The organism is Anaerococcus cruorum, from assembly GCF_046365495.1.
Lineage (GTDB): Bacteria > Bacillota > Clostridia > Tissierellales > Peptoniphilaceae > Anaerococcus > Anaerococcus cruorum.
This window is the reverse complement of the sequence record NZ_JBGMEH010000001.1, coordinates 1-230,686: the sequence shown is the minus strand read 5'-3', so window position 1 is coordinate 230,686 and position 230,686 is coordinate 1. Positions and strand designations below refer to the sequence as shown.

The 230,686-nt window shown below is 32.6% G+C and carries 224 protein-coding genes, 2 tRNA genes, 1 rRNA gene, 1 pseudogene, 3 riboswitches and 1 other annotated feature (1 of these 232 cut by a window edge); of the genes and pseudogenes, 185 read left to right on the top strand and 43 right to left on the bottom strand.

The window, feature by feature from the left end:
- From rplX to ACCQ40_RS01000, 29 genes are all read left to right on the top strand, one after another.
- Positions 1-164, top strand: the 3' portion of a protein-coding gene (gene rplX, locus ACCQ40_RS01140; RefSeq protein ID WP_410032261.1) for a 50S ribosomal protein L24. It extends 145 nt beyond the left edge of the window; the window shows 164 of its 309 coding nt (coding positions 146-309); the start codon falls outside the window, past its left edge; the stop codon is at positions 162-164.
- Positions 165-179: 15 nt separating this feature from the next.
- Positions 180-725, top strand: a complete 546-nt coding sequence (gene rplE / locus ACCQ40_RS01135; RefSeq protein WP_394010633.1) for a 50S ribosomal protein L5 — start codon at positions 180-182, stop codon at positions 723-725.
- Between the two features lie 10 nt (positions 726-735).
- Entirely contained in the window at positions 736-921 is a 186-nt protein-coding gene (locus ACCQ40_RS01130) for a type Z 30S ribosomal protein S14 (RefSeq protein WP_394010632.1), read from the top strand.
- Positions 922-939: 18 nt separating this feature from the next.
- Positions 940-1,335 (top strand): 30S ribosomal protein S8, encoded by a 396-nt coding sequence (gene rpsH / locus ACCQ40_RS01125; protein ID WP_101539538.1) that lies wholly within the window; start codon positions 940-942, stop codon positions 1,333-1,335.
- Positions 1,336-1,345: 10 nt separating this feature from the next.
- Positions 1,346-1,885: a 50S ribosomal protein L6 gene (gene rplF, locus ACCQ40_RS01120; protein ID WP_394010631.1), complete on the top strand. Its 540-nt coding sequence runs from the start codon at positions 1,346-1,348 to the stop codon at positions 1,883-1,885.
- A 9-nt stretch (positions 1,886-1,894) separates the two neighbouring features.
- The gene (rplR, locus tag ACCQ40_RS01115; RefSeq protein WP_394019737.1) at positions 1,895-2,260 is read left to right on the top strand and encodes a 50S ribosomal protein L18; all 366 of its coding nucleotides are present in this window, start codon (positions 1,895-1,897) and stop codon (positions 2,258-2,260) included.
- A gap of 13 nt (positions 2,261-2,273) precedes the next feature.
- Complete coding sequence (gene rpsE, locus ACCQ40_RS01110) at positions 2,274-2,783, top strand: 30S ribosomal protein S5 (protein ID WP_394010629.1); 510 nt, start codon at positions 2,274-2,276, stop codon at positions 2,781-2,783.
- Between the two features lie 9 nt (positions 2,784-2,792).
- Positions 2,793-2,975 (top strand): 50S ribosomal protein L30, encoded by a 183-nt coding sequence (gene rpmD / locus ACCQ40_RS01105; RefSeq protein ID WP_203126109.1) that lies wholly within the window; start codon positions 2,793-2,795, stop codon positions 2,973-2,975.
- Between the two features lie 9 nt (positions 2,976-2,984).
- Positions 2,985-3,479 carry a 50S ribosomal protein L15 gene (rplO, locus tag ACCQ40_RS01100; RefSeq protein ID WP_394010628.1) on the top strand — a complete coding sequence of 165 codons (495 nt, stop codon included), beginning with the start codon at positions 2,985-2,987 and terminating at the stop codon, positions 3,477-3,479.
- An 11-nt stretch (positions 3,480-3,490) separates the two neighbouring features.
- Positions 3,491-4,765, top strand: coding sequence for a preprotein translocase subunit SecY (gene secY, locus ACCQ40_RS01095; protein ID WP_394010627.1), 1,275 nt, complete (start codon positions 3,491-3,493; stop codon positions 4,763-4,765).
- A 3-nt stretch (positions 4,766-4,768) separates the two neighbouring features.
- Positions 4,769-5,422, top strand: coding sequence for an adenylate kinase (locus ACCQ40_RS01090; RefSeq protein WP_410032260.1), 654 nt, complete (start codon positions 4,769-4,771; stop codon positions 5,420-5,422).
- A gap of 106 nt (positions 5,423-5,528) precedes the next feature.
- On the top strand, positions 5,529-5,747 hold the full coding sequence (gene infA / locus ACCQ40_RS01085) for a translation initiation factor IF-1 (protein ID WP_394010625.1): 219 nt from the start codon (positions 5,529-5,531) through the stop codon (positions 5,745-5,747).
- A 155-nt stretch (positions 5,748-5,902) separates the two neighbouring features.
- Entirely contained in the window at positions 5,903-6,016 is a 114-nt protein-coding gene (gene rpmJ, locus ACCQ40_RS01080; RefSeq protein WP_101539529.1) for a 50S ribosomal protein L36, read from the top strand.
- A 9-nt stretch (positions 6,017-6,025) separates the two neighbouring features.
- The gene (gene rpsM, locus ACCQ40_RS01075) at positions 6,026-6,370 is read left to right on the top strand and encodes a 30S ribosomal protein S13 (protein WP_101539528.1); all 345 of its coding nucleotides are present in this window, start codon (positions 6,026-6,028) and stop codon (positions 6,368-6,370) included.
- Positions 6,371-6,379: 9 nt separating this feature from the next.
- Positions 6,380-6,775, top strand: coding sequence for a 30S ribosomal protein S11 (gene rpsK / locus ACCQ40_RS01070; protein WP_394010624.1), 396 nt, complete (start codon positions 6,380-6,382; stop codon positions 6,773-6,775).
- Between the two features lie 12 nt (positions 6,776-6,787).
- Positions 6,788-7,381 (top strand): 30S ribosomal protein S4, encoded by a 594-nt coding sequence (rpsD, locus tag ACCQ40_RS01065; protein ID WP_410032259.1) that lies wholly within the window; start codon positions 6,788-6,790, stop codon positions 7,379-7,381.
- 34 nt (positions 7,382-7,415) lie between these two features.
- The gene (locus ACCQ40_RS01060) at positions 7,416-8,372 is read left to right on the top strand and encodes a DNA-directed RNA polymerase subunit alpha (protein ID WP_410032258.1); all 957 of its coding nucleotides are present in this window, start codon (positions 7,416-7,418) and stop codon (positions 8,370-8,372) included.
- 9 nt (positions 8,373-8,381) lie between these two features.
- Entirely contained in the window at positions 8,382-8,723 is a 342-nt protein-coding gene (rplQ, locus tag ACCQ40_RS01055) for a 50S ribosomal protein L17 (RefSeq protein ID WP_410032257.1), read from the top strand.
- Between the two features lie 154 nt (positions 8,724-8,877).
- The gene (locus tag ACCQ40_RS01050; RefSeq protein ID WP_410032256.1) at positions 8,878-9,519 is read left to right on the top strand and encodes an HAD family hydrolase; all 642 of its coding nucleotides are present in this window, start codon (positions 8,878-8,880) and stop codon (positions 9,517-9,519) included.
- Between the two features lie 87 nt (positions 9,520-9,606).
- Positions 9,607-10,452 (top strand): MurR/RpiR family transcriptional regulator, encoded by an 846-nt coding sequence (locus tag ACCQ40_RS01045; protein WP_410032255.1) that lies wholly within the window; start codon positions 9,607-9,609, stop codon positions 10,450-10,452.
- Positions 10,453-11,442, top strand: a complete 990-nt coding sequence (locus ACCQ40_RS01040) for a MupG family TIM beta-alpha barrel fold protein (protein ID WP_410032254.1) — start codon at positions 10,453-10,455, stop codon at positions 11,440-11,442.
- Entirely contained in the window at positions 11,423-12,298 is an 876-nt protein-coding gene (gene murQ, locus ACCQ40_RS01035; RefSeq protein WP_410023718.1) for an N-acetylmuramic acid 6-phosphate etherase, read from the top strand. Before ACCQ40_RS01040 ends, murQ begins: the two co-directional genes overlap by 20 nt.
- A complete protein-coding gene (locus tag ACCQ40_RS01030) occupies positions 12,299-13,138 on the top strand; it encodes a PTS transporter subunit EIIC (protein ID WP_410032253.1) in 840 nt (279 codons plus the stop codon).
- 2 nt (positions 13,139-13,140) lie between these two features.
- Positions 13,141-13,767: a PTS transporter subunit EIIC gene (locus tag ACCQ40_RS01025; protein WP_410032252.1), complete on the top strand. Its 627-nt coding sequence runs from the start codon at positions 13,141-13,143 to the stop codon at positions 13,765-13,767.
- 253 nt (positions 13,768-14,020) lie between these two features.
- Complete coding sequence (locus tag ACCQ40_RS01020) at positions 14,021-15,115, top strand: SpoIIE family protein phosphatase (RefSeq protein WP_394019751.1); 1,095 nt, start codon at positions 14,021-14,023, stop codon at positions 15,113-15,115.
- Positions 15,116-15,748 (top strand): deoxyribose-phosphate aldolase, encoded by a 633-nt coding sequence (gene deoC, locus ACCQ40_RS01015; protein ID WP_410032251.1) that lies wholly within the window; start codon positions 15,116-15,118, stop codon positions 15,746-15,748.
- An 8-nt stretch (positions 15,749-15,756) separates the two neighbouring features.
- Positions 15,757-17,208, top strand: a complete 1,452-nt coding sequence (locus tag ACCQ40_RS01010) for an alpha-amylase (RefSeq protein WP_410032250.1) — start codon at positions 15,757-15,759, stop codon at positions 17,206-17,208.
- On the top strand, positions 17,205-17,792 hold the full coding sequence (locus ACCQ40_RS01005) for a ribonuclease H1 domain-containing protein (RefSeq protein ID WP_410032249.1): 588 nt from the start codon (positions 17,205-17,207) through the stop codon (positions 17,790-17,792). The genes ACCQ40_RS01010 and ACCQ40_RS01005 overlap by 4 nt, the downstream gene beginning before the upstream one ends.
- 394 nt (positions 17,793-18,186) lie before the next feature.
- A riboswitch (Fluoride riboswitch) is annotated at positions 18,187-18,258 on the top strand.
- Between the two features lie 45 nt (positions 18,259-18,303).
- Positions 18,304-19,482 carry a cation:proton antiporter gene (locus ACCQ40_RS01000; protein ID WP_410032248.1) on the top strand — a complete coding sequence of 393 codons (1,179 nt, stop codon included), beginning with the start codon at positions 18,304-18,306 and terminating at the stop codon, positions 19,480-19,482.
- 13 nt (positions 19,483-19,495) lie between these two features.
- Here the strand turns inward: ACCQ40_RS01000 and ACCQ40_RS00995 are convergent, their stop codons facing one another.
- Entirely contained in the window at positions 19,496-20,062 is a 567-nt protein-coding gene (locus ACCQ40_RS00995; RefSeq protein ID WP_410032247.1) for a DUF3783 domain-containing protein, read from the bottom strand.
- 102 nt (positions 20,063-20,164) lie between these two features.
- Here ACCQ40_RS00995 and ACCQ40_RS00990 point away from each other — a divergent pair, with 102 nt between their 5' ends.
- On the top strand, positions 20,165-20,698 hold the full coding sequence (locus ACCQ40_RS00990) for a hypothetical protein (RefSeq protein WP_410032246.1): 534 nt from the start codon (positions 20,165-20,167) through the stop codon (positions 20,696-20,698).
- A 23-nt stretch (positions 20,699-20,721) separates the two neighbouring features.
- Here the strand turns inward: ACCQ40_RS00990 and ACCQ40_RS00985 are convergent, their stop codons facing one another.
- The gene (locus ACCQ40_RS00985; RefSeq protein WP_410032245.1) at positions 20,722-21,546 is read right to left on the bottom strand and encodes a Cof-type HAD-IIB family hydrolase; all 825 of its coding nucleotides are present in this window, start codon (positions 21,544-21,546) and stop codon (positions 20,722-20,724) included.
- A gap of 294 nt (positions 21,547-21,840) precedes the next feature.
- On the opposite strand from ACCQ40_RS00985, the gene ald reads away from it, so the two are divergent.
- From ald to ACCQ40_RS00940, 9 genes are all read left to right on the top strand, one after another.
- Complete coding sequence (gene ald / locus ACCQ40_RS00980) at positions 21,841-22,953, top strand: alanine dehydrogenase (RefSeq protein ID WP_410032244.1); 1,113 nt, start codon at positions 21,841-21,843, stop codon at positions 22,951-22,953.
- 108 nt (positions 22,954-23,061) lie between these two features.
- A complete protein-coding gene (locus ACCQ40_RS00975) occupies positions 23,062-24,537 on the top strand; it encodes an alanine/glycine:cation symporter family protein (RefSeq protein WP_410032243.1) in 1,476 nt (491 codons plus the stop codon).
- Positions 24,538-24,551: 14 nt separating this feature from the next.
- Entirely contained in the window at positions 24,552-25,475 is a 924-nt protein-coding gene (gene mnmL / locus ACCQ40_RS00970; RefSeq protein ID WP_410032242.1) for a tRNA modification radical SAM protein MnmL/YtqA, read from the top strand.
- 110 nt (positions 25,476-25,585) lie between these two features.
- Positions 25,586-26,551: a metal ABC transporter solute-binding protein, Zn/Mn family gene (locus ACCQ40_RS00965; protein ID WP_410032241.1), complete on the top strand. Its 966-nt coding sequence runs from the start codon at positions 25,586-25,588 to the stop codon at positions 26,549-26,551.
- Positions 26,552-26,557: 6 nt separating this feature from the next.
- A complete protein-coding gene (locus tag ACCQ40_RS00960) occupies positions 26,558-27,265 on the top strand; it encodes a metal ABC transporter ATP-binding protein (RefSeq protein WP_410032240.1) in 708 nt (235 codons plus the stop codon).
- Between the two features lie 2 nt (positions 27,266-27,267).
- Complete coding sequence (locus ACCQ40_RS00955) at positions 27,268-28,125, top strand: metal ABC transporter permease (protein WP_410032239.1); 858 nt, start codon at positions 27,268-27,270, stop codon at positions 28,123-28,125.
- A complete protein-coding gene (locus ACCQ40_RS00950; protein WP_410032238.1) occupies positions 28,122-29,045 on the top strand; it encodes a metal ABC transporter permease in 924 nt (307 codons plus the stop codon). Before ACCQ40_RS00955 ends, ACCQ40_RS00950 begins: the two co-directional genes overlap by 4 nt.
- A complete protein-coding gene (locus tag ACCQ40_RS00945; protein ID WP_410032237.1) occupies positions 28,996-29,643 on the top strand; it encodes a metal-dependent transcriptional regulator in 648 nt (215 codons plus the stop codon). The genes ACCQ40_RS00950 and ACCQ40_RS00945 overlap by 50 nt, the downstream gene beginning before the upstream one ends.
- Before the next feature lie 20 nt (positions 29,644-29,663).
- Positions 29,664-30,275, top strand: coding sequence for an isochorismatase family protein (locus ACCQ40_RS00940; protein WP_410032236.1), 612 nt, complete (start codon positions 29,664-29,666; stop codon positions 30,273-30,275).
- Positions 30,276-30,322: 47 nt separating this feature from the next.
- Here ACCQ40_RS00940 and ACCQ40_RS00935 read toward each other — a convergent pair whose 3' ends face one another.
- The 5 genes from ACCQ40_RS00935 to ACCQ40_RS00915 are packed head-to-tail and all read right to left on the bottom strand — an operon-like array spanning position 30,323 to position 34,499.
- The gene (locus tag ACCQ40_RS00935; protein ID WP_410032235.1) at positions 30,323-31,672 is read right to left on the bottom strand and encodes a sensor histidine kinase; all 1,350 of its coding nucleotides are present in this window, start codon (positions 31,670-31,672) and stop codon (positions 30,323-30,325) included.
- The gene (locus ACCQ40_RS00930; protein ID WP_410032234.1) at positions 31,651-32,319 is read right to left on the bottom strand and encodes a response regulator transcription factor; all 669 of its coding nucleotides are present in this window, start codon (positions 32,317-32,319) and stop codon (positions 31,651-31,653) included. The genes ACCQ40_RS00935 and ACCQ40_RS00930 overlap by 22 nt, the downstream gene beginning before the upstream one ends.
- On the bottom strand, positions 32,320-33,054 hold the full coding sequence (locus ACCQ40_RS00925) for an ABC-2 family transporter permease (RefSeq protein ID WP_410032233.1): 735 nt from the start codon (positions 33,052-33,054) through the stop codon (positions 32,320-32,322).
- Positions 33,047-33,799: a lantibiotic immunity ABC transporter MutE/EpiE family permease subunit gene (locus ACCQ40_RS00920; protein WP_410032232.1), complete on the bottom strand. Its 753-nt coding sequence runs from the start codon at positions 33,797-33,799 to the stop codon at positions 33,047-33,049. Before ACCQ40_RS00920 ends, ACCQ40_RS00925 begins: the two co-directional genes overlap by 8 nt.
- Position 33,800: 1 nt before the next feature.
- Positions 33,801-34,499, bottom strand: a complete 699-nt coding sequence (locus tag ACCQ40_RS00915) for a lantibiotic protection ABC transporter ATP-binding subunit (RefSeq protein WP_410032231.1) — start codon at positions 34,497-34,499, stop codon at positions 33,801-33,803.
- A gap of 197 nt (positions 34,500-34,696) precedes the next feature.
- On the opposite strand from ACCQ40_RS00915, the gene ACCQ40_RS00910 reads away from it, so the two are divergent.
- From ACCQ40_RS00910 to ACCQ40_RS00800, 23 genes are all read left to right on the top strand, one after another.
- On the top strand, positions 34,697-38,971 hold the full coding sequence (locus ACCQ40_RS00910; protein ID WP_410032230.1) for an acyl-CoA dehydratase activase-related protein: 4,275 nt from the start codon (positions 34,697-34,699) through the stop codon (positions 38,969-38,971).
- 77 nt (positions 38,972-39,048) lie between these two features.
- Positions 39,049-40,251, top strand: a complete 1,203-nt coding sequence (locus ACCQ40_RS00905) for an LCP family protein (RefSeq protein WP_410032229.1) — start codon at positions 39,049-39,051, stop codon at positions 40,249-40,251.
- Positions 40,244-41,263: a type 2 isopentenyl-diphosphate Delta-isomerase gene (gene fni / locus ACCQ40_RS00900; protein WP_410032228.1), complete on the top strand. Its 1,020-nt coding sequence runs from the start codon at positions 40,244-40,246 to the stop codon at positions 41,261-41,263. The genes ACCQ40_RS00905 and fni overlap by 8 nt, the downstream gene beginning before the upstream one ends.
- An 86-nt stretch (positions 41,264-41,349) precedes the next feature.
- Positions 41,350-41,985, top strand: a complete 636-nt coding sequence (locus ACCQ40_RS00895) for an NfeD family protein (protein ID WP_410032227.1) — start codon at positions 41,350-41,352, stop codon at positions 41,983-41,985.
- Positions 41,973-42,917, top strand: coding sequence for a flotillin-like protein FloA (floA, locus tag ACCQ40_RS00890; RefSeq protein ID WP_410032226.1), 945 nt, complete (start codon positions 41,973-41,975; stop codon positions 42,915-42,917). The genes ACCQ40_RS00895 and floA overlap by 13 nt, the downstream gene beginning before the upstream one ends.
- Positions 42,907-43,458, top strand: coding sequence for a hypothetical protein (locus tag ACCQ40_RS00885; protein ID WP_410032225.1), 552 nt, complete (start codon positions 42,907-42,909; stop codon positions 43,456-43,458). Before floA ends, ACCQ40_RS00885 begins: the two co-directional genes overlap by 11 nt.
- A 37-nt stretch (positions 43,459-43,495) precedes the next feature.
- A complete protein-coding gene (locus ACCQ40_RS00880) occupies positions 43,496-44,497 on the top strand; it encodes a PhoH family protein (protein ID WP_410032453.1) in 1,002 nt (333 codons plus the stop codon).
- Between the two features lie 9 nt (positions 44,498-44,506).
- Positions 44,507-44,956 (top strand): rRNA maturation RNase YbeY, encoded by a 450-nt coding sequence (gene ybeY, locus ACCQ40_RS00875; RefSeq protein ID WP_394010590.1) that lies wholly within the window; start codon positions 44,507-44,509, stop codon positions 44,954-44,956.
- Positions 44,949-45,794 carry a diacylglycerol kinase gene (locus tag ACCQ40_RS00870; RefSeq protein WP_410032224.1) on the top strand — a complete coding sequence of 282 codons (846 nt, stop codon included), beginning with the start codon at positions 44,949-44,951 and terminating at the stop codon, positions 45,792-45,794. The genes ybeY and ACCQ40_RS00870 overlap by 8 nt, the downstream gene beginning before the upstream one ends.
- Positions 45,791-46,189 (top strand): cytidine deaminase, encoded by a 399-nt coding sequence (gene cdd / locus ACCQ40_RS00865; RefSeq protein ID WP_410032223.1) that lies wholly within the window; start codon positions 45,791-45,793, stop codon positions 46,187-46,189. Before ACCQ40_RS00870 ends, cdd begins: the two co-directional genes overlap by 4 nt.
- Positions 46,189-47,070 (top strand): GTPase Era, encoded by an 882-nt coding sequence (era, locus tag ACCQ40_RS00860; RefSeq protein WP_410032222.1) that lies wholly within the window; start codon positions 46,189-46,191, stop codon positions 47,068-47,070. Before cdd ends, era begins: the two co-directional genes overlap by 1 nt.
- Positions 47,057-47,824, top strand: coding sequence for a DNA repair protein RecO (gene recO / locus ACCQ40_RS00855; protein ID WP_410032221.1), 768 nt, complete (start codon positions 47,057-47,059; stop codon positions 47,822-47,824). Before era ends, recO begins: the two co-directional genes overlap by 14 nt.
- Before the next feature lies 1 nt (position 47,825).
- The gene (gene glyQ / locus ACCQ40_RS00850) at positions 47,826-48,707 is read left to right on the top strand and encodes a glycine--tRNA ligase subunit alpha (protein ID WP_410032220.1); all 882 of its coding nucleotides are present in this window, start codon (positions 47,826-47,828) and stop codon (positions 48,705-48,707) included.
- Complete coding sequence (glyS, locus tag ACCQ40_RS00845) at positions 48,697-50,763, top strand: glycine--tRNA ligase subunit beta (protein ID WP_410032219.1); 2,067 nt, start codon at positions 48,697-48,699, stop codon at positions 50,761-50,763. Before glyQ ends, glyS begins: the two co-directional genes overlap by 11 nt.
- Before the next feature lie 11 nt (positions 50,764-50,774).
- A complete protein-coding gene (locus ACCQ40_RS00840; protein WP_410032218.1) occupies positions 50,775-51,593 on the top strand; it encodes a pyruvate, water dikinase regulatory protein in 819 nt (272 codons plus the stop codon).
- Positions 51,594-51,605: 12 nt separating this feature from the next.
- Positions 51,606-53,138, top strand: coding sequence for a glutamine-hydrolyzing GMP synthase (gene guaA, locus ACCQ40_RS00835; protein ID WP_410032217.1), 1,533 nt, complete (start codon positions 51,606-51,608; stop codon positions 53,136-53,138).
- Positions 53,139-53,263: 125 nt separating this feature from the next.
- A complete protein-coding gene (locus tag ACCQ40_RS00830; protein WP_410032216.1) occupies positions 53,264-53,566 on the top strand; it encodes a hypothetical protein in 303 nt (100 codons plus the stop codon).
- Between the two features lie 1,015 nt (positions 53,567-54,581).
- Entirely contained in the window at positions 54,582-54,707 is a 126-nt protein-coding gene (locus ACCQ40_RS00825; RefSeq protein ID WP_017771940.1) for an erythromycin resistance leader peptide, read from the top strand.
- Positions 54,708-54,764: 57 nt separating this feature from the next.
- Complete coding sequence (erm(A), locus tag ACCQ40_RS00820; protein WP_394010577.1) at positions 54,765-55,496, top strand: 23S rRNA (adenine(2058)-N(6))-methyltransferase Erm(A); 732 nt, start codon at positions 54,765-54,767, stop codon at positions 55,494-55,496.
- 216 nt (positions 55,497-55,712) lie between these two features.
- The gene (locus tag ACCQ40_RS00815) at positions 55,713-56,048 is read left to right on the top strand and encodes a phosphotransferase (RefSeq protein WP_463049198.1); all 336 of its coding nucleotides are present in this window, start codon (positions 55,713-55,715) and stop codon (positions 56,046-56,048) included.
- Positions 56,045-56,236, top strand: a complete 192-nt coding sequence (locus ACCQ40_RS00810) for a hypothetical protein (protein ID WP_394010576.1) — start codon at positions 56,045-56,047, stop codon at positions 56,234-56,236. The genes ACCQ40_RS00815 and ACCQ40_RS00810 overlap by 4 nt, the downstream gene beginning before the upstream one ends.
- A gap of 45 nt (positions 56,237-56,281) precedes the next feature.
- Positions 56,282-56,617, top strand: a complete 336-nt coding sequence (locus tag ACCQ40_RS00805; RefSeq protein WP_410032215.1) for a cytidine deaminase family protein — start codon at positions 56,282-56,284, stop codon at positions 56,615-56,617.
- 44 nt (positions 56,618-56,661) lie between these two features.
- Positions 56,662-57,354 (top strand): MBL fold metallo-hydrolase, encoded by a 693-nt coding sequence (locus ACCQ40_RS00800; protein WP_394010575.1) that lies wholly within the window; start codon positions 56,662-56,664, stop codon positions 57,352-57,354.
- A 334-nt stretch (positions 57,355-57,688) separates the two neighbouring features.
- Here ACCQ40_RS00800 and ACCQ40_RS00795 read toward each other — a convergent pair.
- The 3 genes and pseudogenes from ACCQ40_RS00795 to ACCQ40_RS00785 all read right to left on the bottom strand — a co-directional run bounded on the left by ACCQ40_RS00795 (position 57,689) and on the right by ACCQ40_RS00785 (position 59,624).
- Positions 57,689-58,516: pseudogene (locus ACCQ40_RS00795) on the bottom strand (IS256 family transposase).
- Positions 58,465-58,611: a hypothetical protein gene (locus ACCQ40_RS00790; protein WP_262121634.1), complete on the bottom strand. Its 147-nt coding sequence runs from the start codon at positions 58,609-58,611 to the stop codon at positions 58,465-58,467. The pseudogene ACCQ40_RS00795 and the gene ACCQ40_RS00790 overlap by 52 nt, the downstream one beginning before the upstream one ends.
- 140 nt (positions 58,612-58,751) lie before the next feature.
- On the bottom strand, positions 58,752-59,624 hold the full coding sequence (locus tag ACCQ40_RS00785; RefSeq protein WP_410032214.1) for a hypothetical protein: 873 nt from the start codon (positions 59,622-59,624) through the stop codon (positions 58,752-58,754).
- 283 nt (positions 59,625-59,907) lie between these two features.
- On the opposite strand from ACCQ40_RS00785, the gene ACCQ40_RS00780 reads away from it, so the two are divergent.
- The 10 genes from ACCQ40_RS00780 to ACCQ40_RS00735 all read left to right on the top strand — a co-directional run bounded on the left by ACCQ40_RS00780 (position 59,908) and on the right by ACCQ40_RS00735 (position 69,561).
- Entirely contained in the window at positions 59,908-60,276 is a 369-nt protein-coding gene (locus ACCQ40_RS00780; RefSeq protein ID WP_410032213.1) for a hypothetical protein, read from the top strand.
- Entirely contained in the window at positions 60,257-61,603 is a 1,347-nt protein-coding gene (locus ACCQ40_RS00775; protein ID WP_410032212.1) for a helicase HerA domain-containing protein, read from the top strand. Before ACCQ40_RS00780 ends, ACCQ40_RS00775 begins: the two co-directional genes overlap by 20 nt.
- A gap of 68 nt (positions 61,604-61,671) precedes the next feature.
- A complete protein-coding gene (locus ACCQ40_RS00770; RefSeq protein ID WP_410032211.1) occupies positions 61,672-62,190 on the top strand; it encodes a hypothetical protein in 519 nt (172 codons plus the stop codon).
- A gap of 150 nt (positions 62,191-62,340) precedes the next feature.
- The gene (locus tag ACCQ40_RS00765) at positions 62,341-62,856 is read left to right on the top strand and encodes a hypothetical protein (RefSeq protein WP_410032210.1); all 516 of its coding nucleotides are present in this window, start codon (positions 62,341-62,343) and stop codon (positions 62,854-62,856) included.
- Entirely contained in the window at positions 62,840-63,052 is a 213-nt protein-coding gene (locus ACCQ40_RS00760; protein WP_410032209.1) for a DUF3173 domain-containing protein, read from the top strand. Before ACCQ40_RS00765 ends, ACCQ40_RS00760 begins: the two co-directional genes overlap by 17 nt.
- Positions 63,045-64,247, top strand: coding sequence for a tyrosine-type recombinase/integrase (locus ACCQ40_RS00755; protein ID WP_410032208.1), 1,203 nt, complete (start codon positions 63,045-63,047; stop codon positions 64,245-64,247). The genes ACCQ40_RS00760 and ACCQ40_RS00755 overlap by 8 nt, the downstream gene beginning before the upstream one ends.
- A 334-nt stretch (positions 64,248-64,581) precedes the next feature.
- On the top strand, positions 64,582-66,444 hold the full coding sequence (locus ACCQ40_RS00750) for an AAA family ATPase (protein WP_410032207.1): 1,863 nt from the start codon (positions 64,582-64,584) through the stop codon (positions 66,442-66,444).
- Between the two features lie 213 nt (positions 66,445-66,657).
- Positions 66,658-66,963, top strand: coding sequence for a hypothetical protein (locus ACCQ40_RS00745; RefSeq protein WP_410032206.1), 306 nt, complete (start codon positions 66,658-66,660; stop codon positions 66,961-66,963).
- 236 nt (positions 66,964-67,199) lie between these two features.
- Positions 67,200-68,714 (top strand): ATP-binding cassette domain-containing protein, encoded by a 1,515-nt coding sequence (locus ACCQ40_RS00740; protein ID WP_410032205.1) that lies wholly within the window; start codon positions 67,200-67,202, stop codon positions 68,712-68,714.
- A gap of 46 nt (positions 68,715-68,760) precedes the next feature.
- The gene (locus tag ACCQ40_RS00735) at positions 68,761-69,561 is read left to right on the top strand and encodes a CPBP family intramembrane glutamic endopeptidase (protein ID WP_410032204.1); all 801 of its coding nucleotides are present in this window, start codon (positions 68,761-68,763) and stop codon (positions 69,559-69,561) included.
- A 41-nt stretch (positions 69,562-69,602) separates the two neighbouring features.
- On the opposite strand, the gene thiH is transcribed toward ACCQ40_RS00735, so the two are convergent.
- Genes thiH through thiS form a run of 4 tightly spaced genes read right to left on the bottom strand, consistent with a single transcriptional unit; the run spans position 69,603 to position 72,339 of the window.
- Positions 69,603-70,763 (bottom strand): 2-iminoacetate synthase ThiH, encoded by a 1,161-nt coding sequence (gene thiH, locus ACCQ40_RS00730; RefSeq protein ID WP_410032203.1) that lies wholly within the window; start codon positions 70,761-70,763, stop codon positions 69,603-69,605.
- Position 70,764: 1 nt separating this feature from the next.
- The gene (locus ACCQ40_RS00725) at positions 70,765-71,535 is read right to left on the bottom strand and encodes a thiazole synthase (protein ID WP_410032202.1); all 771 of its coding nucleotides are present in this window, start codon (positions 71,533-71,535) and stop codon (positions 70,765-70,767) included.
- The gene (thiF, locus tag ACCQ40_RS00720) at positions 71,525-72,139 is read right to left on the bottom strand and encodes a sulfur carrier protein ThiS adenylyltransferase ThiF (protein WP_410023681.1); all 615 of its coding nucleotides are present in this window, start codon (positions 72,137-72,139) and stop codon (positions 71,525-71,527) included. Before thiF ends, ACCQ40_RS00725 begins: the two co-directional genes overlap by 11 nt.
- Positions 72,140-72,141: 2 nt before the next feature.
- On the bottom strand, positions 72,142-72,339 hold the full coding sequence (gene thiS / locus ACCQ40_RS00715) for a sulfur carrier protein ThiS (protein WP_410023680.1): 198 nt from the start codon (positions 72,337-72,339) through the stop codon (positions 72,142-72,144).
- Between the two features lie 165 nt (positions 72,340-72,504).
- Positions 72,505-72,601: riboswitch (TPP riboswitch) on the bottom strand.
- A 147-nt stretch (positions 72,602-72,748) separates the two neighbouring features.
- Between thiS and ACCQ40_RS00710 the strand changes: the two genes are divergently transcribed.
- Entirely contained in the window at positions 72,749-73,408 is a 660-nt protein-coding gene (locus ACCQ40_RS00710; RefSeq protein ID WP_410032201.1) for a hypothetical protein, read from the top strand.
- 575 nt (positions 73,409-73,983) lie between these two features.
- On the opposite strand, the gene ACCQ40_RS00705 is transcribed toward ACCQ40_RS00710, so the two are convergent.
- From ACCQ40_RS00705 to ACCQ40_RS00690, 4 genes are all read right to left on the bottom strand, one after another.
- Positions 73,984-75,831, bottom strand: a complete 1,848-nt coding sequence (locus ACCQ40_RS00705; protein WP_410032200.1) for a heavy metal translocating P-type ATPase — start codon at positions 75,829-75,831, stop codon at positions 73,984-73,986.
- Between the two features lie 3 nt (positions 75,832-75,834).
- Entirely contained in the window at positions 75,835-76,059 is a 225-nt protein-coding gene (locus ACCQ40_RS00700) for a cation transporter (RefSeq protein WP_410023677.1), read from the bottom strand.
- 9 nt (positions 76,060-76,068) lie between these two features.
- Positions 76,069-76,371 carry an ArsR/SmtB family transcription factor gene (locus tag ACCQ40_RS00695; protein WP_410023676.1) on the bottom strand — a complete coding sequence of 101 codons (303 nt, stop codon included), beginning with the start codon at positions 76,369-76,371 and terminating at the stop codon, positions 76,069-76,071.
- A 102-nt stretch (positions 76,372-76,473) separates the two neighbouring features.
- Positions 76,474-77,475 carry an ornithine cyclodeaminase family protein gene (locus ACCQ40_RS00690; protein ID WP_410032199.1) on the bottom strand — a complete coding sequence of 334 codons (1,002 nt, stop codon included), beginning with the start codon at positions 77,473-77,475 and terminating at the stop codon, positions 76,474-76,476.
- Between the two features lie 117 nt (positions 77,476-77,592).
- On the opposite strand from ACCQ40_RS00690, the gene ACCQ40_RS00685 reads away from it, so the two are divergent.
- From ACCQ40_RS00685 to ACCQ40_RS00665, 5 genes are all read left to right on the top strand, one after another.
- Positions 77,593-78,297: an ATP-binding cassette domain-containing protein gene (locus ACCQ40_RS00685; RefSeq protein WP_410032198.1), complete on the top strand. Its 705-nt coding sequence runs from the start codon at positions 77,593-77,595 to the stop codon at positions 78,295-78,297.
- A gap of 3 nt (positions 78,298-78,300) precedes the next feature.
- Positions 78,301-79,431: a hypothetical protein gene (locus ACCQ40_RS00680; RefSeq protein WP_410032197.1), complete on the top strand. Its 1,131-nt coding sequence runs from the start codon at positions 78,301-78,303 to the stop codon at positions 79,429-79,431.
- Between the two features lie 10 nt (positions 79,432-79,441).
- Positions 79,442-79,615, top strand: a complete 174-nt coding sequence (locus ACCQ40_RS00675; RefSeq protein WP_410032196.1) for a hypothetical protein — start codon at positions 79,442-79,444, stop codon at positions 79,613-79,615.
- Between the two features lie 79 nt (positions 79,616-79,694).
- Positions 79,695-79,865 carry a hypothetical protein gene (locus ACCQ40_RS00670; protein ID WP_410032195.1) on the top strand — a complete coding sequence of 57 codons (171 nt, stop codon included), beginning with the start codon at positions 79,695-79,697 and terminating at the stop codon, positions 79,863-79,865.
- Between the two features lie 66 nt (positions 79,866-79,931).
- Positions 79,932-80,093, top strand: coding sequence for a hypothetical protein (locus ACCQ40_RS00665; protein ID WP_203126284.1), 162 nt, complete (start codon positions 79,932-79,934; stop codon positions 80,091-80,093).
- A gap of 41 nt (positions 80,094-80,134) precedes the next feature.
- Here the strand turns inward: ACCQ40_RS00665 and ACCQ40_RS00660 are convergent, their stop codons facing one another.
- From ACCQ40_RS00660 to dhaK, 4 genes are all read right to left on the bottom strand, one after another.
- The gene (locus tag ACCQ40_RS00660; RefSeq protein ID WP_410032194.1) at positions 80,135-80,767 is read right to left on the bottom strand and encodes a PepSY domain-containing protein; all 633 of its coding nucleotides are present in this window, start codon (positions 80,765-80,767) and stop codon (positions 80,135-80,137) included.
- Between the two features lie 89 nt (positions 80,768-80,856).
- Complete coding sequence (gene dhaM / locus ACCQ40_RS00655) at positions 80,857-81,246, bottom strand: dihydroxyacetone kinase phosphoryl donor subunit DhaM (protein ID WP_410032193.1); 390 nt, start codon at positions 81,244-81,246, stop codon at positions 80,857-80,859.
- On the bottom strand, positions 81,239-81,838 hold the full coding sequence (dhaL, locus tag ACCQ40_RS00650) for a dihydroxyacetone kinase subunit DhaL (RefSeq protein ID WP_410032192.1): 600 nt from the start codon (positions 81,836-81,838) through the stop codon (positions 81,239-81,241). The genes dhaM and dhaL overlap by 8 nt, the downstream gene beginning before the upstream one ends.
- A gap of 7 nt (positions 81,839-81,845) precedes the next feature.
- Positions 81,846-82,823 carry a dihydroxyacetone kinase subunit DhaK gene (gene dhaK, locus ACCQ40_RS00645; protein ID WP_410032191.1) on the bottom strand — a complete coding sequence of 326 codons (978 nt, stop codon included), beginning with the start codon at positions 82,821-82,823 and terminating at the stop codon, positions 81,846-81,848.
- A 211-nt stretch (positions 82,824-83,034) separates the two neighbouring features.
- On the opposite strand from dhaK, the gene uvrB reads away from it, so the two are divergent.
- The 5 genes from uvrB (at position 83,035) to ACCQ40_RS00620 (ending at position 90,310) form a co-directional block, all read left to right on the top strand.
- Positions 83,035-85,002: an excinuclease ABC subunit UvrB gene (uvrB, locus tag ACCQ40_RS00640; protein WP_410032190.1), complete on the top strand. Its 1,968-nt coding sequence runs from the start codon at positions 83,035-83,037 to the stop codon at positions 85,000-85,002.
- 1 nt (position 85,003) lies between these two features.
- On the top strand, positions 85,004-87,832 hold the full coding sequence (uvrA, locus tag ACCQ40_RS00635; RefSeq protein ID WP_410032189.1) for an excinuclease ABC subunit UvrA: 2,829 nt from the start codon (positions 85,004-85,006) through the stop codon (positions 87,830-87,832).
- Between the two features lie 9 nt (positions 87,833-87,841).
- Positions 87,842-88,126: a hypothetical protein gene (locus tag ACCQ40_RS00630; protein ID WP_410032188.1), complete on the top strand. Its 285-nt coding sequence runs from the start codon at positions 87,842-87,844 to the stop codon at positions 88,124-88,126.
- A gap of 128 nt (positions 88,127-88,254) precedes the next feature.
- Entirely contained in the window at positions 88,255-89,145 is an 891-nt protein-coding gene (locus ACCQ40_RS00625; protein WP_410032187.1) for an ABC transporter ATP-binding protein, read from the top strand.
- Positions 89,138-90,310 (top strand): ABC transporter permease, encoded by a 1,173-nt coding sequence (locus ACCQ40_RS00620; protein ID WP_410032186.1) that lies wholly within the window; start codon positions 89,138-89,140, stop codon positions 90,308-90,310. The genes ACCQ40_RS00625 and ACCQ40_RS00620 overlap by 8 nt, the downstream gene beginning before the upstream one ends.
- A 48-nt stretch (positions 90,311-90,358) precedes the next feature.
- Here the strand turns inward: ACCQ40_RS00620 and ACCQ40_RS00615 are convergent, their stop codons facing one another.
- Positions 90,359-91,270, bottom strand: a complete 912-nt coding sequence (locus ACCQ40_RS00615; RefSeq protein ID WP_410032185.1) for a helix-turn-helix domain-containing protein — start codon at positions 91,268-91,270, stop codon at positions 90,359-90,361.
- Positions 91,271-91,475: 205 nt separating this feature from the next.
- Here ACCQ40_RS00615 and ACCQ40_RS00610 point away from each other — a divergent pair, with 205 nt between their 5' ends.
- From ACCQ40_RS00610 to ACCQ40_RS00585, 6 genes are all read left to right on the top strand, one after another.
- The gene (locus ACCQ40_RS00610) at positions 91,476-92,555 is read left to right on the top strand and encodes a hypothetical protein (protein ID WP_410032184.1); all 1,080 of its coding nucleotides are present in this window, start codon (positions 91,476-91,478) and stop codon (positions 92,553-92,555) included.
- Positions 92,555-93,328: a hypothetical protein gene (locus ACCQ40_RS00605; protein WP_410032183.1), complete on the top strand. Its 774-nt coding sequence runs from the start codon at positions 92,555-92,557 to the stop codon at positions 93,326-93,328. Before ACCQ40_RS00610 ends, ACCQ40_RS00605 begins: the two co-directional genes overlap by 1 nt.
- Before the next feature lie 157 nt (positions 93,329-93,485).
- Positions 93,486-94,037: an ECF-type riboflavin transporter substrate-binding protein gene (locus ACCQ40_RS00600; RefSeq protein WP_410032182.1), complete on the top strand. Its 552-nt coding sequence runs from the start codon at positions 93,486-93,488 to the stop codon at positions 94,035-94,037.
- Between the two features lies 1 nt (position 94,038).
- Positions 94,039-95,745, top strand: a complete 1,707-nt coding sequence (locus tag ACCQ40_RS00595; RefSeq protein ID WP_410032181.1) for an ABC transporter ATP-binding protein — start codon at positions 94,039-94,041, stop codon at positions 95,743-95,745.
- Positions 95,742-96,569 (top strand): energy-coupling factor transporter transmembrane component T family protein, encoded by an 828-nt coding sequence (locus ACCQ40_RS00590; protein WP_410032180.1) that lies wholly within the window; start codon positions 95,742-95,744, stop codon positions 96,567-96,569. Before ACCQ40_RS00595 ends, ACCQ40_RS00590 begins: the two co-directional genes overlap by 4 nt.
- A gap of 122 nt (positions 96,570-96,691) precedes the next feature.
- Entirely contained in the window at positions 96,692-98,569 is a 1,878-nt protein-coding gene (locus ACCQ40_RS00585) for a hypothetical protein (protein WP_410032179.1), read from the top strand.
- 826 nt (positions 98,570-99,395) lie between these two features.
- Here the strand turns inward: ACCQ40_RS00585 and ACCQ40_RS00580 are convergent.
- Positions 99,396-99,581 carry a hypothetical protein gene (locus tag ACCQ40_RS00580; protein WP_410032178.1) on the bottom strand — a complete coding sequence of 62 codons (186 nt, stop codon included), beginning with the start codon at positions 99,579-99,581 and terminating at the stop codon, positions 99,396-99,398.
- A gap of 282 nt (positions 99,582-99,863) precedes the next feature.
- On the opposite strand from ACCQ40_RS00580, the gene ACCQ40_RS00575 reads away from it, so the two are divergent.
- The 4 genes from ACCQ40_RS00575 to ACCQ40_RS00560 all read left to right on the top strand — a co-directional run bounded on the left by ACCQ40_RS00575 (position 99,864) and on the right by ACCQ40_RS00560 (position 113,852).
- The gene (locus ACCQ40_RS00575) at positions 99,864-108,734 is read left to right on the top strand and encodes a SpaA isopeptide-forming pilin-related protein (RefSeq protein WP_410032177.1); all 8,871 of its coding nucleotides are present in this window, start codon (positions 99,864-99,866) and stop codon (positions 108,732-108,734) included.
- Positions 108,735-109,533: 799 nt separating this feature from the next.
- On the top strand, positions 109,534-111,732 hold the full coding sequence (locus tag ACCQ40_RS00570) for a SpaH/EbpB family LPXTG-anchored major pilin (RefSeq protein WP_410032176.1): 2,199 nt from the start codon (positions 109,534-109,536) through the stop codon (positions 111,730-111,732).
- Between the two features lie 451 nt (positions 111,733-112,183).
- On the top strand, positions 112,184-113,224 hold the full coding sequence (hydE, locus tag ACCQ40_RS00565; protein ID WP_410032175.1) for a [FeFe] hydrogenase H-cluster radical SAM maturase HydE: 1,041 nt from the start codon (positions 112,184-112,186) through the stop codon (positions 113,222-113,224).
- Between the two features lie 319 nt (positions 113,225-113,543).
- Positions 113,544-113,852, top strand: a complete 309-nt coding sequence (locus tag ACCQ40_RS00560) for a GIY-YIG nuclease family protein (protein WP_410032174.1) — start codon at positions 113,544-113,546, stop codon at positions 113,850-113,852.
- A 168-nt stretch (positions 113,853-114,020) separates the two neighbouring features.
- Here the strand turns inward: ACCQ40_RS00560 and hydF are convergent, their stop codons facing one another.
- Positions 114,021-115,169, bottom strand: a complete 1,149-nt coding sequence (gene hydF / locus ACCQ40_RS00555) for a [FeFe] hydrogenase H-cluster maturation GTPase HydF (RefSeq protein ID WP_410032173.1) — start codon at positions 115,167-115,169, stop codon at positions 114,021-114,023.
- Positions 115,166-116,584: a [FeFe] hydrogenase H-cluster radical SAM maturase HydG gene (gene hydG / locus ACCQ40_RS00550; protein WP_410032172.1), complete on the bottom strand. Its 1,419-nt coding sequence runs from the start codon at positions 116,582-116,584 to the stop codon at positions 115,166-115,168. The genes hydF and hydG overlap by 4 nt, the downstream gene beginning before the upstream one ends.
- A 260-nt stretch (positions 116,585-116,844) precedes the next feature.
- Here hydG and ACCQ40_RS00545 point away from each other — a divergent pair, with 260 nt between their 5' ends.
- The 15 genes from ACCQ40_RS00545 (at position 116,845) to ACCQ40_RS00475 (ending at position 138,258) form a co-directional block, all read left to right on the top strand.
- A complete protein-coding gene (locus ACCQ40_RS00545; RefSeq protein ID WP_410032171.1) occupies positions 116,845-119,055 on the top strand; it encodes an MSCRAMM family protein in 2,211 nt (736 codons plus the stop codon).
- Positions 119,056-119,154: 99 nt separating this feature from the next.
- A complete protein-coding gene (locus tag ACCQ40_RS00540) occupies positions 119,155-120,261 on the top strand; it encodes a class C sortase (RefSeq protein WP_410032170.1) in 1,107 nt (368 codons plus the stop codon).
- Positions 120,254-121,135: a class C sortase gene (locus ACCQ40_RS00535; protein ID WP_410032169.1), complete on the top strand. Its 882-nt coding sequence runs from the start codon at positions 120,254-120,256 to the stop codon at positions 121,133-121,135. The genes ACCQ40_RS00540 and ACCQ40_RS00535 overlap by 8 nt, the downstream gene beginning before the upstream one ends.
- Positions 121,104-122,006, top strand: coding sequence for a class C sortase (locus tag ACCQ40_RS00530; RefSeq protein ID WP_410032168.1), 903 nt, complete (start codon positions 121,104-121,106; stop codon positions 122,004-122,006). Before ACCQ40_RS00535 ends, ACCQ40_RS00530 begins: the two co-directional genes overlap by 32 nt.
- A 310-nt stretch (positions 122,007-122,316) precedes the next feature.
- On the top strand, positions 122,317-127,023 hold the full coding sequence (locus tag ACCQ40_RS00525) for an InlB B-repeat-containing protein (RefSeq protein WP_410032167.1): 4,707 nt from the start codon (positions 122,317-122,319) through the stop codon (positions 127,021-127,023).
- Positions 127,016-127,231 (top strand): hypothetical protein, encoded by a 216-nt coding sequence (locus ACCQ40_RS00520; protein ID WP_410032166.1) that lies wholly within the window; start codon positions 127,016-127,018, stop codon positions 127,229-127,231. Before ACCQ40_RS00525 ends, ACCQ40_RS00520 begins: the two co-directional genes overlap by 8 nt.
- A complete protein-coding gene (gene lepB / locus ACCQ40_RS00515; RefSeq protein WP_410032165.1) occupies positions 127,224-127,829 on the top strand; it encodes a signal peptidase I in 606 nt (201 codons plus the stop codon). Before ACCQ40_RS00520 ends, lepB begins: the two co-directional genes overlap by 8 nt.
- Positions 127,830-127,950: 121 nt before the next feature.
- Complete coding sequence (locus ACCQ40_RS00510; protein ID WP_410032164.1) at positions 127,951-129,054, top strand: DUF7601 domain-containing protein; 1,104 nt, start codon at positions 127,951-127,953, stop codon at positions 129,052-129,054.
- Between the two features lie 345 nt (positions 129,055-129,399).
- On the top strand, positions 129,400-130,152 hold the full coding sequence (gene srtB, locus ACCQ40_RS00505) for a class B sortase (RefSeq protein ID WP_410032163.1): 753 nt from the start codon (positions 129,400-129,402) through the stop codon (positions 130,150-130,152).
- Position 130,153: 1 nt separating this feature from the next.
- Positions 130,154-131,689 (top strand): hypothetical protein, encoded by a 1,536-nt coding sequence (locus tag ACCQ40_RS00500; protein WP_410032162.1) that lies wholly within the window; start codon positions 130,154-130,156, stop codon positions 131,687-131,689.
- Between the two features lie 197 nt (positions 131,690-131,886).
- On the top strand, positions 131,887-134,697 hold the full coding sequence (locus ACCQ40_RS00495) for a coiled-coil domain-containing protein (RefSeq protein ID WP_410032161.1): 2,811 nt from the start codon (positions 131,887-131,889) through the stop codon (positions 134,695-134,697).
- Entirely contained in the window at positions 134,687-135,172 is a 486-nt protein-coding gene (locus ACCQ40_RS00490) for a hypothetical protein (protein ID WP_394012168.1), read from the top strand. The genes ACCQ40_RS00495 and ACCQ40_RS00490 overlap by 11 nt, the downstream gene beginning before the upstream one ends.
- A gap of 100 nt (positions 135,173-135,272) precedes the next feature.
- Complete coding sequence (locus ACCQ40_RS00485; RefSeq protein ID WP_410032160.1) at positions 135,273-136,322, top strand: hypothetical protein; 1,050 nt, start codon at positions 135,273-135,275, stop codon at positions 136,320-136,322.
- A 25-nt stretch (positions 136,323-136,347) separates the two neighbouring features.
- Positions 136,348-137,022 (top strand): hypothetical protein, encoded by a 675-nt coding sequence (locus ACCQ40_RS00480; protein ID WP_410032159.1) that lies wholly within the window; start codon positions 136,348-136,350, stop codon positions 137,020-137,022.
- 114 nt (positions 137,023-137,136) lie between these two features.
- The gene (locus ACCQ40_RS00475) at positions 137,137-138,258 is read left to right on the top strand and encodes a transglutaminase domain-containing protein (RefSeq protein WP_410032158.1); all 1,122 of its coding nucleotides are present in this window, start codon (positions 137,137-137,139) and stop codon (positions 138,256-138,258) included.
- A gap of 48 nt (positions 138,259-138,306) precedes the next feature.
- Here the strand turns inward: ACCQ40_RS00475 and murJ (ACCQ40_RS00470) are convergent, their stop codons facing one another.
- From murJ (ACCQ40_RS00470) to ACCQ40_RS00455, 4 genes are read right to left on the bottom strand one after another with little or no spacing between them, the layout of a single operon-like run.
- Positions 138,307-139,806: a murein biosynthesis integral membrane protein MurJ gene (murJ, locus tag ACCQ40_RS00470; protein ID WP_410032157.1), complete on the bottom strand. Its 1,500-nt coding sequence runs from the start codon at positions 139,804-139,806 to the stop codon at positions 138,307-138,309.
- Complete coding sequence (locus ACCQ40_RS00465; protein WP_410032156.1) at positions 139,803-140,315, bottom strand: hypothetical protein; 513 nt, start codon at positions 140,313-140,315, stop codon at positions 139,803-139,805. Before ACCQ40_RS00465 ends, murJ (ACCQ40_RS00470) begins: the two co-directional genes overlap by 4 nt.
- Before the next feature lie 9 nt (positions 140,316-140,324).
- The gene (locus ACCQ40_RS00460; RefSeq protein WP_410032155.1) at positions 140,325-141,059 is read right to left on the bottom strand and encodes an amino acid ABC transporter ATP-binding protein; all 735 of its coding nucleotides are present in this window, start codon (positions 141,057-141,059) and stop codon (positions 140,325-140,327) included.
- Entirely contained in the window at positions 141,046-142,644 is a 1,599-nt protein-coding gene (locus tag ACCQ40_RS00455; protein WP_410032154.1) for an ABC transporter substrate-binding protein/permease, read from the bottom strand. The genes ACCQ40_RS00460 and ACCQ40_RS00455 overlap by 14 nt, the downstream gene beginning before the upstream one ends.
- 58 nt (positions 142,645-142,702) lie before the next feature.
- Positions 142,703-142,930, bottom strand: a binding site (T-box leader).
- A 67-nt stretch (positions 142,931-142,997) separates the two neighbouring features.
- Here ACCQ40_RS00455 and ACCQ40_RS00450 point away from each other — a divergent pair.
- The 4 genes from ACCQ40_RS00450 (at position 142,998) to ACCQ40_RS00435 (ending at position 146,467) form a co-directional block, all read left to right on the top strand.
- On the top strand, positions 142,998-143,495 hold the full coding sequence (locus tag ACCQ40_RS00450) for a 3H domain-containing protein (protein ID WP_394012152.1): 498 nt from the start codon (positions 142,998-143,000) through the stop codon (positions 143,493-143,495).
- Positions 143,496-143,564: 69 nt separating this feature from the next.
- The gene (locus ACCQ40_RS00445) at positions 143,565-144,584 is read left to right on the top strand and encodes a PTS sugar transporter subunit IIC (protein ID WP_410024149.1); all 1,020 of its coding nucleotides are present in this window, start codon (positions 143,565-143,567) and stop codon (positions 144,582-144,584) included.
- A gap of 114 nt (positions 144,585-144,698) precedes the next feature.
- Positions 144,699-145,484 (top strand): P-loop NTPase, encoded by a 786-nt coding sequence (locus ACCQ40_RS00440; RefSeq protein ID WP_394012148.1) that lies wholly within the window; start codon positions 144,699-144,701, stop codon positions 145,482-145,484.
- 8 nt (positions 145,485-145,492) lie between these two features.
- The gene (locus tag ACCQ40_RS00435; protein WP_410032153.1) at positions 145,493-146,467 is read left to right on the top strand and encodes a DUF1002 domain-containing protein; all 975 of its coding nucleotides are present in this window, start codon (positions 145,493-145,495) and stop codon (positions 146,465-146,467) included.
- Positions 146,468-146,497: 30 nt separating this feature from the next.
- Here ACCQ40_RS00435 and ACCQ40_RS00430 read toward each other — a convergent pair whose 3' ends face one another.
- A complete protein-coding gene (locus ACCQ40_RS00430; RefSeq protein ID WP_410032152.1) occupies positions 146,498-147,763 on the bottom strand; it encodes a C40 family peptidase in 1,266 nt (421 codons plus the stop codon).
- Positions 147,764-147,884: 121 nt separating this feature from the next.
- On the opposite strand from ACCQ40_RS00430, the gene glsA reads away from it, so the two are divergent.
- On the top strand, positions 147,885-148,817 hold the full coding sequence (gene glsA, locus ACCQ40_RS00425; protein ID WP_410032151.1) for a glutaminase A: 933 nt from the start codon (positions 147,885-147,887) through the stop codon (positions 148,815-148,817).
- Positions 148,818-148,842: 25 nt separating this feature from the next.
- Here glsA and ACCQ40_RS00420 read toward each other — a convergent pair whose 3' ends face one another.
- From ACCQ40_RS00420 to ACCQ40_RS00410, 3 genes are all read right to left on the bottom strand, one after another.
- Complete coding sequence (locus ACCQ40_RS00420) at positions 148,843-149,112, bottom strand: hypothetical protein (protein WP_410032150.1); 270 nt, start codon at positions 149,110-149,112, stop codon at positions 148,843-148,845.
- A gap of 22 nt (positions 149,113-149,134) precedes the next feature.
- Positions 149,135-149,995: an MFS transporter gene (locus ACCQ40_RS00415; protein WP_410032149.1), complete on the bottom strand. Its 861-nt coding sequence runs from the start codon at positions 149,993-149,995 to the stop codon at positions 149,135-149,137.
- A gap of 125 nt (positions 149,996-150,120) precedes the next feature.
- Positions 150,121-150,405 (bottom strand): GNAT family N-acetyltransferase, encoded by a 285-nt coding sequence (locus ACCQ40_RS00410; RefSeq protein ID WP_394019941.1) that lies wholly within the window; start codon positions 150,403-150,405, stop codon positions 150,121-150,123.
- Positions 150,406-150,476: 71 nt separating this feature from the next.
- On the opposite strand from ACCQ40_RS00410, the gene ACCQ40_RS00405 reads away from it, so the two are divergent.
- From ACCQ40_RS00405 to ACCQ40_RS00320, 18 genes are all read left to right on the top strand, one after another.
- Positions 150,477-151,259, top strand: a complete 783-nt coding sequence (locus ACCQ40_RS00405) for a hypothetical protein (protein ID WP_410032148.1) — start codon at positions 150,477-150,479, stop codon at positions 151,257-151,259.
- Positions 151,260-151,279: 20 nt separating this feature from the next.
- Positions 151,280-152,485, top strand: a complete 1,206-nt coding sequence (locus tag ACCQ40_RS00400) for a M20 metallopeptidase family protein (RefSeq protein WP_410032147.1) — start codon at positions 151,280-151,282, stop codon at positions 152,483-152,485.
- A 90-nt stretch (positions 152,486-152,575) separates the two neighbouring features.
- On the top strand, positions 152,576-153,946 hold the full coding sequence (gene trkA, locus ACCQ40_RS00395; protein ID WP_410032146.1) for a Trk system potassium transporter TrkA: 1,371 nt from the start codon (positions 152,576-152,578) through the stop codon (positions 153,944-153,946).
- Complete coding sequence (locus tag ACCQ40_RS00390; RefSeq protein ID WP_410032145.1) at positions 153,943-155,382, top strand: TrkH family potassium uptake protein; 1,440 nt, start codon at positions 153,943-153,945, stop codon at positions 155,380-155,382. Before trkA (ACCQ40_RS00395) ends, ACCQ40_RS00390 begins: the two co-directional genes overlap by 4 nt.
- 91 nt (positions 155,383-155,473) lie before the next feature.
- A complete protein-coding gene (gene trkA / locus ACCQ40_RS00385) occupies positions 155,474-156,844 on the top strand; it encodes a Trk system potassium transporter TrkA (protein ID WP_394012125.1) in 1,371 nt (456 codons plus the stop codon).
- Between the two features lie 2 nt (positions 156,845-156,846).
- Entirely contained in the window at positions 156,847-158,307 is a 1,461-nt protein-coding gene (locus ACCQ40_RS00380; protein WP_394019953.1) for a TrkH family potassium uptake protein, read from the top strand.
- Between the two features lie 42 nt (positions 158,308-158,349).
- A riboswitch (TPP riboswitch) is annotated at positions 158,350-158,453 on the top strand.
- A 48-nt stretch (positions 158,454-158,501) separates the two neighbouring features.
- Entirely contained in the window at positions 158,502-159,305 is an 804-nt protein-coding gene (gene thiD / locus ACCQ40_RS00375; protein WP_410032144.1) for a bifunctional hydroxymethylpyrimidine kinase/phosphomethylpyrimidine kinase, read from the top strand.
- A 352-nt stretch (positions 159,306-159,657) separates the two neighbouring features.
- A complete protein-coding gene (locus ACCQ40_RS00370) occupies positions 159,658-160,692 on the top strand; it encodes an ABC transporter substrate-binding protein (protein ID WP_410032143.1) in 1,035 nt (344 codons plus the stop codon).
- Between the two features lie 9 nt (positions 160,693-160,701).
- Positions 160,702-161,766, top strand: a complete 1,065-nt coding sequence (locus ACCQ40_RS00365; protein WP_410032142.1) for an ABC transporter ATP-binding protein — start codon at positions 160,702-160,704, stop codon at positions 161,764-161,766.
- Positions 161,766-162,590 carry an ABC transporter permease gene (locus ACCQ40_RS00360; protein WP_410032141.1) on the top strand — a complete coding sequence of 275 codons (825 nt, stop codon included), beginning with the start codon at positions 161,766-161,768 and terminating at the stop codon, positions 162,588-162,590. Before ACCQ40_RS00365 ends, ACCQ40_RS00360 begins: the two co-directional genes overlap by 1 nt.
- Complete coding sequence (locus tag ACCQ40_RS00355) at positions 162,587-163,381, top strand: ABC transporter permease (protein ID WP_394012113.1); 795 nt, start codon at positions 162,587-162,589, stop codon at positions 163,379-163,381. Before ACCQ40_RS00360 ends, ACCQ40_RS00355 begins: the two co-directional genes overlap by 4 nt.
- A gap of 191 nt (positions 163,382-163,572) precedes the next feature.
- The gene (rplM, locus tag ACCQ40_RS00350; RefSeq protein WP_410032140.1) at positions 163,573-164,013 is read left to right on the top strand and encodes a 50S ribosomal protein L13; all 441 of its coding nucleotides are present in this window, start codon (positions 163,573-163,575) and stop codon (positions 164,011-164,013) included.
- 10 nt (positions 164,014-164,023) lie between these two features.
- Positions 164,024-164,416, top strand: a complete 393-nt coding sequence (rpsI, locus tag ACCQ40_RS00345) for a 30S ribosomal protein S9 (protein ID WP_394012109.1) — start codon at positions 164,024-164,026, stop codon at positions 164,414-164,416.
- Positions 164,417-164,488: 72 nt separating this feature from the next.
- Positions 164,489-165,139, top strand: a complete 651-nt coding sequence (locus ACCQ40_RS00340; RefSeq protein WP_394012107.1) for an epoxyqueuosine reductase QueH — start codon at positions 164,489-164,491, stop codon at positions 165,137-165,139.
- A 61-nt stretch (positions 165,140-165,200) separates the two neighbouring features.
- Positions 165,201-165,506: a hypothetical protein gene (locus ACCQ40_RS00335; protein ID WP_394012105.1), complete on the top strand. Its 306-nt coding sequence runs from the start codon at positions 165,201-165,203 to the stop codon at positions 165,504-165,506.
- Positions 165,503-166,012: a ferritin gene (locus ACCQ40_RS00330; protein ID WP_394019961.1), complete on the top strand. Its 510-nt coding sequence runs from the start codon at positions 165,503-165,505 to the stop codon at positions 166,010-166,012. Before ACCQ40_RS00335 ends, ACCQ40_RS00330 begins: the two co-directional genes overlap by 4 nt.
- Positions 166,009-166,716, top strand: a complete 708-nt coding sequence (locus ACCQ40_RS00325; RefSeq protein ID WP_394019963.1) for an aldose epimerase family protein — start codon at positions 166,009-166,011, stop codon at positions 166,714-166,716. The genes ACCQ40_RS00330 and ACCQ40_RS00325 overlap by 4 nt, the downstream gene beginning before the upstream one ends.
- Before the next feature lie 110 nt (positions 166,717-166,826).
- Positions 166,827-167,099, top strand: coding sequence for a hypothetical protein (locus ACCQ40_RS00320; RefSeq protein WP_394019965.1), 273 nt, complete (start codon positions 166,827-166,829; stop codon positions 167,097-167,099).
- Positions 167,100-167,132: 33 nt separating this feature from the next.
- Here the strand turns inward: ACCQ40_RS00320 and ACCQ40_RS00315 are convergent, their stop codons facing one another.
- Together ACCQ40_RS00315 and ACCQ40_RS00310 are read right to left on the bottom strand one after the other, a co-directional pair.
- The gene (locus ACCQ40_RS00315) at positions 167,133-167,957 is read right to left on the bottom strand and encodes an HAD family hydrolase (protein ID WP_410032139.1); all 825 of its coding nucleotides are present in this window, start codon (positions 167,955-167,957) and stop codon (positions 167,133-167,135) included.
- Positions 167,958-168,006: 49 nt separating this feature from the next.
- Positions 168,007-168,240, bottom strand: coding sequence for a glutaredoxin family protein (locus tag ACCQ40_RS00310; RefSeq protein WP_394012095.1), 234 nt, complete (start codon positions 168,238-168,240; stop codon positions 168,007-168,009).
- 83 nt (positions 168,241-168,323) lie between these two features.
- On the opposite strand from ACCQ40_RS00310, the gene srtB (ACCQ40_RS00305) reads away from it, so the two are divergent.
- From srtB (ACCQ40_RS00305) to recQ, 14 genes are all read left to right on the top strand, one after another.
- Positions 168,324-169,103, top strand: a complete 780-nt coding sequence (gene srtB, locus ACCQ40_RS00305; protein ID WP_410032138.1) for a class B sortase — start codon at positions 168,324-168,326, stop codon at positions 169,101-169,103.
- Positions 169,103-170,005 (top strand): DNA-3-methyladenine glycosylase family protein, encoded by a 903-nt coding sequence (locus ACCQ40_RS00300; RefSeq protein WP_410032137.1) that lies wholly within the window; start codon positions 169,103-169,105, stop codon positions 170,003-170,005. Before srtB (ACCQ40_RS00305) ends, ACCQ40_RS00300 begins: the two co-directional genes overlap by 1 nt.
- A 79-nt stretch (positions 170,006-170,084) precedes the next feature.
- Positions 170,085-170,630, top strand: coding sequence for a TIGR01440 family protein (locus ACCQ40_RS00295; protein WP_410032136.1), 546 nt, complete (start codon positions 170,085-170,087; stop codon positions 170,628-170,630).
- Positions 170,631-170,697: 67 nt separating this feature from the next.
- On the top strand, positions 170,698-172,074 hold the full coding sequence (locus ACCQ40_RS00290; RefSeq protein ID WP_410032135.1) for an NAD(P)/FAD-dependent oxidoreductase: 1,377 nt from the start codon (positions 170,698-170,700) through the stop codon (positions 172,072-172,074).
- Positions 172,075-172,076: 2 nt separating this feature from the next.
- Complete coding sequence (locus ACCQ40_RS00285; RefSeq protein ID WP_410032134.1) at positions 172,077-172,886, top strand: alpha/beta hydrolase family protein; 810 nt, start codon at positions 172,077-172,079, stop codon at positions 172,884-172,886.
- Between the two features lie 83 nt (positions 172,887-172,969).
- Positions 172,970-174,109 (top strand): THUMP domain-containing class I SAM-dependent RNA methyltransferase, encoded by a 1,140-nt coding sequence (locus ACCQ40_RS00280; protein ID WP_410032133.1) that lies wholly within the window; start codon positions 172,970-172,972, stop codon positions 174,107-174,109.
- Complete coding sequence (locus ACCQ40_RS00275; RefSeq protein WP_410032132.1) at positions 174,106-175,524, top strand: L,D-transpeptidase family protein; 1,419 nt, start codon at positions 174,106-174,108, stop codon at positions 175,522-175,524. Before ACCQ40_RS00280 ends, ACCQ40_RS00275 begins: the two co-directional genes overlap by 4 nt.
- A gap of 8 nt (positions 175,525-175,532) precedes the next feature.
- Positions 175,533-176,354: an energy-coupling factor transporter ATPase gene (locus ACCQ40_RS00270; protein WP_410032131.1), complete on the top strand. Its 822-nt coding sequence runs from the start codon at positions 175,533-175,535 to the stop codon at positions 176,352-176,354.
- The gene (locus tag ACCQ40_RS00265) at positions 176,351-177,208 is read left to right on the top strand and encodes an energy-coupling factor transporter ATPase (protein ID WP_410032130.1); all 858 of its coding nucleotides are present in this window, start codon (positions 176,351-176,353) and stop codon (positions 177,206-177,208) included. Before ACCQ40_RS00270 ends, ACCQ40_RS00265 begins: the two co-directional genes overlap by 4 nt.
- Positions 177,201-177,998, top strand: a complete 798-nt coding sequence (locus ACCQ40_RS00260; RefSeq protein WP_410032129.1) for an energy-coupling factor transporter transmembrane component T family protein — start codon at positions 177,201-177,203, stop codon at positions 177,996-177,998. Before ACCQ40_RS00265 ends, ACCQ40_RS00260 begins: the two co-directional genes overlap by 8 nt.
- Complete coding sequence (gene truA, locus ACCQ40_RS00255; RefSeq protein WP_394019987.1) at positions 177,992-178,735, top strand: tRNA pseudouridine(38-40) synthase TruA; 744 nt, start codon at positions 177,992-177,994, stop codon at positions 178,733-178,735. Before ACCQ40_RS00260 ends, truA begins: the two co-directional genes overlap by 7 nt.
- Positions 178,728-179,150, top strand: a complete 423-nt coding sequence (locus ACCQ40_RS00250; RefSeq protein WP_410032127.1) for a hypothetical protein — start codon at positions 178,728-178,730, stop codon at positions 179,148-179,150. The genes truA and ACCQ40_RS00250 overlap by 8 nt, the downstream gene beginning before the upstream one ends.
- A complete protein-coding gene (locus tag ACCQ40_RS00245) occupies positions 179,140-180,300 on the top strand; it encodes a DUF4097 family beta strand repeat-containing protein (protein ID WP_410032126.1) in 1,161 nt (386 codons plus the stop codon). Before ACCQ40_RS00250 ends, ACCQ40_RS00245 begins: the two co-directional genes overlap by 11 nt.
- 38 nt (positions 180,301-180,338) lie before the next feature.
- A complete protein-coding gene (gene recQ / locus ACCQ40_RS00240) occupies positions 180,339-182,138 on the top strand; it encodes a DNA helicase RecQ (RefSeq protein WP_410032125.1) in 1,800 nt (599 codons plus the stop codon).
- 45 nt (positions 182,139-182,183) lie between these two features.
- On the opposite strand, the gene asnA is transcribed toward recQ, so the two are convergent.
- Positions 182,184-183,197 carry an aspartate--ammonia ligase gene (gene asnA / locus ACCQ40_RS00235; protein WP_394012065.1) on the bottom strand — a complete coding sequence of 338 codons (1,014 nt, stop codon included), beginning with the start codon at positions 183,195-183,197 and terminating at the stop codon, positions 182,184-182,186.
- A 219-nt stretch (positions 183,198-183,416) separates the two neighbouring features.
- On the opposite strand from asnA, the gene ACCQ40_RS00230 reads away from it, so the two are divergent.
- The 14 genes from ACCQ40_RS00230 to murJ (ACCQ40_RS00165) all read left to right on the top strand — a co-directional run bounded on the left by ACCQ40_RS00230 (position 183,417) and on the right by murJ (ACCQ40_RS00165) (position 197,481).
- Positions 183,417-184,772: a uracil-xanthine permease family protein gene (locus ACCQ40_RS00230; protein WP_410032124.1), complete on the top strand. Its 1,356-nt coding sequence runs from the start codon at positions 183,417-183,419 to the stop codon at positions 184,770-184,772.
- 145 nt (positions 184,773-184,917) lie between these two features.
- Positions 184,918-185,922, top strand: a complete 1,005-nt coding sequence (locus tag ACCQ40_RS00225) for a substrate-binding domain-containing protein (RefSeq protein WP_394019993.1) — start codon at positions 184,918-184,920, stop codon at positions 185,920-185,922.
- Between the two features lie 4 nt (positions 185,923-185,926).
- Entirely contained in the window at positions 185,927-186,787 is an 861-nt protein-coding gene (pstC, locus tag ACCQ40_RS00220; RefSeq protein WP_394012059.1) for a phosphate ABC transporter permease subunit PstC, read from the top strand.
- Between the two features lie 19 nt (positions 186,788-186,806).
- Complete coding sequence (gene pstA, locus ACCQ40_RS00215) at positions 186,807-187,619, top strand: phosphate ABC transporter permease PstA (protein ID WP_410032123.1); 813 nt, start codon at positions 186,807-186,809, stop codon at positions 187,617-187,619.
- 231 nt (positions 187,620-187,850) lie between these two features.
- Positions 187,851-188,594, top strand: a complete 744-nt coding sequence (gene pstB, locus ACCQ40_RS00210) for a phosphate ABC transporter ATP-binding protein PstB (protein ID WP_394012240.1) — start codon at positions 187,851-187,853, stop codon at positions 188,592-188,594.
- Position 188,595: 1 nt separating this feature from the next.
- The gene (locus tag ACCQ40_RS00205; protein ID WP_410032122.1) at positions 188,596-189,213 is read left to right on the top strand and encodes a phosphate signaling complex PhoU family protein; all 618 of its coding nucleotides are present in this window, start codon (positions 188,596-188,598) and stop codon (positions 189,211-189,213) included.
- Positions 189,214-189,215: 2 nt separating this feature from the next.
- Positions 189,216-189,875 (top strand): response regulator transcription factor, encoded by a 660-nt coding sequence (locus ACCQ40_RS00200; RefSeq protein ID WP_394012053.1) that lies wholly within the window; start codon positions 189,216-189,218, stop codon positions 189,873-189,875.
- Complete coding sequence (locus ACCQ40_RS00195; protein WP_410032121.1) at positions 189,872-191,530, top strand: sensor histidine kinase; 1,659 nt, start codon at positions 189,872-189,874, stop codon at positions 191,528-191,530. Before ACCQ40_RS00200 ends, ACCQ40_RS00195 begins: the two co-directional genes overlap by 4 nt.
- Positions 191,531-191,605: 75 nt before the next feature.
- Positions 191,606-191,896 (top strand): hypothetical protein, encoded by a 291-nt coding sequence (locus tag ACCQ40_RS00190; RefSeq protein WP_410032120.1) that lies wholly within the window; start codon positions 191,606-191,608, stop codon positions 191,894-191,896.
- The gene (locus ACCQ40_RS00185) at positions 191,897-193,420 is read left to right on the top strand and encodes a 4Fe-4S dicluster domain-containing protein (RefSeq protein WP_410032119.1); all 1,524 of its coding nucleotides are present in this window, start codon (positions 191,897-191,899) and stop codon (positions 193,418-193,420) included. It begins immediately after the preceding gene.
- Between the two features lie 17 nt (positions 193,421-193,437).
- Positions 193,438-194,517: an ABC transporter substrate-binding protein gene (locus ACCQ40_RS00180; RefSeq protein WP_410032118.1), complete on the top strand. Its 1,080-nt coding sequence runs from the start codon at positions 193,438-193,440 to the stop codon at positions 194,515-194,517.
- Complete coding sequence (locus ACCQ40_RS00175) at positions 194,495-195,238, top strand: ABC transporter permease (RefSeq protein ID WP_410032117.1); 744 nt, start codon at positions 194,495-194,497, stop codon at positions 195,236-195,238. The genes ACCQ40_RS00180 and ACCQ40_RS00175 overlap by 23 nt, the downstream gene beginning before the upstream one ends.
- On the top strand, positions 195,231-195,791 hold the full coding sequence (locus ACCQ40_RS00170; RefSeq protein ID WP_410032116.1) for an ATP-binding cassette domain-containing protein: 561 nt from the start codon (positions 195,231-195,233) through the stop codon (positions 195,789-195,791). Before ACCQ40_RS00175 ends, ACCQ40_RS00170 begins: the two co-directional genes overlap by 8 nt.
- Positions 195,792-195,849: 58 nt before the next feature.
- The gene (gene murJ, locus ACCQ40_RS00165) at positions 195,850-197,481 is read left to right on the top strand and encodes a murein biosynthesis integral membrane protein MurJ (RefSeq protein WP_410024100.1); all 1,632 of its coding nucleotides are present in this window, start codon (positions 195,850-195,852) and stop codon (positions 197,479-197,481) included.
- An 18-nt stretch (positions 197,482-197,499) separates the two neighbouring features.
- Here the strand turns inward: murJ (ACCQ40_RS00165) and ACCQ40_RS00160 are convergent, their stop codons facing one another.
- A complete protein-coding gene (locus ACCQ40_RS00160) occupies positions 197,500-199,221 on the bottom strand; it encodes a hypothetical protein (protein ID WP_394020003.1) in 1,722 nt (573 codons plus the stop codon).
- Positions 199,214-200,119 (bottom strand): AAA family ATPase, encoded by a 906-nt coding sequence (locus tag ACCQ40_RS00155; RefSeq protein ID WP_410032115.1) that lies wholly within the window; start codon positions 200,117-200,119, stop codon positions 199,214-199,216. Before ACCQ40_RS00155 ends, ACCQ40_RS00160 begins: the two co-directional genes overlap by 8 nt.
- A 106-nt stretch (positions 200,120-200,225) precedes the next feature.
- On the opposite strand from ACCQ40_RS00155, the gene ACCQ40_RS00150 reads away from it, so the two are divergent.
- Genes ACCQ40_RS00150 through ACCQ40_RS00140 form a run of 3 tightly spaced genes read left to right on the top strand, consistent with a single transcriptional unit; the run spans position 200,226 to position 204,308 of the window.
- The gene (locus ACCQ40_RS00150) at positions 200,226-200,669 is read left to right on the top strand and encodes a MarR family winged helix-turn-helix transcriptional regulator (protein WP_410032114.1); all 444 of its coding nucleotides are present in this window, start codon (positions 200,226-200,228) and stop codon (positions 200,667-200,669) included.
- Positions 200,666-202,426 (top strand): ABC transporter ATP-binding protein, encoded by a 1,761-nt coding sequence (locus ACCQ40_RS00145; protein ID WP_410032113.1) that lies wholly within the window; start codon positions 200,666-200,668, stop codon positions 202,424-202,426. Before ACCQ40_RS00150 ends, ACCQ40_RS00145 begins: the two co-directional genes overlap by 4 nt.
- Positions 202,419-204,308, top strand: a complete 1,890-nt coding sequence (locus ACCQ40_RS00140; RefSeq protein WP_410032112.1) for an ABC transporter ATP-binding protein — start codon at positions 202,419-202,421, stop codon at positions 204,306-204,308. The genes ACCQ40_RS00145 and ACCQ40_RS00140 overlap by 8 nt, the downstream gene beginning before the upstream one ends.
- Before the next feature lie 168 nt (positions 204,309-204,476).
- On the opposite strand, the gene ACCQ40_RS00135 is transcribed toward ACCQ40_RS00140, so the two are convergent.
- Entirely contained in the window at positions 204,477-205,268 is a 792-nt protein-coding gene (locus ACCQ40_RS00135; protein ID WP_410032111.1) for an ABC transporter permease, read from the bottom strand.
- Positions 205,261-205,890 carry an ABC transporter ATP-binding protein gene (locus tag ACCQ40_RS00130; protein ID WP_410032110.1) on the bottom strand — a complete coding sequence of 210 codons (630 nt, stop codon included), beginning with the start codon at positions 205,888-205,890 and terminating at the stop codon, positions 205,261-205,263. The genes ACCQ40_RS00135 and ACCQ40_RS00130 overlap by 8 nt, the downstream gene beginning before the upstream one ends.
- A 198-nt stretch (positions 205,891-206,088) precedes the next feature.
- Between ACCQ40_RS00130 and ACCQ40_RS00125 the strand changes: the two genes are divergently transcribed.
- The 6 genes from ACCQ40_RS00125 (at position 206,089) to ACCQ40_RS00100 (ending at position 210,343) form a co-directional block, all read left to right on the top strand.
- Positions 206,089-206,163, top strand: a tRNA-Gly gene (locus ACCQ40_RS00125).
- 257 nt (positions 206,164-206,420) lie between these two features.
- Positions 206,421-206,494: transfer RNA gene (locus ACCQ40_RS00120), tRNA-Cys, on the top strand.
- A 50-nt stretch (positions 206,495-206,544) separates the two neighbouring features.
- Positions 206,545-207,222: a DUF6873 family GME fold protein gene (locus ACCQ40_RS00115; RefSeq protein WP_410032109.1), complete on the top strand. Its 678-nt coding sequence runs from the start codon at positions 206,545-206,547 to the stop codon at positions 207,220-207,222.
- Between the two features lie 65 nt (positions 207,223-207,287).
- Positions 207,288-208,571, top strand: a complete 1,284-nt coding sequence (gene brnQ, locus ACCQ40_RS00110) for a branched-chain amino acid transport system II carrier protein (protein WP_410032108.1) — start codon at positions 207,288-207,290, stop codon at positions 208,569-208,571.
- A 44-nt stretch (positions 208,572-208,615) separates the two neighbouring features.
- Positions 208,616-209,908 carry a histidine--tRNA ligase gene (gene hisS, locus ACCQ40_RS00105; RefSeq protein ID WP_410032107.1) on the top strand — a complete coding sequence of 431 codons (1,293 nt, stop codon included), beginning with the start codon at positions 208,616-208,618 and terminating at the stop codon, positions 209,906-209,908.
- Between the two features lie 72 nt (positions 209,909-209,980).
- Positions 209,981-210,343 (top strand): desulfoferrodoxin family protein, encoded by a 363-nt coding sequence (locus tag ACCQ40_RS00100; protein WP_410032106.1) that lies wholly within the window; start codon positions 209,981-209,983, stop codon positions 210,341-210,343.
- A 41-nt stretch (positions 210,344-210,384) separates the two neighbouring features.
- Here ACCQ40_RS00100 and ACCQ40_RS00095 read toward each other — a convergent pair whose 3' ends face one another.
- Complete coding sequence (locus ACCQ40_RS00095) at positions 210,385-210,996, bottom strand: hypothetical protein (RefSeq protein ID WP_410032105.1); 612 nt, start codon at positions 210,994-210,996, stop codon at positions 210,385-210,387.
- Entirely contained in the window at positions 210,996-211,478 is a 483-nt protein-coding gene (locus ACCQ40_RS00090) for an aminoacyl-tRNA deacylase (protein ID WP_410032104.1), read from the bottom strand. The genes ACCQ40_RS00095 and ACCQ40_RS00090 overlap by 1 nt, the downstream gene beginning before the upstream one ends.
- A gap of 78 nt (positions 211,479-211,556) precedes the next feature.
- On the opposite strand from ACCQ40_RS00090, the gene ACCQ40_RS00085 reads away from it, so the two are divergent.
- The 17 genes from ACCQ40_RS00085 to ACCQ40_RS00005 form a co-directional block, all read left to right on the top strand.
- The gene (locus ACCQ40_RS00085; protein ID WP_410032103.1) at positions 211,557-212,333 is read left to right on the top strand and encodes an MBL fold metallo-hydrolase; all 777 of its coding nucleotides are present in this window, start codon (positions 211,557-211,559) and stop codon (positions 212,331-212,333) included.
- Between the two features lie 47 nt (positions 212,334-212,380).
- The gene (locus ACCQ40_RS00080) at positions 212,381-213,235 is read left to right on the top strand and encodes a DegV family protein (protein WP_410032102.1); all 855 of its coding nucleotides are present in this window, start codon (positions 212,381-212,383) and stop codon (positions 213,233-213,235) included.
- 14 nt (positions 213,236-213,249) lie between these two features.
- Positions 213,250-214,107 carry a DegV family protein gene (locus tag ACCQ40_RS00075; protein WP_410032101.1) on the top strand — a complete coding sequence of 286 codons (858 nt, stop codon included), beginning with the start codon at positions 213,250-213,252 and terminating at the stop codon, positions 214,105-214,107.
- Positions 214,108-214,274: 167 nt separating this feature from the next.
- Positions 214,275-214,811, top strand: coding sequence for a translation initiation factor IF-3 (gene infC / locus ACCQ40_RS00070; protein ID WP_394012238.1), 537 nt, complete (start codon positions 214,275-214,277; stop codon positions 214,809-214,811).
- Positions 214,801-214,998 (top strand): 50S ribosomal protein L35, encoded by a 198-nt coding sequence (rpmI, locus tag ACCQ40_RS00065; RefSeq protein WP_410032099.1) that lies wholly within the window; start codon positions 214,801-214,803, stop codon positions 214,996-214,998. Before infC ends, rpmI begins: the two co-directional genes overlap by 11 nt.
- A gap of 18 nt (positions 214,999-215,016) precedes the next feature.
- Complete coding sequence (rplT, locus tag ACCQ40_RS00060) at positions 215,017-215,370, top strand: 50S ribosomal protein L20 (RefSeq protein WP_410032098.1); 354 nt, start codon at positions 215,017-215,019, stop codon at positions 215,368-215,370.
- Positions 215,370-216,092 carry a TrmH family RNA methyltransferase gene (locus ACCQ40_RS00055; RefSeq protein ID WP_410032097.1) on the top strand — a complete coding sequence of 241 codons (723 nt, stop codon included), beginning with the start codon at positions 215,370-215,372 and terminating at the stop codon, positions 216,090-216,092. The genes rplT and ACCQ40_RS00055 overlap by 1 nt, the downstream gene beginning before the upstream one ends.
- Before the next feature lie 234 nt (positions 216,093-216,326).
- Positions 216,327-217,349, top strand: coding sequence for a phenylalanine--tRNA ligase subunit alpha (gene pheS, locus ACCQ40_RS00050; RefSeq protein ID WP_410032096.1), 1,023 nt, complete (start codon positions 216,327-216,329; stop codon positions 217,347-217,349).
- Positions 217,350-217,357: 8 nt separating this feature from the next.
- Positions 217,358-219,745, top strand: a complete 2,388-nt coding sequence (pheT, locus tag ACCQ40_RS00045) for a phenylalanine--tRNA ligase subunit beta (RefSeq protein WP_410032095.1) — start codon at positions 217,358-217,360, stop codon at positions 219,743-219,745.
- An 8-nt stretch (positions 219,746-219,753) separates the two neighbouring features.
- A complete protein-coding gene (locus ACCQ40_RS00040) occupies positions 219,754-220,245 on the top strand; it encodes a cell division protein ZapA (RefSeq protein ID WP_410032094.1) in 492 nt (163 codons plus the stop codon).
- On the top strand, positions 220,245-222,449 hold the full coding sequence (locus ACCQ40_RS00035; protein WP_410032093.1) for a peptidase U32 family protein: 2,205 nt from the start codon (positions 220,245-220,247) through the stop codon (positions 222,447-222,449). The genes ACCQ40_RS00040 and ACCQ40_RS00035 overlap by 1 nt, the downstream gene beginning before the upstream one ends.
- Positions 222,449-224,794 (top strand): endonuclease MutS2, encoded by a 2,346-nt coding sequence (locus ACCQ40_RS00030; RefSeq protein WP_410032092.1) that lies wholly within the window; start codon positions 222,449-222,451, stop codon positions 224,792-224,794. Before ACCQ40_RS00035 ends, ACCQ40_RS00030 begins: the two co-directional genes overlap by 1 nt.
- A 9-nt stretch (positions 224,795-224,803) precedes the next feature.
- Positions 224,804-226,501, top strand: coding sequence for an arginine--tRNA ligase (argS, locus tag ACCQ40_RS00025; RefSeq protein ID WP_410032091.1), 1,698 nt, complete (start codon positions 224,804-224,806; stop codon positions 226,499-226,501).
- The gene (locus tag ACCQ40_RS00020; protein WP_410032090.1) at positions 226,501-227,187 is read left to right on the top strand and encodes a hypothetical protein; all 687 of its coding nucleotides are present in this window, start codon (positions 226,501-226,503) and stop codon (positions 227,185-227,187) included. Before argS ends, ACCQ40_RS00020 begins: the two co-directional genes overlap by 1 nt.
- Before the next feature lies 1 nt (position 227,188).
- Positions 227,189-228,286, top strand: a complete 1,098-nt coding sequence (locus ACCQ40_RS00015; RefSeq protein ID WP_410032089.1) for a tetratricopeptide repeat protein — start codon at positions 227,189-227,191, stop codon at positions 228,284-228,286.
- Between the two features lie 45 nt (positions 228,287-228,331).
- On the top strand, positions 228,332-229,882 hold the full coding sequence (locus ACCQ40_RS00010) for an NAD(P)/FAD-dependent oxidoreductase (protein ID WP_410032088.1): 1,551 nt from the start codon (positions 228,332-228,334) through the stop codon (positions 229,880-229,882).
- Positions 229,883-230,363: 481 nt separating this feature from the next.
- Positions 230,364-230,686: ribosomal RNA gene (locus ACCQ40_RS00005) — 16S ribosomal RNA — on the top strand; the annotation flags it as partial.

The following is a 230,686-nucleotide window of genomic DNA, read 5'->3' as shown; positions in this document are numbered from 1 at the left end:
AAATGGGTGAAGAAAGCGGCAGAATCGAAAAAGAATGCCCAATTGATGCTTCAAAAGTACTTTTATATTCAGAAGAACTTAAAAAAGGTGTAAGAACAAACAAAGTACTTGAAGATGGCAGAAAAATTAGAGTAAGCCATAAAACAAACGAAAAATTCGATTGAGTTTAAGGAGAAATTATGGCAAACAATAGACTAAGAGAAAAATACGAAAATGAAGTAGTAAAAGAGTTAATAGAACAATTTGGCTATGAAAATGTAATGCAAGTACCTAAACTTGAAAAAATCGTAATTAACGTTGGTCTTGGAGAAGCAAAAGATAACCAAAACCTATTAAATTCAGTAAAAAATGAACTTGCACTTATTACAGGTCAACAACCAATAGAAGCAAAAGCAAAAAAATCAGTTGCTAACTTCAAACTAAGAGAAGGCCAAGCTATTGGTGCTAAAGTAACACTAAGACGTGATAAAATGTATGATTTCCTAGACAAACTAATCTCTATTTCATTACCACGTGTAAGAGACTTTAGAGGAATTAATCCAAATTCATTTGATGGACGCGGAAATTATTCACTAGGTATCAAAGAACAATTAATATTCCCAGAAATCAAATATGATGATGTAGATTTCCTACATGGGATGGATATTACTATAGTTACTACAGCACAAACAGATGAAGAAGCTAAAGCATTCTTACAATTAATGGGAATGCCATTTACAAAATAAAGGAGTAACAATGGCTAAAAAGTCAATGATAGCTAAACAAAAGAAACATCATAAATATTCAACACAAGAATATAACAGATGTAAAATTTGTGGTAGACCACATGGTTACCTTAGAAAATATGGAATTTGCCGTATCTGCTTTAGAGAACTAGCAAATGAAGGACAAATTCCAGGAGTAAGAAAAGCAAGCTGGTAATTAGGGAGGATATTAATTATGATGACAGATCCAATTGCGGATATGCTAACAAGAATTAGAAATGCAGTTAAAGCTAATCATAAACAAGTAAGCTTACCATCTTCTAATGAAAAGAAAGCTATTGCACAAATTCTTCTTGATGAAGGCTTCATAAACGGATTTAATGTAGAAGAAGACAACAAACAAGGAATTCTTACAATAGACTTAAAATATACTGAAAACGGCGAGAAAGTAATCTCAGGACTAAGAAGAATAAGTAAACCAGGCCTTAGAGTTTACGTTAAAGCAAACGAAGTACCAAAAGTACTAAACGGTCTTGGAACAGCAATTATTTCAACATCAAAAGGACTTTTAACTGACAAAGCTGCAAGAAGTGAAAACATCGGTGGCGAAGTTATTTGTTACGTATGGTAAGGAGAAATATATGTCAAGAATAGGTAAACAACCAATTGAAATACCAAATGGAGTTTCAGTTGTAATTGATGGACAAAACATCAGAGTTGAAGGACCAAAAGGAAACTTAACTCAAGATTTTCCAAAAACAATTGAAATAGTAGAAGAAGATAACCAACTACTAATTAACATTCCAGAAAATTATACAAAACAACAAAACGTAGACCATGGTTTATTTAGATCACTTATTGCAAATATGGTAGAAGGCGTTACCGAAGGATTTAGTAAAACACTTCAAATCGAAGGTACAGGTTACAGAGCACAAAAACAAGGAAATAACCTAGTTATGAACCTTGGTTTCTCACACCAAGTAACCATGGAAGATCCAGAAGGTATCGAAACTGAAGTACCAAATGACAGAACAATAATTGTAAAAGGAATAGACAAACAATTAGTAGGCTTACATGCAGCTAATATCAGAAAATGGAGAAAACCAGAACCATACAAAGGTAAAGGTATCAGATATGAAGGCGAATATGTAAGACGTAAAGTCGGTAAAACAGGTAAGTAGGAGATATAAATGGCTAAAGATAATAAAAGACAAAGACTTCAAGCTCGTAAAAAAAGAGTTAGAGCAAAAATCAGCGGTACTCCTCAAAGACCAAGACTTTCCGTATACAAATCAAATGCTAACATTTACGCACAAATTATTGATGATGTAAATGGAGTAACTCTTGCAAGTGCAAACACCCTACAAAAAGATGTAGCAGATGGTCTTGATAGCAAATCAAATGCTGAAGCTGCAGCAAAAGTAGGTGAAGCTATTGCTAAAAAAGCAAGCGAAGCTGGTATAACAGAAGTTGCTTTTGATAGAAATGGTAATATTTACCACGGAAAAGTTAAAGCTTTAGCAGAAGCAGCAAGAGAAGCTGGTCTTAAGTTTTAATAGGAGGTTAAGGATGAATTATTTATTAAGAAGTGAAGTAGAAAAACTCAACCTCGAAGATAGAGTAGTTGCTATAAACAGAGTTGCAAAAACCGTAAAAGGTGGACGTAACATGAGATTCTCAGCACTTGTTGTAGTAGGAGATTCTAACGGAGTAGTTGGAGTTGGAACAGGAAAAGCTACAGAAGTACCAGAAGCTATTAGAAAAGCAACAGAAGATGCTAAAAAACACATGATCCGCGTTCCACTAGTAGGAACAACAATTCCTCACAGAGTTGAAGGAGAAAAAGGTGCTGGACATGTTTTACTAATGCCTGCCCTAGAAGGTACAGGAGTTATCGCTGGTGGTCCAGTGCGTGCTATCTGTGAACTTGCAGGTTACAAAGACATCAGAGCTAAAAACCTAGGATCAAGCAACCCTAGAAATATCATCAATGCATGTGTAGAAGCATTCTCAAACATGAAAACTGTTGAAGAAGTTGCTAAACTTCGTGGTAAATCGGTAGAAGAATTCGATTATTAAGGAGAGAGTATGGCACAATTAGAAATCAAACTTAAAAGATCTTTTATCGGTAGAAAAGATGATCAAATTGCAACAGCTAAAGCCCTTGGACTTAAAAAAATCGGCCAAAGCGTTGTAAAAGAAGATAATCCAGCAGTAAGAGGAATGATTAATAAAATTCCATTTATGCTAGAAGTAAAAGAATTAAACTAGGAGTGTAAGATGAAATTACATGAATTACAACCTAATGAGCCTCTAAAAAAGAGAAAAAGAAAAGGTAGAGGTCCAGGTTCTGGAAATGGTACACGCGCAGGTCGTGGTCAAGATGGTCAAAACTCTAGATCAGGCGGTGGCGTAAGACCAGGTTTCGAAGGTGGACAAATGCCACTATACAGACGTCTTCCAAAAAGAGGATTTAAAAATATCAACAAAAAACAATACGAAGTTATCAATGTTGAAACATTAAATGCTTTTGAAGATGGTACAGAAGTAACACCAGAATTACTATTTGAAAACAAATTATTAAATAAAAACAAAGCAAAAGATGGAGTTAAAATCCTTGGTGATGGAGAACTTACATCAAAACTTACAGTAAAAGCTCACAAATTCACAGCATCTGCTCGCGAAAAAATCGAAGCAGCTGGTGGATCAATAGAAGAAATAGAAGTTAAAAAATGGGTAAAACCATCTAAGAAAGAAACTACTGAAGAAAACTAAGAAGGTGAGCAATGCTAGAAACAATAAGAAAAGCATCAAGAGAGCCAGAGATTAGGAAAAAGTTTTGGTTTACTATCCTAATGCTTGTAATATACAGATTAGGAAATAATATTCCAATACCATTTATTGATCAAGAAACTCTTAGAAATGCTTACTCATCTGTGGAAGGAACCTTAGTTGACTACCTAAACATGTTAACAGGTGGTGGACTATCAACCCTTTCAATCTTTGCCCTAGGGGTACAGCCTTACATTACATCTAGTATCGTAATGCAACTTTTAACAGTTGTAATACCAAGACTAGAAGAGTTGACTCGTGAAGGTGAGCAAGGACGTAAACAAATACAAAAATATACTAGATATTTGACAATAGTTCTTGCAATATTCCAAGCTGTAGCTGTAACAAATGGTTTGTATGGAGCAGCATTATCTAATGCAACAACATTCCAAAAATTCGTTATGAATGTAATCCTCATCGGAGGAACAATGTTTGTAACTTGGATGGGTGAAACCATAACAGAAAAAGGTATTGGTAATGGTACAAGCCTTTTAATCTTTATGGGTATTATAGCATCATTTCCAAAAACCATATCAAGATGGCAAGATCAAGTTCGTTACGGACTAGTAAGCTATCTACCAATTATAATTATGGTTATATTAATAATCTTAATAGTAATGGCAGTAGTGCTAATATCTGAAGGTGAAAGAAAAATACCAGTCCAATATGCTAAAAGAGTTGTAGGACGTAAGATGTATGGTGGTCAATCTACTCACATCCCAGTAAAAGTAAACATGGGTGGAGTAATGCCAATAGTATTTGCATCAGCAGTACTAGCCATACCATCAACTATTAGTCTTTTCTTTGGAAATGGTGGAGAAAGTGGGATAACAAACTTCTTCCAAAATACAACTGGAGGCTTTATCCTATACTTACTAATCCAATCAGCATTAATCCTAATATTTGCCTACTTCTACAATCAAATTCAATTTAACACTGTAGAATATGCAAAACAATTGCAACAAAACGGTGGATTTATCCCAGGTATTAGACCAGGAAAACCAACTAGTGAGTATCTAGGAAAAGTTGCAACAAGAATAACATTTATAGGATCAATTGCATTAGCTCTATTAACAATCATTCCAGCTATTGCATCAAAACTATTAGGACTATCCCTATCATTTGGTGGTTCATCAGTAATCATCGTAGTAGGAGTAATAATAGAAACAATTAAACAACTAGAAGCAATGATGACAATGAAACAATACAAAGGGTTTTTAAATAGGTAAAAGATGAATATTATATTGTTAGGACCCCCAGGAGCAGGTAAGGGTACACTTTCAAAAAAAATTTTAGAAAACTTAAATGCAGTTCAAATTTCTACAGGAGACATTTTTAGATATAATATCAAAAATGAAACTCCTCTAGGAGTAAAAGCAAAAGGATATATGGACAAGGGAGAGCTTGTTCCAGATGAAGTAACCATCGACCTACTCTGGGATTATTTTGATAAACTAGAAGAAGATGATCTACTTGTATTATTTGATGGTTTCCCAAGAACATTAAATCAAGCCAAAGCGCTTGATAATGGAATGGAAGAGAGAAATCAAAAAATTGATGGTGTAATCTACTTTGATGTAGACTATGATACACTTATTAAAAGAACAACAGGTAGACGTGTATGTCCAGAATGTGGAGCAACTTATCATATAGAAAACCATCCTCCAAAAGTGGAAGGTATCTGTGATAAATGCGGTACACAACTAATCCACAGAAAAGACGATGAACTAGAAACAGTTAAAAATAGAATCGATGTTTACAATGAACAAACCGCCGTACTCATTGATTATTACACAAAAAAAGGTATATTAAAGAGTATTAACGGCACCCAAACTGTTGATAAAATATTTGAAGAATTTAACGATAAATTAGGAGAACTTAACTAGTTTATGGTTAAAATAAGAGAAAATAAAGAATCTCTTTAGGCCAATATGTCTTATAAAAGAGATCAACATTTAAGGACATATTAGATAAGATAAGGAGGTTCTATATATGTCAAAAAAAGATGCTATAGAAGTTACAGGAGTAGTAAAAGAAGTACTCCCAAATGCAATATTTAAAGTAGAACTAGATAATGGACACGAAATCCAAGCCCATCTATCCGGTAAACTACGTATGAACAGCATAAGAATACTAGAAGGAGATAAAGTTACAGTAGAACTATCTCCATATGACCTTAGCCAAGGAAGAATTACTTGGAGAAGGAAATAGTCCCATCATCTTGGGTGAAAAATCATAAAGATTTTTCATTTTCGAGACGAACAGAGTGAGTCCGAAAAACTAAGCGAGAAGGCCTTGAAAAGGACTTCGAGAGGATTAACCCTACGGGGATTAAAAAGAAGTCGAATAAAGACAAGGAGAAATAAATGAAAGTCAGAGCATCAGTTAAAAAAATGTGCGATAAATGCAAAATTATCAAAAGAAACGGTAAAGTAATGGTAATTTGCGATAATCCAAAACATAAACAAAGACAAGGTTAGGAGGGTTTAATGCCAAGATTAGCTGGTATAGATTTACCTAGAGAAAAAAGAGCAGAAATAGGCCTTACTTATATTTACGGTATCGGTCGTGCAACTGCTAACGAAATATTAAAAAACACAGGAATCAACCCTGATACAAAAATGAAAGATCTTACTGAAGAAGAACTAGGTCAAATACGTGAACAATTAAACAACTATACAATCGAAGGTGATTTACGTCGTGAAACATCTATGAACATTAGAGCACTACGTGAAATCAACTCATATAGAGGAAATAGACACAAAGCAGGCCTACCAGTAAGAGGACAAAACACAAAGAACAACGCAAGAACCAGAAAAGGTAGAAGGGGTTAAGGAGAATAAATGGCAACTAGAGGCAAAAACACTTCTAAAAGAAGAAGAGTCAAAAAAAATGTTGAACGTGGCCAAGCTCACATTAACTCAACATTTAACAATACAATGGTAACAATCACTGATATGCAAGGAAATGCATTATCATGGGCTTCAGCTGGTCAATTAGGATTTAGAGGAAGCAGAAAATCTACACCATTTGCAGCACAAGAAGCAGCAGAAACAGCTGCAAAAAAAGCTATTGACCAAGGTCTAAAAACAGTAGAAGTATACGTAAAAGGACCAGGTAGCGGACGTGAATCAGCTATCAGAAGCTTACAAGCTGCAGGACTTGAAGTAACAATGATTAAAGATGTTACACCAATTCCTCACAATGGATGTAGACCACCAAAAAGAAGAAGAGTTTAATAAGGAGAAATTATGGCAGTATCAAAAGATCCAGTTTACAAAAGAGCAAGAGCTTTAGGAATTTCTCCAGCATACCTAGGTTACACAGGTGAATCAAAAAGACAATTACCACAAAGACGTGGAAAAATGTCAGATTACGGTATGCAACAAAGAGAAAAACAAAAAGCTAAATTCATCTATGGTATGAGCGAAAAACAATTTAGAAGCTACTATGAAAAAGCTACTAAATTACCAGGACAAACAGGTGAACAATTAATCGTTCTTTGCGAAAGAAGACTTGATAATATTGCATTTAGATCAGGCCTTGCAAGAACAAGAAGAGAAGCAAGACAAATTGTAACTCACGGACACTTATTAGTAAATGGTAAACAAGTAGACATCCCATCATACTTAGTAGAAGTTGGCGATGTAATAGAAGTACGTGAAAAATCAAGAAACAAAGAATTATTCAAAACTATCAAAGAAACAAATGCTACATTTGGAGTAGTTGATTGGATGAGTTCTGATTTAGAAAACTTAAAAGTAACTATTGATAGACTTCCAACAAGAGAAGAAATTGATATCCCAGTAGAAGAACGTATGATCGTAGAGTTCTACTCTAAATAATTAAGAACTAAAAAGTTAGAACTAAGGAGTTACCATGATCGAAAAATTAGATACAAATATAGAAATACTCGATATAAACGAAGGCGATCATTACGGCAAGTTTGCCCTATATCCACTCGAACGAGGCTATGGTACAACCATTGGAAACAGTATGAGAAGGGTGCTACTTTCATCCTTACCTGGTTCTAGCGTCTCAAAAATTCTTATCGAAGGAGTCCTTCATGAATTTTCCACTATAGATGGAGTAGTAGAAGACGTTCCTGAAATAATATTAAATATAAAAGGTCTAGATGTCAAAAAACATGGTGATGAAGATGTTACCCTATTTTTAGAAATTGAAGGACCTAAAATAGTAACAGCTAAGGATATAAGCAAAGATAGCTCCATTGAAATTGCAAACCCAGATCATTACATTGCAACAGTAAATGATAAAGCAAATCTATCTATCTCACTTGAAGTTACAAACGGCAAGGGATACCAATTAGCAGACCAAAATAAATCTGACTCAGATCCAATAGGTACAATTGCGATTGATTCATCATTTACACCAGTAGAAAAAGTAAACTACTATGTAGAAAACACAAGAGTAGGAGAAGCTACTGACTTTGATAAATTAATCATAGAAGTATGGACAAACGGAACCATATCACCACAAGAGGCTCTATCAGAAGGAGCAAATGTACTTATAAATGACTTTAAGTACTTTAAAGACCTACCAAATGTTTCTTTTGTTGAAGAAGAAGACAGAGTAGAAGAAGTAGAAGAAGTTGTTGAAGATAATACAGACCAAATGCTTGAAAAAACTATCGAAGAAATGGACCTATCCCTACGTTCATTTAACTGCCTAAAAAGAGCAGGTTTTGATACAGTTGGTGATATAGTTGAAAAATCTGAAGCAGAACTAAAAACAATCAAGAATTTTGGTAAAAAATCATTAGAAGAAGTAAAAGACAAAGTTCATGATATGGGACTAAGTCTTAAAGACGAATAGGAGGTAAAAATGGCTAATAAAAGAAAACTTGGCAGAAGAACTGACCATAGAAATGCCATGCTAAGAAACCAAGTGACTTCTTTATTCGATAACGGTAGAATTGAAACTACAGTTACCAGAGCAAAAGAAACACAAAAAATGGCTGAAAAAATGATCACACTTGGCAAAGATGGATCACTTCAAGCAAGAAGACAAGCAGCAGCCTACATTTATAAACCATCTACAGTTCAAAGACTATTTGATGAAATAGCACCAGAATATGAAGAACGTAACGGTGGTTACACAAGAGTACTTAAAATGGGTCCAAGAAGAGGAGACGGTTCAGAAATAGCTATCTTAGAACTTGTTTAATGATAAGCCCTTATAAGTACTAGACAACTAAAATAAGTTTAAATGATTAATAAATTTTATAAAAACTTCTAGCATCTTTGCGTGTGCACAAAGGTGCTTTTTTGTTTGCAAATTTTAGGGTAAAAAATCTAGGGAATAGCAAAAGGAGGAAACATTGAAATATAAATTAGTAATATTTGATATGGATGGACTTATGCTAGATACTGAGAAGTTCTACTATGAATCTTGGTTTAAATTTAGCGAAGAATATGGTTTTGAATACAACAATGAAAAAAGAAAATTACTCGCTGGTATGAATGGGCCAACCATAAGAAATATTCTGGCCAGGGAACTAGGAAGTGACCAAAAAGCAAAAGAATTACGTGAAAACTTGGAACAATATAGGAGAGAATATTTTTTAAACTTTAAAGGTGATTTAAAGAAAGTAGGATTAATAAATTTATTAGAATTTTTAAAAGAAAATAATATAGAAGCTGTTGTAGCATCATCAAGTTCTCGTGAAAAAATTTCATATCTATTGAAAAATCAAAATATAGACCATTACTTTAAATTTATTGTATCAGGTCACGAAATTAAAAATGGTAAACCACATCCAGATATATTTTTAGAAGCTTTAACCAAAGCTGGATACAAAAAGGAAGAAGCCCTCATCTTAGAAGATTCTTACAACGGATACAAAGCTGCAAAAGCAAGTGGTATGGACTATATTATAATACATGATTCAAACTTTGATAAAGACTTTGATGCTGACAGTGAAGCATCTGATTTAAATGAGGTAATAGAAATAATAAAATAAATATTCAAAATTAAGATGAGTATGTTGAAATTTTTATTTAATAATATATAATAAGGGTAAGAAAAGCTTTTCATCAATGAGGTGAGTATGGATTATTTAATAAAAATTAATCAATCAAAAAGTGAGTTTACTCCTTCTGATAAAAAAATTGCAGATTATATTATAAATCACCCACAAGAAATTGTTAGTAGCAATACCTTAAAATTAGCTGAAAATATCAATACATCCCAGTCTGCCATAATTAGATTTGTAAAAAAAATTGGCTATAAGGGATATGTCGATTTAAAAGTAGATGTTGCAAAAAGTCTGGAAGTTGATAATGAGTTTTTAAAAGATGAAGTTATTGCATCAGGTGATAGCATCAGTCAGATAATAGAAAAGAGCAAAAGCAATGTTTTGACAGCTGTTGATAAGACTTATGCCCTATTAGATACAGAAGTTTTGTATAATGCTTGCAATATAATTAATAAAAACAATTCCATTTATCTAGCAGGTGTTGGAAGCTCAGGCCTTGTATGTGAGGATTTTTTATATAAGCTTCAAAGAGCTGGAAAGAGTGCTTTCTACCAAAAAGATGCTCATACTAATATGGCTCTTTTGACAAATATAAAAAAAGAAGATGTCTTGGTATGCATTAGCTATTCAGGTATTACCAAGGAAATCTTATTATCTGTAGACTTTGCAAAAAAAGTAGGAGCTACAGTTATTAGTATAACAAAATCTATAAATAGTCTTCTGGCTAGATCTTCTGATGAAGTTTTGCTTATACCAGCCATTGAGAAAGAAATGAGATTTGGTGCTGTATCATCTCGATTTTCATCTCAAATTATCACAGATATACTCTATTATAGCTATGTAGCAAATAATATGGACCTAGTTTTAAAAAATATGAAAGCTTCAAAAGAGCTTACAAGCACGTTAAAGGATAAATAAATGATTGGATTTTCATTATATTTTGAAGAAAAAAATGATTTTAAGAAAATTATAGACAATAATAAAGATTTTGACTTAGTTTTCACCTCTTTACACTATCCAGCAAGTGATGAAAGCTATAAAGAATTTTTAAAACTTTATGAGTTGTGTTCAGCAAATAATATTAGAATTTGTGTCGATATAAATAATGAAACTTTAAAAACTTATCCAAAACTTTTAGAAATGGATCTTATACTTAGGTTAGATTTTGGTTTTTCTTTTGAAGAAATAGCAAAACTTTCTAAAAAAACTGACTTAGCTATAAATGCCTCAACAGTTACGCTAAGTTTTTTAAAGGGACTAAAAGAATCAAATGTAAACTTAGAAAAAATAACAGCAATTCACAACTACTATCCTCTAGAATATAGTGGCTTAGCTGAAGATTTTTTTATAAGTCAAAATAAAATGATAAAAGATTTTTGTATGAAAGTTGGTGCCTTTGTTCCAGGCAATGGACAATTGCGCGGACCGGTTTATAAGGGATTGCCAACTCTAGAGAAAGATAGGTATAAAAATCCCTACCAAGTTTTTGTAAAATTACAAAGAAAATTTGACTTGGATTTAATTTTATTGGCAGAAGATACCCTAAATGCTGATAAAGAATATATTATAAAGTTTGCAAAACAAAATATTCTAACTTTACCAGCTACCTTTAAAGATGAGTATAAGAATCTAGATGGCATAAAGGTAAGGCCAGATATAAGTGATTATCTTATAAGAAATGAAAGAGATAAAAAAGAAATTACACCTTCAAATCCTCAAATGATAAAACGCGGAGATGTTGTAATTTTAAATGATCTTTCAGGACGATATGCTGGAGAGATTGAAATAATAAAAAAAGACTTAAATATAAGCCAAGAGAGAAATATAATCGGCAGGATTGATAAAAATTATGAAAATATAATTGATTATATAAGAGGAGGAGATAAAATTGAGTTCTACAGAAGATAGAAATCCAAATAGCTATGATTTAGATTTGAAAACTAGCAGAGAAATCCTAGAAATTATTAATCAAGAGGATCAACAAATAGCTATAAAAGTAAATGAAGCTATGGACCAAATAGAGCCTTTGGTTAATGAAGTTATAAAAACATTTGATAACGGTGGCAGGTTATTTTATCTAGGAGCTGGCACTAGCGGTAGACTAGGAGTTTTAGATGCATCAGAAACAGTACCAACTTTTTCTGTAGATCCAAAAATGGTAACAGGTCTTATAGCTGGCGGTGATGATGCCTTAAGAAATCCTATTGAAAATGCAGAAGACTCAACAGATGCGGCTAGGATTGATTTAGAAAAAGAAGGACTTACAGCAAACGATTTTGTAATAGGTATTGCTGCTAGTGGAAGAACCCCATATTCCATAGGAGCCATAGAATATGCTAGAAAAATTGGTGCAAAGACAGGATCTATAGCCTGCAATGAAAATGCAAAAATTTCTTCCTATGCTGATTTTCCAATAGAAATTAAAACAGGAGCAGAAGTTTTAAGTGGCTCTACTCGTATGAAAGCAGGTACAGCAACCAAACTAGTTTTAAATATGATTACTACAACTGCCATGATAAAAATAGGAAAAGTTTATGATAATCTAATGGTAGATGTTAGACCTACAAATGAAAAACTGGTAGATAGGGCTACAAAAATTATCAGCGAAATAAGTGGATGTGATTATGAAAAATCAAATAAGTTACTAAAAGAAGCTGATAATAATGTAAAATTAGCTATAATCATGGCTACAAAAGATGTAGACTATGAAAAGGCAAGTGAAATCTTGGAGAAAAATAAAGGATTTATAAGAGAGGATTTATAAATGGACAATAATAATTTAGCAAAATTATTAATCGATGACTTTGGGGGCGATAGCAACCTTATCGAAGTTATTAATTGTATGACAAGGGTCAGAGTAAAAGTAAGAGATGATAGCAAAGTAGACTATGAAAAAATAAAAACCCGTGAAGGAGTAATGGGTGTAGTTAGCGGAGATCAAATCCAAGTAGTATTAGGACCTGGTAAAAGTGAAAAGGTTGCCAAAGCTATGGCAGAAATTTCTAATACAAAATTATCTGAAGAAATAGGAAAAAGTGAAGGTCAAACTTACGAAACTGACAAAGAAAGATTAGAAAGAACTACAAAAGAGAATAAAGAAGCATATAAGTCAAAACAAAAACAAAGTGGATTTAAGAAATTTACAGCAGCCATAGCCTCCATATTTGTACCACTTATCCCAGCATTTGTTGGAGCAGGTCTTATTGGTGGAATAGCATCTGTTTTATCAAATATGCTAACTGCAGGTACAATTAGTGGAGATAATGTTACAAATTTAATCCAAGTATTAAATGTAATGAAAGGCGGCCTATATGCTTATCTAAATATTTTTATAGGAATTAATGCTGCAAAGGTATTTGGAGCTAATGAAGGACTCGGTGGTGTAGTTGGTGGTATGGTTTATCTAGCAGGAATGAATCCAGATATGCCAATAAACAACATATTTTTAGGCACACCGCTAGCAGCAGGACAAGGTGGGGTAATAGGAGTTTTAATTTCAGTTTATTTACTAAGTAAAATTGAAAATGCCCTACACAGAGTAATTCCAGATTCTTTTGATATTATTTTGGTACCAATGCTTTCATTACTTGCAGGGGACTTTTGACCATGTTTATAATAATGCCATTTGCAGGTCTTATTTCAAATGCTCTAATAGGATTTATTGATGGAGTAATCAATCTTGGTGGAGCTATTTCAGGATTTATACTAGGAGCTTTATTCCTACCAATGGTTATGCTTGGTTTACACCAAATTTTAACACCAATCCATGTTGCAATGATAGAACAACAAGGAGCAACATATCTTTTACCAATCCTTGCTATGGCTGGTGCTGGTCAAGTAGGGGCTGCCCTAGCAATCCTTGTAAAATGTAGAAAAAACAAACAAATTACAACCATTGCCAAAGGTGGACTTCCTGTAGGATTTTTAGGAATTGGTGAACCACTTATTTATGCTCTAACCCTACCTATGGGCAAAGCTTTTATTACAGCTTGCATAGGCGGTGGAATCGGTGGAGCAGTAATCGGAGCAATTGGTGGTGTAGGATCAACAGCCATTGGCCCATCAGGACTTGCACTTATACCATTAATTTATAATAATAAATGGCTAGGTTATATTTTAGGATTAATAGCTGGCTATATCGGAGGTTTTGTTTGCACATATTTCTTTGGTATAGATGAAAAATATGTAAATGGTGCAGTCTTAGATGGGTCTAGTAAATTTGATTTTGAATAATAAATTTGCTTATAAAAGAGTTTAAGATAAGGATATCTTTATCTTAAGCTCTATTTTTTGTCGAAAATAAGTAATCTTTTGATATTAAAGATTTTACAATAAAGGATAAATTCAGGTTTCCTATCATATAAAATATTGCAAATAAACGTTAAAATTTCAAGCTTTGCAACTAGTGAAAATATTTGCCAATTAAATAATAAAATGATATAGTTATTAATAAGTAATTTAGATTTTCAAAAAAGGAACGGATTATATGGGAAAAGCACTCGAGGATAAACTAAACGAATCAAATTTCACAATATTCAATTCAATGGATGATTGGGTGCGCATCGTGGGCCCTGATGGAAAAAATATTTTCATTAACCAATCTTTAAGAGAAGCCAAAGCGAAGTCTCCAGATTTAGAGATATATCTAAATGAAAATCTACCCCTAAATTTAACTTCCGAAAATGAAGCTATAAGAGATACAACCGTTGTCGAAGAAAAATTAATTTCTAATAAATATTACAGCATCAAAGCCTCTCCTATATTTATAGATGATAGCTATAGGGGCATTATAGAAGTATTTCGAGACATTACTCGCGAAACTATGATGAAAATTGAACTTTTTGATGCTAATAGGTCGATGCTTGATGATATAAGATTTGTAAGAAAAGTTCAATCATCTATCCTACCTAAGGATAGGGTTTATGGAAATATAGATTTATCAGGTATTTATAATCCTAGTGAAAATGTTTCTGGAGACCTATATGATATAGTAAAAATAGATGATGATAAATATGCTTTCTACATAGCTGATGTTATGGGACATGGGGTAAAATCTTCTATAATGACTATGTTCATAAAAGTATCTATTTTTTCAATTTTTGATAAATATCCAGACTTTTCACCTTCTGAAGCTCTTTTAAAATTGCGCAAAAGATTTTATGAGTTAGAAATGGATTCATCTCAGTATTTTACGGCTTGGCTGGGTATATTTGATTTTAAAGATCATTCTTTAACTTATTCAAATGCTGGTCATAATTGCCCACCTATGATATATAAGAAAAAATCTGGAGAATGTGAGTACTTGCATGCAAATGGCAGAATGATTTCAAATATAATAGAGCCAGATGTATATAACGAACTTAGTACTATAGTTGAACATGGTGATAAAATATTATTTTTCACAGATGGAGCTATAGAAGCTACTGATGAAAATAAAAATGAATTTGGTTTGCAAAGATTAGAAGATTCTTTTAGCAACCATAAAGATTTAAATAAGGTTTATAAAGAGATAGATGACTTTACCTGGGGTGAGCAACAAGATGACATTACCCTAGCTATGATTTCTTATAAGGAGAATTAAATGCAATTAAATAGATTAATTGATCATACAAATTTAAAGGCTGATGCAACAACAGAAGATATAAAAAAATTAGTAGATGAAGCAATTGAACACGACTTTTTTAGTGTGTGTGTAAACTCATCTTTTGTAAAATTTATCAAAGAATACAATGACCAAGTAACTATAGCAACAGTAGTAGGTTTTCCACTAGGAGCAATGGCAACTCGTGCTAAGGCCTATGAAACAAAATGTGCTATAGAAGATGGAGCAAGTGAGATTGACATGGTTATAGAAATAGGTCGCCTAAAAGAAGGAGACTATGACTATGTCCTAGAAGATATCAAGGCAGTAAAAGAAGCTTGTGGATCTAATATTTTAAAAGTAATTATCGAAACTTGTTTGTTAACAGAAGAAGAAATCGTAAAGGCTTGTGAGCTTGCAGTCGAAGCTGGCGCAGAATTTGTAAAAACATCAACAGGATTTTCAACTGGAGGAGCAACAGCAGAAGATATTGCCCTTATGAGAAAAACTGTAGGACCAGATATAGGAGTAAAAGCAAGTGGTGGTATTCATTCTAAAGAAGAAGCCCTAGAAATGGTAGAAAATGGTGCAACAAGAATAGGTGCTAGCAAGTCTATAGATATTTGTAAATAGGTAAATTTATGGCAAATGAAGTAATGATGCAGTCCTTTGAGTGGGATACCCCAGCCGATGGCAGTTTTTATAAAAATTTAACTAAAAACGCACAGAAATTAAAAGAAAATGGTATAGATGCTCTATGGTTACCACCAATGACTAAGGGTGGATCTGATATGGATGTAGGATACGGGGCCTATGACCTATGGGATTTGGGAGAATTTGACCAAAAAGGAACTATAAGAACCAAATACGGAAGCAAAGAAGAACTCCACGAGGCCATAGACGCCCTACATGAGGCAGGAATAAAATGCTATGCTGATGTGGTTTTAAACCATAAAGGCAATGGTGATGAAAAAGAAAAATTTAAAGCCATAATGGTAGATCAAAATAACCGTAATAATGAGGTGGGTGAAGAAACCGATATAGAAGCATGGACTCATTTCACATTTCCTGGCAGAGATGGCAAATATTCTAATATGCAGTGGCATTGGTACCATTTTACAGGTGTAGATTACGATGCCTTATCAGAAACCTCAGCAGTTTATAGAATAGTTGGAGAAGGTAAATACTGGGATGATGATGTTTCCAATGAAAAAGGTAATTTTGATTATCTTATGAATAATGATATAGACCACAAACACCCAGAGGTACGCGAAGAATTATTTAAATGGGCAGATTGGTTTATAGATGAAACTAAGGTAGATGGTTTTCGTTACGATGCCTTAAAACATATATCAGAAGAATTTATCCGTGATTTATCATGCCATATAACTGATGAGCGTGGCATTGATAATTTTTATTTATTTGGAGAATTTTGGCAATATTCTAAAGAGGCTATGGCAGAATATTTAAAGTCCACATCTTACCAAGTAGATTTATTTGATGTCCCTTTACATTTTCATATGGAAGAAGCCAGCAAGTCTATGGGCAATTACGATATGAGAAAAATATTTGATAATACAATCGTAAAAGATTTCCCAGAGCAAGCAGTAACTTTTGTAGATAATCACGATAGCCAACCAGGCCAAGGTTTAGAATCGTGGGTAGAAGAATGGTTTAAAGAAATAGCCTATGCCTTAATTTTATTTAGAAAAGATGGCTACCCATGTGTATTTGCTGGAGATTATTATGGACTTTGTGGGCCAGTAAAAACAGATTCCCTTGATGAGATGATAAATAATATGATAAAAGTTCGTAAAAATTATAATTATGGCGAACAAGATGATTATTTTGATGACCCAGCAGTAATTGGCTGGGTAAGACGTGGGGATGAAGACCATAAACCATTAGCAGTTTTAATTTCTATTAGAGATATGGCAGAAAAACAAATGCATGTGGGAGAATCTGAAGCAGGAGCAACCTACGTTGATCTTTCAGGTAAAAATGAAGATATAATAATCGATGATGAAGGAAACGGAGTATTTACAGTTGGTCCAGGTGAGGTTACTTATTGGGCAAACAAAGAAACACTATGAAATATTACGCAGTAAAAAAAGGCAGAAATCCTGGGATATACACATCCTGGGATTCTTGTTTAGAAGAAGTAAAAGGCTATAGCGGCGCTATTTATAAATCTTTTAAGACCCTAGAAGAAGCCAATGAATTTATGACAGGAATAAAAGATGAAATAGAAATAGGCAAAAACGCAGTAATAGCCTATGTAGATGGGTCTTATAATCAGAAACTAAAGGTATACGGGGCAGGAGTGGTTTACATAACAGAAGGAGATGAGTTAGAACTAATGAAGTCCTTCGATGATGAGTACTACACTCACAGAAATGTTGCAGGAGAAGTAAAAGCAAGCGAACTAGCCATAGCAAAGGCCATAGAAGATGAAAAAAGCCAAATAGTAATCTACCATGACTACCAAGGCATATCTTCTTGGGCAACAGGTGAATGGAAAGCAAATAACGATTTGACTAAAGCATATAAAAAGTTTATCGAAGATGCTAGAAAAAATATAGAGATAGACTTTGTAAAAGTAAAAGGCCATTCTAATGATGAATATAATGATAGAGCAGATGGCTTGGCTAAGCAAGCTTGTGGTATAGGAGAATAAAGGTAAGAAAATCCACCTTTTTTAATTGTTATTACGTAGTAAAACTATACAATCAAAATAAGTTTTAATGAAAACTTGATTTTAAGAAAGATTTCTCCATTCCAAAGCCTTATGGCTCTTGCGATAATCGCTTTTTAAAGCTATCCGCACTACTGTTCTACTTATCGGTGTAAATATTCAAAATCAATGGATATTTACCTAGTCGGAATGACAATGTGGAGAATGAAATTAATTGATGATAATATTCTTTAAAATTGTATATTAGACAATAAAACTATTACAAAGGATTTACCTTTGTTGTCATCTCGAGCATAGTCGAGAGATCTATCTATGAGTCAGACATTCTTAAACCTTGCCACCAGACTATATTGCACAATCTCAACCTAGAAGTATACTAAATAAAGGAAATGAAGTGCTTCCTTGAATCAATTCAAAACCGCTAAATGCTGATGACTTCTGCTTTTGCAGGGGTTGTCAGCTTTTTTATTACAATTTATTAAAAGGAGAGGTTATGTTAACTGACATTGCTATTATTTTTATTTTTGGTATCTTTATGGCCTATATTTTTGAAAAAATTGGTCTGGCTCCTATTATTGGTATGCTTATTGCAGGTATTATTATCAGCCCTAATCAATTAAATTTTGTAAGTGATGATATTATAAATTTGTCTACTGATTTAAGGCAAATTGCTTTGGTTACCATTTTAACTCGTGCAGGTCTTGCTTTAAATTTTGATAAACTAAAAAAAGTAGGGCGTCCTGCTATTCTGCTAAGTTTTGTACCGGCTAGTATAGAAATGCTTGGAATTATAATTTTTGCTAAGAGATTTTTTCCTATCGATACAATAGATGCTGGCATTATGGCCGCAGTTCTTGCTGCTGTAAGTCCTGCTATTGTAGTACCTCGCATGATAAAATTAATTGATGAGGGATACGGAGCGGATAAAAATATTCCTGAGATGATTTTAGCTGGAGCAAGCGTAGATGATGTTTTTGTAATTGTATTTTTCTCATCATTTTTGGCCCTTAGAACAGGTGGAACCCTTTCTGCTATGAGCTTTTTAAACATACCTATTTCTATAATTACTGGAATATTACTAGGAATAGTTGCGGGAAAGATATTAGCTATTGTTTTTGAGAAAATTAAAGTTAATGATATATATAAAGCTATGATTTTTATTGGAATTTCATTTTTAATGCTTAGATTACAAAATGTAATAGAAAAATATATAGCTTTATCTGCCCTCATATCAATTATGACAGCAGGAATTACTGTTAATAGAAAAAATACCAAACTTGCCACCAATTTACTAGATTCTTATAACAGATTATGGAAAGTTTTTGAATTATTTTTATTTGTCCTTGTAGGTATTTCGGTTGACTTGGCCTATGTAAGAGAAGCTGGATTTTTAGCTGTAATTTTAATATTAATTGGCCTTATTTTTAGAATGATTGGTGTAAATATTTCTTTGATAAAAACTAACTTAAATAAAAATGAAAGGCTATTTACTTCCTTTGCTTACTTACCAAAGGCAACTGTTCAAGCGGCTATAGGTCCTGTGGCCCTGCAAATGGGCCTTGATAGTGGTAATCTAATCTTATCTGTATCTGTAATAGCTATTTTACTTACAGCACCTCTTGGCGCGATACTTACTGATAAAACTTATAAAAAGCTATTAAAAAAGAGTTAGCATATGCTAACTCTTAATTATTTTTTTCTTCTACTCTTTTTACTTCATCAGCTAATTTTAAATAATAATTTTGAGCAACTTCTAGTTCAAATAAACTTGAATCATCAAAGTAGGCTTGCATTTCATCTATTAAATTTGCAAGCTTTTCATCTTCACCGTATTGATCTTTTAAATCTGATGCGCGTTCTACAAGTCCGTTTATTCTGTGGATAAGACCCATCATTTTACCTTCACGGTCATTTTCGGTTAAAAGTTCTCTTAAAGTCCATTTGATATTATTTTCTGTTTCCCCAGCCTTGTGTTGGATAGCTAGACCAGCTTGTCTCATTTCATCTAAGAAAGCAAATAATTGGTCGCGATCAAAATTTTCAAAGAGGATAAAAGGAAAATCTAGACTTGGATCATCTTCAAGCTTTTCATCTCTTTTTTCATAACCTTCATGGCCTACTAGATATCCTACATATTGGTCTATATCTTCTTTTTCTGCACGGACAATTTTAACGCTATTTCTCAGTGCAAGAAGTTCAAATTTTTCCATATCATAATTTTCATCTACATTATATAATAAAACTTTTGCCATAATACCTCACTTTTTATAATAACTATACTTATCATTTAAATGATAAACAAACTGGGCTTTTGGGTATAAGTAATAAAAATAAGAGAGCATTACGGAGGAGCTATGGCTATTATGACAACAAATCTATACGATAGAGAAGATTATAAATTAAAATTAAAACAAATAGAAAATTTACTAAGACAAGCAAAGGATGTTGAAAGTCAATTACAAAGAGCAGAAAAGAAAATAGATGGTAAATATGATTATCCATCCCACGGACTACTTAGAGGCAATTTCTTTGGAAACTTTTTAAGAGGTAACAAAGTAAGTGCGGTAAATAATAATGTAGATCGTGCCCAACAAGCCTTATTAGACTTTCATGCAAACTTATTATTATTTGATGAAAGACTAGCAAATAAAATTTCTCTACCAAGCAAAATGAGTGAATTTTCTTCTGTGGAGGGTAAGGCTTCTGATATTGCAGTTAGAACAAATATGCGTTTAAAAGAATTTGATCTTACAAAATCTAAACGCACTATTCAAACTATTATAAGAAGACTAGAAAGTGAAAAGAAAAAAGCAAGCTACGAAATCTCAAAAGAAAGAGAATTAGCTGAATATCAAAAAGATGAGAATAAAGGCTCATTAAAAAAATAACTGCAAGCTATCTTGCAGTTTTTTTAATATATCTCTAGGTTATTGGATAAAAGTTTTTCAATAGCATAACCTACTCCTGATTTGAGATTACTTTTAGTTATGAAATCAGCATGAACTTTAAGTTCTGGAACGGCATTGGCCATAGCAACAGCAAAACCTGCTTGTTCAAGCATAGGAATATCATTTCTTTCATTGCCTATACTCATTATTTCATCTTGGATAATTCCAAGGTCTTTGGCCATCGCTCTTATAGCATAGCCTTTGTTAGTGTTTTTGTTCATAACCTCAATTAAAAATGGAGCGGTTTTTACAGCATAATAATTGTCAGTAAGCTCTTTAGGCATATTTTTATAAAGTCTATCCATTTCAGTTTTTTTGCCCATGATTAGTATCCTACCAAAAGTCTTATCTTCTTTAAAATCATCATAATGAATGATTTGTAAGGGAAGTTTAGAGATTTTGGCATCTATTCTAGTATAAATATTTGGTTTGGCATGTCTAGTATAAAAACTTTTATGATCCATTGCTGATATCTGCACATCAAAATCTTTTAATAAATCATCTAAGATTTTTAAATCAATAGGGTTTTGATAGGTACCTGAAATGGGCTCATGAGTGTAGTTATCAAAAATATAAGATCCGTTTTGGCAAACAGTAAAATTACCCTCCTGATTTAAATTTAATTTATTAACTAGATCCTTCATTCCTGAATAGGGTCTACCAGAAGCAAGGGCAATATGAACACCAGCATCTCTAGCCTTTTTTATAGCGGTAATATTTGTTTTTGTTAGTCTTTTTAGTGGTGTAACTAAAGTTCCATCCACGTCAATGGTTATTAGTTTTATCATAAGGCTATTATATTATATTATCTACTTTAGTAAAAGGTAAAAATACTTATGATATAAAAATAAGCAAATATTTATAATAAATGAAATAAAATGAATACTTTTTCCCAAACTGGGTAAATTAATTAATAATGACTAAATAATCGCATATTAAATGTTAAATATTTATTTTAATCATAAATGTTTGACAACGATTTGCAAACGATTTATAATGTACTTAAAGATACAAAATAAACATAGTTGTAAAGTAATTGCGATTTGTATCTATATTATTTGAAAATTCAATAGGAGGAATTTATGATTATTGGAGTACCTACAGAAATTAAGAACAATGAAAGTCGTGTTTCTGCAACACCAGGAGCAGTATCAGAGTTTGTAAAAAACAAGCACGAAGTTTATGTTCAAAAAGGAGCGGGCCTAGGTTCTGGTATTACAGATGAAGAATACAAAGAAGCTGGAGCAACAATCCTAGATACAGCTGAAGAAGTTTGGGATAAGGCTGAAATGATTTATAAGGTTAAAGAACCAATTGAAAGCGAATACAAATACTTTAAAGAAGGTCAAATAATCTACACATACCTACACTTATCAGCTGACCCAGAGCTAACAAAACAATTAGTAGATAAAAAAGTAACAGGTATTGCCTTTGAAACAGTTCAAAAAGGTCGCTTACTTCCACTTCTAAAACCAATGAGTGAAGTAGCTGGTAGAATGGCTGTTCAAGAAGGTGCGAAATTCCTATTAAAAACAAACGGCGGTAAAGGTAAATTATTAAATGGCGTACCAGGTGTAGCACCAGCATACGTTGTAGTTATCGGTGCAGGTACAGTAGGATCTGCAGCTACAAAAATTGCCGTAGGTATGGGAGCTAGAGTAAAAGTTCTTGATGTAAATGTAGAAGCTCTTGCTAAACTTGAAGAAATTCACGGTTCAAAAATTGAAACTGAATACTCAAACCCACTAAATATCGAAAAAGCTGTTAAAGATGCTGACCTAGTAGTTTCTACAGTACTAATTCCAGGACGTAAAGCTCCACAATTAGTAAAAGAATACATGGTTGAAGAAATGGAACCAGGTTCAGTAATCGTAGACGTTGCAATCGACCAAGGTGGTTCAACAGATATTACAAAAGGTCACCCAACAACACACGATGATCCAGTATTTGTAGAACATGATGTAATCCACTACTCAGTAGCAAACATGCCAGGAGCTGCAGCACTTACAGCAACATACGCATTATCAAATGCTACAACAAGATACGGGGTACAAATCGCTAACTTAGGAGCTTTAGAAGCGGCTAAGAAATTCCCAGAACTAATCCCAGGAATCAACACACACGATGGATATGTAACACTTGAAGGTGTGGCTGATGATCTTGGTTACGAATACAAAGACCTTGGACTTAAATAAGAAATTTAATGAAAATTAATAATTAGCAAACAAAGGACACGCATGTCGCGTGTCTTTTGCGCTAATTAGATATAAATAATATATTAACAAAATCTTACTGGAGGATATATGAAAACGTTTATCGAACTTGTAGGTTCGCTAAGTGACTTTCTATGGGGGATACCTATGATTATAGTCATGCTTTTAGGCGGATCATTTCTAATCTATAAGACTCGAGCCTGGGTTTTTAAAAACTTTGGCTATATATTTAAAAACACATTTGGTAGATTATTTGAAAAATCAGAAGCAACTGAAGCAGATGAGAAATCGATTTCACCAGTTCAAGCTGTATCTACAGCCCTTGCGGGAACTATAGGAGCAGGAAATATAGTAGGTGTTGCCACAGCTATTAAACTAGGAGGTCCTGGTGCTATATTTTGGTTATGGGTTGCTGCTTTGGTAAATATGACTACAAAATTTGCTGAAATTACACTTGCAGTTGCTACTCGTGAAAAAGATGAAAACGGCGAATTTTCAGGTGGACCTATGTACTATCTAGAAAATGGTCTAAATATGAGATGGCTTGCAATTTTATTTTCTGTCTTTGGAGCAATAGCTATCCTTGGTACTGGATCTCTAGTCCAGTCAAATGCTATGGCAAACTCAATTCATACACTTACAGGCCTAGACCTTAGAATAATTGGTATTGCCATTATGATTCTTATGATTGTAATAATCATAGGTGGTATCAAAAGAATCGGGGCCTTTGCGGAAAAAATTGTGCCTTTGATGAGTGTTTTATATCTAGGTGCAACTGTAGTTATTTTAGTAATCTATAGGAAAGAACTTCTTCCAACTCTGGGATATATAGTAAAAGATGCTTTTCAGCCAACCGCAGCTGTGGGTGGGTTTGCAGGAGCAACAGTTCTTATAACTATCCGTCATGGTTTAGCTCGTGGAATATTTTCTAATGAAGCAGGTCTTGGATCAGCACCTATGGCCCATGCAGCAGCCCATACCGATCACCCAGTGCGTCAAGGAATGTGGGGAGCTGTAGAAGTATTTGTATCATCAGTTTTAATTTGTACAATGACAGCTCTTGTAGTAATTTGTTCAGGTTTATGGACAGATGCAAATATAGATGCTAACAAATTAACAGCGGCAGCCTTTGAAAAAGCCTTGCCAGTTGGTGGAGAAATGCTTGTAAGTATAGGTCTAATGTTCTTTGCTTTTACAACACTTGTTTCTTGGTACTATTATGGAGATAAATGTATATCTTATATTACCAAATCAAAAGCGGTACGTAGCATCTATAGATTAGTTTATATAATATTTTCTGTTGTCGGATCACTAGGTGGACTTAAATTTGTATGGTCAATCTCAGATGTGGCTAATGCTCTGATGGTAATACCAAACTTTATAGGTTTGATACTACTTTCAAAGCAATTAGTATGGCTTGTTCGTGACTTTAATAAACACTACAAAGGTAAAGGCAAACTAGGTAATTACGACTGGACCTTTGATAACCACTGGGGAGCTGTATTTAACAGAAGAAAAGTAAAAGAAACCCAAGTTTACGAATCATACGATTATGACGATAACTAGGGTACAATCTCCCTATGGAGCTTAATAAAAAAAGATATAGGGATTTGGATACCTATTATAAAATTAAATATCAGAAAAAAATTATTAAACTCCCACTCGATGGCGGCTTTACCTGTCCCAATCGAGATGGGAGTTTATCTTTTAAAGGGTGTATCTATTGTTCAGATGATGGAGCAGGCGAATGGACTTATAAGTCAGCAGGAGATATCAAAAATCAAATTGCTTACCAAAAAAAGATTTTATCTAAAATTAGTCGCAAGGAAGGGTATATAGCCTATTTTCAAAACTTTACCAATACCTACGGGGATGTTGAAAAAATGCGTGAAATGTTTTTTACAGCAATAAATGAACCTGATGTTGTAGGCTTATCCATTGCAACAAGGGCAGATTGCTTGCCTTATGATGTTTTGGACTTACTTGATGAATTAAATCAAAAAACAGACCTTACAGTAGAACTTGGCATGCAAAGTGTAAATGAAAAAACTATAGATTTTATAAATAGAGGTTATGACCACAAGATATTTGACCAGGGAGTAGATAAACTAAATAAACTTGGTATAAAAACCATAGCTCATACTATAATAGGCCTGCCTGGCGAAGATGAAAAAGATTTTCTAAATAATATTTCCTACATCAATAAAAAAGACTTATGGGGAATCAAGATCCATAACCTATATATAGAAAATGATAGCTATTTAAAATATTATTACGAAAAAAACAATATCAGATACAATATGACTAAGGATGATTATGCAAATATAGTTGTAGAAATGCTTAGAAATCTTAAAGCAGATGTGGTAATTAATAGGCTAACCGGAGATGGAATAAAAGAAAATATAGCCTACCCAGCATGGTCAAAAAACAAGGGAGCAGTGTTAACGACAATAGATAAGATTATGAAATCTGAAGATTTTAGTCAAGGGGGCTTGTTTAGCTAAAACTAGATAAGTTTCTTTTTTTGCTTAATAATTAGGTGGACCTAAAATAATACTTTACAAATTAGAAATAAAGTATTATAATACTCTTAAAATAATTTAAGGAGGGCTTAATGTACAAAAAAATATTATTATTTATGATTGCATTGCTAAGCTTTACAGCATGTAGTGCTAACAAAGAAGTAAGCGAAACTGAAAATGTCAGTAAAAATGAAGTAGAAAGTAAGGATGATAATAAGAAAAATATCACAGCTACAACTACTTTTATTGCTGATATGGTAAATGAACTAATAGCTGATAAGGCAAATGTAGATACGATAATCCCAGCGGGAGAAGACCCACATGTTTATGTGGCTAAGCCAGAAGATTATAACAAAATTACAGATGCTGATCTAGTTTTATATCATGGTTTAAATTTTGAAGGAAAAATGGTGGATGCTCTTGAAAGTTCAGGATATGCAGTAGCGTCAACTTTTGATAAAAATAAATTAGGTGAAATGGAAGAAGATGAGGGGACAGTAACAGATCCACATTTTTGGTTTGATATTAATCTATACAAAGAAGCATTTACAAATACTGCAAATAAATTAAAAGAACTTTATGCATCGGATGATAAAATGCTTAAATTAATCGATGAGAATTATGACAGATATATCAAAGAACTTGATAACTTAGATAAGTATATTGCAGAAAGACTCAATGAATTACCAGATGGGGACAAATATTTAGTCACTCCTCATGATGCTTTCAATTACTTTTCAAGAAGATATAATATATCAGTTATTGCCCCTCAAGGAATAACAACTGAATCAGAAGTTTCAAACAAAGACTTGGAAGATACTGCACAATTTATAGCTGATAAAAAAATAAAAGCAATTTTTGCTGAATCTACTACCAATCCAGAAAGAATGGAAAAACTAGCAGATATTGTCAAATCAAAAGGATTTGAAACAAAGGTTGTACAAGGAGATGGTAAAGAATTATTCTCTGACTCATTAGCTGAAAAAGGACAAAATGGAGATAATTTTATTGATATGTATAAGCACAATGTAGATTTGATTGTTGATAATCTAAAGTAGGAAATTATGAGAAATGCGATAGAAGTTAAAGATTTAAGTGTATCTTACGGAAAAAACAAAGTATTAGATAATGTGTTCTTAGATATTCCCTTACAATCTAGGACTGCAATAATCGGAGCTAATGGTGCTGGGAAATCCACTTTTATAAAATCAATATTAGGCTTAATCAAAAAAGAAAAAGGTGATGTCAAGATTTTAGGTAATGACATAAAAAGCACAAAGCAAAATGTAGCCTATGTTCCACAAAAAGATTCTGTAAATTGGGACTTTCCAATAAGTGTTTATGATGTAGTTATGATGGGGAGATATCCCCACATGAAATCATTCGCAAAAGCTGATAAAAAAGATCGTGATTGTGTAAATGATGCTTTGAATGAAATGGGAATCTTAGACTTAAAAAATAGACAAATTTCAAATCTATCAGGTGGTCAAAAACAAAGGGTGTTTTTGGCTAGAGCCTTAGCTCAAGATGCTGCTATTTATATCCTTGATGAACCCCTAACGGGAGTAGATGTAAAAACTGAAGATATTATAGCTGATGAATTTAAAAAAATGCAAGAGATGGGAAAGACTGTCCTTGCAGTCCACCATAATATATATACACTAGAAAAGTACTTTGATAATTTGGTGGTTTTAAACAAAGATATAAAATATTCTGGCAGTCTTTACATTGATAATATAAAAGATGAAATTGATAAGGGATTTAGGAGTTAGATATGATTGATCTATTTAAGCTATATTCCTTTCAAATAGTTGTAGTGGGAATCACTCTTCTAGCTTTAGCATCATCTCTTATTGGAACTATTAATATTTACAAGAATCAATCACTAATAGGGGATGCCCTAGGTCATTCTACTTTACCAGGTATCATAATAGCCTTTATGCTAACTTCCAAAAAAGATCCTACTACTCTCCTTTTTGGATCTGTAATAAGTGCAACAATAAGTTATTTTTTGATAGATTACTCAAATAAAAATTCGAAAGTAGGTGCGGATGCTAATATGGCGATTTACTTATCTGGTTTCTTTGGATTGGGTTTGCTTTTAAAATCCTATATCCAAGCTAATCCTTCCTTTGCCAATGCAAGTAAGGCTGGACTGGATAAATATATTTTTGGTCAGGCTGCATATCTAAGAGAGGCTGATATTTTTTTGATATTGATAGCCTTTCTATTATGCCTCGGAATAATGATAATTTTCTATAGGGACATAAAGTGTTATTTGTTTGATAGACAATTTGCGAATCAAATCGGGATTAATACGAAATTCCTAGATTATCTACTATTGTTTTTGACTATATTAGTAATTGGAGTTGGAATTAAAGCTGTAGGAGTAATTCTAATTAGTTCACTATTAATTATTCCTATAGTTACAGCAAAAAAAATCGGTAATAGCTTCTTAAAAGTTATCGGATTGTCAGCATTATTTTCAATAATAACATCCGTTTTGGGTAGCATGGTATCCACCACATACAAGGGTTTTTCTACAGGTCCATCAATAATAATTTTTCAAGGGCTAATTTTTGTTATAGTAACAATAGGTAAAACTTTATTAAAAGGAGCTGATACAAAATGATAATATCTCTATTACTATTAATATTAACATCCATATCTTGCTCTTTATTAGGCGCTTTCCTAGTGCTTAGAAGAGTATCAATGCTCACAGATGCGATTAGCCATACAGTATTACTAGGTATAGTTTTGGCTTTTTTTATAATACCGGACTTATCATCTCCTTTTTTGATATTAGGTGCATCGGCTATGGGATTTCTCACAGTATTTCTGGTTGAATTTCTAGGTTCAAAAGGTGTGAGTAAACATGATGAAGCAATTGGCGTAGTATTTCCAATACTATTTTCTGTTGCGATTATTTTGATAAATATATTTTTTAGAAATGTTCATTTGGATTCAGATATGGTTTTAGATGGAGAAGTATTATTTGCATCCTTAGTAAAAATAGATATATTAGGATTTAAGTTAACACAGGCGATTTTTTATCAAGTAATTTTACTTATAGTTATATTAATTTTTATAATATCCCAATTTAAAAAATTACAAATTTCAACTTTTGATTCAGAATTTGCATATTTGATTGGAGTGCCTACTACACTTATATTTTATATGTTGATGGCATTTACATCAGTATCTGCAGTGACATCCTTTACTAGTGTTGGGGCTATACTTGTCATCTCCTTTTTTATAGGACCAAGCTCAACTGCTCTTTTATTTAGTAAAACATTAAAGCAAACTCTAATATTCAGCAGCCTTATTGGAAGCATAAACGCAGCAATAGGATTTTATTTAGCATTAAGTTTAAATGTATCTATAGCAGGTACTGTAGCTGCTGTAAATATGTTAGTCTATCTAGTCCTACTAAGCATAAAGAAGTATACTATTGTTAACAAACTTAACAAGAAAGTTAATGCTAGTAAGGACATGGTAGTAAATGAGAACTTTAAATCCACAAAAAGACGAATATCTAATAACAATATTTAAATTAATGGGAGAATCTGAGAAGGTTACTAATAAATTAATTAGCACACATTTAGATCTGGCTCCTTCTTCTGTAACTGAAATGCTAAAAAAATTGAAAAAAGAAGGTCTGGTAAGCGATGACAAAGATAATATTCTTACAGACAAGGGTATAAAATACACCAAAAAATTACTCTCCAAACATAGACTATGGGAATATTTTTTAGAAAAAGAGCTTAAATTTTCATGGAAAGAAGTGCATCCCATTGCAAGTGACCTACAATCAGTTACCAATGAATCTCTTTTAGAAAAATTAAATGCTTATTTAGGGTATCCGGACTACTGTCCACATGGATCGATAATTTTTATAAACAATGAAGAAACTCCCAAAGACCTATTTAAAATGAGTGAGGCAATTCCCGGTAAATCATATATAATCAGAAGAATTAGGGATGACAAAGATTTGTTAACCTACTGCGAATCAATGGGGATAAACATAGCTGATAAAATTCAGTTTGTTGACTTTGATAACTTTGACAAGACAGCTATAATTAGGATAGATTCAATTGAAAAAAGAATATCACCAAAGGCATGTGGCGATATTTACTTAAAAGAAGTTTAAATTTAAATAGAAAGGAACTTATGGAAAGAAAATTAGATGACAAATATTTTATAAATACTTTTGATGAAGATACAAAGATTTATAGCAAAAAAGAAAATACTCTTTTACTAATAGTTGATGAGCAGCCAAGACTAATGAATGCTCTAGAAGGTGGAGAAGAAACAGTACTAAATACTATAGCTTTAATCAAAGCCTTTGAAAAGTACGATATGCCAATCCTTGCAACAGAGCAATATCCAAAAGGTTTGGGATCTACAGATGAGAGAATCCTAGATTTAATAGATCAAAAAAATATTTTTGAAAAAACTATCTTTGATGCTGCAATCCCAGAAGTGTTAGACTTTATTGAAAAAAATAATATCAAAAAAGTAGTAATAGCAGGGGCGGAGGCTCATATCTGTGTTTACCAAACAACAAGAAGCCTATTAAATCTAGGTATAGATGTATTTTTAGCAAAAGATGCCCTAGCAAGCTTTAAAGAAAACCAAAAAGAAGAGGCTCTTAAAACATTAAGAGAAATGGGTGCAGTAAGAACAGAAACAGAAACTCTCCTATTTGACCTAGCAAGAGACTCAAAAGATCCTAATTTTAAATTTATATCAGGTCTTGTTAAGGAAATGAGAGCAAGATAAAAAAGAGCCTCTGGGCTCTTTTTTTTATTATACTAAATTTTTAGCTACTATTTATTTATTTTATAAAAAATCATTCTTATCAGTGCTCCGCTATTATCGTTGTTATGGTAATTACCCAATTTGAGTTCTCCATTATTGATTTTTAGAAGCTCATCTACCATAGCCAAACCAAGTCCGTGGTTTGTTTTATCTTTTTTTGTGGTTAGATATTTTTTAGGAGCTTGGTTTAGGATTTCTTGTTTAAAACCTGCGCCTTGGTCTTTTATTGTTATTTGGTAGAAATTTTCTTTGTTTTCAAATGTTATATAAATGCTGCTATCTTTAGGACTATTCTCTGTAGCATTTACTATTATATTTTGAATAGCTACTGCTATTTGTTCTTTATCCAATTTTATTGTTGATGGCTCCAATTTTGTAACTATTAGATTTATATTTGCATTCTTACATATAGAACTTGCAATGTTTATCCAATAATTAATTGCATTTTCATCTACTAATTGAGGATTATTTATCATATTTTTAGAAAAATTGGTTAGCTTTTCAATATAAATATCTAAGCGCTCTATACCAGTTTCTATATCATTTATATATTCTAATTGGTCAGGGCTGCTTTCTTCTTTTAAAAGCTCCGTATTGCCTTTTATTAGGGTAATAGGTGTGCGAATATCGTGGGTTATTGCTTCTATTAGATATTTTTGATTTTTTTCTATATGCCATTGATCATTTAAGGATTTTTTTAAATCTATGGCCATGGCATCTAAGGAATCTAGCACTCCAGCAATTTCTATATATTTGGAATCTTCTGATTTAAAATCTAGATTCATATTTTTAATTTTCTGGTTGGTTTTTGAAATTTTTTCTATTTCATTTTTTATAATTTTTATCGATTTTCTAACTAAAATAATAAATCCTATAAGCCAGATTATAAATGATAGAAAAATATAAAGAAGTTCTATATTATTTATTTTATGATATGCCTTTTCTGATGCTAAGATAGGGGATATTTGGTAGGATAAAATCAATGTTTCACTATCTTTGGTCAGTTTTTTAAAATATTTATTATTAAAAGGCAAGTTTGAATTTGCTAATCCCGTTTTTTCTGCTTGGTCTACATAGTCTTTATATTTATTATCAATAGTATTTGCTACTATTTCTCCATTTTTTAGATATTTATAATCAAAATAAAAGGGGATGTTTTTAGGAGTAAAGTTATCTTTTTCAAAACTTTCTTCTACTTTTGAAATATTCACCTCTGCATAATTTGCAGGATAAATATATCCCTTTCTTATTAATAAAGTTATGCAAAGAATAGAAAAAATAAATATAAAAAAAGTATAAATTATCTCAAAAACTGCATATTTTGTTATAAGTCTACCTAAAGATTTTCTATTTCCCATTTATATCCCACTCCCCAAATAGTTTTTATAGGGTTTACCTTGTATTTTCCAAATTTATTTCTAATTAGTTTTATGCGTTCGGTTATTGAAGTTTGACTATCACCATCAGCATCATAGCCATAGACAGAGGTATAAATATTTTCTTTTGTAAAAACTTGTCCTTTATTTTTTATAAGTAACTGGCATATGTCATACTCACTTTTTGTTAGATGTATTTCATCTTCGTAGCAGTAAAATTTTTTTGCTAGTAAATCACAAGAAACAGGAAAATCTAGCAGGCGATTATGTTTTTCTCTTTTTTCTCGTCTTATATGCGCTCCTACCCTTGCTCGCAATTCCTTTATTGAAAATGGCTTTGTAATGTAGTCATCAGCACCAAGGGCAAATCCTTCTAATTTGTCGTTTTCAAAATCTTTAGCTGTTAAAAGTAAAATAGGGACATCGATCATATCCCTATATTTTTCTAAAAAATCAAATCCATCCATATTGGGCATCATAATATCTAAAATTATTAAATCATATCTATTAAAGATGTTTGGATCAACAATCGATGCATCATTAAAGATATCAACTTCATATTCTTTTTTGAGAGTGTTTTTTATCAACCTAGTAAGGTCAATGTCATCATCGATTAGTAAGATTTTCATCTAATCCTCCGTTTTTTGATAAACATCCCAGTTTTTAAAAAAACCTGATGTTAAATATAGGCATATAATTGTAATAACAAGACTAAGGCCAATATATATCCAAGATATCTTTAAGCTAATGTTTGCTTGTGCTAGTAAATATAATAACTTTACAGGCCATACAAAAGGCAAGTATCTCCAGATAAGACTTCCAAGCCCGGTCGTTCCTAATAAGATTGCAGCTAAAGTTATAAAAACTCCTGCAAGAATTGATCCAGTTTGTCCAAATTTTAAATTTAGGGCTTGATAGATAGCTAGTAAGGGCAATAAGGTAAAAAATAGAACAGAGATTATAGTAATGATTTCACTAAAATTTGCTGGCTTATTTTTTATTAATATCCAAAATAATAAGAAGATTAGGATAGCTATTAAAATTATTAAAGCATATAAAATGCTAATTAGCAAAAACTTTCCTACAAAGGATTTTTTACGGCTTATGGCAAATCTTATATCATTTAAATAATAGCTAGCTTTCTTGTCTGCCTCATAGACCATTGGAACAAAAAAACTTAAAGAAAAAGTTGATAAGATTGCAAGCCCTATATAAAATCCATAGACTTCAAATCCCGTTATACTATTAGGTCCATATACATATATAGAAAATAAAAGGCTATATAAGATGGGTGCTAAAAATAAGACCCATCTTACAGGCTCTCTTTTCGTTCTCAACCAGTTTGATTTTATTATATTAAGCATTTTCTTTATCCTTTCTAAGCAAAGATAAGGCTATAAAAATAGCGAAAATTACAAAACTTAAAACGATAGCTATAGGTATCACTTGGGCATTCCATAATTTTGATCCTTTTTCTAAAAAAGTTCCGTTGGGATGGACTCCGATAACAGGAGCTAGCATCCTTAAACTATAGGAGTGAGGATAAAATTTCCACATATTACTAGTAGCAAGGATTGGTGAAATTAGTGACATGATAAAGTTTAAGATAATAACTACAAAGCTTTTATTAACAAAACTCATCAGTAAAAATGAAAAACCAACAATAGCTAGAGATCCGGCAAATAAAACTAATCCAGCCTTAAATACTAGACCTAAACTTATATTTTTTCCTAAGAGTAATCCACCTATTAGATAGGTTATAAGAGATGATAGGAGTATTATTACAAAAAGTTCTAGGATAACTACTAGGGCTTTGGCAAGCTTTATTTTCTTATTATCTAAGCCCAAACTTTTTTGTAAATTTAACTGACCTTGTTTTTCTTTGTTTAATATATTTGTAGTAAGCAGGCTGATTATTATAGGTAGGATTAGTATGGGAAACCAGTTAAAGGTGGTTGCTATTAGATAGCTCTTACCTTCTGGATCTGGTGCCATCAAACTACCCATTATTAGGTTAAATATCAAAAATCCTATAGGAACTATTAGGAGTAATTTAAAATTTGCAGATCTTTTTTCTTTTATAAGTTCAGCTTTTAAAATATTTACCATATTAAAAACCTTCCCTTTTTACAATATCCATAAATAAATTTTCTAAGTGTGCGCTGCCCTTATCATTTTGGCCTTCGTAGGCTAGTTTTCCATTTACTATTATGCCAACCTTATCTGCTACTTGGTCAACTTCACTTAGGATATGACTAGAAATTAAGACTGTAATTCCATTATTTGTGAAAGATTTTATAAGTTCTCTAAGCTCCGCTATACCCATTGGGTCTAGTCCATTTGTAGGCTCATCTAGGATTAAAAGTTTTGGATTGTTAATAAGAGCCATAGCAATACCTAGCCTTTGTTTCATACCTAAAGAAAATTCGCGGGCCAGTTTATTTCCAGTATTTGTGAGATTTACTGTAGCAAGAACTTCTTCTATCCTATCTTCATTGATATTTAAAAGGGTAGTTAAAACTCTTAAATTTTCAACTGCTGTTAAGTTTGGGTAGATAGCTGGATTTTCAATGATAGAACCTATCTCTGCTAAGTCATTTTGAAAAATTTGATGTCCTTTATAAATAATTTGACCAGAACTTGGTTTTATTACTTGGGTTATAAGTTTTAATAAAGTGGACTTTCCGGCACCATTTGGTCCTAAAAGACCATATACCTTTCCTTCTTCCACATTGATTGAAACATTATCAAGAGCTTTAAATTTTCTGTATTCTTTACTTAAATTATTAGTTTGAATTATATTTTTCATTATTTTCCGCCTTTCTATAAGTGGATTATAAAATATAAAAATAACTAAATTATAACTAAAAATAAATAGACCAATCCCTAGTTTTCCACTTGTGATTAAACTTTTAAAAGTGGTAAAATATAAGTATTAGATGATAAAAGACAAATTTATTTTATAAATAAATTTTAAAATATAAATTTTAGAAAGAAAGGCGTTATATGAACTTACATATGGGACTTGATGTTGGGTCTACTACTGTAAAAATTGTCATTACAGATGAAAATTTTAATACCATCTATCAAGTATATAGAAGACATAAATCAGATGTTAAAGAAACTGTAAAGGCTGTTTTAAAGGAAGCCTATGACCAGTTTAAGGATGACTATATAACTATAAATGTAACTGGATCTGGTGGGATGTTCCTTGAAAAATATATGGGCATCAACTTTGTCCAAGAGGTTATTGCAGAAACTGCTGCCATTAGAAAATTTGTTCCAGAAACAGATGTTGTAATTGAGCTAGGTGGAGAAGATTCTAAGATTACATATTTATCAGGGTCAGTTGAACAAAGGATGAACTCTATCTGTGCAGGTGGTACGGGAGCCTTTATTGATCAAATGGCTGCGCTTTTAGATACCGATGCTTCTGGCCTAAATGACTTATCTAAAAATTACAAAAAAATCTATCCAATTGCTAGCCGTTGTGGTGTTTTTGCAAAAACTGACATCCAAGCTCTGATGAACCAAGGAGCAAGCCGTGAAGACATTGCGGTTTCTGTTTTCCAATCAGTTGTTAACCAAACTATTTCAAACCTTGCTTGTGGAAGACCTATTCGCGGTAATGTTACATTTTTAGGTGGCCCTCTTCACTTCTTACCAGCCTTAAGAAATAGGTTTGTGGAAACCTTAGGAGAGGAAGAAAATACATTTACAACTCCAGAAGATGCCCAACTTTACGTTGCCAAGGGTGCAGCTATCCTATCAGCTGAAAGTGACGATTATGTTTTATACAGTGATTTGATAAAAGAACTAGAAAAAGAAGCACCTGAAGATATGGAAATGACAAAAAAACTTGAACCTCTATTTACTAGCAAAGAAGAGTACGAAGATTTTGTCAAAAACCATAAAACAGATGAAGTAGTTTATGATGATATAGCAACTTACGAGGGACCAATATATGTAGGAATTGATGCTGGATCTACAACTAGCAAGATGGTTTGGATTACAGAAGATGCCCACATTATCCACGAAGACTACAGAATGAATCTTGGTCGTCCTCTAGAAGTTGTTATAAATATGCTAAAAGATGCTTACGCAAAGAAAAATCCTAAGGCTTATATAGCGTCATCCGGTATTTGTGGCTATGGGGAAGACTTTATAAAAAATGCCCTAAGTATTGACAATGGTGAGGTAGAAACAATCGCCCACTATAGAGCAGCTAAGTTTTTTAACCCGGATGTAGACTTTATTTTAGACATTGGTGGCCAAGACATGAAAGCCATGCACATAAGAGATGGGATAATAGATTCTATCCAGCTAAATGAAGCTTGTTCTTCAGGTTGCGGATCATTTTTATCAACCTTTGCAGCAAGTGTAGGTATGTCTGCAGCAGAATTTCAAGAAAAAGCACTGTTTTCTAAAGAACCAGCAGACCTTGGTAGCCGTTGTACAGTTTTTATGAACTCAAAGGTAAAACAAGCACAAAAAGAAGGATCAGAAGTAGCTGACATTGCAGCAGGTCTTTGCTATTCAGTAATTAAAAATGCTATCCAAAAGGTAATCAAAGTCCGTGATCCAAAATCTCTTGGTGACAATATAGTTGTCCAAGGAGGAACTTTCTACGGTGATGCAATTTTAAGAGCTTTTGAAAATATCACAGGCAGAAAAACAACCCGTCCAGAAATTGCAGGACTAATGGGAGCTATGGGTATGGCTCTTATTTCCCGTGACAATTCTACTGGCCAATCAAGCCTAGCGAACATAGAAGAATTAGAAAACTTTACCTACAAGCAAAAAAATGCTAGATGTGGTCTATGTACAAATAACTGCTCACTTATCATTAATATTTTCCCAGATGGTACTCGTTATGTAACAGGTAATAGGTGCGAACGAGGAGCTGGAGTAAAGAAAGAAGAGACTGCAGCAGACTTAAACATGTATAAGTTTAAAAACGACTTATTATTTAATAGAAAAACCCTAGGAGATGATGCTCGTATGGGTAAGGTTGGTCTGCCAAGAGTTCTTAACATGTACGAAGATTATCCATTCTGGCATAAATTCTTTACATCTTTAGGTTTTGATGTAGTATTATCAGGCAAATCTGATAGAAAAATGTATGAAAAAGGTATTTCTTCTATTTCATCAGAAACTGCCTGCTACCCTGCAAAACTTGCTCACGGTCATATAGAAGACTTGGCAGCAAGAGATGACTTGGATTTAATTTTCTATCCGGCAGTATTTTATGAATATAAGCAATTTGACAAGGCCCAAAACCATATGAACTGCCCAGTTGTTTCAGGATATCCTGATGTTATTAAAAATAACGTAGAATCATTATCTGGAAAAAGATATATGAACCCTTATGTATCTCTAGAAAGTGAAAAAATTATAGCAAAAAGACTTATAGAAGAGTTTGAAGGCTATGAATATAAGGGCAATATACTAACAAAAAAAGAAATTAAAAATGCCACAGCAGCAGCTTGGAATGAACTCCAAGACTACCACGACCAAATAAGAATCCGCGGTAAGGAAATAATTGATTATGTAAACCGTAACAACCTAAATGCGATTGTCCTAGCAGGACGTCCTTACCATATCGACCCTGAAGTAAATCACGGGATTCCAGAATTAATTGAAGGAATGAAAATTCCAGTGATTTCAGAAGATGCAGTTGCTTATAATATAGAGGATATAGGTAGCAAAGTTCGTGTGCTTGACCAATGGTCCTACCACGCTAGACTCTACCGTGCAGCAGAATATGTAGCAGATAATCCAAACTTACAGCTAATCCAACTAAACTCTTTTGGCTGTGGCTTAGATGCAGTAACAACTGACCAAGTAGAGGATTTATTAGAAGCTCACGGAAAAATCTATACATTACTAAAAATAGATGAAGTTTCAAACCTTGGTGCAGTTAAAATCAGGATTAGGTCTTTACTCCAAGCCCTTAACCAAAAGAAAATGGAAGGTGTTGTATTTGAAAAAGACCTAGACCGTCTAGATTATTCGACACCAGAATTTACTAAAAAAATGGTAGAAGAAGGCTATACTATTCTTGCCCCACAAATGGCCAGAGAACACTTTAGAATCCTTGCTCCAGTATTCCACCACTATGGTATGAACGTAGAATTTTTAGATACAGTAGATGAAAAAGTCTTAGACCAAGGTTTAAAATATGTAAATAACGACTCATGCTATCCATCAATCACAGTTGTGGGACAATTTATGGAAGCAGTTAATTCTGGTAGATACGATCCAGACAAGCTTGCCATAGTAATGACTCAAACAGGTGGAGCATGTAGGGCTAGTAACTATGTTGGCTATATCAGAAAAGGATTAAGAGATGCTGGCTATCCAGATATCCCTGTAATTGCAATTTCTGCCCAAGGTATAGAAACAAACTCAGGCCTTGATTTAAGAAAACCATCTACCATTCCATTTTTAAAAAGAGGATTTAGGGCAATAATCTTTGGTGATTTAATAAATAGGGTTGCCAATGCTACTAGACCTTACGAAGTAGAAAAAGGCGCTACAGATAGGTTAAAAGAAGAGTGGATAGCAAGGCTTGAAAAAGAAGCTCCAACTATGACTAGCAAAGAATACAAAAAAATTGTAGGAGAAATTGTAGAAGATTTTGATAACTTGCCAGTAAAAGATATCAAGCTTCCAAAAGCTGGTATTGTAGGGGAAATCCTTGTAAAATTCTTACCAGAAGCCAACAATAACCTACAAAAAGTTCTTGAAGCAGAAGGAGCAGAGGTAATCCTTCCAGACCTTACAGACTTCTTTATGTACTGCATGAAAAACTCAGAGCTTAAAGCAGACCTCTATGGTAAAAGTAAGATGGGAGCAACAGTTGGTAAAATTGGTATAAGCATTGTAGAACAATATAGAAAACCAGTTAGAAAAGCTTTAAAAGAATCAAAAAGATTTAACGAACCAGAATATATTGACCAAATTGTAGAATATGCTAAAGAAGTAACAAGCCTAGGTAATCAAGCTGGTGAAGGTTGGTTACTAGCCGGTGAGATGATAGAACTAATCCACCAAGATGCACCAAATATAGTTTGTATCCAACCATTTGGATGCCTACCTAACCACATAACAGGAAAAGGTGTTATGAAAAAAATTAGGGAAGAATATCCTGAGGCTAATATCGTAGCCATAGACTATGACCCAGGTGCTAGTGAAGTAAACCAAATCAACCGTGTTAAACTAATGATGAGCCAGGCACGTGATGCTATAAAGCAAAAAGAATTAGCAGAAAAATTATAAGAAAAAAAGAGAGAGTAACATCTCTCTTTTTTAATACACAAAACTTGGTATAATAGGATACTAGGAGAGTAGAATTAATGAAAGTAAAAAGATTTTTTATAAGCCTTTTGGTTGTGCTTTTAGGATTTTTTGGAACAAAATTTATCCTTGATAGAATAAATGCCAACCAAGAAGAACTAACCTACAAAGACATACCAAATTATGATGACAACGCAGTAAAGACAGCAGATGGACAATACCTAATACTCTTAGTTGGGGTAGATAAAAACGGCGATGATGATGACAACACCGACTTTACCCGTACAGATACCATTATGCTTTTAAAAGCAGACACCAAAACTGGGACGATGGATCTTTTAAGTATCCCAAGAGATAGCAGGATAAAAATCCGAGATAAATTTGACAAGGTAAACCACGCCCATGCCTATGGGGGGATAGAACTTACCATGCAAACTCTAAGAAGTTTTTTAGGCCTTGATATAGATTATTATGTCCAAATAAATTACCAAGCACTGATAAATATTGTCGATGCCCTAGGTGGAGTAGACTATGATGTGCCAGAAGGAGTTAGCATTGATAAGGGAAAAGTTCAAATAAAGCCAGGGCCAAACCACCTAGATGGTAATGAAGTAATGTGGTATTTAAGAACTAGAAATATCTACAACAACGGAGATATAGGTAGGGTAAATACCCAGCAAGGTTTTGTAAAAGCCATGGTAGATGAGATGGTTAAAAAATCAAAAAATATGAATTTGATGACCTTTATTACCAACTATTTACAATATGTAAAAACTAACCTGCCAATGACAGCTATCATGGATTTAGCTGGAAATATCAATAATTTCTCATCCGATAAGATGGATACCCACATAGTTCCTGGAATGGAACAAACCATAGAAGGAACAAGCTACTATATTCCAGATTATGAAAAAACTTGGCAAATTGTAGATGAATATTATTCAAGTTTTAAGCTAGAAAATTGGAAAAAAGAAGACTCTGGCTACCAAGAATACAATCATCTTGATGAAATAAAGGATGAATCATCTGATAGGGGACTTGAAGATAAGAAAAATAGCGAAGAAGAGAAAAAAGAAGAAACTCCTATGCCACAAACAAAGACAATTGAAGAAAATAAAGAAAAAGCAGCCCCTACTCAAAATGTAAATTACAAAAAAGAAGAGAAAGTAGAGCCAAACCAAGATCCAGATATGAACCATAGCCAAGATATGCTAGATGAATCATTAAAAGAAGAACCAAATGAGGAGAAAGCTGATGAATAGTCAAAGACGTGAAAGAAAAGATGCCCATATAGAAAATTATTTAAGGAGTAAATCAAGAGAATCCACTCTTTTAGATAATGTTTATATAGAGCATAACGCCATATCTGATGTTTCCCTCGATGAGATTGATACTACTATCGAGTTTATGGGCAAAAAAATTTCTATGCCTCTTATGGTAGATGCTATGACTGGTGGTGGAAGCACATCAGTGTCTATAAATGAAGACTTATCATCTATTTGTGAGTCTTTAAATATTCCTATGGCAGTTGGAAGTGAATCTATTGCTATAACTGATGAAGAGTCGCGTGAATCTTTTGAGCTTGTAAAATATAAAGAAGATTTATTTAGGATAGGAAATTTGGGTTTTGAACGCGAATTTAATGATTTTTTATTTGCAAGAGATTTAATAGAAGCCCAAGCTATGCAGGTGCATTTAAACCTTGCCCAAGAGCTAGTTATGAAAGAAGGAGACAATTCTTATCATTCGTCCCTAAGTCTTATAACTAAGCTTGTAAATGATTTTCCATATCCAATAATTGTAAAAGAAACTGGATCTGGTATATCAAAACCAGTTGCCAAAAAACTTGTAGATGCAGGTGTAAAATATATAGATGTTGCCGGTAAGGGTGGAACAAACTTTATAGAAATAGAAGATTTAAGAGACTTTGAAGTAGACTATTCTGATCTATATGGCTGGGGGATACCAACAGCCAAGTCAATAATTGACACCAGAAGTGTATCAGACGATATTTTTGTAATTGCATCTGGTGGAATAAAAACTGCCATGGATATAGTAAAGGCAATTATAATTGGCGCTGACATGACAGCTATGTCTGGAGAAGTATTAAATTACTTGCTTCATGGAGGCTATGAAGCCTGTGAAAGTTTCTTAAAAGAAATAAACCTAAAAATTAAAATTATAATGGCCTTACTTGGAGTTAGATCAATAAAAGAGCTTAAAAATATTGATTATAAACTAACAGGCCAACTTAAAGAACTTGTAGAAGACTAGGAAAACCTGGTCTTTTTTTGTCTAAATTATTGCAATTTTAACAAATTTATTAGATAATTGAGTTGAGAAAAAGAAAGGCGGGAATTATGCTTGCAAATGATCTAATAATTGCTTTAAGCTTTGTCCTTGCAGTCATATCTGTAATTTCAATACTATTTACAGATAAAAAGGTTTTCTTTGGCATAGTATCGCTCTTGTTATTTGGATTTTTTTATTATCAAAATTCCATTTATAATGTAGCAGATAATATGACCATTTTAACCTTTGTAATGGGTATTACCTTACTGGCTTTAGAAATATTTATTCCTAGTTTTGGAGTCATAGGCATAGTAGGAATTATCCTAACCATATATTCTGTAATGGATAGCTTTGCTGATAGCCAAATGGGTATTTTAATTCTAATTGTAAGTGCCTTAGCGATAGTTCTTACAGTAACTATTTACGTAAAACTAGGTTTTGAGAGAAATCTTTTTGATAAGTTTGTATTAAAAAACACAAACTCCTCCGCAAGGGGCTACAATAGTAAAAATGATCACAGCATCTTATTAGGAAAGACCGGTTTAACTAAAACCATACTAAGGCCAACTGGTAGGATTGAAGTAGATGGATTGGCGTATGATGCAAAATCAGATAGCGATTTTATAGGGAAAGATAAAGAAGTAGAAGTAGTTGCCATAAAAGATGGCCACATAATAGTAAAGGAGAAAGTATGCAATTCTTAGGACCAGCAATAATTATAATTGTACTGATAGTGTTTTTCACCATGGTACCAATAGGACTATGGATTACAGCAAGGTTTTCTGGAGTAAATATCTCTATGGCATCCCTTGTAGCTATGCGTTTTAGAAGATTAAATCCAAACGTAATTGTAAATGCACTTATAAAATCTCACCAAGCAGGCATACCAATTAGAACAGAAGACTTAGAGAGTCACTACCTTGCAGGAGGAAACATCAACCAAGTTGTAGATGCCCTAATTGCAGCAGAAAGAGCAAATATCGAACTTCCATTTGAGCAAGCAGCGGCAATAGACCTTGCTGGCCGTAACGTTTTTGAAGCAGTCCAAGTTTCTGTAACACCAAAAGTAATTAATACACCAGTTATCGCAGCAGTTGCAAAAAATGGTATAGAAGTAAAAGTAATTGCAAAAGTAACAGTAAGGGCAAATATCGATAGATTAGTTGGTGGGGCAGGAGAAGAAACAATCATAGCAAGAGTTGGTGAAGGTATTGTAACAACAGTAGGTTCAGCTGGATCCCACGCCCAAGTTTTAGAAAATCCAGACAATATTTCCCAAACAGTTTTACTAAAGGGACTAGATTCTGGAACAGCTTACGAAATTTTATCAATTGATATAGCAGATGTGGATGTTGGTAGAAATGTCGGCGCAGAACTACAACGTGACCAAGCAGAAGCAGATAAAAATATTGCCCAAGCCAAAGCAGAAGAACGCCGTGCCCAAGCTATTGCCCTAGAACAAGAAAACAAGGCAAAAGTAGTAGAAGCAGAAGCAAGAATTCCAAAAGCCATTGCCGATGCCTTTGAAAGCGGCAACCTAGGTATCATGGATTATTACAATATGAAAAATATCAACGCAGATACAAAAATGCGCGAAAGTTTATCAGACGTAGATTCTGGTGATTATGATGTTTAATAAAAGAAATAAAAACTCAAAATCAAAATATAAGTCATTTGAAGAATGGGCCAATGATACTCTTAAAAAGTTAGAGGAAATGGAAGAAGAAAACCAGGAAAAAAACAAAAAAACTACTTATGAGAGTAAAAAAAAGCCAACAGTATTTAGAAAATTTTCTGACAACAAAGATGTAGATGAGAAGTTTCCTAGACCAGAAAGTAAAAAGCAAAGCCAAATGGATAAAAGATCCCATGAAGGCAAGGTAAATACAAGAGGAAGTATCAAAGGAAATCCTGCTATGGGCAGGGAAGGTGACCCTATTAACCCTGACCTTAGGAGAAGGCTTGAAGAAAAAAAGAGAAGAGAGCTTAGAGAGTCTAGGAAGAAGAAAGAATACAAGAATGATGTTCATTATAAAAGAAAAAATGAAAAAAATGCAGAAAAACATGCCAAAGTTGCCTCTTATAAATCTACACTAAAAAACAAAGAAAGTTTTAGAAAAGCCATCCTCATGTCAGAAATCCTAGCCCCTCCTTTGGCTAAAAGAAAAAAATTCTAAAAAAGGTATAATAAATACACAAAAAACAATCGGAGGGATTGATATTAATAGAACTATACAAATTGAAAACCCAGAAAATGTAAGAATTTTATTTGGGAATTTTGACAAGAATAGAAAATATATAGAAGAACGTTTTAATACAAAGATTAAACTTAAGGAAGATCGCCTAGAAGTAAGTGGAGAAGGAATTAACACAGAATTTGCCAAAGAACTTATTATCGAGCTTTTAAATGAAGTTGATAAAAATGGCATCCTCGAGTTTCAAAAAATAAAATACTATGCAGATATGCTAGAGCGTGATAACAAGGACCTTATCAAGCAAGCTTTAGATGATTCAATAATCACAACTGCAACTGGTAAACCAATCAAGCCAAAAACCCTAGGCCAGCAAGCCTACATTGAAAAGATAAAAAATAATGATGTAGTTTTTGGTATAGGACCAGCAGGTACTGGTAAAACTTATTTAGCTGTTGCTATGGCTGTAAGAGCCTTTAAGCAAGGTGAGGTAAATAGGATAATCCTAACTCGTCCTGCAGTAGAAGCTGGGGAAAGTTTAGGTTTTTTACCAGGTGACTTACAAGATAAGGTAGACCCATATTTACGTCCACTTTATGATGGACTTTTTGAAATATTAGGTTTTGAAACCTACCAAGGATTAGTAGAAAAAGGCATGATTGAAGTAGCTCCTTTAGCTTATATGAGAGGTCGTACCTTAGATAATGCTTTTGTAATCCTAGATGAGGCACAAAATACAACTAGCGAACAAATGAAAATGTTCCTAACCCGTTTAGGTTATGGATCAAAAGCTATTATCACTGGAGATAAAACCCAGGTAGACCTACCACGCGGTAAAAATAGTGGGCTAAGAACTGCTGAACGCATTTTAAAAAGTGTAAAGGGCATAGGATTTCAAAACTTCTCATCAATAGATGTGGTAAGACACCCACTTGTTCAAAGAATTATAGATGCTTATGACAAGGAAGATGCCAAAAGAGAAGAAGAAAGAAAATTAAAAGAAGCAGAAACTAAAGAAAACTAAGGAAATTATATGAATCTCATAATAGCAAATCAAACAGACCAAAAGATTGATATGGATGAAAAGTTAGAAAGTGTTGTAAAAACAGTCCTAGAAACAGAAGGACTGCCTTTAGATTACGAAGTTTCCATTACTTTTGTAGATAAGGATGAGATTCATAAGCTTAATAAAGAATTTAGGAATGTAGATAGGCCAACTGATGTCCTATCTTTTCCTATGGATGAGGACTTTTCTATAGAAGGTGTGGATACTATGCTTGGTGATATTGTAATATGCATGGATGTAGCAAGAGATCAAGCCAAAGATTTTGGTCATTCTCTAGATCGTGAAATTATGTATCTTACCGCCCATTCTATGCTTCATTTACTAGGTTATGACCACATGGAAGAAGATGAAAAATCGGAAATGCGAGCAAGAGAAAAAGAAGTTATGAAAGTCCTTGGAGTCTTTAAAAATGACTGACAAAACAGAAAGAGAAGTCCTAAAAGAAGAGATAAAAAAAGAAGTTTTAGAAGAGTGGAAAAGAGAAGAAGAGCGTAAGGAAGCTGCCCAGCAGAAATTAAATGACAGAAACTTTGAAAAAGAAGAGTTATCTCATGGGCAAAAATTTCTAAAAGGCTTTGACTACGCCTATGAGGGCCTAGTTTGGGCGATAAACCATGAAAAAAATATGAAATTTCATTTACTTGCTCTAGCCATTCTTTTAATAGCCTCCCTATTTTTTAATCTATCAAGAGTTGAGATGATTAGCCTAGTATTTGCAGTTTGTTTTGTACTGGGCTTTGAACTTTTAAACACATCCTTAGAGCAAGCAGTAAACTTAGCAAGTGGGGGTAAGTATTCTCCTTTTGCAAAAGCAAGTAAGGATTTGGCTGCAGCTGCAGTTTTTATATCTGCCCTTAATGCACTGTTTGTAGCTTATTTGATATTTTTTGACAAATTTATAGATATATATAATTCAGTAATAGTAAGGATAAGCAAACAGCCATCCCACCTAGCTGTGATCACCATATCATTGGCAATTGTAGTTACAATTTTTCTAAAGGGTGTGTTTTATGAGGGCCATGGGACAGCCTTTAAAGGTGGTTTTGTAAGTGGGCACACATCTCTTTCTTTTTGCATAGCAACCATTGGGGTTATGCAAAGTGATGAGCCTTTAGTAAAATTATTATTCTTACTCTTAGCCTTAATAGTTGCAGAAAGTAGGTATGAGGCAGACATCCACTCCATACCAGAAATAATTAGAGGGGCCATCCTTGGTACATCCATGGCCATGGCCATATTTGGGATATTTTCATGAAAGAAATAGAAAATTTAATTGATATAGCAATAGCAAATAAGAAAAACTCCTACTCACCTTATTCAAATTTTAGGGTATCCTGTGTTGTAAAAACAAAAACAGGAGCTATCTATAAGGGAGTAAATATAGAAAATGCTGCCTATTCTCCTTGCCTTTGTGCAGAAAGATCAGCTATGAGCACTGCAATTAGCGAAGGAGAAAAGGACTTTGCCTATATTGTAATAACAGGAGATAGCCAAGACACATTCCCTTGTGGAGTGTGCAGGCAGTTTATAAAAGAATTTGCTGATAATGAAACTAAAATTGTGATAGCAAATAGCGTAGAGGATTACAAGATATTTACCATCGATGAGCTTTTGCCTCACGGTTTTTCAAGTAAGGATTTAAAAAATTAATGAAATCAGGATTTATATCAGTTGTTGGTAGGGCCAATGTTGGTAAATCAACCTTGATGGAAAAGATTTTAAGGGAAAAAATCTCTATCATTTCCAACAAGCCTCAAACAACTAGAGACAAAATACAAATAATATATAACGACGAAGATAGCCAGATTATATTTATCGATACACCAGGTATCCAAACTCCACAAAATAAGCTGCAAGAAAAACTTTTTGAATTTAGTGAGGACTCACTAAAAGAATCTGATATAGTAACCTTTATAGTGGATAATTCTCTAGAAATAGGTAGGCTTGATAATGAAATTATTGAAATGCTAAAGGGAATCCGCGTTCCAAAAATTTTATTAATCAACAAAATAGATTTATTAAGTGAAGTCGAATTTGACCAAATCAGAGAAAAATACAAGGATATGGATATGTTTGAGCATATCATTGGCATCTCAGCCTTAGAAGATAATAATATCGATAAGTATCTAGAGATCATAAAAGAAATGCTAGATGAAGGCCCAGCTTATTATGATAGGGATATGATCACTGATAAGTCAGAAAGGTTTATTGTTTCTGAAATCATACGTGAAAAGGCCTTAAATAACCTAAGCCAGGAAGTCCCACACGGGATTGCCGTTCGTATAGATAACTTTAAGCAAAGAGAAAATAAAAACCTAATTGACATCGATGCTACTATCATAGTTGAGAAAAATTCTCACAAAGAAATTGTAATCGGTAAGGGCGGATCCATGGTAAAACAAATTGGTATCGAAGCCCGCAAAGAAATAGAAACTTTTTTAGATAGCAAGGTCAACTTAAAACTTTGGGTCAAAGTCGAAAAAGACTGGCGTAAAAAAGAAAAATTGGTGGATAGGTTTGGCTACAAGTGATCTTTCTGATATAACAGGCTTTGTCCTAAGAGAATTTGCCTACAAAGAAACCAGCAAAATTATAGAAGTTTTTAGCAAAGATTTAGGCAGGATTTCTATAATAGCCAAGGGTGCTCTCGGTAAAAAAAGCAAAACCATGGGTGTTACCCAAAGATTTGTAAAAGCTTCTTATAGTCTTTATAAATCTGGCAAGGACTTTTATGGGATAAAAGAAGCTAGCCTTATAAAATCCTATAGCAAGTCAAATAAAAGTTTTGATGTTATCCTTTATAAGTCAGCCATAGCAGATTTACTTTTAAGAACCCTTGACCAAATTCAAATAGAAACAGTATATAAGCTAGTAGACAATACTTTTGAAGCCTTTGAAAGTGCAAGTAGTAACCAATTAAATATTTTTTTGGCATTTTTATTAAAATATATTTCGTTTTCAGGTTTCAAACCAAATTTGAGCACTTGCGGGATTTGCGGTAAAAAAGTAAATAGTAATGAAGTTTTTTTCTCAAATAGCCAAGCTTCTTTGCTTTGTGATGAGGATAAAAACTTAGTTCGAGATAGGATATTTTTGACAAAGGAAGAATTTGCCTACTTTAAAGCCCTTTTATATACCAAATCAGAAGATTTAGAAAATTTAAAACTACCAGAAAATTATAATAAAATTACAAGATTAATTATAGACTACACCTTGGAAAGACTAGAGATAAACAGGTTTTCATCCATAGAGTGGGTTTATAAAAACGCTAACGAAAGGAATTAGTATGTATTTTGAAGATTTAATACTAACTTTAGAAAACTACTGGAGAGAGCAGGGATGTTCCGTAATGTTTTCTTATGATATAGAAAAAGGTGCAGGAACTATGAACCCACGCACTTTCCTAAGAGCCTTGGGACCAGAACCATGGTCAGTGGTGTATGTTGAACCATCCAGACGTCCAGCAGATGGTCGTTATGGAGAAAATCCAAATAGACTTTACCAACACCACCAATTACAAGTTTTACTAAAACCAAGCCCAGATAATATCCAAGATATTTATTTAAAATGTTTAGAAAGAATTGGCATTGACCCAAAAGAACATGATATTCGTTTTGTAGAAGATAACTGGGAATCACCAACCCTTGGAGCTTGGGGACTTGGTTGGGAAGTGTGGCTAGATGGGATGGAAATCACCCAATTTACATATTTCCAACAAGTAGGTGGTATCAACTGCGAGATTGAAAGTGGAGAAATCACTATTGGTCTTGAAAGAATTTGTATGTACCTTCAAGATGTAGACAATGTCTATGATATCAAATGGTCAGAAAATTTAACTTACGGTGATGTATTTAAACTTGCAGAGTACGAAAACTCCAAATATTCTTTTGAAGATGCTGACAATGAAGTTTTAATGCAATTATTTGATATTTATGAAAAAGAAGCCAATAGACTAATAGACCTTGACTTAGTTTATCCAGCCTATGACAATGTACTTAAGACAAGCCATACTTTTAACACTCTAGATGCTAAAGGTGCGATTTCTGTTTCAGAACGTAGCCACTATATCAAAAGAGTGCGTGATGTAAGCTCAAAGGTAGCTGAAAAATATATTGCAAAAAGAGAAGAGCAAGGATTTCCTCTTCTAAGAAAGGATAATGATGAGTAGATACTTATTAGAAATCGGTGTAGAAGAGATACCTTCAGATTATATAGAATCGACTAAAAAACAATTAAAAGAAAAATTTCAAAAACTAATTGATGAAAATAAACTAACAGTAGATGAAATCAGAGTAGAATCAACACCTAGAAGATTTGCAATATTTTTAGGAAATATAAATGCTAGCCAATCTGATTCTCTAATCTCTGTAAAAGGACCAAGTGCTGCCATTGCCTATGACGACGATGGCAATCCAAATAAACCATTACTAGGATTTTTAAGAGGGCAGGGTGCAGAATTATCTGATGTAGTTATCAAAGATTTCAATGGATCTGATTATGTATTTGTAGAAAAAAAAGAAGAAAGCAAATCAGTTGCAGAAGTTTTAAAAGAAAATGTCTATGATTTAGTAAAATCAATTACCTTTAAAAGATCTATGCGCTGGGGTGGTAAATCTATCCGTTGGGCAAGACCGATTAGATACTTTGTTTCTATCCTAGATGATGAAGTTTTAGAATTTGAAGCAGAAGGCATCACAGTTTCAAATGTGACCCGTGGTCATAGAACCTTAGGGGAAGATAAAATAACAATTGAAAAAATTGAAGACTACGAAAACCTATTAAAAGAAAATTATGTAATCCTACCTTACAAAGACCGCCGCGATACCATTATCCGTGGATTAAACAAAATAAATATGGAAAAGGGTGGGGAATATATGCACGATGAAGACTTACTTGATGAAGTAATAAACATCGTTGAATATCCTACAGTGTTAGCAGGAGATATTGATACAAAATATTTGGAACTTCCAAAAGAAGTTATCATAACTCCTATGAAGGACCACCAAAGATATTTCCCAGTTTTAGATGAAAATGAAAACCTACTGCCATATTTCCTTTTAGTGCGTAATGGTGATAGCAACCATGGGGAAAATGTAGTTTCAGGTAACAAAAAAGTTTTAGTAGCACGACTAGAAGATGCTAAGTTTTTCTATGATATAGATACTGCAAAGAATTTAGAAGACTATGTAGAAGACTTAAAAACTTTAACCTTTTTTGAAGGATTAGGGTCAATGTACCAAAAAACTCAAAGGCTAGTAGACTTAAGTGAAAAATACCAACAAGAATTAAAACTTGGTGAAGATATCAAAGAAGACCTCATCCGTGCAGCTTACCTATCAAAAGCAGACTTAGTTACAAAAATGGTAATTGAATTTACAGAGCTTCAAGGAACCATGGGTAAGATCTATGCCCTAAACTCTGGAGAAAATGAAAGAGTAGCCAAGGCTATCGAAGAACAATACATGCCAAGATCTGCTGGTGGAGAACTGCCAAAAACTATGACAGGTATAGTTTTATCTATTGCTGATAAAATTGACTCCATAGTTGGCCTATACGCTATCGAAAAATATGTAACAGGTAGCCAAGATCCATTTGCCTTACGTAGACAAGCCCTAGGTTTAATTAATATTATCCTAGAAAATAATATTGATGTGGATTTAAGAAACCTAATAAATGATTCTCTAATAGTTTATACAGAAGAAAATGGTCTACCATTTGACTATGACCAAACTATGGCAAAAACTATTGAATTTATCAAAGATAGACTAAAAAATATGCTAATAGATGAAGGATTTAGATATGATATTGTAAATTCAGTAATCGACAGTGAAGATGCAAATGTATTTAGAATCCACCAAAGAGTAGCGGCAGTAAGCGAGTTCTTAGAAGAAAATGAAGATGCCCTAAGCTACTTTAATAGAATCAACAACCTTGCTAAAGACGAGACTTTAACAGATATAGATGATAGCCTATTTGAAAATGACTTAGAAGCAAATTTCTATGAACAAATTGCAAGTATAGAAGATAAGGCCTTCCAATCTAGCGAGGACTACAAAAATGAACTAAGAAATGTAGCAGCTACAGCAAGTGTGGGCAATGATTACCTAGATAACACTATGATAAATGTAGAAGATGAGGCTGTAAAAAACAATAGACTTGCAATGCTAAATGCACTTGCTCAAAGAATTAGAAAAGTATTTGATGTAAGTCAAATAGTAAAATAAAGGATAATAGTATGGATGATGCATTAACTATAGTCATAATCAGCGATTCGACAGGAGAAACGGCTCAAACCTATCTAAAATCAGTAACCACTCAGTTTCCAGATTTAGAAACTAGGATTATAAGACGACCAAATGTTACAAATGTAAAAGAAATAGATAAAATATTTGAAAATATTTCTGACTATTCTGTAATAGTCCCAACCATGGCCGACAAGGACCTAGCTGACTATATTTGCAACGAATCTCAAAAAAGAAATATAGAAGTCCTAGCCATCCTAGAACAGGGTATCAAAACTTTTGAAAAAGTAACTGGTCAAAAAGCAGTCAGGGAAGTAGGGCTAACTCGTGCCCTTTCCAAAGACTATTTTTCTATGATTGAGGCTATAGAATTTGCTATCCAATACGATGATGGTAAAGATCCAAAAGGATTTTTAAAATCAGATATAGTATTGCTAGGAGTAAGCAGAACCAGCAAAACTCCAACAACTATGATTCTTGCCAGCAAAAATTATAAGGTAAGTAACCTTCCCCTAGTACCTGAATCAAGGCTACCAAAAGAAATATTTGAGGTGGACTCTGATAGGATTATAGGACTTTTAATAGACCCAGAAAAGCTTATAAATATTAGACAAGACCGTTCTAAAGAACTAGGACTAATTGGGGAATCTATCTATGCTAGAGAAAATCGAATTCAAAAAGAGCTAGACTACGCCAAGGAAGTTTTTAAAGACCTGGACTGCAAGGTCATAGATGTGACAAACAATACTATTGAACAAACAGCTACGCAAATAGTAGAATACTATATATCCAAATTTGGAGAAGAAAAATAAAAGGGAGAGAAGATGAGTTTAAACAAAATTATTGTACTAAATTTTGGCGGGCAAACTGATCAACTTATCGTAAGAAGAGTAAGAGAGCTTGGAGTATATGCTGAGCTTCATCCATGCGATGTTGATATAGATAGCCTAGATTTAGAAAACTTAGCAGGAATAATCCTAACAGGAGGTCCACAGTCAGTAAATGACAATGATTCTTTAAAAGCAGATAGCAAAATATTTGACCTAGGCGTACCAATTCTAGGAATTTGTTATGGCCTACAATATATTAATAACTACTATGGAGGAGAAGTTGAGACTCCAAAAAATGGAGAATACGGTAAAACTCCACTACTAGTAGATAATAAAAGCGAAATATTTAAAGACGTACCTCAAGAATCCACTATCTGGATGAACCACAGAGATAGGGTAAGCAAACTTGCAGATGGATTTAAGAAAACTGCCTGGACCTTAAACTGCCCAGTAGCAGGTATGGAAAATAAAGAAAAAAACATCTACGCAGTACAATTTCACCCAGAAGTAGTTCACTCAGACTATGGTAAAGAAATGCTAGCAAGCTTTGTCCTAGATATCTGCCATGCAGAAAAAACATGGAAAATGGATGATTTTGCAGAAAAAATCATAGCAGGCATTAAAGAAAAATATGCTGGCGAAAAAATGATTTGTGGCTTGTCAGGTGGAGTAGATAGCTCTGTAGCAGCAACCATAGTTTCAAAAGCCATTGGTGATGATCTTCAATGTATCTTTGTAGACCACGGACTTCTTCGTAAAAATGAAGCAGACGAAGTAATGGAAACCTACAAAAATCTAGGACTAAACGTCAAAAAAGTAGACGCAAGCGCTGAATTTTTAGAAAAATTAAAAGGCGTAGAAGATCCAGAAACTAAAAGAAAAATCATAGGTAACCATTTTGTAGAAGTATTTGAACGTGAAGCCAAAGAATTTGGTGAAGCAAAATACCTAGTCCAAGGAACAATCTACCCAGACGTAATCGAATCAGGAAAAGATAAGTCAAGCGTAATAAAATCTCACCACAACGTAGGTGGCCTTCCAGAAGATATGCTATTTGAAGGCCTAGTAGAACCACTAAGAGATTTATTTAAAGATGAAGTAAGAGAACTAGGAGAAGCCATAGGTGTACCACACGATATGGTATGGCGTCAACCATTCCCAGGACCAGGACTAGCTATAAGAGTAATCGGAGAAATCACCGAAGAAAGACTAGAAGTAGTTAGAGAAACAGATGCAATTCTAAGAGAAGAAGTAAAAAATCATGGCCTAAACGAAGATATCTGGCAATACTTTACAGTTTGGACCCCAATCAAAACCGTAGGAGTAAAAGGAGATGCTAGAGTCTACGAAAACGTAGTAGCAATCCGTGCAGTAGAATCCACAGACGCAATGACAGTAGAAGCAAGCAACCTACCATACGAACTACTACAAACCCTATCAAGCAGAATGATAAACGAAGTAGCTGGAGTTGGTAGAGTAGTGTATGATATAACCTCTAAACCACCTGGGACTATTGAGTGGGAGTAAAAGTATAATATGACTAGGTGGGGGAACGCCATTTTTCAACGGTTTAAACAAACATAAAACCACTTAAAACCATATAAATTAATCTTATTCCCTATCAAAATCCTATCAACATAGGAGGTTTAAGAATGGAATACATCACAGAATTTAATAGGTTAAAACATCACATTATAACTAACTACGGACAGCCTAATTGGCTACTACTTGTTAGAGGTACGGGTCTAACTTTACATGATCCAGAAGTACAACCGTTAAGAGATTTATGGTATGGCAGTGATGATAGTAGTAAACTATCATTAAAAGATTTAAATAACCTGCACCCACAAACAAAACTTGAGTATATCGAAATCAATAAAGAATTAGTTGCATTACTAAATGATTTTGAAAAAGAGTTTGAAGTTTATTATAACTATTTAGAAAAAAGAAATTAAAACGAAAAAATCGAAGATTTTAACAATGGCGCCTTTTGCTATTTTACAAATATGAGTATAATCAACCACTCATTTTGTCAAATAGCAAAGGGCGCCTTAACTTTATCCAAATGTTCTGTATATCATAGGCAAGTGTTAACCGAAAAAATACCCGTAATGAAGCGTAATGGAATAATAAATAGAGCGCGTTGTAGGTTATCTTATAGTGCTATATTTAGTATGTAATGGAGCGCAATGAAGGGTAGTTTTGAATTAACTCTTGCCGTAGGATGAGTGTAGGAGCTAAGAACCTAGATAGACCTCCCGGAATGGTTTTTAAATACTGCTATACAAAGTTGGATGCCTCAAATGCCAATGGATGATTTTGAAGCATCAGTTTTTCTTACAGTTACTATAATTAGCATTGCTTTAATAGTAATAGGTTTCTTGGGGTATAGTAGAAGGGATATGAATGAAGGAGCTTAAATTGATTGAATAGTAAATAGTGTAATCTAATGATTTAAATTCTTGTGTTGTAGGTTTTAACATTAGTCGATGAAAGCAATTAAATTTTATTATTACAGTTTCATATATTTGATAAGGATAGAAGTATTCTAAACTAGAATTATATTTCGATTCTTTTGGCGACCATTAGAAAGCTAGTCGTTATGTTCCCACGAACGTACAAATTAGTCGATATGTTCCCATATACAACAGTTTCGCTAAAAATCATAAATACATCAATGCTATCAACTCGTCCCACGTTGAAGCAGCAATTCTGATGACGTATTGTGGTTTGGACAAGGAATAATAGGAGTCAACCACAACATGTAGTGGTTTGAGTACGAAAATTGGGTCAAAAACAGGCTAAAAAATACCGTTTTTTGACCCTTTTAAATAGGGCATTTGACAGATGACATTTGATGTTTCGGGATTAAAAATCCATAGGGTGAGGTAGATTAGCACAGAACTTTATTGAATAGAGAAATTAAAAGTGATATAATCAGTTGCATAAGGAGGAGTTAAATATGTGTACATGTATTGCAGTAGTAGATATTACTTTATCTCATTTATAATGAAAAAAATTAAAGGAGGTAAAGGTATGGGTATGTTTTCTATATTTGTTATTGAGAGATTTCATTATCAACCAAACCAAAAATAATTGGTTATAATGAGCTCTTAAGATTAGTTCATTATAACCGGCAAGGAGAAGGTTATAATGAAACAGAAAAACCCGAAAAATACGCAAAATTTCATTACATCTAAAAAGCATGTAAAGGAAATATTAAAATATACGAATATCAATAAACAAGATAAAATAATAGAAATTGGGTCAGGAAAAGGACATTTTACCAAGGAACTTGTGGAAATGAGTCAACGGGTGAATGCTATAGAGATTGATGAAGGTTTATGTCATGCCACGAAAAAAGCAGTTGAACCTTTTCAGAATATAAAAGTTATTCATGAGGATATTTTGAAGTTTAGCTTTCCTAAAAATACAGACTATAAAATATTTGGTAATATTCCCTACAATATTAGTACTGATATTGTAAAAAAGATTAATTTTGATAGTCAAGCGAAATATAGCTACCTTATTGTAGAGAGGGGATTTGCTAAAAGGTTGCAAAATACCCAACGAGCTTTAGGTTTGCTGTTAATGGTGGAAATGGATATAAAAATTCTTAAAAAAGTGCCACGAGCATATTTTCACCCTAAGCCTAATGTAGATTCTGTATTGATTGTACTTGAAAGGCATAAACCATTTATTTTAAAGAAGGACTACAAAAAGTATAGATTTTTCGTTTATAAATGGGTAAACAGGGAATATCATGTTCTTTTTACTAAAAATCAATTAAGACAGGTGCTGAAGCATGCGAATGTTACTGATCTTGATAAATTATCCAATGAACAATTTTTGTCTGTTTTCAATAGTTACAAATTATTTCAATAAATTAAAAATAATTAAGCGTTCTCTAACTTTAAGAGAACGCTTAATCTTATTACATTGAAAAATGCATTCTATTATTTTCAATTATTATGATATAACATAACTATCATTTTACTTATTTGCATATTTGCACGAAAATATAGTTATCGACGACTATTCTGATAATAGCAACTAATATAGTCAATGATAACTCAAAATTTATTGATATAGTAGGTATATGTGCAACTAATTAGGGAAGATTTTAGCTTGCCATTTCTGAAACAGCTAAAACAAGTATTGCGTAAAGAATGCGCCAGTCTTCCCATGGACTTAAAATGCTTGCTTGGGGCACACATAAAACCCCTTGAACAATCTATTGACAGAGTTGAAGGACTGTCGGAGATTCTAAGACGAAGTAATCCTAAAATGGCCCTATGCCATACAGATATTCATAATTGGAACTTGATGCAACGGGATGAGCAGTTAGTTCTAATTGACTGGGAAGGCTTGAAATTGGCTCCAGTAAAAGCTGATCTCATGTTTTTGTTGATAAGCCATATTATGATGTATTTATGAACATATACCTGAAATTACACAAAGATTTTTTAATCAATAAGGATGCTTTGTTATTCTATCATATTAGACGTAAACTAGAATATATATGGGAGTTTATTGAACAACTTTTATATGACAATCAAGAGGATAAGGAAAGAAATGAAACTATAAAAGTTCTTGATGGTGAACTGAATAACTTAGTGTTTTGAAAAAAGAATAACGTATTATTAAGCTAAATAATATTGGAGAAGAAAATGAATAAACAAGAATTATATCAAATTGCTTTCAGTATAATTAATCATAAAAAGTTACGGAACTTTGGAACTTCAGGGCATGTTGCGTGCGCGTTGGAGACAAATAGCGGTAACATCTTTACAGGAATATGCATTGACTTGCCCTGTTCTATTGGCTTATGCGCTGAACAGTCAGCTATTGCTGAAATGGTAAAGAACAATGAAACTGCAATCAAAAGGATTATCGCTGTATTTGAAGATGGGAGTATACTTCCACCATGTGGAAGGTGCAGAGAGTTTATTGCACAGATAGATAATCAAAATATAGAGACCCAAATTGTATTACCTGAAATGTAAGAAGTGTTGCTGAAAGATTTATTACCAGAAAGGTGGGATGGCAAATGGAACTGAAAAAGATAACTAGCAGGGTCTTTTATTATCCACATCAACCAGAAACTGATAGGCCTATGTTGGCATACTTAAATGGAGATAAAATTGCACTTGCCATTGATGCAGGAAATTCAGCAGACCATGTTGATGAATTTTATAAATCCCTAGAAATCGAGGACCTAAAGAAGCCAGATTTTACTGTCATCACTCATTGGCACTGGGACCATACCTTTGGAATGCATAAAATTCACGGATTGTCCATTGCACACCATAAAACCAACGAGTTTTTGAAACAGGAAAGAGCCAAACTATCTGACAGTGCATATATAAAATTTTTGATAAATGATGATGAGTTCCTAGCTAGAGAATATGTAGATAATAAAAGAATTATTGCCGTTCTATCGGATATCCAATTTGAAAAAGAGCTTACCCTTAATCTCGGTGGAATAACCGCAATGATTTTTCATACGGTTTCACCCCATTCGGAAGATACGGTGCTTATCTATATTCCTGAGGAAAAAATATTGTTCTTGGGAGATTCAACAAGCGAGGATTTCTACAATGATGGGTATATGGATAAAGAAAAATTAATGTCATTAACAAATTTGATAGAAAGTTTCGACTGTAAGTATTGTATTTTAAGTCATGCAGAGCCTCTAACTAAATCAGATTTATTAGATTACTTAAAATCCATTCTAAAATAATAATCCATGAGGTGTATTGATATGTTCCCGTCTACCGATAGCCCCAAAAACGCAGTGGATATGTTCCCGAGAACGGACACACTCAAATGACATTCATTCTATCCTCTCAAGCCATGTTGAGAGCGTGGTATTGATGTCAAAAATAAGATTATAGGTTATAATATTGTTGAAAGTAGTAGCTTTTAGGATTTTTAGAGTGTTTTGTATGAATTTTGAAAAAATTGTAATTAGTTTATTACCTATAGCAGGATGGCTTTTGTCTTTCTTTTATAAGTATAAAGCAAATGGAAATATAAGTAAGTATAGTGGATTTAGAACAGCATTAAGTATGAAATCAAAAGAAAATTTCTTCAAAGATACCTAGATTTGTTAGGGCCAAGTCTTCTGTTGGTGCTTTGTATATTGCTTTTAAGTCTTTCATTAATTCTTTTATGTCTTTGTATGATACATATTTTGTTGAGTTTCTTAATTGATGGATTATGCACTTTTGTATTTCTGCTTTTGGATATACTGCTTCTATAGCTTGTGTGAATCCAGGTAGGTTATCTGTTGATATTATTAGTATATCATCAAGGCCTCTTTCTTTTAGCTGGTTTAATACTAGGAGCCAATATTTGCTTGATTCATTCTCTCCTACCCACATTCCTAGAATTTCTTTAAAACCTTCAAGATTGTACCCTAATGCAATGTATACTGCTTTTTTGACTACTATGTTGTTTTCTCTTACATGGTAATCTATAGCGTCTAAAAATACCATAGGATAGACTTTTTCTAAGGGTCTATTTTGTCATTCTTCTATGGTTGGTAGTATTTTATTAGTTATTTTGCTTACCATTGTTTCAGATATTCCAAATCCATAAATATCTTTGATGTGACTTGATATATCTCTTGTGGTCATGCCTTTTGCGTACATTGATATTATCTGATTTTCTATGTTAGATATGTATTTTTCGTACTTTTTTAATGCTTGTGGTTCAAAGGATCCTTCTCTATCTCTCGGAATATTTAAATCTATATTTCCATAGGATGATTTTACAGTTTTTTTACTTGAGCCGTTTCTTGTATTAAGTGATAATGGCTTTTCACCATATTCATAGTCTAAATGCTCATCTAATTCTGCTTTAAAAGTTCTTCCATTGTATCGCCTAGAAGTTCTTTTAATACTTCTTGAATGTCTCGTGCATTTTGAGGATTATATTCTTCGATTAACATTTTAGCTATTTTGCTTCCTCTTGATTCGGGTCTTTTTCTTGGCATAAAAATTCCTCCTGATTAGTTTTTTCTTTACCCTAATCAGGAGGTTCTATACACAAAATTTTACACATTCTCGGGCCTACTCCTTTCTATTTATATTTTAATTGATTACATGCCAAAGTTTACATTACTAATTAATTTTGCTATTGACCACTATAATCAATTATAAAAGCTTTTCTAGATATTAGCATCTTTTTATATTCAAGATATTTTAAAGTGTCATTGTAAAACTCTAATTCCTCGTTATAATCATCTTCATTATCAAATTCTTTCTTATTTGGTTCATCAGGATAAGAGTCTACATAATCTTCATCTATCTCGTAGTAACTACGATATCCTTCTGTGAACGCCAGAGCTTCAGCTAATAACTTATAATTTATTTTAATCTTAAATTTATCCTCTAATATATATTCAAATATTAATCTGGCATTAAAGTCCAAGTCTGAATAGTATTTTTCAACCCCAAATTTTTCATTATATGCTAATGGCTTATACGATTCTTCTCTTGCCATTTGTATAAAATCATATACTCTAAGATTACTTTTTTTAAATTGAGCTTTGCTAGGTGGAGTATCATATGGCAAGAAATATTTGAACACTTCTACGAACTCGTCATAATATTTGTCAACTTGTCTTTGACTAGCCTTACTTATCAGATCTGAATATCTCATAAATTTTAAATCTTCCATCTGGTTAGGTTTATCTAAATCTTCTAATTGATAGAATTTGTCTTCAATTATAGGTCTGATTTTATTTTTTATATTTTTCTTTTCACTCTCAGTGAAGTAATCGCAATTTGAGTCCAAGAACTTATTTGCCAAATCTACATAAATAAATTTATCTTTCTTGTGTTGATGGAGTGTGTTCCATTCATCTGGTCCAATATTATAAACTTTTTTTAACATATCTTTTGTATTCTTTGCTATTTTTTTATATTCATCACCATACTTGCTATAATGGTTGAATACTTTATCAATATCTTTATTAAACTGATTGCTAGGTGTATGCCTTGTCATATAATTATCTCCTTTAAATTTCAAATTTTTATATATTTATTTACATTTTACCTAATTTGTCGAAAAAATCAATAATATGTCGATAATAAATAGCTAATTTATAAGATTTTAAATAAAATTCTGTACTTTTTATGTCGATAACATCATGGTATTATATTGGTGAGTACAAGATAGCTATCAATAAGTATTCGAATAGCCAAGATTAAATGGCTACAAAATAAAGAAAGACGTTGCAAAATAATTAATAGTCAAATGCTATTAGTTGTATAGAAAGGAATTCTATATGAAGAATTTGAACAAACTTATGAGATTTGACTCTCAGACTTTTTTTAGCAATAAAGATATAAGAGTTGTTGGTGATGAGCCATGGATCGAATATGGTGCTGATGGAAGTACCAAGACAGAAAAAGGCACAAAATACAAGTGCATAATTGCTAATGATATGACTAGATACTCTGATGATACTGTTGGTGGAAACGATGGAGAAGCTTTAGTAATTAAAGTAGAAGGTCGCGCTAAACAATATAGTAAGTTTGCAGCCATCAAAGTAATTGAACCAGAGTGCAAAGTCTATGGCGACTATAGAAATCAACTTTCAGTAGTAGCTAAAGACATTGCTGTGGAGGGCAGAAATGAAAACAAAAAGATATAAAAGGGGTGCTGTTGCACTCTTTTTAATTATCATTAACTTTATACTGATGATATTTTTCTCAGTAGTATATCCAAAGATAAGATTAGAATTTATTAGATTTGGATTAAAGCTTCCGTATATAAATTATCATTTCTTTTCGTTAGTGATCGTATTAATTATCGGTGCGCTATTTGTGTCCTGGTCAATTCGAAATTATTTGAGTAAGGGTTATAAATATGCATTTAATCATTACAGGTTAGATAAGAATGTAAGAAAGCAATTAATAGATAGTGGATATTACATTGAAAACAAAAATTTCAGTTACTTAGCTATTCCTAATGTAGTTATAGAATTAGATGATGATATGGTTAAAGGTCAAATAATGATTGAAAATTCAATTAAATTTGATAAAAAATTAGAAGGTTTAAGGCTTAATGCTTCAATACCTAATTATATTGTGACGCAACAATACCTAGACAAGAATGGTAAATATTATATTTACTCAATCGTATCAAATGAAATTTTTAATCAAAGGCTATTTGATAAAGAATATGAATATATTTCATGGGCTAACAGTATAAATGATGATTATTCATTAAAATTAACTGACTATGAGACAATACCGATTCATCATATGGGTATAGCTGCGCAGACAGGTGGAGGAAAGAGTTTTTTACTCCAAACCTTAATTGTACAGATAGTAAATAAGAATGCGAAACATGAGCTATATATAATAGACCCTAAGCGAGCTGACTTATTTAATTTCTCAATAGATGGTTTAAATACAGATAATGTGGCAGGTAAAGAAACTTCTATCGAATTATTGGAAAAGTTCTACAATAATATGAAAATAAGGCAAGATGATATGCAATCAAGCTTTAAAATTCATAAGAATATAGATTATACAGATTTAAACTTACCAGCTCATATATTGATAATAGATGAATTTGCTGCTTTAAAAGCATCGTGGAACACTCTGGATAAAAAATCAAGAGACCATATAAATGATATGCTCGAAAACATAGTATTTATGGGCAGACAATTAGGATTTTTTATGTTTGTGGTAATGCAAAGATTTTCAGCTGACAGCTTACCTAAAAGTATAACTGAACAATTAGTGGTGCGAATAGTATTAGGCGATTCAGATGATCTTACTTATCGAACATTGTTTAGCCAGTCTGTGAATATAGGAAAAATCAATCTAAAACCAGGTATGGGTTATTTATCTTGTCCAGGGGTGGCTAGTATTGATAACCCCGCGTTATTGGTGCTACCGTTTTGTGGGTTTTTAAAGACTGGGCCCCCTCAGGGCGAAGCCACTGAGGGGGCAGGATATGGGGTTAGGTAATAACCCCATATCCACCCGTTGGATAATAGTCAACAAATGCGCATTTAGTCAGGAAGGGAGCATAAATTATGCTATTAGTAGATGTAGATCAATTCACAATGGTTTTAAAACCATCTTACCCATTTGAATATGATGATTGGAGATATGGCGTGGCCATTGATTTGATAGATGAATTCATAGATAAGTCAAAAATATGCTATGTGTTAGGAAATATAGTTGAAGCCGACAAGAACTTACCAGCAGGCTACACTGAAGGTTACATGATTGAAGATTCATTATATTACTTCTCAATAGCCTTTAACGAAGCTATGCCTAATATAGGTGTAATAGTAAAATTTAGTGGTCACGCTTGGTCTGTATATATGGAAAAGTACGAAAATATATATGGCGAGAGAATGAACTTGTGGAGGTTCTTCTCGTTAATTAATTCAGACCTATATGAGTACAGGTTAAGCAGAATAGATCCGTTTGTGGATTTCATTAATGAAGGAATTGATGTGGCTAAGATAAAGAAATCAATTGAGGCTGGAAGGAGCGAAATAAGGTATGGGAAATCAAGACAAAAGTTTATACGAGAAGATTGTTGAAGATAATTGGTACAAGAGCTATAGGAAAAACACTTCAGCTATAAGAGATGTATCAAAAAACTTTAACTGCGAAACACTGTATGTAGGTTCAAAAAAGAAAAATGCTAATGCATTACTACGAATCTATGACAAGAAGAAAGAGCAGCTATCATGAAGTATTTAAGACATATAGCTGAGGAAGTAGACGATTGGGTTAGACTTGAAGCTCAGTATTCAAATAAATATGCCCATCAATTAACGGAAATGTTCAAAGTGTGTGAGTCTGATCAGGAGTTTAAAGAGATTATATTGTGTTCAATATTAGATAGATATATGTTTTTCTATACAAAAAGCAATAAACCAACAGAGATGACAAAACTCATGCTAGACGAGTTAGAAGAATTAAACTTCACCATGTACTTACCTTCACCTAGAGATAACGAACTTGAAAGGTCTATTAAGTACCTAACAACTAATAGTGGTCTATTCTCGGTGTTTTATAAAATTAAGTTTATATATGGTGAGGAAGGTCTAGAGGACTTTATTATGTATTTATACGAAGAATTTAAGAATAACTATATACCAAATGATGATGTAACAAATTGGCTTATAAAACACAAACTAAATTATATAAATCAAAGTAAGCCATGGAAACGAAAGGAAAATACAGATGACAGTAATGATTGATAAAGATAAATTAATGGATTTAGGGTTCAAAGAAAACCAAGCAAGAACTATTATAAGACAAGCAAAGACTTATCTTGTAAATAAGGGATACGAGTTATATAGTAATAAAAGACTAGGATGCGTTCCTAGCTATGCCGTTGAAGAAATAACTGGTGTTCCTATAAGCGATGATATTAAAGGAGCACAAAATGAGTAAAAGTAAATATCCATGTGTATATAAAGATGGGCCTAATAAATTCTATTATCATGTAGATTTAGGTACGGACCCTTTTACAGGTAAGAGAATACAAAAAATGGGTAGAAGAGACGATAAAAAAAGACCGTTTACTAGAGCTAAGGATTGTTATAACTATGTACTGAAATTAAAAAAACAATATTTAGAATCTCAAGGGATATTTTCTGATGATATACGTTTGAATGAATTTATAGACAGAAAACATCTGCCTAATTATAAAAATAAAGTTCAGAAATCAACTTATAATAACAGACTAAATCATATAAAAATTATTAAAGAATTTTTTAATAATAAAAAACTAAAAGAAATAACCAAAACTGATTGTAGTATGTTTATAGATCATTTATTACATGAAAAAAACTATAAGCCTTCATATGCTGCAATGGTATATGATACTTTCAAAAGGATAATAAAATATGCAATAAAGGAAGATGTTCTGTATAAAGATGTAACAGATAACGATGATAAAAAAATACAAGTGACCAGAAGTAAAGTTGCATTTTGGACCAAAGATGAATTTGAAAAAGTTTTAAAGACCTTCTACCTAGGCAATACTTACCAGCATATGGGCTTTATTATAGTTTGGCTCTATTTTAATACAGGTATTCGAGTAGGAGAAGGTCAGGCTTTAACATGGGATAAGGTTGATTTTAAAGCTAAAACTTTAACCATAGACTCTAATATGGTTATGAAAAGTACCAAAGAGTACTATATCAAGGAAACCAAAACAGAATCAAGTATGAGGATTATATCATTAGATGATAAAACAATCAACTACCTAACTGAATGGAAAAAAGTACAAGAAAAGAATGGTATAGATAAATTTATAATTAGCCATAATGGAAACCCTGTATCTAGGGGCAATATAGGCAGAATATTAAAAAGACATGCTAAATTATCGGGAGTACATCCAATTCAGCCTAAAGGTTTGAGACACTCTCACGCGAGTTACCTAATAAATTATTTAAATGCAGATTTATTAGTCGTATCACATAGACTTGGACATTCAGGTCCTGAAATAACGTTAAGGTATTATAGTCATATGTGGCCGGGAAATGACGCTTTATTAGCCAAAAAACTTACAAGAGATATTAATGTAAGTACGACTAAAGAATCATTATATAAATTTAATGGAAATCAATCGGTAAAAAATTAATTGGGTAAATCCCTATCAAAATCCTATCAAAACAATACATAGGGTTTTGAAATGGCTAAATTTCAATGATAGAAGTTGGTTGGGACAATTGAATGGGAATAAATAAATCGAGTTTAACTCGATTTATTTTTTTACCTATTTATATGTCATGCTCTAATATAATTAAATAGATAATTTAATAAATTAATATTTTTTGATATAATATAATCATATTATAATTTTAAACTAGACTATAGAGTATTTAAAAGGCTATTCTTAAGTGGGACATTATTTAAATTAATAAAATTAAATATAAAATATGACTATATGTGTAGATAAATAGAAAGGTAAATACATGAAATTAAAAAAACTAACTTTAAAAAATTTTCGTGCTTTTAAAAAAGAAGAATTTTTATTTGAAGATTTGAGTGCTATAATTGGAAAAAATGATACAGGTAAATCTTCTGTATTAGAAGCATTAGATATATTTTTTAATTTTGAAAATACTGCGAGACAAGTTGTTAAATTAGATGTTGATGATTTAAATATACATTGCGCACCGGAGGATTGTATAGAAATATCTTGTGTTTTTGAACTTGAAAACCATGATGATAATTACATTATTATTGATTCAACAAACCAAACAACATTAAAAAATGAATATATGTTGAACAAAGATGGCGATCTTGAAATTGTATCTAAATGGAAATGTAGTGGCAAATCTATAACAAAAAAAAGTAGAACAAATTTTATAGTTGCCGAGATTCCTTATATAAACAATAACAACTTCTTAACAATGAAGATTGGTGCTTTAAGAAAAGAATTAGAAAAAATAAAAGATTCTATACCAGATTCCTATAATAATATTAACAAATCAATTAAAGCAGACATACGCAGTAGTTTATATAATTTCTATTCAAGAGATGCAGATATTAGAGAAGTAGAAATAAATATATCTGATATTGAAAGTGATATGAAAGATTTATGGGCAGTATTATTAGATAAAATTCCTGCGTATTTTTTATTTCAAGCAGATAGATCTAATACATCTAAAGATGATGAAGTACAAAGTCCATTAAAAGCTGCATTGTCAAAATCCATTGATAACTATAAATATGAACTTGATGAAATAATTTATAAAATAGTCCAAGAGGTTTCTGAAACAGGAATTGAAACCATTGAGAAATTAAAAGAATTTGATTCTGACATTGCAAGTGATTTAGTTACAAATCCAGTTGTAAGAAATTATGATACCCTTTTTAATTTTACCATAAATGATGATAGGGGAATACCATTAGAAAAAAGAGGATCGGGTATTAGAAGACTTATTTTATTAAGTTACTTTAGAGTTGAGGCAGAGAAAGATGAAGATGAAAATAAAAAAATTATATATGCGATTGAGGAGCCAGAAACAGCACAACATCCTAACTATCAGTACAAAATTTACGAATCATTTAGAGAAATGTCAAATAATAAAAATAATCAAATTTTAATAACTACACATCGACCAGAAATAGCGAGTTTTTTGAGAAGTGAGGAACTTATTTTAATTGAAAAAAATAATCAAGGCTATACCTATAACTACAATGAAGAAAATAAAAACAAAAAAATTACAGAAACATTAGGAATATCACCAAACTTAAGGGGAAGTTATGTTATATGCGTTGAAGGTCCTAATGATGTTAACTTTTTATTTAATTTAAATAATCAGATACCTGAATTTAATCAAATTATTGATTTAAAGGAAAATAAACTTTTACCTATGCAAGGTGGAAACTTAAAAGATTGGGTTAATAAAAATTACCTTGAGGACTCTAATGTCAAAGAATTTCATTTATATGATAGTGATGTAGAATCATATATTACATATATAGAAGAAATGAACCAAAAAGATGATGGAAGACGAAGAGGTATTAATACAAAATTACCTGAGATGGAAAATTATGTTCCGGTACAACTTTTATCAGAAAAATTTAATATTGAATTTAGTGAAGACAAAGATTGGAAAAAAGAGGATGTTCCTAAATATATAAATAATAAGCTTTCTAACGAAAACAAACTTTTAGGGAAAGATTTTAATGATTCGGAAAAAAATGTTAAACAACGTATTAATGGTAGTATTGTGAAGGAACTTACGAAAGAAAATTTAATAGAATATGGAGTTTATGAAGAAATAGAAAATTGGTTTATAGAGATTGCTAATTGGATAAAAAATTAATCTTGAATATATTTAAAATCCTAGATATAGAAAATCTAAAAAGATTTATAAAATACTATAACAAAAAAATTATATTTATACATATAATATAATCAATTTAAATTTTAATATATATATATATATATTATTTCATATAAAAGAATGTATTTAATATAATTTGAATTAATCTTTTAAAATTTATAAAAATATCTCATTTCTAATACTTGCAATAGTATGATATTTAGATACCTTTTAGGAGATACTATAGTAGTAACAAGAGTATTTTTAATTTACAATATATCTATATATTTTGGTATTAGAAAAGATGGTTTCAACAATTTCTTAGGATCAAATCTTATTTTAAAATTTGTAAGTTTTGATAAGGTAAAGAGTGTTGGTATAAAGTCAAGTAAAAATAATGACCTAGAATTGACAATAAAGGCATATGGTAACACCTATAGTCAAACTTATGACTTAAAAGATAAAGACTTTATTATAAAAAATATTGAAAGTAAAACTAATTTAAAAACAAATATTTGAACAATAAAATAATACAAGTATATTATCACCAACAATCAAAACGGAGGTAATTGTACATTGATTTTATAAGCAATATGGAAATTTTGATACTATTTTTAGCCTGTTTAGGCTAGTTTTAGTATGCCATATTGTGAATAAGATCTGTGTGTTTACGGTAGGAGAGGTCTATTCACTTTTGTGAGTAGGCCTTTTTTGTATTTTATTTTTAATATGGCATACATCCTTAAGGAGGATATATGCTTACTATAAAGGATTTAACTATTAATTTAAGAGAAGATGATAGAATCATATTAAAAGATTTCGACTTTGTTTTAAATGATGGAGACAAGGTTGGACTAATAGGTGAGGAAGGCAATGGCAAGTCCTTGCTTTTAAAGGCTATTGTAAATAAAAAAGAGATTGAAAGTTACTGTGATGTAAGCGGTGATATTTATAAAAGTAATGAAATAATTGCCTACCTACCCCAATCTTTAGATAAAAAATATTATAGCCTTACTACTAATGAGTATTTCTATAAACATATTGATTTTGCTTTAATAGACTACAATAAGCTTTATAAATATATAAGCGAGTTTAATTTACCAGAGGATATCTTATCGGATAAAATAAAAATGGAAAATCTATCTGGTGGGGAAAAGATAAAGTTTATGCTACTAGTAGAAATGCTAAAAAATCCCACTATATTCCTCTTTGATGAGCCTAGCAATGACCTTGATTATGATTCCCTAATTTGGCTTGAAAAATTTATGAAAGAATTGGATATTCCGCTAATATTTGTATCACACGATACTAAATTACTAGCAAATGTTGCTAATAAAATAATCCATCTAGAGCAGGTAAAAAGAAGAACTGAAGCAACACATACCATTTCTAATAACTCTTATGATGAGTATGTCAAAAAAAGAGAAAACTTTATAGAGACAGAGACAAATAAAGCTAATAAAGATAGGGAAGAATTTGATAAGAAATTAGGCAAGTACAAAAAAGTTCATGATTCTGTTGAGCATAGCTTAAGATCTACTAAAAATGATGTGGAAGGCAGGTTACTTAAGGAAAAAATGCACACGGTAAAATCTATAGGCAGGCGACTAGAAAAAGAAGAAGCCAATCTTACAAAAAAACCTGACTATGAAGAAGCTATTGATATATTTTTTGATGATGATATAAAAGTAGCCAATGGCAAGGAAGTCCTAGACTTTAAACTAGATGAGCTTAGGGTGGGAGATAGGCTGCTAGCTAAAAATATTGAACTTAAAGTCATAGGACCAGAAAAAATATGCATAATAGGCAAAAACGGTGCAGGCAAAACTACCTTGCTAAAAAAGATAAAAAATGAATGCCAAGCATTGAACTTAAGGGTAGGCTATATGCCTCAAAGCTATTCTGATTTTGAAAAAGGTGATATAAATGCTATAGAATATTTAGCTAATTCTTTTGCAAAGGAGGACCAAACCAAAGCTGCCAATCTTTTAGGCAGTCTAAACTTTAAAAGAGAAGAAATGTTTAGAAATATAGCTGATTTATCAGGAGGACAAAAGGCAAAATTATTTTTTGCAAAGATGAATCTGGATAAGGCAGAAGTTTTAATCCTAGATGAACCAACCAGAAACCTATCACCCCTATCTAAACCTGAAATAATTGAGGCACTTAAAAATTATAAAGGAGCGATAATTGCAGTTTCTCATGATAGAGAATTTATAGATCAAGTTTTTGATAAGGTTTATAATTTAAATTTTAAAGGTTTAAATTAACTTTATTAATTATTGATATGACAAAGTTAAAAAGTATATTTATATTATGAAAACTTTAATTAAAATTGCTTTTAAAATATTAATATTTTTTGTATCTTGGATAACGATATTTGTATTAATTCCAATACCTGAGGGTATTTCTGATGTATGGTGGAGATTTATAGCTGAATTAGTTCCATTCTTAGCTATAGTAATTCTAACATATGTATTTAATAAATTAGAGAAAAATAGTTTGTCTATATTGAATTTTGAAAAACCTATAAAGCAAACTTTATCGGGAATACTGCTAGGATTAATATGGTTTTTTATACCATTTTTATTACTTAGTAGTCTAGGATATTTAGAGATAACTGATAAAAATTATATAGATATGCTAGGTATTTGGATAGTTTCTGCATTTATAAATACTATTATGCAGGAGTTTTTGGCTCGCGGATATATTTATAGACTATTAAAAAAAGAATATAATATTATGATTGCGACAATTGTTAGTACTTTACTATTTACTCTTATGCATGGCGGAGCCTTTGAGGCAGGCCCTATAGCTGTTATAAATGTTATCACTATGTCTTTATTGATGACTATTATCTTAGAATATAGCAATTCTCTAGTGATACCAATAATTATGCACTTTATATGGAATAGTCTCGGTGGAATAATATTTGGAACAGTTTCTTTAGCTGATGATTATCCTCACTTGTACAACATTGAAATCTCTGGAAATCCAATCATATCTGGAGGAAGTTTTAAGATGGAGGGAAGTATCTTTATATTTATTATAAATATTATTATGATTGGGATAGTTTATTACCTATATAAAAAAAGAGAAATAACAAGATACAAATAAAATTAAGCTCCTGTATCCTAAAAGAGGATAAGGAGCTTTTTTTATACATTTATATAATCAGTAAACACAGGAGTCATGCCTATAGATTCTAAATCTTCTACCACATCATTTGTAGTTCTGATATCATCTATCTCAAACTGGCTGCCGCCGCTGTGTTGGTTATTTTTTGATCTGTGGCCTATGGATGTGTCTACTGATGCTGAAACTTTTGTTGCTGCGTATTTTACGGCTAGGTTTCTAAAGTCTCTTGATTCTCTAGTGGATAGGGTGATGGATGCGTATGGTAAAAATATCCTGATTGCTAGCATGATTTGGAAAAATTCTCTATCTTCTACTATATTTTTAAAGATGAGGCTATCATCTGCACCCTTTGCTGGCCTTATCCTTGGTAAAGATATGGCTATTTCTGCTTCTGGATATTTTTTTTGAACTAGGCTTGCGTGGACTCCTAGTTTAAAGGCTTCTTCTATTGGATCTCCTAGACCAAATAGTGTGCCAAAACCTACTCCTCGCATGCCTCCCATTATTGCTCTTTCTTGGGTGTCTATCCTATAATTAAATGATCTTTTATGGCCTGCTGGGTGGTAAAAGTCATATGTTTCTTTGTTATAAGATTCTTGAAAAACTGTTACAAAGTCTGCTCCAGCTTCTCTTAATTTTTCATAATCTGCTACATTTGCAGGATATATTTCTACACCTATTACTTTAAAGTATTTTTTTGCTATTTCACAAGTTTTTGCTATATAATCGATTGATGAAAATTTTGTGCTTTCTCCTGTAAGGATTAGGACATCTTCTATGCCTGTTGCAGCAAGGGCCGCCATTTCTGCTTCTATTTCATCAAAGTCGAGTTTGGCTCTTTTTATATCACTTTGGGCCCTAAAACCACAATATTTACAAGAATTTTCGCAGTAATTGGCTATATAAAGAGGGGAGAAGAGGGTTACGTTGTTGCCAAAGTATCTCATTCTTTTTTGATGTGCCTTTTCTCCCATAATTTCTAAAAATGTACCGTCTTTATCATTTAATATATTATAGAAATCTTGGTAGGATAGGTTATCTTTTTCTAAAGATAACTCTATATCGGCATTTGTTACCTTAGAATTTTTTACCTCTTCATAGATAGCGTCTACTTTTTCTTTTATATCTGAATCGATTATATCCATGCCTGGAAAATATTCTTCTACACTTTTTATATTCATATTACTCAAAAAAATCCCTTAATGGACTTGATGGGTCTGCGCCATTTTCTAGTACACGGCCTGGTTTTGATAAATAAGCAAGTCTACCAGCTTTTATTCCATGTTTAAAGGCTTCTGCCATCATTGTTATATCACCAGCGCTTGCTATACCAGTATTTGCCATTATTGCTGCAGCTCCCATTTCCATTGCTTCTGCTGCTTGTGATGGAGTTCCTATACCAGCATCAATGATGATTGGTAGGTCAACTTCATCTATAATTATTTTTATAAAGTCTTTTGTAGCCAGACCCTTATTTGATCCAATAGGACTTGCAAGTGGCATCACTGATGCAGCTCCAGCATCTCTTAGGTCACGAGCATAGTTTAAGTCTGGATACATATAAGGAAGGACTATAAATCCTTCTTTAGCCAAAACTTCGGTAGCTTTTAAGGTTTCTGCATTATCTGGCAAGAGATATTTACTATCTCTCATGATTTCAATTTTTACAAAATCACCACAACCCATTTCGCGAGCAAGTCTTGCAATTCTAATAGCTTCATCTGCATTGCGCGCTCCAGATGTATTTGGGATGATGGTTATATCATCTGGGATATAGTTTATAATATTTGCTACATCCTTTGTATTTGCTCTTCTTAAAGCTACTGTTATCATTTGAGCTTCTGCACTTTTTATAGCAGCGTCTATGAGTTCTGGCGAATATTTTCCACTTCCTAGAATAAATCTTGATCTAAATTTCTTACCACCAAGCTCTAAGTAGTCTTTATTTTCCATTATAATCTCCTGTTATAATTTTTATAGCTGTTAAGGCCTCAAGACTTGCTATAATTCCTACATAGGCAAGGTATAATCCTTGGTCTGGATTTGAAGTAAAGTCACCTATCAAAGTTACATTATCTATTTGCTTTATTTTTATATCACTAAGCTCACCTAGACCTGAAACTCCTGTACCTGAGATGAGATATTTATCTTTTCTGCCTACAAAGTAGTCAAATAGCATAGTTTTTGATTCCTTATTATCAAAGGCTTCTATAAATATATCTGTATTATGGGCTATAGTATCCATATTTTCAGTTGTTAGATAAATATTTTGGTTGTGGCATTTTACATAAGGTAGGGTGGACTCAATTTTCTTTTTAGTAAGCAGAGCCTTATCTCCTCCTAGCTCATCAAGGGTAAAATTTTGGCGATTTAGATTAGAATACTCTATCGTATCAAAATCATAAAGGTAAAGCTCGCCCACACCAGCGCGGGCTAGGGTCATAGCTATATTTGACCCTAAACCACCACATCCTAATACAGAAACCTTAGCATTTTTTAGCTTTTCGTTTACTATAGGATTTTGTCTTCCTAAAACTTTTTTTCTGATATCATCCATTTTTAACCTCCTCCAACAAATGAAAATACCTCGACTTTTGCGCCGTCTTGTAAAAGAAAGTTTTTAAAGTTTTCTCTTTTTACTAACTTTTCATCAACTTCTACAGCTACAAAATCTGGGTTAAAGTTAGCACGTTCTAATAAGTCATATAGACTTTCATTTTCTATAAAAGAAAGTTCTTTAGCGTTTACTTTTATCATTTTTTTCACCTCCTTATTAAAAAAGCGCGAAGGAAATACCATACCCGTGGTGGTATGCCCCTTCGCGCCTAGTGCACTCTCAACTTTAAAAAAATATTTAATTGTCTAAGAGACTTAAAAATTTATAAAATAAAAAAGACTCCTGTTGAGAGAGTCTTTAAAACTTAGCTTTATAGTTAGCTTTCTTTCGACGGTATTAACCGCATCAAGTTTTAAGGGTTGACTAAAGTCTCTCAGCTATGAAGCACCCCTAGCTTCATATACATTATAGGACATAGTTATGAAAATTGCAAGGATATTTTATTTATATATAAACTTATAAAGTTAAATATTAAATATAGTATAATAAATTTAAGATCAATAGTGTAGTTAAAAAAATTAGAAATTTAAAGAAAAAAGGAATAAAAATTTGAATAAGAGATTGAGTTTATTTAGCAAAAAAATATTAGTACTTTTATTTTCTGTATCTTTACTAAGTTCATGTAGTAACGGTAAGGATGATGATCTAAAGGTTCAAGAAGAAAAACAAGCAGAGGTCAATTTAGATGAGCTACAAAAGTTTTTGTTTGAAAAACTAAACGGGGAACAACTAGTCAGAAATTACGGAGAGGATACTGGATGGACAGATCTAGAATTTACTGAAGATGGAAACTTCACTGGATCATATCTTGGTAAGATAGAAAATGATGGATTTGATGCAGGTCTTAGTGAATATGCTTGGAACTGGTATAGGGCAGAGGAAATCCATACATCTGACTTTAAGGGAAAATTTACTATAGTAGAGCAGATAAATGATAATGTTTATAGAATGAAGCTTGATAATTTTGAAATCACTTCAGATTATGGTCGCTATGATGATATCTATTTTAATGTAGATTTTGCTATAGGGATAAAACCTGATGCGGATTACTATTTATATATCCCAGGTACACCAGCTTCTTTACTGCCTAATGAAGATAGTAGGCTTGATAATAATTATAAAAAAGAAGATATGGCAGAAGATAAGACCCAAGGATTTATAATTTGGAATAAGTATGAGGATGAGGTCTTTAATCAGTTGGCTCTTTAAAGGTAAGAATAGAATTTTAACAAAAAGTTAAAAATATTAGTGTTAACCTGAGCGCAAAGGCATAGACTTTGAGCCGAAGAGGATTGTGATACTGCTAATTTCTAACTGGAGTTAATATTAATTTATGAGATCCTTCGACACGTTCGCTATGCTTACTTGCTCAGGATGACAGTTCGTGGGTTGAATTTTTAGTTGGCTTTTGTGGTTTGTGTAATGGCTGCGATTGGGGATGTTCTATTTAAGATAGATGTCTCAGCTGCGCTCGAGATGACAATGAGTTAATATAGACGCAGGTCTTTTTACTTGATTTAGAATTATTGAGCTTGAACGATTGGTATCTTAATAAATTACTATTACCTTATTGTCATTTCGACTGGAGCGTAGCGGAATGGAGAAATCTTTTTTAAAGGCTTGATTTCATCAAACGGCAGTTTGTTAGTCATTTTTATTATTTTAGTTAATACTAAGCTAGGAGATCCTTCGGCGCGTTCGCTTGTCTCTCTTGCTAAGAATGACAGACTTTGTTTTTTAAAAACTAATAAATAAAAGGCCCGCATATTGCGGACCTTTTTAAATCATATTTTCTTTTTTAGTATCCTCATTGCCCATAGGACTGCTATTATTGTAACTCCAACATCTCCAAATATTGCTAGCCACATATTTGCATATCCTAGTAGTCCTGCTATTAGGATTCCTATTTTGACTGCCATTATGAAAGTCACGTTTTGCCTTACTGTTCTATTGGTAAGGTCTGAGATTTTCATTAGCTTGCTCATCTGGCTAAACTCTCCGTTAACTACGAGTATATCGGATGATTCAATAGCAAGGTCAGATGCTGTTTCTCCCATTGATATACCAACATCTGCATTGGTAAGGACTGGGGCGTCGTTGATACCATCTCCTACAAAGACTGTAGGAAGTCCTTTATCTTGGTAGCCTTTCATAATTTCTAGCTTCTGGTCTGGCATGACTTCTGCAAAGTAGTTATCTAGGCCAAGTTCTTTGGCTGTTTCTTCAACTGCATTTTTGCCATCGCCTGATACTACAGCTATATTTTCAAAATGGTTGTGAAGATCTTCTATAGTTTCAAATGATTGGTCTTTGATTTCATCTTCGATTATTACTTTTGCAGCAAGCTTGTCATCTATAGATACATAGATTGCCCTGTCATTTTCTTCTCCATCATAGCCAATAAATCTAGCAGAACCTATCTTGATTAGGTCGCCATCCTTGCTATTAGCTCTTACACCAAGGCCCTTTTCATTGATCACTTCTTCAAACAAATCATGTTTTTCATCACGGTCTAGACTTTTTACTATCCCTTTTGCGATAGGATGGGTACTCATTAGCTCGATATTATATATATAATCGAGGATTTTTTCCCTATCATGGTCAGTAAAATATTCTATATCTTTTACTTTGAAATTCCCTGTAGTGAGGGTTCCGGTTTTGTCGGATAATAGGACTTTGGCATTGTTTAGTCCTTCAAAATACTGGCTTCCTTTTATAAGGATGCCATTTTCACTAGCTAGACCAAGGCCTGACATAAAGCTTAGTGGGACTGATAGTACTAGGGCACATGGGCATGATATTACTAAAAATGTAGCTGCCAAGAATATAGAGTCATACCAATCTCTTCCAAAAAATAGGGGAGGGATAATTGCTACTATAAGCGCAATAGCTACAACAATTGGGGTATAGACTCTGGCAAATCTTGTTACCATCTTTTCACTTTCAGACTTGCTTTCTGCGGAATCTTCTATAATCTCCATAATCTTTGCTGCAACAGAATCATCAAATTCTTTCTTAGCTTCCATTTTGATAATCCCTTCAGTAAGAAGAGATGAAGATATAATCTCAGACCCTACTTCGGCTTCTACTGGCATGGATTCTCCAGTGACAGAGGATGTATCAAGGAGGCCGTGACCTTCTATAACGACACCATCCACACCGATTTTCTCACCATCACGAACCAGGAGGATATCTCCTACTTCTACATCATCTAGGTCGATTTCTGTAGTAGAACCATCTGGGTTTACCTTATTGGCCACATCAGGCACTAAGTCTAGGAGTCCTTCTATGTTTTGGCGGGACTTATGGCTTGCTATATTTTCAAATAAATCACCAAAATTATAAAAAAGTATTACAGCAATTGCTTCTGTATATTTGCCTAGGAAGAAGGCTGCAATTGTTGCTATAGTCAAAAGGAAGTTCTCATCCATGGCCTGGCCACGGATGATTCCCTTAAACCCTTTTATCAAAATATTCCATGCTGAAATGAGGTAGACTATCAGAAAACCTACTTTAATCCATATATTTTCACCTATAGTATTACTTAATACTGCTAATATAGCAGTAAACACACCTATAGCTATAAGTTTTCTAAGCTCCTTTTTGTGAGCATCTGTCATAGACTCAAGCATATCCTACCTCACTAAGACAGTCCCTGGCTCAAGCTTATCAGCAAGTCTATTAGCCTCATCAAAGATAGCATCTTCATTAGCACCATCAGCTAAGTCCATCTTTAGTTTCAAAGTTAGGAATGATAGGTTAGCATCATTCACTCCATCTATTTTCTTAACAGCCTCTTCAATCTTTGCTGCACAATTTGGGCATAGGTCATCACTTTTTACTTTGTATTTTACTTTCATTATATTCTCCTATTCATTAATATGTTCTAATCCTGTCTTAAAAATTGTCTTTATATGATCATCGGCAAGTGAATAATATATAGACTTGCCATTTCTTTCTGATTTTACTAAGTTGCTATCCTTTAGATACTTAAGCTGGTGGCTAATAGCTGATTGACTCATATTAAGAGCATCAGCAATGCCCCCTACACTTATAGGTCCATTAAAAAGCTTATGGAGGATCCTAAGTCTAGTAGAATCTGCAAAAACCTTAAAAAGGTCCGAAAGCTCCATTATATTTTCAAGTCTAGCATTTTTTATCGATTCATCCATGTTACCTCCTTACTAAATTTGAACATGTGTTCATATGAGCATTATATCATATATACATATGATGTCAACTAAAAAAAGCCTAGATAATCTAGGCTATCTATCTTACATTTCAATAATTTGTCCAATATTTTCTTTTTCTGCAGCTTCTAATATTTTTTGTCCAACAACTAGGTCTAAAACTGCTGATCCAGTTGTTTCAAAAAATGTAATTTCATCAGTTCTTTCGCGACCAGAAACTTTTCCTAAAAGTTTTTCACCAAGTTCTCCAGTGATATCTTTATCTGGGTCAAAGTTTCCATTTTTAATTGGCTTTATAAGGTCTCCTGATTCACTCACTGCCCCATCAAAGGTATCCACGTATAATTTTTGTGCGTGAGTGATTATATATGCTGGGATTTCGCTCATATCAGGAGTATAGGAACCAACTCCATTTATATGGCAGCCTTTTTTTACTTTTGTGCCATCAAAAACAGGGTCCTTAGCGGTAGTTACTGTGGTAATTATATCTGCATTTTCTATTGCTTGGTCAGCAGAATCTACAGCCTTTATCTCAAAATCAAAGCTATTTCCTAGTTTTTCCTTCATGCGCTTAGCAAAATCTTCTGCGCGGTCTTTCGATAAATCAAAAACCCTTACTTCTTTTATATCACGTACGTTTAATATTGCTTCAAGTTGACTTTCTGCTTGTCCACCTGTACCAAAAAGGGCAAATATTTTGCTATCCTTATTGGCTAGCTCATCAGTAGCTGCTCCAGCTATAGCTCCAGTACGTAAACGAGTGAGGTAGGTCCCATCTATTAGAGAATTTACCTCTCCAGTTTCACTATTTAGGGTAACCATAGTTGCAGGTACTGATGTGAGATTTTTGGCAATATTATCTGGATAAACTGAAACTATTTTAACACCCAAGGCATTTTCACTTGGCACATAGCCATACATATATAAGGATTGGCCATTGTGGTCAGCTACATCTAAATTTGCACGTAGGGGAATGTCAGCTCCACCATCTGAATAAGCTTTTAAAGCATCTTTTGTTGCCTCTATGGCTACTTTCATATCCATTACTTTTTTGATATCTTTTTCATTTAATACACGAATTTGCATAGTAAAACCCCTTCATAAAATTTGTATTATTTTGCTTTAATTATATAGAAATAATTTGTCAAAAACAATGTATATTTTTAAAAATGCTGGGTAAAAAGAGAGCAAAAGGAGGCTGATATGGTTAATAATTTATTAGAAGTGAACAATTTAAAATCTTGGTATGAAGCTGATAAAAATATTTTAAATGGCTGTAGTTTTGCTATCGAAGAAAATGAAATAGTTGCCCTTGTTGGTAGCAATGGCTCTGGGAAAACCACTTTAATAAAAACTATTACAGACATTCATCCCAAATTTGAAGCTAATAGTATAAATTTTCGTGGAAATAACATTGATTTTTCTCATGAAGATTTTAAACTCAATCGTATTGCAGTTTTTTCTGAAGACAATAGTTTTAAATACTGGACCTTTTCAGAGTACAATGAATTTTTGCACAGGGTTTACAATAGAGAAATTGATGAAGAATATCAAAATCATATGATAGAAAATTTTAACTTTACCCAGTACATAAACAAACCTGTCAAAGAACTTTCCATGGGCAATAAAAAGAAATTTTTTATAATTGCAGCTCTTGGTTTAAAATTGCCTTTAGTAATTCTTGATGAACCAGTGGATGGCCTAGATTTTGAAGGCTCAGTTTTTCTTTATAAAATAATGCGCGAATACAAAAAATACGGGTCAATTTTTATGGCAAGTCATATTTTAGAATCCATTACAGAATCTTGTGATACATATATATTGCTAGACCATGGCAAACTTTCGGAAAAAACTACAGTCGACAGTAATTTAACATCTGAAAAGATTCTACAAAACTTTAAGGGGTAGGCTATGACCAAAGTTTTTTTAAAGGATATGCTCGATAGAAAAACAATCTTAAAATATTTTGTAGGTCTGGTTTTAATATATGTAGGAATGGATTTTTTAATTGGCAAGGACCCAAATCTATTAAGTATCAATTTTGACTTAAGATTAGTACTTTTTGTATGTTTTGCCCTTTTTACAACCATATTTTATTTTGCAAAAACTTATACCAGCACTGAAAATACCTTGCTGTATTATCAACTGCCGGTAAAACGCAAAAAGATAAATTTATCATTTATTTTAAGTTTAATAGTAGATTCGATAATTAGAAAATTTTTGCCACTTGCAGTTATAGCTTATGTTTTAAAGGCACCGGTTGAATTTTATCCCATAATTTTACTTATGCTGCCAATTATTTGTATGCTCGGATCCTTACCTAGTAGTAGCAATATTGGAGGAAATAAGAAATTAATTGTATGTATGCTTTTACTCGCCTCAATTGCCTTGGTTTTGTTTTTATTTTATAAAACTAGTTTAAGTATGGGAATTAAAACTTTAATATCAATCATAGCTATTTTTGTACTAGTAATGATATTAAGCAGATTTTATCTAAATCAAGCTATATTTTCCCAACAAGAAATGGGATCTAGTAGGAAATTTAAGATTTATAATTATTTCTTAAAATTTATCCTAGCAGAAAATGTATACTTGATTAATACCGTGGGTATCATTTTAATGATAGTATTTGTTTCTATTATGATGCCAGGAGCAATTAAAATCCCACTTGCCCTAGCAATAGCAACGGTTAATACACCTTTGCTTACAATTTTTTCCACAGATGTTGGACTTGCTACTTATAAAAAAATGTTACCAAAGACTTATAAATCATTAGATAAAGATTATATAAAAGTATTATTTATATACTTTGCTTTGGTTCATATCATAATTTTACTGGCAAATCTAAGGCAAATATCAGTAAAGCTTATTATAAGCCTAATTGCTTTTACTATTTTTGATACACTTATGGCAAATTTTATGGAAAATAAATATCCTATTGTAGGCAAAAAGACCACAATGGCGATTTGGAAGTCGCCTAGAAAATACATAATGGGTGCAGTTGTTTTTCTATTGTCCTTTGTAATTTTTGTAATGATTTAAGGAGAGAATAATGAATACCAAAGTTTTAAGAATTATCATAGCAGTAATATGGTTTGTCGTGGCAATTTTATCTTATACAAGAAATGAAATACCTTATACAATTATTAGTGCAGTTGTAGGTATTGTATTTTTAGTATTTGCCTTTAAAACGGATGAAACTAGTAATAACCGTAGAAATTACTAATTACTAAAAAATCTCCCTTAGGGAGATTTTTATATTTCGGGTATAATTCTACTAAATATTATATAAGAAAGGAATTATTATGGATACAGGAAAAATTGCAAAAATTATCGGAATCATTGCTATGTTGTTCTCAGTATATATGTTTTTTGATAGTAGAGGAGGCAAGGGCTTTTTCGTACTATTAATCGGTGTAGCTATTTACGCATTTGGTAAAAAATCAGAAAACGACACAAACTACGTGCCTAGATAATTTTAAAAAATGAAATCTCCCGTAATTGGGAGATTTTTTGTACATATTTTAATTGGGGAAATTGTTATGAGAAAAAATAAAATAGAAAGTATAATTGGCCTGGCTTTACTAATTTTATCCGTATTTATGTTCTTTAATAAAAGAGGTGGCTTAGGATTTTTTGTATTTCTTATAGGGCTTGGACTTTATATTTATAGTAGACGTGGCACTGATTATAAATCAATGTAATAAATAAAAAAGGACCTTTAAAGGTCCTTAAATTTTTATAATTATTTGTGAATGATATCTCCAGTTTCAGCATCTAGTTCAACATCATCTCCATCTTCAACATCTATTTCATATACTAGTTTACCATCATCATTGTGGTCTAATTCATATGATTTTACATAGCCTTTGTTATTTTCTAAAGCTTTTGCCATAGCATCTTTTGGAGATAAGATTTTTTCAAAATCAATTGCTACATCATCATCTAAATCATCATTGTCATCATCATTTTCTTCTTCTTTAGCTAAAACTTCTCCACTTTCAGCATCGATTTTTACTTCGTATTCTTTGTTTTCTTTGAAACCTTGAATATCGTAAGCATATTTTCCATCATCTTCGTCAAGTTCTACTGATGAAATTTCAATGCCTTCTTCAGTAAAAGTTTCTTTAAATTTTGCTACTGCATCATCTAAGCTTACAGCAAATTCTTTTTCTTCGATACCTGTTTTTAGATCGTCGATTTTTTCTTCTACATCATCTTTTGTATCATCGATTTCTTTAGTAACTGCTGCTTCAGTATTGTTTGCAGCATCCTTTACATCATCTTTAGCTTGTTGAGCATTTTCTCCACCACAAGCTGTTAATACAGCTGCTAGTGCGATAGCTGATGCTCCATATTTTAAGTTTTTAAATTTCATAATACCCTCCTTAATGAAATCTGTTACATTAATATACTACCTTAATTTATTTAAAGAAGTTTATATATATATATTAATTATGATTTCAACTATTGATCAAGTTTATTTAAATTATATTCACTAATAATATTTTTTATATCATTAAGTTCAGTATTTTCGTCTATGCTAACACCAATTTGTACGCTAGATTCTACAAGGGGTGATCCAGCTAGAATTACTTTTTCTTTTAAATCATCATCTAGCATTTCGTAAGCTGTTTCACAATTCATCATAGATGATCCTAAATCAAAAAATACTACTAAACCATCTTCAGCAAGCCTTGTCATTTTTTCGTTTATTTCTTCAAAATTTGAACCTAGCTCACCATCCTCTGTGCCTCCAGAATATTCTATATTTACGCCACCAGCCATTTGTCCTACTAATTCAGTGAGACCTTCGGCTAATTTGTGGCTGTGGCTTGCTATTAAAATATTAATCATTTATTTCTCCTAATCCTGTTTTTATCATTATATATGAACTTGCTGCACCTGGATCTATGTGGCCAATTGATCTTTCACCCACATAGGATGCTCGTCCCTTATTTGCTTTTATATCTTTTGTTTTATTCATAGCTTCTTCGGCAACTTTTATAACTTCATCATAAGTTTTGCCTTCATTTAATGCATCTGCAACTGGCTCTAAAACATCTACCATAGTTTTATCGCCAACTTCAGCTTTTCCTCTTTGTTTGACACCTTCAAGACCGCTAGCAAAAGCTTTATTTAATGTATCACGATCTAAATCACTTATATCTTTTAAGCTTGCGGCAAATTTCATAAAAAATGAACCATAAAGTGGACCGCTTGCTCCCCCTACTTTTGATAACAATGTAGTAGCTACTTTATTAAATAATGTTTTATAATCTTCAAAGTCATCCTCTATAGCTTCTTTAGTAAATTTAAAGCCCTTAGCCATATTTGAGCCGTGGTCTGCATCACCTATTGATCTATCAAGGTCTGTTAGATAATCTTTATTTTCTATAATTTCGTCTGCAATTTTATTTATTATTTCTTGTACTTGTTTAATTTCCATTTTTTCACTACTTTCTAACTATATCTACTTCTTGGTCAAGTAATTTTAATCTCTCATCATCTACTTTGTAAAGAGTGATTGAAAAACCTGCCATATCCATGCTTGTCATAAAGTTCCCAATATATGTTCGGGCAACTTTTATATTTTTTTCTTCTAGGTAATCAGCAAGACAATTATTGATCACATATAGTTCCATTTCTGGAGTGGCACCCATGCCATTTACCATTACTGCATATTCACTATCGTTATCTTTTATTTCTTCTAGTAATCTATCAACCATTTCTTTTACAATTTCATCTGCTGATTTCATTTCTTCTTTTTTGATGCCTTCTTCTCCATGTATACCTATGCCCATTTCTAATTCGTCATCAGAAAGCTCAAAACTTTCTTTGCCATCAGATGGGTTTGTACATGGTTCGGTTGCCATGCCGATTGTTTTTATGTCTTCTATAATTTTTTGGGCTGCTGTTTTTATTTCTTTTAGACTTGCTCCGTTTTCAGCCATTGCACCTAAAGTTTTGTGAACAAAGATAGTTCCTGCAACACCACGTCGATCTTCTTTTTTATCTACAACTATATCATCGTTTACAATTATATAGTCAACGTCAATATCTTCCATTTCAGCCATCTCTTTTGCCATTTCAAAGTTCATTACATCACCTTGGTAGTTTTTAATGATCATAAAAACTCCTTTGCCAGCATCAGCTTTTTTTATAGCTTCAAAAACTTGGTCTGGGGTAGGAGATGTGAAAACTTCTCCAGCAACAGCACAATCTAGCATTCCACGGCCTACATAACCTGCGTGTGCTGGTTCATGACCTGATCCTCCGCCAGAAATAATACCAACTTTGCCATCCACTGGTGCATCTATTCTCGCAATTACATTTGTATCTGGAATTCTCTCTACTTTATTTGTATTTGATTTAACCAAACCATCTAGCATTTGGTCAACTAAATCTTCTGGATTGTTAATGATTTTTTTCATATATACCTCCAAGTATAAATTCATACTAATAATTTTATACCCACAAAGCCCTGTAAAGTAAGATTGAATTTTCCGGCTAAAATAGTATACTTTATGAGAAATTAATGAAAATTAAAGGTCAGAGTTAGTCAAAATTTGACCTGTTATATATATTTATATTACTAAAGGCAAATGTAAATTTTAGCCTTTTTATTTAAGAAAGGATAAATCTTTGCAAAAATTTAAAATTAATTCTGAATATAAACCTAGGGGTGACCAGCCAGAAGCTATAAAAACACTTGCAAATGGTTTAGAACAGGGCAAAAAACATCAAATCCTCCGTGGTGTTACAGGATCTGGTAAGACCTTCACCATGGCAAATATAATAGAAGAGGTGCAAAGGCCAACTTTAGTTTTAGCTCACAATAAAACTTTGGCTTACCAACTTTTTACAGAATTTAAAGAATTTTTCCCAGACAATGCTGTTGAGTATTTCGTTTCTTATTACGATTACTACCAACCAGAAGCCTATGTAGCAGCAACTGATACTTATATTGCAAAAGACTCATCAATAAATGATGAGATTGATAAGATGCGCCACTCAGCAACCATGGCTCTTTTTGAACGCCGCGATGTAATAATTGTGGCATCTGTTTCTTGTATTTATGGTTTGGGTGATCCAATTGATTATAAGGAACTAGTAGTTTCACTACGTCCTGGCCAAGAAATTGCCCCAGAAGAAGTAATGAGAAAACTAATCGATGTCCAATATGTAAGAAATGATATTGATTTTGACAGGGGGACTTTTAGAAAACGTGGGGATATATTAGATGTATTTCCTGCAGGTTTTGACCAAAAGGCCATACGTTTTGAGTTTTTTGGAGATGAAATCGAAGAAATTTCTGAATTTGATTCTCTAACTGGAAAAGTAACTGCAAAATTATCCCACGCTTACATTTACCCTGCCAGCCACTATGCTACAACTAGTGCAAAAACAGAGCGTGCCATAGTTACTATCGAGCAAGAGTTAGAAGAACAATTAAAATATCTAAATGATAATAACAAATTACTAGAAGCTCAAAGACTAGAACAAAGAACTAGATATGATATAGAAATGTTAAAAGAAATTGGTTTTTGTTCAGGTATAGAAAACTACTCCAGACACCTAAGCCAAAGACCAGCAGGCAGTCGTCCATATACACTTATAGATTATTTCCCAGATGATTTTGTAATAATGGTCGATGAATCTCACGTATCTATTCCACAAGTTGGGGGTATGTATGAAGGAGACAGGGCTCGTAAGCAAAACCTAGTTGATTATGGTTTTAGATTACCATCAGCTCTTGATAATAGGCCTTTAAAATTTAATGAGTTTGAGTCTTTAGTAAACCAAGCTATTTACGTTTCTGCAACACCAGGCCCATATGAAATGGAAAAAACTGGTGGAGAAATGGTCGAACAAATTATCCGCCCAACAGGATTGCTTGATCCAGTAGTTGAGGTAAGACCAACAGAAAATCAAATAGATGACTTAATTGAAGAAATCTATAAGACAACAGAAAAAGGCGATAGAGCCTTGGTTACTACCCTGACTAAAAAAATGGCAGAAGATTTAACTACTTATCTAACAGAAAATGGTATAAAGGTAAAATACCTGCACTCAGATATAAAAACCATCGAAAGATCTGAAATTATCCGTGAATTACGTTTGGGAGAATTTGACGTGCTTGTCGGCATCAACCTATTAAGAGAAGGACTTGATATCCCAGAAGTAAGTCTAATTGCAATATTAGATGCAGATAAGGAAGGATTTTTACGTTCGGAAACATCCCTTATCCAAACCATCGGTCGTGCAGCTAGAAATAGCGAAGGCCATGTAGTCATGTATGGGGATAATATTACAAAATCAATGAAAAAAGCCATGGATGAAACAGCCCGCCGCCGTGATATCCAAATGAAATTTAATGAAGAGCATGGCATTACCCCACAAACCATTAGAAAAAATATCGGGGAAATGATACAAGTTACAAAAGCAACAGAAGAAGCAGAAATAGAAGAATTTAATAGAGAAGATATAGATACTATAATAATTAATCTGGAAAGTCAGATGTATAAGGCAGCTGAAGAGCTAGACTTTGAACGTGCTGCAAACATCCGTGACCAGATTAAACAAATGAAAGAAAATTTCGTAGGAGCATAATTTGACAGAACACGACATAATTATAAAAGGTGCCCGCACCAACAATTTAAAAAATGTCGACATCACCCTGCCACGCGATGAAATGATAGTTTTTACAGGGCTTTCCGGATCAGGAAAGTCCACTTTAGCCTTCGACACTATTTATGCAGAAGGGCAAAGGCGCTATGTAGAAAGTCTATCATCATATGCCAGACAATTTTTGGGCAATGTTGACAAACCAGATGTGGATAGCATAGAGGGACTTTCTCCTTCTATATCTATTGACCAAAAAACTACAAATAGAAACCCAAGGTCAACAGTAGCAACAGTTACTGAGATTTATGATTATTATAGACTCTTATACGCAAGGATTGGGGATGCTTATTGTCCAGTCTGTGGCAAGAAAATTGAGGCTCAATCCATCGACCAAATGGTTGATAAAATCTTAGAGTTACCAGAAAAAACAAGGATTCAAGTCCTTGCCCCAATGATACGTGGCAAAAAAGGCCAACACAAAAAAGCCTTAGAAAACATCCAGAAACAAGGATTTGTAAGGGTTGTAATAGATGGCGAACGCTATGACCTAGAAGAAGATATAGAGCTTTCAAAAACTAAAAAACACGACATTTCAATAATTGTGGATAGGATAGTTATAAAAGAAGGCATAGAATCAAGATTAACTGATTCCCTAGAAACTGCCCTAGGACTTGCAGATGGAATTATATTAATAGATGTTATTGATGGTGAGCCTTTTATGCTAAGTAGTAAACTTGCATGCCCAGATGGCCACGTTTCATTACCAGAAATAACTCCAAATATGTTTTCATTTAATGCACCCCTTGGTATGTGCCCAGATTGTAATGGACTTGGCTTTCACTTACAAATTGACCCTGAACTTGTAATTCCAGATTTAAATTTATCCATTAACCAAGATGCGGTAGATGCTTATAGTGGCTCTGCTAAGGATTCTTACTATTATCAAACTATCCGTGCCATTGCAGACCATTATGATTTTTCTTATGACAAGCCGCTAAAAGATGCACCGAAAGGCTTGGTTGACGATATACTTTATGGGACAAAATACGACTTATCCTTTATATTTGACTCAAGATTTTCTGGAAGGAAAAGATACAAGGGTAAGTTTGAAGGAGCAGTTACTAACCTTGCTGACAGATACGAAAGAACAAATTCTGAAGCCCAAAGAAAAAGATTTAGAGAATTTATGGGTGAGGAAGAATGTAAGACCTGCCATGGCGATAGGCTAAAACCAGAAGTTTTATCAATCAAGGTTGATCAAACTAATATAGCTGATCTTACAAAGTTATCAGTAGAAAATTCTGTAAAATTCTTTAAGGACTTAGAATTATCAGAAATGAAGGCAAATATTGCAGAGCTTATTATAAGAGAAATAGAATCTCGTCTTAAGTTTTTAAATGATGTGGGTCTTGGATATCTAACCCTTAATCGTTCTGCGTCAACCCTATCTGGTGGAGAAAGTCAAAGAATAAGGCTTGCAACTCAAATCGGATCAGGTTTAGTTGGAGTTTGCTATGTCCTGGATGAGCCATCAATTGGTTTACACCAAAGAGATAATGATAGGTTGATAGCATCTCTTAGAAATCTAACTGATATTGGAAATACCTTAATAGTTGTAGAACACGATGAAGATACTATCCGTGAAGCAGATTTTATAGTAGATATAGGGCCAAAGGCTGGTGTCCATGGTGGAGAAATAGTGGCTAAGGGTTCAGTAGATGATATTATAAAATCCAAAAAATCTATAACTGGAGATTATTTATCTGGCAGAAAAATAATCCCAATCCCAGAAGAACGTAGAACAAGTGATGACTTTATAGAAATAAAAGGAGCTTCCGAAAATAACCTAAAGGGCATAGATGTTAAAATCCCACTAGGAACTCTTACATCAGTTACTGGTGTATCAGGATCTGGTAAGTCTTCTTTAGTAAATGAAATATTATATAAATCAGTAACCAAAAAATTAAATAAAACTAAGGTCCGTCCAGGAAAACACGATGAAATCCTAGGACTAGATCAAATCGATAAGGTAATAGCCATCGACCAATCACCAATTGGTAGAACTCCTCGTTCAAACCCTGCTACCTATACCAAAGTTTTTGACCACATCCGTGATGTTTTTGCCATGACTAATGAAGCGAAAATGAAAGGATATACTAAGGGAAGATTTTCCTTTAACGTAAAAGGTGGACGTTGTGAAGCCTGCAAGGGTGATGGTACAATCAAAGTAGATATGATGTTCTTACCAGATGTATACGTACCTTGTGAAGTTTGCCATGGTAAACGCTACAATAGGGAAACTTTGGAGGTAAAATACAAGGGTAAGGATATATCAGAAGTTTTAGATATGACAGTTGAAGAAGGTATAGAATTTTTTGCCAACCACGCTCCAATTGTTAGAAAACTTCAAACCTTATACGATGTAGGACTTGGTTATATAAAAATAGGCCAACCATCCACAGAATTATCTGGTGGGGAGGCCCAAAGGGTAAAACTTGCTACAGAGCTTGCAAAAGTTGGTACAGGTCAAACTCTTTATATCCTAGATGAGCCAACAACAGGTCTTCATATGGCAGATGTTCACAAGCTAATCGATGTTTTAAATAGGTTAGTCGATCAAAATAATACTGTAGTAGTAATTGAGCATAACCTGGATGTGATAAAAGTATCAGATTATTTAGTAGATCTTGGACCAGAAGGTGGAGATGGCGGCGGCACTCTAGTAGGATGCGGTACTCCAGAAGAACTAGCTAAAAATAAGAAGTCCTATACAGGTAAATATTTAAAGAAAATCTTTAATGAAAATAAAAAATAGGAGCAAACTATGAGCTTAGAAGAAAAAAGAGATAACAAGCTAGACTCAAAAGGCAACGGCAGACCAGTTAGTTTTTCAACTGGCGATGGCGATGACTTTGTAATTGACCTACCAGGATCTATCCCTGGAGAAGAAAATATGACTACAAATGATATGCACGATGATGAGATTGAAAATCTTATTTCGGACATAGATTCAAAAAACGCAGAAATAGAAGATTTACTCCACGAGATGGGAGTAAAAGATATCAATAAGTTATTAGAAGGCGACTATTCAGACCTAGACTTAAATTAACAGTCAACTGGTGCAAATCTTGCACCAGTTTTTTTATATCTATTTTTTATAGTTTATTATTTTATAAATATATAACATAATTCTAAAATGTGATATAATCATTATGAGAAAACTAGAAAGGAAGGCTTATGATTGAAGTAAAAAATGTTTCAAAGACATTTGGCAGCCTAAAAGCTTTGGATGATGTATCATTTAAAGTTGAAAAAGGCGATGTCTTTGGAGTAATCGGCCAAAATGGTGCTGGAAAATCCACCCTATTTAGGTCAATAATGAACTTTTTTGATGATTACACTGGCTCTATTACATATGAGGGAAGACCTATAAAGGATGTTCCTCTAGAAAAAATTGGGTTTTTACCAGAGGAAAGATCTCTTTCTCCTAAAAAAACTATAGAAGAAGAGATAAGATATTTTGCAAAACTCAACCAAATGGACCACATCCCAGATGATGAACTTAACAAATGGTTTGATAGGTTTGAAATTAAAGGAAAATTAACTGATAAAATCAAATCCCTATCAAAGGGTAACCAACAAAAAGTCCAACTTTTAGCAGCAGTTATCTATAAGCCAGACTTTGTTATTCTAGATGAGCCACTATCAGGACTTGACCCATATAATATTAGACTTTTAGAAGAGATTATCAAAGAACTAAATGCCATGGGCATGACCATTTTATTCTCCTCCCACAATATGGAAAATGTGGAGGCTCTTTGCAATAAGCTAGTTATGATTAAAAATGGCCACATAGTCCTAAATGGAACTCCAACAGAGATTAGAAACTCCTTCCCAAGAGAGAGAGTACTTGTTGAAACTGATAAAGATTTACTTCCTCTAATCGATGGAAAAGTAAAATCTTATACTAAAACTGGAAATATTTGGAATATCTATCTAAATGATCCAGAAGATAGTAGAGCGCTTTATGAGGATATAAATAAAAATATTGGCTTTGTATCCCAATTTAGCCAAGCTGCTCCAAACCTAAATGAAATCTTTGCAAAGGTGGTGGAAAGTCATGAGTAGAATAAGAATTGTAATGCAAGAAACCCTAAAGGGCCACCTAAAATCTGGTACATTTTGGGCGATGATTTTACTACCAATTTTATTTGGTGTTCTAGGAGGTCTTGGTGGTTACTTTGCATCAAGCTCTGGTGAAAGTCAAATGGGTATTGTTACAAGCGATGAGCTAAAGCCTTATTTTGAAGATGACCAGTTTTTATCTATAAAGGAAGATGAGATTGATCAAGCTATAGATGATGGCAAGATTTCTTCATATGCAAAAATAAGAGAAGAAGATGGCCAACTAATAGCAGACTTTAATGAAGCAGATGCATCTATGACAGAAATGCTAACTTTCCAAAATATTTTAACCATGATACAAAATCAGTTAAATGAGGATAGGGCAAGTCTTGATAGTAACCAACAAAAAATACTTGCTAAGACCCCAATAATAAATAAAATTGCCGATGAAAAATCTGACAATAAGATTATTGGCCAGGTTGTTTACTTTGTTTTGATGTTCTTAATGTATATGGTGCTTATGAGCTTTGTAAACCTAGTTTTAGCTGATATAGCTACTGAAAAAGGTACAAAGATGATAGAATTTATCTTCTCATCTGTAAAACCAGGAGATTACTTTGCTGGAAAAATGCTGGGTAACTTTATAGCGGTATTTGTACAAATTATTACTTATGTAATATTTGGAATAATAGGATTTTTTGTTGCACAATCTAAGGGACTATTAGATGGCGTAAATCTATCCTACAGTTTAACTGGGTCTACCTATGGTATGATAGCCGAAATAGTTTTATTAGTTTTACTAGGCATTTTTGTATTTTTAGTAATAGCTGGTATGCTAGGTTCTTTTGCTACAAAAGTAGAAGATGCAGGAAAAATGGGAACTCCACTTATATTAGGTACAATTATTTTATTTTTCCTAGCTATTAATCTTCAAGGCAAGGGAGATATAATGATAACAAAAGTACTAAGTTATGTGCCATTTGCATCAACATTCTTTATGCCACTAAGACTTTTAAATGGCTATGCGGGACTTACAGAAGGTTTGATAGCTATAGCTGTCCTAGTAGTTACAATTTTCTTAGTATATAGATTTGGAGAAAGAGTATATAAGAGAAATATCTTAAACTACTCTACTGACAATTGGTTTACTAGAAGATTTAAAAAATAATTATAAATTTAAAAGGGACGAGCTTATGCTCATCCCTTTTTATTATGACTAGTCAAGTACCATAGCGATTATAACTTGTAAAAAGCCAGCAATTACAAATATTATCCAGCTAGCCTGCCAATTTCCAGTCCAAAAGCTATATATAAAGAAAACACCAATAGCTGTTATCCAAAGCACACCTGATATCTTGTTAGTCTTGCCTTCTTTTTTCTGGATTTTTGGATCTCTATATTTTAGTATATCTCTGTATGATGAATATTTTATCATGCTATATCCCATAAGACTTGCCCCAATGGCAGTTAGCAATAAAAATAAGTAGACAGGTATATTATTTGTTATCCCTTGATTTATAGCAAGTAGGTATATTGCTGGAGATAGGATAAATATAGCTATTGCTATAATTACATTTTTCTTAAGTTTTGGCATATAGTCATTTAAATTTTTATCTATCACACCTTCTACACCGTAGGAGAAGTTGTAAGGTTCTTTTTCTATAAAGTCAAACTTACTTACAGCAAAACCAGAGTTTATAAATAGCCCTACTGTACAAGCAATAAGTCCTAAAAATACAACTATAGCAAGGCTTTCGCTGGTATTTTCAAGGGTCATAAAGGCTATAGGTGAAGTGATGACAAGAAATGTTGCTAGCGATATAAACTTTGCAACCTTATCATAGGCTGAGTAATATCGGTTTAACAAATCTAGATCTATAACTCTTGCAGTATCCTCTACTTTTTCATCTACTATTATTTGCTCCATACCAAGATTATCATCCAGTAAAAAATCTGTACTTACAGAAAACATTTGAGATAATTTTACAATCTTATCTAAATCAGGCATAGCCATAGAGCTTTCCCATTTTGATACTGATTGGCGGCTTACTCCAACTTGTCCTGCCAAATCTTCTTGGGTCATTCCTTCTTTTTTTCTTAAATTTATAATCTTATCAGCCAGTATCATAAGATCCTCCTTTTATGTTTCTAAGCTCATTTTATAAAAAAATCTCTTAACATACCACCAATCCGATTTGGAATTTTGTCAACTTTCAGTTGCATTGGCTAAAATTAGCGCTTTTATTTTGATAAATAATTTATTATAATATTTATATCCCAAAGATAAAACTTTTAAAAAATATTGTATAATAGGGTAAAGGGGGCTTACAAAAATGAAGAGAATTATATACATATTTGCTATGATTTTGCTGATTGCTTGTCAGAAAAAAGAACTAGAACCAGTTCAAGAAGTGAAACCTCTAGCCCCCTTAGAAATAAATAATGATTACGATTCATTTTACTTAAACAATAAGAAATATTCTCTACCGCTTTCTTATGAAGAGCTTAAAGAAAATGGCATAAATTTAAACGAAGATGAGTTTTATTACCAAAAGATAAATAAAAATAGTCAAACCATGGCAAATTTAAAGGGTAATGGATTGGATCTTGGAGCAACTTTTAAAAATAAGGGCTCAGAACAGATTGATATAAAAGAAGCTACAATTATTGAGCTTTATATAAACAACACCGAAGGAGAAAACAAAGATTTTTCTATAAATGACCTTAGCTGGGGATCTAGCTACCAAGAAGCTAAAAGCTTATTAAAAAACATCCATACCGAAGAGGCCAGCAAGGAAGATGATAAGACAATAAATTATTATACAGATAAAAACTATGTTTCCTTATACTTTGAAAATGAAAAGCTTAGCTCGGTTGCTATTTTTTCTAAAAGCTTTATGAGAGATGAGGCTTATATAAATGGGGAATTTGTAGTTTTTGGACAAACCCTAAAATTCCCTTTAACTATCCATGATTTAGAGGATTTATTAAATAGTAATATAAATATCGAGGGCAATTACAAAAACCTAGACCCAGGCGATGAGATGACCATTAGGATATATTCTCCATTATTTGATGACATGGAAGATAAGCCTAGCTCTAGTGGAGTAGACTTTGAATTAAAAAACACCAGTCCTAGCCCTATTTCTATAAAAGATGCTCAGATAGTAGGTCTTGTAGCAGAAAGTAGCTCTGACTTATCTGTGGGTAATATTTATGTAGGTGCTAGTTTAGATGAGCTAAAAATGGTAGATAAGAAAAACCAAAACCCTCCAAGACTAAGTATAGAGGGTAAGACTAACGAGCAGCTAAGTAAATTTATTTTTACTGCTGATAATGACACTAGCTATATCTATTATGCAGATGATGAAGTTATAAGACATATAGAAATAAGAAATACTAAGGAGCAATAATGGAATTTACCAAGGTAGAAATATCAGATAAAAAATACCTAAATTATATATTTTTAAAAGCAGCAGTTGGGGGAGAGCCTGTGACTGCTATGTTTGATACCAAAGGCAATAGCCTATTAAAAAAATCTATAGCTGATAAAATTAATGTAGATTATATAGACCAAGAAGTAATTGATGAAAAACGTGGCTGGAGAAGAGCTAGGGTAAATCTAAGGCTAGGTGGTCTTGAAATAGGATCAGCCCCAGTTATAGTAGCCAATGATGATACCTTTGACTTGCCAGTAGATCCAACAGGTAATAAATATCCAGCAGATTTTATTCTAGGATGGAACATCATTTCTCAATTATGTTTTAGGGGAGATGGCAAAACAAATGATTTCGAAGTCCAAGTAGATGATTTTAGACAGCCATCTAGCAAAGAATCTCAAAACCTACCTATAGTATATGTAGAATTTGACGGAGAGAGAATCCTTGCAGGTATTGATACATCAAAACCTCTTACCACAGTTAGCCAAGAGGTTTTTGATAAGATAGTAAAAAATAAGGATGCAGGAAATACTATTGAAATGCTAGGACTGTCTAATGAAAATCTAACCTATGAAACTAAGCTAGAATTTAAAGTAGATGAAGATAAAGTAGTGCTTCCTAGCGCAAGTCTTAATCCAAAACTAAATGAAGGTGATGTAAAAATAGTATTTGGAGCAGATTTACTGCAAAATACAACATGGGCTATGTATTGTCCTATGAGATATATGAGAGCAAAGCAGCTATAAGATAGAGAGGGTATCCTCTCTATTTTTGTGGAAAATTTGTCGGGAAAAATCTGCCAGATTTTCTATATATAAGTAGGTATAGCAAGAGTTTAAAATGTGGAAAATAATCAAATTAAAGTTATAATATTCGTATATTAATTAAGGAGTGTTATATATAATGAATAAAAATCAATCATCAACCACAAAAATAGTTGCAGTAGGCATAGGAGCAGCAGTATTTTTTATCTTAGGTCGTTTTCTATCAATCCCTATCGGTATACCAAATACTTCTTTAGAAACAACTTATCCATTCTTAGCTTTAATGAGCGTGCTTTTTGGACCGGTTGTTGGAGGTTTAATTGGTTTTATAGGTCATGCAGTCAAAGACTTATTAACTTATGGCCTTTGGATTAGCTGGGTTATATCTTCTGGCATAACTGGTATTGGCTATGGTTTATCTGCTAAAAGAATAAATATCCAAAATGGAGTGTTTACTAAATCTGACATTATAAGATTTAATATCGGCCAAGTCTTAACAAATCTAGTAGCATGGGCAGTAGTTGCACCAGTATTAGATATCCTTATTTATTCAGAGCCAGCTAATAAAGTTTTTGTTCAAGGAATTGTTGCAGCCCTTACAAATTCATTATCTGTAGCAATTATAGGTACACTTTTAATCATTGCCTACACAAAAACTCAAACACCAGAAAATTCTTTAAGAAGAGACTAAATTGGAAAATCAAAGCGTAATTAAATTTGAAAACTTTACATTTAAATATAGGTCCCAGCAAGAGCCAACCCTTAAAAATATCAATTTTGAAGCGAAATCTGGAGAAAAAATTGTCATAATTGGTCCAAGTGGATCTGGAAAATCCACCCTGGCCAAGGCAATAAATAGCCAAATTCCAAATACCTTTGATGGAGACATATCAGGCAAGGTTACTATTATCGATAAAGATATTGAAAATTCATCTATTTTTGATATATCTCTTTTGGTTGGGACAGTTTTACAAGATACAGATGGTCAATTTGTAGGTCTGACTGTAGCAGAAGACATAGCTTTTTCTCTAGAAAATGATAATGTTGGCCAAGAAGAAATGAAAGAAATAGTACATCAATGGGCAGATATTTTAAATATAGAAAATTTATTAAACCATAAACCAAATGAAATATCAGGTGGGCAAAAACAACGTGTATCCCTAGCAGGGGTTTTGGTTTCTGATACACCAATCTTGCTGCTAGATGAGCCATTGGCTAACCTAGATCCTAAAAGTGGCCTTGCTACGATGAAATTAGTTGATGAGCTTAATAAAAAGTATAACTACACAATTATAGTTATAGAACATAGACTAGAAGAAGCTTTAAACTTAAACCCGGACCGCATCCTAGTTATGGATGATGGGAAGATTTTAAAAGATGGAAAACCAAGTGAAATTTTAAAATCTAATATTTTGGAGCAAATAGGCGTAAGAAAACCTCTGTACATCAATGCCTTAGAATATGCTGGCTTGGATTTATCAACTGTAGATAAATTAGGAGCTTTTGAAAATATAGATTTAAAGCCAGAGCAAATTGATAAGATAAAAAAATGGGCTGATGATATTACTGTCATAAGGTCAAATGAGGTTAAAGACCCTATTTTATCAGTAAAAAATCTGGGCTTTGCCTATGATAGCAATAAATCTGTTCTTAGAGATGTTAATTTTACAATCAATAGGGGAGATGTAGTTAGTATCGTGGGTCCCAATGGAGCTGGCAAATCAACCCTCGCCAAATTATTATGTGGTTTTTTAAGACCAACAAGTGGACGTATTTTATTAAATGATAAAAATACGGAAGATTTATCCATAAAAGAGATCGCAGAAAAGATTGGCTATGTTCTCCAAAATCCCAATGCTATGATATCAAAAACTAATGTAGCTGAGGAAGTAGGTTTTGGCCTTAAACTTCGCGGAGTAAGTAGTGAAGAGATAGCAGAAAAAACAGAAAAAGTTCTTAAAATCTGTGGGCTTTTTCCCTTTAGAAATTGGCCCATATCAGCCCTATCCTATGGGCAAAAACGTAGGGTAACTATAGCATCTATTTTGATTTTAAATCCAGAAATAATAATCTTAGATGAGCCAACAGCTGGACAAGATTACAGGCATTATACAGAAATAATGGAATTTATTCATACATTAAACAAAGATTACCAGCTAACAATCTTAATGATTTCTCATGATATGCATCTAATCCAGGAATATACAAAAAGAGCTCTAGTGTTTGGAGAAGGAACTTTACTAGCAGATACTTATCCAAAAGCCCTATTTGCAAATAATGATTTATTAAATAGATCATCTCTTACAGAAACTTCTTTAACAAAACTGGCGAGAACTATAGCTTATGATTCTGAAGAATTTATAGAAAAATTTATCAGCTATGAAAGGAACAGACTATGAATGACAAAATCCTAGGTTACATAGAAAATGACACTATCATTCATAAGCTATCTGGAACTACAAAGCTTATTTGTTTTTTGATGTTATCAATTATTGTTATGACTAGTTATGATACTAGATTTTTATTTTTTGTGACTGTTTTTTCTATTATTTTATTTAAAATAGCAGATATTCCATGGCAGGCGGTAAGCTTTGTAGTTAAATTTGTAGTGGTTTTTGCTATATTAAATCTTCTAGCTATCTATATCTTCGAGCCAGAATACGGAGTCGATTTATATAATAGTAGGACTTTAATTAAGGCAGGCTGGGGCAGATATTCTATTACTAAAGAACAGCTGTTTTATGAGTTAAATGTAGCTATAAAATATTTTTCAACCATCCCTCTTGCTTTGATATTTATTTTTACAACTAGCCCTAGCGAGTTTGCTTCTAGTTTAAATAAAATAGGTATAGGCTATAAAATAAGTTATTCTGTAGCCCTTGCCCTAAGATATATCCCAGATATCCAATCTTCATACAATGATATAAAGCTTACCAGTCAGGCCAGAGGAATTGAAATGAGTAAAAAGGCTAGCTTGGGCCAAAGAATTAAAGCATCATCAAATATAGTTTGGCCGTTGATTTTTGATAGCTTAAACCGTATAGAAACCATTAGCCAGGCTATGGAACTGCGCCGTTTTGGTAAGGAAAATACTAGGACTTGGTATTCATATAGGCCTTTTAAAAAAGTAGATATTTTGGCAATTATCATTTCTATAATTATAACTGTGGTAGGTATCTACCTATTTTTTGTAAACGGTGGCAGATTTTATAATCCTTTCTAAATAATTCTAAAATGCTTTTTTAATCCTTACTATACTGGTATCATATATAATAATATAAAGATTTAAAGAAATATAAGAACAAAAAAATTAATTTAACACCACAAGGCAAATCTGGAGGATTCATGAAAAAAATAAAAATTAAAGGCTGTGCTTCTTTAGCTCTAGCCCTAGCTTTGGTAGTACCAACAACTGCTAAAGCGGCAAGCACCGTAGAAATTCAAACTGGGCAAACTATCTTAGAAAGCACTGCTAATGCCAAAAAAGAAGAAAATATCTCATCTCAAGTACAAATGAATCTTGATGAGACAGGCAAAGTTGCAACTTATACAATAAACATCGAAAAAACAAATAATACAGATGATTTAAAGGCGATTTTTTACATAAGTGATGAGTCAAATCTTGCAAATCTTGAAGTAATCTCAGATGATGATATCAGCCAAGACCAAGTCAAAGTAGAAGATAGTCTAGATGGCAAAAAAATAAGCGTTGACCTAAAGCAAGCTAGCACTATAAATTTAAAGGCAGATATAAAAGATGGCAAGGAAAATAAACTAGTATTTGACTACATTCTAGCAAATGGAAGCGAAACAGCTCTTACTAGCAAAAGAGTAATCTCATCTATAAATAAAGATCAGGATGGAAAAGCTAGTCTAAGAGAACAAGAAGTAGCAGGACTAGGCTCTATTTTAGGCGGAAAATTTGTAGATAATAGTACTATCCAGTGGTCAGACTTTTTAGTAAACCAGTCACCAGAAGATATATTAACAAACTATGCAATCTCTTTAAGCGATGGACAAACAAAGCCTGAAAATCTCCATATAGAAATTTATAGGGCAAGTAAAGAAGGTTTTGTATTAGAGGCAAGCCATGACCTTGATTTTGGAGATATAAAAGATTTAACTATCCCAGCGAATGGTGCTGCAAAGATTAGCTTTAAAATAAAGGCAGATGAAAGTGTAGATATATTTACTGCAAATGGAGTAGAGCTAAAAAGAGAAACAAGCACTGAAAAAGCTAAAGATAGTCAAGTAGAATCTTTAACAGAACAAATCAATGAAAATGATGCAAAAATCAAAGAAGAGATAAAAAAATCAGACCAACCATCAGTAGAAAAAAATACTAGCAATGAAGATAGCAAAGTAGAAAATCTTACTAAAGAGATAGATAAAAAAGATGAAGAAATCAAAGAAGCAATAAAAGAAGCTGACAAAAATCAAGAAAAAGAAGATTCACCAGCAGAAAAAGAAGTAAAAATAGTAGTTTTAAAAGATGAAACACCTGCTAATCCTGTAGAAGATTTACCTATAAAGGAAAATTTAAGTCAAGCAGAAGTAGACTCCCTAATCACAGACCTTGATAATAGAACTATAGAAATTCAAAAAACTATGCAAGAGATTGACAAGGAATATGGAGAAAGCCTAGCAAAAACAACTACTTCAACTGAAAGTGAATCACCAAATAACGAGACAATTGCTGATATCATCAAAGACCTAGATGATAGAAACAAAGCTATTCAAGATGAGCTAGAAAAAATCTACGGCAAATACGCAGTAGATACAGTAATGGATTTAAACAAGTCTATTGATGATGAAACATACGAGCTAATTACAGAAGTTGATAAAAACAACGAAACTATTAAAGAAATCATCGACCAAGTAAATCTTTCTATAGAAACTAAAAAAGCCTTAGATGATGAAAAAGAATTAGCAAATGTAAAAGCACTATTAGATAATGTAGAAGAACTAGCAGAAAACAACGAAAAAGTCCTAGACAAGGTGGAAGAAGAGGACAAAAAACAAGAAAATACCCAAAACTTCAAAAACGTAGTCCCAGGCTATTCAGAAAAAGTCTACAAAGACTTAGAAAAAGTGGTAACAGTAACCCTAGACCCACTAAAAGCTCCAACCCAACAAGTAGACAAAGAAACAGCAACAAAATCTTACCCAACTATAGCAAAATACCTAGAAGAATTAGCAATAGTTAAAGATTTGCTAAAATAAATTAAGAATAAAGTCAAAAAAACACTCAGAATACATCCTGGGTGTTTTTGTTTATAAAACCCACAAAATAATCATAAAATAAATAAGACAAGCCCCTAAGTCCAGAGTCTCACACTCCATCGTCATCTCGAGCGCAGCCGAGAGATCTACCTCAGATTCAAACATCCCCAACCGTAGCTATAACACAAATCACAAAAATCAATCCAAAACCAAACCCACGAACTGTCACCCTGAGCGTAGTCGAAGGGTCTCATATACTACCATTAAATAAATCACTAAAATCAAAACTACGTTTAAAAAAGCCAGCATTCAAAAAAAGATTTCTCCATTCCGCTCCACTCCAGTCGAAATGACAATAGGGGAAATCATATTATATTGGAATAATAATCGTATACACTAAAATAATTCTCAATCAAGTAAATAAGACAAACACCTAAATTCAAAGTACAACACTCATTGTCATCTCGAGCGCAGCCGAGAGATCTACCAAAAAGTCAAACATCCCCAACCGCAGCCATTAAACAGATCACAAAAACCAATACAAAACCAAACCCAAGAACTATCAACCTGAGCACAGCCGAAGGGTCTCTCATCCTACCATTAAAATAAAATAATAAAAATTTCAATAAAAACCACAAAGCGTTCAAAAAAGATTTCTCCATTTCGCTACGCTCCAGTCGAAATGATAACAGGGGGAGCATAGTCTTATTAATATAATAATCATTCAGTCACAATAATTCTCAATCAAGTAAATAAGACCAACACCTAAATTCAAAGTACAACACTCATTGTCATCTCGAGCGAAGCCGAGAGATCTATCAAAAAGTCAAACATTCCCAACCGCAGCCATTACATAAATCATAAAAACCAATACAAAACCAAACCCAAGAACTATCACCCTGAGCGCAGCCAAAGGGTCTGTTATCCTACCATTTAAATAAAATACTAAAAGCGAAACATCCTTCACAAAAATACTTATTAATGGGTAAATATAGTATACTAAATATTTCACACTAAATTACTAGCAATTAGATCCTATACCACGTATAATACTTATCTAATGTGTATAAATAATTAGGATATAAAATATAAATAATCTTAAATTTCTATTAAAATATATTTAAATTATTGGTTTAAGTTAGAATATATTGGTTTTTTTACGTATATATCTAAAAATACTTAAAAACTCTCTATATTTCGCACTAATTTAGTAGTATAATATATAGAAGTAAAGGACTTGAACTTCGTGAAATTTCAAACAAAGTTTAGAAAAATATAAATCAGGGGGAGATTTATGAAAAACAAATTACAACAATTTATTGTAAAATTGCTAGCAGCAACGCTTGCAATTATCTTGGCTGTGCCTACAAACGTATTTGCCATGAAGCAAAGCAAAAGCAATATTTACACAGCAGCCACATCAGTTATGGGTGTTCAAGAAAAAGATACCTCAAAAGAAGAAACTGAAAATACTGATTCTAGCTTAATCAAATCAGCAGTAAGCCAAGAAGAAACAACTGACTATATCATAGAAAAGTCAGCAACCTTATCAAAAACAACAGGACAAGTAGACTACAAAATTGTAGTAAAAACTAAAGACCCTAGCAAAGAGTTTACAGAAAATCAAATCACAACTTTTGGTATAACAGAAAATACTGATGACGAAAAATTATCAGTAGATGATGTAAAAGTCTTAGATGCTGATGGCAATGAGACGGACATCAAGTTTGATCAACACACACCAAACTTACTAAACGCAAAGGAAGATATTAGAACAACAGGTATTACCTCAGCCAAACCACAATATGGGATGGTTTATTACCTAAGCACAAAATTAACAGAAGAAGCTTTGAAAAATCTAGAAGAAAAATCCCCACAACTTGCTCTAGATTTTACAATAGCTTCTCCAAATCAAAATCCAGTTCAAACAAGATATTCTTTAGAAACTACAAATCCAGACACAACAGAAATCACAATCGATAATGATAACAATGTAGTAAACCAAGCGGCAGAGCTAGTAGAAAAAGAAGACAACCTTCACTTATACAAAGGTGAGTACAAAAAAGAAGAAAAAACACTCTTTCAAACCACCCCAGCACATTTAGTATGGACAGACTACATAAATGCAAAAGATGACAAAGAGTTTGCCATAGACTTTGACCTAGACGAAAACCAAGACACAGAAAATAGCCAAATAAAAATTGATTACTACGAGGCTAGTGATAAAGGATACGTACTAAACCAATCCTTTAGCAAAACAGTAGATTTTACAAACAGTTTAAACCTAACCATACCACAAGGTTACATAGCAAAACTAGAAGTAATCACAAAACCAAAAGAAAACACCAACGCAAAAGAATATGAATTTAATGGAATCAAAATCCAAAACCCAAGCTATACAGAAGAAACATCTCAAGCAGGAGAAGAAGAAAAACCATCAGAAGATGACGCTGACCCTCTGCCTGCTGATACTTCAAAAGAAGAAAACTCTAAAACTAAAGAAGAAGATGAAAGACAAAAAACAGAAGAATCAGGCAAAAACGCTCAATCAGCAATTGCACTGAATAAAGATGCATATATTTCAGATTTAAAAGAAAATAATAAACTTTCAACCAATCTAGAAAATGCAACAAAGCAAATTGTTCCAGTATTAGAAAGCTATAATAAAGAAGAAATCAACTGGGATGACTTCAAAGCTTCTATCCAAAATATAGCAAAAGCAGAAAATATAGATTCTGCCCAAGCTGAAGAAATTATATCAGCCCTATTAAGAGGGCTAAATGAAGACAAATACAAAGTAGCTAATGTAGATATCAAAGAAGCTACAAATTTTGATCAAGCAAGTGAAAATGCTTTAACTACAGAAGAAATTAAAGCTCTAATCAAAGAAGAATTTGCCAAAAAGGATGCCGGCCAAATCACAGAAGAAGAATTGGAAGCATCACTAGCAAGCATTAGAGAAAAAAACAACATTACAAACGAAGACTTCGTCAACATCCTAAGAGATTTATACAAAAATGATGAAATAGCAAATGATAGCCAAGAAGATACAACTACTATTAAGACTGATAAAACTAAAGAGAAAGCTCTAGCAGAAAAATTAGCAGAAGAAAATCTATCAACAGAAGACTTCATTACCTTTCTACAATCTTATGTAAAATCATACGATATAAAAGAAGACCAACTAGAGTCACTACTAAAAGATAAGCAAGCAGAAGTAGAAAAAGTAATCGGCGATTTCACTATTGATGAAATAGTGGCAGCAGCCTACTTAGAAGGGCTCAACCCACACATTTTCGCAGAGGATAATCCAACTGTTATAGAAGCCGATTTTGATGATGTAGATTTCAAAACTGAATTAGAATACTATACAGAAACCCTAACCAGAGCTACTAATGAGCAAAAGTTATTTGATATAGTAAGAAAAACTCAACCTGGTTTAAAAGACCATGCTATCAGAAATGACTATGTAGGTTGGAAGATTAATATCCCTGGCACAGACGATTCTGGTAACGACATCACGGAGTTCAAAAAAGATAAGTACGAATATGATAACTTGAACTTCTCTATTTACGCACCAGCAGGTCAAAGCCTAGAAGACTACAAGGTGGTAGTAGAAGATGGTCAAGATGGAACTACAGATTATTCTGGTTCAATGACAGAGAAAAAGGGTGAACATTACATTTATAGTTTCTCTATTCCAAAAAACAAGCTTACAGAAAAAGGCTACAATATTTATGTAGTGGCCAAGGAACCAAAGAAACGTCAAAACTATGCTATTGGTGTAAAGATTTCTCCAGACAAAAACTATGTAAATGAACTTGTGAAGGACTTTGATAAAGACTTTGAAGAATTATCACAAAAGTATCCTTTCCTAATTAAATGGAAAGATACTTCAGCTGCCAACCCATATAGAAATGGCATAAATCTAATAGATACCAGAATGGTATATTTAGAGCCAAAGGGCTGGCAAGACCTCTTCCCATACAATGGTTTTAGGTCTCTAGACTACAACGACAATATTGACGATACAGATATTATGAAAAATAGAGTATCAATGTTTGGAAATATCAAAGAAGATGGTCAAATCACATGGACCATTTCTGAAACTTTCCCAGCAGAGAGACTTGTCAACAAAAACACTGTAGGTATAGATGCCTACTCAGCAAAAACTGACGGTCAAGGACTAACAGGACCAAGTGTACAAATCCTAGTACCAAATGACAATGGTGGCTATGATGTTACAGACTTAGGTAATGTAGCGAAAGAAACACTACAAAAAAAAATAGGCAACAAACCAGGAACTATTGTAAACTACACCTTTACTGACAAAGCTACAAATAAAGAAGAGTTTACAACCCTAAGCCTAGACTCTGGCAAGTCTGCATCCATTGCTTACAAGCCAAGCTTGCTTCAAAGAGAAGAAGGGGCAGAGAAGGACACAAGTGGCCTGGCCTACCTACACAAGGTCCAAGAACACAAGGACGGCTCAGGCTATGAAGTAGCTCTTTCAAAGGACCAAGCCAACACAATGAAGGCCTTTATACCAAGTAATCCAAATGCAAACCCAAGATACAATGACCCAGCATTCACTAAAACAGGAGTTATTGTATTCTGTCTAAACCCAGGTAAACCAGAACCAACTAGACAGTACAAGTTTAACGGAACCATTACCAAGGGAGAATGGTCTACAGCTGAAAAAGATTGGGCGACAAATGGTAGGGCCATAGCAGCCCTTGCTACAGCAAACGAGGCCAAGTCATCCCCACTTTATAAAGGAACTGTAAATGAGGAATACTATGCCAGTCTTTACGAATATGTCCTAAGACTTTATTGGTATGGCCAAGAGCTTGCAGAAGAATACCAACTTGACGAACAGTCCTACTACAAGATTATCCAATACAACCTTTACTACTGGTTAGCTGGAGAAAACTACGCAGAATCCTTTAGAAATGGTGGAGGCTACAACCCTAATTATTTCTCAAGTGCCGAATACAGCTATGCCCAAGGGCTAAAAAACCGTATAGCAGAAGGCAAAGATTGGGGAAAGGTAAACAAAGACGAAGAAATCCAATTCTTCTACTATGGCCACGACAAGACAAGGTCCTACCAAAACACTATAACAGGTGATACCAAAAAAACAGCCAAAAAAGGCAGCGTCACAGTAAATAAAATTGACCAAGACCAAGATGGAAAGAAACTTCCTGGAGCCTATTTCCAATTACTTGATAAAAATAAAGATCCAATCAAAACCCTAGTAACAGATGAAAATGGTGTGGCAGTATTTGAAGACCTTGACTATGGCACCTACTATATAAAAGAAGTCCAAGGACCAAAGGGTTATCAATTTAAAGAAGAGATTTCTGATGCTATAGTAGTCGGAAAAGAACAAGCTCATTATACTTTCAATTATAAAAATAAAAAAAACGAAATAGAATTTAGAAAAGTAAATGAAAAAGGCCTTGCCATGGACGGTGTAGTCTTTGAACTAAGTCTAAATGGCAGAGCGCTTTCTGGCCAAGACCAAATATCCGGCAAAGATGGTAAATTCTCATGGAAAGAACTTACACCAGGCAATTACCAAGTAGTAGAAAAAGATATATCTAAATATCCAGAATATAGCGAAAACGAAGGAAGAACCGTAGCAAGCTTTAGGGTAGATGAAAATAACATCATCCAAGATAAAAAGATTTATTATCCTAATGGCAATAGCAAAATTGATATTAAAAACGAAAAGAATGAGGGAAAACCAATAGGTATAGAATTTACCAAGGTTGACCTTAAGACAGAAAATCCTCTAGAAGGAGCAGAATTTGTCCTAGAATATAGAAAACCGGATTCATCTATCTTTAGAGAACTTCCAGGATCTAGGACAAGGTCAAATAGCCAAGGTAAGCTTGTTTGGAACGACCTAGTAGACGGTGACTACAGGGTAATAGAAACCAAGGCCCCAGACGGTAATTATGATACTGACCTAAACCTTGGAGAAAAAGCTACCTTTACTATAGTTAAGAATCAAAATGGTTACTACGAAATAAAAGATAAAGATCAATTAGATCTAAAAATTACAAACACCGCAAAACCAGAAGAACCTAAGATTACTACAAGTGAATTTGAATTCACTAAGGAAGATAAAGAAACAAAAGATAAACTTCAAGGTGTAGAATTTACCCTAACATCAGAAGGCGAAGTTGGTGAAAAAGGTAAGGAGTTTGACTACAAAGTCAGCAAAACAACTGATGAAAATGGAAAAATAAAGTTCGAAACCCTATATCCAGGCACTTACACCTTAAAGGAAACAAAACAACTACCAGGATATCAAGAAAATAAGAAAACCTGGACTGTTGTGGTAGATGATCAGGGTGAAACAAAAGTTCAAAGCCAAGGTGGAGGTTACAAGATAGAAACGTCAAAGGAACAGACTTTTGATAACACTTATGTATCTCTAAAGGCATCTATAAAAGAAACGAATAATGAAGGTGTATTCCTTTATACAATGAAAATCAAACCTAAAAAGGATATCTATGGTATAAGCCTGCAACCAAATAGTTCAGATATTACAGGGGATTTAACCAGGCAAGGAACTATTGATATAACAGGCTTAGAAGTTGGAAAAGAAAAAACATTCAGTAGGACGTTTTCAATAAGGGATATTGATAAAATCAATAAAAACACTGATATTTACCCTGTGAACCAAGTTATGATATTAAAAGATGGAGGGGGTAATCAACAAACTGCTAGTATTTCTCCAACTTTTAAGGTCATAGAGGACTCTGGCCCACTTACCATCACAAACGAAAAGGAAAAGCCAAAATCTGCCAACCTTACTATCAGAAAATACGATAAGGACACAAATCTTGGTCTTGAAGGCGCAGAATTCGAACTATATGACAATGCGAGTGCTACAGGCAAACCTATAGATAAAGCTACTTCCAACGAACATGGTTATGCTACTTTCAATAGTGAGAATATTCAGTTAGATACAACTTACTATGTAAAGGAAGTTAAGGCTCCAGAGGGCTACAAATTTACAAGTGCAATAACAAAAGTAACATCATCAGCGCAATCTGATAATACAATAAACGCAGAGATTCCAAACGAAAAGAACAATTCTCGTTTTGAACTTTACAAAAAAGACTCTAATGGTAATTACCTGGAGGGAGCTAAATTTAGACTCCTAGATGAAAATCAAAATAAATTTGAACCAGATAGAATTGAAACTACTGATAGCAACGGTTATATCAAATTTGATAATCTAAAAGCAGGCAAGACCTACTACCTAGAAGAAGTTGAAGCTCCAGATGGCTATAGGAAGAAAGAAGGTAAATTAAAATTAATTGTAGATAAGGATGGATATATCAGTTGGAAAAATGAAAGTCTAGTGGAAGAAGCAGATTCAGCGGAACCTTCAAAGATCATTACAAATGACGTATTAAAAGTAGAAAAAAATGCAAAATCAGAATCTTATAACTACGAATTTGCAAATAACCCAAACTATATGAATGCTCGTGATTATGTAGAGGCTACAGACCCAGAAAACAGTCTTATAACATATTACCTGATGCTAAAACCAAATTTTGTAGATGGTTCATCAGCTACTAATAAACCAACCATGCTAGGACTAAATGCAACAAATGCAAATTTAGAAAAAGTAGAGCTTTTTGACGTCAATCCTGGTAGAAATAGCAAGGAAATAAGTGTAGTAAATGAGAAACTTTATATTGGCGGTCTAATGAATAGCAAAAGCATAGATGATAGGGTTATATCCTATTTAGATAGAACTCAAGCACAAAATTCAGATGCTGGCAATATAACAATGGGATCATCAACTATAAGCGAAAAGACTACAAATATCATAGAAAATAACCAAACCAATAACGCCTTTATCAAATTTCCACATAATGGTAGCGAGGGTAGGTTTGATGGAAACTGGTCATATATAGTCAAAGTTACAGCTAAAATAGTTGATAAATATCAAAAATCACAAATTGGTTATAATTGGAAAACCATAGATACACCAAACAACAATGATGCCATACTTCATCATTTTGATCTTCCAGCTCTTTATGAGAAAGAAGTAATCACTGAAGAAAACGAAGATAAAAATACAGAAGCACCAAGCTTTACTGTAATCAACCAAAAGAAGCCATCAATAGACTTTGTAAAACAAGATGGAGCTAGTAAAAACCCTCTATATGGTGCAGAATTTGTACTCTATAAAGGTGATGAGGAAGTTAAAGACTCACTAACATCTTCAGATAGAGATGGGAAGTTTGGATTTGACAACCTAGAAGATGGCTCATACACAGTTTATGAAACAGTTCCACCAGAAGGCTATCCATATGCTGAAAGATTTATTGTATCGACCTTTACTGTTGAAAATGGTAAAGTTAAAGATCTTAAGACCAACCAAAAGTATGGCGAAGAAATTATAGAAAACTTTGATTCAAATGAAGCCTATCCAATCTACAACAAAGTAAATGAGATTAAGTTTAAGAAGGTAGGAAAGGACAATAAACCTTTAGCAGGTGCTAAGTTTAAACTTGATAGAGTTTGGGATAGCTATGATGATAAAGGCGATCTTCAACCTAATAGACAAACAGTTTTAGAAAATATTGAAACCCTTGATGATGGTATCATAGCCCTTTCAGCAACTGAACCTGGCAGATACCAACTAGTAGAAACATATGCCCCAAAAGGTTATCAACAAATAAAGACAGATAATGACGAAGAAGTCAAAATAGGTGGACAAATAGTAGCAGAGTTTACAGTAGAAAGAGGCAGCCTAGACATTAAAAACATCTTAGTTGGCGACAAATATATCCAGGACATGACAGGAAAAACTGATCCTCTTGAAATAGTCAACAAAGAAGTAGGTGAGGGTAAGTTCCAAGTTAATAAAGTTAAAAAAGATGGAAATACAACTAATCCACTAACTGGTGCAAAATTCCTACTAAAAGATATGGAATCTGACCAATATGTAAATACAGACGGAACACTTACAACAAACTCAGGCTCTGCCCTTACAAGTGGAGACGCTACAGTTAACTACGAAAACCTTACAGCTGGAAAATACGAACTAAGAGAGTTCAAATCACCAGACGGATACGTAAGAACTATAAATACTTGGAATATTGTAGTAGCAAAAGATGGCAAGACAACCATCATCGAAAATGAAAAGCTTGATAATGATGTTACTGCTGAAATAACCCCTGAAGCTACAAGCTCACCAGCTATTCTAAAACTAGTAAATAAATCCAATGAAATAGAATTTACTAAGATAGATAGCAAGATTGATAAAGCTCTTGCAGGAGTTGAGTTTGAAGTCTGGTGGGACCAACAAGGGAATATAGAAAATAGATACGAAGATACCGAAGAAAGTCAGTATAAGAACTATGTTAAAATCAAAAATCCAGATGGTGGAGCAACATTCACTACTGATTCAAAAGGTAAATTCAAACTTTCAAATCTAAAAACAGGTCACTACAAGATCTACGAAACACTTCCAAAAGGTTATAAAGTTACTGACCAACCAACCGACAACGAACCAATAGCAAAAGCTACAGGTGAATTTGTAAATGAGTTCTATGTAGATATGGATGGAGACATCAAAAAGAACGACAATGGTATAGTAGGCGGAGATAAGGAAGAGCCAATCACAACCATTAAAAACACCCCAATCACTGGTAAATTTAGAGTTCAAAAAGTTGGAGAAGATGGAGTCGAAAAACTTGATGGCGCAGAATTTGCACTATACAAAGTTATCGCTGGCCAAGCTGATAAGGAAAAATATATTAAGCAAGAAGTTGTAAAAGATTCTGATGATAATAAAATCCCAGGACGTATAGAATTTGCCGACCTAAAAGATGGCCAATACCTACTTGAAGAAACAAAAGCTCCTGACGGATACGTTATGAGCGCAACTAAGTGGGAAGTCACTGTAGAAGATGGCAGGGTCAATATTTCATCAACAGATGAATCTTCTAGCTTCACTAGAACAGACGATACACTTACTTTAAATGTAGTAAACAAAAAAGCTAGCTACCCATCCACAGGTGGAAATGGTCCTAAGATTGCTTTTGCAATCCTAGGTACAGCTACTATGCTAGCCGCTATTGCTTATTATGCTATTTACCAAAAGGACAAAAACAAGGTCCTCCCTTGAAATTAAGCTTAGTAACAAGAGATAAGTAAGAGTTGAACAAAAAAGTCCTAGACTAAAATCTAGGGCTTTTTTTATATGGACAATTACAAGCAAATCGTTTTTTATAAGACCTACCAAGCGTCACCATTCACCAATACAATTTTAAGCAAAACTTTAAGCTAGCCAAGCTAACAGGCTTTTTATACAAGGATTTTAAAATCTTAATCAATATATGTAAATATATCTTTCTATCCTCTCAAATATGCTAAAGTAAGGCAAAGATATGTCCAAAAATAGCTTGTCAATATTTAAAATATATAGTATACTAAATGAGTAAGAATTATGGATATTTTTGCCCAAAAATAGAAAACAAAAGTAAATTATAGAATATTAATAAAAGATTTTTCAAAAAATTGGTAAATATATTGCAAAACACATAAAAAGTCCATTTTTTCTATTGTTCTATGGTAAAATATATCCTATAATTATAGTAGAAGATAATATATTAAAAAGTTAGCCTGTTACAAGTAGTTATAAATAACGAATAAGACCAAAACGTTACATTCTTCCTAGATCAAATCTAGGTCAGGCTAAGCCTGATATCGCTGGGTAGCTAACTACCTAGAAAAAATACACAGGTTCTATAATTGGAAATTGTATTTTTGGAGTTTTCATAGAACCAAAACCGTTGGAACGAAAGACCCATTAGACGTAGATAAGTACATAATAGATATTATCTATTGTACACAGTCAAAGTGATGGGTCATAAGTAGACCAATAAATTGCTTTTTCGCAAAAATTTAATAAAGGAGAAGAAAACATGAAAAAAGCGACAAACAAGCTAATGTCATTTTTAGCAGCTTTTGCAATGGTTATCGGTGTATTAGTAGCTCCATTTGCTAATGCTAATGCGGCTGAAGTAGAAGCTCCAGATGGTAAAATTGCTACAACTACAGATGATATACCAACATCTACAAAAGTTAATGTTTGGAAATTACAAGCTGATTCTTATAAAGACCCAAAAGTATGGGACCACAATGGTGGAGAACTTACTAAGGAACAAAAAGAATCACTAGGTGAAAATGTAAGAGGACTTAAAGGTGTAGAATTCTCTTACTGGAAAGTATCAGCAGCTGAACTTGATAAACTTAATACATCAAAACCAGATACAGTTGAGAAAGTAAATGACCTACTAAATAGAGACAAAGTTGATGGTAAAACAGAATTAACTGATGAAAATGGTAAAGCTGAAATCTTAGATCTTGCTAATGGTAACTATTGGTTTGTTGAATCTAAAACACCAGCTAATGTTACAACTAATGGTGGACATGCAGTTCCATTTGCACTAACATTACCACAAGTTAAATTAGTTAAAGGTGAAGATGGTAAATTTGCACCTGCTAAACCAACAGAATACTTAACAGAAGTAAATGTATATCCTAAAAACACTACTACTAAAGTAGATGTAAACAAAGACTTCACAGACGAAATTGATAACGATAGAGATGATAAAACAAAAGATGCAGATATTAGAGACTATAGACTAGGTGATGCAGTACCATATACAGTAAGAACAGTTTTCAAAGCTAAAACAAACTATAAAAATGCTTACTGGACAGATGAAATGACCGATGGTCTAACATTTACTGAAGAAGATCAAAAAGATCTAAAAGTTACAATAGATGGTAAACCTGCAGATCAAGCTGACTACACTTTAACAGTTACAAAAGATGCTGAAAGCGGAATCCAAAATGGATTTAGAGTAGAACTTACAAAACCAGGTCTTGCAAAAGTAAGCGACAAAGATGATGACGTAACAGTTGACCTTGTTTATACAGCTACAGTCAACTCAAAATCAGTAGTAAACATTCCTGAAACAAACGACGTTACATTTATCTATGGTAACGATCAAAGATTTGGTAATACACCACAACCAACATTCCCAAATGATGATAAAGAACTTACAGTATCTAAATCATTCGTAGATGTTGAAGGAGAAGACAAAGAACCAAAACCAGGTGAATCTATAACATTTGACTTATTTGATGCACAAGACGGAAAATTAAAAGGTACAGTTAAATTTACTCAAAACGACAATGAAACCTATACAGTAAATGATGGCACTGAAGATAAAACAGTTCAAGGAAACGACTGGACTTATACATGGAAAGACCTTAATCTTGAAAGACAATATAAAGTTGTTGAACGTGATCTTAAAGGTTTCCAAGCACAATATACAAGCGAAAAAGGTAAAACAGTAGTAGTAAACAAAGTTTCTAATAATATAACTGTAAATCCAAAAGAACCACATGTTGTTCACTATGGTAAAAAATTCGTTAAAGCTGATGAAGTAACAGGTGATAGACTTGAAGGTGCAGTATTTGCTGTTAAAAATGCAAACACTGATGAACAAAGAGATGTTAAACATGCTGGTGAATATCTAGTTTATAAAACAGACTCTGAAAAAGAAGCAGACAGAGCAGCATATCTAGAAGTTAAAGCAGCTTATGATGAAATGACAAAAAAAGATTCTACAACATCACAAGAAGATGCTGATAAATACTACAAAGATAATGTTGTTCCAAAATATAATGCTCTTAAGACAAGATATGATTGGAAAGCAGTTAATCTTAAGGATGAAGAAGCTGCGAAAGATCTAGTTAAGTTAACTTCAGATGCTCAAGGTAGATTTGCTATTGACGGTCTAGCTGAAGGAGATTATGAACTTGTTGAGTTAGAAGCTCCAAAAGGATACTCAATCCCAACAAACAATGCACACGCATTTGCAGTAAATGCTGAATCATGGACAAAAGAAGATGGCGTTCAATTCACACCTGCAGATGATGCAGAAAATACATCTGTAGATAAAACAAAGGGTGATGCTCAAAGAGTTAACAACAAGAACGTAACAATCCCACAAACAGGTGGTATTGGTTCACTTATCTTTATCGTAGCTGGTCTTGCACTTATGGGTGTAGCTTTCACAGCTATGAAAAGAAGAAACTCAGTTGAAGCATAGGCTTTAACTAACAAAAAACAAAAACAAAAACATAGAAAAAGCAATTAAAAACCAGGAATTGATTTTCCTGGTTTTTTGTTTTATCCCGAATTACGACTATGTCACCCTGAGCAGAGCGAAGCGTAGTCGAAGGGTCTCCTATACTTTTATTTACTTCGATTCGAAGTAATATTCCCCAAAGAGATCCTTCGGATCATTCACTCCGTTCATTCGCTTAGGATGACACAACGTGGGTAATGCATGAATCAAGTCAGATTTCTCCACTCGCACCCATGGCGCTCGGTCGAAATGGTATTGTTGTAGTCAAACTAAAGTGCGAAGTATCGAGACTCCATATCGACCAAATGAGCGCAAGCGAAATGCGAGGAGATATCTGCATTATTCCCAATTCCTAGTTGTTTACTAAAATATATTAGACAAGCCACCTTATTCATTGCTATAATATATATATATGAAAAATTTAAAAAACACTACATATTACACAGACGAAGAGCTTAAAAATTGGATAGAGGATGAGTCTATGAATGAGTGGTTGGCTGATACTGCTGATCGTATTCGTAGGGACATATATGGCGATGCAGTATATGTGCGTGGACTTATCGAGTTTTCTAATTATTGCAAAAACGACTGTTTTTATTGCGGAATTCGCAAATCTAATAAAAATGTTAACCGTTACAGATTGACTCCAGAGGAAATTATCCAATGTGCTGATATTGGCTATGAATTAGGTTTTAGAACTTATGTTCTCCAGGGCGGGGAAGACACATATTATACTGATGATATGATTGTCGATATTGTAAAGGAGATAAAAGCAAACCACCCTGACACAGCTATTACTTTATCACTTGGGATAAAACCTTACGAGTCATTTAAAAGATTTTATGACGTAGGAGCAGATAGGTATTTGCTGCGCCAAGAAACTTCTGACAGCGAGCACTTTAGCAAGCTTCACCCTGAAGGTATGACTATGGAAGAGCGCCACGAAGCCTTATGGCAATTAAAAGAAATTGGCTACCAAGTAGGTGGTGGCTTTATGGTGGATAGCCCATACCAAACCACAGAAGATTTGATAAAGGACCTCAGATTTTTACAAAAATTAGAACCGGATATGATAGGAATAGGACCATTTTTAACCAGCCATGATACACCTTTTAAAGATTTTCCAAACGGATCTTATACAAAAACTTTAAGATTGGTCTCAATTTTAAGAATCCTTTTCCCATATGCATTAATCCCAGCAACAACTGCATTGGGAACAATCAATCCATTAGGCCGTGAGATGGGACTAAAGGCAGGGGCAAATGTACTAATGCCAAACCTTTCTCCAACTATGTATAGAAAACAATATCAACTTTATGATAATAAAATCTGTACAGGAGATGAAGCAGCAGAATGTAGGGCATGCCTAGGCCGTAGGGTTGACAATGCTGGTTATGAAATAGTAACTGATAGGGGAGATGTGATTACTAGAAAGGCTGAGTTGATTTATTAGAGTTTAGTATGTAAGATATGGCAGATTTCTCCACTCAAAATCAAAGATTTTTCGGTCGAAATGGGAAATTTGATTTTACAAAAAACCAGTATACTTACATCACCCATCTCGACCAAATGAGCGAAAGCGAAATGCGTGAAGAGATCCGGTATTAGGAAATTGAGTCAGACTTTTCCACTCGAAATCAAAGATTTTTCGGTCGAAATGGGAATTATGATTTTACAAAAAACCAGTATACTTACATTACCCATATCGACTAAGCAAGCGTAGGCGTAGCGCATGGAGATATCTGTTATAACATTATTATTAGGGAGAAAATATGAGCGGCAATTACTATGTCTACATAATCACCAATGCAACAAACACTACTGTATACGTAGGTATGACTCACAACCTAGAAAAAAGAATGTATGAGCATAAAAATCATTTGGTCAGAGGATTTTCTGATAAGTACAATGCTGTAAAGTTGGTCTATTATGAATGGACAGATAATAAATTTGCTGCACTTGCTCGTGAAAAGCAAATAAAGAAGTGGAGTAGAATCAAAAAAGATAGAATTATCAATCAGATGAATCCTGATTGGGAAGATTTGACTGGCAATTGGGATATAGAATTAAGCTCATACTAAGGAAATGAAGCAGATTTCTCCACTTGTATCTACGATACTCGGTCGAAATGGTTAGGTTTTGGCGTATACATATGGACCCGTTAGCCATCTCGACCAAACAAGCGTAAGCGCAGTGCGCGGAGAGATCTGCTTTAAATGTAAAAATTTAATTAAAAAAAACTACCAAGCTTACACTTGGTAGTCTATTTTATCTAGTATTCCTTGCAAATATGCTATTGTCATCCCGTAATTTGTCATTGGGATGTTTTTTTCTTTACATTGTTTTACCCTATTCATCACGCTGGCGCGGTTAAACATACATGATCCGCATTCTATGATTAAATCGTATTTCTCTATATTGTGAAAGTCTTCGCCTCTTGCAAAGTCTATGTTTATATCAGGATATTTTTTTCTAAGCATTTTTGGAATTTTTACCGTACCTATGTCTTCATCTATAGGTGGGTGGGTGCAGACTTCTGCTATTAGGACATTTTCTATCTTCTTGTCTAATACCTTTACTGACTCCCTAAAGTACTCTACATCTCCTTTAAAACCACTCATTAGCACAGAAAAGCTTGTCAGTTTACTAGCTTCTGGCTTTTGCTTGTAGACATCTTTAAATACTTTTGAGTCTGTAATTATTAAATCTGGAGGATTTTTTAGCACACTTAGGGTGTTTGAAAGATTTTCTAGGCTTGTACTGATGCAAACCGCATCCTTATCTATCAATTCCCTGATTGTCATTACTTGAGGTTTGATTAGCCTATCTTTAGGTGCAGCCTCATCTTGGGGCATGACCAAAACTACTGTATCACCTTTTTTTACTAATCTGCCTGTAAGGGTTAGTGGGCCATCATCAGCTGCTATTTCTTTTATTTTATCAAATAGTTTATACCTATCATCAGTTTCTACATTTATTGCAAGTGGATTTAAATCTTTAAATTTTTCTGCAATCTCTTTTCCAATTTCTAGGTCTTGTTTTGGAGCTATAAAAATAATTGGCTTATTTTTTGCCTTTAATTTTTCTACAAAGCTTAAATCATCTTCTAGGCTTAGGACGTATAAAAATAGGTCGGCTTTTTCTAAAACGCTTACTGATTTTGTGATTCTCTTATCAGATAGATCTGTCTGATCGTTGATACCAGCGGTATCTATAAAAAGGACCGGCCCTAGCCCATGGATTTCCATAGGCTTATTGATGGGGTCGGTTGTTGTACCGTGGGTGGCAGAAACTATGGCAGTTTCTTGCCCGGTTATATAGTTTAAAAGTGTAGATTTACCGGAATTTGTGTTACCAAATATGGCAATATGCACTCTTTCTCCATTTGAAGTTCTCATATATATAGGTCTCTTTTGCCATTTTCTACTGCGGCTAAGTTTTCTATAGTATCTTTTCTTACTTCCTCATTTGGAATGGTGTTTATTTCTCTGCCTATTAAGGCTTCGATATCTGCTTTTGTTTTTGGACTTGCGTAGTCTTCTCCGTATTCTTTTAGAGTTACTAATGCATTTGGTTGGCAAATATTACCGATACCGACATTTTTTACCATTTCCATAAATACTTCACCAGTTCTACCTTTTCTGTAGCAAGCTGTACAGAATGATGGAATATGATCTTTTGCTATTAGCCAATCCACAACCTCATCTAAGGTTCTGTTGTCTGATAGCTCAAACTGGTCTGATCCTTCTGTGACATTTTCAGTATATCCACCTACGGATGTTTTTGATGCACCTGAGATTTGGCTGATACCTAAATCTAGTAGTCTGCCACGCATTTGCTCGCTTTCACGAGTTGATACAATCATACCTGTATAAGGAGCTGCAACACGGATACATGCAACTACTTTTTCAAAGACATCATCTGCTAATGCATTTTCAAAGTCTTCTACGTCTACATCATCACCTGGTTGGATACGTGGTACAGAAATTGTGTGTGGTCCTACATTGTATTTTGCTTCTAAGTGTTCAGCATGCATTAATTGACCGATAAATTCGTATTCGTAATTATCAAGCCCGTATAATACACCAAGACCTACATCATCAATACCAGCATCCATAGCACGGTCGTGGGCTGTTGTGTGGTAGTCATAGTCTGATTTTGGACCATAAGCGTGTAGTTTTTCGTAGTTTTCTTTGTTGTATGTTTCTTGGAATAGGATATAAGTTCCTATTTCTGCATCGTGAAGTTTTTTGTAGTTTTCTGTTGTAGTTGCAGCAATATTTACATTTACCCTACGGATAGCACCGTTTTTGTGATGGATATTATAAATTGTGTCGATAGATTCAAGAATATATTCGATAGGATTGTTTCTTGGATCTTCACCAGCCTCTAGGGCCAGTCTCTTATGTCCCATATCTTGAAGGGCGATTACTTGCTCGCGGATTTCATCTTGGGTTAATTTTTTACGAGGTATGTGTCTATTATGTCCATGGTATGGGCAATATGTACATCCGTTAATACAATAGTTTGATAGGTAAAGTGGGGCAAAAAGAACTATACGGTTTGCATAAAATTTAAGTTTTAATTCTTTTGCAACCTTAAAGATTTCATCATTTAGGTCATCTTCCTTACAAGATAAAAGTACGAAAGCTTCTCTGTGGTCTAGACCCTTTGCCTTTCTTGCCTTTTCTATTATATCTATAATAAGTTGTCTATTGTGAGCATTTGCTCTACCATAGTCAATTGTTTCTAAAATTTCTTCATGGTTTATAAACTCAGCTGGATCTGAGCTTTTTGGATTATATTTTGCCATAAAATCTCCTTTCGTATCTATAATTATAATACTAGAATACTAGGGTTTACAAGTATAAGTTATAACTAATCAAAAATAAAGAAAAACATTAAGATGAGTTTTAACAAAGTTTTTAGTTATAGTAATTTTCTAACAAGATGCCTAAACTATAGGGCTTTTTCATTGTATAATAGTAGAGATTAAGATATAATATAACTGAATAAGTCTACTTAAAATTATGTGAAATTATTTTATAAAAATTTTTAATGATAGGAGTTAATATGTTAAGGAAGAAAAAATACAGCTTGATGGCTGGATTGCTTAGCCTTTTTATGGTGCTTACTGCAATCATATCGCCAGTTTCACATGCTGCTAGTGCTAATGAAGCTACAGGCAATAGTCATCTTACAATAAAAATACCTAGAAATGGTAAGGATGCTGATGAAAATAGTCCGGCGCGTGAGCTAAGAGTATTTAAAATTAGTGATGATGAACTTAGTGAAAGTGAGCTAGTAGCTAAACGTAAAGATTATGAAGCCATGAGCATAGCTGAAGTCTCAAATGCACTAGAACAAGAAGGTGAACTTGTAACATCAAAAGTAGAAGAAATAGATGGAAAAACAGTAGACCTTATTACTCTAACAAACTTAACACCAGGTGCATACCTTTTAAAAGAAACTGATGAATCAGCTCAAAATCACGAATATAGAATAACCAGTACAACCACAAATATCCAAGCAGGTATAGCAGATGTACAAGAAATAAATGTAAAAACTGAACAAAACAAAAAAATACCTTTAGTATTACATAAAATTGCTTTTACAGATGATGAAAATCTAGAATCTATCAACTTAGAAGGTGTTATCTTTAATCTTTTAAGAAAAAATGAAGATGGCCAAGAGGAAGTAATAAATCTAGAAAAAACTGCGGATGGCGTTTATGCTTATAATGAAAACCAAGGTGATTCAGACATTGTAACCAATGCAGATGGTAAGATTGAAATTAATAATTTACCTGATGGTGACTACTTCTTTAGAGAAATCCAAACTATTGAAGATTATGTAATCAATGAAGATCAAAGAGATACCAAAGAGTTTACCTACAATTCTAAAGAAGGCCGCACTGTAGAAGTTGTAAATAGAAAAGAAGGTCAAAGATTTACCATAGGTCTCCACAAGGTAGATGGAAATACTAATGAAGATCTTGCTGGGGTAGAGTTTAGACTGTATGTAAAAGCAGGAAAGGATCTTACACCAGTTGGTAAAGATGAAAATGGCAACTATGATATTGGCAACCAATATACTGACACATTTACAACTAATGAAAAAGGTGAGATAGCAATAGAAGGTTTACCAGAGCTTGCAGAAGCAAATACTTATGTATTTAGAGAGGTAAAACCACTTGATGGATATGTTATAAACAATGATAACAATTATCCAGTTAACAAAAATAGGGTTGTTGAAGTAAAAAACTTCAAAAATCCAAGACCAATCGAGCTTAGACTTAACAAAGTAGACTCCATTACAAATAATCCAATTGATAAAGTTGGATTTGAATTATTTAAAGTAATAACAAAAGCAAATGAGGATAACACCCTAGAAACCACAACAGAACGTGTAGGAGTGAAGGGTGAGGCTGGATTATATGAATTTAGAGATGATTTAGCAGAATCAGAAATAGAATATCAACTTTATACAGGTGTAGATGGACAAATCAATGTAAGAGGTTTACCAGAAGGGGAATACTTCTTTAGAGAAAATCAACCGCAAAAAGATTATAACCTAGCTGAAAACCGTGGCAAAGAATCAAATAGACTAGACCGTGAAAATTCTAGTGATACTATGAAGAACAGACCAGTAACTCCACCATCAGTTAGCCCACCAACACCAAATAATCCTTATGGGTCATATAATTTTGTAAAAGTAGATGACAGCAAAGAACAAAAGAGATTAGCAGGAGCAACTTTTGCCCTTTATAAAGTAGGAGAGGATAGCAAACAAACTCCATACGAAGTAAATGGAAAAAGATATACAGTAAAATCTGGGGATAACGGTGAGTTTAAGGTAGAAAACCTGCCTTACGGCAAATATGTCCTTAGAGAAACAGTAGCTCCTACAGGTTACATCCTAGATGTGAATCCAATTGAGTTTACAATTTCAAAAGATTCTGCAAATGCAGAAGCAATTATGATTGTCAATAAGAGAAATCCAGATAGACCAGTAACACCACCAGTGGTTAGTCCTCCAGGAACCACCCCACCAAGAACAACTACACCACCAACAACAAGGACCACAGTTCCTCCGGTAGTAAGCCCACCCAAAACTTACTACGTACCAAAAGATACTCCAGGAGTGCCAAGGGGACCTCTTGTTAAAACAGGAGATATTAGAATATTGGTATTTATAGCTATTGGTTTAGCAATGATCTTATTTGGTATCCATATAGTAAGAAAAGAAGAAAAAACTCAAATTGGACGCGTTCCATTACAATAATTTGACTAAATTTTAGTTAAAAGAATTTAATAAAAGCGGAAAACATAAGATTATTTATTAAACCCGCTCAAAGGTGCTTAGGCAAAAGCACCTTTTTTTATGAAAACGAGAGGCGCTATGGCTTTTAAGAAAAAAAATAAAACTCAAGAAAAACCCAAAGATAAGAAGTCAAATCCAAATAAAAAGGTAAAAAAGAAGAAAAAACCTCAGTCAAAAGCATCAAAGTGGGCTTGGCGATTAGTATTTTTACTAGGAATAGCCATAATGCTCTATCCTTTAATAAATAGGCTTTATTATCGTATAGACTCAGGTGATCAGGTAGACACCTTTAAGGCTGGTACAGAAGACTTATCTACAGAAGAAATTAAAAAACGTATGGAACTAGCTTATGCTTACAATGAATCCTTATCTGGTGAGATTGCTGATGATCCATACACTCGCAAAAAACAAGAAGAGGGTAGAAAAGAATATGCTCGTATGCTAGAAGTAGCAGAAATGATTGGTCACGTAGAAGTCCCACGAATCGACCAGGACTTGCCAATATATGCTGGTACTAGTGAGGATATTTTACAAAAAGGTGTAGGCCACTTGGAGGGAACTTCCCTCCCAGTTGGGGGCAATAGCACTCATGCGGTTTTAACTGCTCACTCAGGTTTGCCAGAGGCAACACTTTTTACCCATTTAAATCAGCTAGAAATCGGGGATAAATTTTATGTCCACAACATTGAAGGGGTCATGGCCTACCAAGTTGATCAAATAAAGATTATAGATCCATCTGATTTCTCAGAATTAGTAGTAGCACCAGGTCATGACTATGTGACACTTTTAACCTGTACACCAGTTATGATTAACACTCACAGACTGATAGTAAGAGGCCACAGGGTGCCATATGTACCTGCGGTAGATGAAGAATTAATTAGGACGAATAGAGCGAACTGGATGTTTAGAATATTATTTTTCGTAGCCCTATTCTTGATTTTAGTCCTTATTATTAGGCTTATAAAATTAAGAAAAGAAAATAAGGACTACTATAAACGACTTGAAGAAGTACGTAAAGAACAAGAAAACTTAAAGAATATCGTTATGAATGGAAGCTACAATGGTGGCTATCCTTCTTACCAAAATGGATCTGATATGTTTGAACAAATGAGAAATACAAATACTTCAAGCAATCAGGATAATACAAATGGTGAGATAAATGAATAGGAAACAAAGGCTAAAGAGAAATCTTCCCTTTGACCTTATCTTTCTTGTAGGTCTTTTGATATTTGCATATCCCTTGATAAGTCAGAAATACTATGAAATAGAGTCTGGCAGTGAGGTTGTAGAATTTAGCAAAGAAACAGAAGATATAGACAAAGAAGAAGTCAAAAGACGTATGGACTTAGCCCGTGCCTACAACGACACGCTGGATCCATCACGTTTATCCGACCCATTTACTGAAGAAGAAAAGGCAGGACGTGCAGAATATGCAAGGATGCTTGAAGTAAATGAAATGCTAGGTCACTTGGAAGTTCCTAGGATAGGGCAAGATTTACCCATATATGCAGGTACAACTGATGAAGTTTTAGAAAAAGGACTAGGCCACTTGGAGGGTACATCTCTACCTATTGGGGGAAAAAATACCCATGCGGTTATTACCGGTCACAGGGGTCTGCCAAATGCTAAGCTTTTTAGAAACTTAGATCAACTTGTAGAGGGAGATGTTTTTTATATCCATAACCTTGAAGGCACCCTAGCCTATCAAGTTGATAAAATTCAGGTAATTGACCCATCAGATTTTAGCCCGGTTATGGTAGAAGAAGGTCACGATTATGCAACTCTTTTGACTTGTACACCATATATGATAAATTCTCACAGGCTTTTGGTAAGAGGACATAGGATTCCTTACCAAGAGGCAATCGATGATGGAGTGGCAAATAGTAAGAGGCTTGCACCTGACTTTTTACAATTATCATTAATTCTTTTACCAGTTATTGCAGTTTTAATAATAATTGTAATAAGAGAACATAGAAGAAGAAATACATTAAGTACGGAGGTAAAAACTATTGAAGAATCGATTAAAACTTACAAAAAGTAGTGCCATAGGATATTTACTTATCCTTTTTGGTTTGCTTTTTGTAACAGTTCCCCTTATTAGAAGAAGCTACAATGATTACTCAGCCATAGCCTCCCAAAAAAACTTTGAAAAAGTCCAAGCCCAAAGGTCAGAAGAAGAAGTTTTAGAAGAAACAGAAAATGCTAAAGAATACAATGAAATTGTAAAAAACTCTGACATCACTGTTTCAGACCCATTTACAGCAGAAGATTATGAAACTAGATACGAAAAGTTTACCCAAACTAATACACCCTTTGCTTATTTATCTATACCAAAACTCGATAAACACTTGCCTTTATATCTTGATGCAACCCTTGATCACATTTCTCTAGGAGTAGCCCAAGTAGACGGGACGTCTATACCAATTGGAGGTGCGGGAACAAGATCTGTTATAGCAGGCCACAGAGGATGGTGGACAGATACTATGTTTTTATATATTGATCAGCTCCAGCCAGGAGATTATATTTATATAGAACGTGCTGAAGAGACTATGCGATATGTAGTTAAAGATAAAGAGGTGATAGGACCTTACGATTGGGATAAACTTGCTCCACGTGGAGATGAAGATATCATAACCCTTATGACCTGTAGTCCGTTTTTACCACCTAGACCAAACAGACTTCTTGTAAACGGCTATCGAGACGAAAGTGCAATTGCAGAAGAGTTTAAAATTCCAGGCAAGGAATTGCCAGCAAGTCAAAATGAAGAAGAAAATGGTAAAACGGATAATATGGTTAAAATCACAAGAATAGCAACACTAATATTTGCCATACTTGGTACAATATTATTTATCCTAACTCTCATTAGATTTGTTAGAAGACTGAAAGTAAATATTGCCTATTCTAAAAAATAAAAGCCCTTTATAAAGGGCTTTTATTTTTTTGCTAATTATATAGAAAAGAGATGACAAAGCATATTTTTAGTGTATATTTGTAAAGTATTAATCTTAATTCTGACTAAAATGCTAGTGTAAATGATTTCCTAGATAAATGTTGATATTCCAATCTTTTGACATAATAAAAATTTTCTAAAATTATAAATTTTGTTTGAAATATGTAGAGTAAACAGTATAGTAATAATATCAAATTTAAAATAAACTTAAAGTTAGTTTATATATATTAATAACAAAACGCTAAAAGTTAAAGAAAGGGGGACTGTTAAGTTTGAAATATAAGTTAATGTCCGCAATAATGGCTTTTTCAATGTTAGTATCATCTACTATTGCGCCTCTTGCAGCGAGTAAATCATATGCAAGTGCAGATGTAGAACAAAATACTTCCATAATGAATAAAAGTACAAATGAAGTAAAAGATGATGAGAAGCCAGCAGAAACTAGCGACACTCAACTTGATATTCCTGAAAAAACTGAAGAAGTTAAAGAGCAAACTCCAGTTGATACAAAAACTGAAGAACAACAATCAGAAATACAAGTAGAACGAGAAGAAGAAACTAATAAAGAAGCAACATCAGACACACCACAAATAGAAACAGAAGAAATAGAAGAAATAGAAAAAATAGTTAAAAAATCTGATAGCGCAACTTTATACGAAGACAGTTCCTACACAAAATTAAGCAGTGAAGATATCGACATCAAAATCACAGGTAATATGCCAGAAAATGGCACCATAAAAGCCTATGAAATTCAAAATGCTATTACAGACATGGAAAAAGAAAATGTCTTAGCTTTTGGTTTTGAAATATTTGATAAAGATGACAACTTATACGATAAAAGTTCTAATGATGAATATAAAATCGAAATTAAGTCAAGTAAATTAAGAAACTTAGATAAAGTCTACTTCTATAAAAAAGATGAAGCAGATTTAAGATTCACTGAAATAAATGATTTTTCAAAACTTTCCAATCAAATAAAGCTAGATAGCAAAGCAGATGAGTTTGCCGTTGCAAAAGATATCGAAAAGGAAGAAGAGGAAACTTTAACAAATCAAGTAAAAGATAAAGAAGTTAAATCTCCATTTATAACTAATCAAGATAATGAAGAAGAATTAAACAATGAGTTATCAAAAGAAAAGGAAGTTGAAGATCCAAAAGATATCTTAGATAGCTTAACAAGTTCAATAAATCAAAAAGAAATTCCAGCAACTATTAATGAAAACCCAAATCCAACTAATAATTTAGAACTAATAGATTGGAAAAAAGACTTTTTAGATGTTATTGCTGGAAATTTAAAAGCAGATAAATCTGACAAAGAAGAAACTATTAAAAAAAGTTCAGACACAGAAGAAGATTCAGAATCTAAAAATAAATCTGAAGAACTTCCAAAAGGTGAAAATTTTGAAGAAATAAAAGCTGAAGCGGAATCAAAGGAAGAGGATTCTAAAGAAAATCCACAAAGTACTATTGATAATGAGTCTGAGAGTAAAGAAGATTACGAAAAATCCGAAAAAAAATCTGAAACTAATAAAATAGAAGAAGAGACAGAAGAAAAACTAACCTATCAACAAGTATTAGCGGATATATACACAGATAAGACTTATAGCCAAAAATCAAACGATGGAACAAGAATAAAACTTTCAGGTGACCTTCCAGGATATACAAAAGTAAAAGCATATCCAGTAGAGATTGAAATTGAAGGTAAAGAAATCTTAGCAGCTTACGATATAACAATCTTTGATGAAAATGATAAGGAATATAAAGTCAGCGAAAGAAATGACATCAATGTTCAAATCACAAATCAAAAAATAAGAAAAGCTAGTGAAGTAGAAGTTTACCATAAGGAAGATGAATTTGCCCCTGAAGAAAAAGTTGTAGTAGATAAAAAGATAAATGACACTGTAACGTTTAAGGCTGATAGCTTCTCCATATACGCCGTTACAGATCCAGATGCTCGCGCTGTCACTTTCGTATTTTTAAATAGAAATGAAAATAACGAGAGAGAAGTGTGGGATACCCAAACAATTAGAAATGGTGAAAAGCTAGTTGAACCAGAACTACCTATCTTTAGTTATAAGGGTAAGTTTGAAGGCTGGCATTATTATAATATCGATACAGATACTTTTGGAAAGAAGTTTGACTTTGAAAAGCCAGTTACTGTCACAGAATCTTCTCCTAAAATCATCTACCTAAAGGGAAAATATCCAGATGTTGCCTATATCAACTTTATAGATAGAAAAGAAGTTAAAAATAGTGATGGCAGTATAAGTTATGTAAATGAAATCTTATCTACTAAGGAAATACCACTAGGTAGTAGGGTTACAACAGAAGATGTACCAGTACTACCAGGAGAAAGCGGAACTGTATTCTCACACTGGGCTACAAAGCCAGAAGGAAGAACAGCTTTTGATTTTAACACTCCAATTACAAAGGACTATATCCAAAGTGTACAGGGCGCAGACAATTTCGTTAAACTTGACCTATATGCAGTATTTAAAAAAGCACTGACAGTCACCTTTGATTCCCAAGGTGGTACCCATGTAAATAAACAAATAGTTTATAGTGGCGATAAAGTAAAATTAAGTGATTTAACTAAGCCTGCCAAACCTGGTTATCAGTTTAGATATTGGTCTACTTCTATTGGTGGCAGCCAGTTTAATCCTAACACTCCAATTACAAAAGATACTACCCTCTATGCAGTTTATGCTCCACTGAATGTAAAGTTTACTATTAACCATTTGAGGGAAAATCCTAATGATGACGGTTACTCCTTATTCATGAGTGAAACTAGAAATGCTGTAGCAGGAACATATACTAACAAAGATTCTAGCAGTTATCAACTCCCTAGTAGAGATCAAAATGCTGCAGGAATGGTTTATGATCACGCAGATTCCTCTAGGGTTATCAGAGGTGACAATGGAACAGAGATAAACATTTACTATAAAAGAAAGAAGTTTGTATACAGAATCTTTACAGGTGTATGGCCATTTACTAACGATATAGTCAAAGAGAATGTTAAATGGGGTGCAGATACAAGTCCTTACTTTAACCTTGCGAAAACGAGATTAGGTGGAGGCTATACCTTTAAAGAGGACAGTGTAGCTGGACAATCTGTATCATATCCTATTGAAATGCCCCAAAAAGATTACACCTTAAGAGCTTGGCCAGAAGGGAGCAATGAATGGAATGTAAGATTTATTGATGTTGATACTAATGCCCTTATTAGACTCGATAAACAATCTTCTCTACTAGACTCAGGATTACAAAGCTACAATGGTGGTGAGAAAATAACTGGCTTTACCTTCCAATACGTTGAAAGACCAGGTCTTGTAAGAGCAAGTCCTAGCAAGACTCACGCTAACGGAGGAGAGTCAGAAGTACCAGAAGTATGGGTTTTCTATAAAAGAAACACCCACACCTTGACCTTTTCCACAAATGGTAGTGGTGCAGATATCATTATAAATAACGTCCCTTATGCTAGTAACTTAGGCCAATATGCTCCACCTAACTATGTCAAAGGGCAGACAACAAATGCTGACAAAAAAGTATTCGCTGGATGGTATGATAACCCATCTGGTGCTGGCAATCCGGTTGATTTTAGTAAGTTGACAATGCCAGACAATGATTTGAAGTTTTATGCTAAATGGGACTTACCAACATATACAGTCACAGCTTATAAACAAAGAAATAACGCCGCAGCTGGCGTAATAGAGCAAAGAATAAAAGAGGGTGGCACAGTTGATAAAAGCAAACTAATTGCTGACAAGCCACCGATAGCTCAAAATACCCCAGGTTCTGAACTTAGATGGTATGCATTTATAGATGGGATTTTGACAGAATATAACTTCGCAGATCCAGTAACTAGTGATATATACTTATATCCAGTATGGGTAGCTCCAGAGGGAAATGATATAAGACCTCTATCACAAATTTATAGAGTCAAGTACAAGGCTCCTCAAGAAGGCGGCACCGACTATATCTACACAGACCCAAACGACTATGTAAACAATGCTGAAGCCATAGTAATACCACCATATGTAAATAATGAGTATAGGTTCCCACCTGATAAAGATAATCCAACTGGCAAACAACTATCAATGCCAAAAGATAAAGTCTTTGAAGGTTGGGTTATAGATAAAAATTCAGAATTTACTAGTGTAAAAGATCCAAATATGCTAAATAAAATCTACCGACCAGGTGATATAATAAATGTAATAGGTAATATTATGTTTAAGCCAATATTTAATGAGTACAGGGTTACAACACTTACACTTAAAGAAATCGCCCCAAATGGTAGTAATTTAGATGATATAGTTTATGAATCTCGAAATAAACCATCAGATTTACCAGACGGTATAAATGATAATAGACCAACTGAAGATTTAAGAAATAATGACATCATAAAATTACCACAGCCTAGAGCTACAAATTCAACTGGGTTTACATTCTTAGGATGGTCTACAACTGAAGATTCGACAAAAGGAAAGATTTTTAAGCCCGGCCAAGAAGTAATGATAACAGATGAAAATATGCCAAACATTCTCTATGGTATATGGGAGAGAGACAAATACAAAGTGACTATAAAAAATAATGTCACAGGAGATGACATCACAAATAAGGATACCCAGTTCAAAGTAAAATATACCTTAGAAGGTAAAACTTATGAAAAGGTCTATACAATAGAAAATGGTGCATCAGTCGATGTTGAAATTCCTTATGGAAGCAATATAAGTATTGAGTCATTATCTGATCGATTGGTAAAATATAAGTATAAAGATGAAGTCTATAATAGCAATGTTTTTACTTTAAATTCTCTAGATAAAAATATAGATGTCATATTTGAATCTCAACCCATACCGCCACCAACAGGCCTAATCGATGACATAGCCCCTATGGCTCTTATGCTTGCGCTAGCTAGCATGGCCTTTGCATATAGATTATATAAAAGAAATAAACTAGCAGGGGGTATTGATGAATGAATTAGAAAAAGTTGAAGATTTTTTAAGCAAAGTTAAATTTAAAAAGCAAACTATTGGCGGGGTGTCTGAGGCTGATGTGCTGGCAAAAGTTCAAAAGCTTTCAGACCTCTATGCCGAGGCTTTCAAAAACCAACAGATTAAATATGAAACTCTACTAGATGATAAGAATAGAGAAATAAAAGCATTAAGAGAGAATAGCAATGAGTGAAAAGATAAAAGTAGCTCATGCGGATAGTAAAACCTCGCGAGATTTTGTCGATTTTACAAATGTTAATAAAATCATCAGACAAAGGCGAGTTGATGTCTCAAATAAAAATGCAATTATAAGTTTTTTTAAAAAACTATTACTAATCATTCTAGTATTATGGTTGTTGTTCACTTTTATTTTTGGATTTTTTGTAGTCTATAATGACGACATGTTTCCAAAGATGGTACCTAGTGATTTGTTAATGTACTACAGACTTGATAGAAATTTCTATGTGGGTGATGTAGTAGTGGTAGGTAAGAATGATGCAAACTACGCGCTACGTTTAGTAGCAAGTGGAGGAGATGAAGTAGACATTTCCAAAGAAGGACAGTTGATTGTAAATGGATCATATCAAGCAGAAACAAATATCTTTTACCCAACGGGGGAATATGATGAAACAACAGAAGAAATCAAATTCCCACTTAAATTAAAAGAAAATGAAGTTTTCGCCCTAGGAGATATGAGAAGAGGAGCCAAGGACAGTAGATACTTTGGCTCGGTAGAAAAAGAAGAGATAAAGGGAAAAGTATTTGCCCTTTATAGAAGATCAAACTTTTAAATAAGTTAAAATCAATAATTTAGACACCACTTGTCATCCTGAGCAAGCGGAACGCGTCGAAAGATTTCTTAAATAAAGAGTCACTTTTTATCAGGAAAAATAAAAATCAGGAGAAAAATAAATGAATTTAAACAATATTTTCAAAAAAGTAACAGGTGTTGCACTAGCAGCAACATTATCATTTGGAACATTTGCAAGTAGTGCATTTGCAGCAGCCACAGGACCAATAAATGGTGGAACCCCTGGAAGTACAGAAGCTTCAACTACAAAACCAACTCTTACAAAAACTGTCACTGGTGGTAACTACTTTGGTGGCGGTACATTTAACTTTACAATAACCCCTGTAGATATAAAAGCAAATACTTATACAGGTTATACATCTAGACCAGCATCAAATTTCATTACATTAAAAAATGAAGGACAAAACGATGGTGAATTGAAAATAGATGCGGGACAAACAAAAGGATCGCTTGACTTAAATATAAACCAGGAAACTGTTAATAATCTTTTGCCAGGTGTTTACAGATTTGAAATAACTGAAAATGATACAAATATAGCTGGTATTACAAAAGATCCTAGCACAATGACTGTTGATGCATTTGTAACAACTACTGATGGAGAAGATAGAAAAGTTGAGTACTTCATAGTATCTGAAAATGGACAAAAAGCTGATTTAGCTTTCGAAAATACTTTCTCACAAGAGAACTTAACTATTGCTAAAGCAATCACTGGTAATCAATCAAATAAATCTGACAAATTTACATTCGAAATTACAGTAACTCCAGCAGAGGGAACTACAAATAATTCTATAGGTTATTACGTAGGAGAAACTTCAGACACAGCAACACCTACTAGGGTAACCCCAGGCGAAAATGGTTCAACAGTAATAACTCTAACAAATAATGTTACAGATGGAACTATAATCAATTTAACAGGTCTTGCAGCTGGAGATTCTATAGCAATTAAAGAAACAGATTCAAATAATTACGGTGGTTATGTAGTTTCAGCATCAAATACAGATGTATCTGAAGCTGAACTAGGAACTGATGGAGTAACTGCTACAGTAAATGGAAATAATCAAGATATCACATGGACAAACAGCCGTACAGCAAATACACCAACAGGTCTTATCGAAAACATCGCACCATTCGTATTAGCAATCGCAGCAGCAGGAGTTATCTTCTTTGTATACTTCAAAAGAGATAAAGAAGAAGAACTTGCTTAATAATTAAAAAAAATATCAAAAATTAAAATCCCGCCAGATTTAAAACGGCCCCTAGTCCCGGGAAGGGACTACCAATAAGCCCGTGCGGCTATAAAATAAAATTGGGGATACATTCGACTCCATATATCTATCGTCATTCCTCTCAGAGTGGCGGTTTAGCTTATAAATGAAGTTTATAATCCATTTATTATTTACACCTCCTGCAAGCAAGGCATGTCATCCTGAGTGTAATGAGCGTAGCGAATGAAATCGAAGGATCTCCTAAACTAACATTATTTTTATATACCAAAACCCTTATCAAAAGCTTAACAATTTAAATCCAACCCAAAGAAAGGAGTAAGCAATTTGCAAACAGCAGCAAATATATCTCGTATAGGCGAGAAAATACTTGACCGTATAGTCGCAATAATTTTAATATTAGTAATGCTTTTTGCAGGCTACTCCCTTTGGAATTCATATATGCTATTTCGAGGTGGTTTTGCAGGTGATGAGCTTTTAAAATACAAACCTCAAATTACTGAAGATGGAGAAAACCCTACTCTTTGGGACTTGATGAAAATAAATGAAGATGTAGTAGCTTGGGTTACTATTGATGATACAAACATTGACCACCCTGTTGTCCAAGGAGAGGACAATATGGAATACATAAATAAGGATGTTTACAAAAAATTCGCCTTAAGTGGTTCTATATTTTTAGATTACAGAAATAATAAAGAATTTAAAGATCCATATTCACTATTATATGGCCACCATATGGAACGAGGAGGAATGTTTGGAGATGTCGTGCTTTTTGAGGACAAAAAGTACTTTGATAAACACAAAATTGGTACACTTTTCCTACCAAAAGAAACTTATCGTATAGAAATTTTTATGGTAAGCAAAATTGATGCCTATGATCCAGTAATATTTAATCCTTCCTCAACAAACACCATGGAGGGTAGGCAAGCTCTTATCGAGCATGCTAGAAAAACCAAGCTTCACGAGCGTGATATAAATATAGGAAATGATAGAATAATAGCCTTATCTACATGTGAAAAGGCAACTACAAATGGTAGGACAGTATTATTAGGCGTACTTAGACCTATGAATGGAGACTAAAATGAAGCAATTTAAAAAAATATATAAGTTAATATTTGTGGCTTTACTTGTAGTCATGCCATTTTTAAAAACATCTGCTGATAGCCAGATAAATATTCCTATAGGTGTAGAGTGGATGTATGGCGAAGAAAAATGGGCCAATTCACCTCATAAAGCAAAAGTTGTAATCAAACCACAAGATAATGCACCAAAACCAACTGTTGCAAGCTTTGAATATAGTGGGGATTATATAGTTTATTTTAATGAACCTAACTTTGATAAAGTAGGTAGATATGAATATATAGTGAGCCAAGACAATGAAGATTTTGAGGAAAATGGTAGAACAGTTACATTTGATAAATCAGCTTATAGATTAGTTTTTATAGTAGAAAATAGCAGTGATGGTCTAAAAACAAGTGTTTTTGCCTATAATGAAGCTAATTTTGATAAAGATAATCTAGAAACTGGCAAGGGTGCTAAAATTAGATTTGTAAATAATGATCCGCATATTCATAGAAATGATGGAAGTATTGTAAATCCTAGCAACCCTTATCATCCATTTAACCCAAATAATCCAGTAAAACCAAATGATCCAGACAGTCCTTATCAACCAGATAAGGGAAATCAGCCGACAGATCCTACAAATCCAGATAGAAATGAGAATAATACTCCAATCTATCCAACAGAGCCTGAGGATCCAGAAAATCCTAATAAACCAATAAATCCATCTAAGCCAACCAATCCAAACGATGATAAATGGCCTCCAGTATATCCACCAAACCCAAATAATCCACCAACACCTGGTGATAATGGTGGAGGAGATACCAATACAGGAGGATTTCCATGGTGGCCAAACTGGCCTTGGGACCCAGATGAGCCAAGCAAACCAGAAAATCCAACTACTCCAAATGAGAGTACAGATGAACAAGCAAATAAAAATAGGAAACCATGGTGGTGGGATCAATTAAATCCTGATATAGAATTTAATCCTGCAAATCCGCCAATAGATCCAACAGACCCAGATAATCCTAATAAACCTATAGATAAATCAAGGTCCGAAGTGCCTTGGTGGTGGGATATCTTATATCCAGGAAAAGTATTTGATCCAACAAATCCTGACAAACCAGTAGAAAAACCACCAATAGAAAAACCATGGTGGTGGGACAAAATTTTCCCAGATATTCCTTACAATCCGGATGACCCTAAAAAACCAATAGATGATAAAAATGAATCTGAAAATTCTAATAAAGAAGATGCTCAAACAGAAACGACACCTTCTGATAATAAAAATGGAAGTGAGAGCGATAGTGATGATGCTTCTAACAAAAATAAAAGAGATGGAGAAGAAGACTCAAATGCAGCTAGTGTAAAATCACCAGCGACAAATAACCGATATGATGATAAAAAGAATGGCTTATTTAGTTGGCAAAACGCTGGAAATGATAGAAATTCAACAAGCTATGTAAAAACTGGGATAGATAGTGTCCTTATTTGGCTAATAGTTTTAATCATAGCAGCGTTTGCTCTTTATAAAATGCAAAAAAATAAGAAATCCTAATAAGGTACTAAAGCTCTAAGAATTTTCTTAGAGCTTTTTTGTGCTTATAAGTAAATGAGCTAGTTTTGTTGGAATTTAAACATTTGTCTAGCTTTTATGAACTTAGAATTTTTGACAATAAAATCTAAATAACGTATAATTTATGTAACTCTAGTTAAGTAATAGACTTAAATTTAAAGAAAAATTAGGAGCTAGAAATGAAAAGAAAAAAAATATATACAGGTACACTTGCTCTAGCACTAGCTATTGGGATAGTAAGTCCTGTAGAAAATAATGAATTTAGTTCCGTAGTGTATGCAGCTGACAGTCATATTTCACCAAATAATGAAGATTCTGAGGAGACTGCACCTACAGATAAAGAGGATTCAACAAACATTGGCAGTAATAGTGAAGAGAAACTTTCAGAAAGTCAAAATCCAAAAATTGAGGAATTAAACAATTTAACTGCTGAAGAAGCAAATGTTAAAAGCTCAACCCGTTACAAAAATGCATCTAAGACAGAACAAGATGCTTACATTAATGCCATCGCAAATGGGAAAAATGTAAAAGAAGATACACCTGATAAAGAAATCGTTGATTTAATTAAAAATATTAATGAAGCTAAGAAAAATTTAGGTGCAAGTTCTTTTTTTACTTATGAACAACGTGAAGGACTTAGCTCAACCATTGCCATAGCAGAAAAACTATCTGCAAGTATTGCCAATAATAATGAAGTAAAAAAAGAAGATAAGGATAAATTAATATCTGCAATTAGTTCGGCAAAAGCAGTTGAGAAAGATGTAAATAAGAGTAAAGATGAGATTACATCATCAAATAATAGTCTTGCTCAAACTATAGATGATATTGTAAAAGCAAATAGTTTAGATGCAAATAACTCTGCCCTAACCTATGATGAGATTGAAAAAATCACACCATCAGAAACAACATCTTATGGTAGAGAATATCAAAGATTATATAATCTTCAAAAAACTGCATATAGTTTTTATGAGTCAGCAGATTTTAATAATATCAATGATCAAACTACTAAAAATAACTTGATAAATGAGTTAACAGAATCTAAAAAAGTTTACGAAAATTTAGATGCTTCACAAACTCAATTAAATGATGCTTATAATAAACTTAATGCAGCCTATAATAGCGCTTTAGACAAGGCTGATACTCAAAATAATGAAATTAGCAGATTGAAAAAACAAATTGAAGAAGCTACTTCTAAAAATCCTGATGCTTATGAAAATGCAGGAGATTCTGCAAAATTAACTTATGATATAGCCAAAGCCAGAGCAAATGAATTGATAGCTAAAGATTCTACAGATGCAGCTGATTTACAAAAAGCTTTAAATAACCTAAATCTAGCAAAACTAGCTCTAGCACCTGTAAAAACAAAAACTATTGATAATAATCAACCAAAAACATCAAAACAAGCATTACAAGAACTTATAAATGAAGCAGAATCATACAGAAATAAAGATTTATATAAACTAGCTTCTGATGAAGATAAGAAATTATATAATAATGCAATCACAACTGCACAAGCTATAGTAAAAAAGGCTAATCCAACAGATAAGGAAATAAATGCAGCAATAGATACTATAAAAGAAATTAAAGACTTTATTGAGAAAGATGGGCAAAACCAAAAAGAAACAGATAACGAAAAATTAAATAGACTGATAGATGATGCGAATAGAGTTATAAATCATCCTAATTATAAAAATATAGCCCAACAAAATAGAGATGATTTAGAAAAGGCTCTTAAAAAAGCTCAAAAAGCAAAGAAATCAGCGGATAAAGAAGAAATTTTATCAGCAATCAGTGATTTGGAAGCAGCAGTTAACAATCCTGATACTAAAGAACTTTTAGCGGACTCTATAAAATTAAAAAGTATTGAATCACTTGAAGAATTATTAGAGTTAGCGGTTAAAGTTCAAGATCATCCAGACTATGAAGATGTCTCAAATACTCAAAGCAAAAATTTAAATGAGGCTATGGCTGCAGCAAGGAAAGCTTTAAAAAGTGGAAATGAAACTGATATTGAGAATGCAAGAACTTTTTTAACAAATCAGTTAAACCAAAGTGAAATAAAACCAATAGTTGCAAAAGTTATTGACACATTAGATAGCGAAGAGTCTTCTAATTTAGAAGAATTAAGACAATTATTAGATTTAGCTAATAAAGTTAAGGAACATAAGGACTATAAGAATGTTGATAAATCCTTAAAAGATGAATTAGAAAATTCTATAGATCAGGCTAATTTAGCTATACAAAGTAAAGATGAAACAAAAATTAAGCAAGCTAAACTTGCTTTAGAGGATACATTAGATAAGTTTGATGATATCAAAAAAGATATTTTAAAAAATAATAAGTCTCCTAAGGAAAAGATAGAAGAAATAATTAGTGGAGATAAGATTCTAAGAAGCTCTGTTACTTATAAAAAAGCTCAAAAATCATTAAGAGAAGCCTACGAGAAAGCTTTTGAAGCAGCAAAAGCAATTGTAAATAAAGATGATGCAAGTGATGATGAATTAAAAACAGCCTCAGATAATTTAGTAAAGGCTTTAAATGCCTTAGATGGTAATGAATTTGCTGATAGAGTTGAAAAATTAAAACAAAAATACCAAAAAGAAGGCTCAAATATAACAGATGCAAATAAAAAGGCAGCTGTTGAAGCAAAAATAAAAATCCTAGATGATGAAAATGCAACTATGGATAATCTTTTAGAGGCAGAATCTGAGCTAACAAATGCCTTGAAACTAAACGGTAGCTCAACTCCTGTTACAACAACAACTACAACTACTACACCAGTTACTGGTACAACCACTACCACAACACCTGTTACAACAACTAGAAAAGTTCCTACAACAATTAATCCAGGATCTATTGTAAGAACGGGTATAAAATCATTAGTAGGGGTAGCAGTAGTTCTAGTAGTAGCACTTGGAGCATTTGCTCTTACAGGAAAAAATAAAAATAATAAAGATAAAACAAAAAGGAGAGACAACAATGAAATTTAATAAAACACTAGCAGCAGCACTATTATTAACAGTAACCCTAACAGGTTGTGATAATATGGTAAGTAATGAAAATACAACTGATGATAACTCACCAGTAGTAGAAGAAAATAAAGCAGAGACAACAGAAACTGAAGAAACAGTAGAAGATAAGGCTGGAGAAGAATCTGCTGAATCTGAAACAGATACAAAAGAAGCGGCTACAGAAGATAAAGCAGAAGATGAAACTGAAACTACTGATGAGGAAGCTACTGAAGAAACAAAAGATACATCAAATCTTTCAACAGAAGAAAAGATAGCAGCTTTAGAACAATCAATCTTTGATAATAGATCTAGTGCTCGTGCTGTAGAACTATTATTTGAACTTTCACCAGAAACTGCTAACGAAAATGCAGATGTATTAAACCAATTATTAGAAGATTCAAATTCACTTCTAGAAAAAGCACAAACAGCTTTAGATGAATTAAAAGCAGAATAATACAAAAAGGCCCTTGATGGGTCTTTTTTAGGTTGATTTTAAAAAGATATCAATGGGGTATAATACAAAAAAGAAATAAACTACCAGCAAAGGAGCTATTATGAATAAAAAGATTTTAAAAACAAGTGCAGTATTAGCTTTAGGTACACTTTTACTAGTACCAGCTAATAACAATGTCTATGCTGCAAGTACGAATACAGAAGCAAAAGAAACTGTAAAAACAGCTGAAGAAGAATTTAACGAAACTCTTGATAAAGTAAATAAAAAAATTGTCGAATATGATGCTTTTATGAAAGGTTATGAATATCAAAACTCTGATCAAAATCCACAATTTAAATTTAATGATGCTCTTAATGGATTAAAAACTGCTTATCAAGGATTAAGAAATGAAACTATTACTCAAGATGAGTTATTTAAAACTTATACCAAAAGATTAAATGATAGATTAGATATCATAGAAGAAGCGAAAGCAAACCTAAACGGTAGAGAAGTTGATAAAACAGAGTTAATTAATCTAACTACTGAACAATCAGAATTTAGAGCAAGTGATGCTTATAAAAATGCACCAAAAGATTTAAAAGATAAATATGATAATGCGGTACAAAACGCATGGAAAACAGTAGGGGATAATGGACTTAATTTAACCAACCTACAAAATGAAATAGCTATTAATGCAGTTAAAGAAGCGAAAAATGAAATTATAGCTAACGATGATAGAACTAAAGCTTTAGATAATCTTAAAGAAGAAATATCATACATTGATGGTATCAGAGCAGACAAGGATCTTTATACAGACAAATCATATAATGCTTATAATAACGCTGCTATACTAGCTAAATCAACAATAGAAAATCCAAGTTCTACTCTTGATCAAATAAAATCAGCTACAGATTTACTAGCAAGTGCTAGAAAAAATTTAACTAAAAAACAAACTGCAAGTGATCTTACTCGTGAAGAACAAATAAAAAGGCTTGAAAAGGCTATAGAAGCAAATAAACAAACTAAGGCAGCTGCTAATCTATTAAAAGAAATTACACCTAATTTAGCTAGACAAAATATGGAAAAACTTAATGACTTAATCAAAAAATCAGATGAAATAGTTGCAAGATCTACTAAAGTTTTAAACCAATTAAAGGGAATAAGAGGTTAACTTAGACTTTCTTTAAGGAGGTAGCATGAAATTTAAGAAAAATATATTAAAAACAATTTTACTTCTAAATCTTGCAGTATTTGGACTTGCTGGGCAAAACTCTTATGCGGATTCCTTAGACACACCAGCAAATGAAGAAGAGTTTAAAGATCAAATAGAAGCTGATAGTAATGATAATCTAGAAGGTAGCGAAGAAAGTGTTATCGAAAATCAAGATTATCAAGCACAAAATACAGCTGAAAACTCTAGTGAGTTAACACGCGATCCAAAAGTTGAAAAACAAATTGCTCAGCTACAACTAGCAGTAGATGATCAAGTAAATGTAGTAAACTCAAATGCATATTACAATTATGCAAGTCAAGAATTAAAAGCAGAATACGAGGCGGCAATTGCAAATGCAAAATCTGTTCTAGCTCGTAAAGATAGCGCAAGCTATGAAGAGCTTAGAAATGCCATGGCGAGAGTTAATACTGCTAAACAAAATATCTTAAATCAAGTAAATCAACAAGCGGTAAAACAAAATAAGAAAAATCAGTTAAATGAAGCTATAAAAAGAAATAAAACTACTCTTGCAGCCGCTAAACAATTAAAAGCACTGATGCCAAATGCTTCTAGAATATTTGAAAGACAATTAAACAGTCTTATGGCTCAGTCAGAATCATTAATAGCTAAAGCACAAGCAATGTTAGCAAGCTTATAATCTTAAAACCTACAAGTATATTTGTAGGTTTTTTTAATTTCTTTTACTTTAAAATCATTTTCAAAAATGTATATTATATATAAGTAAAGGAAAAGATTAGAGAGGGTTTGCGCATTGAAGAAGAAAATTTTTGGGATTAGCTTAGCTATGATTTTGGCTATCAATCCCATTGTAAATACAAATTTAAAAATAAATACGGCCTATGCTGCCATTGACCAAGCTCAATTAGATAGGTTAGATACAACAGAATTAGAACGACAAATTAAGGCTGCCCAATATTTAATAGATAACATGCCAAATATTATAAGAGGTGATAAGAAAAAAAGGCTAGAATCTCTTATTGAAAATAGTGAAAAGCTTATAACAAAAATAAATAAAATCAAGGCAAATCATGCTGTAGATGACAATCTAAATATCAGAATTAAAAATATTATTAGAGATAATTTAAATAAGAGAAATACGCAATTTACTGTAAATATCAATGCTTATACTAGCAATCAACAAATACAATCATGGTTTTTAGAAACGGCCAAAGAGGATTGGTATTTTTTCTATAGTATGTATGGGAAAACAAATATAAAGACTAAATACGATCCCAAAAAAACTAGGGGGGACAAGGTATATATTGATTCCGCAACTTTTACCGTAACTTATAGAGAAGATCCAATAGTTGATAATGAAATAGATACTTTTGCTGATAATTGGATAAAAGAAAATATAGGTGCATATGATAGTGACCTTGAAAAAACTCAAAAAATCCATGATTTTATTGTAACTCAAAATCAGTACAATAGAGGTGATAGTAACAATATCAGTGGCGGATTTTCTATCTATCACCCATCAAGTATTATTTACGGAAACGGTGGAGTGTGTAATGCTTATGCTACTCTTTTTGATAAACTAGGTACAAAAGCAGGCCTTAGTGTTAGATATGCTACAGGATATTCTAAAAAAACTGGGGAGCCTCATATTTGGAATATGGTAAAGATTAATGGTAATTGGTATAACATAGATACAACTTGGGATGATCCAACTATTACTTTTAATGAAGGTTATGTAGAAAATTTAGGAGACTTTATCATCTATGATTACTATTTAAAAAGTGATGGAGAAATCCAAAAATCAAGAACTATAGATAATAATCCTGATAGACCACAAAGCTTTTCTTCTTTAAATACTGGATTAAAGGATACTACTATCCAAAAAGTAGGGGATACTTTTAGGGTAGTAAGGTAAAAGAAAAAGACCTATATAGGTCTTTTTTTGATGAAAAATTATATTTTTTTATTTTCTTTTTCTTTTTATTAAAGCGTTTTTAATATCATCGAATTCATCGACTTTTAATAAATATATTAATCCTACATATATAAGTCCAGCAAAGGCTATTGTCACGAGTAACCATAGGTTTGATGGGCGAATTTGGTAGAAGTAGTTAGCAAATATACCAAGTGCTAGTCCAGCTATTAAAATTTTGCCTATATTTTTTAATATATATTTATATGAAAGATTACCAAAAGTTCTCTTATACATAATAAAGGCCATTAACACTGATGAGAGTTGGCTAAGGGTTGTTGCCATGGCAAGTCCTACTAATCCGTATTTCATTGACAATGTATAGTCTAATATTATATTTATTCCTAATTGAACAAAGGAAATTACAGTCGGTATTTTTGTATTTTGGTGAGAGAAAAATGATAAATACAATAAATCTACTATGGCAGGCCCTATCAAATATAAAGTATAGGTAAATAAAACCTGACTGGTTATTATCATATCATTGTAGGTAAATTCTCCACGATAATATACAAAAGAAATAATTGGCTCAGCTAAGACCATCATCCCAATTATAGATGGGATAAAAAGTAGCATAATCTTTACCAAAGTTTTGCTGGTAAGGTCTTTCATCCCATTTACATCTTTATCCGCAACTAATTTTCCTATTACTGGATAGGCTGTTACTTGAAAAGGCACTATAAAAGTGGAACTTACTATTCTGAGAATTTTTAGCGCATAGTTTATAACTGAAACTCCACCATCAGGAGCAACCAAGGATGCAAATGATTGGTCGACTATGGTTGATACATAAACTGCTGCCATAGAAAAGGTTGTTGGTAGAGATAAGATTATAATTTTTTTGACATTTTCATCAAAGGAAAATCTTATCTTACCACGCTTAAAACCAGTTTTCTTAATGGCCCTTGGAAATAATATAAATTGGATAAAGTAAGCCAAAAATATACCCAATGTCATAATTGTGACATTACCATTTGAGATAGCTACAGTAATAGCCAAAATTACATTTAAAATTATTAGCGGAAGGGCTGGAGTTAGAAAGTCTCCTTTAATCTGTAAGTATGCAGAAAAAATTGCTGCATAAATGTTTGGATAGATGGTTAAAATTATTGCACGCATGAAGCTTGCAGCAATTTTTAATTTTTCTCCAGTATATCCTGCTGCAAAAAGTTTTACAATTGCAGGTGCAAAAGCAAATCCAAGAATCATTATAATTGTGGTTATAAATAGGGAGAAATTTAACAGATTATTAGTAAATTGATCTCCAGATTCTTCTCCGCCTTTTTTTATAACTTCATTATAGGTTGGTATGTAGGTTTTACTTAGGGCATAGGTTATTACAGAAAAAATAAGAGTAGCCGCTGTTGTAGATGTATTAAAAGCATCTGTTATGGGTCCTGTTCCGTAATAGAAAGAAAAAATCATCTCACGTATAAATGAGAAGATTTTTCCTACTAAGTTTAATATTATAAGTATTAATGTATTATTCATGATTTCTTATTGGCATAACCTAATAGAAAATTGTCTATTGACTCTATTTCTAAAGTTATGAGTTCATCTAGAGGTATTTCAAATTGGTCAAATATTTCTGCATTTGCTTTATTTATAGCATCTATAATTACAACATCATCATTATAATCTCTTACATAACCTGTTGATACATCATAGTAGTTAAAACTTGTTGCAAGAGTTATTATTTTGTTGTGGTCTTTGGCGTATTTTATCAAATCTTTAAAATCTGGTTTGGATTGATATATTTCATTGTCGCTATCGCCAATAGAAATATTGCCCCAAAAGTCCATATAACTTTCTATTTTTTTTAGGTATTCTGTATCTTTTTCTATGCCATCTATAGTTGATTTATCAAATAAAAGATATCCATCAAACTTGCCTTGGTCATCTACCAAGTGGGTAAAAAGTCTATCCTCACTTTGATAGATGATATATCCTACAGCAAAGGAATCTTTATCTGATGAGTAAATTTCTACTAAATCTTTCATTAATGCTCCCTAGTTATTTAAGAATCTTGATAAGAATTCTCTAGTTCTATCATGGTGTGGATTTTCAAAAATTTCTTTTGGAGATCCATCTTCTAAGATTATACCTTTATCCATAAATAAAACTCTAGAAGAAACATCGCGAGCAAAGTCCATTTCGTGAGTTACAACAATCATGGTAATTCCAGTTTTAGCAAGTTTTGTCATTACTTCTAAAACTTCACCTACCATTTCTGGGTCAAGAGCACTGGTTGGTTCATCAAAAAGCAGAACTTTTGGATTCATGCAAAGGGCACGGGCTATGGCTACTCTTTGCTTTTGTCCACCTGATAGTTGTTCAGGTTTTGCATTTACAAATCTTTGCATACCTACATCTGATAAATAGCTCATAGCTAATTCTTCTGCTTCTTTTTTGCTTTTGCCTAAGACCAATTCTTGGCCTAAGGTACAATTTTCTAAAACATTTTTATTTTCAAATAAGTTAAAGTTTTGAAAAACCATGCCTACTTGAGAACGGTAGTGCCTTTCATCAAAATTATTTTCTAGGATGTTTTCCCCTTCATAGAGAATTTCACCACTTGTTGGAGTTTCTAATAGGTTTAAGCATCTTAATAGGGTTGATTTACCAGAACCAGATGAGCCTATGATAGAAACTACTTCGTTTTTTTCTACACTAAAATTTATATCTTTTAGAACTTTAAGATTTCCAAAGCTTTTTTCTAAATTATTTACTTTAATTATTGACATTTTTTGCTCCTGTACTTGATTCTAGTATATAATCTCTACCACTCATTCTTTTTTCTACAAGTAATAGTAGTCTTGTAATAGCAAAGGTTAGTACAAAGTAGATTATTGCTGTTATTAAATATGTTGGGAAGTATTGGTAGGTAGATCCTGCAACTGATTTACTCATAAAGAATAATTCTGTAACAGAGATTACATTTAATACTGATGTATCTTTGATATTAATAACAAATTCATTACCTAATGATGGTAATATTGTCCTTACAGCTTGTGGGATAACTACATTTTTCATAGTTTGCCAGTGGGTCATTCCTAAAGCTTTACAGGCTTCAAATTGACCTTTGTTTATAGAATTGATACCACCACGAACAACTTCTGATAAATATGCTCCAGTATTTATAGATACGATTAAGATAGCTGCAAACATGGTTGATAGGTCGATATCAAAATATTGTTTTAGTCCGTAGAAAATAATTACTGATTGCACCATCATTGGTGTTCCACGGAAGACTTCTACATAAACTCCAAGTAGGAAGTTTACAATCTTATAGATTGCATAACCAATAGGATTTTTGATTTTATTAACTTCAGTTTTTCTAATAATTGCTACTAATAATCCGATTAAAAATCCTAAAAGAGTAGAAACGATAGCTATAAATAAAGTATTTACAATACCTTTTAAAAATAATGATGAATATCTAGACCAGATTGATTTCATTTCTCCAAAAAAGGTTTGGTTTTCTTCTACTTCTTCTTCCTCTCCTTCTTCTTCTAAGGTTGAAATATTTATCATGTCTTCCATGATTTCATCTTGTTCACTATCTGAAATATTTGCTAAAATTTTATTTATATTATCTTCTAAATCTGATCCTTTTTTTACACCGACAGCTACACTAGTTAAGAGAGGATCTATTTCAAAACCATCTTCTGGTTCAAATTCATTATAAACTAAGTCTGCATTAGCGGCGATAGCATTCATAGCCCCAGATTTATCTGATATATAACCATCTATATTACCAGCTTTGGTTGCAGCAATCATTGTTGGAAATGAATCAAGAGCTTGTTGTTTTTTAACACCATCCATTTGATCAATCAAATCAAGGTGGAAAGTACCCATTTGGGCGGTTATTTTTGCATCTTTAAAGTCATGGATAGATTTTGCATTTGCATAAGCAGAATCTTTTTTAGTAACTACTCCAATAGTTGCATTATAGTAGCTATCAGTAAAATCAATTTGTTTTAAACGCTCTTCTGTAGGGCTCATACCAGCAACTATGGCATCAATCTTACCAGAAGTAAGAGCAGGGATAAGACCGTCCCAATCTATTTTATAAATTTCAAGTTTTTTGCCTAGTCCTTTAGCAATTCTTTTTGCTATGGCCACATCATAACCATTTGCATATTCTCCTGGAGAATTAGATACTGGCACGCCTTCATTTTCCTCACTTACTTCAGAAAAGTTGAAGGGAGCATAGTTTACTTCCATTCCCACTCTTAAAACATCCTCACCTTCACTTGCAAAGCTTACATTTGTAAAACTAAATAATACAAGTAAGAGGCTTAACAAAATTTTTCTTATATTTTTCATAAATATTTCCTTCCTTGGGCTAAAAATTTGTAAAAAAAATACACGCACACTTTCGCAACCATGGGACGAAAGGCCGTGTTACCACCCAAATTCATGCACTTTTCACAAAGTACATCTCAATAAGTACCATCATACTCGTTTGCTGTAACGTGCAATCACGTCTTTGAATCAAATATCCTCAAAGAAACTCAAAGTCTTTTTTCACTAATCTTCCAAATATCCCTTTCCACCCACTGGGACTCTCTAGATTTTTCCAAAAAGCTACTCTTCTTTTCGCAGTTGTTGAGGATATAATACAAGATTTTTATAAAAAAGTCAAGGTTAAATGGTATAGTTAATCAAAGAGGTAAACTATGAAACTAAGTAAAAGGCAAAATGAAATAATAAAAATTTTGCAAAAAAGCGATGAGCCTAAGTCTGGAGAAGTTTTAGGCGATATATTTGGTGTATCAAGGCAAATAATTGTAAAAGACATTGGCGTTTTAAAGGCCTTTGGAGTCCAAATAATATCTACTAATAAAGGATATAAAATAGATACAGGAGAATATTTGACAAAAATAATAGAGTCAAAGCATGAGGATGGCGATATAAAAGATGAACTAAATACTATTGTAGATAATGGGGGAGTGGTTATAGATATTTTTATAAACCACCCAGTCTATGGAGTTATACGTAAAGATTTAGACATCAAATCACGTAATGGAGTCAATAATTTTGTAAAAAATATGGACGTTTCAACTCCATTAAAAAACCTCACTGGCAATATACATTATCATACGATTAGGGCCAAAGACCAAGAAACTTTTGAAATAATAGAAAATGCTTTAAAGGAAAAAGGATATTTAAAATAATTCCCCACTGTATATACAATAAATGTTTTTTGTGTTATACTTTAGCTAAGAAAAATCTTAGGAGAAGTTATGAAAAAATATTTAGAACAACAGGGAATTATACTTTCACCAAAGGTTTATTTTATAGATGCCTTGGGTGCTATGGCCTTTGGTCTTTTTGCTTCCTTACTTGTAGGAACAATTTTAAATTCTATTGGCAATACTCTTAATATCCCATTTTTGACAGAAAGAATATGGCCATTGATAGGGCAAGCAACTGGAGCTGCTATTGCAGTTTCCATAGCAAATGCTTTAAAGGCACCAAATTTAGTTTTATTTGCATCAACTATAGTGGGTATAGGAGCTTATGAGCTTGGTGGACCAGTAGGGGTTTATGTAGCTACAATTTTTGGAGTAGAGTTTGGAAAATTAGTTTCAAAACGCACAAAACTTGATATCATAATCACACCTGCCCTTACAATTTTGGTCGGTGTTTTAGTAGGAGATTTGATTGGCCCAGGTGTTGCTGCCTTTATGACAGGTCTAGGGAATATAATAATGCGTGCAACAGAACTTCAGCCATTTTTAATGGGTATAGTTGTATCAGTTTTAGTTGGTATGGCTCTAACTTTACCTATATCATCAGCTGCAATTTGTATGATGCTTTCATTATCTGGACTAGCTGGTGGAGCTGCAACAGTTGGTTGTGCCGCACAAATGATAGGTTTTGCAGTGATTTCTTATAAGGATAATGGAGTAGAGGGTTTACTTGCCCAAGGCCTTGGAACATCTATGTTTCAAGTACCAAATATTATTAAAAATCCATGGATTTGGTTACCTCCTACACTTGCTGGAGCAATTTTAGGACCAATTTCTAATTTGATTTTTAAAATGGAAAATACACCTTTAGGATCAGGAATGGGAACAAGTGGACTAGTGGGACAAATCTCTACCTTAAATGCAATGGCTGGATCTAGAAATATTTCCCTTCTACTTATTCAAATTTTATTTTTACACTTTATCCTTCCGGCAATTATTTCATATATTATTTATAAAATAATGTATAAAAAAGGCCTGATAAAGGATAATGATATGAAAATTAACTTTTAACGGCTAAATATAGCGTATTTGCTAGTTGTTTATGGCAATTTAACAAAAAATAGATATAATTAAGAAAGAAGCATTAAATAAATAATGCTTTTTTCTTTTATAAAGGAGAGTTAAATGGAAAAACAAAGAAATTTCGACCAATTTAAAGTAAACCTTAATGAAGGTTCTTCAGTTGGTAAAGTTATAGCAGTTATGAGTGGTAAGGGTGGAGTTGGTAAGTCATCTGTAACCAGCATGCTAGCTAATAAATTAAATAAACAAGGATATAAGGTTGCAGTTTTTGATGCCGATATCACAGGACCATCAATCCCACAAGCTTTTGGTATTGATGAAAGTGTAACAGGTACTAAAGAAGGAATCATGTATCCAGGTGTTACCCGTGATGGAATTAAAATTATTTCTGTAAATATGATTTTACCAAATAAAACAGATCCTGTAGTATGGAGATCATCTATTGTAACTGGTGTTATTAAACAATTTTACACTGATGTAGATTGGGGAGAAATCGACTATATGTTAATCGATATGCCACCGGGAACAAGTGATGTGCCACTTACAGTTTTCCAATCACTACCAATTGATGGGATTGTTGCAGTAGCAACTCCACAAGATTTAGTAGGTATGGTTGTAGAAAAATCTCTAAAAATGGCAAAAATGATGGGTAAAAAAGTAATTGGTATTGTAGAAAATATGTCATATTTCAAATGTCCAGACTGTGGATCTGACCATAAAATATTTGGGGAAAGCCACGTAGAAGAAGTAGCTGGCAAATATGACATTGAAACAATTGCAAAACTTCCAATCAACCCAGAAATTGCAAGTAAAATTGACGCTGGTCTTGTAGAAGACGTAAACTTAGAAGAATTAAATCCAATAATCGAAAAAATCGAATCATTATAGGAGGATTTATGAAAAAGAGACTCTTAGCACTTTTGTGCGCCTTAAGCATATTTGTTCCATCGCTAGCTCTTGCAGCAAATGATGCAAATAAAGATGCAGTAGTATATGGAGCTGCCCTAAATAATGAGCAAATAAACCAAGTAAACCAAGCCTTTGGTGTAACAAGCAATGACCCAAACCTTGATTATAAAACAGCCACAGGCAATGATTTACAAAAATATTTAGGCTACTATACTGATAATTCCAACATGATTTCTTCAGTATATATCAAAAAATTACCAGAAAATTCTGGAATTAAGGTAAATATTGTAACGCCAGCAAATATTACATCTATAACACAAGGTCAATATACCAATGCGGCCATAACAGCGGGAATTACTGATGCAGATATTTATGTAGCAAGCCCAAAACCTGTTACAGGGGAGTCAGCCTTAGTTGGAGTTTATGCGGCCCTTGCAAATTCTGGTAAAGACATAGACCCAGAACGTGCAAAAGTTGCTCAAGAGGAACTTGAAGCTGTAAATGAAATTACAGAAGAACATAAAGATAAATCTGGTTTTGATGCAGCAGATTTGGATAAGGTAGTTATAGAAGTAAAACAAAAACTGGCAGAGCATAAAGAAGAAACAGGACAAGCTGCAGATGCTAATCAAATAAACATCTATATCCAAGATGCTTTAAAAAATGTAAATCTTGAAAATGTTCTAAGTGACAATAATATAAATATTTTGGTAAACTTCTTTGAAAAATACCAAAATTCTTCAGCTATTGATAGTAAAGAAGTAAGGGAAAATCTTATAAAATTTGGCAATGAGCTAGCAGATAATGCTGGTAAATTTTATAACGAGAACAAAGATACAATTGATAATATCACTAAAGAAGCTCAAGATAGCGGTCTTTTAGATTCTATTCTTAACTTTTTTAGGTCAATAGTAAATTCATTTATAAATATATTTGGTTCATCAAACGATAGCCAAAATTAGATAAAAAGAAGAGGAGCATATGCTCCTCTTTTATTGTACAATTCTTCTAATTGATATAGGATTTCTAATTGGTCCTATAATTATTCCATACCTTGGACTTGATGCATGGATCATATTTCCGTTTCCATCTGCCATTCCTACGTGGGTTATATTATTTAAACTTGTTCCAAAGAATACTAAATCTCCGGCTTTTTCTTGACCAAATGGTATTTCTACACCATATCTTTGCTGACTTTGTGCAAAGTGTGGTAGGTTTATACCTATTTGACGATAAGCCTGCATAGTAAATCCTGAACAATCTATACCACGTACTGGGTCTATACCGCCCCAAACATATGGATTGCCAAGATATTGAGTAGCCCACTTATAAAGCTCACTACCAGTTTTAGATCCTGTTACAGGAACTGTAGTTGTATTTGAACTTTGATTTTCTTGATTATTATTAGTTGTAGTTGTAGTGACATAAGATACTTCTGTTATCTCACGCATTTGGTTTCTAGCCGCTTCTTCGCTAGCTATCTGATTTTTTATAGAAGTATTCATGTCATTATAAAATTTAGTAAAATCAGCTAAATCATTAGCATCTTTTTTTGCAATAGCTAAATCTTCTAATTTTACATAGCCTTCTTTGATTTTGTCACTTTTACTTTCAGCTTCTGTATCGTCTGAAGCGGTATTTTGATCTAATGCAACAGTTTCTGGAGTATCATGAAGGGTTATAACACTTGGAGTTTCTTCATTTTCGCTTGTTCCTAGAGTAACTGTTTTTACATCGCTATTTTGATTTTTATCTGCTAAATCATCAACTGAGCTATTATTTTCAAGCTTTTCTAAATCTATAGTATTTATTTTTTTGTTATCTTTAAAATCTTCATTATAGGAAACTTTTACAAAGTCACTATCTGGTTCAAAACCTAAGATAGTAACCTTAGTTTTTTCTTGCAATTTATCATCGGTAAGATTTTTAGAATCACTATTAGGTCTTTCTTTTAGATTAGTTTGTGCAAGTAAACTAGTATGGCTTAGCTTATAAAACCATTTTTTTGCTACAAATCCTTTTTTGCCTTCAAATTCTATTTCGTACCAATCGTCATTTTCACTTTTTATCTCATAAGGGGTAAAGTCCTCTATGCCGCCAAGGATATCACTATTTACATCTTCTTTTACTCTGACATTTACACCGTCAGTAGTATTTTTGTTTAAAATAATGGAATCAGCATGGGAAATTCCTGGATTTATAAAAAGTTGAGAAATTATTAATGAAGTAATAAAGGCTTTTTGAAATCTCTTTGTCACATCAATCTCCCTTTTAAGTACTCTAGTATAATTTTAGAAGAAAATGAGTAAAAAGTCAATTTAATAGGCTTTTCACCTACTATAATTAAAAAGATGGGTATAGGTAGGTAGAGGTGTTTATATGTTATACAACAGAGATTTTATAGATGAAAAGATAAAAAGTGTTATAAGAGCAAGTGAGTCGTGCATTGGAGAAGGAGAATTAGCTAGCTACATACCAGAACTTGCAAATGTGAATCCGGATAATTTTGCTCTAAGCATTACATCTGTTACTGGGGAAAGTTTTAATTATGGTAACTATAATCATGAATTTTCTCTCCAATCTATATCAAAAGTTCTGCTTCTAATCATGGCCCTCCATGATAATGATCCAGAAAAAGTTTTTAGTAAGGTGGGTAGTGAGCCAACAAGTTACGAATTTAATTCACTAGTGCCCATTACTGATAAGGCAGCCAATCCATTTATAAATGCGGGAGCAATTACTACCGCTTCTATGATTTTAGGAACAGATGTTGATGATAAATTTGATAGAATCCTAGAGTATTATAAAAAGTTATCCAAGCAAGAAAAAGCCCATCTTATGAAAGAAGTATATGCATCAGAAATAGAAACAACTGATAGGAATAAGGCTATTTCTTATTATTTAAAAAGTAAGGGAATATTTGATGAAGATCCAGAAAAAGTTTTGGATCTATATATTAAGGCTTGCTCTATTTCTACAAATGTAGTTGCTCTGTCCAGTATGGGGGCGGCTATTGCTAATAGGGGATGTGACTTAGAAACCCATTACAATTTATTATCCAAATCTGAAGTTCAAATTGTCCTAAGTCAAATGGCAACTTGTGGAATGTATGAAAATTCTGGTAGATACTTAATGAATGTAGGAATTCCATCCAAATCTGGAGTTTCTGGTGGCATCCTTGGAGTAGTTCCAGGAGTTTGTGGTATAGGAGTATATTCTCCAAGACTAGATAAAACTGGAAATAGTGTTCGTGGCAAGGAAATATTTAATATGCTAGGCCAAGAACTAGATTTATCAATATTTATAAATTAAAAAGAGCAGTCGATCTGCTCTTTTTTTATACTTTTATTTTATTATTTTCGTATATATTTAGTATTAACAAAATAGCATATATTGCGCTAAAGGCTGTAAATGCTAAAGTCAAAGAAGAAGTATGGAGGATATTATTTATTCCTTTTAAGAAAAATGGAGCCAAAAAGCCACCCACATTACAACCTATAAAAATTAGATTATTAGCAATTCTAGCATGAGATCCTTTTACAAATCTAGAAACTTCTGCAAATAAGTATGGAATGCATAGAGATTGGGATAAGGCTACAAAGACCATACATAATAAAGATATATACATATTATTGCCAAAAAATGCCAGGACAATATTTACTACTATATAGATTGCTAAACCTAGTATAATAGTTTTTTCTCTTAAGATTCGATTGATAATTCCAAATAAAAAAACCAAAAATCATTCCAGACATTGGCAGGATAATCATGTATAAGTTTGCATCAACTCCAAGACCTTTTTGGTTGGTAGCTATGGTTGGAAAACGCACGCTAAGAGCAGTTACATTCATAATCATAATTGCTGCAAAAAACGCATAGAAAAATATTTGCCTATTTATTTTAAATTTTCCTATATCTGCTTTATCAGTGGTATCTACTTCAGGGATGACCTTATTAAAGTAAGCCATAATAAAAAATGCTATAAAATAAACTAAAAATGCATATTTCCAGTGGATTTTCATCAAAAGGCCAGCCATAAATAAAAATACCATTTGGCTGATAAATTCGGTGGAGTTTCTGATGCCATGGAGCCTATAGGCTTCATCGCCTTCATAAAATGTATTTATATAATTTGCACTATGTCCATTAAACAAACCAACTCCTGCACCCATGATAAGACGGCTTATAACAACCGATATGTAAGAAGTGTGGATGATTGGCAAAAGCGAGCTAAGGCCTACTAAAAAAAGACCAACCATTACACAATTTTTCATGCCGATTTTTTTAGTGACTTTTTCGCTTAGAAATATTGTAATGATGCTGGTAATTGATGATATAGTTATAAGAGATTCTGCATTTGTAATAGAAATACCAAAGTCTCTTTGCATAAAAACTAGAGTACCTGATATAACACTATTGCTGGCGACATAGAGGGCTATGGTTAAGATTGCTATTTTTATTTTTAAATCTTTTCTCAAATCTTTTTTCAAAATAATTCCTTTGCTACTATAATATTAGAATTATAATATCAAATCTTGAGATTTTGGTAAAGATTGATAGAGTCGCCAGTAAAAATAGGCATAAAAAAACTGAGGATAATCCCCAGTTTCATATTCTATGCTCTTGCGTCGATGTCACCATATTTTTCAGGTTCTTCGTCGAATTTTTTAACAGCATATGAGCAAATTGGAAGAATTTTTTTGTAATTTCCGCGTGCTTGTTCGCATACTTTATCTACAAGTTGTTCAGCAACTCCTTCTCCTCTATATTTTTCATCTACTACTGTATGAGTAATTGCCCATGTACTATCTATTTTTTCTTCTACTTCACAATAACCAACTTGGTCATCTCCATCAAAAGCTAATGCTTTTAATTGATCTTCATCAAATCTAATAATCATATTTTATCACCTCTAATATATAAATACCCATTTTGGGTAAAAATATACTATAGAGAAAAGGAGGAGTTAATATGCAAAGAGATTATAAGTTTTCTTCAGTTATTATTTTGCAATTTATATCAGCTATTATTGTTTTTCTAATTGCAAAACTTTTTGGAACTAGTCCAAATGATTTAGAAAGTATGGGTACATCATTTAGTGGAATAATTTCAAATATCCTCATAACTATAGTTGTCATTACCTTTCAATTTATGATTGCTAGAGGCCTAGTTTATAATAGGATGGGAACGGTTGGAGAATATATGGATGGTATAAATCATTTGAATTTAAAGGTGATTGGAGTTTGCTTTTTGATTTCGCTCTTACCTAACCTCGCTTGGATATTTTTGGGATTTAGCCTTGTGACAACAATTGCAGCAGGTTTTATGATAAATAATAGCTTTGGTGCCGTATCAGCTGCCCTAGGCTTAGTCCTACTAATCCTAATTGGGCAAATAGTTTATTCAGCCTTTACAAATTACCGTTTTCTATTAGCAGCAGATAGGCCAGAACTATCATTTGCTGATTTATTTAAAGGAACTTTTAAGGTTGGTAAGGACTTATTTGGCAAAACTTTAAAAACTTATGCTAAATGGCTTATCCTACCAGTGCTTGTATTTATATCTTTAATAGTTCCGTTAGGTACTTATGGTAATGGGATATTTTCTTTTTTTCTAATGTATATATTAATTTTAGCTTTTGCAATTTACGCTGTGCTAGCTACTACCTTTGTTTTAGGAGAATTATCCAACCATTATTTAGATTATAAAAACGACTACAGTAAAACTTATGAAAAGACAATTTATGAAGCTTAATTATACAGAAAGGACTTATAATGATTAACAAAAAATTAAAAGAACTCATTTATAATGATGAAGAGAAAATTATAGAACAAAGAAGACACTTACACCAAAATCCAGAACTTGCTATGCAAGAAAGAGAAACCAATGATTTTATAAAAAAAGAATTGGAATCTTATGGACTTACTGTAACCCAACTTGACCCGACAGGACTTATTGCGGAAATAAATCCAGATAGTGATGGTAAAACAGTTTTACTTCGTGCGGACTTTGATGCCCTACCTATAGAAGAAACTAACGATTTTGATTTTAAATCTAAAAATGCCGGTAAGTCTCACGCTTGTGGTCACGATACTCACACAGCTATGCTTTTAGCTGCTACAAGATCATTAATTGAAATAAAAGATGAACTTCCTGGCACAGTTAGACTTTTATTCCAACCAGGTGAAGAAACTGGTGATGGAGGAAAAGCAGTAGTAAAACAAGGAGTTACAAAAGGGGTTGATAGTGGTTTTGCCATTCACATTTTCACAAACATTCCCCTTGGATATGCTGCAACTGGATATGATCAAGTGATGGCCGGAAATTACTTTTTTGATATAACCTTTAAAGGCAAATCTGCCCACGGTTCTACTCCATATGATGGGAATGATGCCATCATGATGCTAAATACTTTTATAAATGGTGCTAATGGAGCGATGGCTAGAAAAGTAGATGCCCTAAATGAACCAATTGTCTTAAATTACGGAACTATTTCAGGTGGGTCAGTAGCAAATGCTGTAGCAAGCGATGCAAAACTTACAGCAAGCTTTAGATTTTTTACCAATGAATCAGCTGATAAATTCTTAAAAGAGCTACAAGAAATAGCAGATTCATCAGCAAAACTTTATGGCGGCAGTGCAGAATTTACTTACAACCAAGGGGCAGGTCCGGTTATAAATGAAAAAACTTCTACTGATACTGCTGTGAAAGTTGCAAGAGATTTATTTGGTGATGACCATGTTAAAACTGATTTAAAGGTAACAGGCTCTGAAGACTTTGGATTTTTACTAGCAGGTTATGAAGATTTTGAAGGTATGCCTGGTTCTTATATGATAATAGGTGCGATGAATCCAGATGATCCATCAACATTTCCAAAAAACCATGCCCAAGACTTTAACCCAGATGAAAAAGCATTTAAAGATGGCGCTTTATTATTAGCCCAATATGCTTATGAATTTTTAAATCAAGATGATAAATAAAATTATAAAAATATGAGGCCTAAGGCCTCTTTTTTATTTTAATTATCTCATATTTGTTATAAAATATAATTATATTAGAAAGGATACATAATGAGAATAGTTATAATGGGGGCAGGCTCTGTTGGATCTTACATAGTTTCGATTCTAGCAGAAGAAGGCCATGATATATTGATTATAGAAAAAGATCCAGATGCATTAGAATATGTTTTAGCAGAAAATGATGTTATGGGTATCCTAGGCGATGGAACAGACCCAGAATTACTTCGCGAAGCGGAAGTAAAAGATGCGGATTTTTTTATCTCGCTTGCAGATGATGATGAGGTAAATATAGTTGCTGGCAATATGGCCAAGGTTTTAGGGGCAAAATTTACTATTGCCAGAGTCCGTTCTCCAAAATATGAAAAAAATAATGACTTTATGAAAACTTTTATGGGTATAGACCACTTTTTAAATCCAGAAATGCTTTCAGCAAGAGAAATAGAGCTTACCCTAGGGTATGGAATGGCAAGTTCAGTAGAAGCCTTTTTTAAGGATAAGGTAGAAATGATTCAGTTTCGTATAACAAAAAATTCAAATCTCGCTGGAAAAACCTTAGCAGAGCTAACTACTTCTGGTTTATTAGATAAACTTTTAATTACAGTAGTAGATAGGGGAGATAATATTTATATACCAGCAGGAGATTTTAGGATAAATATCGATGACAATATCCATGTCATAGGCACACCCCATGATTTAAGAAAACTTTATTTAAGAGAATTTGGTAAGGAAACTGACATAAATTCTTCACTAATAATAGGAGCATCCAAAATATCCTATTATCTAGCAGAAAATATTTTGGCCAAGGGCTATGATGTGAAAGTTATAGAAATAGATGAGGCCAGAGCGCGCGAATTTCACCACCTTTTGCCAAATGCTATTGTAATCCACGGAGATGGGGCAAATTCGACATTTTTAGCAGAAGAAAACTTTGAAGATTATGATTCAGTAATTGCCCTAACAGGAATAGATGAAAGGAATGTTTTGATTGGTCTTTTAGCACAAAAAACTGGCATATCAGAAGTAATAACTAGAGTAGATAATAAGGATTTACTGAGATTAACCGGAGTTTTAGATATAGATATTACTGTAACTCCTATAAAAGAAGCGGCAAATCACATTCTAAGGATAATTCGTAGCAAGGAAGATGCTAGTGAATTTTCAATATCAAGCCTCTACCTTTTAGAAGATAATAAAGTAGAAGCAGTTGAATTTAAAGTCTTAGCAGGATCAAAAATAATTGGCAGACCTCTTTCTAGTATAAAATTAAAAGATGCTACCATAATTGCCTTTATACAAAAGGCGAAAACTGAAGAAGTTATTACTGCAAATGGTAGGTCAATTATAGAAGAAGATGACCTGGTAGTTGTGATTAGCAAACACAGGGCCTTTAAAGATATTGATGATATTTTGGAGGAACGATGAATAAAAATTTTATATTAAGCTCCATTGCTAGGTTAAATATGATGTTTGCAGGTCTTATGATGTTTCCATTTTTAGTTGGAATAATCTATAAAGAGCCTCTAAGCTACCGCCTTAATTTTCTAATCCCAGCTATAATTATTTTATTAATTGGTTATATATTAAAAATTAAAACTACCTTTAAAAAAACTTTTAATACCAAGGATGCCTTAACTCTCGTGGCCTTATGTTGGATACTTTATTCGTTATTTGGAGCTATACCATTTTATTTATATCCTAATGATTTTAATACTTTTTTTGATGCTTTTTTTGAATCCGTTGCAGGTTTTTCGACAACCGGGGCTACTATCGCAAGAGATGTAGAAAGTTTGCCACATTCCTTAATTTTTTGGAGGTCTTTTGGTCAATTTATAGGAGGGCTTGGAATTATTTCCCTAACCGTAGCTATCCTTCCTAAGCAAAGTAAGAAATCAACAATGATTTTAAAAGCAGAGTCTGTTGGACCAACTTTTGGGAAAATTACACCCAGAGTTTCTGAACAATCAAAAGTCCTTTATACAATTTATATAACCATGACTTTAATAACCATAGGGCTTTTGTGGATAGGAGATTTAAATTTATTTGACTCAATAATTTATGGATTAGGGGCAGCTGGTACTGGTGGCTTTGCTAATAAGGACTTATCCATAGGTTATTACAATTCTACTTATACAGAGATTATCCTAGCCATATCAATGTTTTTATTTTCTGTGAATTTTAATATTTACTATGCGGCATTTTTTAAGAAATCTAAAAACTTTTTAAAATCTGAAGAGTTAAAGTGGTATTTAATTATGCTTTTAGTCTCTATGGTTCTAATTTTTGCTAATACCTTTAATATATATGAAAGACTAGGCAGGCAAATGGTTGATGTGGTTTTTGCTGTAACAAGTATGTCATCTACCACAGGTTATGTTGGTAACAATACTTCTGCTTGGCCAATTTTTTCTAGGATTATTTTAGCAGGATTGATGTATATTGGTGGTATGGCTGGATCTACGGCTGGCGGACTTAAAATGTCTAGATTTGTTTTACTAGTAAAATCTGCTAGTAACCAATTTAGGATGACAATAAATCCTAACCGTATAACAGTCGTTGATTTTGAAGAAAAAACTGTAGATGAAAGAATTCAACAATCGGTAATGAGCTATTTTATTATCCACATTCTTATCTTTTTTGCCTTATTTGCCATAGTTGCTATAGATATAAATGATTTTTTGGAGGTCTTTACGGCAGTTGCTACAACCTATAATGGCCTAGGTCAATTTGGAGAAGCCCAAAGCTTTTATGAACTTAGGGAGACAAGTAAGTTTGTTTTATCTTTTGCTATGCTTTTAGGTAGGCTAGAAATTTATCCTCTATTATTATTGTTAAGCCCATCAACTTACAAAAGAAAATAGAGTATTAAAATTATTAGCAAATAGAGTATAATTTTTTCATATTTGATTTTAAAGATAAAAATGCTATACTAATTAGGCTTAGGAGGATTGTATGAATATTATAATTTTGGGAGCAGGAAAGGTTGGTTCCCATTTAACAAATGAATTATCCTTACAAGATCATAATATTTTAGTAATTGACCATAATAAGGATGTATTAAATAGATTACTTGAACAAAATGATGTAATGGCTTTGGTGGGTGATGGAACTGACCTTGATATTTTAGAAGAGGCCAATGTAGGAAATTGCGATTTATTTATAGCTCTTACAAGAGATGATGATACAAATTTAATATCAGCAGCTCTGGCAAGGTCTTTAGGTGCACAAGAAATTATAACAAGACTTCGTGATCCAAAGTATATAAGTCACTTAGATCAAATCCGAGAAATATCTGGATCACAACTGGTTATAAATCCTGAATACCTGGCAGCCAAGGAAATTCAAAGATCAATAAAATACTCCCATGCACGAAATGTACAAAGCTTCCTTGAAGAAAGAGCTTTGATTATTGAAATTACCATAAATCCAAATTCAAGATTAAACGGACTAAGACTAAAGGATGCAGATTCTTATTTAAATCAATTTGATGTATTAATAGGAATGGTAATTGAAAATGAACAAGTTTACATACCTAATGGTGACTTTATCCTAGAAGTAGGACAAAAAATTTATGTTATGGGTAGCAAAGATGATGTAGACTTATTCTATAAAGCTGAAATTCCAGAGAATATTAGGATGAAAGATATTCTAATTATAGGAGCAAGCAATATTACTTATCATCTGACCCGTCTACTACTTGAAAGACACTTTAACGTAACAATCATTGAAATTAACAGAGAAAAAGCCATTGATATCCAAGAAAAATATAGTGAAGCAATAGTAATAAATGCGGATGGTTCCGATCCAGATATTTTGGAAGAAGCAAGAATTGATAGTTTTGATGCAGTTATTTCACTAACTGGTATAGATGAAGAAAATATACTAATAGCCTTAATTGCTCAAAGATATGGTATTGATAAAATAATTTCAAAAGTTAATAGAACAAATTTATTAAAATTAACAGGAATATTAGATATAGATGCTACCTTTACTCCAAAGTCTGCAGCAAGTAACTACATTAACAGAATCATTAGATCTAGATATGATGCTAGAGGTCTTTCTTATTTAAATAATCTTTATAAACTAGAAGGAGATCAAGTAGAAGTTTTAGAATTTGAAGTTGGTGAAAATTCTAGAATATTTAACCAAAGGCTTAAAGATGTAAATATAAGACCTGATACTTTAGTAGCTATGATAGAACATAGTGAATTAAATGGGCAAATAGAAGTAGCAACTGGTAATTCAATAATTGATATGGGGGATAGAGTTTTAATAATTACAAAAAGTAAAAATATTACCCAAATCGATGATATATTGGAGTAAGTATGAATTTAAAAATAATTAACAATGCCATAGGTAGGCTCTTACAAGTACTTGCAGTACTCATGATTCTGCCCTTACTTATAGCATTTATCTACCATGAAAGTACAAGTGATAAAATAAATTTTTTAATTCCTATAGTTTTATCAGGTGTTATTGGAACAATTATGGCAAGGGCCGGCAGTGAAAAAGGTCATATTTTTACAAGAGAGGCTATGTTTACTACTGCCTTTTGCTGGGTGCTATATTCATTAATAGGAGCTATTCCCTTATACCTAACACCTAGTAATTACCCATCATTTTTAGATGCTTTTTTTGAAATGGCAAGTGGATTTACAACTTGTGGGGCTTCAGTAGCTACAGACATAGATGTATTACCACATTCTATAATATTTTGGCGTTCTTTTTCCCATTTAATTGGTGGTATGGGAATCTTAGTATTTACCCTTGCAATTTTACCAAAGCAAAACAAAGAATCATCAAACCTTATGCAAGCGGAAGTCCCAGGGCCAACCTTTGGTAAGATAACACCCAAGCTTGCAGAAACTGCCAGAGTTTTATACATTTTATATATTGCCCTAACTGCAGTGACAACTATAGCCTTGCTTTTAGCTGGTATGAATTTATTTGATTCTGTAATTTATGCTATGGGGACAGCTGGAACAGGTGGTTTTGCTAACCGTGGACTTTCCGTAGCATATTATGATTCAAGGGTGATAGAAGTAATCCTTGGAGTAGCCATGCTACTTTTTGGTATAAACTTTAACCTTTATTATTATGCTATCTTTAGATCTGTAAAAGATAGTTTAAAATCAGAAGAACTTTGGACCTATCTTGCTATTATAGGTGTATCAAGTATTTTAGTTTTTGTATCAATCCTGCCTTTATATAATAGTGTAGGATATGCGGGGGCAAATTCATTTTTCACTGTTTCTTCTATCATAACAACCACAGGATATGTATCAGCAGATTTTGGTCAATGGCCATTATTTGCAAGAAATATTTTAATCATCCTTATGTTTATTGGGGGATGTGCAGGCTCAACTGCAGGAGGTCTAAAGGTATCTCGCATAATCATGATATTTAGATCAGCAGTTAACCAAGTAAAACAATCTCTAAACCCAATGAGAGTTACGGTAAATAGACTTGACGGAAAAAGGGTAGATGATGATGTAGAAAGAGCTACAAACAGATACCTACTTATGTATATACTTTTATTTATTATATTTTTAATAATTATAACCTTTGATACAAACGACTTTGAAACAGCCTTTACAGCAGTAGCCACAACTATAAATAACATTGGGCCAAATATCGGCCAATTTGGACCTATGGAGACCTTTGCAGGTATGTCCTACTTATCAAAATTTGTCTTAACTTTGGCTATGCTATTTGGTAGGTTAGAGATTTACCCAATGTTACTGCTATTTTCACCATTTACTTATAAAAATATTAAAAATAAATAGATTGACAAAAATTTACTTATTTAATAAAATATAAGTGAATTAAATAGATTTGTAGGGAGCTTTGTAAAAAAAGCTGAGAGGATGGTAAACCATCGACCTTACCTGATTTGGGTAATGCCAACGTAGGAAAATTTTGTTAATCGTTATAGAATACCCTTGGGGTATTCTTTTTTTTATAAAAATAGGAGGAAAATATGAAGACAGCTCTAACAATTGCAGGATCAGATTCTTCTGGTGGTGCAGGTATTCAAGCAGATCTTAAGGCGATGACTTTAAATGGAGTTTTTGCTATGAGTGCTATAACAGCATTAACTGCCCAAAACACAACAGGGGTTACAGATATTATGGATGTAAGCCCAGAGTTTTTAAATTCTGAGCTTGATGCCATTTTTACAGATATTTACCCAGATGCTATAAAAATAGGCATGGTCTCTGATAAAGATTTAATTATTGCTATTGCTGATAAATTAGTAGAATATAAAGCAAAAAATATAGTTCTAGATCCGGTAATGGTGGCAACAAGCGGGGCAAAACTTTTAAAAGATGATGCTATAGAAACTTTAAAAGAAAAACTAATTCCTATTGCTGACCTTATCACTCCAAATATCCCAGAAGCAGAGATACTTGCCGATATGGAAATTAAAAATGATACAGATATGGAAAATGCTGCAGAAAAGATGGCGAATGAACTGGGTGTAAGCGTTCTTTTAAAGGGTGGCCACTCAATAAATGATGCAAATGATGTTTTATTTGAAATTGATTCACTAAATATTACATGGATTAATGGGGAACGCATAAAAAACGAAAATACCCATGGAACTGGATGTACACTTTCATCAGCGATTGCTGCAAATCTTGCTAAAGGAAAATCTTTAGAAGAAGCGGTAAGGAATGCAAAAAAATATCTAGAAGGTGCCCTAAAAGATGGGCTTAACTTAGGAAAAGGTAGTGGGCCTATGAATCATGCCTTTGATATAAAGGATGAGTACAAAAAATAATTTTAATAAGTATTTATATTACAACAATTATAAACATTATTTCATAAAAAAGAGTTTGACATTTGAAATATTAATCTTTATAATTGGGGTAGTTACAATCTAATAAAAATAAAAATACATTAAGAACACTTGTGGGGTAAGAACTGGTGGGGCAACTCACATTTAGCCATACTTTAAACTCATTTATATGGTTAAAACTCACAACCACAAGGGGCAATTTGCTAAATCCTGATAATAAACTTCATACCTAGAGGGTTTAAATAATGAGTAAGTAGGTATGATTATAAAATCCTTGTTCAAAATAATGTGCAAGGACTTTTTTTGTCTATTTTTAAAAATAAAAGGAGGGCCTATGAAAAAAAGAATTTTGTTGCTGGCAATGATTTTGCTAAGTCTTAGCTCATGTACAAGTAAAAATAAAAACCAAGTTGTAGTTTTTAACGCTGGTGAATATATGGATATGGATTTAATAGAACAATTTGAAGAAGATACTGGCATAGACGTAGTTTATGAAACATTTACATCTGATGAGGAGATGTTTATAAAACTTTCCCAATCATCAAATAACTACGATGTAATAGTACCAAGTGATTATATGGTAGAAAGACTACTTAAAAATGATATGTTAGAAAAAATTGATTTTTCAAAGGTTCCAAACTTTAAATATGTAGATGAAAAATATAAGGGCCTTGCCTATGATCCTAAAAACGAATACACAGTTCCATACTTTGCCTCCCATTTTGGCATAGTTTATAACACAGATATTATAAAAGAACCCATAACAAAATGGGCAGACCTATGGAATCCTAAATATAAGGGTGAAATAATAATGTATGACTTGCCAAGACTTTCTATGTCAGTAGCCCTTCAAAAACTTGGTTATTCTATAAATACAAAGAATATGGAGGAGCTAACAGAGGCTAAAAATGAATTAATTAAACAAAAACCATTAGTATATGCCTATCTAACAGATGAAGCCCGTGATCTAGTTGTCCAAGGAGATGCAGCTATAACAGTAATGTATTCTGGAGATGCACTATTAATGAGAACTCAAAATCCAAATTTAAAATACGTTACCCCTGAAGAAGGTATGAATATGCAGGTGGATAACCTTGCTATACCAAAAGGAGCAAGAAATAAAGAAAATGCAGAGACATTTATAAATTATTTCACAGATCCAAAAATAGCCACAGCAAATGCTGAGTGGATGGAAGGCTTTACCAGTGTAATAGACGGAGTAAGGGAAAATCTACCAGAGTATATAGCGGAATCAGGAGAAGCCTATCCGGATTTTTCAAAACACCCAGAGCCCGAAATGTTTAAAGACCTAGAAGATTATATGCAAGTTTATAATGATTTTTGGGTGGAAGTCCTAGCAGCTTATTAGGAGGTAAAAATGAGCGAAGTTTTGCAATTAAAAAATATAAATAAATTTTATGATGAAAAACAAATCCTAAAATCTATAGATTTAGATGTAGAAAGAGGCGAATTCTTAACCCTAATCGGCCCATCTGGTTGTGGGAAAACAACAACTTTAAGGATAATAGGAGGATTTGAAAAACCTGATAGCGGAGAGGTTATTTTTGAAGAAAGAGATATTTCAAATATCCCTCCAAATGAGAGAAATATAAACACCGTTTTTCAAAACTATGCCCTTTTTCCTCACCTAAATGTTTTTGATAATGTAGCCTTTGGCCTTAGGATAAAAAAGACTAAGGAAAGTGAAATAAAGAAAAAGGTAGAAAATGCCCTGGCCCTAGTAGACTTAGAAAATTATGGAAATAGGGATATTTCAAGATTATCAGGTGGACAAAAACAAAGGGTAGCCATTGCCCGAGCTTTAGTAAATGAACCAGAAATTATTTTATTTGACGAACCTCTGGGAGCGCTAGATTTAAAATTAAGAAAAAGAATGCAAATTGAGCTTAAAAATATCCAGCAAGAAGTGGGTATTACATTTATCTATGTTACTCACGACCAAGAAGAAGCTCTCTCTATGTCGGATAAAATTGCAGTTATGAATAAAGGAATCATCGAACAATACGGCACTCCTCAACATATTTATGAAGAACCAGTAAATGCTTTTGTGGCAAATTTCCTTGGAGATTCAAATATCTTTAGGGGCAAAATGGTGGATAGATCAAAGGTGAATTTCTTAAACCACGACTATCCGTGTGTAGATAAGGTAGAGCCTCGCAAGGATGTAAGTGTTATGTTGCGTCCAGAATATTTATATTTATCAGAAAATGCAAATTTAAAGGGAAAAGTAGTAAGGTCTATGTTTAAAGGAACTTATTACGATATTCGTGTTAGTGGAGATGATTTTTCTATAAATGTTCATCACCCAGAAGATATTGCCCTTGGTACTAATGTTTGTGTAGCCATAGATGCAGATGCTATCCACGTTATGGAAGAGCGTGTAAGTCAAAGCGAATTAGTAGAGCCTAACGGAGTTATTTAATGAAAAAATATTTAAATATTTACCTGGTTTGGGCCGGAGTTTTTATAATCTTACCCCTAGTTTTAATACTTTTTTATTCCTTTAATGGGTCAGGGTCTATTGCCTTTGAAAATTTTAGTTTTAGTCTTACAAACTATAAGAGATTTTTTGAGCCTTTATATTTAAAGATGCTTGGTATTACACTTTTGATATCCTTTTTGGCAACTCTTGGCTGCCTAATAATCGGCTATCCGGTTGCTTATATCATTTCAAAAATGGATGAAACTATTGCTTCATCACTTATTTTTGTTTTTATAATGCCAATGTGGATTAACCTTTTGCTTAGAACTTATGGTTGGATAACCCTCTTAGGAAGAAATGGGGTTTTAAATAGGTTTTTAGCTTCCATTGGTAGCGGGCCTTTAGGTATTATGTACACTCCTACTGCTGTAGTTTTGGGAATGATTTATGAATTTTTGCCTTTTATGGTTATACAAATTTATAATGCCTTAAGAAAAGTAGATAAAAACCTCATTGATGCTGCCCTAGACCTAGGTGCTGATAAGAAAACTATATTTAGAAAAGTAATCTTTCCTCTATCATTACCTGGAGTTTATACTGGAATAATCATGGTATTTATCCCAGCTATTTCCACTTTTGTTGTTTCAAACCTACTTGGTGGTCAAAAAGTTTATATGATAGGAAACCTAATTGACCAACAATTTACTTTTACAGGTGATTGGGGCTTTGGATCAGCAACAGCAATTATCCTCATGCTTATTTTATTCCTAGCCTTATTTATCCAAAGAAGATTTGGTAGAGACCTAGAGGGGGATATAGTATGAGAAAATTTTTAGAACGTCTATATACAATTATTGTTTTTATATTTTTGTATGCGCCAATTGTGGTGATGATTGTATTTTCCTTTAATGATAGTAAATTACGTGGCCGCTGGGTAGGTTTTACAACTGATTGGTATAAGGAACTTTTTTCTAATCCAGAGATAATATCTGCTGTTAGGACAACTTTGATAGTAGCAGTAGTTGCTACAATTATTGCAACAATTATAGGAACATTATCTGCTATTGGGATTTCTGAGCTGCGTGGTAGAAAGAAAAATATGGTTTTAAATATAAACTACCTACCGGTATTAAATCCAGATATTATAACAGCTATTTCCCTAATGGGTTTATATGGATTTTTAAAACTAAATTTAGGTTATATAACACTAATCTTATCCCACGTTATGTTTTGTATACCATATGTAGTTTTAACAGTTTTGCCAGCAGTGGAATCTATGGATAAAAATATTATAGAAGCTGCCCTTGACCTAGGGGCAACTCCTTCATATGCAGTAAGAAAGGTTTTAATACCAAATATTAAAAATGGTATTTTTGCAGGAGCTTTGATATCATTTACCCTATCCCTAGATGATTTTGCTATATCATATTTTACATCTGGAAATGGAGTATCAAACCTATCTATGACTATATATGCTATGGCAAGGCGTGGTATAAATCCATCGATAAATGCCCTTTCTGCTATTATTTTTGTGGTAGTATTTATATTTTTACTTATCCAAAATAGAAAAGTTCTTATGGGCAAGGAGAAAAATCCAACCAGTTTTATGCCATAAATCCTTGACAATAAGGGAAAAGTATAGTAATATATATCAGTCGACTAAGAAGTTTCTTTTATGAAGCTTTTCGATCAAATCGCGCTTCCTGTAAGCGATTTTAAAAATAAATGTCAGGACGAGTACAGCCGCCACCTATCAGTTGCGGTGTCTAAATATGGTAGGCGAAAAATTTTATAGGAGGAATATTGATGAAATATCAAAAAACTTACACTCCAAGTGCAAACGACATTGAAAGAAAATGGTATGTTGTTGATGCTGAAGGAGCTGTTTTAGGACGTCTTGCTACCGAAGTGGCAGCAATTTTAAGAGGAAAACACAAACCTACATTTACTCCAAACATGGACATGGGAGATTATGTAATTGTTGTTAATGCTGACAAAGTTAGACTTACAGGTAATAAAGAAAACCAAAAGGAATACAAAAGATACTCAGGTTATGCTGGTGGTTTAAAAATCACATCTTACAAAGATATGATGGATAAACACCTAGAAAGAATCGTTGAACATGCAGTTGTTGGTATGCTTCCACACAACAAACTAGGTCGCCAAATGGCTAAAAAACTTAGAGTTGTTGTAGGTCCAGACCACAATCACGAAGCGCAAATGCCTGAAAAATTGGAATTAAAGTAAGGAGACTTAAATGGCAGATACAATTATTCAATCAACAGGACGTAGAAAAACTTCTGTTGCCAGAGTTACATTAAGACCAGGTAGCGGAAATATTCTAGTAAATGGTAGAGATATAGCAGAATACTTTGATTTTGAAACTTTAAGAATCGTTGCAAAATCACCACTAACACTTACAGAAAACGAAAATAGCTTTGATATCAAAGTTAATGTAAATGGTGGTGGATACAATGGTCAAGCAGGAGCTATCAGACACGCAATCGCAAGAGCTCTTCTTGAAGTAAACCCTGATTACAGGCAAGCTCTAAAAAGAGCAGGTTTTCTTACTCGTGACCCACGTAAAAAAGAAAGATACAAACCAGGTCAAAAGAAAGCAAGAAAATCTTCACAATTCTCAAAAAGATAATATTACGAAACTTACAAGCACATACCAGTTATGTGCTTTTTTTATTAGAAATTCTAAAGGTATAATTATTTTATGAATAATATAAACTACAACCTAGAAATGGAAAAAATAATAGATAAAAATAGAAAAGATGGTATAAAACCCAGCCTGCTTATGCAAGTATGTTGTGCTCCTTGCTCAACAACGGTTATGCATAGGATAAAGGATGATTTTGATATAGATATGTACTTTTATAATCCTATGATATATCCTAGAACAGAACTAGAAAAAAGAAGTGACTATGTAGGAGTTTTAGCAAAAAGAATAGGCCTAGATGGAAAGGTCATAGTTCCAGAAAATGATGTAAGAGATTTTTATGAAATAGCTAAAAAAAGAAAAAATACACCAGAAGGTGGCAATGCTTGCTATGATTGTTACAAGTTAAGGCTAGAAGAAACTGCGAAATATGCAAAAGATAAGGGTTATGATTACTTTTGTACAACCCTTTCCATATCCCCTTACAAAAATTCCAAATGGATAAATAAAATAGGCGAAGAATTAGAAGAAAAGTATGGAGTAAAATACTTATATTCTGATTTTAAAAAAAGAAACGGATATCAGATGTCCATAGAGCTTTCTAAAAAATATCAACTATATAGGCAGTCATATTGCGGATGTGTTTTTTCCTATAATGAGATGAAAGAGCACAACGAAAAAATGGCTGACGAAAACACAAGTGAATAAACTTGTGTTTTTTTTACGTATTTTGGGTATCCTTATAATACGAAAATTATGAGGTTTGTTTATGAAAAGTATATCTTTAATCAAAAAAATTGAATATAAAGATGATTTATCACAGACCTATCCTGTAACATTTGTTATAGATTTTGACTATGATAAAGAAAAAGCAAAGAGTGTTTTTAATGAAATAAAAAATCAAGCCTTGCTTGCCTACGATACATTAACATTAGGCAATAATTCATTTACAATCCACATTCCGCTTACTAGCATACCAAAAATTACTCAAATCTTATCATCATATAAGTTTAATTTTTACGGTGTGTATGTTTTGTATGACAATTATTTAGAAGATGAAAGAGGTATAAAATGAGTGAAGTATTAGATTTATTAAATGAGCAAATGAACTTTGAATTTGAATCAGCATATATTTATAAGGCAATGAGTGCTTTTACAGATGATCTTGACCTAGATGGTTTTACAAAATGGTTAGATATCCAAGTAGAAGAAGAGGTAATGCATGGAGAAGGTATGAGAAAATTCCTTCAATCTGTAGGTTATAAACCTCATTATAAAGCTATCCCAGAACCAAAAAATGATTATAGAACTATTCTTGAAGTTATAAAAACTGCGCTAGAACACGAAAAAGAAGTTACTCAAAGAATAACAGAAATTTCAAATAAAGCACGTGATGAAGATGCAAGAGTATTTTCATTTATTCAATGGTATATAGATGAGCAAGTAGAAGAAGAAGAAAACTTTACAAAAATGCTAACTCGCCTTGAAAGAGTTGGTGATGACTGGCATTCAATCTATATGCTAGATCAAGAACTAGGCCAAAGAGGACCAGCAGAAGAACCACAAATTGCAAATGTATGAAAATTAGCCTAAAAAACTCACTTGCCAGCCTAGAAGTAAATACAAATGGTGCCTATATTGATAACTTCGAAGTAAAAGATATACCGATATTTTTTCCAAAAGTTATGGTAAAAATTGGTGATATTTTAAAAATAAGAGGTGGCATGCATGTTTGTGCTCCTAATTTTGGCATAGATGAGAAAATAAGTACCCTTCCACCTCATGGTTTTGGAAGGGATTTATTATGGGAAGTAGTAGAGCAAAAAGAAGATTTTATAAAACTTACCCTTGATGGGATAGGTGATTATGAAAATGTAAAATTTATCTTAAGCTATAAGTTAGAAGGCCCTAGCTTATTTTTAAAATTAAACATAGAAAATAACTCTGATGAAGAAAAGCTCGTTGCTCCAGGCTTTCACCCATATTTTTATTCTGACCACCGTCCGATAACTATTAGCGGAGAAAATATAGATAACGATGACTTACCAAAAAGTATTTATGATAGTAAAAAAGATCAAGCTTTTATAGTAAATGGTAGCAATATTGAGATAAAAGGTATAGAAAATATTAACCAATATGTATTTTGGTCAGATTTTAAGGGAGATTACATTTGTGTAGAGCCAACATATAGGGGTAATGCCTTTGAAGATTTGAGTAAAGAAGTTTATAAACTTAAAGCTAAGGATAACTTTTCTATAGCTTGTGAGATAAAAGTTGACATATAGTAAGATAGAATTTAATATTTTTAAAATATGTTTAAACATTCTGAAAGTATGGTATAATATAGTTAAGATATTGAAATATTATTTTAAGATATTTCGGAAAGGAAAAGTATATGTTAACTACAATTTTAACTTTTGCCCTAGGAGCTTTTATATTTTCCCTAGTGTTTAAAATTATTTTTGGTGTTTTAGGCCTAGTATTTAAATTAGTTGGAAAAGCCTTATTATTGCCATTTCTATTAATTGGAGGCATACTTTTCTTACCTATAATCATACTGGGACTAGGGGTTGGACTTATAGTACAATTTTTACCGGTAATTATAACTGGTGGAATAATTTATTTTGTCTATAAAAACTTTTTTGCAGAAGAAAAAAGATATTGGTAAAAGAAAAAACTGACTAATCATTAGTCAGTTTTTTTATTGCTTGTTATTAAAAACATGGGCTTCAATTGCTTCTGCAACAGCACCATCATTATTTGTAGCAGTAGTTACAAAATCTGCAACTTCTTTTACTTGTAAGTGAGCGTTTGCAACTGCAACGCCAATACCTGCAGCTTCTATCATGGCTACATCATTGTAGTTATCACCAATTACCAAGGTATTTGCCATATCAATGCCATAGTTACCACAAACTTTTTTAAGGGCTGTAGCCTTGTTAACATTTTTTGCGTTTATTTCCATGTACATATCAGATGAATAAGCTATTTCACAACTGTAATCAGTTATTTTAGCTATATCTACTTCTAATGAATGTAGGAAATCTATATCATTATTTTTTATTAAGGCCTTTAATAAGATTTCATCTTTTAGAAAATCAATATTATCTCCATCAATTTCTTCAACCCTAGTTTCATTTGTATATTCGTTTGACTCCTCAATTGGGTCAAGGTTTATTGCATATTTACGATCTAGAGTATAGACGAAAAATTGTAAATTGTTTTTATAAGCGTATTCAAATACATTTTTAGCATATTCGAATTCTAATGGCATAGAGTCAACGATTACACGATCTTTTGCCCTTAAGGTTATAGCACCATTACAGCAAATGATGTATCTATCATCACGAATTACACCGGCTTGGTCGGGAATTTGATTTAATTCATATGGTCCACGTCCAGTAGCCAACATTACTTTTATGCCTTGATTTTCTGCTTTGGCTATGGCTTTTCTATTTATCTCTGGTACATTTTTTGTATCATCTACCAGAGTTTCATCTATATCAGATGTTATTAGTTCTATCATAATTGCTCCTTATTTATTTTATTCCCAATTGAGCAAAATATAGGGCAGATTATTTATTTTCCTTTAAAAATTCTATAATATCATCTGATTCGTATAAGTACTCACCATCGTGGTAGAGGCATGGGATTTGTCTTTTACCACCTTTTTCGATTAATTCGCGCATAGCATCGCGGTCATTTTCTATATTTACAACTTCAATTTCTATATTATTTTCTTCCATAAAGCTTTCTACTTTTTGGCAGTATGGACAGATTGTTCCTACAAATAATTTATAATCACTCATTATTTTTCTCCTTATATTTGTTTTCATAATATCTTCATTATGGTATATTATACTAATAGTAACTAAATTTTAAAGGTGGTAAGATGAAATCTAAAGTAATGAGTGTCGTTAGGTTTTTCCTCATCCTTGTAATACTTGCTTGTATTGCAATTTTAGGAAAAAGACTTCTAGATTACAGAACAAATGCAAATAATAATAAAGAATTAGCAAATGTTGTTAAGGAAGTAGAAGATGAGATGAATCATGATCAGGGTGATTCTACTGAAGCTATTGATCCTTGGGAGCAAAAACACCAACACTACATAAAAGTAATGGATGCACTTGCAAAAAAATATAATAATGATGATATAGTTGGATTTATCGATATTCCAGATGTGGGGATTTCTTATCCTATCCTTCAAGGACCTGATAATGATTTTTACCTAAGACGTGGAATAAATAAAGAATATGACATAGCTGGATCAATATTTATTGATATGAATAATAAACCAGATTTTAATGATGATAATACAGTTATCTATGGTCACCACTTAGAGATAAATTCTATGTTTACTCCTCTTGACCAATACAGAAAACAAGATTTTGCCCAAAATCATACTACAATTTATTTGGCGACTAAAGATGAGCTTCGTGAATATCAAATATTCTCAGCCTACGGTATACCTGCAGATTATGCTTATAGAACTTTATATTTTACAAATAGAGATGATGTAGTTCCATACTTTAACCAACTTAGAAGCAATTCTGAAGTAGAGCTACCTAGTGATTCATTTACTCCAGAAAGTCAAATTATTACTTTATCAACCTGCCAATATGATTATGCAGACCAAAGACTTGCAATTCATGCAGTTAGGGTGAAATAATGAGATATAAATTTGAAGAAAAAAATGAAATAAATATCAAAGAAACAAAGGATGGATTGGTTTTAGTCCACGATTCCTTTAATCCAACCCACATATTTGAGTGTGGTCAATGTTTTAACTTTAATATCGAAGAAGATGGGTCATATACAGCAGTACATCTTGGAAAAATTATAAATGTACTAGCTAGAAAAGATGATGTACTTATCAGAAATATTTCTTTAGATGATTTTTATGAAATATTTTATGACTACTTTGACCTAGGAACTGACTACAATCAGATAAAAAAAGATTTATCGTCCAATGAAATACTAAAAACTGCCTCAGATTATGGCGATGGCATCCGTATCTTAAACCAAGAGATGTTTGAGACAGTTATTTCATTTATTATTTCTGCAAATAATGGTATTACTAGAATAAAAAATTCTATAAGAATTATTAGCGAAAGATATGGAGATTTTATTGGTGAATATATGGGCAGAGAATATTATGCTTTCCCCAAACCAGAAGTTTTAGCAAAGGTAGATCCACTAGAACTACGAGAATTTGCTAGAGTTGGCTTTCGTGATGTAAGAATTGTAGAAGCAAGCAGGATGGTAGCGGATGGATTTTTGGATTATGAAACTGACCAAAAACTCAGTACACAAGAATTAAAAGAAAAATTAATGCAAATGCCAGGTATAGGACCAAAAGTTGCTGACTGTGTGCTTTTGTTTACTTACCATAGACGCGAAACTTTCCCAGTAGATGTATGGATAAAACGTGTTATGGAAACACTTTTTATAGGTCATGAAGTTCCGAAAAAACAAGTAGATAATTATGCTCGAGAATTTTTTGGGGATCTTGCAGGCTATGCCCAACAATATCTATTTTATTATGGTAGAGAAGAAAAAATAGGAAAATAACCTTAAGAATAGTCTTAGGGTTATTTTTTGTATCCAAAATTTTTATATAACGTATAATAAAAATAAGGAGAGTGTTTAAATGCAAGATATAAATAAGATTAAAGAACAAACTTTAAATGTAATAAGTGAGTTAATAAAAGAAGCAGATTTAAAAGAAAATGATATCTTAGTTTTAGGCGGCTCAACCAGTGAAATAGGTGGAGGTAGCATTGGAAAAGATTCTAGTCTAGAGATTGGTAATGCGGTTATAAAAGAAGTTTTAAATATAACTGGTAAAGAAAATATAAACTTAGCAGTCCAAGGATGTGAACACCTTAACCGAGCATTAGTAATTGAAAGAGAAGTAGCAGAAAAAAATAATTTTGAAATAGTATCTGTAATTCCAGCTCTTCATGCAGGTGGGGCAATGTCTCTGGCTGCCTTTAGTCAAATGAAAGATCCAGTTATGATTGAACATGTCATAGCAAAGGCTGGTGTTGATATTGGTGATACTGAAATAGGCATGCATGTAAAGTTTGTCCAAGTACCTCTAAGACTTAAAGAAAAATATATAGGTAAGGCAAGAGTTACAGCACTTAAATCTCGTCCAAAACTAATAGGTGGCGTACGAGCTATCTACGAATAAATTTTATTGTGCTTTGTGATTAAACTTGTATAATACATGAGGCAAAAAATAGAATTAAGGGGAAACTATGCAAAATTATGATGTAATAGTAGTTGGTGCTGGGGCTGCTGGAGCCTTTATGGCCTATGAATTTAAAAAATTAAATACTGATAAAAAAGTATTAATAATAGATGGTGGTAGGCAAGTAGCTAACAGATCTTGCCCTATTACTGATGGAAAAGTTGACCACTGTATACATTGTAAGCCTTGTAATATTATGTACGGCTTTGGTGGGGCTGGTACACTTTCAGATGGCAAATACAATATAACAACAAGTTTTGGTGGTGATCTACACGAGTACATAGGCGAAGATAAAGCCATGGAGTTAATGGAATATGTTGACTCTGTTTTAATGGAATTTGATGGAGGAGACTTAGAATTATATTCTACAGATAAAAATGATTTAAAAACCAGATGCCTCCAACATGACCTCCACTTATTAGATGCAAAAGTACGCCACTTTGGTACAGAAAGAAATAAAATTATTTTACAAAAAATATATGATTATGTAAAAGACCAAATTGACTTTAAATTTAAAACCATGGTAACGGATGTCATTTACGAAAACGAAGTCTACACTCTAAAAACTAATGATGGTGAAACTTATACATGCAAGGACATAGTTTTAGCTGCAGGTCGTTCTGGTTCAAAATGGATATCAGAAGTTTGTGATAAATTTCAAGTACCAACTCGTAAAAATCGTGTAGATATCGGTGTGCGTGTAGAAGTGCCAGCTGAAGTATTTAAACACATAACAGATGATGTATATGAGGCAAAGATCATGTATCAAACCAAACAATATAACGATGTGGTACGTACTTTTTGTATGAATCCATATGGTCAAGTGGTTGTAGAAAATACAAATGGTATTCAAACTGTAAATGGTCACTCTTTTACAGACCCAAAACTTCAATCAAAAAATACAAACTTTGCTCTACTGGTAACCAATAAATTTACCGAGCCTTTTGAAGATTCAAATGAATATGGAGAATCTATAGCAAGACTTTCAAATATGCTAGGTGGGGGAGTTTTGATGCAAAGATTTGGAGACTTGGTAAAGGGGCGCCGTTCATCTGAAAGACGTATGGCAAAATCATTTACTAAACCAACATTAAATGCAACTGCTGGGGACCTATCACTTGTTATGCCAAAAAGACAACTTGATGACATTATAGAAATGATTTACCAGTTAGATAAAATTGCTCCAGGTATGGCCAATGATGACACTCTTTTATACGGAATAGAAGTTAAATTTTATAATTCTGTAGTAGATGTTGATAGTAATTTTGAAACCAAACAAAAGGGTCTATACTGCTTAGGTGATGGATCTGGAGTAACCCATTCACTCTCTCAAGCATCAGCATCTGGAGTTGAAATGGCTAGAATATTAAGTAAGGAAAATTAAAGATGAAATATTTTTATGAACAAATTTCGAAAAAAGACGGAGTTATTTTAAGAGGAGTTATAAATACTCCTGATGACTTTGATCCTAATAAAAAATATCCTACCGTTATCTTCTACCATGGATTTGGTGGAGACCGTAATGGAAGTGCTTGGTTTCGTGGGCAAAACTCCATGTATCTTACAGATAGGGGCTATGTAACAGTGCGCTTTGACTTTTCAGGAACTAATGAGTCAGACGGTGATTTTTATGATATGACTGTTAGTCGTGAAGAAGAAGAAGCTATAATGATTTATGATTTTACAAAACTTCGTAAGTTCGTAGACAGAAATAGGATATATTTAGTAGGCCATTCCTTAGGTGGTGTTATTTCAACACTTATAGCTTCCAGGGTAAATCCAAAAGCCATGGTACTTTTAGCACCAGCTAGTGATATGAATAATCCCAAATATCTAAAAATTGCAGGTATGGCATATTTTGATCCTAAAATTGACAATGATAAAATTCAGATGGCAAAGAGGGTTAAAGAGATAGAAGATGTAGATATAGGTGGGGTAAAACTCCATAGAAAATTTTTAATAGATTTTTTACCTAAAGATATTTATGGTCAGGCTAGTAAATACAAAGGTAATGTTTTGATTATGCGCGGTACTAAAGATGATTTAGTGTTTAATGATTCAAATAAAAAATTAGAGGAAGCTTATCCAAATGCTAGTTACCAGCAAATAGAAGGGGCAGATCATTCCTTCAAAAATTACGACCATAGGCAAATCATATTTAAGAAAATGTATGATTTTTTAGAATCAAATAAATAATAAGACCACCCAAGGGTGGTTTTTTATTGTAAAAATACTTATTTTTTAGATGAAATATTAGTTTTTAAAGTTATAATAATAGTATGACCAAATTTTTGATTACCACTAGCTTTGGACTAGAGGCCCTAGTCAAAAGACAACTTATAGATATGGGGCATGAGGACTTTGAAGTTAGTGATGGAATGATTTCCCTTAATGGGGAATTATCAGATATTTCAAAACTAAATATAAGCTTACGCGAGGCTGATAGGGTCTACCTTGTAGTGGACACTTTTAAGGCGCGCGATTTTGATGAGCTTTTTGAAAAAGTGAAGGCAATTAATTGGCCTGACTTTTTAGCTAAAGATAGCGATTTTATAGTAAATGCAAGAACTCATAAGTCGAAACTTTTTTCAATAAGAACTATCCAATCAGTTACTGAAAAAGCTATTGTCGATTCTATGAGAAAAAAATATAGGATAAATCACTTCGAAAAATCAGGCCATAGGGTCCAAATAGAAGTAATGCTAAAAAATGATATTGCAACTATAGCCATAGATACTTCAGGCGAGGGTCTACACAAGCGTGGTTATCGTGAAGATACAGTAAAGGCACCTTTGCGTGAAAATCTTGCAGCAGCTTTAGTTGATTTATCATTTTATAATCCGGATAGGTTTTTGTTTGATGGATTTTGTGGATCGGGGACTATACTAATAGAAGCAGCTCGTAAGGCGCGCAATATAGCTCCAGGTATAGATAGAAGCTTTGATTATGAAAATTTTATTTTTCTAAATAAAGACCACCACAAAAATGCAAAAACAGAAGCTTTATCAGCAATTGATTATGATAAAAAGTTAAACTTACTAGGATCAGATATATCCGGTAGGGCTATTAGTCTTGCAAAAAATAATGCTATAAATGCAGGTGTTGAGGAGGATATTTCATTTCTTACTCGTGATATTTCAAATGTTGCTTTAAAAGATGATTACGGAATTATCATAACTAACCCTCCTTATGGTCAGAGGCTATCTAGAATAGATACTGATGAGATTTATCAAAAAATCAATGAAAAATTTAAGAACATGGATACATGGTCTTGTTATTTTATAACTAGTGATGAAAAATTTGATCAAAAATTTAAAAGAAAACTTTCAAAAAAGAGAAAGTTATATAACGGTGGAGAGAAGGTTGATTTTTACCAATATTTTGGGAAAAAACCAGATGATAACGGAGGAATTAATTGACTGATAACAAAGAAAAGAGTGACGGTAAGAGAATAGGACTTATTATTCTATCGATAGTTATTGCCCTATATCTAATAGGTACAGTAATATTTTCATTTTTAGCTTTGCCTGGAACTTTTTTAAATGGTAAAGATATTTCGTATGCTTCAAAAAAGGATGCCTTGGCAAAGGCCCCAGATGATTTTAGCCTAAAGGTAACTGGTAGAGATGATAGAGAATTGACAATCAATCCAACTGATATTGATTATGATGCTAAATTACCAACAGATGCAAAAATAGATCAAAACCCATTTACTTGGCCAGCAGCACTCGTAGGTAATAAAAAACAAGATTTTGATTTTGAATACCAAGTTTCATATGATGAAGACAAATTAGATAAAAAAATTGATGATTCAAAATTGATGAATGGTATCACAGAACCTCAAAATGCAAAAATTTCTATGAAAGATGGAGAGTTTTTTATAGAAGATGAGGTAATCGGTAATGAAGTTGATAAAAAGAAATTAAAAGAAGCCATTATTGATAATATTAATACAAAAAGTAATAAGTTAGCTCTTGATGATAGCTATTATCATAACCCAGAAGTAACCAGCGATTCAGAAAAGTTACAGAAAATTTTAGCTGATTCTCAAAAAATAAAAGATATGAATATCAAATTTAATTTTAATGGTTTTGATTTAAAATTAGAGGGTGATTCCTTACTAGATTTATTTGATATGACCGATGAGGGTTTAGAGCTAAACTATGATAGGGTATATGAATACGCAAAATATCTAGCAAGCGAAACAGATACCTATGGCAAAAATCGTAAGTTTAATGCGACAGGTATAGGAGAAATAGTAGTAGCTCCTGGTGTATACGGTTTTAAACTAGATGTTGATGGTATGGTTGATAAAATTTATGAACAAGTAAACACTCGAGAAAGTGGAGTTATAGAACCTGTTTATGCAAATATTGCTTACGTTAGAACTGATACTGGTGAAGATATAGGAGATACTTATGTAGAAGTAGACCTATCCCGCCAACATATGTGGTTTTATAAAGATGGTAATTTAATCTTAGAATCTGACTTAGTTTCAGGTAGACCAGTGGATGGCTGGGCAACTAATGTAGGTGTTGGACAAATTTTAAATAAAGTTGCAAATACTACCTTAACTGGATTAAACTTTGATGGCCAGACGTCCTACCAAACACCAGTTGATTATTGGATGCCAATAGGCTGGGATGGAGAAGGATTCCATGATGCACCATGGCGTAGTTCTTTTGGCGGAAATCTTTATTTACAAAAAGGTTCACACGGTTGCTACAATTTACCACCTTCAGCAGCAAAAGCCCTATTTGAAAATGTTGATTATGTTACACCAGTAGTAGTTTATGAATCAAACACAAATTACTCACCTGGTATGGTTTATTAAGAGATATTATGATAAAAATTGAAAATCTAAGTTATGCTTATCCATCAAATGATGATAACGAGGGTCATTTTGCCTTAAACGGACTTAATCTTGAAATAAATAAAGGAGATTTTGTTGCCGTTTTAGGCCACAATGGTTCTGGTAAATCAACCCTGGGAAAACTAATGAATGCTCAAATTTTTCCAACAACTGGTGATATTTGGATAGATGACTTAAATACAAAAGATGAAAACTTAATATGGGATGTAAGGAGCAAATGCTCCATGGTTTTTCAAAATCCAGATAACCAAATGGTAGCTACTACTGTAGAAGAAGAGGTAGCCTTTGGGGTAGAAAACCTACAAATCCCAAATCCTGAGCTTAGACAAAGAGTAGATAATGCCATAGACTTAGTTGGCATGAGTGATTTTAAAACAAGAAATCCCGCAAATCTTTCTGGTGGTCAAAAACAAAGGGTATCAATTGCAGGTGTAGTTGCTATGATGAGCGACTACATTATTTTTGATGAGCCAACTGCCATGCTTGACCCTAAGGGTCGTAAGGATGTAATAAAACTTGTAGAAGAACTAAATAAAAATTATGGCAAAACCATAATCTATATAACCCACTACATGGAAGAGGCTATAATTGCTGATAAGATTGTCGTTCTTGATAAAGGTAAGGTAGCTTTAGAAGGAAGTGCACGTGAAGTTTTTTCTAAAGTAGATCAAATGAAAGATTTAGGCCTTGCAGTTCCACAAGTTACAGAAGTAGCCTACGAACTAAGTAAAAAAGGTGTAAAATTTGAAAAACTACCTTTAAGTATTGATGAAATGTTGGAGAGTATATGAATATAGATATAAAAAATGTAGATTATATTTACAATCAAGGCATACCTGGTGAAGTATATGCTCTAAAAGATATCAACTTAAATATAGGTAGGCATGAAATTATAGGTCTAATAGGACAAACTGGATCGGGAAAATCAACCCTAGTTCAATTATTAAATGGACTTTTAATACCAACAAATGGCGATGTAATCGTAGATGGAGTAAACACAAAAGATAAGGAAAAACGCAGGGACATCAGATTTAAAGTTGGTCTTGTTTTTCAATATCCAGAACACCAACTTTTTGAAGAATCTATAGCAAAAGATATATCCTTTGGCCCTACAAATATGGGTTTATCAGAAGATGAAGTAGACCTACGTGTAAGAGAAGCTATGGATAAAGTTGGACTTGACTATGAAACTTACAAAAATGTATCACCTTTTGAAATTTCCGGTGGTCAGCAAAGAAGAGTAGCTGTTGCAGGAATTATTTCTATGAATCCAAAAGTTTTAGTATTAGATGAGCTAACTGCAGGCCTAGATCCAGCAGGTCGAGAAGAAATTTTTAGAGAAATTATAAGTATTTATGAAAATGACCCAGAACTTACTATTGTTTTAGTAAGCCATTCTATGGAAGATGTAGCAGAATATGTTGATAGGGTCATTGTTATGAATAAGGGTGAGGTTTATAGTGATGCATCAACTTATGATACTTTTACAAAAGTTGACTTAGAAAAAATAGGCCTAGATATTCCTCAGGTGTCAAGATTTATGAGAGCATATAAAAATAAAGGAAATGATGTCCGTGATGATATCTACACTATAGAAGATGCAGTAGAAGAATTAAGTAAATATTTAGGAGTAACCCATGAATAAAATAACAATCGGTCAGTACTTGCCCTTTGATACTTTTATGCATAGGCTCGATCCTAGGGTAAAACTTATTGGAGTTTTTGCATATATCATTACAATATTTTTTGTAGATGACTTTATAAGCTTTATTCCCTTTGCAATTTTATTAGTTCTTATGCTTTATACCGCTAAAATCCCTGTAAAGAGTGTTTTTAAATCACTAAGACCTTTATTATTTATTATAATAGTAACTGCAATCATTAACCTATTTACTGCCCCTGGAAATACGCTAGTATCTTTTGGGAGATTAACCATTACTGATGAAGGAGTATATAGGACTCTTTTTACAATAATAAGATTAATATTAATTATTCTTACAACATCTATGTTAACTTATACAACTAGTCCTATGGAACTTACTGATGGTTTGGAAAAATTATTTTCTCCCTTAAAAAGATTTGGATTTCCTGCAGGAGAACTTGCAATGATGATAAGTATCTCCTTAAGATTTATTCCAACCTTATTTGATGAGGCAAATAAAATACGAATGGCCCAAATGGCAAGAGGTGCAGATTTTGAATCTGGAAACATTTTTAATCGTGCAAAAGCAATGATTCCTCTTTTGGTGCCACTTTTTATAAATTCATTTAAAAGATCTGATGAACTTGCCACAGCCATGGAAGCTAGGATGTATCGTATCGGTGAAGAACGTACTAAGCTAAATGAAATCTTTATGGATAAGACAGACTATATAACCTTGTTTTTATTTTTAGGATTTTGTGTGCTTATAATAGCTAAAAAGTACCTATGGTAAAAAATATACTTTTAAAAATTGGCTATGATGGTACCAACTTTCACGGCTACCAATACCAAGAAAACTTAAGAAATGTAGAAAGTGAAGTAAAAAAAGCTATCCATAAAGTAACTGGTGAAAATAATCGCATAATTGCAGCAGGCAGGACTGATGCGGGAGTCCATGCCTATGCGCAATATGTAAATTTTCTAACGGCTACAAATATAAATCCAAGGGCCTTTAAATTTCACATAGAACCATTTTTACCAGATGATATTATTTCTTTAGAATCAAAAGAAGTGGACCTAGGCTTTCATGCTAGATTTTCTGCAAAAACTAAAACCTACCAATATATAATCTATAGAGATAAAATTATGCATCCTATCTATAGAAATTATATGGAACATATAACCTATAAACTCGACTTAGAAAAATTACAAGAAGGTTTAGACATTTTAAAGGGTGAGCATGATTTTAAGGCCTTTATGAGGGTGGATAAGGATTTAGAAATAAATACTGTTCGTACTATAAATGATGCTTACTTTGTTGAAACTGAAAATAAAATAGAAATCTACTACAAGGCCAATAGTTTTTTACATAACCAAGTTAGAATAATGTCAGGGGCGCTAGTAGAACTGGCTCGTGGCAAGCTAAGTGTAGATGAATTTAAAAACTTTTTTGATCCTAATAATACAAAAAAAGCTAATCCAGCTCTAGCAGCTAGTGGACTATATTTATGGAGTATCGATTATGAGTGAAGAAAAAACAAAAAAATATAATTTTATAGAAGAATTTAAAATATTTATATTAATTTTTACTGCAATATTTGGATTTGTTTATGTACCTAGTAAGAATCAAATTTATTTTGCAATATTTTCTTCTATATTACTAATTATAGCTACCATCTATATAATGGATGAGGATTTAACTTTTACCAAACACTTACTTAATATAGTTATCAGGATATATAATATTATTAGCTTTATCTTTATGGTACAATATTTTATACTAGGCAAAGTTGAAACAAGTTATTTTGAAAAACTATTAGCGCCATTTAATAATGAGGGAAATTTTAATGCTTCATTGATAGTGTGGATATTTATCCTAACTTTATTTTTACTAATTTTACAGTATCAGTCAGATAAATCTAAGGAAGAGGCCTATGGAAGATAATAATAAAAATACTAATCAAGAAGAAATATATGATAAAGAACTAGAAGAAATCTTGGATGAAGAAAGCAAAAATCAAGGTAAAAGAAACAGAAGACGAAAAAAGATAAGCAGTCGAAATCTTTTGATAGCTGCCTTGATAGTCGTTTTGCTAGCTGGTGTTCTTTACTTTATAAATAAAAAACAAAATACAGATTCAAAAGATAGCGAAACATCAGAAGCTATTGACCAAAACTCTTATAATGGCTCTACTATCATGCGTGTTGATTTAAATCAAGTAAAAAAAATTAATATTGATTTAGATGTGGCTGATGTTCGTATCCAAAAATCAAATACTAACCCTTATATAGAATATACTGAACTAAAAAGAGGAGAAGAAGATGTATATACTATTGATGTTTCATATGAAAATGGTGTTTTAAACCTTAAATCAAACATCAAGGGTAAAGAATTAAGTATGAAAAATAAGGTACAAATCCTTAGAATATTCTTACCAATGGATAAAAACTTAGAAGAAATCAAAGCAAATATTAATTCTGGTGATGTAAAAGTAAGTGACCTAGAGGTTAGAAACTTAGACTTAAATGTGAAAAGCGGTCACATTAGCTTTGAAAATTCATTCTTTGGTGGCAGTGTTAGCAATGAAGCAGGAGATATCACTCTAGAAAAATCTGAGATTTTAAATACAAAACTGGCTACCAATGCTGGGGATATAATCATTAACGAGAGTAAGTTAGGAACTAGGTCAGATTTCTCAACTCAAACTGGAGATATTATTATTAACTCTACAGATAGTCTTGATAATTATAATGTAAAGGCAAATCTTGAAGTAGGAAACTTCATATTAGGAAATATTTCCTATAGAAATATCAAAGATGGCTTTAGTAAAAATAATAAGGCTCAAAAAGATATTAGCCTAAAAACCAAGGTAGGAGATATTACTTTTAATAAGGGTGAAGGAGCTATACTCGAGGAAGAAGAATATATAACTAATAAAAGCCCAAGAAATGAAAATGATGAAGAAGTTGACCAAACAGAAACAGATCAACAAGAAACTGAAGAAGAATTAACCGATACTCCAGAAGAAGACTTACCAGAAGAAGAAACTCAAACGGAAGAAGAGGTTAATCAAACCGAAGAAAAAAATAATTAAGTTCCTAGGAGCTTAATTATTTTTTTTAGGATTTTATAATGACAGAAAATTTATTAAAGGAAAATTTAAAAAAATATTTTGGTTACGAAAGTTTTAGAGCAGGACAAGAAGAAATTATAAAAAATATCCTAGCTGGCAAAGATGTGCTAGGGGTATTGCCTACTGGTGGAGGTAAGTCTATTTGCTATCAGTTGCCAGCTTTAATTATGGATGGGATTACTCTTGTCATATCGCCTCTTATATCTTTGATGAAAGATCAAGTGGATGCCTTAAATGAAAATGGTATCAGCGCAAGTTTTATAAACTCCACTTTAACAAGGGATGGGTATAAGAAAACCCTAAGCGATATCAGCCGAGGACATGTAAAATTACTTTATATTTCCCCAGAAAGGCTAGAAAATGACTTTTTTATAGAATTTATTAAGGACTTGAATATAAATTTTGTTGCTGTAGATGAGGCTCATTGTATCAGCCAATGGGGTCATGATTTTAGGCCATCCTATAAACTTATACCAAGCATCTATGATGTACTTGGAGAAATCTCAGTTGCTGCTTTTACGGCAACAGCAACCAAGGAAGTCCGCAATGATATTATAAAAAATTTGGAATTAAAAGAGCCCTTTATAAAAGTAACAGGTTTTGATAGGGAAAATCTTACCTATATAGTAGAAAAACCAAAAGATAAGCTTAGATTTTTGAAAAATTATCTAAAAGACCATGAGGATGAATCAGGAATAATTTATGCATCTACTCGTAAAAAAGTAGATGAAGTTTATAAGTCCCTTAAAAAAATGGGTCTTGATGTAGGCAAATACCATGCAGGTTTAGATGAAAAAACAAGGATTAAAAACCAAGATGATTTTATTTATGAACGCAAAAAAATAATAGTGGCTACAAATGCCTTTGGTATGGGCATAGACAAAAGTAATGTGCGCTATGTAATCCACTACAATATGCCTAAAGATATGGAATCATATTATCAAGAGGCAGGGCGCGCAGGCCGTGATGGAGAAGATGCTGACTGTATTTTGTTATATAGCTCTCAAGATATAATAATTAACAAATTTCTAATAAATCAAACTAATAACTTTGCCTTTAAAAAATATCAGCTAGAAAAACTTCAAACTATAATAAATTATGTAAATACAAGTAATTGTCTAAGAGGATTTATCCTTACTTATTTTGGTAGTGAAGCTATGGCCCACTGTGATAACTGTTCAAATTGCTTAAGTGAAGTAGATAAAACAGATGCAACCATTGATAGCCAGAAAATTTTATCCTGTATTTATAGACTAGAGCAAAGGTACGGGTCAAAAACCATAGTTGATTGTCTAAAAGGATCTCAAAATAAAAATGCCCGTGAGAAAAATTTATCAGATGTTTCTACCTTTGGAATTATGAAAGAAAATGATGAAAAATATATAAAAGACCTTATAGGAACGTTGATTGCAGATGGCTACATTAGAGTAAGTGGCGGCCAATATCCTATTTTAAAGCTTACAGAAAAATCAAAAAAAGTACTATTTGATAATGAAAAAGTCTTTGTGCTAGAAAATAAAACTGATCCAATAAAAGAAATTGAAAGAAGTCATAGAAACATTGACCCAACTGATTATGATGATAGATTATTTAACCACCTTAAAAAAGTTAGGTTGAGTTTATCAAAAGATAGGAATATTCCACCCTTTATTATATTTTCCGATGCTTCTCTAAAAGACATGGCAACTCTAAAACCTCAAACTGAAGAAGAGTTTTTAGAAGTAAAGGGGGTAGGAGACAAAAAGCTTGTTCAATATGGGGATATATTTATAGCTGAAATATCAGAATTTTTGGCATAAAAATAAACAAAAAATCTCACCTAAAAAGTGAGATTTTTTTATTGCCTATAAAAGTGTAATACCCTTATTTTCTAAAGCCATCCTATAATCATCTGGCCAGTAAGAAACTTGTACTTCGCCAATATGTGGTTTTTGTAAGAAGAACATACAAAGTCTAGACTGACCTATACCACCTCCAATGGTTTGTGGTAGCTCTCCATCCATTAACATTTTGTGGTAATTATATTTTAGACGATCAAGATTATCAGATTGTTTTAATTGTTCGTTTAATCTATCTGGATTTACTCTAATGCCCATAGATGATAATTCTAATTGGTCATCTAAGATTGGGTTATAGACAATTAAATCTCCGTTTAATAACCAATCATCATAGTCTGGTGCTCTGTTATCGTGTTTTTGTCCATTTGAAAGAGTAGTTCCTATTTGCATTAAAAATATTGCTCCGTATTCTTTTACTGCGAGCCTTTCTCTTTCTGTACTATCTGCTACTTCTGGATACTTATCTAAAAGTTCTTGGCTAGTAATAAAGGTGATTTGATCTTTTAAAAGTTTATGTCTTTGTGGTATTAAACTGCAAAGATATTCGTCTAGAGATTTTAATGTTCTATAAATAACATTTACTACTCTTTTTAAATAATCTTCTGTACGTTCATCTTCTTGCATGATAAGCTCCCAGTCCCATTGGTCTACATAAAATGAGTGGGTATTATCTGGAACTTCACAACGTCGGATAGCGTTCATGTCTGTGTAAAGACCTTCATGCATTCTAAAATTGTATTTTTTTAGAGCATAGCGTTTCCATTTAGCAAGAGAGTGAACTATTTCTAGTTCTTCATTATTTGCTTCTGGTACATCAAACACTACTGGTCCTTCAAAACCATTTAGGTTATCATTTAGACCTGATTCTGTTGATACAAAAAGTGGAGCTGAAACTCTTTTTAAATTTAAGTTATTTGCTAAGTTAATTTGAAAATAATCTTTTATTTCTTTTATTAATAATTGTGTAGTATATAAATCTGGATCTGATGTGTACCCATCTGGTACTATAATATTGCTCATTTTTAACCTCTTTTTCTGTATAATCACTTAATGATTATAATTTTTTACTAATTGTTGTCAAGGATAACGTTTCTAACTATAATGTTTTAATAAAATTTTTAATTTTACCAATTAAACTCAAATATATTATATAAAATTGTTATAAAATAAAAATGTCATTATTATTAAGGATGATAATCTAGTCGGTCGTAACTATTATTTATACATAAAGGAGAGATAATGGATAAAAATTATTCGAATTTATTTACTGTTGATGGACCTGTTAGTTTAAAACAGTCATTGCCTCTAGCTTTTGAGCATCTTATAGCAATGATTGCAGGTTGTATAGCACCTACTTTAATTTTTGCTGGAGCAGCTGGTCTTGATTATGCTAATTCCGTATTACTTGTGCAAATGTCACTTATAGGATCAGCCCTTACTACCCTACTTATTATTTTGGCACCAGTACGTCTTATAGGAAATAAGCTGCCTATGATTTATGGTGTAAGTTTTTCTTATGTTCCAACTATGATTGCTCTTGCTAATCAGCTTGAAAGTTTGGGTTCAAAAAATATTGTGGCCATAGTTTTAGGAGCTCAGCTTATTGCAGCAATTGTTTCTTTTGTTTTTGGTTTTGCATTAAAATATGTTCTACCATATTTTCCACCCCTAGTAGCTGGTACGGTTGTTTTATCAATTGGTCTTTCATTATATCCAGTTGCCCTAAACTATATGGGTGGTGGAGGAGATGTGAGTATGGCAGGATGGGGATCTTGGGAATATTGGTTTATAGCAGCTGTAACCCTAGTAGCAAATATTATATTTACTCACTTTGGTAAAGGCATGGTATCTCTTGCATCTGTTTTACTTTCTATGATAGTTGGCTATATTTTAGCTTTTTTTATGGGCTATGTAGATTTATCTCCAGTTGCTGAATCAGGTTGGTTTTCTTTTGTAAGTCCTATGTATTTTGGTATAAAATTTGAACCATCAGCAATTGCAGCTTTTATTATTATTTTCATAGTAACCTGTATTGAGGGAATAGGGGATATGAACTCTACTACTATAGGTGGTATGAATAGACCAGCTACAAGTGATGAACTTCGTGGTGGTATCATGGGCTTTTCTGTAGCAAATATACTTGGAGCTTTTATAGGAACCCTACCTACTTCAACATTTTCACAAAATGCAGGTATTGTTTCTATTAATAAGGTAATAAATAAAAAAGTATTTATCACTTCATCGATTATGATTTTAATAGCAGGCCTTGTGCCAAAATTTTCATCTCTTTTACTTACAATTCCATATCCAGTTATAGGTGGAGCTACAATATCAGTTTTTGCAGCTATAACAATGAATGGAATTAGAATGATAACTACCCAACCCTTATCTATGAGAAATACTTACATAGTTGGTGTATCTGTAGCAATAGGTTTTGGTTTTACCCAAGTAGTTACTGCAGCTCATAATGCAGGAGTTACATTTATGCCAGAAAGCTTAGAAGTAGCTATAGGCTCATCTCCAGTAGTACTTACAACCTTATTTGCATTTATAATGAACATAGTTATCCCAGAAAAAGAAGAAGATAAGGCATGATGTTTGAAAATTTTTAAGTGGGTATATAAGTAATGTAGCAGGAACAAACTTTACACAAACTTTACAAAACTTTAAAATAGATTAAATAAAGCTTGTGTAGAATACTTAAGTAAAGAAATATAAGAAAACTATAAGGAGATATTTCATGACACTTAAAAACTCAAAAATTATTGCAGCAGCACTTTCACTAGGATTAGTTTTAACAGCATGTGGAAACAATGCTGAAAATAAAACTGAAGAACCAGCTGCAACAGAAACTACAGATACAGCTGAAACAACAGAAGAAGCTACAGATGATGCTGCAACAGAAACAGCTGATGAAGCTAAAGAAGAAACAACAGAAGAAGCTGACACAGCTAATGCAGAAGACTATGACTTTACAGTAGTATCAAGAGAAGATGGTTCTGGTACAAGAGGAGCTTTCATTGAACTTGTTGGTCTTGAAGAAGAAGCAGCAGATGGAAGCAAAGAAGATAAAACAACTGTTGATGCAGTAGTTCAAAACTCTACAAACGGAGTTATGACAACTGTAGCACAAGACCCATCAGCTATTGGTTACATTTCACTTGGTTCATTAAATGATACAGTAAAACCAGTTAAAGTTGAAGGTGTAGAAGCAACAGAAGAAAATATTGAATCAGGAGATTACAAAATCTCAAGACCATTTAACCTTGCATACAAAGAAGAAGGTCTAGATGAAATCTCTCAAGACTTCTTAAAATATGCTTTATCTAAACAAGCACAAGAACTTGTAAAAGAAGAAGGATATGTACCTTTAAAAGATACTGAAGAATACACAGCAGCAGAAGGTTTAAGCGGATCTATAACAGTAGCAGGATCAACATCTGTAACTCCACTTATGGAAAAATTCAAAGAAGCTTATGAAGCTCTTAACCCAGATGTAACAATTGAAATCCAATCTAACGGATCATCTGCAGGTATTGAAGCAGCTATCGATGGCGCAGCACAAATCGCTATGGCTTCAAGAGAGCTTAAAGATGAAGAAAAAGAAGAACTAACCCCAGAAGTAATCGCAACAGACGGAATCGCTGTTATCGTAAATAAAGACAGCAAAGTTGAAGACCTAACAGTTGATCAACTAAAACAAATCTTTGCAGGTGAACTTAAAAATACTGGAGATTTAAACTAAGAAAATGAAAAATACAAAGGAAAGATTTGGAGAAATCTTATTCCTTATATCAGCAGCAATGTCCGTAATACTTATATTTTTAATCATATTCTTTATCTTTAGATCAGGAATAGACTTCGTAAGTAAATACGGACTTGTTCCGTTTATAACGGGAGAAAAATGGGCGCCTACAGCAAAACCAGCAAGTTTTGGAATCTTGCCTATGATTGTAGGCTCTCTTATTGTTACAGCCTTATCAACACTGATTGCCCTTCCTTTTGGGCTAGCAGTGTCTATCTTTATGGCTTATTATGCTGATAAAAGTTATAACTTTCTAAAATCATTAATAAACTTATTGGCAGCTATCCCTTCAGTAGTATATGGTTTCTTTGCCATGGTGGTGCTTGCACCTAGAATTGGTAAAATATTCCATACTTCTCAGTACAATATGCTTACAGCATCTATCTTGCTTAGCATAATGATTTTACCTACTATGGTAAATATTTCAGAAAACTCTCTTCGCCAAGTACCAAAAGTATTTTATACTGGATCATTAGCGCTTGGGGCTACAAAAGAAGAAACTATTCATCACGTTATGCTTCCTTATGCTAAAAGCGGTATCTTTTCTTCAATTATCCTTGCTATTGGTCGTGCTATCGGTGAAACAATGGCAGTTTATCTAGTAGTTGGTAACCAACCAAGAATGCCAGGTTCGGTTTTAGATGGAGCTCGTACTCTAACAACTAATATCGTTCTAGAAATGGGATATGCATCTGGTATGCATAGAGAATCTCTAATTGCAACAGGTATGGTACTGTTCTTCTTTATATTATTAATCAATATTATATTTAATATTATAAGAAGTAAGAGTGAGCAAAAGTATTAATTATTGACTAGGAGTATATATGACTAAAGCTTATAAAATTTTTGTATGGCTATTTACTGTGTTGGCATATGCTTTTGGTGGAATAATTATTCTCTACATCTTATTTCAAGGTATACCAAACATATCACCATCATTATTTGAATGGAAATACACTTCAACAAACGTATCTATAATGCCGGCCTTAATTTCGACATTATTTACTATTTTATTAACATTATTAATCGCATTACCAATGGGTATTTTTACAGCTATCTACCTATCAAATTATGCTGAAAACAAGTACTTTATTAAAGCTGTAAGATTTGCTACAGAAATCTTATCATCAATTCCATCTATTGTTTATGGTTTATTTGGATATTTATTTTTTGTAACTAAAACAAATCTAGGTCTAGGTATGGGATATTCTTTAATAGCTGGATGTCTAACAGTCGCTATCATGATCCTTCCAACTATTATTAGAACTACAGAAGAAGCAATACTTACTGTTAATCCCCTTCAAGCACACGCATCTTTAGCTCTTGGTGCTACAAAAATTCAAACTATTTTTAAAGTAGTCTTACCAGAAGCCATGGATGGTATCTTAGGTGGTATATTTCTATCAACAGGTAGGATAGTTGGAGAGTCTGCAGCATTAATTTATACTATGGGTACTCAACCTTCTATTCCAAAAACTCTTGGAAACTCAGCAAGAACTCTAGCTGTACACATGTACATGCTTTCCTCAGAAGGTTTCCATGTAAAAGAAGCTTATGCTACTGCAGTTTTACTACTGATATTTGTTATATTAATTAACTGGATATCAGGAAAAATTACTAAAACCTTAGTTAACTAAGAGGAGAAATAAATGGATAAAAAAACATTCGAGCCTTCCGATAAAAGAAAGGCTAGTTTAGATAAAAATCTAGGTAAAAGTGAGGATGTAAATATTAAAGATACATCTAATACGACAAATAAAGCAACAAGTACAAGCACTGACTATAGCCTAGATTATGATCAAAGGGATAATAACAAACCAGTTCATACCCTTGATCAAAAAAATAAATATTCTGATTTAGAAACGGCAATTCTTGTAAAAGACCTTGACTTATACTATGGAGATTTCCAAGCTCTTAAAGGAGTAAACATGGATATCAAAAAAGGTCAGGTAACTGCTTTTATAGGTCCTTCAGGTTGTGGTAAATCTACAACACTTAAATGCTTTAACAGGATGAATGACCTTGTAAAAAACTGTAGAATTGATGGACTTATCGAGATAAAAGGTAATGATATTTATAAACCAGATGTAGATGTAGTAAATTTACGTCGTAATGTAGGGATGGTATTTCAAACTCCAAACCCATTTTCTAAATCAGTTTATGATAACTTGACCTATGGCCCAAAACTAGATGGTATCAAGGATAAAGATACTTTAGATGAAATAGTAGAAACATCATTAAAACAAGCAGCAATCTGGGATGAAGTAAAAGATAAGCTTGACCAAAATGCTTTGTCATTCTCAGGTGGGCAACAACAAAGAATTTGTATAGCAAGAACACTATCTGTAAAACCTGAGATAGTTCTAATGGATGAGCCAACTTCAGCCCTAGACCCAATATCTACAGCTTCTATTGAAGAGTTAATGGAAGATCTAAAAGAACAATACACAATAGTTATTGTGACTCACAATATGCAACAAGCTGCGCGTATTTCAGATCAAACTGCATTTTTCTTAACAGGTGAAGTTATTGAGATGGATGATACCAAACAAATCTTTGAAGATCCTAGAGATAAAAGGACAGAAGATTACATTACAGGAAGGTTTGGTTAGTATGAGAACAAGATATAGACAAGACCTAGACTCCATTAAGAGAATGAGCAATGAACTAATGGAGCTTGTAATTCTTTGCTATGACAAAGTAGATTTATTTTTAGAAAATAATAATAATAAAAATCTTGAAGAAATAATAGAACTAAATGATGATATTAGACGCAATGCTGCGGATATAGAAAGATTTTGTTTTGAATTATTAGCCTTACAACAACCAGTTGCAAAAGATTTAAGATTTTTGCAAATGTCAATTAAACTTGCTTCTACTTATAAAAGAATAGCAAGTCACTTAGCCCAAGCTTCTATGATAATGATTGAATATCCATTAACAGATGAAGAAATTGATTTTGTAAAAAGATTTATATCTAACCAAAGACAAATGGCCAATGATAGCATAAATAGTTTTATTAACAATGATAATGATTTAGGTTTAAAAACTATCGAAGATGATGAAGTAAATAATAAGCTATTTGTGGAAGCGGTAAATTATATTGCAGACTTAAATAAAAATAATAGTATAGGTGCAATAGAACTTTCTGAAAAAGTTCTCCTTTATAAATATTTTGAAAGATTAGGCGATCGTTTAGCCAGAGTCGGCGATTTAGCAACGAGGCTTTAAAAATGATTTATGTAGTTGAAGATGATAAGTCTATAAGGAATTTAGTAGACTATGCTTTAACTGAAAAAGGATATGAAGTAAGTACATTTGAAGATGGTTTAGATATAGTAAATATCATCAAGCAAAAAGGCGGACAGCTTTTGATACTTGATATAATGCTTCCGGAAAAAGATGGTATAGAAATCTTAGAAGAAATAAGAGAATTTTCTGATATACCAGTTATTTTACTAACAGCTAGAACAGATGAATTTGATAAAGTTTTAGGATTAGAATCGGGAGCAGATGACTATATTACAAAACCATTTTCAATTCTTGAGCTTATTTCTAGAGTCAAGGCTGTTTTAAGGAGATCTGTAAAAAAAGATAGTGATCATATACATTATGAAAATATCTCCATTAATACAAAAAAAAGAACTGTAAAGGTAAATAGTAAACCAATAGATTTGACATTTAAAGAATTTGAAATGCTTTTATTATTTATGAATAACATAGGAAATGTAATTACTAGGGAAGACTTTTTACTTAAGATATGGGGATATGATTATGAAGGTGAAACTAGAACAGTAGATGTTCATATAGCATCTCTTCGTAATAAACTATTATCAGAAGGTCGTCATATAAAAACAGTAAGGAACTTAGGTTATAAATTTGGAGAAATATGAAAAATCTTGCACAAAAATCTATGAAAAGATTGGCTTATTTAATTTTGGCTCTAACTTTTCTAGTTAGCAATAGTATTTCTTATAGGACAAAGGACAAAGCTCAAAGTGATTTTGCAAAAAATTCTTTGGGCTTTCTTTTAATGGAAGAAAAAGAAGCCGATTTCATAGATACTCTAGAAAAATTTAATAATAACCATAAAAATTTATCATTGGCTTACTTAGACAGTAAAAATGAGACTTTATTTAATCCAGATAAAATAAATTTAAAAAAATACCAAAAAAGTTATCTAAAAACTCAGGATTATGAAAATGAGGAAAATTTTTTTAAAGCTTCAGAGGATCAAGAAGTTTATGGTGCTAAAACTAAGTCTAATAACACCTTACTAATGGCTTATCATAATAACATTTGGTTTTACATAAATGTATATCTATTGATTTTTCATATAGCTTTAGCTGCTGTGATAAGCTTTTTAATAAATAAATATGTTGATAAACATATAAATAGCTACATATCAAATATAAATTTTGATAATTATAGTAATATCTTAAAAGATAGTAACTACGATGAAATAACTTATTACCTTAAAGGATATGAGGATGAAATAGAGAAGGCAAGTCAAGAAAGAAATGCCTTAAAGGCTAGATTATTAGAATTTACAAATATAACTAGCAATATGAAAGAAGGCTTCATTCTCTTTGATGGAGAAGGTAATGTAGAGTTGATGAATACTTCTGCTAAAAGTTATTTAGGTGTTAGCGAAGATGCACATATTACTAATCTAATTTCTAATAAAGAATATAATCTTGCCCTTAGAGAAGCATCTATTTTAAAACGCAGTAAAAGTTTAGATTTAAAAATAAATGGCTACTATTTAAGAATATTTATAGATCCTTTAAGCACTAGTGAAAAAAGAGCCTATGCAATGATTATAGTGGATAACTCTGAGGATGTACGCTCTGAGCAAATGCGCAGGGAATTTTCTGCAAATGTTACCCACGAGCTAAAAAGTCCTCTTACATCGATTAATGGATATGCAGAACTAATTGCAACGGGTATTGCCAAGAAAGATGATGTTGAAAAATTTGCTCAAATAATCTTTAAAGAAGGAAACAGATTATTAGAAATAATAGATGATATCTTAAAAATCTCTAAATTAGATGAGAATAATTTTGATAAAAATTTTGTAGAAGTAGATATAAATGAAGTAATAAATGCAAGTATAGAAAAATATAAAAGACTAACTGATAATAAAAATATTTCAGTGGTCAATAATGTAAAACCCTTTAAGATTAAAACTTCCAAATCACTCTTTTATGATTTAATATCAAATATTTATGAAAATGCTATAAAATACAATAAAGTAGGTGGATCTATTGAGTTTTCTTATCTAATCAAAGAAAACACTTATTTCTTAACCATAGCTGATAGTGGTATAGGTATATCTCCTGCTGATACTAAAAGAATATTTGAAAGATTTTATGTGGTAGATAAGTCTAGAAAAAGAAATCAAAAATCTACAGGCCTTGGCCTATCTATAGTAAAACATATCATAAATTACCTAGAATATGATATAAAAGTTGAATCAAAACTAGGTGATGGAACTAAATTTATTATTGAAATTCCTTTAGGACTTGATAGAAAAGATAGTTTATAAGTAGTGATAAATTATTATCATTGCTTATAAGCTTTTTCTTTGCTATAATTTATATATAACCAATAAGGAGGTCATATGAAAGTTGTAATTTGTTCGTGTGCAAGATGCACCGCAGCAGGCAGTGAGTTTTTATTAGATTCAGTTCATGAAGTAAGAAGTGACTTACTAAAAGCTTATGCTTTCGAAAAAATAAAAGAAAAACCAGAAATAGACGTAGATTTTACAAATATTATGGATGAAGTAAAAGATTCAGACAATAGCGCTCCGTTAGCAAAAGTTGATGATACATATTTTGAAAAAATTAAGCCAGAAGAGCTTATGGAACATATATTTAATAAATACCAATTTAATAATGAGGTCAAATAAATGAAAGAAACATACATAGACATATTAAACATAAGAAGAATGGCCTTTGAACATATAGCAAAAATTGCTTATGAAAATAGACCAATCACAGACATAGGACTTGAAGTATATGATATACTTCCTGGAGAAGAAGCTCAATATAGAGAAAATATTTTCTTAGACAGGGCGGTAATGGGTGAAAGACTTAGAATGGGTATCGGCCTTGATGCTAGAACAGCAGATAAAACTGATGCTATAACAGAAGGTCTTGATAAAATGGATGTAAGCCACAGAATTTACAATCCACCTTTAGTAAGCGTAATTAAAATAGCTTGCCAATCTTGTCCAGAAAATAAAGTAACAGTAACAGACCAATGTATGGCATGTATCGGCCATCCATGTGTAAATGTGTGTCCAAAAAATGCAGTTACATTTACTAAAGATGGATCAGTTATTGACCAAGATAAGTGTATTAAATGTGGTAAATGTGTTGAGGCTTGCCCATATAATGCAATCAATCACCAAAAAAGACCATGCGCAGCTAGCTGTGGGGTAAATGCTATCCACTCAGATGAATTAGGTCGTGCAGATATAGATGCTGAAGCATGTGTAGCGTGTGGTAAATGTATTAGTACATGTCCATTTGGAGCAATTTCTGATAAATCTGAAATTTACCAACTAGTAAAATCTATTCAATCAGAAAAGAAAACTTATGCTATAGTTGCTCCATCATTTGTAGGCCAATTTGGTCCTGATGTAAGCCCAGAACAAACTAGAGAAGCTATCAAACAATTAGGTTTTGATGAAGTTATCGAAGTAGGTTTAGGTGCTGACCTTACAACAATGAATGAAGCTCACGAATACTTAGAAAAAGTACCAACAGGCGAGTTTCCATTTATGGGAACATCTTGCTGCTTCTCATGGAAGATGATGGTAAGAAAGAAATTCCCAGATATCAATGAATACATATCAGAATCATCTACACCAATGATTTATACAGGATTACAACTTAAAAAGAAAGATCCTAACTGTGAAATAACCTTTATAGGACCATGTATTTCTAAAAAATTAGAAGCTTTAGAGCCAGAAGTAGCAGAAATAATAGACTTTGTAATAACCTATGAAGAACTTCTAGGAATGTTCCTTGCAAAAGGCATCGAACCATCAGAAATCGAAGTAGATGAAGTTATGATGGATGCTTCAGAAACAGGTAGATACTACGCAGTAGGTGGTGGAGTAGCTGAAGCAGTTGTAAGACGTGCTCAAGAAATAAAACCAGGTATCGAAATAGATGTTGAAGCTGCAGATGGACTTGCAAACTGTGTAAAACTTGCACAAATGGCAAAACTAGGACGTAAAGATGGCAAACTAATCGAAGGTATGGCTTGTCAAGGTGGATGTGTTGGTGGACCAGGAGTAGTAATTGCAGATAATAAAACATCAAAAGCTGTAAAAGCATTCTCTAAAGCATCTGACTTTAAATCTCCAGCTGATAATATTCACATTCCAGCTGAAGATAGACCAAATGATGATTTATTAAAATAAATTAAGGAAATTAATTGATGAAATTTAAATCTAAGTCACTAGTCATCCTATTAGCCCTCGGGTTAATAGGATGTTCTAGTAATACAACTAATGATGAAAATAACAATAAAACAGCAGAACAAGTAGAAAAATCAGAAAAAGTAGAGGAAACTCAAATAGAAAAACCAGAAGAAAAGCAAGCGGAAGTAGCAGAAGAAAAAAACGAAGCTACTTACCAAGGCAATCTTGCTATGCTAAAGGGTCCTACAAGTGCTGGGGCAATAAATATGCTAGATAGCTCAAAAAATGAGAATTCAAGCTTTATTTTCAATGAGTCAGTAGAGGGAGCTCCAGATGCAGTAATTCCACAATTAGTTTCTGGCGAAGCTGATATGGCAATTATTCCTCCAAACCTTGCATCTACTGTTTATAATAAAACTGACGGCAAGATAAAAGTTTTAGCAATAAATAACCTCGGTGTTTTATACTTAGTTGAAAATGGTGATTTAGATATAAATTCTATAGAAGATTTAGTAAATAGTGGAGAAACTATTTATACATCAGGCAAGGGAGCAACACCAGACCTTGCTATAAATGAAGTTATAAAAAATGCTGGCTTTAGCGAAAGTGATGTTAATATAGAATATCTAGCAGAAGCTAGTGAAGTATCTCAAAAAATGATAGCAGGAGAAGCAAAAGTTGCCCTTTTGCCAGAGCCAATGGTAACAAATGTATTGATGAAAAACGAAAATGCAAAGGTTGCCTTAGATATCAATAAACTTTATGAAGAAGCCACATCTAGCCCTCTTATTTCTGCAGTTTTAGTAGCTAGAAGTGAATATTTAGATGAAATAGATGTGTCGCTTTTATTAGAAATGTATGAAAAATCAATTGATGAAGCAAACGTAAATGTAGATGCTACTGCAGCCCTTCTTAGAAAATACGATATTATGCCAGAAGCGGTGGCAAAAAAAGCTTTACCAAATCTTGCTTTAAAATACATTGATGGGGATGAGATGAAAACCATGGTTGAAAGCTATCTTGATCATCTATATCAAAGCAATCCTCAATTAGTAGGAGGATCCTTACCAGCAGATGACTTCTACTACACAAAATAAATTAAGAAAAATTTTAATAGCTATAATTTGGATATTGATTTGGCAAATTATGGCTGGTCTTATAAAAGAGGAGATACTACTACCATCTCCTCTTCTTGTATTTAGAAAATTTATACATCTATTAGGACAAATTGATTTTTATAAGGCAATATTTGCCTCTACAAGCAAAATAATAGGAGGTTTTATATTATCTATTCTAATAGGGACAATATTTGCATATTTTGCCTATAAATCCCCTTTATTTAATGAATTTATTAGCCCTCTTATTCGCATTTTTAGGTCAGTTCCCCTTACAAGCATAGTAATATTTTTATTATTTTGGGCAAACAAAACATATCTTTCTATCTATGTAAGTTTTATCATGGCCATGCCCTTAATTTTTCAAAATGTTTTTGATGGATTAGCTAATATCAGCAAAAATATTTTAGAAATGGCTGATATTTATCAGGTGACTGAGCAAAAGAAAATAAAATATATTTATAGGATAAAGGCAAAACCTTTTTTGTTTTCTTCTATTATAAGTATATCGGGTTTGGTTTTTAAGGCGGGTATAGCAGCTGAAGTTATAGGACTTCCTCAAAACTCCATAGGGAATAACCTTTATAATGCTAAAGTATATTTAGATATGCCAAGTCTATTTGCCTGGACTTTGGCAATTTTATTGGTATCATCACTTTTTGAGAACTTACTTAAAAAACTTTTGGGAGCAAACTATGATTGAATTTAAAAATGTATCTAAGTCCTATAATAAAAAAATTCTTGATAACTTTTCTTTTTATCTAGCTGATCGAGAAAATATGGCGATTTTTGGCAAGTCTGGTATAGGAAAAACTACTATATTAAATTTAATCTTGGGTCTAGAAAAACCAGATACTGGAACTATTAATAAAAACTTTTCCAAAGCTTCAGTAGTATTTCAAGAAAATAGGCTAATTAATGAGATTTCAGCTTTAGATAATTTAAGATTAATAACTGATGATGGTAATTTAGCTAAAGAGATTCTCAATAAATTTGGCATCTATGATATAGGTAAAAATATTAATTTATTAAGTGGGGGTATGCAAAGAAAAGTTGCCCTAGCTCGTGCTTATTTATTTGCTGGTGATATTTTAATTATGGATGAGCCTTTTACTGGGATAGATGCATCTAGTAAAAAAGAAATAGCAAATCTTTTAAATAATAAATTTAAGGGAAAATCTATAATAATAGTAAGCCACAACCCAGAAGATTTTGAGCTTTTTTCTATAAATAAAAATAAGATTATCCACTTATAGTTGTATTTACTTTTTTTTATAGATATAATAAGTAGATGAAATAATAAGAGAGGTTATTATGGGTCAAACGACATTTATGCTCATGTTTATAACCATCATCTCAAAAATCTTTGGATTTGTTAGAGAAGCGGTTATGGCAAATTATATAGGAGCGGGCGAACTAAAATCAATTTATACAACTGCAAATACTCTTCCGGTAGTTGTTGCAAACTTTGTAGCAGTTGGTATTATTTCAGGTTTTATCCCTATCTATAATAGAGCAAAAAACGAAGAAGGTGAGGCTTCTGCAGAGAAGTTTACCTCAAATATTTTTAATATCTTGATGGTATTTGCAACAATTGCTCTTATATTAGGTTTAGTTTTTGCAAAACCATTTTCAAAAGTTCTTTCTCCAGACTTAGATGGAGAGTGGCTAGATCTAGCAGCTAACTACACAAGAATAATGATGTTTGCAGTTTATGCTTACCTTTATTCTGCAGTATTTAGAGGTTATCTAAATATAAAGGGAGATTTCTTTAATCCTGCTATTACTGGGATAATTATGAATATTGTAATAATTATCTTTACAGTCCTTACAGGAAAAACTGGAAATGCCTATTTACTTATAATAGGAGCGCTTTTAGGAAATGTTCTACAATATATACTGTTCCCAAGAGCTACTAGAAAATCTGGCTACCACCATGATAGGATTATAGATTTTTCCAATAAATATGTTAGACAATTAATGGTTATAGCAATACCAGTTATAGTATCATCTGCAGCTGGTGAGATTTCTATAATAGTAGATAACTCTATGGCATCAGCATATTTTGGTAAGGCATCTATTTCCAAATTATTTTATGCAAAAACTATGCTCACTTTAATTACAGGTGTTATTACAGTTTCTGTTACGACAGCACTTTTTCCAAAAATAGCAGAGCTTGGTCAATCTGGAAAAATCAATTCTATGAAAAAGTCCATTTCTTCATCAGTTGTAACTACATTATTACTGGTAGTTCCTGCAACTATTGGAATGTCTGTACTATCTCAACCAATTATAGAGCTTGTTTTTGAAAGGAATGCTTTTACTCCAGAAGATACAATTATTGTAGCAAGTTTATTATCAAGCTATGCACCATTTGTAATTTTCCAATCAATTTCAGATGTTGTGGATAGAGGATTTTATGCAGTAGGAGATTCAAAAACACCAGTTGTAATTGTTGTATTACAACAGCTTATAAATATTATTTTTAATATGATATTAATAAACTTTTTTGGAATAAATGGATTAGCACTTTCTACTGTTATTTCAACAATTGTGGGCTCTATATTAATGATTTATAAATTTAGAGATAACTTTGGCTCTTTTAATTTTAAGACAGCTTTATTATCTATAATTAAAATCATAATTGCAACTGCCCTTATGGCGCTAACTGCTAGTGGTGTTTATAAACTAACCAGTGGCAAGATGCCACATATCCTAGCCTTATTTATAGCGATTTTACTAGCTGCTTTGGTATATGGATTTTTAATTCTAATTGCAAGAATACCAGAGGTAATGAATCTCGTAAATATAATCTACCATAAAGTATTTAGAAAAAGAAAAGCAAAAAAACATATACAAGCACCAAATCAAAAAGGTGATACTTTAGGAGAATTTAATAGGAGAAAAGATCCTAGAAGATCTGCTAGGGAAAAAAATAAGCAGTAGGTACAATGCCTGCTGCTTTTAATTTAATATTTGATTTTTCATAAAGATTGAAACAACTTTACTAAAGTTTTCTAGGTTAGTTATTCTTACAAAATCTCTGTTATAGATTAATTTTGCATTTTCCACATCATCATCTTCTCCAGTAAATACACCTAAGACAGAAACATTATCATTTCTTAAATTTCTTATCTCAAAGGCAGTATCATCTATGGCAGTTTGCCCAGTATACTGGTCCTTATCTTTTACCTTTACGGTATTTATATTAGCTCTTTCATCATTTGGCTTTCCATCTGATAGGACTATTACTAAATGACGGACATCTTCAGTTATATCTATTAGATGGTGGAGGGTTTTAAAGGCTAGACCATCTCTATTTGACCCTGCTGCAAAAAAGTTATATACTTCGGTATTTTTATTTTTTTCATTATAATCACGAAAAACATTAAAAACTGTGTGATCACGAAGCGTTGAAAAGCTAGTAACTCTAATAGGGATACCTACTTCATCCATGGCTTTTGCTATGATATAAGCTTGGTTGGCAACTATATGTTGGCGTTCTATTTGGCTAGCTGAGGCATCTAAAATTAAATCAACCTTAAATTTAGTTACTTCATCATTTTCTTGGTTTAAAAATACATCATAGTCATGGACTACAGGCGCTCTCCATACCTTTGCAGAGTCGATTACTCCATAGTTTTTGGTAACATCTACATAGTCTTCAAAGGTAGCCAATGAATTTTTAATGGCTAATGATAGCTCATTTATATTTCTGTGATTTATAGCAAAATTACTTTCTATATACTTTTTGTTTCTTTCAAATTGCTCACGTCTATTTTCTTTGTAGAATCTAGCATTTGGTTTATGGGTGTATTCACCCTTGGTAAAGTAAAGTTTTTTATTGCTATGAATACCAGTAGCTACCTCTTTTTCAATTTTTTCTATCTGGCCTAAAGGCAGTATAGGTTTGCCAAAAAAATCTTCTATAAATTCACTGGAAGAATGGTAGTCATCCTGAGAAGAATTCATAAACATTAAGTTTTTGTTTAAATCTTCTTTTCTATCTTCATAATAGATAAGACCGGTAAATTCTGCTGCCCCAATACCAAATTGCTCGTCTATATTTTCATCGCTATATTCTGTTGGGCTATCGTCATCTTCTGATTTAAACTCTTGGGGCTTATTTTCTTCAACCATTTTTTCAAACAGTTCTTCTTCTTCCTTGGCCCTTTCAAAATTAAAATAAGTTTTAAAAACATCGTTTAATTCATCGACTAAGACATTAGTATCTGTAGTATTTATTTTAAATATTGCTTCATAAATAGACCTAAATACCGGTCCTTCTACTATGGGTTTATTTAAAACCTTGCCATAGTAGGCTTTTTCCATTTGCTCAATCAAATTATCAGGTTCGTGGTAGCGGTATCTAGTTAATTTTTTTCTAGCATATTCTTTTTGTAAATCATCTATAACTAAGTTTTCTTTGCTAAGCTTTTTAAAAGATATTTCTTCTATCAAAAGATTTGTTATAAACTTAAACTCTTCATAAAATGGATTTTCACTTCTTAAATAAGCAAAAAATGAGTTTAAGATCTTTGTGTCAAAGGTCTTGTAGGTAAATCCGTAGATGATATTTTTATAAACTTCATCCATGGGGTAGGACTTAGCTGGCGTAAATCTATAATTGTCTGCAAAATCCCAAATAATATTATATTCTCGAATTTTATCAAGAGACTCAGTCATTAAAAACGCTCTCCTGGATAACTGGTGGCACCTTTGTTTTTATAGTATCTATTACAATTTGTCTTTCAAATTCATCAAAGGATTTGTTGGCAATACCCATTAAAATTGCTTCGTATGGATTTAGTCCTACTTCCATAGTTTCGATAGAAGAAATAAGTCCACGTAAGTCTACAGATTTTGTAGAAATTTCGTTATTTTCACTCTTAAATTGTAGAGAAATGAACATATCTAAAAAGGCATCTCTATATTTATCTTTTAGTTTTGGGAAAGTATCTTTTAATAATTGGTCTAGGTTTTCACGGGTAATATTTGGCATATTTATAATCATAAATCTAGACGCTAGGGCTTCGTTTACTTCACGAGTACCCACATAACCGTAGTTCATGGTTGCTATAAATCTTGTATTTGGATCTAGGTTTATCTTTTCATAACCTGGGAGGTCAATTATTCTTCTGTGGTCAAGAGTTGCGTGTAAAACGGAAATTGCCTCATTTTTTGCCATATTTATCTCATCTAAAACTGCAAAACCACCTTGGGTTGCTGCTTCATAGATAGGTCCTCTTCTAAAAGAAACTTCTCCATCTTTAAAGGTATCAGCACCGATTAGTGAATTAAAATCAGTATTTATATGAAAGGAGACATTCCAAGATGGTCTAGCAAATAAATAAGATAGGTTTGAAGCAAGCACGTTTTTACCTGTAGCTTTTGCACCAGTTAGCAAAATATTTTTGCCAGCTAGAATTGCAGAAATAGCTTGTTCTAAAACTTCCTTTCCATAATAGTTAAATTCTGGTTTTGTCACACGTGGATCATCAAATAATCCATTTTTTTCTCTATATATTTCAACTTCTTTTATAAGATTTTTATCAACATTTTGTTTTTCTAAATATTCAATCATTTTTACTCCTTTTAACCATAATACTATACAATTTAATTGCAAAAATTCACTTGACAAAGTCCATTTATAGACTATACTATAGTAGTATTTATTAGGAGGTCTAAAATTGGACGAAAATTCATGCGAAATTTTTAATATTTTTTCCTTATTAAGGAAGCTAAATGGCCTTAATAAGCAAAGAGTGGAGGCCTTTGGCCTAAATAATATAGAGTCCATTATCTTATTTCATATAGATAAGATTGAGAATTTAACTCAAAAAGATTTAGTAAATATTCTTAATATGCCCAAACAAACAGTAAATAGCATAATTATGAATTTAAAAGACAATGACCTGATTTATATGAAGTCTATTGATAGCGACAAGAGAGTTAAGAAATTAGTATTAACTGATAAAGGTGCAGAAGAAGTAGCGAATATAAATAGGTCTTTAAGTTTTTCTAATAGTAAAATTTATGACCAACTGGGTGCTAAGACAATAAGATCTATAGAAGAAGATCTAAATCAGATAATAAAAGTAATAGAAGAAAATATGAATGAGGAGGTCATATGAAAAGTTTATTAGAGTTTAATGAAGCTTTTTCATATTTAAAGCAATACTTAAACCAATATCGAAAAAATAGAATAATTTCTATGATAATGACAGTATTAGAAACTATTTTTGAACTTTTAATACCTGCTGTAATGGGGGTTATTTTAAATGAAGTAATCTATCAAAAAGACTCAAGCCAGGCTTTAAAATATGGAGCAATTATAGTAGCTTTATCCCTACTTTCTATGTTTACAGGTATAAAGGCTTCACAAAATGCAGGTATTACATCTACAGGACTTTCAAATAATGTAAGAAAGGCTCAATTTAGAAAAATTCAAGATTTTGCCTTTGAGGACTTTGAATATTTTGGGGTGCCATCACTTTTAACAAGACTTACAACAGATATGCAGTCCCTAGCCCAATCAACTTTTATGACAACAAGATTTGTTATAAAAACAATAGTAATGGCAATAGTTTCCTTTATCCTAGCATTTAACACTAGCTCAAAATTATCTCTTATATTTTTAGTTTTGATGCCAATATTAGTAATTATTTTATTATCAATTACATCAAGGGCTATTCCAAAATTTAGGCAAACTCGTAAACAATATGACAAGCTAAACCTAATTATAGAAGAAAACTTAAATAATATGAGGGTTGTGAAAGCCTTTGTTAGAAAAAAATATGAGATAGATAAATTTGATAGTGCTAATGAAGAAATGTTTAAGCTAGCCGATAGTTCAGAGGGAACAGTTTCTTATGTTTTCCCAACAGCAAATGCAATTTTATATGTGGCCTTTGTTGCCTTAACATGGTTTGGTGGAATCGAAATTATAAATGGTAATCTTGGAGTAGGAGATTTAGTATCCTTTAACATGTATGCCATGATGCTTTTAGGATCACTTATTGGTTTATCAATGGTAATTACCATGCTAATGACAGCATCTCCTTCAGTTACCCGTGTTAAAGAAGTTTTAACTAGAGAAATTTCAATGGATAATAACGACAAGATAGAAGGTCTAAACCTAGAAGATGGGTCAATTGATTTTGATAATGTAAGTTTTAAATACGAAGAAGATTCTGATGCCTACCAGCTTAAAAATGTAGATTTACACATAAAATCTGGTGAGGTAATAGGTATACTTGGACCAACTGGTTCAGCAAAATCAACTCTTGTCCAATTAATACCAAGACTTTATGATATCACAGAAGGTAGCCTAAAAGTGGGTGGCCATGATATTAAAGACTACGATTTAAAAACATTAAGAGAAAATGTAACTATAGTTTTACAAAAAAATACCTTGTTTTCTGGAACAATTATAGATAACTTAAAATGGGGAGATTCTAATGCAAGTTTTGATGAAGTAGTAGCTATGGCAAAAATTGCCCAAGCTGATGAATTTGTAAGAGAAAGAAGCGACGGATACGAATCCGAGCTTGGCCAAGGTGGTACAGGGGTATCAGGTGGTCAAAAACAAAGACTAACTATTGCAAGATCTCTGCTTAAAAAACCAAAAATTTTAATATTAGATAACTCAACTAGCGCTGTTGATACTAAAACAGAAGCCAAATTATTAGAAGGCTTTAGTAACTTAGATAAAGATATGACACAAATTATTATTTCTCAAAGATTATCATCCTTTGAGAAGGCTGATAGAATAATCGTTATGGATAATGGAGAAATATCTGACATAGGCACAGCAGAAGAATTATATGAGAGAAACGAAATATATAAAATGACCTATGATATTCAACAAAAAGGAGGGGAAGATGAGTAATAAAAAAGCTGAAGTTAAAACAGAAGAAGTAAAAATTTCTACTGATAAAAAATCTCGTGACCTAGATTGGGCTTCCCTTAAAAATCTTTTTGCCTATCTATTTAATAATAAATGGCAAATGGTGGTTGTATTTATATGTGTAATAGCATCATCAGTTACTCAAGTATGGGGCATATCAATGATGCAACCTATAATAGATACCTATATTTTAAAAGGTGATGTTAATGGATTAAAAATAGCAGTTATTAAGATGGGCTTTGTCTATCTAGTATCTGTAATTACTACCTTTATTTATAACAGGCTAATGATTCGTATAGGACAAAGGTCAGTAAAAAATCTTAGAAATGATTTATTTGTCAAAATCCAACAGATGCCTGTAAACTTTTTTGACACTAACCAACATGGTCAGATAATGAGTAGGTTTACCAATGATACTGATACACTTTCCCAATCATTATCATCAACCCTTCCAACTTTAATTAGATCTATTTTAATGATAATAGGAACTATAGTTGTAATGATATCTCTATCACCATTACTTACCTTAGTAATGTTTATAGGGCTTGTAATTATGGTTTTTGTTTTAAAAAATATAGTAAGCAAAACAGGAAGACTATTTAAAGAATCTCAAAAAAATGTATCAATCCTCCATGGTTTTGATGAAGAGATGCTATCTGGCCAAAAAGTTATAAAAGTATTTAATAAAGAAAATGATATAATAAATCAATTTGATGAAAAATCAGAAAATTTAAGGTCATCTATGGCGGATGCTTTAGTAAATGCTGGTAAGATGATGCCATTTTTAGTAAATGCAATAAATATAATGTATGCAATTCTTGCGGTAACAGGTGTTGTTTTAACTATAAATGGGTCAATGACAGTGGGTATACTTGCAACGTTTTTAACAACTGCTCGTCAATTACAAGGACCTATTTCAAATATTTCCCAACAAGCAAACGCAGTCTTTTCTGCTATGGCAGGGGCTAGTCGTATATTTGAAATCATAGAAATGCCTATAGAAAAAGATACTGGTTACGTGGAGCTAGTAAATGCAAGAGTAGATGAAAATGGCAATGCTATCGAATGTACTGGAGAAAGATGCTATTCTTGGAAATGGGAAGAAGATGGAAAGCCAGTCTATAAACAACTGGAAGGAAGAATTGACTTTGAACATGTAGATTTTTCTTATAATGGCAAAGATAAAATTCTAAAAGATGTAACATTTTATGCTAATCCAGGTGAAAAAATAGCCCTTGTAGGGTCAACTGGAGCTGGAAAAACAACTGTAACGAATGTAATAACAAGATTTTATGAAATTGATAGTGGATCTATAAAAATAGATGGTATAGATACTAGAGATATCAAAAAAGACCACTTAAGAAAAGCCTTTGGAATGGTACTTCAAGATGTAAACTTATTTACAGAAAGTGTAAATGATAACATTAGCTATGGAAAACTAAATGCTAGTGAAGATGAAATTATAAATGCAGCTAAGCTTGCAGGAGCAAATGGTTTTATAAATAGGCTACCAGAAGGCTATGAAACGGAAATAAGTGGGGATGGTTCATCACTATCCGATGGACAGAACCAATTAATTTCCATATCAAGAGCAGCGATAGCAAATCCACCGATGCTTATACTAGATGAAGCAACAAGTTCAATTGATACAACAACAGAAATAAAAGTAACCAAGGCTATGGATAAACTAATGAAAGGATCTACTTCTATAGTTATAGCCCATAGACTATCTACCATCCAAAATGCGGATGTAATTATGGTTATGGAGCAAGGTAGGATAATAGAACGAGGTAACCACACTGAATTAATGAAAAAAGGTGGCACTTACTATCAATTATATACCGGTGCTTTAGAATTAGACTAAAAAAATCGCTCATTAAGGTGGGCGATTTTTTACATAGTTTTTATATATTTTTTACTAAAAGTTTACCTATTATATCAAATTTAGGATATACATATAATGTAAGGACAAAGAATTTCGCAACCCTATGACTTACATAAAAAGAGCACCCAAGTGGTGCTCTTTGTGGTTTTATTGCTGATTTCTAATTAACTGTCCTTGTTCGTTAAAGAATTTTTTGTAACCTAAGCGTAGGAAGAAAAATACACATATGGTTACAGAACTTAAAATTGCAGTCATAATTGCAATTTGATATTTTATAGCAATTAATGGTGAAACGCCACCTAAAATTTGACCGGTCATCATACCAGGTAGGTTAATTATTCCCATATTTTTTATATTATTTAAACTTGGAGTGATTGCAGTATCAAAAGCATCTTGGATAATTGTATCCATAGCCATTCTTGGAGTAGCCCCAAGCATTAAAGATCCCTCTATATTTACTCTATTTGTATCAATTGATTTTAAAACTTGATTTAAAGCAAGATTTATACCTGTCATAGAATTTCCTATAATCATTCCCCCAAGAGGAATTAAATATTGGGGGTCATAGATAGGAGTTGGTCTTACCACGACAATTAAGAAAAATACTAGTGTAAATATTGATCCTATTAAAAGAGAAATGCTTATTGCGCCAATCATACCCTTTGATAATTGTCCTTTTTTAGAAGAAACAATATTAAAGATAGCAAAAAATTCCATAAGCAAAATCATAAGTATTGATAAAACAAGGGATGAACTATCAAAAATGTAAACTAGAACAAAACCTGCCAAAAATAGCTGAGCAGTCATTCTAATAGTGCCTATGATAAATTCCTTGTTACGATTTAATCCATTTAGTGAGGTTATAATCATAGCAAGGATTACAAAAACATAGGTAAGAAGCATTTGATTGGTACTTAAATCTATAACTGACTTATCCATTGACTACCCTCCCATCAACAATATTTATAACTCTATCACTATATTTATCAGCCATAGAATTTGAGTGAGTAACATAAATTATTGTTTTATTTTCATCTCTTGCCATATCAACCATAGATTTTATAACAAAATCTTCAGTTATATCATCAAGAGCAGAAGAGGGCTCATCTAAAAGATATATTTCACTATCTAAAAGCATAAGGCGGGCTATAGAAACTCTTTGTTGTTCTCCACCAGATAAGTTTTCAATATCTTTATCCAAAGGCTCATCTAAGCTAACAGCCTTTAAAGCAGATAGCAATTTATCATCGCTAAGAGTTTTTTTTTCCTGAAATTTTCTGCCTATAAGTAAATTATCCCTTATAGTTCCAGGAAAAGTTACCGGGCTTTGAGAAAGCATAGGCACCCTTCTTCTATAAGATACCGAATTAATACTCGCAATATTTTCTTCATTTAAAGCTATTATTCCGCTATCAGGAGAGATTAATTTATTAATAAGTCTAAGAAATGTAGACTTACCAGACCCACTAGGTCCTGTGATACAAGTCACCTTGCCAAGCTCTATTTTTAAATCATCTATAGCAAGGATATCCTTGTACTTAACATTATCAAATGTAAACATAAAATCCTCTTTTTCTATAATATTTATCTAATATACTGTATAATAATAAGATAAAATTTCAAGACAGAGGATTTGACAAAATAAAATGAAAAGTTTAAAATATATGAGTAATCTAAATTAGATTATGAAATTGTAGTAAAAATTAAGTAAAAAAAACTTTACAAATAATTTTTTTAGTTGTATAATGTAAAAGTACATGCGGATGTGGCTCAGTGGTAGAGCATCGCCTTGCCAAGGCGAGGGTCGCGAGTTCGAATCTCGTCATCCGCTCCATTTTGCGCTAATTAGCGCTTGATATTTTATTATTATAATAAAATATCAATTAATCGAAAATACCAGGTGGCGTTAATTGTTCTAAAAATAGAATGATTCCTCGTTTCTTGGTTGTTTTTGTTTTAAAAATTATAGTCTGTGGTTTTCCTTGGTTACTTATTGACTATTGTCATGAGGATTCAGGATATTGGATGGACTTTTGTGCTTTGCACGACCATTTTATGGAGAGTCGATTCTTTAGCCAGACAAACTTATATGGCGCCATAGCCAAGTGGTAAGGCAGAGGTCTGCAACACCTTTACCCCCAGTTCAAATCTGGGTGGCGCCTCCAAATACAAACTCTCATTTTAAATAATGGGAGTTTTTTTATTGAGGAGTTTTATGTTAATTATTAGCCAAAAATCTACAGTTGAGTTTAAAGAGTTTTTAAAGGATAACAAGCTGGATTTTATAGAAACAATAGATAATCCAAACCTAGATCCTAGGATTGCTGATCACCCAGATTTATCAATATTTCCTTTAAATGAGAATGATCTATCAATTGATAGTAGTGTTATAAATTATTATCAAAAAAATATTACTGATAAAAATTTAATACCAGGAGAGAGTGTAAGTAAAAAGTATCCTTATGATGCTATTTATAATGTTTATAAGGGATCTGATTTTTATATCCATAATAATGTTACTGAAAAAAATATAAATAATTATATGAAAGTTAATAACTACAAACATTTATTTACAAATCAGGGGTACACTAGGTGTTCTATAATTCCTATGGGGGATAAGATTTTGACGGCCGATTTTGGTATCTACAAGACTTTAAAAGATAAAATAGAAGTTATTTTATTAAGACAAGAAAATATCCCTCTAGATGGATTTGATAAAGGATTTTTAGGGGGTACTTGTGGATTTTTTGATAAAACCTTAATTTTTAATGGTAATATCGAAAAATTATCTAACTATGAAACTATAAAAAAAGAGAGTGAGGCTTCTAAAATTAGGCTTCTGTATCCTAAAAATTGTGACCTAGTTGATACTGGATCAATTTTATTTATTTAAGATATAGATAATTATAAAAATAAAAGTATAATTATAAAATATTTTAAAAGGATAGGAGTTTTATTTTGGATATTGTATTTATAGGTTTTGCCTTATTTTCCTTATTTTTTGGAGCGGGCAATTTAATTTTCCCGCCCTTTTTAGGGAGAACTTACGAGTCAAACTGGTTGATTTCAAGTATTGGATTTATCTTAACTGGAGTTGGCCTTGCCTCGGTAGCTGTTTATTCTATGGCTAAGAAAGATGGAGATATAAAAGAATTTATAAAAATAGGTGGAGAAAGATTAGGAAATCTTGTTTTATTAATCATTTCAGTAGTGATTGGACCTCTTGGAGCTATACCTCGTACAGGTGCTACTAGTGGGGAGGTTATGATAGCTTCTGGTATAAATATTTCCTACAATTTGTTCATTATTTTATTTTTTGGGTTAACTCTAATTTTCATACTAACTGATAACAAAATTATAGACGTAATTGGTAAATATTTAACACCATTACTATTAATCGTATTATTTTTTATGATTATATCGGGAATTATAAATCCTATTGGTAGCCCAAAGCCTAGCTCAATAACTAAGTCACATACATTTACCAAGTCAGTTATTGAAGGCTATAACACTATGGATGCCTTAGCTTCAATAGTTTTTGCACCTATAATAATAAAATCTTTAATAGAAAAAGGTTATGAAAATGATCTTAAGAAAAAAACTGTACAAGTTATCTTAGTTGCAGCTACAGGACTTGTTTTAGTTTACTTATCACTTACATATTTAGGAGCGACAAGTTCAACACCTTATCCTGATATTAATTCTAGAGTAGAACTTTTAATAGTACTTGCAAGATCGATTTTAGGATCATTTGGTAAATATATTTTGGCAGCAATTATTGTTTTAGCTTGTTTTACAACTTCTATTGGACTTATAAGCTCTATTTCTGATATGTTTACTAAGATGTGTAATGATAAAATTTCCTATAATATAATTGCGATTATAGTAGTAATCATTTCAATTATCCTTTCGATGGTTGGAGTAGATGGGATAATTAACTTTACCTTGCCACTTTTAACCTTTGTTTATCCATTAGTTTTAATAATGATTGTATTTAATTTACTAAATTATAATCTAAGCAAAGCTTATAGAAAAATTATCCTAGGATTAACTGGAATTATTTCCTTAATTCAATCCCTAACCATGTACATTTCTATGATTAATCCAAATTTAGGAGAAAATTTTGAGAAAATCATTTCTTGGCTACCGCTTTATGATTATGGCTTTCCGTGGCTAGGACCTTTTATTATTTTATTTATAATAGGACTTTTAAATAGAGATAAGGGTGAAACTTTAGTCTAATAATTATTTATGTTATAATTGAAAAAAAGCCTAGGAGAGAATAGATGGATATTATTAAACCTTCAACAATTGCTGGAGTTATGGAATTACTTCCAGATAATCAAGCGGTTTTTGACAGGATGAAAAATACAATTGAAGATACTTTTAAAGATTATGGATTTTTAGCAATCGATACACCAGTTATCGAAAAAAATGAAATTTTATTTGCCAAGGGTGGCGGAGAAACGGAAAAACAAATTTTTGAAATAGCAAGTGACTCAAAAGATATGAGCCTGCGTTTTGATTTAACAGTACCCCTTGCAAGATATGTTTCAGAACACTTATCTGATTTAAATTTCCCTTTTAAACGCTATCAAATCGGCAAAGTTTACCGTGGTGAGCGTAATCAAAAGGGTAGATACAAAGAATTTTACCAAGCAGATATTGATATAATTGGTAACAATAGCCTATCAATTTATAATGACGCCTTACTAGCTAGAGTAATTTTTGAAGTCTTTACTAGGATAAATTTCCCAAATATTACTTTTCATATAAATAACAGAAAATTATTAAATGGATTTTTTAACTCTATTGATATAGAAGATAGTACTGAAGTTTTAAGGACTATTGATAAAAAAGATAAGATAGGTCTAGATAAAACTAGAGATTTACTAATAGATTTAATCGGTGAAAAAAAGGCTGATAAGACTTTAGAATTTATCAATGCAAGTGAAGATAATGAAAAAGTTTTAGAAAATTTAGCGGCTTTTGCTGGTAATGATTTATACTTAGAAGGTTTAGAAGAGCTAAAAACTGTTTATGAATATATGGTAAAATTTGGAGTAGCAGATAAAAATATTAAAATTGATCTTGCTATTACTCGTGGACTTGATTATTATACATCAACTGTTTATGAAACTTTTATAGATGGCTATGAATCAATCGGATCAGTTTGTTCAGGTGGTAGATATGAAAATCTAGCAAGTAATTTTACCAAACAAAACTTGCCTGGAGTTGGTATGTCTATTGGTCTTACAAGATTATTTTACCAATTACAAGAACTAGGACTTGTGGAAGAAGAAAAAACTAGCAAGGCAGATTTATTAATTTTACCTATGGATAAAGAATTTAACTTTTATGCTATTGATGTCTTATATAAATTAAAAGAACTAGGCAAAAAAGCTGATATCTACCTAGAAGAAGGCAAGTTTAAGAAAAAAATCAACTATGCTGATAAGATAAATGCCAAGTATGTAGTAATAATCGGGGAAGAAGAGGCCTCTAAAAATGAAGTTTCTATAAAAAATATGGAAACTGGTGAACAATTTAATAAAAGTTTAGAAGATTTAGATTTTTAGATTGATTTTATTTTAAATACCTGTTATATTGATAATAGATAGTAGTTTATCAAAAAATATTTGGAGGTACATATGACTTTATTAACACAAACAGTACAAACTGGTGATTGGGCAAATGAAAAACACGTTCCAGAAATTGATTTTGAAAGTGTTGAAAATGGTAAAGTAAGAATTAGAGCTGCAGTAGGAACAGAAATCGAACATCCAAATACTTTAGAACACCATATTGCATGGATTAAAGTATTTTTCCAAGCTGAAGGTGCACAATTTCCAGTAGAAATTGCTTCATCTGAATTTACAGCTCACGGTGAAGATGACCTATACACAATTCCATGTGCAACAGGATACATAAAAGCAGGCAAAAAAGGTACAATTTATGCCCTAAGCTACTGCAATATCCACGGATTATGGGAAAATTCAGCAGAATTAAACTAATAAGCTAAAATAAAAATCAGACATTAACTTGTCTGATTTTTTTATTTATTTTGATTTTTACTATCTGCTATAGTTTTTAAATTACTAGATAAATTATATATTGGCAGGATATCTTCATAAAGATTAGAATTATTTTCTTTTATATAATCACATAAGTCCATCATCCAAACAAGGACGTATTTATTTAAGTAAAACCCTTGGATGCCATTGGCAATTATGGACCTTCTGCCATTTATAACTATGTCATTTCGGATTTTCTTAAAGTAGTCATCCCAATATTTATTTGCCTCACTATCCAAAATTAAGCCCTCAATTAAATTTTTAAGGGCAATTACGTATTTTTCTTCCATTGGATTTACATAAAAATCTATGGACCCATCCTTTTTTAAAATAATATCTTCATTGGCTTTCTTTTTTTCATAAGTTTTTAAATAAGAATCTTTATCAAAACCTTCGAAAAAGTTTGGATATAGCCCATAAGGATAGACTGATTTTTTTATAGTATTTTTTAAAAATTCTAATTCATAAGTTCCGTTATCAAAACAAGCTATAAAAATAGGGGAAAGGGTTACTAAAAGCCTTAACCTATTATTATCCTCGTCATTTAAAAATGAATACTTTATAAAATCCTTATTTTTTTCAATATCTAACATTATTTTTGGATAACATCAAAAAACTTAGCGCCATTTGCCTTGGCTAAATCTTCTGCTTTTATTTTTATGCTATGGCCAACTTTACCTGCTGATACTTTTATAAAATCATGGTCTTTGGCGCTAGCATCAATTACTACATCATAGTCTTTTTTCATAGCAAGGCTAGTTGTTGCTCCTCTTTCATATCCTACTTTAGATTTTAAATCTTTAAGTGGCAACATTTCTAGAGACTTTACTCCTACACACCTACTTGCTTTTTTAAAATCAATATTCTCTGCCCCTGGGATGACAAAAATAAATATATCTTTTGTGTTTGAAATAGTGGCAAGAGTTTTGTATACCACGCTTATATCTTGGTGGGTTTCTTCTGTCATATCAATTGTAGACTTAAATTCCCCTTCAAATTCATAATCTATATGTTCATATGGGATATCTAAGTTTTCTAATGCACGCATGGCATTTGTTTTTATTTCTTTTTTCATTAAATCACTTCCTTTATCCCATTATACTCTTTCATTATTTAGTTAATGGGTATAAACTTTTAGAGAATGGAGTTGTATATGAAAGATGAGATTATAATTACCTATGTTTACCACTCTTGCTATACGGTGGAAACTAAGGATTTATTTATTGTTTTTGATTATTACAAGGGACTTTTAAATATACCAGAGGATAAAGAGGTAATATTTATCTCAAGTCATGGCCACAGTGACCATTACACTGCAGAAATATTAAAAGTTCCTAATATGAAAGATAAAACTTATATTTTAAGTTCAGATATAGTAAAATTACCAACAAATGAAAATATAATTTATATTAGAGATGATAAAATATCTATGGACCAGCTAAAAAGTCTTTATAATTCTAAAAATGTAAATATTGTAAGTGAAAATCATACTTATAATATAAAATTAAATAGTGGAAAGACCTTAAAAATCAAAACTTTTGGATCTACTGATAAAGGTATATCAATATTGTTATATGTAGATGATATGACTATCTTCCATGCAGGAGACCTTAACTTTTGGGCTTGGCCTTACTATGATGAAAAAGAGATGCAAAAAGAATACGATGATTTTATAGTAGAGGTAGAAAAAATAAAAAAAGAACCAGTTGATATTGCATTTTTCCCAGTAGACCCAAGACTTGATGAAAATTACTATAAGGGTGGAGATACTTTTATAAGAGAAGTGCGTCCACAAATATTTTTCCCCATGCATTTTGCAGATAATCCTAATATAAGTAGTAAGTTTAAAGAGAATTTTGCTTATGAATTTACAGATGTAAGAGAAATATTTGAACCTAATCAAAAAATAATGATAGACATTAACGATTAAATCAAATATGATATATAGAAAACAAAAAAGAACGAGTTGGGAGTTTTATGGAAAAAATAGCAATACTAACAGATACTGCATCTGATATTGATATAGAACTAGCAGAAAAATCAGGTATATACCTGCTTCCCTTATATGTAAATTTAGATAGTAAGTATTTTAAAGATAGATTTGAGATTAGCCCTGATGAATTTTATGACTGGGTAAGGGAAAATAATTCGCTGCCAAAAACCAGTGCTCCATCACCGGGAGACCTTACCGCACTTTTGGAAAAGATAAAAAGCGATGGTTATGAAAAGGTAATAATGATAAGTATTGGAGCAAATTTTTCTTCTACCTATAATTTATTTAACATGATAAAGGTAGAGGGACTTGAAACTTATGTTTTTGATAGTGGAAGTCTTACTATGGCAGAAGGAATTTTTGCCCTTTATGCTAAAGAGTTAGTAGATGATGGCTACACCTTTAATCAAGTGAAAGATAAGTTGGAAGAAAAAAGAAATGATTCTAAGGTATTTTTTACTCTAAATACTTTTAAATACCTAGTAGAAGGTGGGAGAGTCCCTAGAACTTTTGGAAAGATTGGTAATGCCTTATCAGTAAAACCAATCATAACTATAAAGCCAGAAGACAATAATTTTAAATTATTAAAGATAACTAGGGGTGAAAAGAAAGTATTAAACGAATTTAAAAAGATAGTTTTAAATGAACTTGAGAATGTAAAAGACTATTATTTATTTATAGGCCACGGTGGCTATGAGGAGGGGCTTGCGAAACTTGAAGAAACTTTCTCAGATATAATTGCAAATGCAAGAAAATATTATCCTATACAAATATCGCCGACCCTTGGTGCAAATACCGGACCAGGTTTATTTGGTTTTGGCTTATTTAAATTAGACTGATTGGTGAGGTAAAGATGAGAGAAAAAATTGCATTAATGACTGACACGGTCGCAAATTTACCAGAATCCTTTGTAAAAGAAAATAATATTTACGTAATCAGTTTATATGTAGTTGTAGATGAAAAATATTACAAAGATGGCATAGATATTACACCAAATGATATGTTTAGGCTAAATGAGGAAGATCCTGACTTTTCTTCAAAGTCATCTTCCCCAAGTCCGGATGATTTTAGCAAAATCTTTAAGCAAATAAAAGATGATGGCTATGAAAAAGTAATATTTATCGGTATGGGTAGCAACCTTTCTTCAACTATAACTAATTCTAATATAGCAGACCATCATGGACTAGAAGTAGCCACTATTGATAGTCGAACAGTTACCATCCTAGAAGGACTTTTAGTGATGTATGCTAATGATTTATTAAATTCTGAAACTGACTTTGCTACAACTGTTAAAAAGTTAAATAAAGCGGTTGGCAATTCTATAGCTATTGGTTGGATAAATTCATTAAGATACTTAAAGGCAGGCGGTAGACTTGGCAAAGCTGCTAGCAAAGTTTCTGCTGTTTTAAACTTTAAACCCTTTATGTCAATCGATGGTAATGGGGAATTTGATTTATATAAGCTAAAAATGAGCAAAGAAAAGTCATACATAGAAACAGTGAAAAAAGTTAGAGAAGAACTAGCTGGTAAGGAAAATTATTACATGGCCTATCTTTACGGTAATGATATAAAGATATTAGATGGTGTAAAAAATGACTTGGCTGATTTAGAAAAAAATGCCAAGGGAGTTTTTAAAGCTCCTACAGGATCAGTAGTAGCAGTCCATGTAGGTCCCCAAATATATGCTGTGGCATATTTATTAGTTGATTAAAAAAGATTTGACAAAAATATAAAAAGCTAGTATTATATAGCACATAGACAACAAAGAAGTACCCAGATACTCACCTGCCGATTACAATTTGTAGGTTAATAATTTTTAAAGATGATTTTAAAAATTTGAACGGGTACTTTGTGCCCGCTTTTTTTATGTAATTATACATTGGAGGTATAACTATAAAAGATTTAAGAATAAATGATGAAATTAGAGCTGACCAGGTAAGATTAATCGATGAAAATGGTAACCAAGTTGGAGTAACTACACTAAGAGATGCCCAAGCTCGTGCTGATGAAGCAAAACTAGACTTAGTTTTAATGAGTCCAAAGGCAAAACCACCTGTTACTAGAATCATGGATTATGGAAAGTTTAAATACGATCAAGAAAAAAAGGAAAAAGAGAATAAGAAAAAACAAAAAAACGCTCAATTAAAAGAGACAAGATTTTCCTTAAATATTGAGGATAATGATTTGCAAACTAAGGCAAATCAAGCCAAAAAATTCTTAAACAACGGGGATAAAGTAAAAGTTTCTATAAGATTTAGAGGTCGTGAGCTAGGTCGTAAAGAACCAGGTTATGAATTAATGGATAAATTTAAGGACATGCTTGGAGAGGGAGTACAAGTTTATAAAAAACCAAAAATGGAAGGTAGATCCCTAGTAATGTTCCTAGAACCAAAAGGAGAAGAAAATGGCAAATAAAAATAAAACAAGAAGAGCTGCTGCAAAAAGATTTAAAGTTACAGGCAGTGGAAAAGTTGTAAGAAGAAAAGCATACAAAGGTCACTTAACAGCTAAAAAATCACCAGCTAGAAAAAGAAATCTTAGAAAATCAACAGTAGTTTCTAAAGCTGATGAAAAAAATGTTAAACAATTATTAGGAATGTAATTAGGAGGCAAATAGAAAATGGCAAGAGTAAAAAGAGCATTAAACGCTAAGAAAAAACATAAAAAAGTATTAAGACAAGCAAAAGGATACTACGGTTCAAAAAGCCTTCTATACAGAACAGCTAACCAAGCTGTAATGAAATCTTTAAACTACGCTTACATTGGACGTAAACACAGAAAAAGAGATTTCAGAAAATTATGGATTGCTAGAATTAATGCTGCAGCAAGACTTAATGGTACAACATACTCAAAATTAATGGGTAACCTTAAAAAAGCAAACATCGACATCAACAGAAAAATGCTTGCAGAAATCGCTGTAGAAAATCCAGCTGAATTTACAAAATTAGTAGAATTAGCTAACCAAAACGCTTAATGGTTATAAACTCTACATCCAACCAAAAATTTAAATATATATCAAAACTTAAAAACAAAAAGTATAGGGATATAGAAGATAAATTTATTATAGAATCTAAGAAATTGGTAGAAGAGGCTATCTCTTCTGCTGATGTAGATTTTATTTTTTTATCTGAAAGTAATAAGGACTATCAAACAAAGCTAGATAAGATAATCTTTGATGATAAACTTTTTAAAAAACTATCTAGCCTAAAATCACCAGATGGATTTGCAGCAGTAGTTAAAAAGAAAAAAGAAAATGATATTTCATCAAAAAGAATTTTACTTTTAGATGGTCTAAATGATCCGGGAAATATGGGAACTATTATCCGTTCTGCAGAGGCCTTTGGCTTTAATGATATCTTACTTGCTCCAAACACAGTTGATATATATAACGAAAAAACTTTAAGAGCCTCAATGGGCTCCATTTTTAGATTAAATATAAAACAAACTAGCTATAATGAAATAGCTTTGTTAAAAAAATCTTACAAATTGGTAGCAGCCGACATGAGCGGGTATGATATTAATACATGTAAGATTGATGAGGATATTATCCTAGTTATAGGAAATGAAGCAAATGGTTTGTCAGATAAAATAAAATCTATGACAGATATATTTGTAAAAATTCCTATGAAAGGGAAAATAGAATCCTTAAATGCAGCTATTGCTGCTAGTATTTTAATGAATAATCTTAGCTTATGATTCGGAAAAAACTTTAGCTATTCTTTACCAGCAAGAGGGGATGATGGAAGCTCTCAAAGTTACGGTTAGATATATTCACCGATGAAGCTTGATATGAAATTAGTAATTGATACGATTTGCTGCGTTATAAGCTTTTAAGTGGGTTAATATTAACCAATTAAGGTGGTACCGCAGATAAATTCTGTCCTTTTATAGGATGGAATTTTTTTATTACCAAAATTGAAAGGAATAATAATGGAAGAAAATTTAAAGCAAAGCTTGGCTAAGGCTCAAAGTGAAATAGAAGCTGCAAATAGCCTAGAAGATCTAGAAAAAATAAGAGTAGCCTACCTTGGTAAAAAAGGTGTGATAACAGATTTAAAGAAAAACATCTCAAAACTGCCAAATGAAGAAAAACCAATGGCGGGTAAGCTTATAAATCAAACAAGCACAGAAATAGAAAATGCACTTAGTGAAAAGTCAGAAACTCTTAAAAAAGAACTATTAAAAGAAAAAATAGCAGAAGAAACTATAGATGTAACAGCTCACTTTGAAAATCATGATAGCGGACATTTAGCTTTAATAAACCAAACTCTAGAAGAATTAGAAACAATTTTCCAAAATATGGGTTTTGATGTCGTTGAAGGACCAGAAATAGATACTGTAAAACATGTTTTTGATGATCTAAACTCACCGGCAGACCACCCAGCAAGGTCAACTTCTGATACCTTTTATATAACAGATGATGTTACCCTACGTCCACATACCTCTTCTATGCAAATTAGAGTTATGAATGAAGGGAAACTACCAATTAAAATGGTATCAGCAGGAAGAGTATTTAGAAATGATGAAGTAGATGCTACTCACTCACCAATGTTCCACCAATTAGAGTGCCTAGTTGTAGATGAAAATGTATCCATGGCAAATCTAAAGGCAACACTCGAAACATTTATTAAAGAAATGTTTGGAGATGATATGGAACTAAGATATCGTCCACACCACTTCCCATTTACAGAACCATCTTTAGAGGTAGATGCAACTTGTCCAATTTGCCGTGGTGAGGGTTGTCCAGCTTGTGGAAATACTGGTTGGTCCATGGAGCTTTTAGGTGGAGGTATGGTTCATCCTAATGTATTAGAAGCTTGCGGTATCGATAGTGAAAAATACACCGGTTTTGCCTTTGGTCTTGGAGTAGACAGAATTGCTATGGTAAAATACGGCCTTAATGATATCAGATTACTTTATGATAATGACAAAAGATTCTTGGAACAATTTTAGGAGAAAACATGTTAGTACCTTTAGTTTGGCAAAACAATTACGTAAAAATAGATGAAGATTTAAAAACAATAACAGATAGACTTTCAGAAACTGGATCTCACGTTGAGGAAGTAACTATAAGAACAACAGACTTAGAAGGTGTAGTTGTAGGTCATGTCCTAGAACAAGAAAAACACCCAGATGCTGATAGGCTACAAGTTTTAAAAATAGATATAGGGCGTGAAAATCCTGCAACAATTATAACTGCAGCAAAAAATACAAAAAAGGGTGATTACTTATTTGTAATTACAAGTGGTACAACCATGGACAATGGGGATTATATAGGAGACCACGACTTTTTTGGTATCAACTCCGAAGGAATGCTTACCTCTTATGCAGAGCTAGGCTATCCAGATAATGTAATTCCAAAAGAATTTAGAGATGGAGTTATTATTTTAAATGAAGAATACAAACCAGGTACTCCAGCTAGTGAAGTATTATCTTCAAATACTCCTGTAATCGAGTACGAAATCACACCAAACAGACCGGACTGCCTATCAATTATTGGTATGGCAAGAGAAACAGCAGCAAGTTTTGGTAAAGAAATCACACTGCCATCAATTGACTACAAGGAAAATGATGAAGATATCAAAGATTATTTTAATGGGGTAAGTATAGACTCAGAAAATTGTGCTAAGTTTACTGCAAGAGTAGCTAAAAATGTAAAAGTAGGCAAATCACCTCAATGGCTACAAAATTACCTTATTTTAGCAGGCATGCGTCCAATAAATAATATAGTAGATATAACAAATTTTGTTTTACTTGAAACTGGCCAACCCCTTCACGCTTATGACTTAGATAAATTAACGGATAAAAAACTTATAGTTCGTGAAGCCAAAGAAGGAGAAGTTTTAAAAACTCTTGATGGAGAAGAAAGAAAACTTGATTCAGATATGCTAGTTATAGCTGATGGAGCAAATGCAGTTGGTATAGCAGGAGTAATGGGTGGATTTGATACAGAAGTAACTGATGAAACTACAAATATAGTCCTAGAAGCAGCTAACTTTAATAGCACAAGTGTAAGAGAAACTTCTAAAAAACTTGGCCTACGTAGTGAAGCGTCAACACGTTTTGAAAAAGGACTTCCACTTGAAATGGCAGATTTCGCTAGCCGTCGTGCTATGAAAATTATTTCAGATTTAGGAATTGGGGAAGTTGTTGGTGGATTTATAGAAGAGGGCAAAGAAAATTCAGAAGGAAGAACTGTAGACCTACGCATATCAAGGCTAAATGCTCTAACAGGAGTAGATTTTACTAAAGAAGAAGCTATCAAAAATCTAGAACTTTTAGAATTTGAAGTAGAAGATATAGATGAAAATACTATCCGCGCTAAAGTTCCATTCTTTAGAACTGATGTGGAAATCGAAGCAGATTTAATAGAAGAAATTGTAAGACTTTATGGTATGGGTAACATAGAGCCGAAACCACTTTATTCTAGCCTGCAAAGGGGACTTAGATCAGATGCTAGACTTTTAAGAGATGATTTAAAAAGAGAATTAGCTGGTCAAAAATTTGCGGAACTTACAACTTATTCTTTTATCTCACCAAAAGAATTTGACAGAATGGGTGTGCTAGCAGACTCAAAATTAAGAGAATATATAAAATTAACAAATCCACTAGGTGAGGACTTCTCAGTTATGAGAACTACTCAAATTTCAAATATGTTAGATGTGATTGCAAAAAATATCAACCGCGGTCAAAGAGACTTAAAATTATTTGAACTTGGTAAGACATTTGAAAAAACAGATTCTGATTTACCAAACGAAAATGATACTTTAACTATGGGCCTTTATGGATCATATAATTTCTATGATTTAAAAGATATATTTGAAGTTGCAATGGCACGTGTCGGATTTAATGGATTTACCTATAAAACCCAAAAAGAAAATCCTATTTTCCACGCAGGAAGATGTGCAGATATTTATTACGGGGATGAATTTATCGGAACTATGGGAGAAATTTCCTATGAAGTACGCGATGAATACGACATCAAAAAAGGTGCTTTAATTTTAGAAATCAACCTTACAAAAATAGCTGATCAAAGAATTAGAAATAGAAAGTATGCTGAACTTCCAAAATATCCAGCAATTACCCGTGACTATTCATTTGTAACAGACCGTGATGTTGAATCTAGCTTCATAGAAGATACAATTATTAATAATGGTGGCAATCTTGTTAAAAATATTGAACTATTTGATATTTATACAGGAGACCAAATAGAAGATGACAAAAAATCTATATCCTACAAGGTAGAATATAGGGATAATGATAAAACTTTAAAAGAAGAAGATATAAAAGATATAGAAGAAAATATCTTAGCTGATTTAGAAAAATCAGGCATAGTATTACGTAGTTAGGAGCAAAAGTGAGCGAGAAAAAAGTTCAGGTAGAAATAGATGGTGCAAGCTATACTCTTGTTACCGATGAAAGCGAAGAACAAATAAAAGATATAGCTGCCTATGTTAGTAGTAAAATTGCAGAAGTGAAATCAAATAAACTAAGCTATGACAGGGAGCTCGTTTTAGCAAGTGTCAATATTGCCAACGACCTTTACCATGTTGGCAATAGATATAAAAATCTTAAAGAAGATTCTTCTGAAGCTATGGAAAATTATCCTGGCCTTGTAGAAAACTACAAAAAAGCTGTAGCACATAATGATGAATTAATTGAAAAAGTAGATGAACTTTCACAAAAAATAAAAATTTTAGAAGATGACAATGAATCTCTAAACAAAAAGATAAAAGTAAACGAAGAAAGCGAAAGAACTATCGAAAAGCTAAGAAAAGAAGTAGAAAGACTGCAAAAAGAAGCAGTAAACCTTAAAGCAGAAAATGACCAATTAAAGGGGTCTATTTAATGAATAAACCTGAAATATTAGCTCCAGTAGGCAAGATTGATATGCTTTATGCAGGTCTTGCTGCAGGAGCTGATAGTTTTTATCTAGCCTTAGATGATTTTGGGGCTCGCGCCTATGCGGAAAATTTTACCTTAGAAAATATAAAAGAGACTATAGACTATATCCATCTTTTTGGTAAAAGAGTATTTATTACTATGAATACCTTGATAAAAGATAATGAAATGACAAAGGCGATTTCCTATGTAGAAAAACTTTATGAGTATGAAGTAGATGGCCTAATTATCCAAGACTTAGGATTTTTTTCTATTATAAAAGATAAGGTCCCTGGCATGGAGCTTCACGCATCAACACAAATGGCAGTTAGAGAATATTTTGGAGCAAAATATCTTGCTGATTTAGGCTTTGATAGAATTGTAATAGCACGAGAAACTCCAGTAGATGAAATTAGAAAAATTGCAAGCTTACCCGTTGAAACAGAAGTATTTGTTCACGGGTCACTTTGCGTGAGTTTTTCTGGCGAATGCTTGATGAGTTCTTATTTTGGAGGGAGATCTGCAAATCGCGGCAGATGTGCTGGTCCGTGTAGGCAAAAATATAAATTAATATTTGGTGGCAAGGTTTTAGGTGATGATTATTATTTAAATATGAAGGACCTAAATGCTATTGATAACCTAGATGAGCTGATAGAAATAGGAGTAGACTGTCTAAAAATTGAAGGTCGTATGAAAACTCCAGAATATGTTTTTGCAGCAGTTACTAATTATAAAAGCAAAATTGAAGAAAATACTTATGATAAAAATCAAATGCTAGATAGCTCGAACAGGGGATACACCAAAGGCTTTATCTTTGGCCAAAAAAGAGATTATATCACTTTAGAAGATGACAATAAGCACAGAAGCGTGGGCAAAGTGTCATCTACTAAAGATAAAAAGTATTTTATAAGTAATTCTGATTTATACTTAGGAGATAATCTAGAAATTACTACAGAAAAAGGCAAGAAATTACCCTTTACTACAACTAGAGATCATAAGGTAAATGAAAAAATATTTTTAGAAAAATACCCAGATGCTGCTATAGATTCTGATGTTCTTATTGTAAATTCGAATAAGGTTACAGACCAAAAGGACCAAGCCCTAGAAGCTTATAGAAATTTACCGATAAAAATTGATTTTAAAGCCCATCTTGGAGAAAATCCACAAATAACACTTACTTATAAAAATACATCAGCAAGCTACACTCATCCAGTAACCGTAGAGGCAGCAAAAAATATTTCCCTTACTACAGAAGATATAAAAGAAAACTTGGCTAAATTTAATGATGAAATTTTTAGTTCAAGTGCTATAAATATTGAAATCGATGAGGGAATATTTTTAAGAAAAAAAGATATAAATGAGTGTCGTAGGATGGGTATTGCTCTTTTAGAAGAAGAAATCCTAAAAACATACCATAGGGATAAAATAAAAATTGACCTACCACAAATAGAAAATGACCAAAATCATAAAGCTGAGAAAAATATAGAGCTACTTACAAATAATATATCAAATGATTTATTAAGTGATTTTGACAATGTTTATATCAGGTCTTTTGATGAAAAATATAGGGGAAATAATTTATATTTAAACCTAGATGCCCATGATGAATACGAGATAGATAAATTAATGTCTTATATAAAGGCAAATGATATAAAAGGAGTTATTTTAAATAACTACAGAGATTTAGCCTTTGTTAATGATTTTAAAAATAATGATATAAAAATAAGAATTGGGAGATACTTAAATATATTTAATTCCTATACTGCAAATTTTTATAAGGATTTTGCAGAAAATATTTGTGTATCAAGTGAGATAGACCTTGATATTATAAATAATATTAGTCAAAACCAAGCAGTAGAAGCCCTAGTTTTTTCTAGAATTGAGCTTATGAATATGCGCCACTGCCCATTTTCTATAATCAAAAAATGTGGTCTATCTGGATGTGAAACTTGTAGGTTTAATAAAGGAGTTTTAGAGTCTAATGATGGAGAAAAAATGCAAGTAATCCGTTATGGAGATTATTCTAAAATATATCCAGAAAAACCTAGTCGTTTTGACAGTAATAAATTTTCTGACGAGGTTTCACTCTTATATTCAGTAATGGATGATAATGATATTTTAAATATAGACCAGGCAAAAATTCGCGATTCTTACACAAAAGGAGTGATTTAATGCAAGAGCGAACTTTAGAAGTTTTAGAATATGAGAAAATTTTAGAAAAAGTAGCAAGCCAAGCACGTTCAAGTGTTATAAAAAATAAAATTTTAAATCTAGCTCCTATGACAGATGCTGATGATATTAAAGAAGAATTAGAAAATACAGCACAAATGGTAGGAGTTATTTCACGATTTGGTAATATAGATTTATTCGGTCTTTATGACTTTTCTGATATGATTAGCTATGTTAGAAAAAGAGGGATCCTAGAGCCTTATGAGCTTTTACAAGTAAATGACCTTTTAAGAGTATCTGAATATTTAAAAGATTATGGCAAAGACATAGAAGAGCCATACATCAAAGATTTATTTGCTAGAATTTCTACCAATGATTTTATTAAAGATGAAATCGAAAGGTCTATCATTAGTGAAGATGAAATAGCTGATAATGCATCAAGTGAACTTAGAAATATTCGTAGGCAAAAAGAACGCAAGGAAGCTGATATAAAAGCAAAGCTTAATTCCTATATTTCTAGTGACAGGTATGATGATGCCTTGCAAGACAAGGTAGTATCTATCCGTGATGGCCGCTATGTAGTGCCAGTAAAAACTAATAAAAAATCTGTAATTGGCGGGATTATTCATGATAAGTCCTCATCTGGCAATACTATATTTGTAGAGCCGGCTGCTATTGTTGAGTTAAATAACCAGCTAAAAGATTTGGAATTAAAAGAAGAAGATGAAATCAGAAGAATCCTAGATAGATTATCTCGTTTTGTTGAAAAATTTGATGTAGAGATTTTAGAAAACCAAAAGCTAATTGGACGTATAGATTTCCTAGCAGCCAAGGCTAAGTATGCGATTAATAATGAATACACCAAGCCAAAAATAACTACAGATAAGATTATAAAATTAAACCAAGCCCGCCACCCACTATTAACAGGCAAGGTTGTGCCTATAGATGTAGTTATTGGTGGGGATTATAAAACTCTTATAATTACAGGACCAAATACTGGGGGTAAAACTGTATCTCTAAAAACTGTTGGGTTAATATCCCTGATGGCTCAAACTGGTTTTTATATACCAGCTGAGGAAAATAGTATCGTAAATGTCTTTGATGATATTTTTGTAGATATAGGTGATACCCAATCTCTTGAGATGAGCTTATCAACCTTTTCTGCATCTCTTACAAAAATTGTAAAAATAACTGAAAACGCTAGTCCAAATTCTCTAGTACTTTTAGATGAGCTAGGATCTGGTACTGACCCAACAGAAGGGGCAGCTTTGGCCATTTCTATCCTAGATTATTTAAGAAAAAAAGAAATAATGACATTTGCAACAACCCACTACAGCGAATTAAAATATTATGCGGTAGAAACTGCTGGTGTTATGAATGCTTCTGTAGAATTTGATGTAAATACCCTATCTCCAACCTATAAGCTAGAAATAGGGACCCCAGGAAAATCAAATGCCTTTGAGATTTCAAAACGTTTAGGCCTAGATGAGGGCATACTAAAAAATGCACAAAATTTACTGGGTGAAGATACTAAAAATGTAAATAAAATCCTAGATGAGATAGAAGAAAATAAAGAAGAAATAGAAGCTAAAAACGCAGAGATAGACCGCTACAAAAGAGAAATTCAAAAAGCTAAAAGAGACTTAGAAGAAAAGTCAAAAGAAGTAGAGAAACAAAGAGCAGCTATCATTAGAGAAGCAGAAGATAGGGCAAATGAAATTTTAGAAAAAGCAAATACAGAATCTCAAGAAATGTTAAAAGAAGCCAAAAAATCTAAAAATGCCAATACTTCTGATATAGACCGTAGCTTAAATAACATCAGAAATCGATATAAGTCTAGTAAAATTGAAAGAAAACAAAAAGGACTTAGAATTGGAAAATCAAATGATGCCCCAGAAGATTTAAAGCTTGGGGATATAGTAATTATCGAAGGTATTAATGAGCGAGCTGAGGTGATTTCTGAGCCAGATGATAAGGGTAATATCAAACTACAAATGGGCATTTTAAAGATGGATTCAAACATCAAAAATGTTACCAAGGTAGAAAGTGATAGCAAAACAGAAAAAAATATCCAAAAAGTGTATAATGCTAAAAAAGCAATGAACATATCACCAACCCTTGATTTACGTGGACAAAGATATGATGATGCCATGAGAAACTTAGATAAATATTTAGATGATGCCATGCTTGCAGGAATATCAAAGGCTAAAATCATCCACGGTAAGGGGACAGGTGCTTTAATAAATGGTGTTACAGAAAATTTAAAAAATGATAAGAGAATCGCAAACTTTAGGCTAGGCGATGACAAAGAAGGCGGCTATGGAGTAACAATAGTTAGCTTTGAGTAGGGAGGATTAATGAAAGATTTTAAAGAGATAATTGCAAAAAAATTAGAAAATGAGGATATAGGTTTATCGTATGATGAAATCTATAATCTAATAGAGATTCCGCCACAAGATGACATGGGGGATTATTCCTTCCCTTGCTTTACCCTAGCAAAAGTTCTTAGAAAAAATCCTGCACAAATAGCCAGTGATTTGGCAGAAAAACTAGAAATAGAAGAATTTGAAAAAATTGAAAGCTTAAATGCCTACCTAAACTTTTATGTAGATAGAAATCTTTATGAAAACTCAGTATTAAATGAGATTTTAGAAAAAAAAGAAGACTTTGGTAAAAGTGATGAGGGTAAGGGCAAAAATATAGTAATTGACTTTTCATCAGTAAATATAGCTAAGCCTTTTCATATAGGCCATATTAGATCAACAGTTCAAGGTGATGCTATTAGAAATATCCACGAATTTTTAGGCTACAATGTTATAGCTACAAACTACCTAGGAGATTATGGAACTCAATTTGGAACTATGATTGCAGCTTATAAACTATGGGGAGATGAAGATGCTATAAATAAAGATCCTATCAATGAACTTTTAAAACTTTATGTAAGATATAATGCAGAGGCAAGTGAAGATGAGCAGATGATGGATGCTGCTCGCGCTGAATTTAAAAATCTAGAAGATGGAGATCCTGAAGCTACAAAATTATGGCAATGGTTTAAGGATATTTCCCTTCGCGAATTTGAAAGAGTATATGGGCTTCTTGATATCAAATTTGATGATTACAATGGGGAAAGCTACAACTCACAATTTATTCCAGAAAGTATTGAACTTTTAAAAGAAAAAAATCTGTTAGTTGAAAGTGACGGAGCGCAAATTGTAGACCTAAGTCCATATGATTTAACCCCAGCTATCATAATAAAATCAAATGGCTCAAGCTCTTATATTACTCGTGATATAGGTACAGCTATAAATCGTAAAAGAGAATATGACTTTAAAGAAAATTTATATGTAGTAGCAACCCAACAAAACCTTCATTACCAACAACTTAGAAAAATCTTAGAATTGATGGGCTATGAATGGTGGGATGATAACAAACACATTGCCTTTGGTATGGTAAGTTTAAAAGATCAAACCATGTCTACTCGTAAGGGTCAAGTAGTTTTCCTAGAAGATGTATTAAATAAAGCTATAGATAAAACAAAATCTATAATGGTAGATCGTAATACTGATATAGAAGATATAGATGAAACTGCAAAAATTGTTGGTATAGGAGCTGTGAAATTCCAAGAACTTTATAATAACCGTATCAAAGACTATGTTTTTGACTGGGATGAAGTATTAAACTTCGATGGTGAAACAGGACCATATGTTCAATATACTTACGCTCGTGCCAAATCTGTTTTAAGAAAAGCTGGTGTAGAAAGTTTTGATGTAGCTGAATTTAAAAACTTAAATACAGATGAAGAATTTGCTCTAGTAAAAACATTAGCGGACTTTGGAAATGTAGTAGCAAAAGCTCGTGAAAAATACGAGCCATCCTTAGTTACTCGACATATAGCAGAAATTGCTAAGGCCTTTAATAAGTTCTACAATTCTTCCCAAATTATGGTGGATGATGAGAAAATCAAAAACGAGCGTCTGGCTTTAACATACGCTACATCTCTTATTATCAAATCAGGTCTAAAGCTACTAGGCATTAAAACTGTGGAGAAAATGTAATGAACGATAGGTTCAAAGACTTTTTAGAAGTCACTAGCAAGGCTTTTAAAGAAAGTTTTAGTAAGTTTAATAAAATTTATGTAGCATTTTTTGTATTTTTAATAAGAGCTATTTTTCTAAATTCCAGAGTGACATCTATGGTGGGTGGGGGTTTTATAGGAGGATTAATTAACTATTTTCTTGAAGTAGCCCTCCTATGCTTTGTTGCCCAATCCATGCGATCAGTTGTTGTTTATGGCAATACTGGCAAAAAATCGATTTGGAACTCTATAAACAATTTTTGGCAACCTATGTTAAGTACATTTTTTTATTTCTATCTTATAGAAATGCTTATTGGATTATTGCCAGGATTTGCAGATGTTAAATTATTTTTATATGTAGGTTTTAACTTTTTAATGTCTGCCTTATTAGAAGAAGTCTATATAAATGGAAATGCAGGAACAGATGCCCTTAAAAAATCTGCAAAGTTTGTTTGTGACAATTTCCTAACTTATGGGGTATTTTCTCTAATTTGCTTAATTATTATTATTAAATTATCCCTTAATGGAAGTGTAGGATTTACAAGTCAGGCTATGTATATTTTATTAATTGCTATTATTGATTTGATATTTTATCTTATCAGGGGCCACTTGTTTAAGTACTTAGATAAACACTCCTACCGCCAAAGAAAATTTATGAGAGGTTAAGATGAGATTAGATAATTATTTTAGAACTTTTACAGAAAATCTTGCCTACCTAGATTTAAAAGAAAATAGTTATTATCCTATTTTGGATGATATTCCTCTACCAATATATGTAGATGATATCCAAAGTGGGATTATGACTGGATCTATGAGTGAGAAAATAGAGCTAGAAAATTTCTTAGATGGAATGCTTATTAATATCGGAGCTGATGAAGATTTTCTCCATAACGAAGAATACAAAATTATCCTTGCTCAGTTTTTAGATGATATTAGTAGGTATGCCTCAAGCAAGGCCATATCAGTTGCCGATTTTGATATCAATAAAGCCCTTTTGCTTTTGAGGGGTGGCTATATTTTAAATCCTACTGATAATTACAATGCGTATCTTTACGCAAGATTTTTATGGCCAAGGGCCTATGAAGTAGATGATAAGTATAAGGATGATTTTATAAGAGAAGCGCTTGATATTTTACAAAAAACACTAGTAAGAGATGAAAATTTTGCAATTTCTTATTATGAATTAGGAAATATTTATGCAAATCTAGGAGAATACATTAAGGCCCGCAGTTTTTATAACAATGCCTTACAAAAAACAGATGCACCAGAAGCCCAAGATGAAATAAGAGATAAATTAACTGAAATAAATGATAATGCAGAAATAGAAGAATCTCTATATTTTATAGGCAAGGGCGATTACAATAGTGCTATTAAAAAATTAACAGGTCTACTTTCTAATAAAAAACGCGCAGATGCTTATTACTACTTGGGAGTAGCCTACCAAAATATTGGCCAATACGAAAATTCAATTATGGCTTTTGAAAATTCTCTAGATAGCGGAGCAGAATTTAGAGAACTTTACAATGACTACGCAATTTCCCTATACTTAAACGATAGGCAAGTGGATGCATTAAGTGTAATTGCAGAAGGTTTGGAAAAATTCCCCCAAGATCCAAGGCTAACTTACAATAAAGTTCAAATTAATCTAACCTTAGGAAATATAGGTAAAGCCAAAGAAGACATAGATGAATTACTTACCTACGATGACCTAACAGATGAGATTAGGGGCAATTTGTTGACAATCAAAGACCAGTACAAAATTTAAAGACCCATAGAGGTCTTTTTAAATGAGAAAAATGAAAGAGGCTTTATGATTATAATTAGAAATATTATTCTAGAATCAGATAATCCCGATAAATTAAAACAAAAAATATCTAAACTAATAAATAAAAAAGACTTTGACTACGAAATTTATAGGAAATCTATAGATTCTAGAAAAGGAATCAAATTCTCCTACCAAGTCCTTGTAAACATAGATCCAACAGATATGGAATTAAAAAGAATAAAAAATGCAGATAGATTTGAATTTAGAGAATCTAATATCGAAATTAGTAATCCACCCAAAGAAGTTTCCATAATAGGAGCAGGTCCATCTGGCCTATTTACAGCCTATGTCCTTGCCCAAAATGGTGTTAAGGTAAAAGTTTATGAACGTGGAGAGGCCATAGAAGATAGGATAAAAACTATCGAATCTTTCAAAAAAACAGGCAAATTAAATCCAGAATCAAATATCCAATTTGGAGAGGGTGGAGCAGGCACTTATTCTGATGGGAAACTTACTGCTCGTAGCAAAGACCCAAGAGTTAGAATGGTCTTAGAAACCTTTCATAAGCACGGCGCTCCAGATGATATTATGATAGATGCCAAACCCCATATCGGTACAGACTTACTTCGTGATGTTATTATTAATATGCGAGAAGAAATTAAATCAAATGGAGGAGAGTTTTACTTTTCCCACCACTTAGACGATATAAATATTTCTGATAGTGAGGTGGAAAATATTACTATAAATGGAGAAAATACCCAAAGTGGAGCCTATGTACTAGCCATAGGCCATTCAGCAAGAGATACCTTTGAAATGCTAAGTGATAAAATAAAAATGGAAAACAAAAACTTTGCAGTAGGCTTTAGGATAGAACATAAGAGAACAACCATAAATGATGCTCAATATAATGGTAAAAAAACCGATATCGAAGGAAATGAATTACCGGCAGCTTCCTATAACCTCTCCTATAATGATAAAGAAAGTGGTCTTTCTGCCTACACATTTTGTATGTGCCCAGGTGGCTATGTAGTAAATGCCAGCAGTGAAAAAAGTATGAACTGTGTAAATGGTATGAGCTACCATGACCGAGATGGAGAAAATTCCAATGCTGCTTTAATAGTAACCATCGGAGAGGAGATATATGGGACAAATTTATTAGACGGCATGAGATTTCAAAGAGAAATAGAAAGTAAAGCCTACAAGCTAGGAGAGGGTAAAGTACCAGTTCAAAAATTTATTGATTTTAAAGAAAATGTAGCGACAAAAGAACTTGGTCAAATAAAACCATCAGTAGAATCAGCTTATAAATTAGCAAATCTACGAGGTCTATATCCAGCAAGCATAGATAAGATGGTCATAGATGGAATAGAATACATGGGCAATAGATTAAAAGGATTTGCAGATGATGATGCAATACTATCAGGAGTAGAAACTAGATCATCATCACCAATAAGGATGATAAGAGATAAAGAAAATAAATCCTTAGGATTAAATAATTTATACGTAGTAGGAGAAGGAAGTGGTCATGCAGGTGGGATAGTTTCTTCTGCAGTAGATGGAATTAGGACAGCAGAAGCCATTTTAGCTGGAAAATAAAAAAGTTTCAAAAAATATTTGACAAGTAAAAATATAGGGTGTATACTTCTATAGTCACTACGAAAGAGACTGAACTTAAACAAAAAAGATTTTTTAAAAAACTTTTAAAAAATCCTTGACAAGTTTAGAAAATAGTAGTACACTATAAAAGTCGTTACAAACAAACGACAACATGAACCGGATGTTAAATATAACATCTAAAATGAAATTTAATATCAATGATTATGTAAAATAAAAACATAATCAGCCTATCAATAAATAACAAACAAGTTATTGACAACTTTAACCAAGTTGATTTCTTTAAGGATGATTAAAATAAATCACGCATTGATTTTAAGATCAGTGTAAATGAAATAGAGTCAGAAGCAGGCCTGTCCGGCCAATAGAGGACCCTCCACGGAGTGGTCGCAGGACGGAGACTGAGAAAGATTCTTATGAATTAAACTTTAATCTACTATTAGTAATAGTAGTAAAAAATATTTTTCATGAGAGTTTGATCCTGGCTCAGGATTAACGCTGGCGGCGTGCATAACACATGCAAGTCGAACGATGAAACTTAAAAGATTTCTTCGGAATGAACTTAAGCGGATTAGTGGCGGACGGGTGAGTAACGCGTGAGTAACCTGCCTTACACAAGGGGATAGCCTCTGGAAACGGAGAATAATACCCTATGATGTTTTTATCTCGCATGAGATATTAACCAAAGGGTTAGCGGTGTAAGATGGACTTGCGTCTGATTAGCTAGTTGGTGAGAAAAAAGCCCACCAAGGCAACGATCAGTAGCCGGCTTGAGAGAGTGTACGG

Excerpts from the sequence above, each read along its gene's own strand:
- rplE (WP_394010633.1), top strand. The coding sequence starts at position 180 with ATGGCAAACAATAGACTAAGAGAAAAATACGAAAATGAAGTAGTAAAA.
- ACCQ40_RS01130 (WP_394010632.1), top strand. The coding sequence starts at position 736 with ATGGCTAAAAAGTCAATGATAGCTAAACAAAAGAAACATCATAAATAT.
- rpsH (WP_101539538.1), top strand. The coding sequence starts at position 940 with ATGATGACAGATCCAATTGCGGATATGCTAACAAGAATTAGAAATGCA.
- rplF (WP_394010631.1), top strand. The coding sequence starts at position 1,346 with ATGTCAAGAATAGGTAAACAACCAATTGAAATACCAAATGGAGTTTCA.
- rplR (WP_394019737.1), top strand. The coding sequence starts at position 1,895 with ATGGCTAAAGATAATAAAAGACAAAGACTTCAAGCTCGTAAAAAAAGA.
- rpsE (WP_394010629.1), top strand. The coding sequence starts at position 2,274 with ATGAATTATTTATTAAGAAGTGAAGTAGAAAAACTCAACCTCGAAGAT.
- rpmD (WP_203126109.1), top strand. The coding sequence starts at position 2,793 with ATGGCACAATTAGAAATCAAACTTAAAAGATCTTTTATCGGTAGAAAA.
- rplO (WP_394010628.1), top strand. The coding sequence starts at position 2,985 with ATGAAATTACATGAATTACAACCTAATGAGCCTCTAAAAAAGAGAAAA.
- secY (WP_394010627.1), top strand. The coding sequence starts at position 3,491 with ATGCTAGAAACAATAAGAAAAGCATCAAGAGAGCCAGAGATTAGGAAA.
- ACCQ40_RS01090 (WP_410032260.1), top strand. The coding sequence starts at position 4,769 with ATGAATATTATATTGTTAGGACCCCCAGGAGCAGGTAAGGGTACACTT.
- infA (WP_394010625.1), top strand. The coding sequence starts at position 5,529 with ATGTCAAAAAAAGATGCTATAGAAGTTACAGGAGTAGTAAAAGAAGTA.
- rpmJ (WP_101539529.1), top strand. The coding sequence starts at position 5,903 with ATGAAAGTCAGAGCATCAGTTAAAAAAATGTGCGATAAATGCAAAATT.
- rpsM (WP_101539528.1), top strand. The coding sequence starts at position 6,026 with ATGCCAAGATTAGCTGGTATAGATTTACCTAGAGAAAAAAGAGCAGAA.
- rpsK (WP_394010624.1), top strand. The coding sequence starts at position 6,380 with ATGGCAACTAGAGGCAAAAACACTTCTAAAAGAAGAAGAGTCAAAAAA.
- rpsD (WP_410032259.1), top strand. The coding sequence starts at position 6,788 with ATGGCAGTATCAAAAGATCCAGTTTACAAAAGAGCAAGAGCTTTAGGA.
- ACCQ40_RS01060 (WP_410032258.1), top strand. The coding sequence starts at position 7,416 with ATGATCGAAAAATTAGATACAAATATAGAAATACTCGATATAAACGAA.
- rplQ (WP_410032257.1), top strand. The coding sequence starts at position 8,382 with ATGGCTAATAAAAGAAAACTTGGCAGAAGAACTGACCATAGAAATGCC.
- ACCQ40_RS01045 (WP_410032255.1), top strand. The coding sequence starts at position 9,607 with ATGGATTATTTAATAAAAATTAATCAATCAAAAAGTGAGTTTACTCCT.
- ACCQ40_RS01040 (WP_410032254.1), top strand. The coding sequence starts at position 10,453 with ATGATTGGATTTTCATTATATTTTGAAGAAAAAAATGATTTTAAGAAA.
- ACCQ40_RS01030 (WP_410032253.1), top strand. The coding sequence starts at position 12,299 with ATGGACAATAATAATTTAGCAAAATTATTAATCGATGACTTTGGGGGC.
- ACCQ40_RS01025 (WP_410032252.1), top strand. The coding sequence starts at position 13,141 with ATGTTTATAATAATGCCATTTGCAGGTCTTATTTCAAATGCTCTAATA.
- ACCQ40_RS01020 (WP_394019751.1), top strand. The coding sequence starts at position 14,021 with ATGGGAAAAGCACTCGAGGATAAACTAAACGAATCAAATTTCACAATA.
- deoC (WP_410032251.1), top strand. The coding sequence starts at position 15,116 with ATGCAATTAAATAGATTAATTGATCATACAAATTTAAAGGCTGATGCA.
- ACCQ40_RS01010 (WP_410032250.1), top strand. The coding sequence starts at position 15,757 with ATGGCAAATGAAGTAATGATGCAGTCCTTTGAGTGGGATACCCCAGCC.
- ACCQ40_RS01005 (WP_410032249.1), top strand. The coding sequence starts at position 17,205 with ATGAAATATTACGCAGTAAAAAAAGGCAGAAATCCTGGGATATACACA.
- ACCQ40_RS01000 (WP_410032248.1), top strand. The coding sequence starts at position 18,304 with ATGTTAACTGACATTGCTATTATTTTTATTTTTGGTATCTTTATGGCC.
- ACCQ40_RS00995 (WP_410032247.1), bottom strand. The coding sequence starts at position 20,062 with ATGGCAAAAGTTTTATTATATAATGTAGATGAAAATTATGATATGGAA.
- ACCQ40_RS00990 (WP_410032246.1), top strand. The coding sequence starts at position 20,165 with ATGGCTATTATGACAACAAATCTATACGATAGAGAAGATTATAAATTA.
- ACCQ40_RS00985 (WP_410032245.1), bottom strand. The coding sequence starts at position 21,546 with ATGATAAAACTAATAACCATTGACGTGGATGGAACTTTAGTTACACCA.
- ald (WP_410032244.1), top strand. The coding sequence starts at position 21,841 with ATGATTATTGGAGTACCTACAGAAATTAAGAACAATGAAAGTCGTGTT.
- ACCQ40_RS00975 (WP_410032243.1), top strand. The coding sequence starts at position 23,062 with ATGAAAACGTTTATCGAACTTGTAGGTTCGCTAAGTGACTTTCTATGG.
- mnmL (WP_410032242.1), top strand. The coding sequence starts at position 24,552 with ATGGAGCTTAATAAAAAAAGATATAGGGATTTGGATACCTATTATAAA.
- ACCQ40_RS00965 (WP_410032241.1), top strand. The coding sequence starts at position 25,586 with ATGTACAAAAAAATATTATTATTTATGATTGCATTGCTAAGCTTTACA.
- ACCQ40_RS00960 (WP_410032240.1), top strand. The coding sequence starts at position 26,558 with ATGAGAAATGCGATAGAAGTTAAAGATTTAAGTGTATCTTACGGAAAA.
- ACCQ40_RS00955 (WP_410032239.1), top strand. The coding sequence starts at position 27,268 with ATGATTGATCTATTTAAGCTATATTCCTTTCAAATAGTTGTAGTGGGA.
- ACCQ40_RS00950 (WP_410032238.1), top strand. The coding sequence starts at position 28,122 with ATGATAATATCTCTATTACTATTAATATTAACATCCATATCTTGCTCT.
- ACCQ40_RS00945 (WP_410032237.1), top strand. The coding sequence starts at position 28,996 with ATGAGAACTTTAAATCCACAAAAAGACGAATATCTAATAACAATATTT.
- ACCQ40_RS00940 (WP_410032236.1), top strand. The coding sequence starts at position 29,664 with ATGGAAAGAAAATTAGATGACAAATATTTTATAAATACTTTTGATGAA.
- ACCQ40_RS00935 (WP_410032235.1), bottom strand. The coding sequence starts at position 31,672 with ATGGGAAATAGAAAATCTTTAGGTAGACTTATAACAAAATATGCAGTT.
- ACCQ40_RS00930 (WP_410032234.1), bottom strand. The coding sequence starts at position 32,319 with ATGAAAATCTTACTAATCGATGATGACATTGACCTTACTAGGTTGATA.
- ACCQ40_RS00925 (WP_410032233.1), bottom strand. The coding sequence starts at position 33,054 with ATGCTTAATATAATAAAATCAAACTGGTTGAGAACGAAAAGAGAGCCT.
- ACCQ40_RS00920 (WP_410032232.1), bottom strand. The coding sequence starts at position 33,799 with ATGGTAAATATTTTAAAAGCTGAACTTATAAAAGAAAAAAGATCTGCA.
- ACCQ40_RS00915 (WP_410032231.1), bottom strand. The coding sequence starts at position 34,499 with ATGAAAAATATAATTCAAACTAATAATTTAAGTAAAGAATACAGAAAA.
- ACCQ40_RS00910 (WP_410032230.1), top strand. The coding sequence starts at position 34,697 with ATGAACTTACATATGGGACTTGATGTTGGGTCTACTACTGTAAAAATT.
- ACCQ40_RS00905 (WP_410032229.1), top strand. The coding sequence starts at position 39,049 with ATGAAAGTAAAAAGATTTTTTATAAGCCTTTTGGTTGTGCTTTTAGGA.
- fni (WP_410032228.1), top strand. The coding sequence starts at position 40,244 with ATGAATAGTCAAAGACGTGAAAGAAAAGATGCCCATATAGAAAATTAT.
- ACCQ40_RS00895 (WP_410032227.1), top strand. The coding sequence starts at position 41,350 with ATGCTTGCAAATGATCTAATAATTGCTTTAAGCTTTGTCCTTGCAGTC.
- floA (WP_410032226.1), top strand. The coding sequence starts at position 41,973 with ATGCAATTCTTAGGACCAGCAATAATTATAATTGTACTGATAGTGTTT.
- ACCQ40_RS00885 (WP_410032225.1), top strand. The coding sequence starts at position 42,907 with ATGATGTTTAATAAAAGAAATAAAAACTCAAAATCAAAATATAAGTCA.
- ybeY (WP_394010590.1), top strand. The coding sequence starts at position 44,507 with ATGAATCTCATAATAGCAAATCAAACAGACCAAAAGATTGATATGGAT.
- ACCQ40_RS00870 (WP_410032224.1), top strand. The coding sequence starts at position 44,949 with ATGACTGACAAAACAGAAAGAGAAGTCCTAAAAGAAGAGATAAAAAAA.
- cdd (WP_410032223.1), top strand. The coding sequence starts at position 45,791 with ATGAAAGAAATAGAAAATTTAATTGATATAGCAATAGCAAATAAGAAA.
- era (WP_410032222.1), top strand. The coding sequence starts at position 46,189 with ATGAAATCAGGATTTATATCAGTTGTTGGTAGGGCCAATGTTGGTAAA.
- glyQ (WP_410032220.1), top strand. The coding sequence starts at position 47,826 with ATGTATTTTGAAGATTTAATACTAACTTTAGAAAACTACTGGAGAGAG.
- glyS (WP_410032219.1), top strand. The coding sequence starts at position 48,697 with ATGATGAGTAGATACTTATTAGAAATCGGTGTAGAAGAGATACCTTCA.
- ACCQ40_RS00840 (WP_410032218.1), top strand. The coding sequence starts at position 50,775 with ATGGATGATGCATTAACTATAGTCATAATCAGCGATTCGACAGGAGAA.
- guaA (WP_410032217.1), top strand. The coding sequence starts at position 51,606 with ATGAGTTTAAACAAAATTATTGTACTAAATTTTGGCGGGCAAACTGAT.
- ACCQ40_RS00830 (WP_410032216.1), top strand. The coding sequence starts at position 53,264 with ATGGAATACATCACAGAATTTAATAGGTTAAAACATCACATTATAACT.
- ACCQ40_RS00825 (WP_017771940.1), top strand. The coding sequence starts at position 54,582 with ATGTATTGCAGTAGTAGATATTACTTTATCTCATTTATAATGAAAAAA.
- ACCQ40_RS00810 (WP_394010576.1), top strand. The coding sequence starts at position 56,045 with ATGAACATATACCTGAAATTACACAAAGATTTTTTAATCAATAAGGAT.
- ACCQ40_RS00805 (WP_410032215.1), top strand. The coding sequence starts at position 56,282 with ATGAATAAACAAGAATTATATCAAATTGCTTTCAGTATAATTAATCAT.
- ACCQ40_RS00800 (WP_394010575.1), top strand. The coding sequence starts at position 56,662 with ATGGAACTGAAAAAGATAACTAGCAGGGTCTTTTATTATCCACATCAA.
- ACCQ40_RS00790 (WP_262121634.1), bottom strand. The coding sequence starts at position 58,611 with ATGCCAAGAAAAAGACCCGAATCAAGAGGAAGCAAAATAGCTAAAATG.
- ACCQ40_RS00785 (WP_410032214.1), bottom strand. The coding sequence starts at position 59,624 with ATGACAAGGCATACACCTAGCAATCAGTTTAATAAAGATATTGATAAA.
- ACCQ40_RS00780 (WP_410032213.1), top strand. The coding sequence starts at position 59,908 with ATGAAGAATTTGAACAAACTTATGAGATTTGACTCTCAGACTTTTTTT.
- ACCQ40_RS00775 (WP_410032212.1), top strand. The coding sequence starts at position 60,257 with ATGAAAACAAAAAGATATAAAAGGGGTGCTGTTGCACTCTTTTTAATT.
- ACCQ40_RS00770 (WP_410032211.1), top strand. The coding sequence starts at position 61,672 with ATGCTATTAGTAGATGTAGATCAATTCACAATGGTTTTAAAACCATCT.
- ACCQ40_RS00765 (WP_410032210.1), top strand. The coding sequence starts at position 62,341 with ATGAAGTATTTAAGACATATAGCTGAGGAAGTAGACGATTGGGTTAGA.
- ACCQ40_RS00760 (WP_410032209.1), top strand. The coding sequence starts at position 62,840 with ATGACAGTAATGATTGATAAAGATAAATTAATGGATTTAGGGTTCAAA.
- ACCQ40_RS00755 (WP_410032208.1), top strand. The coding sequence starts at position 63,045 with ATGAGTAAAAGTAAATATCCATGTGTATATAAAGATGGGCCTAATAAA.
- ACCQ40_RS00750 (WP_410032207.1), top strand. The coding sequence starts at position 64,582 with ATGAAATTAAAAAAACTAACTTTAAAAAATTTTCGTGCTTTTAAAAAA.
- ACCQ40_RS00745 (WP_410032206.1), top strand. The coding sequence starts at position 66,658 with ATGATATTTAGATACCTTTTAGGAGATACTATAGTAGTAACAAGAGTA.
- ACCQ40_RS00740 (WP_410032205.1), top strand. The coding sequence starts at position 67,200 with ATGCTTACTATAAAGGATTTAACTATTAATTTAAGAGAAGATGATAGA.
- ACCQ40_RS00735 (WP_410032204.1), top strand. The coding sequence starts at position 68,761 with ATGAAAACTTTAATTAAAATTGCTTTTAAAATATTAATATTTTTTGTA.
- thiH (WP_410032203.1), bottom strand. The coding sequence starts at position 70,763 with ATGAATATAAAAAGTGTAGAAGAATATTTTCCAGGCATGGATATAATC.
- ACCQ40_RS00725 (WP_410032202.1), bottom strand. The coding sequence starts at position 71,535 with ATGGAAAATAAAGACTACTTAGAGCTTGGTGGTAAGAAATTTAGATCA.
- thiF (WP_410023681.1), bottom strand. The coding sequence starts at position 72,139 with ATGGATGATATCAGAAAAAAAGTTTTAGGAAGACAAAATCCTATAGTA.
- thiS (WP_410023680.1), bottom strand. The coding sequence starts at position 72,339 with ATGATAAAAGTAAACGCTAAAGAACTTTCTTTTATAGAAAATGAAAGT.
- ACCQ40_RS00705 (WP_410032200.1), bottom strand. The coding sequence starts at position 75,831 with ATGCTTGAGTCTATGACAGATGCTCACAAAAAGGAGCTTAGAAAACTT.
- ACCQ40_RS00700 (WP_410023677.1), bottom strand. The coding sequence starts at position 76,059 with ATGAAAGTAAAATACAAAGTAAAAAGTGATGACCTATGCCCAAATTGT.
- ACCQ40_RS00695 (WP_410023676.1), bottom strand. The coding sequence starts at position 76,371 with ATGGATGAATCGATAAAAAATGCTAGACTTGAAAATATAATGGAGCTT.
- ACCQ40_RS00690 (WP_410032199.1), bottom strand. The coding sequence starts at position 77,475 with ATGCAAATTCGTGTATTAAATGAAAAAGATATCAAAAAAGTAATGGAT.
- ACCQ40_RS00685 (WP_410032198.1), top strand. The coding sequence starts at position 77,593 with ATGGTTAATAATTTATTAGAAGTGAACAATTTAAAATCTTGGTATGAA.
- ACCQ40_RS00680 (WP_410032197.1), top strand. The coding sequence starts at position 78,301 with ATGACCAAAGTTTTTTTAAAGGATATGCTCGATAGAAAAACAATCTTA.
- ACCQ40_RS00675 (WP_410032196.1), top strand. The coding sequence starts at position 79,442 with ATGAATACCAAAGTTTTAAGAATTATCATAGCAGTAATATGGTTTGTC.
- ACCQ40_RS00670 (WP_410032195.1), top strand. The coding sequence starts at position 79,695 with ATGGATACAGGAAAAATTGCAAAAATTATCGGAATCATTGCTATGTTG.
- ACCQ40_RS00665 (WP_203126284.1), top strand. The coding sequence starts at position 79,932 with ATGAGAAAAAATAAAATAGAAAGTATAATTGGCCTGGCTTTACTAATT.
- ACCQ40_RS00660 (WP_410032194.1), bottom strand. The coding sequence starts at position 80,767 with ATGAAATTTAAAAACTTAAAATATGGAGCATCAGCTATCGCACTAGCA.
- dhaM (WP_410032193.1), bottom strand. The coding sequence starts at position 81,246 with ATGATTAATATTTTAATAGCAAGCCACAGCCACAAATTAGCCGAAGGT.
- dhaL (WP_410032192.1), bottom strand. The coding sequence starts at position 81,838 with ATGGAAATTAAACAAGTACAAGAAATAATAAATAAAATTGCAGACGAA.
- dhaK (WP_410032191.1), bottom strand. The coding sequence starts at position 82,823 with ATGAAAAAAATCATTAACAATCCAGAAGATTTAGTTGACCAAATGCTA.
- ACCQ40_RS00630 (WP_410032188.1), top strand. The coding sequence starts at position 87,842 with ATGAGCTTAGAAGAAAAAAGAGATAACAAGCTAGACTCAAAAGGCAAC.
- ACCQ40_RS00625 (WP_410032187.1), top strand. The coding sequence starts at position 88,255 with ATGATTGAAGTAAAAAATGTTTCAAAGACATTTGGCAGCCTAAAAGCT.
- ACCQ40_RS00620 (WP_410032186.1), top strand. The coding sequence starts at position 89,138 with ATGAGTAGAATAAGAATTGTAATGCAAGAAACCCTAAAGGGCCACCTA.
- ACCQ40_RS00615 (WP_410032185.1), bottom strand. The coding sequence starts at position 91,270 with ATGATACTGGCTGATAAGATTATAAATTTAAGAAAAAAAGAAGGAATG.
- ACCQ40_RS00610 (WP_410032184.1), top strand. The coding sequence starts at position 91,476 with ATGAAGAGAATTATATACATATTTGCTATGATTTTGCTGATTGCTTGT.
- ACCQ40_RS00605 (WP_410032183.1), top strand. The coding sequence starts at position 92,555 with ATGGAATTTACCAAGGTAGAAATATCAGATAAAAAATACCTAAATTAT.
- ACCQ40_RS00600 (WP_410032182.1), top strand. The coding sequence starts at position 93,486 with ATGAATAAAAATCAATCATCAACCACAAAAATAGTTGCAGTAGGCATA.
- ACCQ40_RS00590 (WP_410032180.1), top strand. The coding sequence starts at position 95,742 with ATGAATGACAAAATCCTAGGTTACATAGAAAATGACACTATCATTCAT.
- ACCQ40_RS00585 (WP_410032179.1), top strand. The coding sequence starts at position 96,692 with ATGAAAAAAATAAAAATTAAAGGCTGTGCTTCTTTAGCTCTAGCCCTA.
- ACCQ40_RS00575 (WP_410032177.1), top strand. The coding sequence starts at position 99,864 with ATGAAAAACAAATTACAACAATTTATTGTAAAATTGCTAGCAGCAACG.
- ACCQ40_RS00570 (WP_410032176.1), top strand. The coding sequence starts at position 109,534 with ATGAAAAAAGCGACAAACAAGCTAATGTCATTTTTAGCAGCTTTTGCA.
- hydE (WP_410032175.1), top strand. The coding sequence starts at position 112,184 with ATGAAAAATTTAAAAAACACTACATATTACACAGACGAAGAGCTTAAA.
- ACCQ40_RS00560 (WP_410032174.1), top strand. The coding sequence starts at position 113,544 with ATGAGCGGCAATTACTATGTCTACATAATCACCAATGCAACAAACACT.
- hydF (WP_410032173.1), bottom strand. The coding sequence starts at position 115,169 with ATGAGAACTTCAAATGGAGAAAGAGTGCATATTGCCATATTTGGTAAC.
- hydG (WP_410032172.1), bottom strand. The coding sequence starts at position 116,584 with ATGGCAAAATATAATCCAAAAAGCTCAGATCCAGCTGAGTTTATAAAC.
- ACCQ40_RS00545 (WP_410032171.1), top strand. The coding sequence starts at position 116,845 with ATGTTAAGGAAGAAAAAATACAGCTTGATGGCTGGATTGCTTAGCCTT.
- ACCQ40_RS00540 (WP_410032170.1), top strand. The coding sequence starts at position 119,155 with ATGAAAACGAGAGGCGCTATGGCTTTTAAGAAAAAAAATAAAACTCAA.
- ACCQ40_RS00535 (WP_410032169.1), top strand. The coding sequence starts at position 120,254 with ATGAATAGGAAACAAAGGCTAAAGAGAAATCTTCCCTTTGACCTTATC.
- ACCQ40_RS00520 (WP_410032166.1), top strand. The coding sequence starts at position 127,016 with ATGAATGAATTAGAAAAAGTTGAAGATTTTTTAAGCAAAGTTAAATTT.
- lepB (WP_410032165.1), top strand. The coding sequence starts at position 127,224 with ATGAGTGAAAAGATAAAAGTAGCTCATGCGGATAGTAAAACCTCGCGA.
- ACCQ40_RS00510 (WP_410032164.1), top strand. The coding sequence starts at position 127,951 with ATGAATTTAAACAATATTTTCAAAAAAGTAACAGGTGTTGCACTAGCA.
- ACCQ40_RS00500 (WP_410032162.1), top strand. The coding sequence starts at position 130,154 with ATGAAGCAATTTAAAAAAATATATAAGTTAATATTTGTGGCTTTACTT.
- ACCQ40_RS00495 (WP_410032161.1), top strand. The coding sequence starts at position 131,887 with ATGAAAAGAAAAAAAATATATACAGGTACACTTGCTCTAGCACTAGCT.
- ACCQ40_RS00490 (WP_394012168.1), top strand. The coding sequence starts at position 134,687 with ATGAAATTTAATAAAACACTAGCAGCAGCACTATTATTAACAGTAACC.
- ACCQ40_RS00485 (WP_410032160.1), top strand. The coding sequence starts at position 135,273 with ATGAATAAAAAGATTTTAAAAACAAGTGCAGTATTAGCTTTAGGTACA.
- ACCQ40_RS00480 (WP_410032159.1), top strand. The coding sequence starts at position 136,348 with ATGAAATTTAAGAAAAATATATTAAAAACAATTTTACTTCTAAATCTT.
- murJ (WP_410032157.1), bottom strand. The coding sequence starts at position 139,806 with ATGAATAATACATTAATACTTATAATATTAAACTTAGTAGGAAAAATC.
- ACCQ40_RS00465 (WP_410032156.1), bottom strand. The coding sequence starts at position 140,315 with ATGAAAGATTTAGTAGAAATTTACTCATCAGATAAAGATTCCTTTGCT.
- ACCQ40_RS00460 (WP_410032155.1), bottom strand. The coding sequence starts at position 141,059 with ATGTCAATAATTAAAGTAAATAATTTAGAAAAAAGCTTTGGAAATCTT.
- ACCQ40_RS00455 (WP_410032154.1), bottom strand. The coding sequence starts at position 142,644 with ATGAAAAATATAAGAAAAATTTTGTTAAGCCTCTTACTTGTATTATTT.
- ACCQ40_RS00450 (WP_394012152.1), top strand. The coding sequence starts at position 142,998 with ATGAAACTAAGTAAAAGGCAAAATGAAATAATAAAAATTTTGCAAAAA.
- ACCQ40_RS00445 (WP_410024149.1), top strand. The coding sequence starts at position 143,565 with ATGAAAAAATATTTAGAACAACAGGGAATTATACTTTCACCAAAGGTT.
- ACCQ40_RS00440 (WP_394012148.1), top strand. The coding sequence starts at position 144,699 with ATGGAAAAACAAAGAAATTTCGACCAATTTAAAGTAAACCTTAATGAA.
- ACCQ40_RS00435 (WP_410032153.1), top strand. The coding sequence starts at position 145,493 with ATGAAAAAGAGACTCTTAGCACTTTTGTGCGCCTTAAGCATATTTGTT.
- glsA (WP_410032151.1), top strand. The coding sequence starts at position 147,885 with ATGTTATACAACAGAGATTTTATAGATGAAAAGATAAAAAGTGTTATA.
- ACCQ40_RS00420 (WP_410032150.1), bottom strand. The coding sequence starts at position 149,112 with ATGGTCTTTGTAGCCTTATCCCAATCTCTATGCATTCCATACTTATTT.
- ACCQ40_RS00410 (WP_394019941.1), bottom strand. The coding sequence starts at position 150,405 with ATGATTATTAGATTTGATGAAGATCAATTAAAAGCATTAGCTTTTGAT.
- ACCQ40_RS00405 (WP_410032148.1), top strand. The coding sequence starts at position 150,477 with ATGCAAAGAGATTATAAGTTTTCTTCAGTTATTATTTTGCAATTTATA.
- ACCQ40_RS00400 (WP_410032147.1), top strand. The coding sequence starts at position 151,280 with ATGATTAACAAAAAATTAAAAGAACTCATTTATAATGATGAAGAGAAA.
- trkA (WP_410032146.1), top strand. The coding sequence starts at position 152,576 with ATGAGAATAGTTATAATGGGGGCAGGCTCTGTTGGATCTTACATAGTT.
- ACCQ40_RS00390 (WP_410032145.1), top strand. The coding sequence starts at position 153,943 with ATGAATAAAAATTTTATATTAAGCTCCATTGCTAGGTTAAATATGATG.
- trkA (WP_394012125.1), top strand. The coding sequence starts at position 155,474 with ATGAATATTATAATTTTGGGAGCAGGAAAGGTTGGTTCCCATTTAACA.
- ACCQ40_RS00380 (WP_394019953.1), top strand. The coding sequence starts at position 156,847 with ATGAATTTAAAAATAATTAACAATGCCATAGGTAGGCTCTTACAAGTA.
- thiD (WP_410032144.1), top strand. The coding sequence starts at position 158,502 with ATGAAGACAGCTCTAACAATTGCAGGATCAGATTCTTCTGGTGGTGCA.
- ACCQ40_RS00370 (WP_410032143.1), top strand. The coding sequence starts at position 159,658 with ATGAAAAAAAGAATTTTGTTGCTGGCAATGATTTTGCTAAGTCTTAGC.
- ACCQ40_RS00365 (WP_410032142.1), top strand. The coding sequence starts at position 160,702 with ATGAGCGAAGTTTTGCAATTAAAAAATATAAATAAATTTTATGATGAA.
- ACCQ40_RS00360 (WP_410032141.1), top strand. The coding sequence starts at position 161,766 with ATGAAAAAATATTTAAATATTTACCTGGTTTGGGCCGGAGTTTTTATA.
- ACCQ40_RS00355 (WP_394012113.1), top strand. The coding sequence starts at position 162,587 with ATGAGAAAATTTTTAGAACGTCTATATACAATTATTGTTTTTATATTT.
- rplM (WP_410032140.1), top strand. The coding sequence starts at position 163,573 with ATGAAATATCAAAAAACTTACACTCCAAGTGCAAACGACATTGAAAGA.
- rpsI (WP_394012109.1), top strand. The coding sequence starts at position 164,024 with ATGGCAGATACAATTATTCAATCAACAGGACGTAGAAAAACTTCTGTT.
- ACCQ40_RS00340 (WP_394012107.1), top strand. The coding sequence starts at position 164,489 with ATGAATAATATAAACTACAACCTAGAAATGGAAAAAATAATAGATAAA.
- ACCQ40_RS00335 (WP_394012105.1), top strand. The coding sequence starts at position 165,201 with ATGAAAAGTATATCTTTAATCAAAAAAATTGAATATAAAGATGATTTA.
- ACCQ40_RS00330 (WP_394019961.1), top strand. The coding sequence starts at position 165,503 with ATGAGTGAAGTATTAGATTTATTAAATGAGCAAATGAACTTTGAATTT.
- ACCQ40_RS00325 (WP_394019963.1), top strand. The coding sequence starts at position 166,009 with ATGAAAATTAGCCTAAAAAACTCACTTGCCAGCCTAGAAGTAAATACA.
- ACCQ40_RS00320 (WP_394019965.1), top strand. The coding sequence starts at position 166,827 with ATGTTAACTACAATTTTAACTTTTGCCCTAGGAGCTTTTATATTTTCC.
- ACCQ40_RS00315 (WP_410032139.1), bottom strand. The coding sequence starts at position 167,957 with ATGATAGAACTAATAACATCTGATATAGATGAAACTCTGGTAGATGAT.
- ACCQ40_RS00310 (WP_394012095.1), bottom strand. The coding sequence starts at position 168,240 with ATGAGTGATTATAAATTATTTGTAGGAACAATCTGTCCATACTGCCAA.
- srtB (WP_410032138.1), top strand. The coding sequence starts at position 168,324 with ATGAAATCTAAAGTAATGAGTGTCGTTAGGTTTTTCCTCATCCTTGTA.
- ACCQ40_RS00300 (WP_410032137.1), top strand. The coding sequence starts at position 169,103 with ATGAGATATAAATTTGAAGAAAAAAATGAAATAAATATCAAAGAAACA.
- ACCQ40_RS00295 (WP_410032136.1), top strand. The coding sequence starts at position 170,085 with ATGCAAGATATAAATAAGATTAAAGAACAAACTTTAAATGTAATAAGT.
- ACCQ40_RS00290 (WP_410032135.1), top strand. The coding sequence starts at position 170,698 with ATGCAAAATTATGATGTAATAGTAGTTGGTGCTGGGGCTGCTGGAGCC.
- ACCQ40_RS00285 (WP_410032134.1), top strand. The coding sequence starts at position 172,077 with ATGAAATATTTTTATGAACAAATTTCGAAAAAAGACGGAGTTATTTTA.
- ACCQ40_RS00280 (WP_410032133.1), top strand. The coding sequence starts at position 172,970 with ATGACCAAATTTTTGATTACCACTAGCTTTGGACTAGAGGCCCTAGTC.
- ACCQ40_RS00270 (WP_410032131.1), top strand. The coding sequence starts at position 175,533 with ATGATAAAAATTGAAAATCTAAGTTATGCTTATCCATCAAATGATGAT.
- ACCQ40_RS00265 (WP_410032130.1), top strand. The coding sequence starts at position 176,351 with ATGAATATAGATATAAAAAATGTAGATTATATTTACAATCAAGGCATA.
- ACCQ40_RS00260 (WP_410032129.1), top strand. The coding sequence starts at position 177,201 with ATGAATAAAATAACAATCGGTCAGTACTTGCCCTTTGATACTTTTATG.
- truA (WP_394019987.1), top strand. The coding sequence starts at position 177,992 with ATGGTAAAAAATATACTTTTAAAAATTGGCTATGATGGTACCAACTTT.
- ACCQ40_RS00250 (WP_410032127.1), top strand. The coding sequence starts at position 178,728 with ATGAGTGAAGAAAAAACAAAAAAATATAATTTTATAGAAGAATTTAAA.
- ACCQ40_RS00245 (WP_410032126.1), top strand. The coding sequence starts at position 179,140 with ATGGAAGATAATAATAAAAATACTAATCAAGAAGAAATATATGATAAA.
- recQ (WP_410032125.1), top strand. The coding sequence starts at position 180,339 with ATGACAGAAAATTTATTAAAGGAAAATTTAAAAAAATATTTTGGTTAC.
- asnA (WP_394012065.1), bottom strand. The coding sequence starts at position 183,197 with ATGAGCAATATTATAGTACCAGATGGGTACACATCAGATCCAGATTTA.
- ACCQ40_RS00230 (WP_410032124.1), top strand. The coding sequence starts at position 183,417 with ATGGATAAAAATTATTCGAATTTATTTACTGTTGATGGACCTGTTAGT.
- ACCQ40_RS00225 (WP_394019993.1), top strand. The coding sequence starts at position 184,918 with ATGACACTTAAAAACTCAAAAATTATTGCAGCAGCACTTTCACTAGGA.
- pstC (WP_394012059.1), top strand. The coding sequence starts at position 185,927 with ATGAAAAATACAAAGGAAAGATTTGGAGAAATCTTATTCCTTATATCA.
- pstA (WP_410032123.1), top strand. The coding sequence starts at position 186,807 with ATGACTAAAGCTTATAAAATTTTTGTATGGCTATTTACTGTGTTGGCA.
- ACCQ40_RS00205 (WP_410032122.1), top strand. The coding sequence starts at position 188,596 with ATGAGAACAAGATATAGACAAGACCTAGACTCCATTAAGAGAATGAGC.
- ACCQ40_RS00200 (WP_394012053.1), top strand. The coding sequence starts at position 189,216 with ATGATTTATGTAGTTGAAGATGATAAGTCTATAAGGAATTTAGTAGAC.
- ACCQ40_RS00195 (WP_410032121.1), top strand. The coding sequence starts at position 189,872 with ATGAAAAATCTTGCACAAAAATCTATGAAAAGATTGGCTTATTTAATT.
- ACCQ40_RS00190 (WP_410032120.1), top strand. The coding sequence starts at position 191,606 with ATGAAAGTTGTAATTTGTTCGTGTGCAAGATGCACCGCAGCAGGCAGT.
- ACCQ40_RS00185 (WP_410032119.1), top strand. The coding sequence starts at position 191,897 with ATGAAAGAAACATACATAGACATATTAAACATAAGAAGAATGGCCTTT.
- ACCQ40_RS00180 (WP_410032118.1), top strand. The coding sequence starts at position 193,438 with ATGAAATTTAAATCTAAGTCACTAGTCATCCTATTAGCCCTCGGGTTA.
- ACCQ40_RS00175 (WP_410032117.1), top strand. The coding sequence starts at position 194,495 with ATGACTTCTACTACACAAAATAAATTAAGAAAAATTTTAATAGCTATA.
- ACCQ40_RS00170 (WP_410032116.1), top strand. The coding sequence starts at position 195,231 with ATGATTGAATTTAAAAATGTATCTAAGTCCTATAATAAAAAAATTCTT.
- murJ (WP_410024100.1), top strand. The coding sequence starts at position 195,850 with ATGGGTCAAACGACATTTATGCTCATGTTTATAACCATCATCTCAAAA.
- ACCQ40_RS00160 (WP_394020003.1), bottom strand. The coding sequence starts at position 199,221 with ATGACTGAGTCTCTTGATAAAATTCGAGAATATAATATTATTTGGGAT.
- ACCQ40_RS00155 (WP_410032115.1), bottom strand. The coding sequence starts at position 200,119 with ATGATTGAATATTTAGAAAAACAAAATGTTGATAAAAATCTTATAAAA.
- ACCQ40_RS00145 (WP_410032113.1), top strand. The coding sequence starts at position 200,666 with ATGAAAAGTTTATTAGAGTTTAATGAAGCTTTTTCATATTTAAAGCAA.
- ACCQ40_RS00140 (WP_410032112.1), top strand. The coding sequence starts at position 202,419 with ATGAGTAATAAAAAAGCTGAAGTTAAAACAGAAGAAGTAAAAATTTCT.
- ACCQ40_RS00135 (WP_410032111.1), bottom strand. The coding sequence starts at position 205,268 with ATGGATAAGTCAGTTATAGATTTAAGTACCAATCAAATGCTTCTTACC.
- ACCQ40_RS00130 (WP_410032110.1), bottom strand. The coding sequence starts at position 205,890 with ATGTTTACATTTGATAATGTTAAGTACAAGGATATCCTTGCTATAGAT.
- ACCQ40_RS00115 (WP_410032109.1), top strand. The coding sequence starts at position 206,545 with ATGTTAATTATTAGCCAAAAATCTACAGTTGAGTTTAAAGAGTTTTTA.
- hisS (WP_410032107.1), top strand. The coding sequence starts at position 208,616 with ATGGATATTATTAAACCTTCAACAATTGCTGGAGTTATGGAATTACTT.
- ACCQ40_RS00100 (WP_410032106.1), top strand. The coding sequence starts at position 209,981 with ATGACTTTATTAACACAAACAGTACAAACTGGTGATTGGGCAAATGAA.
- ACCQ40_RS00095 (WP_410032105.1), bottom strand. The coding sequence starts at position 210,996 with ATGTTAGATATTGAAAAAAATAAGGATTTTATAAAGTATTCATTTTTA.
- ACCQ40_RS00090 (WP_410032104.1), bottom strand. The coding sequence starts at position 211,478 with ATGAAAAAAGAAATAAAAACAAATGCCATGCGTGCATTAGAAAACTTA.
- ACCQ40_RS00085 (WP_410032103.1), top strand. The coding sequence starts at position 211,557 with ATGAAAGATGAGATTATAATTACCTATGTTTACCACTCTTGCTATACG.
- ACCQ40_RS00080 (WP_410032102.1), top strand. The coding sequence starts at position 212,381 with ATGGAAAAAATAGCAATACTAACAGATACTGCATCTGATATTGATATA.
- ACCQ40_RS00075 (WP_410032101.1), top strand. The coding sequence starts at position 213,250 with ATGAGAGAAAAAATTGCATTAATGACTGACACGGTCGCAAATTTACCA.
- rpmI (WP_410032099.1), top strand. The coding sequence starts at position 214,801 with ATGGCAAATAAAAATAAAACAAGAAGAGCTGCTGCAAAAAGATTTAAA.
- rplT (WP_410032098.1), top strand. The coding sequence starts at position 215,017 with ATGGCAAGAGTAAAAAGAGCATTAAACGCTAAGAAAAAACATAAAAAA.
- ACCQ40_RS00055 (WP_410032097.1), top strand. The coding sequence starts at position 215,370 with ATGGTTATAAACTCTACATCCAACCAAAAATTTAAATATATATCAAAA.
- pheS (WP_410032096.1), top strand. The coding sequence starts at position 216,327 with ATGGAAGAAAATTTAAAGCAAAGCTTGGCTAAGGCTCAAAGTGAAATA.
- pheT (WP_410032095.1), top strand. The coding sequence starts at position 217,358 with ATGTTAGTACCTTTAGTTTGGCAAAACAATTACGTAAAAATAGATGAA.
- ACCQ40_RS00035 (WP_410032093.1), top strand. The coding sequence starts at position 220,245 with ATGAATAAACCTGAAATATTAGCTCCAGTAGGCAAGATTGATATGCTT.
- ACCQ40_RS00030 (WP_410032092.1), top strand. The coding sequence starts at position 222,449 with ATGCAAGAGCGAACTTTAGAAGTTTTAGAATATGAGAAAATTTTAGAA.
- argS (WP_410032091.1), top strand. The coding sequence starts at position 224,804 with ATGAAAGATTTTAAAGAGATAATTGCAAAAAAATTAGAAAATGAGGAT.
- ACCQ40_RS00020 (WP_410032090.1), top strand. The coding sequence starts at position 226,501 with ATGAACGATAGGTTCAAAGACTTTTTAGAAGTCACTAGCAAGGCTTTT.
- ACCQ40_RS00015 (WP_410032089.1), top strand. The coding sequence starts at position 227,189 with ATGAGATTAGATAATTATTTTAGAACTTTTACAGAAAATCTTGCCTAC.
- ACCQ40_RS00010 (WP_410032088.1), top strand. The coding sequence starts at position 228,332 with ATGATTATAATTAGAAATATTATTCTAGAATCAGATAATCCCGATAAA.